This window comes from Fodinicola feengrottensis (genome assembly GCF_039530045.1).
Classification (GTDB): Bacteria; Actinomycetota; Actinomycetes; order Mycobacteriales; family HKI-0501; genus Fodinicola; species Fodinicola feengrottensis.
In genome coordinates, this window is record NZ_BAAANY010000014.1 from 1 (window position 1) to 221,267 (window position 221,267).

215 protein-coding genes, 1 tRNA gene, 1 other RNA gene and 4 pseudogenes are annotated in these 221,267 nt (G+C 66.7%); 142 read left to right on the forward strand and 79 right to left on the reverse strand.

The window, feature by feature from the left end; genetic code table 11:
* Window positions 1-273: 273 nt before the first annotated feature.
* On the reverse strand, window positions 274-1,398 hold the full coding sequence (locus ABD301_RS19430) for an epoxide hydrolase family protein (RefSeq protein ID WP_344311655.1): 1,125 nt from the start codon (window positions 1,396-1,398) through the stop codon (window positions 274-276).
* Window positions 1,399-1,479: 81 nt separating this feature from the next.
* On the opposite strand from ABD301_RS19430, the gene ABD301_RS19435 reads away from it, so the two are divergent.
* From ABD301_RS19435 to ABD301_RS19480, 10 genes are all read left to right on the forward strand, one after another.
* Complete coding sequence (locus tag ABD301_RS19435) at window positions 1,480-2,064, forward strand: CGNR zinc finger domain-containing protein (RefSeq protein ID WP_344311657.1); 585 nt, start codon at window positions 1,480-1,482, stop codon at window positions 2,062-2,064.
* Window positions 2,065-2,136: 72 nt separating this feature from the next.
* Window positions 2,137-3,090, forward strand: a complete 954-nt coding sequence (locus tag ABD301_RS19440; protein WP_163572983.1) for a hypothetical protein — start codon at window positions 2,137-2,139, stop codon at window positions 3,088-3,090.
* A complete protein-coding gene (locus ABD301_RS19445) occupies window positions 3,087-3,806 on the forward strand; it encodes a DUF4129 domain-containing protein (protein ID WP_344311658.1) in 720 nt (239 codons plus the stop codon). Before ABD301_RS19440 ends, ABD301_RS19445 begins: the two co-directional genes overlap by 4 nt.
* Entirely contained in the window at window positions 3,803-5,068 is a 1,266-nt protein-coding gene (locus ABD301_RS19450) for a DUF4350 domain-containing protein (protein ID WP_344311659.1), read from the forward strand. The genes ABD301_RS19445 and ABD301_RS19450 overlap by 4 nt, the downstream gene beginning before the upstream one ends.
* A gap of 182 nt (window positions 5,069-5,250) precedes the next feature.
* Complete coding sequence (locus ABD301_RS19455) at window positions 5,251-6,330, forward strand: AAA family ATPase (protein WP_344311867.1); 1,080 nt, start codon at window positions 5,251-5,253, stop codon at window positions 6,328-6,330.
* A gap of 7 nt (window positions 6,331-6,337) precedes the next feature.
* A complete protein-coding gene (locus ABD301_RS19460) occupies window positions 6,338-7,681 on the forward strand; it encodes a DUF58 domain-containing protein (RefSeq protein WP_344311661.1) in 1,344 nt (447 codons plus the stop codon).
* Between the two features lie 235 nt (window positions 7,682-7,916).
* Window positions 7,917-10,655, forward strand: coding sequence for a DUF4082 domain-containing protein (locus ABD301_RS19465; RefSeq protein WP_344311663.1), 2,739 nt, complete (start codon window positions 7,917-7,919; stop codon window positions 10,653-10,655).
* A gap of 4 nt (window positions 10,656-10,659) precedes the next feature.
* Entirely contained in the window at window positions 10,660-11,412 is a 753-nt protein-coding gene (locus ABD301_RS19470; RefSeq protein WP_344311665.1) for an SDR family NAD(P)-dependent oxidoreductase, read from the forward strand.
* Complete coding sequence (locus ABD301_RS19475; protein WP_344311666.1) at window positions 11,409-12,131, forward strand: PIG-L deacetylase family protein; 723 nt, start codon at window positions 11,409-11,411, stop codon at window positions 12,129-12,131. The genes ABD301_RS19470 and ABD301_RS19475 overlap by 4 nt, the downstream gene beginning before the upstream one ends.
* A complete protein-coding gene (locus ABD301_RS19480; protein ID WP_344311667.1) occupies window positions 12,098-13,285 on the forward strand; it encodes a mandelate racemase/muconate lactonizing enzyme family protein in 1,188 nt (395 codons plus the stop codon). The genes ABD301_RS19475 and ABD301_RS19480 overlap by 34 nt, the downstream gene beginning before the upstream one ends.
* On the opposite strand, the gene ABD301_RS19485 is transcribed toward ABD301_RS19480, so the two are convergent.
* Window positions 13,282-14,277, reverse strand: coding sequence for a stage II sporulation protein M (locus ABD301_RS19485; protein ID WP_344311670.1), 996 nt, complete (start codon window positions 14,275-14,277; stop codon window positions 13,282-13,284). The two genes, ABD301_RS19480 and ABD301_RS19485, sit on opposite strands and share 4 nt — an antisense overlap.
* A gap of 70 nt (window positions 14,278-14,347) precedes the next feature.
* On the opposite strand from ABD301_RS19485, the gene ABD301_RS19490 reads away from it, so the two are divergent.
* Window positions 14,348-15,292 (forward strand): RDD family protein, encoded by a 945-nt coding sequence (locus ABD301_RS19490; RefSeq protein ID WP_344311672.1) that lies wholly within the window; start codon window positions 14,348-14,350, stop codon window positions 15,290-15,292.
* Between the two features lie 12 nt (window positions 15,293-15,304).
* Here the strand turns inward: ABD301_RS19490 and ABD301_RS19495 are convergent, their stop codons facing one another.
* Window positions 15,305-15,784: a CGNR zinc finger domain-containing protein gene (locus ABD301_RS19495; protein ID WP_344311673.1), complete on the reverse strand. Its 480-nt coding sequence runs from the start codon at window positions 15,782-15,784 to the stop codon at window positions 15,305-15,307.
* A 321-nt stretch (window positions 15,785-16,105) separates the two neighbouring features.
* Between ABD301_RS19495 and ABD301_RS19500 the strand changes: the two genes are divergently transcribed.
* The 5 genes from ABD301_RS19500 to ABD301_RS19520 are packed head-to-tail and all read left to right on the forward strand — an operon-like array spanning window position 16,106 to window position 18,610.
* The gene (locus tag ABD301_RS19500; protein WP_344311674.1) at window positions 16,106-16,573 is read left to right on the forward strand and encodes a DoxX family protein; all 468 of its coding nucleotides are present in this window, start codon (window positions 16,106-16,108) and stop codon (window positions 16,571-16,573) included.
* Between the two features lie 24 nt (window positions 16,574-16,597).
* Window positions 16,598-17,389 carry an exodeoxyribonuclease III gene (locus ABD301_RS19505; protein WP_344311675.1) on the forward strand — a complete coding sequence of 264 codons (792 nt, stop codon included), beginning with the start codon at window positions 16,598-16,600 and terminating at the stop codon, window positions 17,387-17,389.
* Window positions 17,386-17,796 (forward strand): DUF3052 domain-containing protein, encoded by a 411-nt coding sequence (locus tag ABD301_RS19510; protein ID WP_344311678.1) that lies wholly within the window; start codon window positions 17,386-17,388, stop codon window positions 17,794-17,796. The genes ABD301_RS19505 and ABD301_RS19510 overlap by 4 nt, the downstream gene beginning before the upstream one ends.
* 33 nt (window positions 17,797-17,829) lie before the next feature.
* Window positions 17,830-18,192, forward strand: a complete 363-nt coding sequence (locus ABD301_RS19515; protein WP_163572968.1) for a hypothetical protein — start codon at window positions 17,830-17,832, stop codon at window positions 18,190-18,192.
* Window positions 18,179-18,610 (forward strand): hypothetical protein, encoded by a 432-nt coding sequence (locus ABD301_RS19520; protein ID WP_163572967.1) that lies wholly within the window; start codon window positions 18,179-18,181, stop codon window positions 18,608-18,610. The genes ABD301_RS19515 and ABD301_RS19520 overlap by 14 nt, the downstream gene beginning before the upstream one ends.
* Window positions 18,611-18,707: 97 nt before the next feature.
* Here ABD301_RS19520 and galK read toward each other — a convergent pair whose 3' ends face one another.
* The 4 genes from galK to ABD301_RS19540 are packed head-to-tail and all read right to left on the reverse strand — an operon-like array spanning window position 18,708 to window position 22,763.
* Window positions 18,708-19,868, reverse strand: coding sequence for a galactokinase (gene galK, locus ABD301_RS19525; RefSeq protein ID WP_344311679.1), 1,161 nt, complete (start codon window positions 19,866-19,868; stop codon window positions 18,708-18,710).
* Window positions 19,865-20,842, reverse strand: coding sequence for a UDP-glucose 4-epimerase GalE (gene galE / locus ABD301_RS19530; protein WP_344311680.1), 978 nt, complete (start codon window positions 20,840-20,842; stop codon window positions 19,865-19,867). Before galE ends, galK begins: the two co-directional genes overlap by 4 nt.
* Window positions 20,839-21,906, reverse strand: a complete 1,068-nt coding sequence (gene galT / locus ABD301_RS19535; protein ID WP_344311869.1) for a galactose-1-phosphate uridylyltransferase — start codon at window positions 21,904-21,906, stop codon at window positions 20,839-20,841. Before galT ends, galE begins: the two co-directional genes overlap by 4 nt.
* A gap of 17 nt (window positions 21,907-21,923) precedes the next feature.
* Window positions 21,924-22,763 carry a DeoR/GlpR family DNA-binding transcription regulator gene (locus ABD301_RS19540; protein ID WP_344311681.1) on the reverse strand — a complete coding sequence of 280 codons (840 nt, stop codon included), beginning with the start codon at window positions 22,761-22,763 and terminating at the stop codon, window positions 21,924-21,926.
* Between the two features lie 263 nt (window positions 22,764-23,026).
* On the opposite strand from ABD301_RS19540, the gene ABD301_RS19545 reads away from it, so the two are divergent.
* The 5 genes from ABD301_RS19545 (at window position 23,027) to ABD301_RS19565 (ending at window position 31,461) form a co-directional block, all read left to right on the forward strand.
* Window positions 23,027-24,322 carry an ABC transporter substrate-binding protein gene (locus tag ABD301_RS19545; protein WP_344311683.1) on the forward strand — a complete coding sequence of 432 codons (1,296 nt, stop codon included), beginning with the start codon at window positions 23,027-23,029 and terminating at the stop codon, window positions 24,320-24,322.
* A 10-nt stretch (window positions 24,323-24,332) separates the two neighbouring features.
* Window positions 24,333-25,286, forward strand: a complete 954-nt coding sequence (locus ABD301_RS19550) for a carbohydrate ABC transporter permease (RefSeq protein ID WP_279582816.1) — start codon at window positions 24,333-24,335, stop codon at window positions 25,284-25,286.
* Window positions 25,283-26,209 carry a carbohydrate ABC transporter permease gene (locus ABD301_RS19555; RefSeq protein ID WP_344311685.1) on the forward strand — a complete coding sequence of 309 codons (927 nt, stop codon included), beginning with the start codon at window positions 25,283-25,285 and terminating at the stop codon, window positions 26,207-26,209. The genes ABD301_RS19550 and ABD301_RS19555 overlap by 4 nt, the downstream gene beginning before the upstream one ends.
* A complete protein-coding gene (locus tag ABD301_RS19560) occupies window positions 26,206-28,341 on the forward strand; it encodes an alpha-galactosidase (protein WP_344311686.1) in 2,136 nt (711 codons plus the stop codon). The genes ABD301_RS19555 and ABD301_RS19560 overlap by 4 nt, the downstream gene beginning before the upstream one ends.
* A 153-nt stretch (window positions 28,342-28,494) precedes the next feature.
* A complete protein-coding gene (locus ABD301_RS19565) occupies window positions 28,495-31,461 on the forward strand; it encodes a M36 family metallopeptidase (RefSeq protein ID WP_344311687.1) in 2,967 nt (988 codons plus the stop codon).
* 18 nt (window positions 31,462-31,479) lie between these two features.
* On the opposite strand, the gene ABD301_RS19570 is transcribed toward ABD301_RS19565, so the two are convergent.
* On the reverse strand, window positions 31,480-32,052 hold the full coding sequence (locus ABD301_RS19570; protein ID WP_344311689.1) for a TetR/AcrR family transcriptional regulator: 573 nt from the start codon (window positions 32,050-32,052) through the stop codon (window positions 31,480-31,482).
* Window positions 32,053-32,151: 99 nt separating this feature from the next.
* Between ABD301_RS19570 and ABD301_RS19575 the strand changes: the two genes are divergently transcribed.
* From ABD301_RS19575 to ABD301_RS19590, 4 genes are all read left to right on the forward strand, one after another.
* Window positions 32,152-33,108 (forward strand): quinone oxidoreductase family protein, encoded by a 957-nt coding sequence (locus ABD301_RS19575; protein ID WP_344311690.1) that lies wholly within the window; start codon window positions 32,152-32,154, stop codon window positions 33,106-33,108.
* Between the two features lie 121 nt (window positions 33,109-33,229).
* Entirely contained in the window at window positions 33,230-34,258 is a 1,029-nt protein-coding gene (trpS, locus tag ABD301_RS19580; RefSeq protein WP_344311691.1) for a tryptophan--tRNA ligase, read from the forward strand.
* Entirely contained in the window at window positions 34,255-34,782 is a 528-nt protein-coding gene (locus ABD301_RS19585) for a 2'-5' RNA ligase family protein (RefSeq protein WP_163572959.1), read from the forward strand. The genes trpS and ABD301_RS19585 overlap by 4 nt, the downstream gene beginning before the upstream one ends.
* Before the next feature lie 60 nt (window positions 34,783-34,842).
* On the forward strand, window positions 34,843-35,811 hold the full coding sequence (locus tag ABD301_RS19590) for a YihY/virulence factor BrkB family protein (RefSeq protein WP_344311692.1): 969 nt from the start codon (window positions 34,843-34,845) through the stop codon (window positions 35,809-35,811).
* Here the strand turns inward: ABD301_RS19590 and ABD301_RS19595 are convergent.
* Both ABD301_RS19595 and ABD301_RS19600 read right to left on the reverse strand, forming a co-directional pair.
* Entirely contained in the window at window positions 35,771-36,988 is a 1,218-nt protein-coding gene (locus ABD301_RS19595) for a serine hydrolase (RefSeq protein ID WP_163572956.1), read from the reverse strand. The genes ABD301_RS19590 and ABD301_RS19595 overlap by 41 nt on opposite strands.
* Window positions 36,988-38,199, reverse strand: coding sequence for a D-alanyl-D-alanine carboxypeptidase family protein (locus ABD301_RS19600; RefSeq protein WP_344311693.1), 1,212 nt, complete (start codon window positions 38,197-38,199; stop codon window positions 36,988-36,990). Before ABD301_RS19600 ends, ABD301_RS19595 begins: the two co-directional genes overlap by 1 nt.
* Window positions 38,200-38,325: 126 nt before the next feature.
* Between ABD301_RS19600 and ABD301_RS19605 the strand changes: the two genes are divergently transcribed.
* Window positions 38,326-38,562, forward strand: a complete 237-nt coding sequence (locus ABD301_RS19605; protein WP_163572954.1) for an SCO4848 family membrane protein — start codon at window positions 38,326-38,328, stop codon at window positions 38,560-38,562.
* A 251-nt stretch (window positions 38,563-38,813) separates the two neighbouring features.
* Here ABD301_RS19605 and ABD301_RS19610 read toward each other — a convergent pair whose 3' ends face one another.
* On the reverse strand, window positions 38,814-39,164 hold the full coding sequence (locus ABD301_RS19610) for a succinate dehydrogenase/fumarate reductase transmembrane subunit (RefSeq protein ID WP_163572953.1): 351 nt from the start codon (window positions 39,162-39,164) through the stop codon (window positions 38,814-38,816).
* Window positions 39,161-39,754, reverse strand: a complete 594-nt coding sequence (gene sdhC / locus ABD301_RS19615) for a succinate dehydrogenase, cytochrome b556 subunit (RefSeq protein WP_279582807.1) — start codon at window positions 39,752-39,754, stop codon at window positions 39,161-39,163. Before sdhC ends, ABD301_RS19610 begins: the two co-directional genes overlap by 4 nt.
* Before the next feature lie 261 nt (window positions 39,755-40,015).
* On the opposite strand from sdhC, the gene ABD301_RS19620 reads away from it, so the two are divergent.
* The 6 genes from ABD301_RS19620 to ABD301_RS19645 all read left to right on the forward strand — a co-directional run bounded on the left by ABD301_RS19620 (window position 40,016) and on the right by ABD301_RS19645 (window position 46,811).
* A complete protein-coding gene (locus tag ABD301_RS19620) occupies window positions 40,016-41,068 on the forward strand; it encodes a BMP family lipoprotein (protein WP_163572952.1) in 1,053 nt (350 codons plus the stop codon).
* A gap of 130 nt (window positions 41,069-41,198) precedes the next feature.
* A complete protein-coding gene (locus ABD301_RS19625) occupies window positions 41,199-42,731 on the forward strand; it encodes an ABC transporter ATP-binding protein (protein WP_163572951.1) in 1,533 nt (510 codons plus the stop codon).
* Between the two features lie 13 nt (window positions 42,732-42,744).
* Window positions 42,745-43,857, forward strand: a complete 1,113-nt coding sequence (locus tag ABD301_RS19630; RefSeq protein ID WP_344311694.1) for an ABC transporter permease — start codon at window positions 42,745-42,747, stop codon at window positions 43,855-43,857.
* Entirely contained in the window at window positions 43,854-45,113 is a 1,260-nt protein-coding gene (locus ABD301_RS19635; RefSeq protein WP_163572950.1) for an ABC transporter permease, read from the forward strand. Before ABD301_RS19630 ends, ABD301_RS19635 begins: the two co-directional genes overlap by 4 nt.
* A 10-nt stretch (window positions 45,114-45,123) precedes the next feature.
* Window positions 45,124-45,537 carry a cytidine deaminase gene (locus ABD301_RS19640; RefSeq protein WP_163572949.1) on the forward strand — a complete coding sequence of 138 codons (414 nt, stop codon included), beginning with the start codon at window positions 45,124-45,126 and terminating at the stop codon, window positions 45,535-45,537.
* Window positions 45,534-46,811 (forward strand): thymidine phosphorylase, encoded by a 1,278-nt coding sequence (locus ABD301_RS19645; RefSeq protein WP_344311695.1) that lies wholly within the window; start codon window positions 45,534-45,536, stop codon window positions 46,809-46,811. Before ABD301_RS19640 ends, ABD301_RS19645 begins: the two co-directional genes overlap by 4 nt.
* 399 nt (window positions 46,812-47,210) lie before the next feature.
* Here ABD301_RS19645 and ABD301_RS19650 read toward each other — a convergent pair whose 3' ends face one another.
* On the reverse strand, window positions 47,211-49,427 hold the full coding sequence (locus tag ABD301_RS19650; RefSeq protein ID WP_344311697.1) for an MMPL family transporter: 2,217 nt from the start codon (window positions 49,425-49,427) through the stop codon (window positions 47,211-47,213).
* A gap of 111 nt (window positions 49,428-49,538) precedes the next feature.
* Here ABD301_RS19650 and ABD301_RS19655 point away from each other — a divergent pair, with 111 nt between their 5' ends.
* Entirely contained in the window at window positions 49,539-50,561 is a 1,023-nt protein-coding gene (locus tag ABD301_RS19655) for a tetratricopeptide repeat protein (RefSeq protein WP_344311698.1), read from the forward strand.
* A 51-nt stretch (window positions 50,562-50,612) separates the two neighbouring features.
* Entirely contained in the window at window positions 50,613-52,043 is a 1,431-nt protein-coding gene (gene purB, locus ABD301_RS19660) for an adenylosuccinate lyase (protein ID WP_425551963.1), read from the forward strand.
* Between the two features lie 39 nt (window positions 52,044-52,082).
* Here purB and ABD301_RS19665 read toward each other — a convergent pair whose 3' ends face one another.
* A complete protein-coding gene (locus ABD301_RS19665) occupies window positions 52,083-52,820 on the reverse strand; it encodes a DUF6585 family protein (protein ID WP_163572947.1) in 738 nt (245 codons plus the stop codon).
* A gap of 135 nt (window positions 52,821-52,955) precedes the next feature.
* On the opposite strand from ABD301_RS19665, the gene ABD301_RS19670 reads away from it, so the two are divergent.
* Entirely contained in the window at window positions 52,956-54,080 is a 1,125-nt protein-coding gene (locus tag ABD301_RS19670) for an adenosine deaminase (RefSeq protein ID WP_344311700.1), read from the forward strand.
* A gap of 53 nt (window positions 54,081-54,133) precedes the next feature.
* Here ABD301_RS19670 and ABD301_RS19675 read toward each other — a convergent pair whose 3' ends face one another.
* The gene (locus tag ABD301_RS19675) at window positions 54,134-54,313 is read right to left on the reverse strand and encodes a PspC domain-containing protein (RefSeq protein WP_163570307.1); all 180 of its coding nucleotides are present in this window, start codon (window positions 54,311-54,313) and stop codon (window positions 54,134-54,136) included.
* Between the two features lie 204 nt (window positions 54,314-54,517).
* On the opposite strand from ABD301_RS19675, the gene ABD301_RS19680 reads away from it, so the two are divergent.
* Window positions 54,518-55,285, forward strand: a complete 768-nt coding sequence (locus ABD301_RS19680; protein WP_344311701.1) for a sugar isomerase domain-containing protein — start codon at window positions 54,518-54,520, stop codon at window positions 55,283-55,285.
* Window positions 55,286-55,302: 17 nt separating this feature from the next.
* The gene (locus tag ABD301_RS19685; protein ID WP_344311703.1) at window positions 55,303-56,244 is read left to right on the forward strand and encodes an N-acetylglucosamine kinase; all 942 of its coding nucleotides are present in this window, start codon (window positions 55,303-55,305) and stop codon (window positions 56,242-56,244) included.
* A gap of 31 nt (window positions 56,245-56,275) precedes the next feature.
* Here ABD301_RS19685 and ABD301_RS19690 read toward each other — a convergent pair whose 3' ends face one another.
* Window positions 56,276-57,166, reverse strand: coding sequence for an RpnC/YadD family protein (locus ABD301_RS19690; protein ID WP_163570313.1), 891 nt, complete (start codon window positions 57,164-57,166; stop codon window positions 56,276-56,278).
* A 107-nt stretch (window positions 57,167-57,273) separates the two neighbouring features.
* Between ABD301_RS19690 and ABD301_RS19695 the strand changes: the two genes are divergently transcribed.
* Window positions 57,274-57,888 carry a TetR/AcrR family transcriptional regulator gene (locus ABD301_RS19695; protein ID WP_344311705.1) on the forward strand — a complete coding sequence of 205 codons (615 nt, stop codon included), beginning with the start codon at window positions 57,274-57,276 and terminating at the stop codon, window positions 57,886-57,888.
* Complete coding sequence (locus tag ABD301_RS19700) at window positions 57,885-58,322, forward strand: DUF6069 family protein (RefSeq protein WP_344311706.1); 438 nt, start codon at window positions 57,885-57,887, stop codon at window positions 58,320-58,322. Before ABD301_RS19695 ends, ABD301_RS19700 begins: the two co-directional genes overlap by 4 nt.
* 2 nt (window positions 58,323-58,324) lie before the next feature.
* Here the strand turns inward: ABD301_RS19700 and ABD301_RS19705 are convergent, their stop codons facing one another.
* On the reverse strand, window positions 58,325-59,377 hold the full coding sequence (locus tag ABD301_RS19705) for a hypothetical protein (protein ID WP_344311707.1): 1,053 nt from the start codon (window positions 59,375-59,377) through the stop codon (window positions 58,325-58,327).
* A gap of 135 nt (window positions 59,378-59,512) precedes the next feature.
* Here ABD301_RS19705 and deoC point away from each other — a divergent pair, with 135 nt between their 5' ends.
* The 5 genes from deoC to ABD301_RS19730 all read left to right on the forward strand — a co-directional run bounded on the left by deoC (window position 59,513) and on the right by ABD301_RS19730 (window position 64,772).
* Window positions 59,513-60,481 carry a deoxyribose-phosphate aldolase gene (deoC, locus tag ABD301_RS19710; protein WP_344311708.1) on the forward strand — a complete coding sequence of 323 codons (969 nt, stop codon included), beginning with the start codon at window positions 59,513-59,515 and terminating at the stop codon, window positions 60,479-60,481.
* Between the two features lie 5 nt (window positions 60,482-60,486).
* The gene (locus ABD301_RS19715) at window positions 60,487-61,920 is read left to right on the forward strand and encodes an aldehyde dehydrogenase family protein (protein ID WP_344311709.1); all 1,434 of its coding nucleotides are present in this window, start codon (window positions 60,487-60,489) and stop codon (window positions 61,918-61,920) included.
* On the forward strand, window positions 61,913-62,779 hold the full coding sequence (locus ABD301_RS19720) for an aldehyde dehydrogenase family protein (protein ID WP_163570316.1): 867 nt from the start codon (window positions 61,913-61,915) through the stop codon (window positions 62,777-62,779). Before ABD301_RS19715 ends, ABD301_RS19720 begins: the two co-directional genes overlap by 8 nt.
* A gap of 67 nt (window positions 62,780-62,846) precedes the next feature.
* On the forward strand, window positions 62,847-63,857 hold the full coding sequence (locus ABD301_RS19725) for an NAD-dependent epimerase/dehydratase family protein (RefSeq protein WP_163570318.1): 1,011 nt from the start codon (window positions 62,847-62,849) through the stop codon (window positions 63,855-63,857).
* 39 nt (window positions 63,858-63,896) lie between these two features.
* Window positions 63,897-64,772 carry a tetratricopeptide repeat protein gene (locus ABD301_RS19730; RefSeq protein WP_163570320.1) on the forward strand — a complete coding sequence of 292 codons (876 nt, stop codon included), beginning with the start codon at window positions 63,897-63,899 and terminating at the stop codon, window positions 64,770-64,772.
* A gap of 13 nt (window positions 64,773-64,785) precedes the next feature.
* On the opposite strand, the gene ABD301_RS19735 is transcribed toward ABD301_RS19730, so the two are convergent.
* Window positions 64,786-66,099: a lanthionine synthetase C family protein gene (locus ABD301_RS19735; protein WP_344311711.1), complete on the reverse strand. Its 1,314-nt coding sequence runs from the start codon at window positions 66,097-66,099 to the stop codon at window positions 64,786-64,788.
* Window positions 66,100-66,170: 71 nt separating this feature from the next.
* Window positions 66,171-66,341 (reverse strand): hypothetical protein, encoded by a 171-nt coding sequence (locus ABD301_RS19740; RefSeq protein ID WP_163570324.1) that lies wholly within the window; start codon window positions 66,339-66,341, stop codon window positions 66,171-66,173.
* 263 nt (window positions 66,342-66,604) lie between these two features.
* Here ABD301_RS19740 and ABD301_RS19745 point away from each other — a divergent pair, with 263 nt between their 5' ends.
* Window positions 66,605-67,213, forward strand: a complete 609-nt coding sequence (locus ABD301_RS19745; protein WP_163570325.1) for a hypothetical protein — start codon at window positions 66,605-66,607, stop codon at window positions 67,211-67,213.
* Window positions 67,210-68,121 (forward strand): hypothetical protein, encoded by a 912-nt coding sequence (locus ABD301_RS19750; RefSeq protein ID WP_344311712.1) that lies wholly within the window; start codon window positions 67,210-67,212, stop codon window positions 68,119-68,121. The genes ABD301_RS19745 and ABD301_RS19750 overlap by 4 nt, the downstream gene beginning before the upstream one ends.
* Here the strand turns inward: ABD301_RS19750 and ABD301_RS19755 are convergent.
* Both ABD301_RS19755 and ABD301_RS19760 read right to left on the reverse strand, forming a co-directional pair.
* Window positions 68,118-69,191, reverse strand: a complete 1,074-nt coding sequence (locus ABD301_RS19755) for an alpha/beta hydrolase (protein WP_344311714.1) — start codon at window positions 69,189-69,191, stop codon at window positions 68,118-68,120. The two genes, ABD301_RS19750 and ABD301_RS19755, sit on opposite strands and share 4 nt — an antisense overlap.
* Before the next feature lie 107 nt (window positions 69,192-69,298).
* On the reverse strand, window positions 69,299-69,997 hold the full coding sequence (locus ABD301_RS19760) for a rhomboid-like protein (protein ID WP_344311716.1): 699 nt from the start codon (window positions 69,995-69,997) through the stop codon (window positions 69,299-69,301).
* Between the two features lie 77 nt (window positions 69,998-70,074).
* Between ABD301_RS19760 and ABD301_RS19765 the strand changes: the two genes are divergently transcribed.
* Together ABD301_RS19765 and ABD301_RS19770 are read left to right on the forward strand one after the other, a co-directional pair.
* Complete coding sequence (locus tag ABD301_RS19765) at window positions 70,075-70,737, forward strand: ArsR/SmtB family transcription factor (protein ID WP_344311717.1); 663 nt, start codon at window positions 70,075-70,077, stop codon at window positions 70,735-70,737.
* An 11-nt stretch (window positions 70,738-70,748) separates the two neighbouring features.
* Window positions 70,749-71,135: a VOC family protein gene (locus ABD301_RS19770; RefSeq protein WP_163570333.1), complete on the forward strand. Its 387-nt coding sequence runs from the start codon at window positions 70,749-70,751 to the stop codon at window positions 71,133-71,135.
* Here ABD301_RS19770 and ABD301_RS19775 read toward each other — a convergent pair.
* Window positions 71,111-71,749 (reverse strand): hypothetical protein, encoded by a 639-nt coding sequence (locus ABD301_RS19775; protein ID WP_344311718.1) that lies wholly within the window; start codon window positions 71,747-71,749, stop codon window positions 71,111-71,113. The two genes, ABD301_RS19770 and ABD301_RS19775, sit on opposite strands and share 25 nt — an antisense overlap.
* A gap of 57 nt (window positions 71,750-71,806) precedes the next feature.
* On the reverse strand, window positions 71,807-72,778 hold the full coding sequence (locus ABD301_RS19780; RefSeq protein ID WP_344311719.1) for an ArsR/SmtB family transcription factor: 972 nt from the start codon (window positions 72,776-72,778) through the stop codon (window positions 71,807-71,809).
* 125 nt (window positions 72,779-72,903) lie between these two features.
* Between ABD301_RS19780 and ABD301_RS19785 the strand changes: the two genes are divergently transcribed.
* The 4 genes from ABD301_RS19785 to ABD301_RS19800 all read left to right on the forward strand — a co-directional run bounded on the left by ABD301_RS19785 (window position 72,904) and on the right by ABD301_RS19800 (window position 76,227).
* Window positions 72,904-73,551 (forward strand): C39 family peptidase, encoded by a 648-nt coding sequence (locus ABD301_RS19785; protein WP_344311720.1) that lies wholly within the window; start codon window positions 72,904-72,906, stop codon window positions 73,549-73,551.
* Window positions 73,552-73,896: 345 nt separating this feature from the next.
* Window positions 73,897-75,171: a glycosyltransferase gene (locus tag ABD301_RS19790; protein WP_344311721.1), complete on the forward strand. Its 1,275-nt coding sequence runs from the start codon at window positions 73,897-73,899 to the stop codon at window positions 75,169-75,171.
* A 120-nt stretch (window positions 75,172-75,291) separates the two neighbouring features.
* A complete protein-coding gene (gene upp / locus ABD301_RS19795; protein ID WP_390624161.1) occupies window positions 75,292-75,864 on the forward strand; it encodes a uracil phosphoribosyltransferase in 573 nt (190 codons plus the stop codon).
* A complete protein-coding gene (locus ABD301_RS19800; RefSeq protein ID WP_344311723.1) occupies window positions 75,865-76,227 on the forward strand; it encodes an MmpS family transport accessory protein in 363 nt (120 codons plus the stop codon).
* A 12-nt stretch (window positions 76,228-76,239) separates the two neighbouring features.
* Here the strand turns inward: ABD301_RS19800 and ABD301_RS19805 are convergent, their stop codons facing one another.
* The 4 genes from ABD301_RS19805 to ABD301_RS19820 form a co-directional block, all read right to left on the reverse strand.
* Window positions 76,240-77,865 (reverse strand): phospho-sugar mutase, encoded by a 1,626-nt coding sequence (locus ABD301_RS19805; protein ID WP_425551966.1) that lies wholly within the window; start codon window positions 77,863-77,865, stop codon window positions 76,240-76,242.
* Between the two features lie 36 nt (window positions 77,866-77,901).
* On the reverse strand, window positions 77,902-79,974 hold the full coding sequence (locus ABD301_RS19810; RefSeq protein ID WP_344311726.1) for a serine/threonine-protein kinase: 2,073 nt from the start codon (window positions 79,972-79,974) through the stop codon (window positions 77,902-77,904).
* A gap of 118 nt (window positions 79,975-80,092) precedes the next feature.
* Entirely contained in the window at window positions 80,093-80,896 is an 804-nt protein-coding gene (locus ABD301_RS19815) for a purine-nucleoside phosphorylase (protein WP_344311727.1), read from the reverse strand.
* A gap of 43 nt (window positions 80,897-80,939) precedes the next feature.
* Window positions 80,940-81,734 (reverse strand): methyltransferase, encoded by a 795-nt coding sequence (locus tag ABD301_RS19820; protein ID WP_344311728.1) that lies wholly within the window; start codon window positions 81,732-81,734, stop codon window positions 80,940-80,942.
* Between the two features lie 86 nt (window positions 81,735-81,820).
* Here ABD301_RS19820 and ABD301_RS19825 point away from each other — a divergent pair, with 86 nt between their 5' ends.
* Entirely contained in the window at window positions 81,821-82,354 is a 534-nt protein-coding gene (locus tag ABD301_RS19825) for a TetR/AcrR family transcriptional regulator (RefSeq protein ID WP_313885795.1), read from the forward strand.
* A gap of 8 nt (window positions 82,355-82,362) precedes the next feature.
* On the opposite strand, the gene ABD301_RS19830 is transcribed toward ABD301_RS19825, so the two are convergent.
* Window positions 82,363-84,738 carry a serine/threonine-protein kinase gene (locus ABD301_RS19830; RefSeq protein WP_344311729.1) on the reverse strand — a complete coding sequence of 792 codons (2,376 nt, stop codon included), beginning with the start codon at window positions 84,736-84,738 and terminating at the stop codon, window positions 82,363-82,365.
* A 435-nt stretch (window positions 84,739-85,173) separates the two neighbouring features.
* On the opposite strand from ABD301_RS19830, the gene ABD301_RS19835 reads away from it, so the two are divergent.
* The 3 genes from ABD301_RS19835 to ABD301_RS19845 all read left to right on the forward strand — a co-directional run bounded on the left by ABD301_RS19835 (window position 85,174) and on the right by ABD301_RS19845 (window position 90,948).
* A complete protein-coding gene (locus tag ABD301_RS19835) occupies window positions 85,174-86,310 on the forward strand; it encodes a glutamate--cysteine ligase (RefSeq protein ID WP_344311731.1) in 1,137 nt (378 codons plus the stop codon).
* A 291-nt stretch (window positions 86,311-86,601) separates the two neighbouring features.
* Complete coding sequence (locus tag ABD301_RS19840) at window positions 86,602-87,768, forward strand: amidohydrolase (RefSeq protein ID WP_344311870.1); 1,167 nt, start codon at window positions 86,602-86,604, stop codon at window positions 87,766-87,768.
* Window positions 87,769-88,524: 756 nt separating this feature from the next.
* Window positions 88,525-90,948, forward strand: coding sequence for a hypothetical protein (locus ABD301_RS19845; protein ID WP_344311732.1), 2,424 nt, complete (start codon window positions 88,525-88,527; stop codon window positions 90,946-90,948).
* Between the two features lie 235 nt (window positions 90,949-91,183).
* Here ABD301_RS19845 and ABD301_RS19850 read toward each other — a convergent pair whose 3' ends face one another.
* Together ABD301_RS19850 and ABD301_RS19855 are read right to left on the reverse strand one after the other, a co-directional pair.
* Window positions 91,184-91,954 carry a maleylpyruvate isomerase family mycothiol-dependent enzyme gene (locus tag ABD301_RS19850; protein WP_344311734.1) on the reverse strand — a complete coding sequence of 257 codons (771 nt, stop codon included), beginning with the start codon at window positions 91,952-91,954 and terminating at the stop codon, window positions 91,184-91,186.
* Between the two features lie 79 nt (window positions 91,955-92,033).
* A complete protein-coding gene (locus ABD301_RS19855; protein WP_163570357.1) occupies window positions 92,034-92,459 on the reverse strand; it encodes a gamma-glutamylcyclotransferase family protein in 426 nt (141 codons plus the stop codon).
* A gap of 73 nt (window positions 92,460-92,532) precedes the next feature.
* On the opposite strand from ABD301_RS19855, the gene ABD301_RS19860 reads away from it, so the two are divergent.
* The gene (locus ABD301_RS19860; RefSeq protein ID WP_344311735.1) at window positions 92,533-93,906 is read left to right on the forward strand and encodes an NAD(P)H-quinone dehydrogenase; all 1,374 of its coding nucleotides are present in this window, start codon (window positions 92,533-92,535) and stop codon (window positions 93,904-93,906) included.
* On the opposite strand, the gene ABD301_RS19865 is transcribed toward ABD301_RS19860, so the two are convergent.
* On the reverse strand, window positions 93,907-94,581 hold the full coding sequence (locus ABD301_RS19865) for a response regulator (protein ID WP_344311736.1): 675 nt from the start codon (window positions 94,579-94,581) through the stop codon (window positions 93,907-93,909).
* 109 nt (window positions 94,582-94,690) lie between these two features.
* Between ABD301_RS19865 and ABD301_RS19870 the strand changes: the two genes are divergently transcribed.
* On the forward strand, window positions 94,691-95,362 hold the full coding sequence (locus tag ABD301_RS19870; protein WP_163570359.1) for a DUF3159 domain-containing protein: 672 nt from the start codon (window positions 94,691-94,693) through the stop codon (window positions 95,360-95,362).
* Here the strand turns inward: ABD301_RS19870 and ABD301_RS19875 are convergent.
* Window positions 95,359-96,006: an Rv3235 family protein gene (locus ABD301_RS19875; RefSeq protein ID WP_344311739.1), complete on the reverse strand. Its 648-nt coding sequence runs from the start codon at window positions 96,004-96,006 to the stop codon at window positions 95,359-95,361. The genes ABD301_RS19870 and ABD301_RS19875 overlap by 4 nt on opposite strands.
* The gene (locus ABD301_RS19880) at window positions 96,003-96,602 is read right to left on the reverse strand and encodes a LysM peptidoglycan-binding domain-containing protein (RefSeq protein ID WP_344311740.1); all 600 of its coding nucleotides are present in this window, start codon (window positions 96,600-96,602) and stop codon (window positions 96,003-96,005) included. Before ABD301_RS19880 ends, ABD301_RS19875 begins: the two co-directional genes overlap by 4 nt.
* Before the next feature lie 137 nt (window positions 96,603-96,739).
* On the opposite strand from ABD301_RS19880, the gene ABD301_RS19885 reads away from it, so the two are divergent.
* A complete protein-coding gene (locus tag ABD301_RS19885) occupies window positions 96,740-97,312 on the forward strand; it encodes a hypothetical protein (RefSeq protein WP_279581602.1) in 573 nt (190 codons plus the stop codon).
* A gap of 269 nt (window positions 97,313-97,581) precedes the next feature.
* Here ABD301_RS19885 and ABD301_RS19890 read toward each other — a convergent pair whose 3' ends face one another.
* Window positions 97,582-97,821 carry a helix-turn-helix domain-containing protein gene (locus ABD301_RS19890; protein ID WP_344311744.1) on the reverse strand — a complete coding sequence of 80 codons (240 nt, stop codon included), beginning with the start codon at window positions 97,819-97,821 and terminating at the stop codon, window positions 97,582-97,584.
* A 109-nt stretch (window positions 97,822-97,930) separates the two neighbouring features.
* Here ABD301_RS19890 and ABD301_RS19895 point away from each other — a divergent pair, with 109 nt between their 5' ends.
* From ABD301_RS19895 to ABD301_RS19910, 4 genes are all read left to right on the forward strand, one after another.
* Entirely contained in the window at window positions 97,931-98,758 is an 828-nt protein-coding gene (locus ABD301_RS19895; RefSeq protein WP_344311746.1) for an SAF domain-containing protein, read from the forward strand.
* Entirely contained in the window at window positions 98,755-100,032 is a 1,278-nt protein-coding gene (locus tag ABD301_RS19900; protein ID WP_163570372.1) for a CpaE/TadZ family protein, read from the forward strand. Before ABD301_RS19895 ends, ABD301_RS19900 begins: the two co-directional genes overlap by 4 nt.
* A gap of 378 nt (window positions 100,033-100,410) precedes the next feature.
* Window positions 100,411-102,231, forward strand: coding sequence for a glycoside hydrolase family 3 protein (locus ABD301_RS19905; RefSeq protein ID WP_344311747.1), 1,821 nt, complete (start codon window positions 100,411-100,413; stop codon window positions 102,229-102,231).
* Window positions 102,232-102,245: 14 nt separating this feature from the next.
* On the forward strand, window positions 102,246-103,295 hold the full coding sequence (locus ABD301_RS19910; protein WP_163570373.1) for a serine hydrolase domain-containing protein: 1,050 nt from the start codon (window positions 102,246-102,248) through the stop codon (window positions 103,293-103,295).
* Here ABD301_RS19910 and ABD301_RS19915 read toward each other — a convergent pair.
* Entirely contained in the window at window positions 103,236-103,742 is a 507-nt protein-coding gene (locus ABD301_RS19915) for a hypothetical protein (RefSeq protein ID WP_344311748.1), read from the reverse strand. The two genes, ABD301_RS19910 and ABD301_RS19915, sit on opposite strands and share 60 nt — an antisense overlap.
* Before the next feature lie 63 nt (window positions 103,743-103,805).
* Here ABD301_RS19915 and ABD301_RS19920 point away from each other — a divergent pair, with 63 nt between their 5' ends.
* A complete protein-coding gene (locus ABD301_RS19920; RefSeq protein WP_163570377.1) occupies window positions 103,806-104,237 on the forward strand; it encodes a MarR family transcriptional regulator in 432 nt (143 codons plus the stop codon).
* A 354-nt stretch (window positions 104,238-104,591) separates the two neighbouring features.
* Here ABD301_RS19920 and ABD301_RS19925 read toward each other — a convergent pair whose 3' ends face one another.
* On the reverse strand, window positions 104,592-105,626 hold the full coding sequence (locus tag ABD301_RS19925) for an N-acetylglucosamine kinase (protein ID WP_344311749.1): 1,035 nt from the start codon (window positions 105,624-105,626) through the stop codon (window positions 104,592-104,594).
* A 99-nt stretch (window positions 105,627-105,725) separates the two neighbouring features.
* Between ABD301_RS19925 and ABD301_RS19930 the strand changes: the two genes are divergently transcribed.
* Both ABD301_RS19930 and murQ read left to right on the forward strand, forming a co-directional pair.
* Window positions 105,726-106,634: a MurR/RpiR family transcriptional regulator gene (locus ABD301_RS19930; protein ID WP_344311750.1), complete on the forward strand. Its 909-nt coding sequence runs from the start codon at window positions 105,726-105,728 to the stop codon at window positions 106,632-106,634.
* Window positions 106,634-107,581 carry an N-acetylmuramic acid 6-phosphate etherase gene (murQ, locus tag ABD301_RS19935; protein ID WP_344311751.1) on the forward strand — a complete coding sequence of 316 codons (948 nt, stop codon included), beginning with the start codon at window positions 106,634-106,636 and terminating at the stop codon, window positions 107,579-107,581. Before ABD301_RS19930 ends, murQ begins: the two co-directional genes overlap by 1 nt.
* Before the next feature lie 55 nt (window positions 107,582-107,636).
* On the opposite strand, the gene ABD301_RS19940 is transcribed toward murQ, so the two are convergent.
* Window positions 107,637-108,245, reverse strand: a complete 609-nt coding sequence (locus ABD301_RS19940; protein WP_344311752.1) for a malonic semialdehyde reductase — start codon at window positions 108,243-108,245, stop codon at window positions 107,637-107,639.
* Between the two features lie 182 nt (window positions 108,246-108,427).
* Here ABD301_RS19940 and ABD301_RS19945 point away from each other — a divergent pair, with 182 nt between their 5' ends.
* The 4 genes from ABD301_RS19945 to ABD301_RS19960 all read left to right on the forward strand — a co-directional run bounded on the left by ABD301_RS19945 (window position 108,428) and on the right by ABD301_RS19960 (window position 112,875).
* A complete protein-coding gene (locus ABD301_RS19945; RefSeq protein ID WP_344311753.1) occupies window positions 108,428-109,654 on the forward strand; it encodes an MFS transporter in 1,227 nt (408 codons plus the stop codon).
* 474 nt (window positions 109,655-110,128) lie between these two features.
* Window positions 110,129-111,538 (forward strand): WS/DGAT/MGAT family O-acyltransferase, encoded by a 1,410-nt coding sequence (locus ABD301_RS19950; RefSeq protein ID WP_344311754.1) that lies wholly within the window; start codon window positions 110,129-110,131, stop codon window positions 111,536-111,538.
* A complete protein-coding gene (locus ABD301_RS19955; protein ID WP_163570384.1) occupies window positions 111,535-112,023 on the forward strand; it encodes a DUF6912 family protein in 489 nt (162 codons plus the stop codon). Before ABD301_RS19950 ends, ABD301_RS19955 begins: the two co-directional genes overlap by 4 nt.
* Before the next feature lie 15 nt (window positions 112,024-112,038).
* Window positions 112,039-112,875, forward strand: coding sequence for a PhzF family phenazine biosynthesis protein (locus tag ABD301_RS19960; protein WP_344311756.1), 837 nt, complete (start codon window positions 112,039-112,041; stop codon window positions 112,873-112,875).
* 86 nt (window positions 112,876-112,961) lie between these two features.
* Here the strand turns inward: ABD301_RS19960 and ABD301_RS19965 are convergent, their stop codons facing one another.
* Complete coding sequence (locus ABD301_RS19965) at window positions 112,962-114,053, reverse strand: hypothetical protein (RefSeq protein ID WP_344311757.1); 1,092 nt, start codon at window positions 114,051-114,053, stop codon at window positions 112,962-112,964.
* Between the two features lie 158 nt (window positions 114,054-114,211).
* On the opposite strand from ABD301_RS19965, the gene pruA reads away from it, so the two are divergent.
* Complete coding sequence (gene pruA / locus ABD301_RS19970) at window positions 114,212-115,840, forward strand: L-glutamate gamma-semialdehyde dehydrogenase (protein ID WP_344311758.1); 1,629 nt, start codon at window positions 114,212-114,214, stop codon at window positions 115,838-115,840.
* A gap of 60 nt (window positions 115,841-115,900) precedes the next feature.
* On the opposite strand, the gene ABD301_RS19975 is transcribed toward pruA, so the two are convergent.
* The 3 genes from ABD301_RS19975 to ABD301_RS19985 form a co-directional block, all read right to left on the reverse strand.
* Window positions 115,901-116,317, reverse strand: coding sequence for an NUDIX hydrolase (locus ABD301_RS19975; RefSeq protein ID WP_344311759.1), 417 nt, complete (start codon window positions 116,315-116,317; stop codon window positions 115,901-115,903).
* On the reverse strand, window positions 116,310-118,340 hold the full coding sequence (locus ABD301_RS19980; RefSeq protein ID WP_344311760.1) for a prolyl oligopeptidase family serine peptidase: 2,031 nt from the start codon (window positions 118,338-118,340) through the stop codon (window positions 116,310-116,312). The genes ABD301_RS19975 and ABD301_RS19980 overlap by 8 nt, the downstream gene beginning before the upstream one ends.
* Before the next feature lie 860 nt (window positions 118,341-119,200).
* Window positions 119,201-119,779 (reverse strand): TetR/AcrR family transcriptional regulator, encoded by a 579-nt coding sequence (locus tag ABD301_RS19985; protein WP_163570394.1) that lies wholly within the window; start codon window positions 119,777-119,779, stop codon window positions 119,201-119,203.
* Between the two features lie 111 nt (window positions 119,780-119,890).
* Between ABD301_RS19985 and ABD301_RS19990 the strand changes: the two genes are divergently transcribed.
* Together ABD301_RS19990 and ABD301_RS19995 are read left to right on the forward strand one after the other, a co-directional pair.
* Window positions 119,891-121,537, forward strand: a complete 1,647-nt coding sequence (locus ABD301_RS19990) for an MDR family MFS transporter (RefSeq protein ID WP_344311761.1) — start codon at window positions 119,891-119,893, stop codon at window positions 121,535-121,537.
* 61 nt (window positions 121,538-121,598) lie between these two features.
* Window positions 121,599-122,387, forward strand: a complete 789-nt coding sequence (locus ABD301_RS19995; RefSeq protein ID WP_279581614.1) for an alpha/beta fold hydrolase — start codon at window positions 121,599-121,601, stop codon at window positions 122,385-122,387.
* Between the two features lie 17 nt (window positions 122,388-122,404).
* Here the strand turns inward: ABD301_RS19995 and ABD301_RS20000 are convergent, their stop codons facing one another.
* A complete protein-coding gene (locus ABD301_RS20000) occupies window positions 122,405-122,866 on the reverse strand; it encodes a MarR family winged helix-turn-helix transcriptional regulator (RefSeq protein ID WP_344311763.1) in 462 nt (153 codons plus the stop codon).
* Window positions 122,867-123,002: 136 nt separating this feature from the next.
* On the opposite strand from ABD301_RS20000, the gene ABD301_RS20005 reads away from it, so the two are divergent.
* From ABD301_RS20005 to ABD301_RS20045, 9 genes are all read left to right on the forward strand, one after another.
* Window positions 123,003-124,565, forward strand: coding sequence for an MFS transporter (locus ABD301_RS20005; protein WP_344311764.1), 1,563 nt, complete (start codon window positions 123,003-123,005; stop codon window positions 124,563-124,565).
* Window positions 124,566-124,598: 33 nt separating this feature from the next.
* Window positions 124,599-125,435 carry an oxidoreductase gene (locus ABD301_RS20010; protein ID WP_163570400.1) on the forward strand — a complete coding sequence of 279 codons (837 nt, stop codon included), beginning with the start codon at window positions 124,599-124,601 and terminating at the stop codon, window positions 125,433-125,435.
* Window positions 125,436-125,546: 111 nt separating this feature from the next.
* The gene (locus tag ABD301_RS20015) at window positions 125,547-126,770 is read left to right on the forward strand and encodes a TadA family conjugal transfer-associated ATPase (protein WP_344311766.1); all 1,224 of its coding nucleotides are present in this window, start codon (window positions 125,547-125,549) and stop codon (window positions 126,768-126,770) included.
* 2 nt (window positions 126,771-126,772) lie between these two features.
* Complete coding sequence (locus ABD301_RS20020) at window positions 126,773-127,642, forward strand: type II secretion system F family protein (protein WP_344311767.1); 870 nt, start codon at window positions 126,773-126,775, stop codon at window positions 127,640-127,642.
* The gene (locus tag ABD301_RS20025; RefSeq protein WP_163570402.1) at window positions 127,639-128,574 is read left to right on the forward strand and encodes a type II secretion system F family protein; all 936 of its coding nucleotides are present in this window, start codon (window positions 127,639-127,641) and stop codon (window positions 128,572-128,574) included. The genes ABD301_RS20020 and ABD301_RS20025 overlap by 4 nt, the downstream gene beginning before the upstream one ends.
* Before the next feature lie 176 nt (window positions 128,575-128,750).
* On the forward strand, window positions 128,751-128,951 hold the full coding sequence (locus ABD301_RS20030; protein ID WP_279581618.1) for a hypothetical protein: 201 nt from the start codon (window positions 128,751-128,753) through the stop codon (window positions 128,949-128,951).
* Window positions 128,926-129,336, forward strand: a complete 411-nt coding sequence (locus tag ABD301_RS20035) for a TadE/TadG family type IV pilus assembly protein (protein WP_344311768.1) — start codon at window positions 128,926-128,928, stop codon at window positions 129,334-129,336. Before ABD301_RS20030 ends, ABD301_RS20035 begins: the two co-directional genes overlap by 26 nt.
* Window positions 129,333-129,788 carry a hypothetical protein gene (locus ABD301_RS20040; protein WP_344311769.1) on the forward strand — a complete coding sequence of 152 codons (456 nt, stop codon included), beginning with the start codon at window positions 129,333-129,335 and terminating at the stop codon, window positions 129,786-129,788. Before ABD301_RS20035 ends, ABD301_RS20040 begins: the two co-directional genes overlap by 4 nt.
* Window positions 129,785-130,207, forward strand: a complete 423-nt coding sequence (locus ABD301_RS20045; RefSeq protein ID WP_344311770.1) for a pilus assembly protein TadG-related protein — start codon at window positions 129,785-129,787, stop codon at window positions 130,205-130,207. The genes ABD301_RS20040 and ABD301_RS20045 overlap by 4 nt, the downstream gene beginning before the upstream one ends.
* Window positions 130,208-130,419: 212 nt before the next feature.
* Here the strand turns inward: ABD301_RS20045 and ABD301_RS20050 are convergent, their stop codons facing one another.
* Window positions 130,420-130,923 carry a DUF1801 domain-containing protein gene (locus ABD301_RS20050; RefSeq protein ID WP_163570407.1) on the reverse strand — a complete coding sequence of 168 codons (504 nt, stop codon included), beginning with the start codon at window positions 130,921-130,923 and terminating at the stop codon, window positions 130,420-130,422.
* Between the two features lie 111 nt (window positions 130,924-131,034).
* On the opposite strand from ABD301_RS20050, the pseudogene ABD301_RS42475 reads away from it, so the two are divergent.
* Both ABD301_RS42475 and ABD301_RS20055 read left to right on the forward strand, forming a co-directional pair.
* Window positions 131,035-131,241, forward strand: a pseudogene (locus ABD301_RS42475) (FMN-binding negative transcriptional regulator); the annotation flags it as partial.
* Between the two features lie 25 nt (window positions 131,242-131,266).
* Window positions 131,267-131,680 (forward strand): annotated as a pseudogene (locus ABD301_RS20055) (FMN-binding negative transcriptional regulator); the annotation flags it as partial.
* Between the two features lie 97 nt (window positions 131,681-131,777).
* On the opposite strand, the gene ABD301_RS20060 reads toward ABD301_RS20055, so the two are convergent.
* Window positions 131,778-133,106, reverse strand: a complete 1,329-nt coding sequence (locus ABD301_RS20060; protein WP_163570410.1) for an aminotransferase class I/II-fold pyridoxal phosphate-dependent enzyme — start codon at window positions 133,104-133,106, stop codon at window positions 131,778-131,780.
* Window positions 133,107-133,387: 281 nt separating this feature from the next.
* Here ABD301_RS20060 and ABD301_RS20065 point away from each other — a divergent pair, with 281 nt between their 5' ends.
* The 6 genes from ABD301_RS20065 to ABD301_RS20090 all read left to right on the forward strand — a co-directional run bounded on the left by ABD301_RS20065 (window position 133,388) and on the right by ABD301_RS20090 (window position 140,367).
* Window positions 133,388-133,903, forward strand: coding sequence for a PadR family transcriptional regulator (locus ABD301_RS20065; RefSeq protein ID WP_163570412.1), 516 nt, complete (start codon window positions 133,388-133,390; stop codon window positions 133,901-133,903).
* 255 nt (window positions 133,904-134,158) lie between these two features.
* On the forward strand, window positions 134,159-135,268 hold the full coding sequence (gene prfB, locus ABD301_RS20070; protein WP_344311771.1) for a peptide chain release factor 2: 1,110 nt from the start codon (window positions 134,159-134,161) through the stop codon (window positions 135,266-135,268).
* Window positions 135,269-135,445: 177 nt separating this feature from the next.
* Window positions 135,446-136,150 (forward strand): cell division ATP-binding protein FtsE, encoded by a 705-nt coding sequence (ftsE, locus tag ABD301_RS20075; RefSeq protein WP_279581624.1) that lies wholly within the window; start codon window positions 135,446-135,448, stop codon window positions 136,148-136,150.
* A gap of 66 nt (window positions 136,151-136,216) precedes the next feature.
* Entirely contained in the window at window positions 136,217-137,098 is an 882-nt protein-coding gene (gene ftsX, locus ABD301_RS20080) for a permease-like cell division protein FtsX (RefSeq protein WP_344311772.1), read from the forward strand.
* A 735-nt stretch (window positions 137,099-137,833) separates the two neighbouring features.
* Window positions 137,834-139,087, forward strand: coding sequence for a peptidoglycan DD-metalloendopeptidase family protein (locus ABD301_RS20085; RefSeq protein WP_344311773.1), 1,254 nt, complete (start codon window positions 137,834-137,836; stop codon window positions 139,085-139,087).
* 611 nt (window positions 139,088-139,698) lie between these two features.
* Window positions 139,699-140,367 carry a hypothetical protein gene (locus tag ABD301_RS20090; RefSeq protein ID WP_344311774.1) on the forward strand — a complete coding sequence of 223 codons (669 nt, stop codon included), beginning with the start codon at window positions 139,699-139,701 and terminating at the stop codon, window positions 140,365-140,367.
* Here ABD301_RS20090 and ABD301_RS20095 read toward each other — a convergent pair.
* The gene (locus tag ABD301_RS20095; protein ID WP_344311776.1) at window positions 140,321-140,809 is read right to left on the reverse strand and encodes an SRPBCC family protein; all 489 of its coding nucleotides are present in this window, start codon (window positions 140,807-140,809) and stop codon (window positions 140,321-140,323) included. The two genes, ABD301_RS20090 and ABD301_RS20095, sit on opposite strands and share 47 nt — an antisense overlap.
* Window positions 140,810-140,960: 151 nt before the next feature.
* On the opposite strand from ABD301_RS20095, the gene smpB reads away from it, so the two are divergent.
* The 3 genes from smpB (at window position 140,961) to ssrA (ending at window position 142,753) form a co-directional block, all read left to right on the forward strand.
* Window positions 140,961-141,437 carry an SsrA-binding protein SmpB gene (smpB, locus tag ABD301_RS20100; RefSeq protein WP_163570429.1) on the forward strand — a complete coding sequence of 159 codons (477 nt, stop codon included), beginning with the start codon at window positions 140,961-140,963 and terminating at the stop codon, window positions 141,435-141,437.
* Window positions 141,434-142,324: an amidohydrolase family protein gene (locus ABD301_RS20105; protein WP_344311777.1), complete on the forward strand. Its 891-nt coding sequence runs from the start codon at window positions 141,434-141,436 to the stop codon at window positions 142,322-142,324. The genes smpB and ABD301_RS20105 overlap by 4 nt, the downstream gene beginning before the upstream one ends.
* 53 nt (window positions 142,325-142,377) lie before the next feature.
* Window positions 142,378-142,753, forward strand: a transfer-messenger RNA (tmRNA) gene (gene ssrA / locus ABD301_RS20110).
* A gap of 103 nt (window positions 142,754-142,856) precedes the next feature.
* Here the strand turns inward: ssrA and ABD301_RS20115 are convergent.
* Both ABD301_RS20115 and ABD301_RS20120 read right to left on the reverse strand, forming a co-directional pair.
* Window positions 142,857-143,138: a hypothetical protein gene (locus ABD301_RS20115; RefSeq protein ID WP_344311779.1), complete on the reverse strand. Its 282-nt coding sequence runs from the start codon at window positions 143,136-143,138 to the stop codon at window positions 142,857-142,859.
* A gap of 43 nt (window positions 143,139-143,181) precedes the next feature.
* Window positions 143,182-143,391 carry a hypothetical protein gene (locus ABD301_RS20120; RefSeq protein ID WP_344311780.1) on the reverse strand — a complete coding sequence of 70 codons (210 nt, stop codon included), beginning with the start codon at window positions 143,389-143,391 and terminating at the stop codon, window positions 143,182-143,184.
* 659 nt (window positions 143,392-144,050) lie between these two features.
* On the opposite strand from ABD301_RS20120, the gene ABD301_RS20125 reads away from it, so the two are divergent.
* Window positions 144,051-145,958 carry a hypothetical protein gene (locus ABD301_RS20125; RefSeq protein WP_344311782.1) on the forward strand — a complete coding sequence of 636 codons (1,908 nt, stop codon included), beginning with the start codon at window positions 144,051-144,053 and terminating at the stop codon, window positions 145,956-145,958.
* A gap of 654 nt (window positions 145,959-146,612) precedes the next feature.
* Here the strand turns inward: ABD301_RS20125 and ABD301_RS20130 are convergent.
* Entirely contained in the window at window positions 146,613-147,737 is a 1,125-nt protein-coding gene (locus ABD301_RS20130; protein ID WP_163570454.1) for an AfsR/SARP family transcriptional regulator, read from the reverse strand.
* A gap of 794 nt (window positions 147,738-148,531) precedes the next feature.
* Between ABD301_RS20130 and ABD301_RS20135 the strand changes: the two genes are divergently transcribed.
* The 7 genes from ABD301_RS20135 to ABD301_RS20165 all read left to right on the forward strand — a co-directional run bounded on the left by ABD301_RS20135 (window position 148,532) and on the right by ABD301_RS20165 (window position 154,636).
* Entirely contained in the window at window positions 148,532-150,532 is a 2,001-nt protein-coding gene (locus ABD301_RS20135) for a family 43 glycosylhydrolase (RefSeq protein WP_344311783.1), read from the forward strand.
* Window positions 150,533-150,651: 119 nt separating this feature from the next.
* A complete protein-coding gene (locus tag ABD301_RS20140) occupies window positions 150,652-151,839 on the forward strand; it encodes a M20 metallopeptidase family protein (RefSeq protein ID WP_344311784.1) in 1,188 nt (395 codons plus the stop codon).
* Between the two features lie 23 nt (window positions 151,840-151,862).
* Window positions 151,863-152,060 (forward strand): hypothetical protein, encoded by a 198-nt coding sequence (locus tag ABD301_RS20145; RefSeq protein ID WP_163570460.1) that lies wholly within the window; start codon window positions 151,863-151,865, stop codon window positions 152,058-152,060.
* Complete coding sequence (locus ABD301_RS20150; protein WP_344311786.1) at window positions 152,057-153,490, forward strand: sodium:solute symporter family protein; 1,434 nt, start codon at window positions 152,057-152,059, stop codon at window positions 153,488-153,490. The genes ABD301_RS20145 and ABD301_RS20150 overlap by 4 nt, the downstream gene beginning before the upstream one ends.
* A 9-nt stretch (window positions 153,491-153,499) precedes the next feature.
* A complete protein-coding gene (locus ABD301_RS20155) occupies window positions 153,500-153,781 on the forward strand; it encodes an SH3-like domain-containing protein (protein WP_163570462.1) in 282 nt (93 codons plus the stop codon).
* The gene (locus ABD301_RS20160; RefSeq protein ID WP_163570464.1) at window positions 153,774-154,049 is read left to right on the forward strand and encodes an SH3-like domain-containing protein; all 276 of its coding nucleotides are present in this window, start codon (window positions 153,774-153,776) and stop codon (window positions 154,047-154,049) included. The genes ABD301_RS20155 and ABD301_RS20160 overlap by 8 nt, the downstream gene beginning before the upstream one ends.
* Window positions 154,046-154,636, forward strand: coding sequence for a nitrile hydratase subunit alpha (locus ABD301_RS20165; protein ID WP_344311787.1), 591 nt, complete (start codon window positions 154,046-154,048; stop codon window positions 154,634-154,636). Before ABD301_RS20160 ends, ABD301_RS20165 begins: the two co-directional genes overlap by 4 nt.
* Before the next feature lie 6 nt (window positions 154,637-154,642).
* On the opposite strand, the gene ABD301_RS20170 is transcribed toward ABD301_RS20165, so the two are convergent.
* Entirely contained in the window at window positions 154,643-155,371 is a 729-nt protein-coding gene (locus ABD301_RS20170) for a YqjF family protein (protein WP_344311788.1), read from the reverse strand.
* A complete protein-coding gene (uppS, locus tag ABD301_RS20175; RefSeq protein ID WP_163573841.1) occupies window positions 155,361-156,131 on the reverse strand; it encodes a polyprenyl diphosphate synthase in 771 nt (256 codons plus the stop codon). Before uppS ends, ABD301_RS20170 begins: the two co-directional genes overlap by 11 nt.
* A 234-nt stretch (window positions 156,132-156,365) precedes the next feature.
* On the opposite strand from uppS, the gene ABD301_RS20180 reads away from it, so the two are divergent.
* Complete coding sequence (locus tag ABD301_RS20180) at window positions 156,366-157,139, forward strand: SDR family oxidoreductase (RefSeq protein WP_344311789.1); 774 nt, start codon at window positions 156,366-156,368, stop codon at window positions 157,137-157,139.
* Window positions 157,140-157,186: 47 nt separating this feature from the next.
* Here the strand turns inward: ABD301_RS20180 and ABD301_RS20185 are convergent, their stop codons facing one another.
* From ABD301_RS20185 to ABD301_RS20195, 3 genes are read right to left on the reverse strand one after another with little or no spacing between them, the layout of a single operon-like run.
* Window positions 157,187-157,846: a response regulator gene (locus ABD301_RS20185; RefSeq protein ID WP_344311790.1), complete on the reverse strand. Its 660-nt coding sequence runs from the start codon at window positions 157,844-157,846 to the stop codon at window positions 157,187-157,189.
* Complete coding sequence (locus ABD301_RS20190; RefSeq protein WP_344311791.1) at window positions 157,843-158,670, reverse strand: sensor histidine kinase; 828 nt, start codon at window positions 158,668-158,670, stop codon at window positions 157,843-157,845. Before ABD301_RS20190 ends, ABD301_RS20185 begins: the two co-directional genes overlap by 4 nt.
* 26 nt (window positions 158,671-158,696) lie before the next feature.
* Entirely contained in the window at window positions 158,697-159,941 is a 1,245-nt protein-coding gene (locus ABD301_RS20195; protein ID WP_344311792.1) for a sensor histidine kinase, read from the reverse strand.
* 177 nt (window positions 159,942-160,118) lie between these two features.
* Between ABD301_RS20195 and ABD301_RS20200 the strand changes: the two genes are divergently transcribed.
* The gene (locus ABD301_RS20200) at window positions 160,119-160,610 is read left to right on the forward strand and encodes a PH domain-containing protein (RefSeq protein ID WP_344311794.1); all 492 of its coding nucleotides are present in this window, start codon (window positions 160,119-160,121) and stop codon (window positions 160,608-160,610) included.
* Complete coding sequence (locus tag ABD301_RS20205) at window positions 160,607-162,133, forward strand: PH domain-containing protein (RefSeq protein WP_344311796.1); 1,527 nt, start codon at window positions 160,607-160,609, stop codon at window positions 162,131-162,133. Before ABD301_RS20200 ends, ABD301_RS20205 begins: the two co-directional genes overlap by 4 nt.
* Here ABD301_RS20205 and ABD301_RS20210 read toward each other — a convergent pair.
* Window positions 162,117-162,629 carry a DUF6790 family protein gene (locus ABD301_RS20210; protein ID WP_344311798.1) on the reverse strand — a complete coding sequence of 171 codons (513 nt, stop codon included), beginning with the start codon at window positions 162,627-162,629 and terminating at the stop codon, window positions 162,117-162,119. The two genes, ABD301_RS20205 and ABD301_RS20210, sit on opposite strands and share 17 nt — an antisense overlap.
* Before the next feature lie 91 nt (window positions 162,630-162,720).
* On the opposite strand from ABD301_RS20210, the gene ABD301_RS20215 reads away from it, so the two are divergent.
* A complete protein-coding gene (locus tag ABD301_RS20215) occupies window positions 162,721-163,278 on the forward strand; it encodes a TetR/AcrR family transcriptional regulator (protein WP_163573835.1) in 558 nt (185 codons plus the stop codon).
* A gap of 4 nt (window positions 163,279-163,282) precedes the next feature.
* Here ABD301_RS20215 and ABD301_RS20220 read toward each other — a convergent pair whose 3' ends face one another.
* Entirely contained in the window at window positions 163,283-166,189 is a 2,907-nt protein-coding gene (locus tag ABD301_RS20220; protein WP_344311799.1) for an ATP-binding protein, read from the reverse strand.
* Window positions 166,190-166,677: 488 nt separating this feature from the next.
* On the opposite strand from ABD301_RS20220, the gene ABD301_RS20225 reads away from it, so the two are divergent.
* On the forward strand, window positions 166,678-167,850 hold the full coding sequence (locus ABD301_RS20225) for a S8 family peptidase (protein ID WP_344311800.1): 1,173 nt from the start codon (window positions 166,678-166,680) through the stop codon (window positions 167,848-167,850).
* Window positions 167,851-168,356: 506 nt separating this feature from the next.
* Here the strand turns inward: ABD301_RS20225 and ABD301_RS20230 are convergent.
* The gene (locus ABD301_RS20230; protein WP_344311802.1) at window positions 168,357-170,057 is read right to left on the reverse strand and encodes an FAD-dependent oxidoreductase; all 1,701 of its coding nucleotides are present in this window, start codon (window positions 170,055-170,057) and stop codon (window positions 168,357-168,359) included.
* 130 nt (window positions 170,058-170,187) lie between these two features.
* Between ABD301_RS20230 and efeU the strand changes: the two genes are divergently transcribed.
* The 7 genes from efeU (at window position 170,188) to ABD301_RS20265 (ending at window position 176,302) form a co-directional block, all read left to right on the forward strand.
* A complete protein-coding gene (gene efeU / locus ABD301_RS20235; protein ID WP_344311804.1) occupies window positions 170,188-171,048 on the forward strand; it encodes an iron uptake transporter permease EfeU in 861 nt (286 codons plus the stop codon).
* 35 nt (window positions 171,049-171,083) lie between these two features.
* Window positions 171,084-172,253 (forward strand): iron uptake system protein EfeO, encoded by a 1,170-nt coding sequence (gene efeO / locus ABD301_RS20240; RefSeq protein ID WP_344311806.1) that lies wholly within the window; start codon window positions 171,084-171,086, stop codon window positions 172,251-172,253.
* The gene (gene efeB / locus ABD301_RS20245; RefSeq protein WP_344311807.1) at window positions 172,240-173,520 is read left to right on the forward strand and encodes an iron uptake transporter deferrochelatase/peroxidase subunit; all 1,281 of its coding nucleotides are present in this window, start codon (window positions 172,240-172,242) and stop codon (window positions 173,518-173,520) included. Before efeO ends, efeB begins: the two co-directional genes overlap by 14 nt.
* 56 nt (window positions 173,521-173,576) lie before the next feature.
* Window positions 173,577-174,302, forward strand: coding sequence for a TetR/AcrR family transcriptional regulator (locus tag ABD301_RS20250; RefSeq protein ID WP_344311808.1), 726 nt, complete (start codon window positions 173,577-173,579; stop codon window positions 174,300-174,302).
* A gap of 71 nt (window positions 174,303-174,373) precedes the next feature.
* Window positions 174,374-175,129 carry a GAF domain-containing protein gene (locus tag ABD301_RS20255; RefSeq protein WP_344311809.1) on the forward strand — a complete coding sequence of 252 codons (756 nt, stop codon included), beginning with the start codon at window positions 174,374-174,376 and terminating at the stop codon, window positions 175,127-175,129.
* 67 nt (window positions 175,130-175,196) lie between these two features.
* A complete protein-coding gene (locus ABD301_RS20260; RefSeq protein WP_344311810.1) occupies window positions 175,197-175,370 on the forward strand; it encodes a hypothetical protein in 174 nt (57 codons plus the stop codon).
* Complete coding sequence (locus ABD301_RS20265) at window positions 175,367-176,302, forward strand: MerR family transcriptional regulator (RefSeq protein ID WP_344311811.1); 936 nt, start codon at window positions 175,367-175,369, stop codon at window positions 176,300-176,302. The genes ABD301_RS20260 and ABD301_RS20265 overlap by 4 nt, the downstream gene beginning before the upstream one ends.
* 22 nt (window positions 176,303-176,324) lie before the next feature.
* On the opposite strand, the gene ABD301_RS20270 is transcribed toward ABD301_RS20265, so the two are convergent.
* Window positions 176,325-176,507, reverse strand: a complete 183-nt coding sequence (locus tag ABD301_RS20270; protein ID WP_344311812.1) for a hypothetical protein — start codon at window positions 176,505-176,507, stop codon at window positions 176,325-176,327.
* A gap of 167 nt (window positions 176,508-176,674) precedes the next feature.
* On the opposite strand from ABD301_RS20270, the gene ABD301_RS20275 reads away from it, so the two are divergent.
* Both ABD301_RS20275 and ABD301_RS20280 read left to right on the forward strand, forming a co-directional pair.
* Window positions 176,675-177,097, forward strand: coding sequence for a PPOX class F420-dependent oxidoreductase (locus tag ABD301_RS20275; RefSeq protein ID WP_344311813.1), 423 nt, complete (start codon window positions 176,675-176,677; stop codon window positions 177,095-177,097).
* A 218-nt stretch (window positions 177,098-177,315) separates the two neighbouring features.
* The gene (locus ABD301_RS20280) at window positions 177,316-178,155 is read left to right on the forward strand and encodes a spermidine synthase (RefSeq protein ID WP_344311814.1); all 840 of its coding nucleotides are present in this window, start codon (window positions 177,316-177,318) and stop codon (window positions 178,153-178,155) included.
* A gap of 230 nt (window positions 178,156-178,385) precedes the next feature.
* Here the strand turns inward: ABD301_RS20280 and ABD301_RS20285 are convergent, their stop codons facing one another.
* On the reverse strand, window positions 178,386-179,042 hold the full coding sequence (locus ABD301_RS20285; RefSeq protein WP_425551965.1) for a nitroreductase family protein: 657 nt from the start codon (window positions 179,040-179,042) through the stop codon (window positions 178,386-178,388).
* A 92-nt stretch (window positions 179,043-179,134) separates the two neighbouring features.
* On the opposite strand from ABD301_RS20285, the gene ABD301_RS20290 reads away from it, so the two are divergent.
* Window positions 179,135-179,695 (forward strand): YqgE/AlgH family protein, encoded by a 561-nt coding sequence (locus ABD301_RS20290; RefSeq protein ID WP_344311816.1) that lies wholly within the window; start codon window positions 179,135-179,137, stop codon window positions 179,693-179,695.
* Between the two features lie 21 nt (window positions 179,696-179,716).
* Complete coding sequence (gene purU / locus ABD301_RS20295; protein WP_344311817.1) at window positions 179,717-180,577, forward strand: formyltetrahydrofolate deformylase; 861 nt, start codon at window positions 179,717-179,719, stop codon at window positions 180,575-180,577.
* On the opposite strand, the gene ABD301_RS20300 is transcribed toward purU, so the two are convergent.
* Together ABD301_RS20300 and ABD301_RS20305 are read right to left on the reverse strand one after the other, a co-directional pair.
* Window positions 180,574-180,894, reverse strand: a complete 321-nt coding sequence (locus ABD301_RS20300) for a YkvA family protein (protein WP_344311818.1) — start codon at window positions 180,892-180,894, stop codon at window positions 180,574-180,576. The genes purU and ABD301_RS20300 overlap by 4 nt on opposite strands.
* Window positions 180,895-180,930: 36 nt before the next feature.
* Window positions 180,931-181,689: an SDR family NAD(P)-dependent oxidoreductase gene (locus ABD301_RS20305; RefSeq protein WP_344311819.1), complete on the reverse strand. Its 759-nt coding sequence runs from the start codon at window positions 181,687-181,689 to the stop codon at window positions 180,931-180,933.
* Between the two features lie 119 nt (window positions 181,690-181,808).
* On the opposite strand from ABD301_RS20305, the gene ABD301_RS20310 reads away from it, so the two are divergent.
* The 4 genes from ABD301_RS20310 (at window position 181,809) to ABD301_RS20325 (ending at window position 184,434) form a co-directional block, all read left to right on the forward strand.
* Window positions 181,809-181,881 (forward strand) — tRNA-Ala (locus tag ABD301_RS20310).
* An 83-nt stretch (window positions 181,882-181,964) separates the two neighbouring features.
* Window positions 181,965-182,555: a DUF5753 domain-containing protein gene (locus ABD301_RS20315; RefSeq protein ID WP_344311821.1), complete on the forward strand. Its 591-nt coding sequence runs from the start codon at window positions 181,965-181,967 to the stop codon at window positions 182,553-182,555.
* Between the two features lie 15 nt (window positions 182,556-182,570).
* Window positions 182,571-182,858 carry a DUF397 domain-containing protein gene (locus tag ABD301_RS20320; RefSeq protein ID WP_344311822.1) on the forward strand — a complete coding sequence of 96 codons (288 nt, stop codon included), beginning with the start codon at window positions 182,571-182,573 and terminating at the stop codon, window positions 182,856-182,858.
* Between the two features lie 637 nt (window positions 182,859-183,495).
* A complete protein-coding gene (locus ABD301_RS20325; protein WP_344311823.1) occupies window positions 183,496-184,434 on the forward strand; it encodes a cyclase family protein in 939 nt (312 codons plus the stop codon).
* A 79-nt stretch (window positions 184,435-184,513) separates the two neighbouring features.
* Here ABD301_RS20325 and ABD301_RS20330 read toward each other — a convergent pair whose 3' ends face one another.
* Window positions 184,514-185,245 carry a COG4705 family protein gene (locus ABD301_RS20330; RefSeq protein ID WP_344311825.1) on the reverse strand — a complete coding sequence of 244 codons (732 nt, stop codon included), beginning with the start codon at window positions 185,243-185,245 and terminating at the stop codon, window positions 184,514-184,516.
* Window positions 185,246-185,603: 358 nt separating this feature from the next.
* Here ABD301_RS20330 and ABD301_RS20335 point away from each other — a divergent pair, with 358 nt between their 5' ends.
* Genes ABD301_RS20335 through ABD301_RS20345 form a run of 3 tightly spaced genes read left to right on the forward strand, consistent with a single transcriptional unit; the run spans window position 185,604 to window position 187,506 of the window.
* Window positions 185,604-187,247: an alkaline phosphatase family protein gene (locus ABD301_RS20335; protein ID WP_344311826.1), complete on the forward strand. Its 1,644-nt coding sequence runs from the start codon at window positions 185,604-185,606 to the stop codon at window positions 187,245-187,247.
* A gap of 8 nt (window positions 187,248-187,255) precedes the next feature.
* Window positions 187,256-187,378 (forward strand): hypothetical protein, encoded by a 123-nt coding sequence (locus tag ABD301_RS20340; RefSeq protein WP_344311827.1) that lies wholly within the window; start codon window positions 187,256-187,258, stop codon window positions 187,376-187,378.
* Window positions 187,375-187,506 carry a hypothetical protein gene (locus ABD301_RS20345; RefSeq protein ID WP_344311828.1) on the forward strand — a complete coding sequence of 44 codons (132 nt, stop codon included), beginning with the start codon at window positions 187,375-187,377 and terminating at the stop codon, window positions 187,504-187,506. The genes ABD301_RS20340 and ABD301_RS20345 overlap by 4 nt, the downstream gene beginning before the upstream one ends.
* Before the next feature lie 60 nt (window positions 187,507-187,566).
* Here the strand turns inward: ABD301_RS20345 and ABD301_RS20350 are convergent, their stop codons facing one another.
* Window positions 187,567-188,094 (reverse strand): Rv0361 family membrane protein, encoded by a 528-nt coding sequence (locus tag ABD301_RS20350; RefSeq protein ID WP_486320494.1) that lies wholly within the window; start codon window positions 188,092-188,094, stop codon window positions 187,567-187,569.
* A 412-nt stretch (window positions 188,095-188,506) separates the two neighbouring features.
* Between ABD301_RS20350 and ABD301_RS20355 the strand changes: the two genes are divergently transcribed.
* Both ABD301_RS20355 and ABD301_RS20360 read left to right on the forward strand, forming a co-directional pair.
* On the forward strand, window positions 188,507-190,723 hold the full coding sequence (locus ABD301_RS20355) for an NADP-dependent isocitrate dehydrogenase (RefSeq protein ID WP_344311830.1): 2,217 nt from the start codon (window positions 188,507-188,509) through the stop codon (window positions 190,721-190,723).
* A gap of 368 nt (window positions 190,724-191,091) precedes the next feature.
* On the forward strand, window positions 191,092-192,213 hold the full coding sequence (locus ABD301_RS20360; protein ID WP_344311832.1) for a serine hydrolase domain-containing protein: 1,122 nt from the start codon (window positions 191,092-191,094) through the stop codon (window positions 192,211-192,213).
* Between the two features lie 72 nt (window positions 192,214-192,285).
* On the opposite strand, the gene ABD301_RS20365 is transcribed toward ABD301_RS20360, so the two are convergent.
* Window positions 192,286-192,726 (reverse strand): hypothetical protein, encoded by a 441-nt coding sequence (locus ABD301_RS20365; protein WP_344311834.1) that lies wholly within the window; start codon window positions 192,724-192,726, stop codon window positions 192,286-192,288.
* Window positions 192,727-192,802: 76 nt separating this feature from the next.
* Between ABD301_RS20365 and ABD301_RS20370 the strand changes: the two genes are divergently transcribed.
* Together ABD301_RS20370 and ABD301_RS20375 are read left to right on the forward strand one after the other, a co-directional pair.
* A complete protein-coding gene (locus ABD301_RS20370; protein WP_344311835.1) occupies window positions 192,803-195,163 on the forward strand; it encodes an AAA family ATPase in 2,361 nt (786 codons plus the stop codon).
* Between the two features lie 76 nt (window positions 195,164-195,239).
* The gene (locus ABD301_RS20375) at window positions 195,240-195,740 is read left to right on the forward strand and encodes a helix-turn-helix transcriptional regulator (protein WP_344311837.1); all 501 of its coding nucleotides are present in this window, start codon (window positions 195,240-195,242) and stop codon (window positions 195,738-195,740) included.
* Here the strand turns inward: ABD301_RS20375 and ABD301_RS20380 are convergent.
* Window positions 195,654-196,463 carry a class I SAM-dependent methyltransferase gene (locus tag ABD301_RS20380; RefSeq protein ID WP_344311838.1) on the reverse strand — a complete coding sequence of 270 codons (810 nt, stop codon included), beginning with the start codon at window positions 196,461-196,463 and terminating at the stop codon, window positions 195,654-195,656. The genes ABD301_RS20375 and ABD301_RS20380 overlap by 87 nt on opposite strands.
* 159 nt (window positions 196,464-196,622) lie before the next feature.
* Window positions 196,623-197,249 carry a hypothetical protein gene (locus ABD301_RS20385; protein ID WP_344311839.1) on the reverse strand — a complete coding sequence of 209 codons (627 nt, stop codon included), beginning with the start codon at window positions 197,247-197,249 and terminating at the stop codon, window positions 196,623-196,625.
* A 142-nt stretch (window positions 197,250-197,391) separates the two neighbouring features.
* On the opposite strand from ABD301_RS20385, the gene ABD301_RS20390 reads away from it, so the two are divergent.
* A complete protein-coding gene (locus ABD301_RS20390) occupies window positions 197,392-197,949 on the forward strand; it encodes a hypothetical protein (protein WP_344311840.1) in 558 nt (185 codons plus the stop codon).
* A 90-nt stretch (window positions 197,950-198,039) separates the two neighbouring features.
* Here ABD301_RS20390 and ABD301_RS20395 read toward each other — a convergent pair whose 3' ends face one another.
* Complete coding sequence (locus ABD301_RS20395) at window positions 198,040-198,375, reverse strand: MarR family winged helix-turn-helix transcriptional regulator (RefSeq protein ID WP_344311841.1); 336 nt, start codon at window positions 198,373-198,375, stop codon at window positions 198,040-198,042.
* Between the two features lie 178 nt (window positions 198,376-198,553).
* On the opposite strand from ABD301_RS20395, the gene ABD301_RS20400 reads away from it, so the two are divergent.
* Window positions 198,554-199,357, forward strand: coding sequence for a maleylpyruvate isomerase family mycothiol-dependent enzyme (locus ABD301_RS20400; RefSeq protein ID WP_344311842.1), 804 nt, complete (start codon window positions 198,554-198,556; stop codon window positions 199,355-199,357).
* Window positions 199,358-199,470: 113 nt separating this feature from the next.
* Here ABD301_RS20400 and ABD301_RS20405 read toward each other — a convergent pair whose 3' ends face one another.
* Window positions 199,471-200,043, reverse strand: a complete 573-nt coding sequence (locus tag ABD301_RS20405) for a dihydrofolate reductase family protein (protein WP_344311843.1) — start codon at window positions 200,041-200,043, stop codon at window positions 199,471-199,473.
* Between the two features lie 52 nt (window positions 200,044-200,095).
* Entirely contained in the window at window positions 200,096-200,725 is a 630-nt protein-coding gene (locus tag ABD301_RS20410; RefSeq protein WP_344311845.1) for a TetR/AcrR family transcriptional regulator, read from the reverse strand.
* A gap of 158 nt (window positions 200,726-200,883) precedes the next feature.
* Here ABD301_RS20410 and ABD301_RS20415 point away from each other — a divergent pair, with 158 nt between their 5' ends.
* Both ABD301_RS20415 and ABD301_RS20420 read left to right on the forward strand, forming a co-directional pair.
* Window positions 200,884-201,333, forward strand: a complete 450-nt coding sequence (locus ABD301_RS20415; RefSeq protein ID WP_279582296.1) for an ester cyclase — start codon at window positions 200,884-200,886, stop codon at window positions 201,331-201,333.
* Window positions 201,330-201,824 (forward strand): DUF3237 domain-containing protein, encoded by a 495-nt coding sequence (locus tag ABD301_RS20420; RefSeq protein WP_344311846.1) that lies wholly within the window; start codon window positions 201,330-201,332, stop codon window positions 201,822-201,824. The genes ABD301_RS20415 and ABD301_RS20420 overlap by 4 nt, the downstream gene beginning before the upstream one ends.
* Before the next feature lie 66 nt (window positions 201,825-201,890).
* On the opposite strand, the gene ABD301_RS20425 is transcribed toward ABD301_RS20420, so the two are convergent.
* The 6 genes from ABD301_RS20425 to ABD301_RS20450 all read right to left on the reverse strand — a co-directional run bounded on the left by ABD301_RS20425 (window position 201,891) and on the right by ABD301_RS20450 (window position 207,845).
* Entirely contained in the window at window positions 201,891-202,952 is a 1,062-nt protein-coding gene (locus ABD301_RS20425; protein WP_344311847.1) for a Gfo/Idh/MocA family protein, read from the reverse strand.
* A complete protein-coding gene (locus ABD301_RS20430) occupies window positions 202,949-203,743 on the reverse strand; it encodes a ThuA domain-containing protein (RefSeq protein ID WP_344311848.1) in 795 nt (264 codons plus the stop codon). The genes ABD301_RS20425 and ABD301_RS20430 overlap by 4 nt, the downstream gene beginning before the upstream one ends.
* Entirely contained in the window at window positions 203,740-204,558 is an 819-nt protein-coding gene (locus tag ABD301_RS20435; RefSeq protein ID WP_344311849.1) for a carbohydrate ABC transporter permease, read from the reverse strand. Before ABD301_RS20435 ends, ABD301_RS20430 begins: the two co-directional genes overlap by 4 nt.
* Before the next feature lie 8 nt (window positions 204,559-204,566).
* Window positions 204,567-205,523: a carbohydrate ABC transporter permease gene (locus ABD301_RS20440; RefSeq protein WP_344311850.1), complete on the reverse strand. Its 957-nt coding sequence runs from the start codon at window positions 205,521-205,523 to the stop codon at window positions 204,567-204,569.
* Window positions 205,516-206,730 (reverse strand): sugar ABC transporter substrate-binding protein, encoded by a 1,215-nt coding sequence (locus tag ABD301_RS20445; protein WP_344311852.1) that lies wholly within the window; start codon window positions 206,728-206,730, stop codon window positions 205,516-205,518. The genes ABD301_RS20440 and ABD301_RS20445 overlap by 8 nt, the downstream gene beginning before the upstream one ends.
* Window positions 206,731-206,810: 80 nt before the next feature.
* Window positions 206,811-207,845 carry a LacI family DNA-binding transcriptional regulator gene (locus ABD301_RS20450; protein WP_344311854.1) on the reverse strand — a complete coding sequence of 345 codons (1,035 nt, stop codon included), beginning with the start codon at window positions 207,843-207,845 and terminating at the stop codon, window positions 206,811-206,813.
* An 88-nt stretch (window positions 207,846-207,933) separates the two neighbouring features.
* On the opposite strand from ABD301_RS20450, the gene ABD301_RS20455 reads away from it, so the two are divergent.
* Window positions 207,934-208,113 carry a hypothetical protein gene (locus ABD301_RS20455; protein WP_163572201.1) on the forward strand — a complete coding sequence of 60 codons (180 nt, stop codon included), beginning with the start codon at window positions 207,934-207,936 and terminating at the stop codon, window positions 208,111-208,113.
* A gap of 78 nt (window positions 208,114-208,191) precedes the next feature.
* Here the strand turns inward: ABD301_RS20455 and ABD301_RS20460 are convergent, their stop codons facing one another.
* Window positions 208,192-208,629, reverse strand: coding sequence for a TA system VapC family ribonuclease toxin (locus tag ABD301_RS20460; RefSeq protein ID WP_163572200.1), 438 nt, complete (start codon window positions 208,627-208,629; stop codon window positions 208,192-208,194).
* A complete protein-coding gene (locus tag ABD301_RS20465; RefSeq protein WP_344311855.1) occupies window positions 208,626-208,868 on the reverse strand; it encodes a type II toxin-antitoxin system VapB family antitoxin in 243 nt (80 codons plus the stop codon). Before ABD301_RS20465 ends, ABD301_RS20460 begins: the two co-directional genes overlap by 4 nt.
* On the opposite strand from ABD301_RS20465, the gene ABD301_RS20470 reads away from it, so the two are divergent.
* Window positions 208,756-209,514, forward strand: a complete 759-nt coding sequence (locus ABD301_RS20470) for a helix-turn-helix transcriptional regulator (RefSeq protein WP_344311856.1) — start codon at window positions 208,756-208,758, stop codon at window positions 209,512-209,514. The genes ABD301_RS20465 and ABD301_RS20470 overlap by 113 nt on opposite strands.
* Here ABD301_RS20470 and ABD301_RS20475 read toward each other — a convergent pair.
* Entirely contained in the window at window positions 209,493-209,816 is a 324-nt protein-coding gene (locus ABD301_RS20475; RefSeq protein ID WP_163572198.1) for a hypothetical protein, read from the reverse strand. The two genes, ABD301_RS20470 and ABD301_RS20475, sit on opposite strands and share 22 nt — an antisense overlap.
* A gap of 142 nt (window positions 209,817-209,958) precedes the next feature.
* On the opposite strand from ABD301_RS20475, the gene ABD301_RS20480 reads away from it, so the two are divergent.
* The 8 genes and pseudogenes from ABD301_RS20480 (at window position 209,959) to ABD301_RS20515 (ending at window position 219,895) form a co-directional block, all read left to right on the forward strand.
* A complete protein-coding gene (locus ABD301_RS20480) occupies window positions 209,959-211,560 on the forward strand; it encodes a peptide-N4-asparagine amidase (protein WP_344311857.1) in 1,602 nt (533 codons plus the stop codon).
* A gap of 215 nt (window positions 211,561-211,775) precedes the next feature.
* Window positions 211,776-213,301 (forward strand): annotated as a pseudogene (locus ABD301_RS20485) (HAL/PAL/TAL family ammonia-lyase).
* A gap of 19 nt (window positions 213,302-213,320) precedes the next feature.
* Window positions 213,321-214,646, forward strand: a complete 1,326-nt coding sequence (locus tag ABD301_RS20490) for an FAD-dependent oxidoreductase (RefSeq protein WP_163572197.1) — start codon at window positions 213,321-213,323, stop codon at window positions 214,644-214,646.
* A 2-nt stretch (window positions 214,647-214,648) separates the two neighbouring features.
* Window positions 214,649-215,473, forward strand: coding sequence for a p-hydroxycinnamoyl CoA hydratase/lyase (locus ABD301_RS20495; protein WP_344311859.1), 825 nt, complete (start codon window positions 214,649-214,651; stop codon window positions 215,471-215,473).
* Between the two features lie 10 nt (window positions 215,474-215,483).
* Window positions 215,484-217,040, forward strand: coding sequence for an AMP-binding protein (locus ABD301_RS20500; protein WP_344311860.1), 1,557 nt, complete (start codon window positions 215,484-215,486; stop codon window positions 217,038-217,040).
* A gap of 323 nt (window positions 217,041-217,363) precedes the next feature.
* Window positions 217,364-217,969, forward strand: coding sequence for a hypothetical protein (locus tag ABD301_RS20505; RefSeq protein ID WP_344311862.1), 606 nt, complete (start codon window positions 217,364-217,366; stop codon window positions 217,967-217,969).
* 206 nt (window positions 217,970-218,175) lie between these two features.
* Window positions 218,176-218,742 (forward strand): hypothetical protein, encoded by a 567-nt coding sequence (locus ABD301_RS20510; protein WP_163572194.1) that lies wholly within the window; start codon window positions 218,176-218,178, stop codon window positions 218,740-218,742.
* Between the two features lie 187 nt (window positions 218,743-218,929).
* Complete coding sequence (locus ABD301_RS20515) at window positions 218,930-219,895, forward strand: zinc metalloprotease (protein ID WP_344311864.1); 966 nt, start codon at window positions 218,930-218,932, stop codon at window positions 219,893-219,895.
* 39 nt (window positions 219,896-219,934) lie between these two features.
* Here the strand turns inward: ABD301_RS20515 and ABD301_RS20520 are convergent, their stop codons facing one another.
* The gene (locus ABD301_RS20520; RefSeq protein ID WP_344311866.1) at window positions 219,935-220,594 is read right to left on the reverse strand and encodes a hypothetical protein; all 660 of its coding nucleotides are present in this window, start codon (window positions 220,592-220,594) and stop codon (window positions 219,935-219,937) included.
* 241 nt (window positions 220,595-220,835) lie between these two features.
* Window positions 220,836-221,267, reverse strand: a pseudogene (locus ABD301_RS20525) (hypothetical protein); the annotation flags it as partial.

Here is a 221,267-nt window from a genome sequence, read left to right on the forward strand (position 1 = left end):
TGGGACGGGGTTGGGTTTCGTTGAAGTTGATCAACTTGGTGGGAATGGTGGCGGTTCCGCGCGGGGTGGGGACGTGGGGTTGGGTTTCGTTGAAGTTGACCAACTTGGTGGGAATGGTGGCGGTTCCGTACGGGGTGGGGACGTGGGGTTGGGTTTCGTTGAAGTTGACCAACCTGATGGAAATGGTGACGGTTCCGCGCGGGGGTGAGGAGTGCTGAGTCGGGTTCCGTACGAAGTTGGCCGACTATGGTCTAAAGAACGGGCGGGGCGGGGTTAGTGGGATCGTAAGGGGCGGAAGAAGGACTGGAGGTCGGCGGCTAGTAGTTGGGGTTCGTCGCGGGCGTAGAAGTGGGCGCCGCTGGGCATGGTGGTGTAGCGCTGGAGGTGGAAACTTCGCCGCACGTATTCCGGTGGTGGCACCGGAAGCATGATCTCTGGGTAGCCGCCGGGCCAGACCGCGACCGCGGTGGGGACCTTGACTCCGGGAAATGGTTTCGACACCGAATCGTGGCGTAGTTCGTAATAGAACATAAAAGAAGAGCCGATCGTACCGGTGGTCCAATAAAGCGTGAGGTTGGTCAGCAATTCGTCCAGGTCGTACCGATGGCCGCCGCTCCAGCTGTGGAATTTTTCCAGTACGTAGCCGGCCAAACCGGCTGGGGAGTCGAGCAGTCCGAGCGCCAGGGTGGCCGGTTTGGTGGCCTGGAACTGGATGTAGCCAGTCTCCTCGCCCGTCCACTGTGGATTGCCTTTCAGGAAACGCTGCTCGTCGGGGCTGAGATCCGTCGGATTTTGTGGTCGATAATGAGAAACACTGACGGGGTCAACGTGAATGCCAACGACTTGGTCAGGATGCTCGGCGCCCAGCCGGGCGGTGATCAGGCTGCCGATGTCGCCGCCGACCGCTCCAAAACGCCGGTAGCCGAGCTCGTCGGTCATCAGTCTCGCGAACCGGTTGGCGATGCTGGCGGCGGTCATCTCACCAGCCGCCGCTGGCGGGTCGGACAGCCCGTGGCCGGGCACCGAAGGCACCACTACGTCGAAGGCGTCGCGCGGATCCGCCGGGTGGGTGAGCAGCGGAATGAGCTTCTCGAACTCGGTGAAGGAGCTGGGCCAGCCGTGCGTCAGGACCAGCGGAAACGGGTCCGGCCCAGCACCACGCTGGTGGACGAAGTGAATGCCGTCGATTTTGTGGTGCGCCAGCTGGTTGAGTCGGGTTTCCTGAGCGCGCCAGTCAAACTTGTCCCGCCAGTACGCCAAAACCTCGCGCAGGTAGTCGAAATCCATCCCATACCGCCAGCCCGGTTCCGGAAACGGACCTGGCCACCGAGTCCTGTCGAGCCTTGCTTGCAAGTCAGCGAGTACCTCGTCGGGCACTTGCAGGGTGAACGTCGCCACGATGACCTCCATGTCCATGCGTACGACAGGAGTAAACGGGATTACCCATGTTTCGTCAAGGCGTGCTTTACTGGAGCGAACATGAAACTGTACGAAGCGTGGACGCTCCAGGGCGGTGCTCCGCCGGAGCTCCGCACGCTCGGCGCGTTCCTCAACACGCTCGACCGGCGGACGTTCGGCACGTACCAGCCGTGCGACGACCTGACCAGTCCGGCTGCCCTCGATCAGTGGCTGAGCTCACTCGGACTGGTCGCTGACGGCACGAAATCGACCCCGGCCGAATGCGCGCTCGCCCTCCGGCTGCGGACGGCGTTGCGAAATGCCGCACAGGCGCACCGCGACAGCGCTCAAGACGAGGCCCCGACAGCCGACCTCACCCGCAAACTTCCGCTGTACGCCGACATCCAACCGGACGGCTTGATCAACCTGGTCCCAGCGGCGATCGCCGGAACGGTCCGCCATGCGCTCGCCGCCCTGCTGGCCACCGCGACGATGGCTACCGTCGACGGCACCTGGCGGCGGGTGAAAATGTGCGCGGCGCCGGACTGCCACACCGTCTTCTATGACAACTCCAAACCGCACAATGGCCGTTGGTGCAGCCCAAAAGGCTGCGGCAACCGGCACAACACCCGCACGTACCGCAATCGCGCGAATCGCACGCCGTGAGGGCTGCCCCATCGGGCTCGGTGGTGGGCGGTCGTACGGGTGCGGGCTGACGAGGCGTGACACGATGGCGGCATGGTCGCGACCGCAGACGCCGCGGCGGCCGTGACCGCGGCGAACCCCGCACAGGCCTCGCCTGGGGTGGCCGAGGCGGACGTCAGAGGCGTGCCCAGCATCCCGATGCGACCGCTCGCGGTCGGTGAGGTCATTGACTACTCGTGGGACATGGTCCGGCGCTGGCCGCGGATCAGCCTGACGCTCGGCGCGCTCACCACCGTCGCCGTGCAGCTCGTCGCGTTGCCGATGGCGGCGCTGGTCGCCGTGGTGGCGGCCACCGTCGACACGAACGGAGTCGCCGGCACCCTCGCGTTGCTGCTGTCGATCGCCGGCGCCACGTTCGCGGTGACGGCACTGACATACACCGGCACCGCCGCGCTCTCCGGGATGCTGTCGATCGTCGCCGACGATGCGGTGACCGGCGTCGAGCCGTCGCTGCGCCGGGTCCGACGCAAGATGCGCGGGCGGTGGCCGGCCCTGATCGGCGTCAGCTTGGTGATCGGCGCGATCGAGAGCATCGCCTCGCTGATCTCCTCGTTCCTCCTGCTGTCCATCGGATGGATGGCGGTGCAGCCGCTGACGTCGATGGCGGCCCCGACGACGGTGTTGGAACGGCTCAACCCGTTCCGGGCGATCCGCCGGTCGGCGGCGCTGTCCGGCCGGGACAGCGGGCGGGTGATCCTCATCCGTTTCCTGGCCAGCGTGATCCAGAGCGTGTTGACCCTAGTGACCGGCGCCATCTACGGCGGTGGCGCGCTCCTGCTGCTGGGTTTCCTCGGGGAGACCACCCCGGTCCTGCTCGGGCTGCTCTTCGGCGCCGAGCTGGTCGCGCTCGTGACCGGCGCCCTGATCGCGCCGTTCGTGGCTTTCAACTCCGGCGTGCTCTACGCCGATCGCCGGATGCGGGGAGAGGGGCTGGACATCGAGGTCCTGCTGGCCAACCGGCGGCGCCGGCGCGGGGTGGCCCGGTGATCACCCTGCCCACGCTGCTCCTGCTGCCGTACAAACACACGCCCGTCGGCGGTGACGAAGCGCGCAAAGCCGCCGCGAAAGAGCTGTCCAAAGAGGCATATAAGCAGCATGAGCGGTCCCTGCTGGACCGCTGGCTGAACGACTTCATGGACTGGCTCAGCCGACACCTCAGCCCAGGTACGCAGGGCTCAGCAGCCAACAACTGGCTTCTCCTGATCGTGGTGGTCGCGGTGTTTTTGCTGGTCGCGGTGCTGATCTGGCGCTACGGGCTGCCCGCCAAGACGATCCGCGGCGGTGAGCCGGAACTCAAGCTCGGCACCGGTACGGCCGACAGCCACACCAACCTCGCCGACCGGTACGCGGCGGACGGCCGCTATGCGGAGGCGGTCCGGGAGCGGCTCCGCGCGATCGTACGGTCGTTGGAGCAACGTGACCTGCTCGATCCGCGGCCGGGCCGAACGGTGACCGAGATCGTCGCCGCGGTCCGCCGTTCGCTGCCGGACGCCACCGACCGACTGCGCGAGGGCGCACAGCTGTTCAGCGACATCTGGTACGGCAGTCGGACGGCTTCCGCCGCCGACGACGCGACCATGCGCGAGGTGTTCGCGACGGTGGCCGCCGCGAAGCCGTCCGTCAGCACCGATGAGCTCGTCGGCGCCGGTTGGGCACTGCCGGGCAGCGAAACCGACAACGGCGATGAGGCCCAGCCACGATGACCGTCGTCGCGCCGCCCACCCTCGCGCCTCCGCCGCCCCCAGGTGCGTACAAAGACCCCAAAGCGAGCGCGGTCGCCAGCCGCGCCTGGCGCTGGCTGTGGCTGCCGCTGCTCATCCTCGTGCTGGTCATCGCGGGTGCCAGCGTGGTGTTCATCGTCGACCTCGACAGCAGCGACACCGGCACCCTCAACCCGCACTCGTACCGGCCGGACGGCGGCAACGCGCTGCGGGTGCTGACCGAGCAGTACGGCACTCCGGTCGATACCCCGTCCACCAGCGCCGACGCGCTGAAGGCGGGGCTGGGCGGCGATGTCACGCTGCTGATCCCGGACACCGCGCCGCTGTCCGTACGAACGATCCAGTCGTTGAAAGCGCTGCCGCCGTCGACCCGCGTGGTCCTGCTGGCGCCTGATCGAGGAGCGCTGCACGTGCTCTTCCCCGACCTGGACTTCGGCGACTTCCCGGCGACCTCGCCGGTTGCTCCCAACTGCGACGCGCCGGAAGCGAAAGCGGCCGGCAGCATCGACTTCGACGGCGCCGGCTATCTCCCGAAGACGATCCACGCCGCCCACGTGACCAGCTGCTATCAGGGCGGGCTGCTGCTGGTCAGCGACTCCACCGGTCCCGAGTTCGCGCTGCTCGGCGACGCCAACCTGCTGACCAACGAGCACCTGACCGGGTACGGGCACGCCGCGCTGGGCATCAACCTGCTGTCTACCCACAGCCGGGTCGAGTGGCTCTACCTGGACCAGCCGGAGTCCGCCAGCAGCGAGGGCGGCGACGGTTCCCAAGCGCTGTTCCCGCCCTGGGTGGATGCCGCTTCCCTTTACCTGATCCTCGCCGGAGTGCTGGTCGCGCTGTGGCAGGCCCGCCGGCTGGGCGTCCCGGTCCCGGAGCCGCTGCCGGTGGTCGTACGGTCCGCCGAGACCGTTGAGGGACGCGCGCGGCTCTATCGCCGGGCAGGCGCTCGCAAGCTCGCCGCTGAGTCGTTGCGGGGTGGGGCGCTGGCCCGGATCACGCCGGCGCTCGGGCTCGGCGCGGACCCCGATCCGCGCGCGCTCATCATCGCGTTGGCGCAGCGCAGCGGGCGTACGACCCAAGAGATCCATCGACTGCTTTACAGCCCGCCGCCGACCGACGACCAGGGCCTGCTGGCGCTGGCCACCGAGCTGGACCGGCTGGTGGACGACTACCTGACCCAACTCACGATCGGCCGAGCCGGCGCCGATCAGGGCAATAACCCGGAGGGACCGCAGCAGTGACGCAGAGCTTTGAGTATTTCCCACCTCGCCCTCCGGCGCAGCCGCCCTACCCGCCACCGCCCAACCCGCAGTCGACGTGGCAGCAGCCGCCGGCCGAGCCACCCACGTCGGGGTCCGAGTGGCAGCAGCCGCCGACGGACCAGCCGGAGCCCGTGGTCGGATCTGACTCCGGGCAGGAGCCGATGCCAGCGGACCCGCCGGCCGCCGAACCCACGCTTGAAGAGCCGCTGGTGGCGGCGCACGACGAGACTCCGCCGCCGGCGTATCAGCAGTCCTCCGACCGGCCGGCCGAGATCGCACCGGACCCGCGCGGCGATGACGCGCGGGACGCGCTGACCCGGCTGCGCAGCGAGGTCGCCAAGGTGGTGATCGGCCAGGATGCCACCGTCACCGGCCTGGTGATCGCGTTGCTGTGCCGTGGCCACGTGCTCCTTGAGGGCGTGCCCGGCGTGGCGAAGACGCTGCTCGTACGCACGCTGTCCCACACGTTGCGGTTGGACCACAAGCGGGTCCAGTTCACCCCTGACCTGATGCCCGGCGATGTCACCGGCTCGCTGATTTACGACGCTCGTACGGCCGAGTTCTCGTTCCGGGCCGGGCCGGTGTTCACCAACCTGCTGCTCGCCGACGAGATCAACCGGACGCCTCCCAAGACCCAGGCCTCGCTGCTGGAGGCCATGGAGGAGCGGACCGTGTCCGTCGACGGCGAGTCCCGCCAGCTGCCGGACCCGTTTGTGGTGTGCGCGACCCAGAACCCGATCGAATACGAGGGCACCTACCCGCTGCCCGAGGCGCAGCTGGACCGTTTCCTGCTCAAGCTGACCGTGCCGCTGCCCAGCCGGGACGACGAAATCCGGGTCGTGCAGGCGCACAACGCCGGCTTCGACCCGCGGGACCTGCCGGCCGCCGGCGTACAACAGGTGGCTGGCGCCGACGACTTGGCCGCTGCCCGGGAGGCCGTCCGCAAGGTGCAGATCGCCGACCCGGTGCTCGGATATGTGGTGGACATCTGCCGGCAGACCCGGTCGTCGCCGTCGCTCTCGCTAGGTGCCTCGCCGCGTGGCGCGACCGCGCTGCTGGGGACCGCGAAGGCGTGGGCGTGGCTGTCCGGCCGTGGGTACGTGACGCCCGACGACGTGAAGGCCCTGGCCCGGCCGACCCTGCGGCACCGGGTCGCGGTCCGGCCGGAGGCGGAGCTGGAGGGCGTCACCGCCGACGGGGTGCTGGACACCGTGCTGGCGAGCGTCCCCGCTCCGCGTTGACCTCGCCATGCTGACCGGAAGAGCGGTCGTCCTTTTCGCCGCCGGTGTGGTGCTGATGCCGTTGTGGGGCGTTTTTGGCCTGTCTCCGTGGATCGGCTTGCTGATCTGTGTCGCCGTGCTGTTCCTGCTGCTGGTGGTGGACTGGAGTTTGGCCGCAGCGCCACGAAAAGTACGTATGCACCGAGATGGCGCGCTGCAGAGTCGGCTGGGCGAAACAGTCACTGTCGACCTGCACCTCACCCATGCCGGTAAACGGCCGTTGCGAGCGCTGGTACGGGACGCGTGGTTACCGTCGGCTGGTGCGACGCCGTACGCGCATCGCATTTCCCTGCGCCCAGGCCAAAGTGGCACCGTCACGACGACATTGACGCCGACCCGGCGAGGCGATCGGCGGACCGATCGGGTCACCGTCCGGGCGTACGGGCCGATGCGGCTCGCCTTCCGGCAGACCCGGCGCAAGACCGCGCGGCGGATCACTCCACAGTGGACACTGCTGGTGCTGCCGCCCTTTACCTCACGCAAGTTCCTGCCGGAGAAGCTGTCCAAACTTCGCCAGCTGGAAGGAAAACTCGCCGTTCGCGGGCGCGGTCAGGGAACCGAATTCGATTCGCTGCGGGAATATGTCGACGGCGACGACGTGAGGTCAATTGACTGGCGAGCCACCGCCCGGCGGGACACTGTCGTGGTACGGACCTGGCGTCCGGAACGCGATCGCAAGGTCGTCTGTGTCGTCGACACCGGCCGTACGTCCGCCGTCCGGGTCGCCGACATCCCGCGGCTCGACGCCGCCCTGGACGCCTGCCTGCTGCTCGGCGCCGTGGCCGCACGGGCCGACGACCGGGTGGACATGTTCGCCGTCGACACCGATGTGCAATCCCGGGTGACCGGTGCGCACCGCGCCAACATCCTGCCCAGCCTGGTCCAGGCGATGGCTCGACTTTTCCCGCGGCTGGTCGAAACCGACTTCTCGCTGATGGTCAGCGAGGTGCTCCGGGCCGAGCGCAAGCGATCGCTGGTGGTGCTTTTCACCGCGCTGGAACCGGCTGCCCTGGAACACGGCCTGCTGCCCGTACTGGGCGCCCTGACCGCCCGGCACACCGTCGTACTGGCCACCCCCAGCGACCCGACAGTGGCCGCGATGGCCGCCCCGATCACCCCCGGCGACCAGCGCAAACGCGGCTCCGAGGCGGTCTACGCCCGGGCCGCCGCCGAACGCGCGCTCGGCGACCGCCGCCGGATCATCGCCACTATGCGCCGTGCCGGCGTCGAAGTGGTCGACGCACCCGCCGACATCTTCGCCTCCAAGGTCGCCGACGCTTATCTCGAACTCAAAGCCGCCGGCCTGCTCTGACCTCCCGCCGGAGTCGCCCTCAGGCCACCCGTGAAGGTTTTGCCCGTTTTGTGACCCGTTTCGTGGCATTCGCCGAGGTTGGCTGGCCGCCCTCGGCGTCGACGGAGCGCACTTTCGCCGCGATCACAGGTTTGCGTGAAAGCGCTTGGAGGCCCTTGCCAGTGCGCAACTTCGGCCATATTATCTGGATCCACGGAAACATTTTCGATATATCGAAGATGGACGGGAGCTGGAAGTGACCATCTCGCGCAGGCGTTTTCTGTCCCTGACCGGCGGCACGATCGTGGGCGGTGCCGTGCTCGGTGTCGGAGGTGCGCCGGCGTACGCGGCCGGTGGACCGCCGCCCACCATCCCGGCACTGCAGTCGTGGGCGGCGGGTGCGGGGCAGTTCACCCTCGGCGACGCCAGCCGGATCGTGCTGAACAGTGCCGACAACGGGCAACTGCAGACCGCCGCCGAGGTGCTGGCCACTGACCTGGGCCGGCTGCTTGGCAGGACCGTCGAGATCGTCACCGGAACGCCGGCGGCCGGTGACCTGCAACTGACCTTCACCGGCAGTGCGACCGGCTTGGACGCCGAGGCGTACGAGCTGCGCGTCGGCTCGACCATCGAGGTGCGCGGCCCGAAATCCGGTGCATTCTGGGGCACTCGTACGCTCGTGCAGTGGTTTCGACAGAGCCGCACGATCCCCGGCGGGATTGCCCAGGACAGGCCAAAATACGCCGATCGCGGGTTGTTGGTGGCCAACGTCGCGAAATACTTCACGATGACCTGGTGGCAGGGCCAGATCGAAGAACTGTCATATCTGAAGATGAATCTGCTGTGGCTGTCGGTCGGCTACGACAGCACGCCGTTGGCGGATATGCAGGCGATCGCGCAGTATGCGGCCCGACACAACGTCACGATGGTGCCGCTTTTCAACATGCCCGGCCATATGGACAAACCGCTGACCGGACATCCAGATATGCAGCTGCCCGGCGTGCCCGCCAACCTCGACCTGAGCAAGGACGCCGCTTATCCGTTCGCCGCTGGCCTGCTCAACCCGCTGCTTAGCGCTTTCGACACGCCGTACTGGCACACCGGCGCGGACGAATACCTGGGCGACTACACCCCGTTTCCGCAGCTTGGTGCGTACGCGCGGGCACATTACGGACCAACCGCGGTGCCGGCGGACTGCCAGTACGGTTTTCTCAACTACCTCAACCCGATTGTCCGCGCCGCCGGCAAGACCATGCGCGTCTGGAACGACGGCATTCTCACCAGCGGAACCGTCCCCATCGACCAGAATGTCATCGTCGAGCACTGGGTTTCCTATCCCGCCGACAAAACACCGCAGCAACTGGTCGACCAGGGCTACGACGTATCGAACTCGAATCAGGATTTCCTTTACTATGACCCGGGAAACCGGCACCCGGATCCGCAGCGAATCTACGACAACTTCCACGTCGGCCTGTTCCACAACGGCTTGACGGTCTCCGACGACAGCCCGAAACTGCGCGGCGCGAAACTGAGCCTGTGGACCTTGCCGGACAGTGAGGGCGAGGAACTGGAGTCGGACACCCTGGCCAATCCGATGCGCTCGCTGGCCCAGCTGACCTGGGGATCACCGAAACCGTCGGCCACCTACTGGGGCGGTTTCGGTGCCATCATTGACAGTACCCGCCGGGCGCCGGGTTTCCCGAACCCGCGCTTTCGCTCGACACCTGTCAGCGGTGCCACCAGTTTCCCGCCGAGCAAAGGCATTTCCGTCCAATTCTATGACGCTGTCCAGGCCGGCTCGATCCAGCTATCCGTCAAGACCGCCAGCGGCGCGACCGTGGCCGGCAGCATGTCGTACGACGCTGGCAACAAGATCGCCACTTTCACCCCGTCCGGGCCGCTCGCGTCCCATGCCTCGCACACCGCGACGCTGATCGTGACGCCGGACCGCAATGACAACATTCCGGCCGTGCCCTTGCAAACTTCGTGGCAGTTTCAGACGGCACTGCCGACGCGGGCCGGGGACGTACGCACGATCTGGGAGGACGCCGATGAGCCGGGTCTGATCGCCGCGGACGGCGACGAGGTCGAGCTCGGACTGAAGTTCCGGTCCGACAGCGACGGTTCGGTGCTCGGCGTCCGGTTTTACAAGGCGCAGGGCAACGTTGGCGCACACACCGGCACGCTCTGGTCCGCCGACGGCAGCAGCCTCGCCACCGCCGCTTTCACCGCGGAGTCGGCCGCTGGCTGGCAGGAGGTCCGGTTCGGCACGGCTGTCCCGATTCAGTGGAAGAAGACCTACGCCGTCTCCTACCACGCGCCAAACGGCCGTTATGGCGCCACCAATAGCGCTTTTACCAACGCCGGCAAGGATAGCGGCCTGCTGCACGCACTGAAGTCTGGTGTCAGCGGCCCGAACGGGGTGTTCCACTACGGACCGCACGGCTTCCCGGCCGACTCGTACGAGGACACGAACTACTGGGTCGAGCCACTCGTCCAACTGGGCGCGCAGCCACGGGCGATCTGGGCCGACACCGACGCTCCCACCCTTTTCAGTGCCGACCCGGCCTCGGTCGAGCTGGGACTGAAGTTCCGGTCCGATGTGGACGGTGTGGTGGCCGGAGTACGGTTCTACAAGGGAACCAACAACACCGGTGTGCACATCGGGACACTGTGGAACGCAGCCGGCGGCAATCTCGGCTCGGCGACCTTCGCCGATGAGTCGGCCAGTGGGTGGCAGGAGGTCCGGTTCGCCGCCCCGGTCGCGGTCAAGGCGAACACCACCTACGTCGTGTCGTATTACGCCCCCAACGGCTGTTTTGCCGCCACCAACAACGCTTTTACCAGCGTTGGCAAGGACAACGCACCTCTGCACGCACTGCGGTCCGGGGTCGACGCAGGCAACGGTGTCTTCGTCTACGGCGCCAGCGGCTTCCCGACTCAGTCATTCGCTGACACCAACTATTGGGTCGACGTCGTTTTCACGACAGGATAGCCGGATGGGAGACGAACGTACGGCCGTGGTGGTGGGCGCCGGCGGTGACATCGGCGGCGCCTGTGCCCGGGAATTGGCGCTGTCGCATGACATCGTCGTCTGCGTGGACCGGAACCAGGAACGCGCGAAGGCCATCGCCCGGGCGATTCCCGGGCGTGCGAAGGTGGTGGTCGCGGACGCCACCGATATCGGGTTCGCCGGTTCGGTGACCGCCGCGGTCGAGAACGTACGGTCCGTGGTGCACGCCATCGCGTACGAGGAACAGAGCCCGGCCGAGACGATCACCCGAGACAGCATCGAGCGCAGCCTCGCCGTCGGACCGGTGGCGGCCCTGCTGACTTTTCGAGAGTTGCTGGTGAAAGAGCGGCTGACAGCTGGCGCCAGCCTGGTCGCGATCGGCTCGCTGCACGCGAGCATGCCGTTCGCCGGCTGCGTCGGATACAACGCGGCGCATGGCGCGCTGGCCCAGGTCGTGAGATCACTCGCGCACGAATGGGCGGACCGCCGCATTCGCGTCAACGCGGTGGTTCCCGGCTGGATCCGCACGCAGGGCGAGACGGATCTGTACGGAGACGAGTTTCTCGACTCAGTCGCCAGCGCACTCCCGTTCGGTCGGTTCGGCACTCCAGCCGATGTCGCCTCGACAGTCGGTTTTCTCTGCTCTGACAAGGCAGCTTACGTCTCTGGCTCATTCTTCACCGTCGACGGCGGTTTGGGCGCCTCGCTGGCCCGTCTCCCGCAAGGTCCGCCGACATGACCGTGGTCTGTGTTTTCGCCCATCAGGACGACGAAATGCGCTGCCTCGGCACGCTCGTACGGCTGCACGAGCAGGGCCAGCGGATCGGTTTCGTCTGCGTCACGAACGGCGACAAGGGGCTGTCTTTCGATGGCCCTGGTGGGCAACGCGAGGCCGCGGCCGTACGACAGCGGGAAATGCTGGCGGTGGCGAGCCATTTCGACGCCGAATATCTGTGCCTGGAACGGGAAGACGGATTCGCTGTCGGCGACCACGAATTGCGCACCGACCTCATCGAAGCGTTGCGCCGGCTGGCTGCGGAAGTGGTTTTCACGCACTGGACCAGCGACTACAACGACGATCACGTGGTGACCGCGAAAGCCGTCACGGATGCCGCACTTTTCACCGGCATCTCCTCTTTCGGCGCTGGTTCGCGGGCCCTGCCACGCACGCCGAGAATCTTCCACACCCATCCCGGTGAGGGATTCGGCTTCGAAGCGACCCATTTCGTCCCGCTCAGTTCCGCTCACGTACGACAAAAGGCCACGCTGATCCGGCGGCACGAGAGTCAGATGGACGTACGCCGGCGAATGCTCGGCTATGACTACGCGGACGAGATGGCCGACCACGATCGCGGTCAGGGCGCTCGACTGTCGGTCGCGGCGGCCGAGGCCTTCCGGCCCTGCCTCGCCGAGCGTCGGGTGCCGTGGCCATCGGATCTCCCCGGGCCGCTGGCGTGAAAATCACCGGAGTCACGCCTTTTCTGTTGCGTGGCGATGAAAAATACGGAACCGAAGGTGCGGAGGCGACGGACCAGGGAGATCACCTGCTGCTCGTACGCGTCGACACCGACGAGGGCATCAGCGGCTGGTCCGATGTAGAGACGCTCGGGCCGGTGGCTGTCCGGGTGCTCAGCGGCCGTGGCATGGGCGCGCTGGGTTTCCGTACGATCGCGGAAGAACTGGTCGGCAAGGACCCACTGCGACCCGACCTGGTGTGGGACGAGCTCTATGTGGCGACTGCCTATTACGGTCGGCGCGGTGTCGCCATGCACTGCATGTCAGCGGTCGACAACTGCCTCTGGTCGATCCGGGCGCAGGCCGAGGGCGTTGACCTCGCCGCCGCGCTCGGCGGCCGGCGGCGCGACCGATTGCCGGCTTACGCTTCGACACTTTTCCGGCCCCATCCGGAAAGAAACGCCGAGGCCGTCCGTCGATATGTCGAGCTCGGTTTCCGGGCGGTGAAATTCGGCTGGGGCGGCTTCGGGATGGATCCAGGACTGGACCGGGAAAACCTGGCGGCCATCCGGGACGCCCTACCGGCGGGCCACCAGCTGATGGTCGATCCAGGCTGGTATGTCGACGACGGCGGCCGCCCACGTACCCGTACGGCCGACCAGATCCGCACGATGCTGTCGATCCTGAGCGACTTCCAGCCGTACTGGGTGGAGGATTTCGTGCATCCGGAGGACTTCGGTCAATACCGGAGTTTCAAGGCGGAATTCCCGGGGCTGCGGTTCGCGGCCGGCGAGCAGCAGGCCACGATCTGGGACTTTCGCCGGCTGCTGACCGAATCCGACATCGACGTGCTGCAGCCCGACCTGTCCCGCTGCGGTGGCCTGACCGTCGCACTCGCGCTGCGCGCCGAGACGGATCGGGAAATCGTCACGCACTCCTGGCTTACCGATCTCCTGCACGCGTACAGCCTGCATTTCCTCGCCACCCTGCCAAGCGTCACCTGGGTCGAGTTCAACGTGGCGCAGAGCGAGCTGAGCCGTGGCGCCTGTTCCTCGCGACTGGCGTTGGAGCCGGACGGGACGGTCGCGGTGCCGACCGGAATCGGGCTCGGCGTCGAGGTCGACGAGGATTTCGTACGATCAAAGCTGAATAGCTAAGCCATCGGGACGTAGTCTTCGCGTTCGCCCACTCGAAGGTCGCCGGTTTCGCCCGTACCAGCCGCCCGGCGGCCGAAAAAGATGACATAGAAAAGGAAACTGCCGAAAGCGAGCACACCGATGGCGATCCGGGCGAAGGTGGGTAGCGGGGATGGGGTGACGAAACCTTCGATGGCGCCGCTGACGGCCAGTACGCCGGCGAGTCCGATCGCCGCGGTGACGCCGGCTCTGGCTTCGGTGGCGACCGCCTGCGCACGCGTACGCAGTCGGCCCGGCGCGACCCACGCCCAGCCGATCCGCATGCCCACTCCGGCGGCCACGAAAACCGCGGTCAGCTCCAGCAGCCCGTGCGGCAGAATAAGGCCGAAGAAAATGTCCGCTCGATGGTTGGCGATCATGATGCCGCCGATCACGCCAACGTTGAGAATGTTCTGGTAGAGCACGTAAATCACCGGCAGGATCAGCACTCCGGCGACCAACGCCATGGCTGTCAGCAAGGCATTGTTCAGCCAGACCTGGGCGGCGAAGGCCTGCGCCGGGTGATCGCTGTAATAACTGGCGAAATCCTTGTCCACCAAGTGCTTGATGTCATCCGGCGTACCGATTCGGGACTGCACGTTCGGGTTCAGTGCGATATAGGCCATGATCGAGAACGCCACCAGCGAGCAGATCGTGGCGACCGCGCACCACCAGCGCCAAGCCCGATAGACGGTGACCGGGAAGGTGACGATGAAGAACCGGGCCACGTCCGACCACGCTGGTGCCACGGTGCCGGTGACCGCCGCTCGGCCGGCCGCCACCAGCCGGGACAGCCGGCCAATCAGCGCCGCGTCCGGCGATCGGCTCTGCACCACCGACAAATGCGTCGCGACCCGTTGGTAGAGCCCGATCAGCTCGTCGGTCTCCTCGCCAGAAAGCCGCCGCTTCCGGGACAGCTCGGCCAGCCGGTCCCACTCGGTCGAGTGCTCCATGACAAAGGCGTCGATGTCCACGCCCGCCAGCGTAACCGCCGTTGTCCTGTCATCGGTTCCAGTGGTGACGCGGCCTGGCAGACTGGGCGCCATGGCGTACGACGGGCAGGAAACGGCACCGGGCGGTGGCCTGCTCACCGGCGAGGCGGTGGCGGTCGAGCTGCCGGTGGCCCGGCTCGGCACCCGTACGCTCGCGATCACCATCGACGCGGCCTGCGAATACCTGCTGTTCTACCTGTTCCAGTTGGGCCTGAGCAGCCTGCTGCTGAGCGGCGACACCGCTGCGTACACCATCGGTCTGCTGCTCTCGATCATCCTGACTTTCCTGGTCTGGCCGATCGCCTTCGAGACGGTCAGCCGCGGCCGCAGCCCCGGCAAGATGGCGCTCGGGCTGCGGGTGGTGCGGGACGATGGCGGCCCGATCCGGTTCCGGCAGGCGCTGGTGCGCGGCCTGGTCGGGTTCGCGCTGGAGTGGCCGGGCCTGCTGCTCGGGCCGATCGCTTGGCTGATCGGGTTGATCACGCTGCTCTTCAATGGCCGCGCCAAACGGCTGGGGGACATCGCGGCCGGCACCATCGTGCTGCAGCAGCGGCTGCCCGATCGTGGCGTCCAGATCCCGGACGTGCCGCCGCAGCTGCGTCCCTGGGCGCAGACGCTGGACCTCACCCGGCTCGATGACGAGCTGGCGCTGGCCGTACGAAAGCTCATCACCCGGGCCCGTGACCTGCGCGTGCCGGCCCTGCGTCAGCTCGAGGCCGAGCTGGTCGCCGAGGTCGCTGCGGTCACCGCACCACCGCCACCGGTCGGCACCCCGCCGGCGATCTTCCTGGTCTGCGTGCTGGCCGAGCGGCGCCGTCGCACGCTCCAGCGCAGCGCCGAACGCAAGGCCGCGGCCGCTCAGCTCGCCGTCATAGCGCCAGCAGCTCCCGTCCAGCCCGCCACGGTCGCCGTGCCGTCCGGCGACCTCGCTGACTGGACTCGGCCGGCCAGCGAGGTCGCCGCGGCTCCCGCCACCGGGTTCGCGCCGCCCGCGTAGAGGGCCTAAGCCTCAGCTGGATGCGCGTCGGCGGTGGTTGGCCACGCGTACGCGAGTGGCGCATTTCGATGAGCAGAACCTGCGCGGTCCACCGTTGCCGGCGTTGACGTACGGGCGTTCGCAATCCGGTGCCGCACACTGTCCGCCGGGCGGAGTTTGGTGCTGAGCAAGCAAAGTAGCCAACGCCCAGGCCGATGACGTGAGCAGCCACCGCCCCCACGGCCCGTCGTCCTCGGCGTCGATGTGGAGATGCCAGCCGGTGTTGTCATGGGCGGTCAAGCGCGGCGGACCGGCGTACGCGTGGAACAGCTCGTTGAGTCGCTCGGCGGCTGCGGCGGTGGAATCAGCGCGAAAAACGGTCGCGAGCGCTTGTGCAGCTAACCGCAGTTGCGCCAGATCGGCGTTGGTCAGCTCGATGGGCCCGGGTTCGCCGTGCGCGGTCAACACCGCGACCACTTCGGTGGGAGTCGGTGTGCCGCGGAACAGGTCCACGCGACGCTTGCACGCGCAGGTCTTCACTACGGCGGCGAGCCTCAAGACCGGCGCGTTCGCCTTGGGGGCGGTGCTGGGCGGCTGGCTGGCCGGCGCTGGACTCGGCGCGGCCCTCGGGTTGGCAGCAGGCTGCCAGCTACTCGCGGTGATCGTGGCGTCCGTCCTAACGTGGAGTGGTCCGTCAGGCGAAACGCCAGGCCGGCCTCTGACAATAAGTAGCGGTGCGTCCACAATCGGCCACAGTTGAACGCTCTTCTCCGCGTTGCCGTGTCTGCCGTATGACGCCGAATATGGGCAACGTACGAGCACATGGGAGTAAAGATGACAAGTATTACCAAAGATAATCAATTGGTCACCGATCGGCCGACCGCGCAGGAGGCCAGCACCGCACGGTCGGTCGGCCTGCTGGTCCTGCGGCTGATGGTCGGGGTGGTGCTGGTCGTTCACGGCATTCCCAAGCTCGCCAACCCGGCCGCCTTCATTCATGAGGTCGCCGGCCTCGGCGTGCCGATCCCGGTGGTCTGCGGCAGCCTGCAGATTGCGGGTGAGGTCGGGCTCGGCCTCGCGTTGCTGATCGGGCTGATGAGTCGTACGGCCGGCGTACTCGTCGCGGTCATGATGGGCCTGACCTGGGTGATCGTGCACGTGCCGCAGGGGCTGCTCGGCAAGACCGGCATTTCCGGCGAGAGCGCCGTGCTGCTGGGCCTTGCCGGTGTCGCGATCGCGCTGCTCGGCGGCGGTGCGTACGGCGCGGACACCCTGCTGGCGAAGCTGCGCAAAGCGCGCTGACGGCCTGCCGGTAGCGTTTCCTGTGTGCTAGTCGCTACCGCGAACGTGAACGGCATTCGGGCCGCGTGCCGCAAGGGATTTGACCAGTGGCTGGTCGACCGCAAGCTCGACGTGGTCTGCCTGCAGGAAGTGCGGGCGCAGGACGCCGAGATCCCGACCGAGATTCGGGGCGGTTGGCATATCGCGCACGCCGAGGCGGCGGCGAAGGGCCGCAACGGCGTGGCGGTGTTCAGCCGAGTGGAGCCCACCGACGTACGCTCCGGCATCGGCTCCAAGGAGTTCGACCCGCAGGGGCGGTATATCGAAGTCGACCTGCCCGGGCTGATCGTCGCCAGCCTCTATATGCCCAAAGGTGAGGCGGAAACCGACAAACAGGTGGCCAAGGCGCGGTTCATGAAACCGTTCCTGCCCTACTTGCGGGCGCTGGCCCGGCGGGCCGCTGAGCAGGACCGGGACGTGATCGTGGCCGGCGACTGGAACATCGCGCACCGCGAGGCCGACCTGAAGAACTGGCGCGCCAACCGAGTCAACTCCGGTTTCCTGCCGGAGGAGCGGGCCTGGCTGGACAAGTTGTACGGGCCGCGCTCGGCCTATGTCGATGTCGTACGAGCCGTCCATCCCGACACCGAAGGCCCGTACAGCTGGTGGTCATATCGCGGTCGGGCGTACGACAACAACGTCGGCTGGCGGATCGACCACCTCGCGGTCACCCGCCGACTCGCCGCGAAGGCCCGGACGGCGCAGGTCGACCGGGCGGCGACCTGGGACACCCGGTTCAGCGACCATTCGCCGGTCCTGGTCGACTTCGACGTATGACCGGCTATTCCGGTACGCCGTTGGCCAGGAAACTCGGCGTGAAACCGGGCCATGTGCTCGCTCTCATCGACGCGCCCGCCGGATGGGCGGTGCCCGACCTGCCGGGCGGCGTCGACGTACGAACCGGCGGTGATGGCCCGGCGGACGTCCTCATTCTGTTCGTGGACCGCCTCGCCGACCTCGATCTCACCGCGCCCGGCCGGCGGATCTTCCCGGCCGGCATGGTGTGGGTGGCCTGGCCGCGCCGGGCCGGCGGCCACACCAGCGACATCACCGACAACGACGTACGCGGCCACGCCCTTTCGCTCGGCCTGGTCGACGTGAAGGTGGCCGCGCTGGACACCGACTGGTCCGGCCTGAAGGTGGTCTGGCGCAAGGAAAACCGTGGCGAAAAGCCGCCGGCCTGAGGGAGTAGATTGGCCGGGAACAGGGGAGGGTCGATGACTCCGGCAGTGACGACGGTGGTTGTCGCGGTGGCGTTCGCGATGGCCGCGTGGAGCCTGGTGCTGGCCGCCCGCAACAAGTTGCCCGGCCGGCTGACCCTCGGTGGCCTCGCGGTCGTCGAATTGGCACTGCTCGTCCAACTCGCGGTCGCGATCGTGCTGTTGGCCCAGGGACATCAGGTCCCGCAGTTCTGGACTTTCCTCGGCTATCTGGTGGCCTCGCTGATCGTGGTCCCGGTCGGTGCGGTCTGGGCGCTGTCCGAACGTACCCGTTGGAGCAGTGTCGTGCTCGCCGTCGCCTGCGTGGTCGTACCGATCCTGGTATTGCGGCTCAACCAAATCTGGGGTGGCAGTGCCTGAAACCCGCGAGCGCCGCGCCACTCGATCCGGATTCGGCCGCGTACTGGTCGCTGTCTACGGCATTTTCGCGCTGTCCGCCAGCGCTCGCGCCGGAGTCCAGATCGCCACCAAGTTTTCCGAGGCACCACTGGCTTTTTCGCTTTCCGCCCTGGCCGCCGTTATCTATATCGTCGCCACCGTTTCGCTTGCGTTGGACGGTGACGTCTGGCGGCGCCTCGCTTTCGCCGCCTGCGGTACGGAGTTTGTCGGCGTTCTCGTGATTGGGACGTACAGCCTGCTGGACCGGGTCGCCTTCCCGGAGGCCACGGTTTGGTCGGATTACGGTCAGGGGTACGGATACGTGCCCGCCGTACTGCCGCTGGTGGGGCTGTTTTGGCTCTATTACACGAGGATGCGCGTTCGTAACGTCAAAAGCTAGTGGCGGCAGTTGGGGGCTGGATTTTCGTCGAGTGCGGGACTTTGTCCCACTCTCGACGTCGAGTGTGGGGTTTTGTCCCGCAGTCGACGTCCGGCCTTCAGGAAAGGCGCAACTGAGTGGCGCCGGCTGACGGAACGGCGGTAAACCAGTCAGGCGCCCGAAAACCGGCGGCGGCGAAAGCGGCCTCGACAGCCTCGGCCGTGCTGGCGGCCTGATCGACGTCCGTCAGCGCGATAATGCATCCGCCGAAACCTCCGCCGGTCATTCGCGACCCGTAGGCCCCAGCCGCGAGGGCCGCTTCGACGGCGGTATCGACTTGCGGAACGGTGATCTCGAAATCGTCACGCATCGAAGCGTGGGAAGCGGTGAGCAAGGGACCGGCTTCGCGGACCGAGCCGGCGCGCAGCAGGGCGACCGTCTCCTGCACCCGGGCGTTTTCGCTGACGACGTGGCGGACGCGGCGGCGGACCACGTCGTCGTCGATTTTGGCCAGGGCGTCGGGAAGATCGGTGACCGCGATGTCCCGCAGGGCTGGCACGCCGAGGATTTCGGCGCCGCGTTCGCAGGATTGGCGACGTTTGGCGTATTCGCCGTCGGCGTGGCTGTGTTTGGTGTTGGTGTTGAGGATGAGCAGGGCGAGGCCGGCGCCGGTCAGGTCGAGAGGGATCTGCTCGGTTTCCAGCGTACGGCAGTCCAGGAAAAGTGCGTGGCCAGCCGTGCACAGCAGCGAAGCGGCCTGGTCCATCAGGCCGGTGGCGGCGCCGACATAGAGGTTTTCCGTGCGCTGTACCAGTTTCGCCGCGTCCATGCCGGGAATGTCGAAGCCGCCGAGGCCGGCGAGTGCGGTCAGGGTGGCGCATTCCAGTGCATGAGATGACGAAAGACCGGAGCCCAGCGGGACGTTGGAGGAGACCATCAGATCGGCGGGCGGGACCTGGTGGCCGGCTTCCACCAGCGCCCAGACGACACCGGCCACGTACCCGGCCCAGCCCTTGATCTTGCCAGGGACCAAGTCGTCCCGTCCGAAGTGGACGGTCTCGGCAGTGAGGTCGGAGCGTACGGTCCACTGTGGACCTTCAGCGTGCGCGGCGGCTACCACCGTCCGCTCGGGGAGCGCGAATGGCAGCACGAAACCGTCGTTGTAGTCGGTGTGCTCGCCGATCAGATTGACCCGGCCGGGGGACGCCCAGAGACCTTCGGGCGCTCGGCCGTATGTGTCGAAGAAGAGTTCTTCAGCGGTTCCCTCGGGCAGCGTCACGACTGGCTCCCGGAGTTCAGGAAATCCCAGGCGTCGCTGACCATGTCCTGGAGCGAGGCTTTCGCGGGTGTCCAGCCAAGCTCGGCTTTGGCCGCATCGGAGGAGGCGACCAACTCGGCCGGATCGCCGGCTCGCCGGTCCTTTTCGATCACTGGCAGCGGCTTGCCGGTGACTTTTTCCACCACCGCAAGAACTTCCCTTATGCTGAAACCGGTGCCGTTGCCGAGGTTGAAGACCTTGTGTTCGCCTGGCGTCAGATTGTCCAGTGCCAGCAGGTGCGCCCGGGCCAGATCCTCGACGTGGATGTAGTCGCGAATGGTGGTGCCGTCCGGAGTGGGATAGTCGGTACCGAAAATCGCGAACTCGGGTCGCCGGCCGGCCGCGGCTTCCAGGGCGAGCGGGATCAAATGGGTTTCCGGGGTGTGCCGCTCGCCCATCACCGTGGTGCCGCGCCGGTATGCGCCAACGACGTTGAAATACCGCAGGCTGGTGGCCGCGATGCCGAGCGCGGCCACCTCGCCGGCCAGCATGAAGTCGACGGCCAGCTTGTTCTCACCGTACGGGCTGGTCGGCGCGACCGTCGCGGATTCCAGGATCGGCACCTGCGTCGGGTTGCCGTAAACCGCGGCGGAGGACGAGAAAACAATCTTCCGTACGCCCGCGGCGCGCATCGCGACCAGCAGCGACAGCGATCCGCCGGTGTTCACATGCCAATAGAGGCCAGGCTTTTGTACGCTCTCGCCGGCCGCGATCAGGCCAGCGAAATGCAGCACGGCGTCGAAACCGGAATCCGGTGTCAAAACCGTTGCGACCTGTGAGATGTCGCACCGGATGAATTCCACCCCGGCTGGCACGCCGGAGGCGTCCGAAGTCGACAGGTCGTCGATGGCGACCACGGAATGCCCCGCATCGACCAGCATCGCCGACACGATCGAGCCGATATAGCCGGCACCGCCGGTGACCAGGATCTTCACTGTGCTGTGGCCTCTCTGAGCAGCGCCGCGGACCGCTCCGGTGGAATGTCGTTGATGAAAACTCCCATGCCCGACTCGGATCCGGCCAGGTATTTCAGCTTTCCGGCTTCTCGCCGGATCGAGAAGAGCTGCAAATGCAGGTAGGCCAGGTCCCGGTCGACTCGGGCCGGAGCCTGGTGCCAGGCTGAGATATACGGCATGGGAGTGTCGAAAAGGGCGTCGAAGCGCCGCAACACATCCAGGTAGATCGGGCCGAAACTGTCCCGCTCGGCGTCCGAGAGTTCGGGAATGCCAGGCACCTGCCGATGCGGGTAGAGATGCACCTCAAACGGCCACCGCGCGAAAGCCGGTACGAAGGCTGTCCAGTGCTCGTTGCTGGCCACGATCCGCTCGCCGATCCGCTGTTCGTCCGCCAGCACCCGGGCGAAGAGGTTTTCGCCGGTACGGTCGCGATGCCGGTGCGCCGAGTCGAGCATTCGGCGGGTTCGTGGGGTGACGAACGGGTACGCGTAGATCTGACCGTGCGGGTGATCCAACGTGACGCCGATTTCCTCGCCACGGTTCTCGAAGCAGAAAACCTGCTCGACGAAAGGCAAAGCGTTCAGCGTCTCGGTCCGGTCGGCCCAGACATCCACCACCGTACGCACGCGTTCGGGCGTGAGTTGAGAAAAGGACGAGTCGTGGTCGGAGGTGAAGCAGACCACCTCGCAGCGGCCGGCGCCGGGCCGCCGGGTGACCACCGTGCCGTCGTCCGACGGCACCGGCTCGTCCGCCCCGCCGGTGGTGAAAGAGGGAAAACGGTTCTCGAAAACCACCACGTCGTACGCTGGCGACGGAATTTCGGTCAGCCTGTCCTTTGTGGACGGATCCAGCGGACATTCCGAGGTCGGCGGCAGGAAAGTACGACTCTGTCGGTGCGAGGCAATCGCCACCCATTCGGCCAGCAACGGGTCGTACCGTACTTGCGAAAGGGTGTGCGCTGGCGGCAGCTCGCGAGAGTCGTAAAGCTCTCGGACGGCGTCGTCGGTCTCGTCGAAATAGATGATTTCGCGACCGTCCGCCAACCGCGCGGGTGTTTTCTTCACTGCTGCAGGTCCTCCGCTGCGCCAGTTGCTGGCACGATAATGAGTTCTCCTACTTCACCGGACAGCGTTTCGGCCGCTTCCGGGGACAGTCCGTCGTCGGTGATGAGCACATCGGCGTGCGAAAGTGGCGCCATCGAGCTGATGCCGACCGTCTCCCATTTGCTGTGGTCGGCGAGGACGACCAGCCGCCGGCCGGCCGCGATCAGGGCGCGGTGGGTGTCCGCCTCGGTGATGTTCGGAGTGGTGAAACCGGCCTGGTTGTCCATGCCATGCACGCCCAGGAAAACCAGGTCCAGGTGGACTGACTGCAGGGCCGCGTTGGCGAACGGCCCGACCAAGGCGTCCGACGGCGTACGCATGCCACCGGTCAGCACCACGGTCTGGTCAGCCCGTCCCATGGTGTGTAGTGCGTCGGCGACCGGGATCGAGTTGGTCACGATGGTGAGCCCCGGGACACCGCACAGGTGCCGGGCGAGCGCCCACGTGGTCGTACCGGCGCTGATGCCGACAGCGCTGCCGGGCGTGACGAACCGGGCCGCGCGGGCCGCGATCGCCTCCTTCTCCAGCCGCTGCCGGGAGGACTTCACCGCGAAGCCAGGCTCGTCGGTGCTGCGTTCGGTGATCGCGGTCGCGCCGCCGTGCACCTTGTCCAGCAGCCCGCGGTCGGCCAGTACGGACAGGTCGCGGCGGACGGTCATGTCCGAGACATGGAGCATCTCGACCAGCGCGCTGACGGTCGCGCCGCCGTTGCGGCGGACTTCCTCGAGGATCAGCTGTTGACGCTGGCGGGCGAGCACCCGTCCAGGCTCGCACAGCCGCTCAACGCGAGTCAACATTAATCAACATGTTCTCACGTTGTAGAGAATCAAGGGCGAACCGATTCGTACCCTTTCAGAGGGGAAAGTAATGTTGACTCCGTCACTTTGCTGACTTGTTGTGGACGAATCGACAGCTTTTTCCCGTGTTTTGTCTGGAGTCTTGACACCGCCTAGTCTCCGGGGTGCAAGATTGGCGAATTCTGGTCGGCTTCGTGCGAACGTGTTGGAAGACAGCTGCTGGAGCTGATCGGTTGGATCAGCGTTCGGTCACAGGAGGAACCATGTCCCTGCAGGAACACCTCGGCGGCGCGCCGGTCAGCCGGCGGTCGCTGCTGGCTGGCGGTCTCGGTCTCGGCGGCGCGCTGGCGGTCGGCGGCCTCGCCGGCTGCGGCGGCGGCTCCGGATCGGCCAGCCAGACGATCACCGTCGGATCCAGCGCCTCGGACGCGGTGCCGAAAAAGGCCACCGCTGGGATCATGAAGGCCTTCAGTGACAAGAACGGCGCGACCGTCAAGATCAACACGGTCGACCACAACACGTTCCAGGAGCAGATCAACAATTACCTGCAGGGCCGCCCGGACGACGTGATCACCTGGTTCGCCGGCTACCGGATGCGGTTCTTCGCCAAGAAGGGCCTGCTCGGCGACATCTCCGACGTCTGGACGCAGGTGGGCAGCCAGTTCAGCTCGGCCATGAAGAAGGCGTCCACCGGCGAGGACGGCAAGCAGTATTTCATTCCGCTGGACAACTACGCGTGGGCGGTCTTCTACCGGAAGAGCGTCTTCCAGCAGCACGGGTACGAGGTGCCCAAAACCTGGGATCAGTACGTCGCGCTGTCCGCGAAAATGCAGAAAGACAACCTGCCAGTGGCGTTCGCCGACCAGGACGGCTGGCCGGCGTTCGGCACCTTCGACTACCTCAACATGCGCGTCAACGGCTACGACTTCCACGTCAGCCTGATGGCTGGAAAAGAGGCGTGGGACTCCCCGAAGGTGGCGAAGGTTTTCGACACCTGGAAGCAAATCCTGCCGTACTACCAGACCGGGGCACTCGGCCGTACGTGGCAGGAGGGCGCGCAGGGACTGCTGCAGAAGAAGACCGGGATGTATTTGCTCGGCGGCTTCGTTTCGCAGCAGTTCACCAACAAAGAAGATCTGGACGACCTGGACTTCTTCCCCTTCCCGGAAATTGACTCCACTGTTGGGACGGACGCGGTGGAGGCGCCGATCGACGGCTACATGATGGCGAAGCGGCCGAAGAACGAGGCCGGCGCCAAGAAACTCCTGACGTACCTGAGCAGCGCCGCCGCCGAGGAGGGCTACCTGAAAGTGGACCCGAGCAACATCGCGGTCAACAACGGCGCCTCCAGCGCCGGCTACAACGCGCTGCAGAAGAAGCAGCAGGTGCTGATCGCGCAGGCGAAGTCGATCTCGCAGTTCCTGGACCGGGACGCGGACCCGACTTTCGCCTCCACGGTGGCCATCCCGAGTTTCCAGGACTTCCTGAAGAACCCGAACAACATCGCCTCGACCCTGAAGAAGATGGAAGCACAGAAGAAGTCCATCTACAGCGAATAAAGGATCACAGGTGGCAACATCTACCGCCGCGGCGGACGCTCCGGCTGGTGCTGGACCGACCCGCCGGACGGCACGCCGCAAGGTTCGGCGCTGGAGTCGGCGCGACACGCTCGTCGTCAGCCTCATGTTGGGCATTCCCACTCTGCTCAACATCCTGTTCGTCTGGCTGCCGGCGTTCACCTCGGTGGGGCTTTCGCTGACGTCGTGGGACGGCATCGGCCTGGACCAGATCAAATGGGTCGGGCTGCGGAACTACCAGGAGATCTTCACGATCTACCCGCCGTTCTGGCCGGCGCTGGAACACAACGTGATCTGGCTGCTTTTCTTCGTGCTGATCCCGACCCCGTTCGGGCTGTTTCTGGCGGTGCTGCTGGACCGGCAGATCAAGGGCAGCCGGATCTACCAGGGCGCGATCTACCTGCCGGTGGTGCTGTCGCTCGCGATCGTCGGTTTCATCTGGCAGCTGGTCTATTCCAACGACCAGGGCCTGATCAACGAGCTGCTCAAGGATGTCGGGCTGAATCCGGTCAACTGGCTCGGTGACTCGCACGTCAACCTGTGGGCGGTGCTGGTCGCGGCCAGTTGGCGGCACGTCGGCTACATGATGATTCTTTACCTGGCCGGCCTGAAAGGCGTTGACCCGTCGCTGAAAGAGGCCGCCGCGATCGATGGCGCGAGCGAGCGGCAGACGTTCTTCCGGGTGGTTTTCCCGTCACTGCGGCCGGTGAACATCGTCGTCATCGTCATCACCGTGATCGAGTCGTTGCGGGCATTCGACCTCGTCTACATCATCAACGGTGGTTTCAACGGCCTGGAGCTGCTTTCCGCCCTGGTCACCCAGAACATCATCGGCGAGGCCAGCCGGATCGGCTACGGTTCGGCGATCGCGGTGATCATGATGCTGATCTCCACGGTCTTCATCATCATTTACATCACCCGGATCTTCAAAGAGGAGCCGCAGTGAGCGCGACAACGGCCACCGCGACGCGTAAGACCGGAAAAGCCGCCGGCCCGGTGAGCCGGCAGCGCAAGCCGATCCGGCCGGCCCGGATCGCCCTGCACGCCTTCCTGATCCTGGTGACGGTGTCGTTTCTTTTCCCGTTGTTGCTGGCGTTCTACACGTCTTTCCGTACCCAGAACGACACCGCCCTGCACGGCTATTTCTCGCTGCCCGATGCGTTGACGGTGCAGAACTATGTCAACGCCTTCACCCAGGGCAACATGCCGCTGTATTTCGGCAACACCATCCTGGTGACGGTGCCGTCGATCATCCTGATCCTCGCGCTGTCGTCGATGGTGGCCTTCGGGCTGGCCCGATTCCGACTGCCTGGCCGCAAAGCGCTGCTGGTGATGTTCGTGGCCGGCAACCTGCTGCCGCCGCAGATCATGTTGACGCCGCTCTATCGGCTCTACAACCTGATCCCGCTGCCGGACTTTATGAGTGACTCCCAGGTGCTTTACGACTCGTACTGGGGAATCATCGCGATCCATGTGGCATTCCAGATCGGTTTCTGTACGTTCGTGTTGACGAACTACATGGAAGTCCTGCCCAAGGAACTCACCGAGTCGGCACTGGTGGACGGCGCCGGCGCGTGGAAGCAGTACACGTCGATTATTCTGCCGCTTTGCCGGCCGCCGCTGGCGGCCCTCGCGACGCTGGAATTCACCTGGATCTACAACGATTTCCTGTGGGCGCTGGTGTTGATGAGTACGGGTGACAAGCGACCGATCACGTCCGCCCTGAACAACCTCAAGGGCGAGTTCTTCACCGACAACAACCTGCTGGCGGCCGGCTCGCTGATCATCGCGCTGCCGACCATGATCGTGTATTTCGCGCTGCAGAAGCAGTTCATCAGCGGACTCACCCTGGGAGCCAACAAAGGATGACCGGAGCCGCCGGATGGCATCATCTCACCGCCGGCGGCGTCAGCCTGCTGGTGGAAGCCGTTGCGGGAGCGAGCCCGCGGGTGCTCTGGTGGGGCGCCGAGCTGGGCTCGACGGACCTCGCCGCGGTGGCGCTGGCCGCTGGTGCGGCCGGCCCGCACGGTGGGGTAGTCGCGAGTTCGGCCGCGCTGCTCTTTCCGAACTACGCCGAGGGAGACGCCTCCCGCCCAGCGCTTGCCGGCCACCGCGGCGGCGTGGATTTCTCGCCATTGCCTAAATGCGTGACCGTCGATTCGTCGGAATCCGCGCTCGCCATCACGTCCGCTGACGAGTCGGCAGCGCTTTCGGTGCGTACGGACGTGGAAATCAGCGAGTCCGGGCTGCTGCGACTCCGGCATGCGGTGACCAACACCGGCGACTCCGACTATGTCCTGGACGGCGTAGCCGCCGCGTTGCCGATTCCCGGCGAAGCCGCCGAGGTGCTGGACTTCACCGGCCGATGGAGCCGCGAGCGCAGCCCCCAGCGCCGGCCGATGACGATTGGTGCGGTCGTAAGGGACAGCCGGCGCGGCCGTACCGGCCATGACGCCACCACGCTGATGTGTGCCGGCGAGCCAGGCTTTGGCTTCCGGCATGGTCAAGTGTGGGCCGTGCATGTGGCGTGGAGCGGAAACCACAGCACGTACGCGGAAAGGACGCCGTCCGGGCTCGGGCGGCTCGGCGGCGGCGAATTGCTGCTGTCCGGCGAGGTCATCCTCGCGGCCGGTGCGGAATATGTCTCTCCGTGGCTTTTCGCGGTCTATTCCGGCGCTGGCCTGGACGGGGTCAGCGCCAGTTTCCATCGCTGGCTGCGGGCTCGTACGAACCACCCGAAGTCGCCGCGACCGATCGTGCTGAACACCTGGGAAGCCGTCTATTTCCAGCACGATCTGGAAAAGCTCTGCCGGCTCGCGGACGCGGCCGCTGAGGTTGGCGTCGAACGGTTCGTCCTCGATGACGGCTGGTTCGGCAGCAGGCGGGACGACACGTCCGGTCTCGGCGACTGGTACGTCTCCGCGCAGGTTTGGCCGGAGGGTCTTTCACCGCTGATCGACTATGTTCGCGGTCTGGGAATGCAGTTCGGGCTGTGGGTGGAACCGGAAATGATCAATCCGGATTCCGAGCTGGCCCGCGCACATCCCGACTGGATCATGTCGACCGGCGGTCGGCTGCCGGCCGAAGTCCGGCATCAGCAGGTCCTGGACATCGGGAATCCGGCCGCGTACGCGTACATTTTCGAGCGACTGGACGCGCTCCTCACCGAATATCCGATTTCTTTTGTGAAATGGGACCACAACCGGGACCTGGTCGACGCCGGCCAGTCCGGTGCCGAGCCGCACAACCGGGCTGGGGTTCATCGACAGACACTGGCGATTTACCGGCTGCTGGATGAACTGCGTGCCAAGCACCCGGGAGTCGAAGTGGAGAGCTGCTCATCTGGTGGCGCTCGGATAGACCTGGAGATTTTGCAGCGTACGGACCGGGTGTGGACCAGTGACTGTAACGACGCTTTGGAAAGGCAGGCAATCCAGCGCTGGACAGGATTGTTGTTGCCGCCGGAGCTGATGGGCGCGCACGTCGGCCCGACCGAGTCACACACCACCGGTCGGGTGCACTCGTTGTCCTTTCGTGCGGTGGCCGCGACTTTTGGCCACTCCGGAATGGAATGGGACATTGCCTCGATCACCGCGCAGGAGCGTGCGCGGCTGCGCACCTGGGTGTCTTTTGTGAAGGATCACCGAGATTTGCTGCACAGCGGCGATGTGGTACGCGCCGACTACCCGGATCCGGCCGGCTGGGTGCACGGCGTGGTCGCGACCGATCGATCCTGCGCCCTGTTCGCGTACGTCCAGATGGCGTCGACGGCTTTCGAGCGGCCACTGCCCGTACAGTTGCCTGGCCTGGACCCGGACCGGTGCTATCTCGTCCGCCCGGTCTATCCGGCCGGCCAACCCGCCGACGTCAACCGGACCGGACCGGCTTGGATGGCGGCCGGCGAGATCGCGCTCTCCGGCCGCGCTCTCGCCACCGTTGGCCTGGCTCTGCCGATCCTGCGCCCTGAGCAGGCGCTACTCCTTGAGGTCAGTCCGCGGTAGTCCGCAAAGAGGAATGCCGAAGGTGCACACTTTCGGCGCCTGAATAGGCGCCCGAAACGGCATTCCGACGGACGGCAGGTCGATGCGACTCTGCTGCGGCGACACGCGCGGGCCCGTGGCTGGCTCGTGTTCCCCCGCCCTCCAGGAGAGCCGATGAGTCCTGTCCATCGACAACGCCGACGCCTTGCGGTGGTCGGCGCGTGCTCGGTTGTGGTTTTGGTTGCCGCGGCGCAAAGCACGGTCCAGGCCGCGTCCGCCGCGGCGCCGCCTCGGCCGGCGAGGCCACCGGTGGCGGCCGGTCAGCTGACCTCTTACGACGTACGTGACGGCGGCAGTCAGGCCCAGACCGAGGCGCTCGCGCAGCGCCAACTCGCGCTGCGGGCCGCCCCCGCGGTCCGAGAACTTTCCCAGCAACTGGGCCCACAGAGCATCGTCGACCTGGACCCGCTGACCGGCACCCCGCGGCAGATCGCCCGGCTGGACGGCATGCTCACCGGCCCGAGTCGGGCCGCCGCCAAGGACGTCGCGCTCGGCTATGTCCGCGACCACTCGGCGGTCTTCCACCTTTCCGCGGCGGACCTGCGGAACCTCGCCGTGGCACGAGACTACGTTGACATTACTGGCATTCATCACCTGTCCTTCGTTCAGCGAGCGGGCGGTCTGGACCTGTTTGGCAACGGACTCAAGGCCAACGTCAGCAAGGACGGCCGGCTGATCAACCTGACCGGTTCGCCACTGCCCGCGCTGACCGCGCCAGCGGCTGGCCCGGCGATCAGCGCGGACCAGGCGATTCAGGCCGCGAAACGGGACACCGCTGAGAAGAACGTCGTTCGCGGTCCAGCGGACACCTCGACACCGGTACTGTTCCGTACGCCCGGCGGCACCCGTCGCGCGTACGAGACGGTCACCATGTCGGCGGTGAATCCGACGCTGGACGTGGTCGACGCGCAGAACGGCCGGGTGCTCTACCGGCAGCCGTTGTCCAGTGACTACGCCAATTCCGCGGGTTCGCCAGTGAGCGGCGGACCGGAGAAGATGCCGGCCGCGCAGCCCGCTGCCGCTACCCAGTACGGCGATGTGGTGACCTATTATCCAGGCGCGCCGCACGGCGGTGACCTGCACACGGTGAGCCTCAACCAGAACGGCTGGCTGCCCAAGGGATCGGCCGTACTGTTCGGAAACAACGCGCACGCGTACGCGGATCTCAATGACAACGCCCAAGCCGACTCCAACGAGGAGGTCGGGCCGACCGGCCAGCAGGGCTACCGTTTTCCGTTGGTGCGTACGCACCCGGCGGGCGAGCCGTGTGACACCAACGTCTGCACCTGGGATCCGTCGACGGCCTATTCGTGGCAGAACAACGTCGGCCACGACACCGTGCAGGCGTTTTATTTCGCCAATGTCTGGCACGACCACCTGCAGGACGCGCCGATTGGTTTCACCGAGGCGGCCGGGAATTTCCAGCAGGTCAACAGCAGCGGGCAGGGCATCGGCGGCGACCCGATGCACACCCAGGCGCTGGATGGCGCGTCGGTGGCGAACGGTCTTCCGGACGCGAACCGCATCGACAACGCCCGGATCGCTACCCCGCCGGACGGTCAGTCCGCGATTATTCAGATGTACCTTTATCACCTGCCTGGCGCGGCATACCCGTCCGGAGATCCGTTCCTCGCGGTGGATTCGACGAACGAGGCCGACAGCACGTACCACGAATACACGAACGCCCTTCCGCAGCGACTTCTGGTCGATGCGAACAACGCTCCGGTGCTGAATTCGTGGCAGGGGCGGGCCATGCAGGTCGGCTGGAGCTACTGGTATCCGGCCGACTATGAGGTCAGTCACGGCGACCAGATCGACACCCCGGCGCCTGGGGAACTCAAGGATGGCGCGTACGAAACCGCCGGCGGAACCTTCGTCCACGAGGGCTACGACTGCCCGGTAGGCACCGCCGAGGCAGCTTGCCCCGGCACCGTACGCACCGGCCCTGGCGGCTTCACCTACGGCCAGATCTCCAAGGTCAGCACGACTCCCAATCCGCACGGCGGCGGCGAGTTCTGGGCGCAGACGCTGTGGGATCTGCGTACCGCGCTGGGCAGCACTCTGGCCGAGTCGCTGGTGACCCGAGCGATGGAGTTGTCCCCGGCGTTTCCGTCCATGGTGGACATGCGCAACTCGATCCTGCAGGCCGACCAGGCGATTTACGGCGGCCGGCAAGTGGCTGCCCTATGGCGGCTGTTCGCGGCCCGCGGGCTGGGGTTCTTCGCCGCCAGCGACGGCGGCGATGACCAGAACCCGGTGCAGAGCTTCGCCGTGCCACCGGCGCCCGGCTCGCCGATCGCGACGTTGACCGGCAAGGTGACTGACCCCGGCAACACTGCGCTGGCCGGCGTAACGGTGGGGATCGCTGGCCATGACTCCGGTTTCCCGGGCGACTACGCGGCGACCACCGACGCGAGCGGCACGTACACGATCAGCGGCATTTTCGCTGGTACGTACCCGTACGTGTCAGCCAGCGAAGCCGGTTTCACCCGGCAGGTCCGCTCGACGGTCGCGCTCGGCTCGGGTACGACGACATTGGACTGGCAAGTGGCCCGGGACTGGGCCGCCGCGTCCGGCGGCGGCAGCGTCGCCTCCTTCACCGGCGGCGACTACACCCAGGACGAGTGCGGTCCGCAGAACATCATCGACCAGAGCCAGCACAGCGGCTGGGGCAGCGACGCCGACCTCGCCGCGGACGGTACGCCGAGCGCCGCGACCGCGAAGAACGTGGTGATCAAGCTGCCGAGCGCGGTCAATGTCACGCAGCTGGCCATCGACCCGTCGAACAGTTGCAGTGACGACGATCCGACCTCGGCGACCGGCGGCTATCGGGTAGAGACCTCCGCTGACGGCATCACTTGGCAGCAGGCGGCGGCGGGTACGTTCACGCCGGCGGACCTCGGCAAGTTGGTGCCGCTCGTACCAGCCGGCACCACCGGGCAGGGCGTGAGCTACGTACGGTTCTGGATGCTCAGCACGCAGGCCGTCACGCAGAAGCTGGGCTGCCCGAGCACCGCGTACACCGGGTGCCTATATATGGACTCCGGTGAAGTGGAGGTCTTCGGCACTCCGACCAGCTGACTTGTCCGCTGGGCCCGGTCACGGGTCCAGCGGCCTCAGCAACGCGGTGGCCAGGTCGTGCAGCGACCTGGCAAACCGCGGTGACGTGCCGTTGCGATGCAGGTGGGCCACCAGGTCGCTGCTCAGCGAGCGGAGCAGGATGTGCGCCTGCAGTTCGGCGTCCAGATCGGGACGGGCCTGCGCGATCAGGGCCGTCACGTGACGATGCCAGGCCTGGTAGACCGGCTGGTCGTCATGGTTGCCGGCGACGGCCGCGCGCTCGTGCGCGGCGATCAGGCCGAGATTGTTGGTGATCAGCTCCAAAGTGCCGTCGAGGAACGCGAGCAGTCGCTCGGTGGGCTCCGCGCCAGGGCCAAGCGGCGGCGGGCCGGACGTGAACGCCGTCTGTAGAGCCTCCGCACGCTGGACCATAAGTGCGCGCATCAAGCCGTACCGATCACCGAACCGGCGGAACACGGTCCCTTTGCCGACCCCGGCCTTCGCGGCCACACGGTCTATAGAGACCTCTTCGGGTGGGAAGTTGCTCAGCAGCTCTTCGGTGGCTCGCAGGATCGCGGCCCGGTTGCGCGCCGCGTCCGCCCGCTCGGCCACTCTTTACTCCTCAACGCTAGACGGACCAGCGGTCCGGATAGTAGCCTCTCGAATAATCGGACTGTCGGTCCGATTAAACGTACATCGAGGAGAAGACTAGTGAGAGCGATTGTGATGCGGCGGACCGGTGGTCCGGAAGTGCTGCGGCTGGAGGACGTACCAGTGCCGGTTCCGGCCGCCGGGGAGGTGCTGGTCAAGACGGAGGCGATAGGCGCCAGCTACCCAGAGACGCTGCTAAGGTCCGGCGCGTTTCCGGTGCCGGGTGGCCTGCCTGCGGTGGCCGGGATAGAGGCGGCTGGCACGGTGGCGGCGGTTGGCGATGGAGTTGACGCGGGGATGATCGGCCGGCGGGTTGTCCTTATGGACACCTGCGGCGGCGCGTACGCGGAGTTCTGTGCCTCGCCGCTGTCGGCGATCACCGAGATCCCGGACGGTTTGTCGGCGGTGGACGCGGTGGCGGTTGGCGGCATGGCGGCGACCGCGCTGGCCGTCCTGCAGGACGCGGAACTGGCCGGCGGCGAGACGGTCCTGATCGAGTCGGCGGCCGGGCAGGTCGGTGGCTACCTCGCGCAGCTGGCTCGGCGTGCCGGTGCTGGTCGCATCATCGGCACCGCCGGGAGTCCGGCGAAGCTCGAGTTGGCTTTGGAGCGCGGCTTCGACGAGGTGGTGAACCACCGCGAGGAAGGCTGGCAGGAGAAGCTGCCTCGCGGTATCGACGTCGTTTTCGAATCCATCGGCGGTGACTCGGCGGGGCGGTTGCTGGACGCCATGACAGCGGGCACCGGCCGGATGATGTCGTACGGGCTGTTGAGCGGCGACTGGGCCCGGATCGAGGCTTTCGAGCTTGATGCCCGCGGGCTGCGGTTGGTCGACTGCGCCCGCCGCGACGGGTGGCTCCAGCGGGTCGAGGCCGCTCGTACGACCGTGCTCGACCTGGCCGTACGCGGTGAGTTGCGACCCTTGATCGACAGTCACCTGCCGCTCGCCGAGGCGGCCACCGCTCATCGGCGCTTCGAGGACCGTCTCGCCGCCGGCAAGATCATCCTCACTCCCTGATTCGGACAAAGGGTGTGTACGGAGGGTGACGGTGCGGGGCTGGCGGACACGGACCGTACGGACGTCTGGCAAGGGTGGGGAAGGCGTCCGGCCCGGTGCGGCAGCCTGACAGAATGCGGCTATGGCCGACTCCCGTCCACGTGTCTTCTCCGGCATCCAGCCGACCGCCGACTCGTTCCACCTCGGCAACTACCTGGGTGCGGTGCGTAACTGGGTTGCGATGCAGGAGTCGCACGACTGCGTCTACTGCGTGGTGGACCTGCACGCGATCACGGCCGGGCATGACCCGGAGGTGCTCCGTAGGCGTACGCGCGTGTCGGCGGCCCAACTACTGGCGGTCGGGATCGACCCGAAGACGTCCGTGCTGTTCGTCCAGTCGCAGGTGCCCGAGCACGCGCAGGGCGCGTGGATCCTGTCCTGCATCACCGGCTTCGGCGAGGCCAGCCGGATGACACAGTTCAAGGACAAGTCGAGCAAGGGCGGTGAGTCGCAGTCGTCAGTGGGCCTCTTCACGTACCCGATCCTGCAGGCCGCCGACATCCTGCTCTACGACACGGACGCCGTGCCGGTGGGCGAGGACCAGCGCCAGCATCTGGAGCTGTCCCGCGACCTCGCGCAGCGCTTCAACAGCCGGTTCGGCGAGACGTTCGTGGTGCCCAAGCCGCACATCGTGACGGACACCGCGAAAATCACCGACCTGCAGGACCCGACCGCCAAGATGAGCAAGTCCGCGTCCAGCCCGAACGGCATCATCGACCTGCTGGAGGACCCCAAGCGGTCGGCGAAGAAGATCCGGTCGGCGGTGACCGACTCCGACGCCGAAGTGCGCTACGACGTGGAGAAGAAACCGGGCGTCAGCAACCTTTTGCGCATTTACGCCGCCCTTTCGGGTCGTACGATTGCCGATCTTGAAGACAGCTATGCCGGCCGCGGCTACGGTGACTTCAAGAAAGACCTGGCAGAGGTGGTGGTCGAGGTGTTGACACCGATTCAGGACCGGACCGCGGCCTATCTCGACGACCCGGCCGAGCTGGACCGGGTGCTGGCCGCCGGCGCGGAGTCCGCGCGGGCGATCGCCGGACCGGTGCTGGCGCGCGCCTATGACCGGATCGGTTTCCTGCCGGCCGCCGGCGAAGGCCAGGGCCGGTGACGCAGGCTGCCGCTGTCCGTACGATCGGCGTCGCGATCAGCATCCCGGAGCCCTGGGGTGCGCTGCTGGACGCCCATCGAGCCGCTTCCGGCGACCCGCTCGCGCCCAGCGTGCCGGCGCACGTGACCCTGCTGCCACCGACCGAGATCCCGGAGGCTCAGGTCGAGGAAGTGCGGGCGCACCTGCGCTCGGTCGCCGCCGAGCACAGCCCGTTCGAGCTGCACCTGCGGGGCAGCGGGACGTTCCGGCCGGTCACCTCGGTGGTTTTCGTCGGGGTGGCTCGCGGGATCAGCGAGTGCGAGCTGCTGGAGTCCGCGATCCGCGGCGGCCCGCTGCGCCGCGACCTGCACTTCCCGTACCACCCGCACGTCACGGTCGCGCACGACGTGGATGAGGCGTCGCTGGATCGGGTGTACGAGAAGCTGGCTGACTTCGACGCTCGTTTTCGGGTCGGTGGCTTCACGCTCTACACCCACGGCACTGACGGCCAGTGGCGGCCGGAGGAGAATTTCCCGTTCGCCTAAACGTCCCCGAAATGCGGTGGCCCGTTCTTCGGGCCACCCTGGAAGGGGGAGGGATGCCCGATGGCGGACAGCCAGAGTCTGGCCGAAAAAGGGGCCGAGGTCGTGCAGGGCGCGCAGCGCCGGCTGGATCGGCTGCGCGAGCGTTTTGGCTGGCTGGACCACATCATCAAGGCCGGCGCGCTGTTTGGTGAGGTGACTGCGGGAAGACTCGCGGCGGCTTGCACGTACTATGGCTTCCTCGCAATTTTTCCGTTGCTGTTGCTCGCTTTTTCCGTTCTCGGGTACGTGTTCGCCGGCCACCCGGAAATCACCCAGCAGGTCGAGACCACGCTGCACCAAAACCTGCCGTTCATCAGCGTGCAGGACATCGTCAAGGCTCGTGGCGCGGCCGGGATCATTGGCCTGGTCGGGTTTTTCTTCGCGGGCCTGGGCTGGGTGGACGCCACTCGGTCCGCGATCCGGGCGATCTGGAAGCGCCCGGAGGCGCCGGGGAATTTCGTTGTCCGCAAGCTGATCGACGCCGGCATCCTGGTTGGCCTCGGGGTGATTCTGGCGCTCTCCTTCGTCGTCTCCGGCGTGCTTTCCGGTGGAACCCGGCTGATTCTGCAGTTCCTCGGCCTCGCGGACTCCGGCGGCGGCTCGTTTTTCCTGCAGGCAGTGGGTGTGGTGCTGAGTCTCGCGGTCAACGTGATCTTCTTCATCGCGCTGATGTCCGGACTGCCGCGGCTGAAGATCCCGTTCAAGGTCGTGCTCCTGCCGGCGCTGCTGTCGGCCGCTGGGTTCACTTTGCTGCGTACGCTCGGGGTCCTCTACATTTCCCGCACGCAGGCCAATCCGGCCTACCAGGCGGTCGCCGTCTCGGTCGGCATCCTGCTTTTTCTCTTCTATCTCAACCAACTGATGTTCTTCTCGTCCGCGCTCACCGCGACGGACCGGCGGATCAGGGCCGACGAGGTCGACCCGTACGACACCGAGGAAGAAGTCGAGGCTAACGACTCCGAGCCGACGCCCGTCGCCACCAGAAAATAGCCCCGGCGACCAGTACCGCGGCCATGGCCAGCAGCGAAACGACCAGTGTGGTGGGGAAATTCGACGATGACACTGGGGTGGCTTGCGCCGCCGCCGGCGGCGCGCTGGGGCTTGGGGTGGGCGCCGGTGACACCAGAGTGCCGACTCCCGTCGTACTTTCGTGGCTGAAGCCCCAGTCCAGCAGCCGCGCCCCTTGTTCCCACATCGGCACCGGTCTTTGTTCGCCATTCATCAAGGTCACCACCAGTCGGTGGCCGCCGCGCTGGGCGACGCCGACGAACGTGTGCCGGGCAACATCGGTGTAGCCGGTTTTCCCACCCAGCGCACCGGAATAGCCGCGGAGCAGCTTGTTGTCGTTCTGGATTTGGTAGCCAGGATACGTTTTTGGCTTGTGGCCTGGCAAAGTGATGGTTTCGGTCGGGATCTGCGCGGTCTTGGTGCCGTCCAGTGCGGCGAACCTGGGCAGGTTGAAGTCGGCCCGGGCAAACATCGCCAGGTCGTACGCGGACGAGAACTGGCCGTTGGCGTCCAGACCGTGCGGGGTCTTCGCGGTGGTGTCGAGAGCGCCGATTTTCTGGGCGTTGTCATTCATCGCGGCGATCGTCGCGGGCACTCCGCCGGCGCCGCCACCCAGCCGCGCGAGCATCATCGCGGCATCGTTGCCAGAAACCAAAAGCAAGCCAAGAAGGACGGTGTGCAGGTCGTACTTGCCGCCGGCCACGATCCCGACCGCGCTGCTGCCCGGCTCGATGTCGGTGTCCTGCGAAGTGGCCGTCACGATTTCCTTGTCGTCACCGAGTTTTGGCAGCACGGTAAGCATTGTCAGCAGTTTGATGCAGCTCGCCGGAGGGTGGCGTACGTGCGGGGCGCAGGCCGCCAGCACCGCGCCGGTGTCCAGATCGGCGACAATCCACGAAGAAGCGGAAAGTCCGGCGGGTGCAGTGCTGCCCGGCGGCATCGCGAGGCCGGTCGACAGTTGGTCGCCGCCAACGGTCGAGTCCGGCCGGGCCGGTGGGACGGGCGCTGGCGGGTGCTTGGCGATCGGCGGTGATGCGGGCGCGATGGGGCATGGCGCCGGTGCTGGCGCGGCGGCCGCCGGCGCTACCGGCACCACCACCGTCAGCGCCGCCGCCAGGAGGGCAGCCGCGAAGGTGACGAGACGGGAGCGTACGAGCATCAACGCTCGCGAGTTGGTCGGCTGTTCCTGCGGCGCTTTTTGGGGCGGCGGCGGCCGGGCAGCAGTGCGATGCCGGCAAGGCCGACCGCGCCGAGCGAGAATCCGCTCTGCACGCTGACATTCGAGCCCGGCGGCGGAGTTTTCGTTGGCCGGCCAGGCGTTGTTTGGGCGTTGGCGTGTTGTTGGATGGTGTTGGCCTTGGCTGCGTTGGCGGCGGCCCGGGCCTGCTGCGCCTGCGCCACATCGGCCGGTGCCGGGACGAGGCTGCCCACCGCGCCAGCGGAGGCGGACAGTCCAAAGCCCCAATTCAGCAGGGCGGCGGCGTCCGCGCCGGCCGGGTGGTCGTCATTCAGCATCGTGACGATGAGCGTACGCCCGCCACGCTGTGCGGCGGCCGCGAACGTGTGCCCGGCCGGTGTCGTCCACCCGTTTTTCGCGCCGATCTCACCGGAAAAGCCGAGGTGCCAGAGCTCGTTCTGGCTTTCCAACGGCCGACTCGGGCCACCTACTGGACCGAACGAGAATGTCGTGCTGGAGAAGTACTGCAGAAAGCGCGGGTCGGCCAGTCCGGCTCGCAGGACCAGCGCCATGTCGTACGCGGAGACCGCCTGGCCGGGGGTGTTCAGGCCGTTCGGGGTGAGGGCGTTGATGTCGTACGCGCCGAGGGAGGCCGCGGTCGCGTTCATCAGCTGCAGCGTCTTCGCGCGGCTGCCGGTCGCCTCCGCCAGCACATTGGCCACGTCGTTGCCGGAGCGCATCAGCAGCGCGTGCAGGAGTGCGTCAACGGTGTAGCTGCGGCCGGGCGTCAGGCCTACGCAGGTGCACTCGACGTTGAGGTCGGCGGCGTTGACGACGACCTGCTTGTCCAGCGGCACATTTCGTACGATCGTCAGCGTCAGCAGGGTCTTGAGGATGCTGGCCGGCTCGTTCCGCCAGTGCGGTTGCTTGGCGGCGAGCACGTTGCCGGTGGTGGCGTCGGCGACGACGTACGCGGAGGCGTCCATCGCCGGCGGCGGGGCCGAGTTCGAGGCGTGCACCTCGCCGGTCGTACCCATCAGCGACCCGCCGATCGGTCCGGTCCTGATGTCCGCGGTGGCCGCCCCTGGCCACGGAATCGCCGCGCCGATCGCGCAGCACAGCGCCGCCACCAGAACGACCGCCCGCCGACGGGAGATCGCGGGCATCGGAGTAGTCAGCGGGCTCACGGGCATCGGCAGCCACGCTAGTCACACGAACCCCGTAGGTCTCGCAGGCGCGCGGAACTAGCCCAAAAGCGGCGTACGCCTGCTTCGACACCCGGTAGAAGTTGCCTGCTGGCGGCCGGGGACACTGGAGGCATGGTGCTCTCGCGTGGTTGGTCGATCTTCCTGGTGGTCGTCGGCGTGTGGAACTGGATCATCTGGCCGCGCTTCGCGGTCGCGATCTGGAATGACCCCCGCTCCTTCACGGCCGGCTCGCCGACCAGCTTCCTGATCGTGCATGTGCTGCTGATCGTCACTTCACTCGCCATTGGAACCGTCGTCGGCGTCTACGGCATCCGCGGTTTCCTGGCCTCTCGGCGCCGCTCAAGCTGAGAGTCTGGCCGGCCCGTACGCGGGGTGCGGCTCGAAACTGTCGTACCCACCCCCAAAAATCACCCCCACCCAGTGACGGGTGGGGGGTGGGTTTGAGGACCGATGTTCAACTAAAAATTAAGGTCCACCTCTCGACCCACCCCCCGCCCGTTCAAAGGGAGGGGGAAAGAAAAACAGACACGTACGACAATTTCGCGCCGCACCCTATGTAGATTTCGCCGCGGCCGGGTGCGATGAGCGCGCGGTAGCTCTCAGGACGTGAGTGCGGGGTTGAAGGCGTAAATCACGTACGTCCCGGCCGCGAGCGCGGCGATCGTCAGCACTCCCACCAGGCCGTACAGAAACCGCCCGGACTTGGCGTAGTCGCGGACGACGACGCGGAGGCCGTTCGCGCCGTGCAGCAGCGCCAGCCACAGAGTGACCACGTCCCAGGCCTGCCAGAGCGGGTTCGACCAACGGGCCGCGACCCAGGCAAAGCCGAGGCGTTGGACGCCGCCGTCCGCGAGGTCGGTCTGGTAGAGGTAGCCCAGCACGAGTACGGCCAGCAGGACGCCCGAGAGCCGCATGAAAAGCGTCAGCCGATGCTCCCAGATGGTGGTCATGTGGCACTCCCGAAAAGCTGCGCGAGTGGGTACGACAGCAGCTGGTACGTCACCGGGATCATGACCAGAACCCACAGCACCAACACGACTCGCATCAGCGTGCCCTGGATCCGGGCCGCGGCGGCGATCGTGTCGATGGCGATGATCCGCAGGCCGTTCAGCGCGTGGTAGAGCACTGCGCCGAAGACCACGACGTCCAACAACACGCCGGCCGGGTGGGTGTAGATCGCCGCGACGGTGTTGTACGAGTCCGGGGAAACGAGCACCAGCGCACGGTCGGCGACGTGGACGAGGACGGCGACGAAGATCAGGAATCCGGTCACCCGGTGCGCGTACCAGGACCAGGTGCCGTCCCGGTTGGCATAGTGCGTACCGGCGAGGCTCGCCCGGCTCCAGAAACCGGGAGCCGCTGGCTCCGAGCCGGTGGCGTCGACCAGCTCCGGCTCGGTGGCGTCAACCGGCTCAGACTCGGCCGCGGCGGGGTCCGCCTCGGCGAGGGAGTCGGCAGGAGCATCGATCTTGGCCGTACGCAGGTCGGATACGTCGGGTGATTCCGGGTCCGACCCGGCGGTCGGTTCCGGTTCCGACACGCCGACCTCCTTAGAATCCACCGACTCGGCCCTCGTCAGGACTGTCAGTGCGCCACACTAACCTGCGTCACGAGCACAGTTGCCGTGGCGGTGGGACAGCGGTGCAAGGGCATTGATCGGTCAAGCTGCGGCGTCCGTATTACCGGGACATCACAAGTTCACCGTTCGGCTCCCCGGTGTTGCGCCGCCCGCTACAGTCGCGACGGTTCATCCCGGCCCACACTGTCGTCGGGCCGGGCGCGCATAGGAAGGAGTCTCGACGTGCGTCGAGCGAGGGGGATCAAGCTGGCCTCGGTGCTGGCCGTCGGTGCGATGGCACTGACCGCCTGCGGCGGTGGCACCACCGGGACGGCGGGCGGCGGCTCGTCGACCACGTCGGTCAAGGTCGGGCTCGCGTTCGACGTGGGTGGCCGCGGCGACAAGTCGTTCAACGACCTGGCGGCGGCGGGTCTGGACAAGGCCAAGACCGACCTGAAGATCACCACCAAAGAGCTCTCCGCGGTGGTCGGCGAGAGCGACGCGGCCAAGGCGGCTCGGCTCAAGCTGCTCGCCCAGGCCGGCTTCAACCCGATCATCGCGGTCGGTTTCGCGTACGCGCCGGGCCTCAAAGAGGTCGCGCCGCAGTTCCCGAAGGTGAAGTTCGCGATCGTCGACGGCGCCGCCTCCGACGTTTCCGGACCGAACGTGACCAACCTGGTCTTCAAGGAGAACGAGTCCTCGTTCCTGGTCGGGGTGGCCGCCGCGAAGGCGACCAAGACCAAGAACGTCGGCTTCATCGGCGGCGTGCAGACTCCGCTGATCCAGAAGTTCCAGGCCGGTTACCAGGCCGGGGTCGCGGCCGTCGACAAGACGATCAAGGTCCAGGTCAAGTACCTGTCCCAGCCGCCGGACTTCACCGGCTTCAACGACCCGGCGAAGGCGAAGGTCACCGCCCAGGGCATGTACGACGGTGGCGCTGACGTGGTCTACCACGCGGCCGGCGGCTCCGGCTCGGGTCTGTTCGAGGCCGCGGCCGCTTCCAAGAAGTGGGCTATCGGCGTCGACTCCGACCAGTATGCGACCGCGACGGCGGACCAGAAGCAGTGGATCCTGACCTCGGCCCTGAAGGGCGTGGACACCGCGGTGTTCAACTTCGTCGAGCAGGCCGGCAAGAACCAGGTCAAGTCCGGTGAGCAGCGGTTCGGCCTGAAGGAGAACGGGGTCGGCTACTCGACCAGCAACCCGGCCGTGAAGCAGTACGAGTCGGTGATCGACGGTTTCAAGACGCAGATCATCGACGGGAAGATCGTGGTCCCGGCGACCCCGGCTTCCTAGCAACCCCAGCAGGACATCCAGCGGCTGGCCCGGTGCGTCGGCATCGGGCCAGCCTCTCGCTCAAAGAGGAGCGTCAGCCATTCCAGCACTGACCAAGCCGACCGAGAGTCCGGCGACCGCCCCGACGGCGGTGGCTCTGCGTGGGATCACCAAGCGGTTCCCCGGAGTCGTCGCCAACGACGACATCAACATCGAGGTGCAGCGTGGCACCGTGCATGCGATCGTCGGGGAGAACGGCGCCGGCAAGTCGACGCTGATGAAGATCCTGTACGGGATGCAGCGGCCGGACGCCGGCACCATCGAGGTGGACGGCGCGACCGTGCATTTCGGCTCTCCCCAGCAGGCGATCAAAGCCGGCATCGGCATGGTGCACCAGCACTTCATGCTCGCCGACAACCTCACCGTCACCGAGAACGTGGTGCTCGGCGCCGAGCGACTGTGCGGCATCGGGGCTCGGGCTCGCCGCCGGATCCTGGAGATCTCCGAGTCGTACGGGCTGGGCATCCAGCCGGACCGGCTGGTCGAGGACCTCGGCGTGGGCGACCGGCAGCGGGTGGAGATCCTCAAGGTTCTCTACCGGGGCGCCAAAATCCTGATCCTGGACGAGCCGACCGCGGTGCTGGTGCCGCAGGAGGTCGACGAGCTCTTCGGCAACCTGCGCGACCTGAAGGCCGAGGGCCTGACGGTCATCTTCATCTCGCACAAGCTCGACGAGGTGCTCGCGGTCGCCGACGAGATCACCGTCGTCCGGCGCGGCACCACTGTGCGTACGGTCAAGCCGTCCGAGGTCACCTCCCGGCAGCTGGCCGAGCTGATGGTCGGCAGCGAACTGCCGGTGCCGCAGCTGCGTACGGACGCGGTCACCGACAAGGTGGAGCTCTCGGTCACCGACCTGACGGTGCCGTCGGAGCACGGGCGGCCCGCGGTGGACGGGGTCTCCTTCGAGATCCACCGCGGCGAGATCCTGGGCATCGCCGGCGTCGAGGGCAACGGCCAGGCCGAGTTGGTCGAGGCACTCATGGGCATGCGCCCGTCCACCGGCGTGGTCCGGCTCGGGCACGGGGACATCTCCGACTGGGACACCCGGCAGCGCCGGACGGCCGGCATCGGTTACATCCCCGAAGACCGGCACCGGCACGGCCTGCTGCTGGAGTCGCCGCTCTGGGAGAACCGGATCCTGGGTCACCAGAACCAGAAACCGAACATCTCCGGCCCGTGGATCGACCGGGCCGGCGCGCGTGCGGACACCGAGCGGATCGTCGCGGAATACGACGTGCGTACGCCCGGCATCGACGTGGCGGCGGCCTCGCTGTCCGGCGGCAACCAGCAGAAACTGATTGTCGGCCGGGAGATGAGCCACCAGCCGCGGGTGCTGATCGCGTCGCACCCGACCCGTGGCGTGGACGTGGGCGCCCAGGCGGCGATCTGGGAGCACCTGCGGCGAGCCCGGACGGCCGGCCTCGCGGTGTTGTTGATCTCCGCCGACCTGGACGAGTTGATCGGCATGTCCGACACGCTGCGGGTCATCCTGCGCGGCCGGATCGTGGCCACCGTCGATCCAGCCACCGTCACACCTGAGGAGCTCGGTTCGGCGATGACCGGCGCCACCGACGACGCACCCACCGAGCCAGCTGGCGGCGACTCAGCGGACCGCAGCTCATGATCGAGAGGACGCGATGACCGCCGCGCTCAAACGGCTGCTGCCGGGCTTGCTGGCCGCGGTGCTGGCGCTGGTGCTGTCGCTCATCATCACGTCGTTGGTGCTGCTGGTCAGTGGTGCGCAACCGCTGTTCGCGTTTGGCCAGATGATCAGCTACGGCGCGCAGCCGGACAGCATCGCGAACATCATCAACAACGCGGTGACATATTTCCTGTCCGCGCTCGCGGTGGCCATCGGCTTCCGGATGAAGCTGTTCAACATCGGTGTCGACGGGCAGTACCGGCTGGCCGCGATGGTCGCCGCCGTGGTGGCCGGGTTCGTGCCACTGCCGCCGGTGCTGAGCCAGCTGGTGACGATCCTGGTGGCAGTGCTGGTCGGCGGCCTGTGGTCCGGCATCGCCGGGCTGCTGAAGGTGACCCGCGGGGTCAGCGAGGTCATCTCCACGATCATGCTGAACTTCATCGCCACCGGCCTGGTGGCGTATATGTTGCAGCGCGGCCGGTTCGCGGTCCAGGCCGCCGGCAGCAACAACATCGGTACGCCGACCATCCCGCCGTCCGGCCGGGTCGCTGGGCTGCCGCTGATCCCGGGGACGAACACCACCATCTTCGGGCTGATCATCCTGGCGGTCCTGGCCGGCGTGGGTTACCAGATCCTGGTCAACCGCAGCCGGTTCGGTTTCGATCTGCGGGCCACCGGTCTGTCCGCGTCGGCGGCGGTCGCGAGCGGTGTGTCGGTCAAGCGGATGACCCTCACCACCATGATCATCTCTGGTGCGCTGGCCGGCATGGTCGGGCTGCCGCAGCTGCTCGGCGCCTCGTACACGTACTCGCTCGACTTCCCGGCGGGGCTCGGCTTCACCGGCATCGCGATCGCGTTGCTGGGCCGGAACAACCCGATCGGCATCGCGTTCGGCGCGCTGCTGTGGGCCTTCCTCGACCAGTCGTCGCTGATCCTGGACCTGAACGGCATCCCGAAGGAGATCGTGATCATCACCCAGGGCACCGTCGTGCTGTGCGTGGTCATCGCGTATGAGGTGGTCCGCCGGTTGACGTTGCGCCAGCAGCAACGCGCGGTCGGCCGTGAGCTGGCCACCGATGTCCCGGTCGCCGAGGGAGCGGCCGCATGAGCACCGCCACCGACATCACCCTCGCGCCCTCACTCGGCGCCACCGCCGGGCCGAAGCTGGACTGGCGGCGCGGCCTGATCATCACCGGCGGGCTTTTCCTGCTGCTGTGCCTGGTGCGTACGCTCACCGGCGCCGACGACATCACGTCCGGCGGCCAGATCAGCGCCGCGATCACCCTCGCGATCCCGGTCGGGCTGGCGGGCCTCGGCGGCCTCTGGGCGGAGCGAGCCGGTGTGGTCAACATCGGCCTCGAGGGCATGATGATTCTCGGCACCTGGTCCGGCGCGTACTTTTGCCTCGCCTTCAACAGCCCTTGGGCGGCCCTGGTCGGTGGGGTGGTGGGCGGCGCGCTTGGCGGCCTGGTGCACGCGATCGCCACCGTGACTTTCGGTGTTGACCACATCATTTCCGGCGTCGCGATCAACATCATCGGACAGGGCGTGGCCCGCTATCTGGCGGTCATCGCCTTCACCGGCAAGGGCGGCGGGGCCACCCAGTCGCCGCCGGTGCCCGGCTTCGACACCATCGGCATTCCGGGCATGACCGGTCTTCTGCGGCCGATCGAGTCCAAACACTGGTTCCTGATTTCCGACCTCGCCGGCCTGCTGCGTGGTGTCACAACCGGTTTGTCGTGGCTGACGATCATCGCGATCCTGATGGTGCCGCTGACGTTCCTGGTGCTGTGGCGTACGTCCTTCGGCCTGCGGCTGCGCTCATGCGGCGAGAACCCGATCGCCGCCGAGACGCTGGGCGTGAACGTCTATCGGATGAAGTATGCGGCAGTCATTGTGTCCGGCGGGATGGCCGGCATGGCCGGCGCCTTCCTGGTCACGGTGGCCTCGTCGATCTACCGGGAGGGACAGACCGGCGGTCGCGGTTACATCGGCCTCGCCGCGATGATTTTCGGCAACTGGCGACCCGGCGGGCTGGCGGCTGGCGCGACGTTGTTCGGCTTCACCGACGCCCTGCAGTCCCGGCAGAACTCGTCCGTACACGCGTTGCTGTTTTTCGTCGCGCTGCTGGTGGTTCTGCTGTCCGCCTGGAACCTGTGGCGGCGCCGCTGGCTCCAGGGCGGTATCGGGCTGTTCATCGCGGTGCTGCTGGTGGTGTGGTTCTTCCTGAGCACCACGGTGCCGCAGGAACTGATCACGTACACGCCGCACATCACCACATTGCTGGTCCTTTCGCTGGCCGCGCAGCGGCTGCGGATGCCGGCCGCGGATGGCGTCATCTACCGCCGAGGACAGGGCGGTTAACGTAGGCGACATGTTTGCCAGAGCAGGTCAGACGGTCGACTGGGTCGCGCTGCGCGCCGCCGCCATTGAGGCGATGCGCGACGCGTACGCCCCCTACAGCAAGTTTCCGGTGGGCGCGGCCGCACTGGTCGACGATGGCCGGGTGGTGACCGGCTGCAATGTCGAGAACGCCTCGTACGGCCTCGCCTTGTGCGCCGAGTGCGGAGTGGTGTCCGCGCTGCACGCCACCGGCGGCGGCCGGCTGGTCGCACTGTCGTGTGTGGACGGTGCCGGCGAGCCGCTGGTGCCGTGCGGGCGGTGCCGACAGCTGCTCATCGAGCACGGTGGCCCGGACTGCCTGATCGAGTTCGCCGACGGTCCACGGCCGATGTCGGCGCTGTTGCCGGACGCCTTCGGCCCTGACCACCTGGACCAGGTCCGATGAGTTTCGCGGCGGTTGATGTCATCCGTACGAAGCGGGACGGTTTTTCCCTTTCGGACGACCAGATCGACTGGGTTATCGACGCGTACACGCGCGGCGAGGTGGCCGACGAGCAAATGTCGGCGTTGGCGATGGCGATTTTCCTGAACGGCATGACCGATCCGGAGATCGCCCGTTGGACAGCTGCGATGATCGCCTCCGGTGACCGGATGGACTTGTCCAGCTTCGATCGGCCGACCGTCGACAAGCACTCGACGGGCGGTGTCGGCGACAAGATCACCTTGCCGCTGGCGCCATTGGTCGCCGCCTGCGGCGCGATCGTACCGCAGCTGTCCGGTCGCGGCCTCGGCCACACCGGCGGCACCCTGGACAAGCTGGAATCCATTCCGGGTTGGCGCGCCTCAGTGTCCACTGAGGACTACCTGAGCCAACTTTCCTCGGTAGGCGCGGTGGTTTGTGCCGCCGGCGATCGGTTGGCTCCAGCGGACAAGAAGCTTTACGCGTTGCGTGATGTCACCTCGACCGTCGAGTCGATCCCGCTGATCGCCAGCTCGATCATGTCCAAGAAACTCGCCGAAGGCGCCGGTGGTCTGGTGCTGGACGTAAAAGTCGGCTCCGGCGCTTTTATGAAGGACCTGGACACGGCCCGCCGGTTGGCCGAGACAATGGTCCGGCTCGGCTCCGCGCATTCCGTGCCGACGGTGGCCGTGCTGTCCGACATGTCGACGCCACTGGGGCGTACAGCCGGGCATGCGTTGGAGGTCACCGAATCCGTCGAGGTGCTGGCCGGTGGCGGCCCGTCCGACGTGGTCGAGCTGACCGTCACGCTGGCCAGGGAAATGCTCGCGTTGGCCGGACTGTCCGATGTGGACCCCGCCAAGGCGTTGGCCGACGGACGCGCGATGGACGTCTGGCGGCGGATGATCACCGCACAAGGCGGTGACCCGTCGGCTGCTTTGCCTGAAGCTCCAGAAAAACACGTCGTCACGGCCTCCGCTGACGGGGTTGTGACACGGATGGACGCCTATGCGGTGGGTGTTGCGGCTTGGCGGTTAGGCGCTGGCCGGGCCCGCAAAGAGGACCCCGTGTCAGCTTCTGCTGGGGTGGTGATGATGCGCAAACCTGGGGATACGGTGCGGGCTGGGGATGCGATTTTTGAACTGCATACCGAGGAAGTTTCGCGGTTTGAGGGGGCTTTGGAAGCTCTCGCGGATGCTGTTGATATTGGTACGGAGTATGTTCCCTCGCCTCTTGTATTGGGGAGGGTACGCGGTTAGCCCTGGTTAAGGGCGGTGTTTGCTGCGGATGTGAGCGCCTTGGTTAAGGGCGTTTACTGCGGAGGTGAGCGCCCTGGTTAAGGGCGTTTACTGCGAGGGTGCGGCGTCTCGTCTACCAGCCATCGGAAAATCCCGCCCCGCCACCAAAGACCGGTGGCGGGGCGGGATTTNNAAGACCGCGGGGCCTCAAAGGCGGACGCTCCTGCCGGAGGGGCGACAACATCGGCCTGGCGGCCGATGGCGCCGGACGGGGTTGGGTTTCGTCGAAGTTGACCAACTTGGTGGAAATGGTGACGGTTCCGCGCCGGGCGGGGTACGCGGGTTTGGTTTCGGGCGAGTTGGCCAGCTGTGGAGTTGAAGGTGGCGGTCCTGTGTTGGGTGGGGTGCGCGTGGTTGGGTTTAGCGAGGTTGACCAACCTTGGTCTGAGAGCCGTCGTTACGCACGGGCCCAGAGATCAGGTGGGCTGGGTGACTGGGCCACCAGGTGTGGTTGTTGAGGAGGGTCATGATGGCGGGGAGGATCATGATGCGGACGATGAAGGCGTCGAGGATGACCGACAGGCCGAGGCCGAACGCGATTTCCTTCATTTCGGTCAGGCCGACGAAAAGGAAGCTGGCGAAGACGGAGGTCATGATGACAGCGGCGATGGTGACGACGCCGGCTGACGTGGTCACGCCTTCGTAGATGGCCTGCCTGGTGGGGATGCCGCGGTGCGCGGCTTCTCGGATTCGGCTGACGACGAAGACCTGATAGTCCATGGACAGCCCAAAAAGAATCACGAAAAGGATCAGCGGGACGCGGTCGCTGATGAAACCGACCGACTGGAAACCGAGGATGCCTTCGGCCCAATGGTGCTGGAATACCAGCACCAGCACGCCGAGGGTGGCGGTGTAGGACAGCATGTTCAGCACCACACCGGCGAAGGCGATCGCCACGGACCGGAAGGCCGCCACCATCATCGCAAACGTGGCCAGCAAGGCGAATCCGACCACCCACGGCGTCTGCTGCTCCTGATGCTGGACGTAGTCGACGGACCGAGCGATCTCACCTGTCACCCCGTATTGGGCGCGGTCGATCCCGCTCACCACCCGCGGCACCAGCTGGTTTCGCAGCAGCTTCAGGGTTCGCGCAGCTCTCGGGTCGTTTGGTCCGTACGGCGCGGAAAGTTCGACCGTACTGACGGTGCGGTCGGTGGACGTACGAACGGTCATCGCGTTTCGAGGAGCGAAAAGCGGATCGTGGTCTGCGTCTTCGGCCATGGTTTTGAGGCCGGCGACGACCTTTGATGCGTTGGCCGCGTCGGTACGGACGGCGACTACGTACGTGTAGCCCTCGGCCGGGAAGGCGGCGGTGATTTTCAGGTAGTTAGCGATGGCCGGCAGGGAGCGTGGATAGGTGTCTGGGCCGGATTCGCCGAGACGGAAAGCGCCCAGCGGCAACGAAAGGAGCAGCATCGCGGCCACCGCCACCGCGAGGGTGGTCACCGGGCGACGCAGCGCCGGGCGCAGTAGAGCCGGCCAGAACCCGCCATCCGCCCGGTGGTGAGACCGCGCCCGCAGGCGCAGGAAGCGCGATGGGCGAGTGAGTCGAATGCCGAGTTTCGCCAGTAGGGCTGGCAGAACTGTCAGTGAGCTGACCGCGGACACGAGGACGACCAGGATCGTGCCAGTGGCGATCGACGAATAGATGGCGTCACCGGCCAGATAAAGGCCCACCATGGTGACCACGATCGCGAGGCCGGAAATCACTACCGCGCGGCCGGAGGTGGCAGCGGCGATCTGTACGGCCGCGGTGGGGCTGATCTTGCCGTCCGCCCGCTCACTTTCCTCTCGTATCCGTTTGAGGTAGAACAACGAATAGTCGACGCCGACGGCCATACCCATCATCAGGATGACATTCGCGACCGCGCCGCCGGCATCCGGGAAAATGGAGGAAGCGGCGGCGTAAAGGCCCATCGAGGCGAAAACCGAGGTGAGCGCGAGCAACATCGGGATGCCGGCGGCGAGCAGGCTGCCGAAAACCACCAGCAGGATCAGCAAGGTGACCGGCAGCGTGATGACCTCGCCGCGGGCCAGATCCTTCCCGAGTTGCTCGCCAGGCGCCTGTGAGGTGGAAACAGTGCCGGTCTCGTCGATCTGCAAGCTCGGAAAGGCGAGCTGAGTGCCAGCAGTCTGGGCAAGCAGGGTCGGCAGTTTGGTGCCGGCCTCTTTGGCGCTGCCTCTCATAGTTATCTTCACCAGCACCGAGTTTCCTTTGCTGGCCACGATCGGCGGATCGACGCTGGAGACCGCGGCCAGGGTGCGCATCCGGCGGGTCAGGTCCGCCGCGGCGGCATCGGCCTTGCCTCGGTCGAAAGCGCCGGACCGCGCCGAGATCAGCACCTTCTCCATTGGCGGCGCGTTCAGGCCGGCAGCGTCCACGATGGCCGCGGCACGGCCCTGTTCGCCGACCCAGCCATCCTTTCCCTGGATCTGGTTCGTTCCGGTGACCGCGCCGAGCCCGATGCAGGCAATGATGATGGCCGCCCAGACACCGATCGCCGGCCAGGGATGCAGGGCACTCCAGGTTGCCACCCGCACGGTCAACAACTGTTGTTTTTCACTGGTTTTCTGCACCGGACAAGGACAGCAGCCGGCGACCCGAACGGGTAAGCCGCTCAGGTGTGATGAAATTGTTGACGCAACTGAGACGAAAGAGCCACCACAGGGAGACTTGAGAGGGAGCCGGTGGAGCAGACCCAGGCCCGACAGGCCTATCGCGACGCACGCGTGGAGCTCGAGGTCTTCCTGCCTACGGTGCGGGTTCGGTCGTTCGCGGAGTCGGCCCGACAGATCGCGTCCGGTCGGCGTTTTGAGGGCGATCAGTGGGACGCGTGTGCCCAGTTGGACCGGGCGGTGCTGCGATACCAGCGCGTCCTGACCCCGCTGGATCCGATGTTCGTACGGCTGCGCGCCCAACAGGTGCTGGCATCTTTCGCCGCGCACCGGTTTGGCCGGGTGGAGCACCTCGCCGGGCCGTGGATCCGGGCCGCGGCCGAGATTTCGTGTCCGGCGGAGGCCGAGGTTTTGCGGCAATGCCAGGAGTTCGGGCGTACGGCCGGGGCCAGCGGACAGCGTCGCGCGCAGGCCGCTGAGGCCAAGTTCGCTGACCTCGCGGTGATATCCGGGCCGCGGTTGCTCGAAATGGTGGCCGCGGTGAACAAACTCAGCGGCCGGTTGCGAAAGGCCGGCCGGTGGGCGGACGCGGTAGCGCTGCGGCTCCGGTTCATCGCCCGGATGGTCGAGGAATGTGGCGCTGACGAGCCAAAAGTCGCAGAGCTGCGGATCAACCTGGCGCTCGACCAGATGGCCGAGGGTGAGACGGCCGCGGCCGTGCCACTGTTCGAGCAGGCCACCGCGGCCGAAGCCGACGTGCTGTCGGATGAGTTCGTGTACCGGACGCGGCTCGGTTATGCGTTCATCTGCGAACACCAGTCGCACGAAGCCGAACGTATTCTGACAGTGGCGGCCGGTCGGCTGCGCGATCACCGGGCCAGCGCTGACCCGGCGACGTTGTGGCGCGTCGAGGAGACGGAGATGGAAGTCGAGGACCTGCTGGCCAGATGCCTGTGGCAGCAGGGCAAGGTGCCGGACGCGCGCAAACATTTCGAGCAGGCGTACCACTTCCGCACCAACGCGACCGCCAAGATCGACGAACCGGTGGCCAGCACCTTCAACGCCTGGATCTTCAGCCTGGAGCGGTTCGGCTGAGGCGGCTGGCGGCCTGGGAACGCCGGCCACCCCGGCCCGTACGATGGGATGGTGAGCAAGCCGGTGATTCCCAACGTTCTCGCAGGTCGGTATGCCAGTGCCGAGATGGCCAGGCTGTGGTCCGCCGAGCACAAGATCGTGCTCGAGCGGCAGCTGTGGCTGGCGGTGTTGCGGGCGCAGGCGGACTTGGGCGTGCCGGTGCCGGACGGTGCCATTGAGGCGTACGAGCGGGTGATCGACCAGGTGGATCTGGTGTCGATCGCGGCCCGTGAGCGGGTCACCCGGCACGACGTCAAGGCCCGGATCGAGGAGTTCAACGCGCTCGCCGGGCACCAGCAGGTGCACAAGGGAATGACCAGTCGCGATCTCACCGAGAACGTCGAGCAGCTGCAGATCGTCAGCGCGCTGCGGTTGGTACGCGGCCGGATGCTGGCGGCGCTGGCCCGGCAGGCGGAGCTCGCCACCACGTACACGGACATCGCCCTCACCGGTCGCAGCCACAATGTGCCGGCGCAGGCAACCACGCTCGGCAAACGCTTCGCGACCGCGGGGCAGGAGCTTTTGCTGGCGCTGCGCCGAGTCGACGAGCTGATCGCGCGCTATCCGTTGCGGGGCATCAAAGGTCCGGTGGGTACGAGCGCGGACATGCTGCAGCTGCTCGGCTCGCCGGCCGCGGTGGACGAGCTGGAGGCGGCCGTCGCCCGGCACCTTGGTTTCCAGGACTCGCTGGTCAGCGTCGGGCAGGTCTACCCACGGTCGCTGGACCTGGACGTAGTGAGCGCACTCGTGCAGGCTGCCGCCGGGCCGGCGTCGCTGGCCACCACCATCCGGCTGATGGCTGGGAACGAGCTGGTCACCGAGGGTTTCAAGGCCGGACAGGTGGGTTCCTCGGCGATGCCGCACAAGATGAACAGCCGGTCGTCCGAGCGGATCACTGGTTTCGCGAACATCCTGCGCGGCTACCTGACCATGGTCGGCGCGCTCGCCGGCGACCAGTGGAACGAGGGCGACGTTTCCTGTTCGGTCGTACGCAGAGTCGCGCTGCCAGACGCATTTTTCGCGTTGGACGGCCTTTTCGAGACACTGTTGACCGTGCTGGCCGAATTCGGCGCTTTCCCCGCGGTGATCGATCGCGAAGTGCGGCGGTATCTGCCCTTCCTTGCCACCACGAAACTGTTGGTCGCCGCGGTGGGCGCCGGCGTCGGCCGAGAGACCGCGCACGAGGTCATCAAGGAGCACGCGGTGGCGACCGCGCTGGCCATGCGGGAGGTCGGTGACACCGACGGCTCGGCCTTGCTGGACCGGCTGGCTACCGATCCGCGGCTCGGGCTGACTGCCGCCCAGGTCCGCGACGCAGTTGGCGAGCCGCTTTCCTTCACCGGCCTCGCGCAGCGTCAGGTGGCCACTTTCGCTGACCTGGTGGCGAAGCTGGTGGCCGCCGACCCAGCAGCGGCGGCCTACCAACCCGGCGACATTCTTTAGGGCGCGTCTCCTCATCCACCTGGAATGAGGAGACCCGCCCTAGCCGCGTACGCCCAGAAAACGGTCGGCGAGGTGGAGGAACAAATAGAGGTTCGGGATTTTCTTGGCCGGCGTGCCACCGGCGGCCATCCACTTGCCGGCCCGCTTGATCGAGACGTAGCCCTCCCGTACGTTCACGGCCTCCACCTCGGGCCACGGGACGATGCCCTTGCGGATGGCGATTCCCGGCCGGCCGATGCTGACGTCGCCGAACTGTACGTTTTCGCCACGGGACAGTTTCGCTTCCACCGCGGGCAGATGGGTCCGGGCGACCTGGTCGCAGACCAGCCGGCCAAGCCGCGCGATGTCGTCATAGAAATGGGTGAGCTTGGTCTGCACGTCGTCGTCGCGAATGATCGTGTAGACGTAGGTGGTGCCAGTTTTGATGCCGTTGGAATAATTCACGGTGATTTCCTGGTAAACAGAGGAAATCCGGTCCCAACGATAGGTCGACTCAGGGCCTGCGTGATTGACGGTCATGAATCCGTGGTCGAACACGTACACCCGCTTAGCGGCCTGTCTGGGGTTCAACGAGCTCTGGAAAGCCAGCCAGAGAAAGTAAAAGCCGACGAGAATGACCAGTGAAGCGAGTCCCATCACTATCATCGCTATGACGGCTACGGTGCGCCGCTTGGGGTGAAAAGTCGCGATGTGCCGGCCAAGACTTTCCTGATGCGCGCGGGTCAGAACGTCGTTCGGTGGTCTTTCCAGCGTATTCGCCATTGGCTGCGCGGTCACAATGCCCCGTTTCGTGGTGATGGGATTTGGCCGCTGAGGCGGGCCGGTCGTGACACTATCCGATGAGTGGTGCGCACATCACGCTTTCGCCAGGGTCGGTCATCGTACGTCTGGCGGGTTCGGTAGCGTATTGCAATGACAACGACGTCTCCCCGGCAGCCATCCCGGCCGACTGCTGACGAAATCCGTACGGCCCCCAAGGTGCTGCTGCACGACCACCTCGATGGTGGGCTGCGGCCGGCCACGGTCGCTGAGCTTGCTTCCGAACACGGCTACAAGGACCTGCCCACCGAGGACGTCGGTGCGCTCAAGAGCTGGTTCCGGGACGCCGCCGACTCCGGTTCGCTGGTCCGCTATCTGGACACCTTCACCCATACCGTCGGTGTGCTGCAGACGCCAGACGCACTCGCCCGGGTGGCGTCCGAATGCGTCGAGGATCTGGCCGCAGACGGTGTCGTCTACGCCGAGGTGCGCTTCGCGCCCGAGCTGCACGTCGAGCGCGGACTCGCGTTGACCGAGGTCATCGAGGCGGTGCTGGCCGGTTTCGCGGACGGCACGGCGCGCGCGGCGGCGGCCGGCCGGCAGATCCGGATGGGTGCGCTGCTGACCGCGATGCGGCACGCGGCCCGGTCGCTGGAAATCGCCCAGCTGGCGATCGCGTACCGAGACAGTGGCGTGGTGGGTTTCGACATCGCCGGTGCTGAGGCCGGTTTCCCGCCCACTCGGCACCTGGACGCGTTCCAGCACATCCAGCGCGAGAACGGGCACTTCACCATCCACGCCGGCGAGGCGTTTGGGCTGCCCAGCATCTGGGAGGCGTTGCAGTGGTGTGGCGCGGACCGGCTCGGCCACGGCGTACGCATCGTCGACGACATCACCCCCGGGGCCGCCGGTGGCGCCAGCGGTGCCCGGCTGGGCCGGTTGGCCGCGTACGTACGAGACAAGCGCATCCCGCTGGAGATGGCGCCGTCCTCGAACCTGCAGACGGGCGCGGTGGCGTCGATTGCCGAGCACCCGATCGGGTTGCTCCGCGAGCTCTATTTCCGGGTGACGGTGAACACGGACAACCGGCTGATGAGCGACACCTCGATGACCAGGGAAATGGCCCTGCTGGTGGACGCTTTTCACTACGGCTGGCGGGATCTGCAGTGGTTCACGGTCAATGCGATGAAGAGCGCCTTTATCCCGTTCGACGAACGGCTGGCCATCATCAACGACGTGATCAAGCCGGGCTACGCGAAGCTGATGAGCGACGCGTAAAAGGGTGACAGCTGACCACTGCTGAGTGGGTGTGATCAGCTGTCACCCGGCTTTTATTCGCTCGGAATGACAATCCAGAGCACGATGTAGACCAGAAACTGTGGCCCAGGTAGCAGGCAAGAAAGCACGAACAGGAACCGCACCAGGTTGGCGGAGAGTCCGAACCGCTCCGCGAGACCCGAACAGACACCGCCGATCCAGCGTCGATCTCGTGGTCTACGCAGCGATGACATGTGACTTTCCTTCGTCTCGGCGGTGTTTTCCTTTGTTGATTCCAAGCTAGCTCGCCGAATCGGCAATGCCGTCGCCCGCGTGGATGATTCCGACCGGATCCGGTCTTAGGGGTTTTCACTGAGGACGATCGGGTACGGCCAGGCCTGGGTAGAGTTTTCTCCGGCGCACAGTGGGCCAGCAACAGACATCAGGGAGTGTGGCGCGTGACCGAACAACCACTCGGCCTCAACGGCCGGACCTTTGCCGAGGAGGCGGTCCGGCGGATCGGGGAGTTGGCTCGTACACAGGCCGAGGCCATCTCGGCGGCGGCCGATGTCGTGGTGGCGGTCTCCCGCGCGGACGGCGTGCTGCACGCTTTCGGCACCGGCCACTCGGAGGCCTGCGCGATGGAGATCGCCGGCCGGGCCGGTGGCCTGGTGGGTACGAACAAGGTGTCGCTGCGGGATGTGGTGTTCATCGGTGGGATGGATCCGACCGGCGTGGACCCGCTGCTGGAGCGTGACCCGGCCACTGGCCGGCAGCTGTTTGGGCTGGTCAAGACCGCCCCCGGCGATGCTTTCGTGGTGATCTCCAACTCCGGCGGCAACGGGTCCGTCGTCGAGTTCGCGCTCGCGGTGAAGGAAGCCGGCCTGCCGCTGGTCGCGATCACCTCGGTGGCGCACTCCAGCGCGATCCAGTCCCGGCATCCGAGCGGCAAGCGGCTGTTTGAGATCGCGGACATCGTGATCGACAACCTCGCCCCGTACGGGGACGCGATCCTCGACCTGCCCGGCGGTGGCAAGGCCTGCGGGATCTCCTCCGTCACCTCGGCGACCGCCGCGCAGATGGTCGTCGCCGAAGCGCTGGCCCGGCTGGTCGCGGACGGCGGCACCCCACCGGTCTACTTGTCCGCGAACATCCCGGACGCGGACGAGCACAACCAGAAGCTGGAAGACCACTACGCCGGCCGCATCCACCGCGGGCCCTTCTAGCGAACCCAGGACACTAAGTGGACGAGACCGTTATCGGCGTCGACGTCGGCGGCAGCAACACTCGCGCGATGCTTGCCACCCTGGACGGCGAGGTCCGCGCGGTAGCCGGCGCTGGCGCCGGCAACCCCGTCAGCGTCGGTGCGGCCGAGGCCGCGCGCAACGTTCTGGACGCATGTTTTGGCGTACTTGAGAACGAGCCGGCCGCGGCCGTACGCGCCGTCGCGATGGGCTGCGCCGGGGGCAGTGCGTCGTCCGAGTTCGGCCGGCTGGTGCTCGGCGGGCTGGCTGACGCCGGCGTACGCGGCCCGGTGGAGCTGCGGCCCGATCTGGAGGCCGCGTTCAGCAGCGGCACCGCCGAGCCGGACGGCTACGGTCTGATCGCCGGCACCGGCGCGACCGGTGGCCAGGTGAAGGGCAACCGTCTTCTCCGGTGCGTCGGCGGTGCGGGTTGGCTGCTCGGCGACGAGGGTGGCGGTTTCTGGCTCGGCCGCGAAGCCGTACGGGCCGCCGTCGCCGATACCGACGGGAGTGGGCCTACGACGAAGCTGACCGACCAGATCATCGGCGTACTGGACTGCACCCGAGAGCGCGACCCGCTCCTCAACGCGGTCTACGAGCGGCCACCGATCTGGCTCGCCAGCCTCGCCCCGATAGTGACCGCCGCTGCCGTCTGCGGCGACCCAGTGTCACTGTCTATTGTGGACAACGCTGCGCGAGCTTTGGCTTTACTGCTGGAATCCTTGCACCCGGAAACCGGTCAGCCGGTGGTCCTGATCGGTGGGGTGGTCTCCGCCGGGTCGCCGGTGGCGGACCGATTGGCCGTACGATTGGCCGCGGCTGGACTGGTCAGCACGTTGGTGCAGAGCGGCGCTCCGGGAGCCACCTGGCTCGCGCTGCTGGAAGCGCGGCCGGACGCCGGCGCGGACGTACACGCGCGGTTGGTGGCACCTCGTACGTGAGAAAGCGGCGCCCGGGTGGGCGCCGCTTCTCTCAGGTGAGATGTCTGAGGTCGTCGAGGGTTTTGGCGTGGTGGATGGCGTTGACGGTGGTGACGAGGTCGTGTTGGGCCAGTTGGCGAGCGATGTCGTCGAGGGCGGGTTCGTCGATGGCGGGGTCGGTGCTGAAGTTCATCCGGAGCAACCCGGAAATGGTGCTGAACCGTTCCTCGTACCTGCCCTCGACTTTGCCCTCGACCTTGCCCTCGACTTTGCCCTTCTTGGCGCCTTCGGCGAGGAGTCCGCGGACGAAGCTGGACTCGTGCATGTCGATCGGCATTCCTGACTCCTTCCAGATCCTGTCCACTGTGGCGCTTGACAAGTGTAGCCCGGCGAACACCCTGGCCATGTCGGCAAGCTTGCCCTGGTCCGGGTCGCGGCATTCCCGAATTAATGCCAATGACTTCCGTAGCAATTCCCTTCGCTCGGCCTTGGTCGCCGCCTTCGCCAGCACGGCAAAGGGCATAGTGGTGGGCCGGGCGAGCAGTTCGGCCGCGTCCATCTCTCGTAATATGTGGCACTTATAGACGAGCGTCACGCCGTCCTGGCGCCAGATTTCCGGTGGGCTTCCGCCGCGCAGGATCACCACGTGCTGCTCCACCCGCCGGCCCGGATATTTGTCGAGCAGCCGGGCGAGGTAGATCAACATCGACAGCCCCAGGTTGGGCGGTGACGTGGTATGGAACTCGATATGCGCAAGGCGCCCTGGACCGACCTCGAGCAGGTAGTCGACCCGTTTCGGGTACGCCTCGAGGTCCTCGCCCAGGATCCGGACCGGCCCGGTGGTGGCGGTGCCGAGCCAGCGGCACAGCTCCGCCCGGTGGCCTGGGCTCAGCAGTTTGGCGGCGTTGTCGAAGACCGGACCTGGTCGGGTGTTGGTGGCCATTCGTGGTTCTCCCTCCGTTGGTGATGACGCTAGGGAGGGGGACTGACAGAAAACGCGAGGAGGTGATCGGTTGACGGAGTGAGTCCTCACTCCGTACGATGGGACCCATGGCAGAAACACAGATGGCAGGCCCGCCGGCTCGCAAGAGGGCTCCGGGCATGACGACGGAAGAGCGCCGGGAGATGATCGTACGAGCCGCGTTGCCCTTGGTCTGCGAGTTCGGCGCGGCGGTCACCACCGCGAAGATCGCCCGCGCTGCCGGCATCGGCGAGGCCACGGTTTTCCGTGCCTTCGTGGATAAAGACGAGCTGCTGGCGGCCTGCGTGGCGGAGGCCGTACGGGCCGACCACGTGTTCGCCGAGGTGGCGGCCATCCCGCTGGACCAGCCGCTGGCGGCCCGGCTGGTCCAGGCGGTGGACGCGATGCGGGCGCACCTGACCAGAGTCGCCAGTGTGGTCGGGGCGCTGCAAACTTCCGGCCACCGCGAAACACGTCGAGGGGCGCCGGGAGGCCGACAGGAGATGCTCAGCCGGTCGCGTGACCTGCTGGCCGACCTGATGGAGCCGGAGCGGGACAGCTTGCGGTTGCCGGTACGGCAGTCCGCCGCGCTGTTCCTCTCGGTGGTATTCGCGATGGCGCGGCCAGCCGACGGTTTTGCGCCGACCACTGCGGAGACCGTGGATTTCTTTCTTTATGGTGCATTGGCGAGGGGAGAAGAATGAAAGGCATGAGACTCGGCGCGGTCGGTCTCGCGGTGATTGCGCCCGTCGCGGTTTGGCTGCTCGCTACCGCGGTTTTCGGCGCCCGGCTAGTGGTTCCTGGGCAGTCCGGCGGGCCGCCGCTGGACATCGGTTGGCCGGCGGTCGTCGCGATTGCCCTGGTGGCTGGTCTGCTGGGCTGGGGGCTGCTCGCCGGGTTGGAAAAACTCACCAGGCGGGCTCGTACGATCTGGACGATCACCGCGGTCGTGGTGCTGGCACTGTCATTCGGGTTGCTGATCGGTCCTGGAATCGCGGCGAGTACGCGTACCTGGCTGGGTCTGATGCACCTGGCCGCCGGTGGCGTGCTGATTTTCCTGCTGCCCAGCCGAAAAACAAAACGGGCGCAGTCTCCTGGACAACAATCGGCCAAGGAAGACGGCGCCCGCTCCGGTTGAACTCAGTCGTGCCACTTCACGGCGGCGTCGACCTTGCCGATGAGGCTGCGCCAGGCGATCGCGGCCCGCTCCGGGCTGATCTTGCGGACTTTGCGGCGGGCGATGAAACCGCTGGCCCGCAATGCGTCGTCAAGGTCGTCGAGCGGGGTGTCCGGGGCCAGCGCGGACAGCACGTCGTCGAGCTGGCACGCGAACGCGATGTCGCGGGTCACCTCGCCGGCACCGATCAGCAGGTCCTGGTCCCACACGTCGTGGCCGCCGCGCAGGTTCTGGACGACGAGATCCAGCTCGTACTCGTCCTCTCCCAGCGGTTGTACGTCCTCGGCCTTGATCGTCTCGACCAGCGCGGCCCAGGAGTCCAGGTCCTTGAGGTCGTGCTCCGCGTCGCCCTTGACGTAGTCAACGAGCCCCTCGGCGGACTTGAAGAGCTGCAACTTGCCTTTGTGGGCAAGGAAAACAGCTTCTTCGAGTTCGTCGCCCTCATCGTCGGTGACGACCCGGTAGTGCCGCAGGGTGAAGCCGGTGCCGGACGGCAGCACGATCTCGACGGGGTCAATGTTGGCGGCCGCCCAGAGCGCTTCGGTCTCCTCGCTGCGCTCGACCGGCTCGTCGTCGTCCTCAGCTGAGTCGTCGGAGTCGTCCGAGTCTTCGGAGTCCGAGTCGTCGTCCTTGGCAGCGGCGCCCTCGTCGTCGTCGGACTTTTCGTCGTCCGAGTCCTCCTTGGCGGAGTCCTCATCGGAGTCGTCGTGAACGTCCGCGTCGTCGGCCTCGGCCTTGTCTGGCGAGTCAGCCTCGTCCGTGTCAGCTTCTTCCGTGCTGTCCGCGTCGACGCTGTCCGCAGCGGCCACGTCGTCGTCGGTGGCGTCCGCCTTGCTGTCGCCGTCGGTGGCGTCCGCGTCGTCAGTGGAGTCCGCGCTGGTCTCTGCGGCGTCAGAAACCTGGGAGTTGGCTTCGGACTCGATCTCGGCGACGTTCTCCGTCGTCGTGACCGCGGAGGCCTTCACCTCGCTGGGGGCGTCCTCATCGGCCTTCCCCCGCTTCTTCCAGAAAGCCACTGCCCCTCCGATGGGTGGACGACACTCGATGCGCCGAGCGTATCGGGACCGTTCCGCGTGGGTCGGAGGCGGGTACGGGGACGGCCCAGACCAAGCACCCCGAACCCCGGCCGTCGGACAACTAGACTCGCCGGCATGACCACTGTTACTGGTGAACGTCCCTCGGGCCGCGACACGCTTGCCGACGTGTCCGCCTCGGGAGCGTCGCTACGGCGCTTCCTGCACGGCCTGCCAGGCGTCGACCAGGTCGGGGCCGAGCAGCGGGCGGCCATGTTGGCCAGCAGGTCCATAAAGACCGATTCCAAACGGCAGGCCATTGACCTCGCCATCGGGATGATCGACCTGACCACGCTGGAGGGCATGGACACCGCCGGCAAGGTGCGCTCGCTATGCGCCAAGGCGCGCCATCCGGACCCGACCGACCCGACGTGTCCGCAGGTGGCCGCTATCTGCGTCTACCCGGACATGGTGCCGCTGGTGGTGGCCGAGCTGAAGGGCACCGGCATCCACACCGCGAGCGTCGCGAGCGGGTTCCCCTCCGGTCGTACGTCCCTGGACATCAAGCTCGAGGACACCAGGAACGCGGTGGCGGCGGGCGCCGACGAGGTCGACATGGTGATTGACCGCGGCGCGTTCCTGTCCGGCGACTATCTGTTGGTGTACGAGCAGATCGCGGCGATCAAGGCGGCCGCCGGGAAGGCGCATCTGAAGGTCATCCTGGAGACCGGCGAGCTGGTTACGTACGACAACGTGCGGCGCGCCTCCTGGCTGGCGATGCTGGCCGGCGGCGACTTCATCAAGACCTCGACCGGCAAGGTGGCGCCGGCCGCGACGTTGCCGGTGACGATGGTGATGCTGGAAGCGGTACGTGACTTCCGGGTCGCCACCGGCCGCCAGGTGGGCGTGAAGCCGGCCGGCGGCATTCGTACGTCCAAGGACGCGATCCGCTATCTGGTGACGGTGAACGAGACCGCGGGCCCGGACTGGCTTGACCCGGACTGGTTCCGGTTCGGCGCGTCCAGCCTGCTCAATGACCTGCTGCTGCAACGACAGCGGATGGCGACCGGGCACTACTCCGGTCCCGACTATGTGACGGTGGACTGATTTCCATGCGATTCGAGTACGCACCGGCGCCGGAGTCGACGGCGATCGTCGACATCAAGCCGTCGTACGGTCTCTTTATCAATGGTGAGTTCGTTTCCGGCAAGGACGGCGCCGCTTTCAAGACGGTCAACCCGGCCACCGAGGAGGTGCTGGCCGAGATCACCGAGGCCGAACCGTCCGATGTGGATGCCGCCGTCAAGGCGGCCCGGACCGCCTACGACAAGGTCTGGTCCAAGTTAAAGCCCGCCGAACGCGGGAAATACCTGTTCCGGATAGCCCGGATCATCGCCGAGCGCGCCCGCGAGCTGGCGGTGTTGGAGTCGATCGACAACGGCAAACCGATCCGCGAATCGCGGGACGTGGATATCCCGCTGGTTTCCGCGCATTTCTTCTATTACGCGGGCTGGGCGGACAAGTTGGCGTACGCCGGTTTCGGTCCCGCCCCCCAACCGCTGGGCGTCGCCGCGCAGGTGATTCCGTGGAATTTCCCGTTGTTGATGCTGGCGTGGAAAATCGCGCCGGCGCTGGCGTGCGGAAACACGGTTGTCCTGAAACCAGCCGAAACCACCCCGTTGACGGCGTTGGCTTTCGCGGAGATCTGCCAGCAGGCCGACCTCCCGCCGGGCGTCGTGAACATCGTGACCGGCGCGGGCGACACCGGCCGTACGCTGGTGGAGCACCCCGGCGTCAACAAGGTCGCTTTCACCGGCTCAACCGACGTGGGCAAGGCGATCGCCCGCTCGGTCGCTGGTACGGCCAAGAAAGTCACGTTGGAGCTGGGCGGCAAGGCCGCCAACATCGTCTTCGACGACGCACCGATCGACCAGGCGGTCGAAGGCATCGTCAACGGCATTTTCTTCAACCAGGGCCATGTTTGCTGTGCTGGCTCGCGGTTGTTGATCCAGGAAAGTGTGTACGACGAGGTGCTCGACTCGCTTAAGCGACGCCTCATGACGCTGCGCGTCGGCGATCCGTTGGACAAGAACACCGATGTCGGAGCCATCAACTCGGCCGCCCAGCTGGAAAAGATCCGTGAGCTGTCGCAGATCGGCGAGAACGAGGGCGCGCATCGGTGGTCGCCGCCGTGCGAGCTGCCGGACCGCGGCTTCTGGTTCGCGCCCACCCTTTTCACCGAGGTCACGCAGGCGCATCGCATCGCCCGCGAGGAGATTTTCGGGCCGGTGCTGTCCGTCCTGAGTTTCCGTACGCCCGGCGAGGCGGTCGAGAAGGCGAACAACACGCCGTACGGGCTGTCCGCCGGGGTCTGGACGGAGAAGGGCAGCCTGATCCTGTCGATGGCGAACAAGCTGCGTGCCGGAGTGGTGTGGGCGAACACGTTCAACAAGTTCGATCCGACCTCACCTTTTGGTGGATACAAGGAATCCGGTTACGGCCGCGAGGGTGGCCGGCACGGTCTGGAGGCCTACCTCAATGTCTGACCGACTGGCCGTACGCAAGACGTACAAACTCTATGTGGGAGGAAAATTCCCACGCAGCGAGTCCGGGCGGAGCTACGTCGTGACTGACCACAAAGGACGGTTCGCCGGCAACGCCGCGCTGGGCTCCCGCAAGGACGCCCGCGACGCGGTGCTGGCCGCTCGCAAAGCCGTCGCCGGCTGGTCCGGCGCGACGGCGTACAACCGCGGCCAGGTGCTTTACCGGGTCGCCGAAATAGCCGAAGGCCGGCGCGCCCAATTTGTCGAGGACGTCGTTACGGCCGAGGGCGTTTCACGGTCGAAGGCCGAGTCCACTGTGGACGCGGCGATCGACCGCTGGGTCTGGTACGCCGGCTGGACCGACAAGATTGGTCAGATCGTTGGCGGCGCGAACCCGGTCGCCGGCCCGTTTTTCAACCTGTCCACGCCGGAACCGACCGGAGTGGTCGGGATTCTCGCTCCGCAGTCGTCGTCTTTGCTCGGTTTGGTCAGCGTTCTCGCGCCGGCGATCGCCACCGGAAACACGGTCGTGCTGGTGGCCAGCGAATCACGGCCGCTGCCGGCGATCACGCTGGCCGAGGTGTTGGCGACCTCGGACGTGCCGGGTGGAGTGGTCAACATCCTCACTGGCCGTACGGCCGAAATCGCCCCCTGGTTGGCCTCGCATGCCGACGTCAACGCGCTCGACCTGACCGGCGTTGCGGAGGAACTGGCGGTGTCGCTGGAAGTTTCCGCGGCGGACACCCTCAAGCGGGTCTGGCGTCGGACCGCGGCCGAACCGGATTGGACCGAAGAGCCTGGCATCGACCGCCTCACCACCTACCTGGAAACCAAAACGGTTTGGCACCCGATCGGCGTTTAGCGTAAGTCTCCTGCGCTAGGAGCGAACTGCCTTGCTGCTGCTGGGAACGTCCGCTTCAGTAGTTGGCATGGACGTTTTGGTGTTGGGTGGCACGGCCTGGGTAGGACGCGAGACGGCACGGGAGGCGATGGGTCGCGGGCATAACGTGACGTGCCTCGCGCGCGGCGAAAGCGGTGAGGTGGCCAGCGGTGCGACGCTGATTCGCGCGGATCGTAACGAAAAGGGAGCGTACGACGCGGTCGCCGGTCGCGACTGGGACGCGGTGGTCGAGGTTTCCTGGCAGCCCGGAATGGTTCGTGGTGCGCTGCGGGCACTCGGCGAGCGTACCCGGCACTGGACGTATGTGTCGTCCGGGAATGTGTACGCTTCGCAGGCTGTCCGAGGTGCCGATGAGAGTGCCGAATTACTCCCACCGACCGAGCTGGAAGAGGTCGACAGGTCGCTTTACGGCGAGGCGAAAGCGGCCTGCGAAAAGGCGGTTCGCGAAGCGGTGGGGGACAAGGCGCTGATCGCGCGCGCCGGCTTGATCGGCGGTCCCGGAGACCACAGTGGACGGACTGGCTACTGGGTGGCTCGCAGCGCTCGCGAGCCGCTGAATCCCTTGCTTGTCCCCGATATCGCACCCAACCCGACGCAGGTGGTCGACGTACGGGACCTCGTCAGCTGGCTGGTTGACTGCGCCGAACGCGGCACGGTCGGCGCGTACGACACCGTCGGGCCAGCCCTGACCTTTGCTGAATGGCTGGCGCTGTCCCGAAAGATCGGCGGCCACACCGGCGAGGTGGTGACCGCGCCGGAGAAATGGTTGAGCGACCAGGGTGTTGCCGAATTCATGGGGCCAGAATCCTTGCCAATGTGGATTAACGAGGACGGGTGGGAGGGTTTTCAGGATCGGGCCGGCGGTGCCGCGGTGACGGCGGGACTGCGGCACCGAACCCGCGAGGAACTCCTGCGCGATCTGCTCGCCTGGGAGCGGTCCGAGGGCTTGGACCGAGAGCGTCGTGCGGGCCTGTCCGCGGCCCGGGAGCGGCAGTTGCTGGCCGCTCTGTCGGGTGCGGGTAGGCTGTCGGCCGGGTGATAGTGTTCGGGCCGCTGCCGGCCTGATGAGAGACGTGTGATGAGTGGTACGCAGAACGACGGCTCAGCCGCGGATGCCGAACTTGATCTGGTCGACGCCGGAAACGCGGCGTACGACGAGGGCGATTTCGACACCGCCGAGCGATTCTTCCGGCGGGCGATCGACGCCGGCGATCTGACCATGCATCTCAACCTCGGCAATACTTTCGCCGAACGTTATGAGACCACCGAAGACCCGGCGGATCTGGCCAAGGCGGCGGAGTCGTACCGGATCGCCCTGGACGCCGGCGAGACCGACGCGTGGCGCAATCTTGGCATGGTGTTGGACAAAATGGGCCGCACCGATGCGGCGATCGAGGCGATGCGCTCGGCGATCGCCGCCGGTGACCAGGACGCCCTGCTGTTGCTCGGTTACATTTTTGAGGAGCAGGACGACGCGGCCAGCGCCGAAAAGGCTTACCGGGACGCGGTTGCCGGCGGCTGTGAATTCGCCGATGCCGCGCTCGGCTCTTTTCTGCTGAACGAAGACCGGATGGACGAGGCAGAGTCGGTGCTGCGCCCGATCGCGGGGAACCAACCCGATGCGCGGGCGGATTTGGGCACCCTGCTCATCCGGACGGACCGGCTGGCCGAGGCGGAACAGGTTTTGCGGGCCGGTTTCGGGGCCGGCGAAGTGGAGTCGATGATTCCGCTCGCGAATCTTTACCACGAGGATCTCGACGATCTCGACCAGGCTGAAGAAGTGTTGCGGACGGCGGTTTCGCTGGGCGAGCTGAACGCGATCAACAACCTCGCGGTGGTGCTGTGGGATCAGGGCCGCGAGGCCGAGGCGATCGAGCAGTGGACGCTGGCGGCGGACGGCGGCGACGAATTAGCTGTTTCCGCGCTGGAAGAAATCCACGCCGGCACGGACTAACCGGCTGAGGTCCTCAGGTGAGCAGGAGTTGCCGGTCCCAGGTTGGTGGTTGGTCGGCGGCGGCGGAGAGCAGGGTGAGCGCCACGCCGGACGCACCGTCCAGGAAGCCCGGCCGATCCGAGTATTTTCCGCCCTCCGCCAGCGATGAGAAGCCGTACGGCAGGGCCGGGTCGTACATTCGCAGCAAATACTCGGTCAGCTCGGCGGAAAAATCGGCGAAGCGCGGGTCGCCGGTCTGATGGCCGAAGCGCAGGACAATTTGCAGCAACCCGCTGACTCCGTGGCACAGCCCGGGAGAGTCGCCCATCGCCCGGTCCCGCCATGGTCGCTGGCGCACCGCCATCATCGCCTCGACGGCGATTTCCCGCAGCGAATCGTCGTCCACCGCGTTTCCGGCCAGCCACAGTGATCGGGCCACGCCCGGGCTGCCGTAACACCAGGCATTGTGAGTGGGGTGCCCTTTCGGGTACGAGCCAGCTGCATCTATTGGTCCAACGCCCATGGGCCAGTTGGGCCCCCAACGGTCGTCGCTGCGCCGGTTGGCGATCCAGTGCCCGAGCCGGCTGATCGCCTCGACCTGACCGGGCACCAGAACACCTTCGCTGGCTGCCAGGGAAAGGAGCGCGAGCGGGCCTGGAATGCCATGCGCGAGGCCACAGTTGAACGTACCGTTCGGATACAGCTCGCCAATGGGGGTGTTGGGAAACATCTCCTGCGCAGGGGTGAACCAGTTCGGAACACCGTCGCGTTCCCCGGAAATCGCGACGAACGCGGTCAGAGTGTCCTTCAGTGCATTCTTCGCGAGCGTGTTTTCCTTGACTTGCAAAAGATACGTAGCGGCTCCAGCCAACCCGCTGATGACGTCGTATGTGTGAAATGCCAGCCCGTACGGCTTTTCGAGCATCTTTTGGGCGCGGACGGCCACGGTCTGCGAGATGTGGTCGTCGAGAACGGCCACCAGCCGCTGGTATCGCTGGCCGTCGCGGCTGAGCGACCGAGCCGCGTACGCCACGCTGCTGAGGCCACCGAACGGGCCGGGTGCGGAAATGGCGGCCCGTTCGACCTGCTGCTTGGCGATGACCAGGCTTTCGTGCGCGCGGTCCGCCCAGCCGCCTTCCAGCCGGTCCATTTCGCCGTGCAGGACGGCCACTCCGGTGACGGTGTCGACTTCCTCCAGGTGCAGCACGAGCGGTTGTTTTTCCAGCTCGGTAAGGACGTTCGCGGGCACCAGCCGACGGGCGACCTCGGTGGCCGTGTGTATGGCCCGGTCGGCGAGAGCGCCGGAGACCGCCGGCGCCCACTCCCTGACCACCCCTGCCTCGGTCATTCTCTTCCTTCTCCAGCGGGATTTCCCGAGCGGAAACCGGTCGTTTTCTGCTCGGTCATGGAAAGCGTTCGCTATGGGCAGCAGCTGGTGCGGACGGTTGGGCAGGTGTTGCCGCAGGTGTAGCAGCCGGTGTTCTCGCAGCCACGCGGACCTGTGGTGGTCAGGGACATGTCGTGGTCGGTGAGAATCAGCGGGTCGCTCAGCCGGATGTCAAGGTCGTATTCGTCCACGGGCGCGGTCATGAAATCTCCTTTTCGCAGGCGGATGTGGCCTCACCATCGTGCGCCCGCCACCAGTGGGCAACCAGAGACAATGATCGGGAAGCGGCCGGGAAGATTTCCCGGCGTACGAAAAGCAACCTGACCACCATTGATTCCTGGACAACGGTCGCCCCCGACCGGGGCACCGGGATCTTTCCGGGCAAACTACTGCTGACCGCTTCCGGCCGCTGCTACCGTAAGCATTACGTGACGCGCTCGACGCACAGCAGGAGGCTGGAACCCCGGTGGCTGCCATCATCGTCCCCGTCGGCTTCGACAACGGCCCCCGCTACGACCCGGATGCCGCGCCAGACAGCGGGCCGGAGTATTACGAGGTGTCGGAGCGCCGAAACTCCGCAGAGCTGCCCTTCGACGCGTACGAGGTTTGGCAGCTGGCGCATGTCGACGTCCAGTCCCACGCAGCTGGGGAGTTCAGTCGTGATCGACTGATCGAACTGGCCGCACGGACTGGTCGAGATGCGAATGGCATTGTCAACCGGCTGGTGGCGACGGGCCTGCTGGTCGAGTACGAGGTCGGTACGCCGTCGGCGATCAAGGTTTTGCAGAGCCACCAGTTGCATCCCACCGGCCAGGGCATCGGGAACACTCAGGAGCACCCGGAGATCTTCCGCATCGGCCGCAATGGCGAAGTGCTACTGGAAGTGGTCAACGAGGTCTATACGTTTTGGACTGTCTCGCACGGGTATCCCAGCATCTGGGACGCCGTACAGGACGATGCGCAAGCGATTCCAGCGGGACTGCCCTATCAGACGGCGGAGGAACTGGGCTACCTGTTCGCCGCGGCCATCCCGATGATTGTCGCATCTCATATGGGGGTGCTGGAGCCGATATGAGCGAGCCGGTGATTGGCTACCACAAGAGCCCCAAGATTCCGAAAGTCCGAGCCAGGAAGCCTTCGTTCTGGCCGCGGGTGGCGCGCGGCGGTCAGATTACTGGCACCGCGGTCACCGCTGGTGCCCGGAAAGCCTGGTTCGATCTCGTCGGGACGGTGACCTCGCTTGGCATCGCCGGCGTTGGTGCGTACGTGCTCAATTCCTCGCACCTGCCGGCGGGCGTCAAGGCGGTCGCCACCTTTGTGCTCGGCGGCAGTGTCACGGCCAAGGCCGGCGCCAGTTTCTGGTCGGAGACCGGCAAAACCACCGCTGACGAGCGGGCCAAGGATTCGCCGCAAACGGCCCGGGCGGGTGCCGACGAGCCGCGGATCGCGGCGTTGGAGCAGCGGGCCGCGAGCCTGGAGGCGGCCAACGCGCAGCTGCGGCTGAACAACGCGGCGGTGCTGGCCGACTATGCCAACATGCGCGAGCAGAACACCACCCTGCAGCAGTCCAATCATGCGGTTCGTACGCAAAATGTCGAGCTCTTCAACAAAATCGAGGAGTTAGCGAAGAAGTTCGACATGATCTGGACCGTCACTCAGGCGAATTCCACCATTGTCGGCGACCAGAAGAACCATCTCGAGAGTCACGACAACGCCCTGCAGGTCCAGGGCCAGAGTCTGGTACGTCACGAGAGCATGCTGGCCGGCCACGGCGAGGCTTTGTTCACCCACGAAGAAACCCTGAAAAGGCTCCGCCAGCAGTCAACGTCCGCGCCACCGCCATCCGTGGACGCGAACCGGGCGACCTCATTTTTCGACCACGCCAACGAAACTCTGGCCCGAGCGAACCAGGGTCCGGCTGAAACACCGCAGCAGCCGGACCCTGGCTATTACACCGACCCGAACATCGGCCCTATCCGCTAGCAGGACGAGCGACCGCCAGCGAAATGCCGGTTGGCCCAGGAAAGCGCCTGGGCATACCAGTCCGTGCTGTTCAGGTGCAGGTTCACGTCGTGGCCGGAGTTCGCAAGTACATAGCTTTCCAGGCACGCGTCCGCTGGATAGAACGGTTTTTCCTGCGCCTGCACGCGGGCGGAGGAGGAACAGTCCGAGCCGCCGAGGCCGCAGAAGATGATGTCCTTACCGCCGATGACCACCAATACTGGTACGTGAATATTGGACGTCGTCCCGTTCACCAGCACCAGCGGGAAAGTTGCCAACTCGCCAGCCGTGAAGGTGTCTTTCGTCGCCTCGTCGGTAGCGACGACCTGTGGGTCGGCGTTCGAAGCGTTGTAGAAGAAGCTCTTCCTGGTCCCGGGCTCGGTGGTGACAAAGCCCAGCGGCAGTTGGGTAAATCGGCCGGATGGGTCGATATTCGCGGGTTCGTTGAGATAGAGCGGGATCTGGGCGGCGCCGGTCGGCGCCAGTTTGTGCAAGATGCCGGTGTCGATCACGCCGTCCACATCGTGGAAGGTGGCGGCCTCGACCATGGCGGTGATCGATCCGTACGAATGGCCGACCGCGATGACCTTGTCGAACGCACCCAGCTGCGGGGATTTCAGCGCCCGGACGACCTGATGTGCCACGTACGCGTTGACGTCGGTGTTAATCAGGAGACTGTTCGGGCGTGAGCTTTGGCCGGTGGCGATCCGGTCGATGTCGAGGGTGGCATAGCCGGCCGGCACGGCATGCCGTACATACGAGTATCGGTCCGGATCATAGGGAAAATCCCAGTAGACGTGGTTGTACGTGCCGCCGGGCAGCAGCAGTTGGACGACGTCCGGGTGAGTTCCGGCCGGGCTGCAGAGCTCGCCGTAGACTTGGTAGTCGGCGGTTTGACCGGCGGCCAGCGAGACTGGAATGTGGACGGCGCGGCAGTCGATGGCAGCGGGCGTGGGTGCGGCGGCGGCGGGGCCGGACAGGAACAGCGCCGCGCTCGCCACCAGTCCGGCGGCCAGCAGAGCACGCGTACGGCGGGCTACGAATGCAGCCATGGAAAGATACCTCCAGAATGACCCGGGAAAATAGCCAACAGAGACGAAAGTCGCCTCAAGCCATGTCATTCTGGGGCACTTCGCCGCCGCCGACAAGATCGAAACCGTCACCTCGCTTCGGTGACATTTGTCAGTTCTGGCTTCGGATGGGAATGCCTGCGGCGCAACAGAACAGTGAGTCCACAGCCGAATCCGATGGCGGCGGCGAAGAGATGGCCGAAGGTCGCGAAATCTGGCAGGAAACCGCTCCAGTCGGCGCCGATCAGTGGCCACGCGATCACCGCGGCGGCCGCGAAAGGGCGGAAAATTGGTCGTACCAGCAGGGCGCTGGTGGCGAGAACGGCCTGTGCGCCATAGCTGATCCCGAAATCGTACGCGTGCCGGACGCTGTCCGGATATCCGCCGTGTGCGATGGCCAGCAAAATGACCGGTGCGGTCAGTAAAGTCCCGCCGACGTGCCCGGCGGCGAAGAGGCCGAAGGCGCGCGGGGCGCCGTAGCGGCGTTCCAGCCAGGGCAGGCACACGATAACGCCGGCGCCCAGTGTGATGAGCGTGCCAGCGAAGTCAAGCGAGTGGAAATCTGTCAGCATACCGTCGAAAAACAGCGCGCTGCCGACAAGTGAACCGATGGGATCGTGCTGCAGGTTACCCAGGTTGGTGCTCACTGCGAGCAGGAGCCGGCCGCGGGTCGGGGGTGTCAGAAACCAGTCGACCCACAAATGGGTAGCGAACAGCACAACGACATACGCGGTGGTGAAAGGGCTCCGCCGGGGATAGCTGGCGAGGCCGCGGACGACGCGGAGCACCCGGAAGACATTAGCCGACCCCCCTTGTGGACTCTCAACGGCTATTCTATAGTTCGTTAGAACGGTAGGGAGTGATCGTGAGCGAGTTCGTCGAAGAGCCGGTCTACGCGCAGCTGGCGCGGGTCGGGAAGGCGCTGTCGTCGCCCGTACGGCTGCGCCTGCTCGACCTCCTTGACCAGGGCGAACGCAGCGTTGAGCAACTGGCTGACGATGCTGGGGTGGGGCTCAAGAACACCTCAGCCCAGCTTCAGCAGCTGCGCGCGGCGCACCTCATCGTGGCCCGCCGGGACGGCAACCGGGTGCTCTACCGGCTGGCGGACCGGGACGTGTCGACATTTTTGGGGCAGCTGCAGGATTTCGCCGCGCACCGGCTGGCGGACCTGCGGGACGCGGTCGGTGAGTTGCTCGAGGAGCCGGCCGAATGGGCGCCGGTCACCGCCGAGGAATTGCAGCGCCAACTCGATAATCCGGCGGTGCTGGTGGTGGACGTGCGATCTGCCGCCGAATACGCCGCCGGCCATCTGCCGGGGGCAATCTCGGTCCCGGGCCGCCAGCTGCGTGACCGGCTCGACGACCTGCCGGTGGATCGCGAAATCGTCGCGTACTGCCAGGGACCCTACTGTGTCGCGTCGCCCCAGGCGGTGCGGCTTCTTCGCGAGCACGGCCGGCGGGCCCGCTCGCTGGCTGGCGGCGCCACCCGGTGGCGTCGTACCGGCCAACCTTTGGAAACATCCCTATAAGAGGAGGAAAAGTGCGAGTTATTGATTTCGATCATCTGGTGCTGGTCGCCGCGGACGTGGAGCGATCGTTGGACTTCTATCTGAACAAGCTTGGTATGGAGCCGGAGCGAGTGGACGAGTGGCGGGCGGGGAAGGCGCCATTTCCATCCGTACGGGTGAGCCCGACGACGATCATCGACATCATCGCCGGCTCTCGCCAGGAGTCCAATGTGGACCATTTCTGCCTGGTAGTGGAACCGTTGGACTGGCACGAAGTAGTGGAGTCCGGAGTCTTCACCGTGGTGGACGGGCCGGGTACCCGGTTCGGTGCCCGTGGCCGGGCGCAGTCACTTTATGTTCAGGACCCGGACAAGAACACGATCGAGCTGCGGTATTACCCGCCAGCCAACCAGCACTGAGCGGTTTTGTCCCACGAATAGGCCTCATTCGCGGTGCGGACCATCACTTCGAAATGGCCGGTTGGTGCGACGATCCCGTATGCGGAGAAATACTCGCGAGCAGACGCCGAGGCTGTGTGAGTGGTGATGGGTTTGTCGCCGAGCACTCCCGCGGAGTGGAATCCGGTGCTGGTCAGGGCCAGGATGGCGGCGACTCGGTCGGTCCCGCCAACCACCTGACAGGTGATTTCCCGGATCGACTCCGACTGTCCGTCCTCGTTGAAATCGTGATCAGCGTAGGTCGGGTCCGGATCGCCAACCATCCGCGGCGCGGCCGCCAGTGCCAACTGGCTGCTGCTGCGTTTGGCCACTCCGTCAAGGAAATTCCAGTTGCCGGCGGCGCATGGCCCGATGGCGGGCAGCGCGATGGTGGCAGCAGGTTTTGTCATCGGCGCCGACGGGTTCGCCGGTGGCTTTCGCTGATGCCGGCCAAGGGAGTGGCCGGCCACGAAAGCGCCACCGGCCAGCAGGACGACGGCGATGACGGCGGCCGCCCCGGTGATGGCACGGCGGGCCACGACATTCGCTTCGCCCATCGCTGTCGTGTTGGCGCGGTTGCCGTCGTTGCCTGTCACGTCATCAACCCTTTCATCGGCGTACTCCTGGGACGCCGATGGGGCCTGGTTTGGTTGTCAGCTGCCGCAGAGCAGGGCGGTGCCCAGTGGCGTACGGCTGTGCAGCATCGTGTTGCCGGCGCGTCGACTGACGATCAGTCCTGCGCGGCGCAGCACCGACGCGTGCTGGCTGGCCGAGGCGAGCGAGATGCCGAGCCGGCGGGCCAACTCGCTGGTGCTGCAGCCGGTCTCGTCCAGATGTCGTAGGACCTCCCCGCGGGTGCTCCCGACCAGCGCGGCGAGCGCGTCCTCGCCGCTCGGAACGCGCGCGTCCAACCCCGTCTCCTGCTCCACTGGGTAGACCAGCGTGGGCGGCAGGCTCGGATCCAGCAAAGTGACCGCATAGTGCCAGCAGAAAACGGACGGCACCAGCAGCAACCCGCGACCGCCGAGCTGGAGGTCCTGGTCCAGCGGATACTCCACTTCCAGCACGGGCGGCCGCCAGTGCGCCATCGGCACCAGCGACTCCAACAGGGCCTCGGCGCCGCCGTCCAGCAGAGCGCGCGCTCGTACGGCACGATCCGCGTCGACAAGCGCGTGCAGGCGCTGTGCGTACGGACCGACTGCCGTGTGGTGATAGTGCGCCAGGGCGTCCGCGAGCTTGTCCAGGTTGTACTCGGTCGGAAGGTCGCGGCGCTGGTCCGGCGACCGGCTGGACGCCAGCAGCTCCAGCTCCTGCGAGACCTGGCCGCGGGGGGTCCGTACGACCGCGGAAACGGCGTCCGAGAACGAGCCGTTCGGGTCCGCGGGGGTGAGGAAGTCCGGGAAGTAGCCTGCCGTCGGTATCAGTGGCCTGAGCTGGCGCAACGCCTCGTACGACGGGTTGTTGGCGAGCCGGGAGCCGGTCCGCTGCCGCCAGTTCGCGAACGCCGGGCCACCCTGCCGCCCGCTCAGCATCTGCAGGCTGAGCACGGTCTCCCAGAGCTGGTGGGGCTGGCGCGCCACCCGCAGCCGACCGAGGTCTTCGCTGTCGAACCAGATGCGCAACAAGCCGGTTCACCGCCTCCGGGCGTCAGCGCTGTTTCGGCCAGCGCTGAAAGATGCGGCGGATCCACCGCATCCAGCCTCATTCTGGACGAAGCGTGCTCACCCTGCAGGGAAATGGGGAGAAACTGATGATGCGACGAATCACAGCGGCAGTGGCCGTGTTGATGGGGCTATGCCTGAGCCTTTTCGGCGCGAGTGCGGCATCCGCCTTCGCGATTACCCCGGCTGGAGTCCTGTCCGCCGCGCCCGCTGGCGCCACGACGCTTTCGTACACCTGGCAAGGACAGCAGACCTATTACTACTGCGGCCCCGGCTCGACCCGGATGGTGCTCAGCGCTCGGATGTCGCCGCCATCCCAGGACACCATCGCCGGTTGGGAAGGCACCACCAGCAACGGGACCGACGACACGGCGAATGTCGTCTCGGCGCTCAACCATTTCCTCAACACTGGTTGGTACGAGCGAAAAGCAGTCAGCGACCCGCCCACCCAGGCCCAGCGTGACCTGCTCAAACAGGACATCGTTTACGACGTCGACCGGGGCTACGGACTGGTGGCGAACGTGGTCAGCGGCTGGCGGCCGCCGGGCTACCCGAGTGGCACTATTTACCATTACGTCGCGATTGTCGGCTACGCCGACGACGGCGACACCGCGGTGATCGGCGACCCAGCCGGCGGCGGCGCCGGTGGCGGGAGTTGGAGCAACGTGCCGCAGCAGTACTCGATCAGCACGTACGACCTCGGCACCTGGATCGGCGAGAAGGCGTACGCGGCTTAGTTCGCAACGAAAACGCCACGGCGTCGACAGCAGCACAATGTCCCGCACTCGACATCGAGTGCGGGACATTGTGCCGCTCTCAACGACCAAGGTGCGTCCAAGACTCCCATCGCGGCGGTCTGTCGACTGGACCACTATTCCTGAGACCTGACGAACGGTGGCTTCGGCCCCATCCAGCGACTGGCCGGATGCGGCCAGCGGCGGCTCGGCGAAGAGTCGTCGCGGGCCCGGTGAAGTCTGGGGAAAGTCTTGGTGCGAAACCGGCAGGGCGGGCGACGACCGGGCGGCGGTGCCCCTACGGTGTGATTTGTCCGATTGTTTGGCTGTGCCCTCACTGGAGCCCAGATGCGCGACAGCGCTCTCCCGGGACCGTCCCGGATCGCCCATTTCACTGACACCTGGCTGCCTCGCCGCGACGGGGTCGTCACCAGCCTGCAGACCCTGGACCGGCAGCTGCGCGCGGCCGGCCGGCAGAGCCTGGTCGTGGTGCCGCGGCACCGGGACGCCGTCGCCGAGCCCGGCCAGTCCCTGCACACCCTCCGATCGCTGCCGTGTGGCGTCGGTCAGCTGCGGCTCGCGCCGCTGCCCGGTCGCCGGCACACCGACGCGATCGCCGGCTGGGAACCGGACCTGGTGCACGTCCACACGGTCGGGCCGATCGGCCTGCTCGGTGTCTATGCGGCTACCCGGCTGGGCGTGCCGCTGGTGCACACGTACCACACGGACTTGCACGCGTACGCCGATGCTTATCGGGTGCCGACGCGCGCGCTCCAGCTCGCTGTGGCGGCGTACCGGCGACGGCTCGCTCCCGGCGGCCGGCCGGCGATGCGTACGGTCGGAGACAACCCGCGGCGCGCTCTGGTGGACGAAGGTCTGCGGCTGCTTTTCGGCCAGTCCGATGCGGTGGTGCTGCCGACCCGCGCGATCCTGGACCGGGTCCGGCTGCCGGTGCCCGCCGATCGGCTGCACGTGCTGCCGACCGGGGTCGAGGGGCGGACCGTACGGTCGTCGGAGGTGATGGCGTTCCGGCAGCGGCATGGGGTGTCGACTCGTGACCGGCTGGTGCTGTCCGTCGGACGGGTGACCGCCGAGAAGGGAATCGACCTGCTGCTACCGGCTTTCGCTCGGGTGCTGGCCGCCGAGCCGCGGGCTCGGCTGGTGCTGGTGGGGACGGTCTACGACCGCGAGGCACTGTCCGCCGCTTTGCGCGCCAGCGGCCTCGGCCGCCGGGTCGTCCTGGCCGGCGAGCTGGCCCCGCAGCGCGTCGCCGCCGCGTACGCTGCCGCCGTCCAGTCCGGGGGCGTCCTCGCCTTCGCATCGCGTACGGACACCCAGGGTTTGGTGTTGTCCGAGGCCGCTCACGCTGGCCTCCCATGCGTCATGGTGGACGCTGAGTTGCTGGCCGCCGGCCCGCTCGCCGGCGCGGCGCTGTGCGCTCCGGCGACGACTGCCGGTTTCGGTGCCGCGATCGAGCGGCTGCTGGCGAATCCGGTGCTGGCGGGCGCGTTGGCGGACCGGGCCCGCAGAGCGGTGCTTGCGCACACCCCGCAGGCCTATGTGACGTCCATGCTGTCGATCTATGCGGCCGCTGCTGGCGTACGCGATCGGATGGCCGCCTAAGAGCAGTTCAGGCTGCCTGATGTGGGGGCAGCGAGGGCGTCGGATAGCGTGCGTGCTGTGGATGCTGCTTTGGACACCCTCGTTGTGGATCACCCGCTGGCGGCCGCGCGGCTGACCACGATGCGGGACGCGCGGACGGATTCGGCGACCTTCCGAGCCGCGCTCGCTGAGTTGACCGTCATGTTGGTCTACGAGGCCACCCGTACGCTGCCGGTCGACAAGTACCAGATCCACACGCCGGTGGCGCGTACGACCGGATACCGGCTGGCGAACCCGCCACTGCTGGTGCCGGTGTTGCGGGCGGGGCTGGGGATGGCGAACGCGGCGCTCGGGTTGTTGCCGGAGGCCGCGATGGGGTTCGTCGGGCTGGCGCGCGACGAGAAGACCTTCGAACCGCGGGCATACATGGAGTCGCTGCCGGCCGACCTCACCGGCCGGCCAGTGTTCCTGCTGGACCCGATGGTCGCGACCGGCGGGTCCATAGAGCACGCCGTACGGCTGCTGACCACTCGCGGCGCCAGCGAGATCACGGTGATCTGCGCGCTGTCGGCCCCCGAGGCGCTCGCCGCGCTGGCCGAGGCGAAGCTGCCGATCCGGATCGTCACGGCGAGCGTGGACGAGCGGTTGAACGACTCGAAGTACATCGTGCCGGGCCTCGGCGACGCCGGCGACCGGCAGTTCGGCGCGGTCTAGATGCGGCTACGGCTGTCGCTGGCTGTGGTGACGGCTTTGCTGCTGGCCGCCGGTTGTGCGGCGGCTGGCCCGCCGCACACCGTCAAACTTTCGGTCACCGCCAAGGAACCTGGCTCGGTCGGCGAGATCTCGTACCAGATCGGCGTCGGCGCGAGCGTCCAGAAAGTCACCGACGCGGACATTCCGTGGACCGTGACGATCAAGGACCCGCCCAACGGCGTCGCCCGGCTCTCGCTGACGGTCGCCAACCTGTCCGACCCGTCGATCATCGTCGCCGAAGCCACCTTCACCTGCACGGTCACTGTGGACGGCAAGGTCGTCGCCACCAGGACCGCACGTGAAACCGTCACCTGCGCCCACTGACGTGGGCGTGCGTCAGAGGCCCAGGGCGGTGGCGATTTCGGTGCGCAGGGTTGCCAGTGACCGGTCGGCGCGGGGGCCGGCGTCGGGGGCGAAAGGTTCGACTGTTTCCAGGTAGGCCTTCAGTTTTGGCTCGGTGCCGGAAGGGCGGACGACGACGCGGACGCCTTCGGCTCGTACGGTCAGCACGTCCGCGCTGGGCAGTCGGTCGGTGATTTCGGTGACCGGGCGGCCCAGCAGCGTTGACGGTGGGTTCGACCGCAGTCGGGCCATCATGGTGGCGATTTCGGCGACATCGGTGACGCGTACGGACAGTTGGTCGGTCCGGTGCAGGCCGTACGCCGCCGCCAACTCGTCCAGCCGGTCGGTCAGGGTCCGTCCGTCGGCCTTCAGTCGGGCGGCCAGGTCGGCGATCAGGACCGCGGCGGAGATGCCGTCCTTGTCGCGGACGAGGTCGGGCGCGACGCAATAGCCGAGCGCTTCCTCATATCCATAAGCGAGTGGCACGCCGGTCTCATCGCCGCCCCGGACGATCCACTTGAAGCCGGTCAGCGTTTCCGCGTACGGCTGGCCTGCGGCCGCGGCGATCGACTGGAGCAGCTGCGACGACACCACGGTCGTCGCGTACGTGCCGGTCCGGCCGAGCCTGAGCAGATGGTCGGCGAGCAGTACGCCGACCTCGTCGCCGCGCAGGATCCGCCAACCGGCCGGCGTCGGCACCGCGACGGCGCACCGGTCGGCGTCCGGGTCGTTGGCGATCGCGATATCCGCTCCGGTCCGCGCGGCCAGCGCCTGGACCAGGTCCATCGCGCCGGGTTCCTCCGGGTTGGGAAACGGGACGGTGCTGAAATCCGGATCCGGATGGTGCTGCTCGGGCACCGAGGCTGGCTCGGCGAAGCCGGCTTTTTTGAATACCCCCAACAAAGTCTCGGCGCCGACACCGTGCATCGCGGTGTACGCGACGGTGATGTCCTTTGGTGCGGCCGGATCGACCAGCGCGGCGACGGCGTCCACATAGGACTCGACGAGGGTGTCGTCGATGATTTCCCCGGCATCACCCAACGGCACGGCCGAGAGTGGGCCGACGGTCCGGATGGCGGCCTCGATGCCGGCGTCGACAGGAGGCACGATCTGCCCGCCGCGGCCGTCCTCGCCGCCCAAATAGACCTTGTAGCCGTTGTCCGCGGGGGGATTGTGGCTGGCCGTGACCATCACCCCGGCGGCCGCGTCGAGCGCCCGCACCGCGTACGCGAGGACCGGTGTGGGCAGCCGCGTCCGCAACCGCAGTGCGCGCCGGCCGGCGCCGGTGAAGACGGCCACCGCCTCGTCGGCGAACTCCCGCGATCCGTGCCGTCCGTCGAACCCGACCACCACTGGCCCAGCCGGGCCAGCACTGTCCAAATAGGACACCAGGCCGCGGCTGGCGGCCCGTACGACCGCGCGGTTCATCCCGTTGGGCCCCGCTCGGAGGACTCCGCGCAGCCCGGCCGTACCGAAAGTCAGCGGCTGCGCGAACCGGTCGGCGAGCTCGGCCTCGCTGTCCGGCCACTGGTCAAGCAGAGCCTGCAGCTGCGCCTGGGTAGCCGGATCTGGGTCGTCGTCCCGCCACGCGGCGGCGGCCGCGCGCAGGTCAGTCTGCATTGCCATCCCGCCATCGTGCCGGACGGCCGGTGACGGTCAGAGGCTGACCTTGGTGCCAGCCACCACCTGCTGGAAAAGTGGCAGGTACGTGGCGAAATCCGATTCGTTGGCCATGTAGGAGAGTTGGTACGACTTCCCGTTCTGGCCAATCGCGCCATAGAGCAGGTTGTGCCGCTGGACGCCGTTGTTCGACCAGGTGAACTCCCAGATCGCGCCATCGGAGCGGCCGGCGAACGAGGTCGCCTTCAAGGTGAGTACGTGAAAGCCCGGAATGTAGTACCTCGAGCCGGCCGCCGCGTCGGCGCGAGCCTCGCTGCCATCCTGGAAAACCTTCAGCGCCGACGAGGTGCCCGGTCCGCCGGGGTTGGAGAACGAGATCCGGATTTTCTGGCTGTCCGGGTTGTTGAGCGGCCCGTAGCCGATCAGCGTCGGGTCGCCGCTGTCCTTGCGTTCCCAGGTGGCCGGGACCGGCACCAGATAGCCGGGGAACAGGCTCACCGGGCTGACCGAAGGCGCTGGTGTGCCAGTCGAGCTGGGGTTGGTCGAGTACGTCGGTTGGGGCGTGGGCGGCGTCGCGGTGTTGGCCTTGTCGTGGTTCAGGCTCAACACGACGACGATGCCGGCGCCGGCCGCCAACGCAAGGGCCAGGACGATCCCGATGATGACCAACGGGGTCTTGGAGCGCCGGCGAGGCGGCGGCGGTTGGTACGGCGGTTGGTGCGGTTGTGGGGTCGGGTGGACTTGCGGCTGGCCGTAGCCGTACGGCGGGCTGCTCGGCGCGGTGGTCCGGCCGCTCACCGGTGGTTGCGGCGCGGGAGGCAGCGGGTGCGGCACCGGCGGAAGGGGTGCCGGCGGGCTGGAGACGGCTGCGTGGCCGGTCGGTGGCCGCCCGGTTGGCCGCTCGGTTGGCCGCTCGGTTGGCCGCCTGGTTGGCCGCTCGGTTGGCTGCCCGGTCGGCTGCGGTGCCGGCGGGGCGGAGACCGACGCCCGGCCGATGGGCAACTGGCCCATCGGGAGCACCTGGGTCTGGTGCACCTGGACGGTCGACGCGTCCTCTTCCGACGGCGGTGCAGGCACGGCTCCGGGCCCGACCGGCTGGTGCCCGTACGCCCCCGGTTGCCCCGAAACCAGATGCCCGTACACCGGTCCAGGCTGGCCGGAGGCCGGCGCTCCAGACACTGGCGTCCCACCTGTGTGAGCCGCGCCGGGCCAGGTCAGCGGGGGAGGCGGCTGGGCTGGTACGGCCGCGGTCGGCGGCAGCAGGGACGGGCTGGCCGAGCCGCCGCGGATGGCACGCTCCAACGCCTCGGCGGCGCCTTGGGCGGACAGCCGCCGGTACTGATCCTTCTCCAGCAGCCCAGTCAGGACCGGTTGCAGGGGACCGGCCAGCCGGTACGGGTCGGGGGGCTCGTTGAGGATCGCGGCGAGGGTCGGCAGCGGGCCTTCCCGGTCGAAAGGCGGCCGGCCCTCGACAGCGGCGTAGAGGGTGGCGCCGAGCGAGAACAGGTCGCTGGGCGGCCCGACGGTTTCACCGCGTACCCGCTCTGGGGCGATGAAGGGCGGCGACCCGATCATCAGGCCGGGCGCGGTGAGCGAGGTCTTGTCGAGCTCGAAGGCGATGCCGAAGTCGGTCAGGCTGGTGGAGCCGTCGTTGTCGATGATCACGTTCGCCGGCTTCACGTCCCGGTGCAGCACCCCGGCGCGGTGGGCGGCGCCGAGCGCGCCCAGCAGCTCGAGCCCGATCTCGGCGACCCGCGGCGCCGGCAGCGGCCCGCTGTCCAGCACCATGTCGTCGAGGCTCTTGCCGGTGATCAGCTCCATCACCATCCACGGGTTCCCGTCGACGGTGAGCACGTCGTACACCCGGACGATCGCCGGATGCCGCAGCCGGGCGCCGAGCCGGGCCTCCTTGATGAGCCGGTCGGACATCTCCTTGCGTACGGTCGCGGACATGGTGCTCGGCAACAGCAGCTCTTTGAGCGCGACCTCGCGGTCCAGGATCAGGTCGCGGGCCCGCCAGACCCGGCCCATGCCGCCCTGGCCGATCGCGGACACGACCGTGTACCGCTCGGCGATGACCCGGCTTTCCCCGGCAGGCGCTCCGACCACGCAGCCAGGTTAGGGCCGCGAGATCGCGACCGGCATCGGCCGGCAGGTCAGGAGACCGTCACCGTGCCCCAAAGGGCAGGCCATCGCGAGGGCGAGCAATCGCCCTCGCGAAGTGAGGTCAGAGCTTGCTGACGATGGCCAGGAGCAGGTCGCCGATCGAGGCGGCAGCGGCCCGGCCGGCGTCCAGCACCTCGTGGTGGTCCAACGGCTGGCCGCTCAGCCCGGCGGCCACGTTGGTGACCATCGAGAGCCCGAGCACCTCCAGGCCGGCGGCCCGGGCGGCGATGGTCTCCAGGGCGGTGGACATCCCGACCAGGTCGGCGCCGACGGTGACCAGCATCCGGATCTCGGCCGGAGTCTCGAAATGTGGGCCGGGCAGCGCCGCGTACACACCCTCGGCCAGGTCCGGGTCGACCGTACGAGCGAGGTCGCGCAGCCGGGTCGCATACGCGTCCGTCAGGTCGACGAAGTCGGCGCCGACCAGCGGCGAGCGGGCGGTCAGGTTGAGGTGGTCGCTGATGAGGACGGGCTGGCCGATCCGGTAGCCCAGGTTGATGCCGCCGGCGGCGTTGGTGAGCACCACCGTGTGGCAGCCAGCGGCGGCCGCGGTGCGTACGTTGTGAACGACCGGCTCCACGCCGAGGCCCTCGTAGAGGTGCGTACGGCCGAGGAACACCAGCACCCGCCGGCCCTGGACCGTCACCGAGCGCACCTTGCCGACGTGCCCGAGCGCGGTCGGGGGCGCGAACCCGGGCAGGTCACTGACCGACACTTCCACGTCGGCGGCGCCGATCCGGTCGGCGGCCGGCGCCCAACCGGACCCGAGAACCACCGCCACGTCGTGCTTGTCCACACCGGTGGCGCGCGCGAGCGCGGCCGCGCTGTCGGCCGCGAGCTTTGCTGTTTCCTGAGATGAACTCACGGCCGCCGAGGGTAGTCGACCCCGTCACGCTCTCCGCACACAGTCAGGCCGGACCCTTGCGGCCGACGAGATGGAAGACCCGGCTGAGGTGGCGGTAGGGGTCTCGGCGGCTGGCCTCAAGTTCGACGGCGGCGGTGGCTTCCACCTGTTTCGCGTCTGTCGGGTCCAGTTCGGCGCCGCTGAAGTCGAGCCAGTCGACAAACAGCCACACCCCGTACCAGTCCAGCGGCCGCACGCCGCGGCTCTGGATGAGCTCGCTGACCTCCTCCACCGTGTAGTCACGGCCCGGCAGGCCCAGCACCCCCATCCCCTGTTTGGCGTCGAAGGACGCGAGGGCGTCGTCCCATCGTCGCTCCAAGGCGGGGCGTACGGCGGCAGCCTTGGGGTTACCGGTCATGATCGAGACGACGCCACCTGGGGCGGCGCATCGGCACAGCTGGTCGACCAACGGTCCCGGCTGCTCCAGATATCCGAGCACGCCGTGGCACAGTACGGCAGCGAAGCGCTGACCACCTACCGCCTCGTCTGCGTTCTCGCCATCGGCCTGCAAGAGCGTCACCCGTCGCTGGACCTCAGCCGGCAGTCGTTGGAGTCGCTGGCGCGCCTTGTCCAGCATCGCTGGCGACGAGTCCAGCAGCGTCACGTCGTAACCGGCCTGTGCCAGCGGAAACGACTGATGGCCCGCGCCGCCGCCAATGTCCAGCACAGTTGCCGGTGGGGCCGGCAGATGCTCCAGCAACTGCTGGTGCATCACATAAGTGCGCACGAGACCCTTCACTGAGGCGTACGCCTTATCGGCGAACTGATCGGCCACGGTGGCCCAGATGTCGTCGGTCACCACCCCAACTTATCAGTTGGTAGTTAGTAACTAGTAACTTAATGACCATGACCACACGCATGAGTGGACCGGAACGACGAACCCAGGTGCTCGGGATCGCCGCGAGGGAGTTCGCCGACCACGGACTTCACGGTGCGTCGATCGAGGCGGTCGCGCGTGAAGCGGGCATCACACAGGCGTATGTGTTCCGGATGTTCAAAACCAAGAAGGCGCTGTTCCTGGAGCTCGTCGGCGCGGCCTTCGATCGCTTCAGCGATGGCATGGCGCAAGCCGCCAGCGGCGCCCAGGGGTTGAGCGCCCTGGCCCTGATGGGGGCGCAGTACTACGACTCGCTGGCCGACCGCACCACCCTTTTGTTGCAGCTACAGGGCTTCGCCGCAGGTGGTGACAGTGAGGTCCGCGATGTCGTACGGACGCGACTTGCTCGCATGTGGGACACGGTCGCCGATGCGACGGGCCTGGATCCGGTGACGGTGAAGTCGTTTCTCGCCTTCGGCATGCTTCTCAACAACGTGGCCGCCCTCGATGTCGACGAGGTGACCGAACCGTGGGCCGAGGGCGTGCGTACGCGTATCCATCAGGGACTCTTCGAGCACATCACTACCCAAACCAACAGCTGAGGGGAAGGTCAGCTGAGCTGGAAAGTGGCGGACACCTGGTCGAGCAGGGCGCGGTGGCTGGCGAACTGACTTTCCGGCGCGGACAGGGCCAGTTGATAGCTGACGCCGTCGATCACCACGCCCCGATAAAGCGTGTGCCGCCGCTCGGACTCGCCGTCCCGCTGGTACGACCACTCCCAGTCGGCGGCGGCGTACTTTCCCATCTTGCCCGTGCCGTAACCAATCAGCTGGTACGCGCTGCCGCCGCCGACGCCGCGTTCCTGGCGCCGCGAGCCGGACTCCCAGACCTGGTGCTGGTCTGCGTTGCCGGCCTTCTCGGTGTTCAGCTGGATCCAGACCAGCTTGCCTGGGTCATAGAACCGGACCTGGTTGGTGCCCTGCGAGGTCCAGCCGGTCGGCACCTGAATCTGGAAGCCGCTCTGGTGCCGGTAGGGCGTCAGGTTGACTGCCGGGGCCGACGTACCTGCCGACGGTTTGCCACCACGGCCGAGGCCGACGCCCACCAGCACGCCGACGATGACGAGAACCACGACGATCGCCGCCGCGATGCCGATGATCAGCAGGGTCTGCCGGTTGGGGTGCGACCGCGGTGGGAGCGGCGGGGCGGGCTGCGGCAACGGCGGCGGTGACATGGGCTGGGGCGGTGTGCCGTAGGGCACCTGGGTCGTCTGCTGGGGCCTGGCCGGCTGCCCGACCTGCTGGTAAAGCTGCTGGTAGTTGTCCGCGTACGGCTGCTGGGCCGCGGCCGCCGGGGTGCCCGCGACGCCGTACGAGAACGCCGACTGCCCGGCCGCTGCTGGCTGGCCGCCAGGCAGGGCCGGCATCGCCGTGGTGGCGGCGGGACCGACCCAAATCGCACCGGCCGGAGCGCCGCTGGACTGGCCCGCCGGCGAGCCCGCTCCGGAAGCCGGCGGATAGCCCCCGCCGCTTGACGGGTAGCCGGAAGCAGGAGCTGACGCGTACCCATCGCCGCCGCTCGGCGCATAGCCGGCTACAGAAACATAGCCGGTTCCAGCAGCATGGCCGGCTCCAGAAGCTGGCGTGACGCCGGACATCGCGGCAGCACCGCTCGTCGGGTCGGCCGGGGCCGATGCGAGTGCGGCGGGCGTCATCGCGGGCGGTGCGCTCGCCGGCATCACCGGTACGGCGCCGGGGCTGACGGCGACCGGCAGCTGCGCGTCCGGCTCGCGGTCGCCCAACACGGCCGCGCCGGCTTCGTGGGTGCCAGGTTCGTGAGCGCCGTGTCGTACGGGCTCGGGCTCAGTCACCGGCTCTGCGGCCGCCGGCTCCGGGACCGTCTTCTCGTCGTCCGGCGCTGGCTGGTTGGTCGGCAGCGGCATCCACATCGTCGCGTCGCCGGCCGGCTCGGCGGCCGGAGCCGTTAGCGAAGCCGCCGGCACCCCGCTGACCTGCGCCGCGACCTGATCGCTGGATGGCTGGTGGCCAGGCAGCGGCGCCGGCGTGTGCTGCACGGTCTGGGCGACCAATGCGGCCCGCCGGGCGGCATCGCTGTCGGTGTCGCTGTCCAGGCCGGCCCCGAGGATGGACAGCAGGCCGGCGCGGGCCCGGGCGTGCGTGAACCGGTCGTTCGGGCTCTTGCGCAGCAGGCCGGCGAGCACTGGTACGAGCGGGCCGGCCAGCGTCATCGGGTCCGGGTCCTCGCTGACCACCGCGGTCAGGGTGGGCAGCGGGTCGCCCCGGTCGAACGGCGGTTTTCCTTGCACCGCCGCATAAAGCGTGGCGCCGAGCGAGAAGAGATCGCTGGACGGCCCGAAAGCCTGGCCGCGGGCGCGTTCGGGCGCGATGTACTGCGGGGAACCCAGCAGCAGCCCGGTGCTGGTCAGCGACGAGTCACCGGGTGCGGAGGCGACTCCGAAGTCGGTCAGTGTGGTGCGACCGTCGGCGGCCACCATCACGTTGCCGGGCTTGATATCCCGGTGCAGGACACCCGCGGTGTGGGCGGCTTCCAGAGCACCCAGCACGGCCAGCCCGATGGCCGCGACCGTACGCGGTGGCAACGGCCCGTCCTCGCGGATGACGTCGGCCAAGCTGCGGGCGTCCAGCAGCTCCATCACGATCCACGGGCGACTGTCGTCGTCGACCACGTCGAAGATCCGGATCACCGCCGGATGGTTCAGCGCCGCCGCGGAGCGGGCTTCGCGCAGCGTGCGCTCGCAGAGCATGTCGCGCTCGGCGGCCGGCAGGCCGGGCGGCAGCAGCACTTCCTTGACCGCCACCTCGCGCCGCAACAGCTCGTCGGTGGCCCGCCAGACGGTGCCCATGCCGCCGGCGCCGATGGTCGCGTGCAGCACGTACCGCCCGCCGATGCGTCGCTCGCTCGGAGGGTTGCCGGAGCCCCGCTGGCCGGGGTGTGCGGTAGTCACTTCCCTCCGTTCTACCGGATGCACCCAACCGGCCGCGAACCGGCAGTCCCGCAAAACCCCGCTCAAGAAGGCCAAAAAAAGGACAGAACGTCAGATAATGGCTTACGTTTTTCTGGTCTCGTAGGGTCAACGTTTCGCGCGGATCGTACGTACGAACTCACTCTGCGCGGCTGTCCAAGCAAAACTGCCCTAGCGCGATCGACAGTGGCCGACCGCGTCCTCGTACGGCCATCCTGCCGTGATCTCCAGTTCACGTAGTGTCACCAGGTCAGGCCCAGCCTGGTTGTTCCGCTGAGCCCCGCGAGCGCCACAGCGGACTCCTGGTTCTGGGCTCTCCTGCCCCCGGAACCCCCGGACAGGACCTAGGCTGTCCCTCACCACGCACCGGCGGGGCCGCGCCAGGGCCACGCCGGTGATCGCGCCTTGGAGGTCCAGATGCGCATCGAGTTCAGCTCGTCACCGCGGGCCAGTCTGGGCGTGGAGTGGGAGCTGGAGCTGGTGGACCTGGACACCCGCGAACTGCGGTCCGGGGCCAGCGAGATCCTCACCGAGATCCGGCCGGAGGGCGCCGCCGAGCATCCCAAGGCCAAGCACGAGCTGCTGGAAAGCACCGTCGAGGTGATCACTGGCGTTTGTACGACCGTCGCCGAAGCGCGCGCGGACCTCGCCGAAACGGTTGAGCAGGTCCGCCAGGCGGCCGCCAAACGCAATCTCGGGGTGATGTGTTCGGGCACCCACCCGTTCACCGACTGGGCGACCCAGGACATCAGCCCGCACACCCGTTACCAGCGGCTGATCGAGTCGATGCAGTGGCTGGCCCGCCGGTTGCAGATCTTCGGGGTGCACGTCCATGTGGGCGTACGGGCGCCGGAGAAGGCGATCCCGATCGTCAACGCGCTGACTCAGTACATCCCGCATTTCCTCGCGCTGTCCGCCTCCAGCCCGTACTGGCAGGGCAAGGACACCGGCCTCGCGAGCGCGCGCAGCAAGGTCTTCGAGGGACTGCCGACCGCCGGTCTGCCCTACCAGCTGTCCGGCTGGGACCAGTTCGAGGCGTACATGGAGACGCTGATCTCCACCCAGACCATCCAGACCATCCGCGAGGTCTGGTGGGACATCCGGCCGCACCCGAACTTCGGCACTGTGGAGCTGCGGATCTGCGACGGGCTGGCGACCTTTGACGAGATCGTGGGAATCGCTGCGCTCGCGCAGTGCCTGGTGGAGCGTTTCGACCGGGAGCTGGACCGCGGCTACACCCTGCCGCTGCCCAAGAGGTGGGTGGTCGAGGAGAACAAGTGGCGGGCCGCCCGCTACGGCCTGGACGCCGAGATCATCGCCGATGACAAGGGCACCGTCGTACCGCTCAAACAGGCGATCAGCGACCTGCTGGAAGACCTCACGCCGGTGGCCCGCCGACTGGACTGCGTGGCCGAGCTGTCCACTGTGGACCGCATTTTGAAGGTCGGCGCGAGCTATCAACGCCAGCGCGAGGTGGCGGCCAAGAACAATGGCGACCTGACCAAGGTGGTCGATGCCCTGATGGCGGAGATGCGAGACGGCCTGCCCAGCTGACTCGTGCCTGTGGACTATGCGCACGCGGCATTTGCGGTCGGAGTAGGCTCAATGGTCAAGGTCGTGAATGCGAATACGCCCAGATCCGGGTGAATGTCGCGGACGACCGGGGGGCCTTACGAGGGGCCTATTTCGCTTTCGACCGGCGACACCGCTCCCGGATGAACAGGTGAGGCAGGTGTGCCGCCGTGGACGCAACGGTGAATGAGGGACGCAGTCTTCGTGACAACGACGCAATCCGCCGGAAATAGGCAGCAGGTTTCGACAATGACGTCGGATCTCGGGAATGAGCTGCGTACGCAGCTGGATCGCTGGCTGGTCAGCCATGGCGCGGAGTTGGTGGCGCTGCGGCGCGACCTGCACGCGCATCCGGAGCTTTCCAAACACGAGCAGGGCACCACGGCCAAGATCGCCGCGTTGCTGGAGGCGGCCGGACTCAAGCCGCGGCTACTGCCGACCGGCAACGGCATTATTTGCGATATTCCCGGCGATCCGGCCGGTCCAGTGGTGGCATTGCGCGCGGACATGGACGCGTTGCCCATTCAGGACGCCAAAGACGTACCGTACAAGTCCACTGTGGACGGTGTCTGTCACGCCTGCGGGCACGACGTGCACACCACGGTCGCGCTGGGCGCCGGACTGGCGCTCGCCGAAATGGGCGGATTGCGGGGGACCGTGCGACTGGTCTTCCAACCGGCCGAGGAGGTTTTCGACGGCGGTGCGCCGGACATGATCGACGCGGGCGCCCTGGACGGCGTCTCGCGGATCTTCGCGGTGCACTGCGACCCGCGGATCGCCGCCGGCCTGGTCGGCATCCGGGTCGGTCCGCTGACCGCGTCCGCCGACTCGATCCGGGTCACCCTCGCCGGCCCCGGCGGTCACACCGCCCGGCCGTACCTGACCGCCGACGTGGTCGAGGCGATCGGCCGGGTCGTCACCGAGGTGCCCGCGCTGCTCGGCCGGCGGACCGACCCGCGCTCCGGCGTCTCGCTGGTCTTCGGCGCCATCCACGCCGGCCAGGCCGCGAACACCATCCCGCAGGCCGCGTACGCGCTCGGCACCGTCCGCATCCTTGACCACGACGCCTGGTCCAGCGCGCCCACGTTGATCAGCCAACTGGTCCACGAGGTCGTCGCGCCCACCCGCGCGACCGCGGACATCACGTACACCCGGGGCGTCCCGCCGGTCGTCAACGAACCCGGCGCCACCGGCATCCTCGCCGAAGCGGCCCGCGCCGGCCTCGGCGCCGACGCTGTCGTCGGCACCCCGCAGAGCATGGGCGGCGAGGACTTCTCCTGGTATTTGGAGCACGTTCCCGGCTCGATGGCTCGCCTCGGGGTCGGTCGCCCGGGAGAGCAGCTGGACCTGCACCAGGGCACCTTCGACGTGGACGAACGCGCCATCGCCACCGGGGTGCGACTGCTCGCCCACACCGCGGTCGCCGCCCTCGCGGGCTGACGAGCTCTGACCGTACGGGCCGGTTGGTTCTCGCTCGTCGCCGCCGGCCCGCGGTCTGCACAATCGGATTCCGATTGTGCAGGTCTACCTAGGGTGCGGCGCGAAACTGTCGTACCGTCGTGAAATTTTGAGCCCCCGCCCTTTCAGAAGGGTGGGGGGTGGGTGGCGGGTTTTTATTACGTAAGTCGACGCGCGCGCGCGAAATAAGCGCGCGCTGCGGGGGTTCGGTATGCGACACCAAACTGGTGTCACTCGGCGAGCGACACCAAACCCGCGCCATTGGGCGCCGAACGACGAGATTTCTGCAGCGCTCGCCGAACGCCACACTTTCGCGCCACTGGAAAGCCGGGCGGCCCATCGACTGCGGCACAATGTCCCGCACTCGACATCGAGTGCGGGACATTGTGCCGCACTGAACGACCAAGTCCACCCCGGCATCGCACTCCGTAGCCACTGGGCCCCCGAGCCATCACCGCTAGTCACGGCAGCTCTTGATCCCGGTCGACCATGGCTGAGGCATACCAGGGCGTTCCATCGTTGCATCGCGGCAAAAACTCCATGATCGTTGTCCCTGCGGGCCCCGATCGAGGACTATGGGCGCGTGACGCCACCGCAAACCCGCCAAAAGGTCTTGATCGCACCGCAAGGCGGCCGGGTATCGACCGATGAGGACAGCCAGTGCCACCACAGCGGAACTTTCGGACATACAGGGCAACGTCTTGTTCGTCACAGTGAGTAGCGTTTAGACTACGTAACGTGAATGAAGACAGGGTTGTCGAACTTCGCGTGCACGGCGTGGCCGGCACGCCGCCGGACGAGCTGCTCGATCGAGTGCTCGTCGTACGGGTCGCCGGCGACAGCCGTGCCGGGTTCTACCGGCCGGCGTTAGCGGACGAGGGAACCGACGATGCGCCCGGCCAGCCGCACGGGTCGGGACCACTGCTGGAGGGCTACTGCTGGGGCGGTCTCACGTCCGGCGCCGCGGCCCGCGCGTTCTGGCTTCTGTTGCTGCCCTTCACGATCGCGAACGTGGCGCCACGGCTGCGGCCACCGAGCCCACCGCGTACGGACGGCTTCCTGTGGTGGCTGTCCCGGCTGTTCGCGCTCGGGCTGACCGCGCTGATGATCCAGACCGCGGCCGGCGTCGGCGTCGACCAGATCGGGTGGCGGTGCGGCACGTTGCCGGCCGGTACGTGCCCAGGCCTCCCGAACGCCGTCGACCAGCTGCTGCATATGGCGACTCCGGGCCAGCGACTGCTGCTCGGCGCGGTCGTGCCCATCGTCGTCCTCCTGGTGCTCGTCCTGTTGGGGCGCGGCACCGCGATGCGGTACGAGCAGGCCGATCCGGATCCGGCCGCCAGGTATGCGGACCACAATCCGGGCGACGGGCCGGATCTCGCGCTCAGCCATCCCGACCTGTGGCGAGGCCAGCACCTGGTTCGGCGGTTGCGACGGTTGCACATCCTGATCGCCGTCGGCATCTGCGTCGTCACAGTGGCCCTTCCGGCGTACGAACACGATCGGGGTGCGGCGACCCAACTGCTGCCGCTGGGCGGCGGGCTGCTGAGCTGGCTGGGGTGGGCGCTGCTGGTGCTCTGTGCGGCTGCCGCGGTCGGTGTCGCCACGTTGCTGGCTTTTCCTTCAGTGACAAGCCGTCGTCCGTCGGTGGGGACCGCCGCGACGCTCGCGGAGCGCGCGTATCAAGCAGCTCTCGCCCTCTGCCTGCTGGCGATCGGCTATGTGTTGGCGCCACGCCCGGGCTGGTCACCGACCGGCCCACTGCCCGGTTTTGGCCGGTCGGCTGTGCTGCTTTTCAGCCTGCACGTGGTGATCCTGTTGGTGTTGGCCGGTACGGTCGCGTTGCTCTGGCAGCGGGCCGCCAGGTTGCCGGCGGGGCAGCCCAAGCAGGCGCTCGGTGGGTACGGGACGGTGCTGCTGACCGCCGCGAGCCTGCTGATGGCGGCCGGTGCATCTGCCGGGATTTACCTTTACGTGGGCGGATTTCTGCGGACCGGCAGCCTGCGACCGAGTTTCGGCGACGTGCAGGGCGCGGTGGCCGCGCTGAACACGGCGCCGGCCATTCAGACCGCGAGCCTCGCCTTCGGGCTGATGCTCGGCTGGCTGGTGCTGGTCGCGTTCGCCGGCGCTGGCATCATCGCGTACCGGCTGATCTGGCCGACTCGCTGGCCCGAGGGGCAGCGGCTGCTCAACCAGCAGTATCCGGAGGCGCACCGGACCCCGGTCCGGGACGCGGAGATCCTGCGCGCCTTCTGGTTGGCCCGGATCGCCGACTGGGCCGGTGGGTTGATCGCCGCGGTTTTGGCTCCGTCGCTGGCAATCGCCGCCATAGCGACCGGCTTCGTGCTGGCCTCGGCGGTGTCCGGCAACGCCGCGTCCGTACTGGACGTGGTGCTGGCCGCGACCGGTTCGTTGAGCGCCATCGGCGCGTACGGCACAGTGCTCGGCCTGCTTTTGTTGGTGGCCGTCGGTGCGGCCGCCTTCCGGATCAGCGGCACTCGGCGGGTGGTGGGTGTGCTGTGGGACGTCGGCGCTTTTTGGCCGCGGGCGGCCCATCCGCTGGCCGCGCCCTGCTATGCCGAGCGTACGGTCCCGGACCTGCTGCAGCGGCTTCGCTGGTACGCCGCCGGCGCACCGACCGGCGGCCAGCCGGCCGGTGAGGCGACACCGGTGGTGGTTTCCGGGCATAGCCAGGGCGGCGTGATCACCGCCGCCGTCACCCTGCAACTGGACTCGGTAGTGCGCGAACAAGTCGCCTTCCTAGCCATCGGAACGGTCCTTCGGCGGCTGTATGCCCGTTATTTCCCGGCGTATTTCGGCGTACCCACCCTGGACGCGATCGCCATCCGGCTCACCGCCCGCTCCGGCCGCCGGTTGCGAAACCTCTGGCGCACCACCGATTACGTCGGCGGCCCGATCGGCAGCGGCCCCCGCGAATCCGACCCGCCGGTGCCACCCACCAGCCCGCTGGCCACCGCCGACCGCCGGCTGACCGACCCGGAATACGCCGCCGCCCCCGGCGACCCTGTCCCGCCGCCGATCCGGGCCCATTCCAACTATCCCGCCGACCCGGTCTACCACCAGGAGCTAGCCGACCTGGCCGACCTGCTCCCGCACCAACCACCACCCCACCCCGAACGCCGCCTCCGAGTCATCCATTAAGTGGGTGCGGCGCGAAATTGTCGTACGTGTCTGTTTTTCTTTCCCCCTCCCTTTGAACGGGCGGGGGGGTGGGTTGAGAGGTGGACTCTAATTTTTAGTTGAACATTGGTCCTCGAACCCGCCCCCCACCCGTCACTGGGTGGGGGCAAATCTGCCGGAGGGGTACGACAGTTTCGCGCCGCACCCTATGTAGAGCTGTACAATCGGACTCCGATTGTGACGACCGGAAAGCTGGTCAGGCGTAGGTGCGCATGAGGGACAGGACGGCCTCGGCGTCGGGGCCGTCGGCGTGTACGGGGACCTCGTCGGGGGTGGCGCGGCGGCCGGCGATCGCGCATACGTCGGCGGCGGTGCCGTGGACGACCGTCAGGGCCGCGGCGTCGGCGCCGAAATCCCAGCGGGAGCCGTTTGGCGCGGTCAGCTCGAAGGCCACCGGTCCGGTGAGGGTGAGGTCGGCGCGCGCGAAGGCGTAGGGAATCGTGCGCCAAGCCAGCCGCGCGATGTGCCAGAGCCGGTCGGTCGGCGGCAGCGGCCGGCCAAGCGCGTCGGCCACGTCGCCGGTGTGGATCCAGCACTCGGAGAGTCGGGTGGTGGTGAGCGTACGGGTGCTCAGCCAGCCGGTGACCCACTGCAGCCGGCCGCGATCGTCGCTGTTCAGCAACGCGTTCCGGACACCGGTGGCAGCGCCCTGCCAGCGCTGGAAAACATCCTTGCCGGGCGCGTCCCGATCCCGCGCCACCATCTGGCCCACCATGTCGTCGACGGTGACGGCACTCGTCATCGGGTGGCCGAGCATCGCGGCACCGGCCTCCAGGAACCGGCCGCCGGCGCTGGCCAGCGCCAGCTCGTCGGTCTGCGCCAGGTGCAGGACGACATCGGACACCGTCCAGCCCACACACCGGGTCGGTGCGGACCAGCCTTCGTCGTTCAGCGGGGCGAGAAGGCCGGCCAGCTCGTCGTGTTGCGCGCGCAGCGCGTCGACGATAGCCGCGAGATCGGAGTCCATAAGACCTACTTTCCAGCCGTACGAGCCGCCCGCGCAAGGACTCCCGCGCTGCCCGTACGGTCAACCTCCAGGGCAGCGGCTATCCGGTGGGGCGGGTCCGCAGCTCGGTGACGTACTCCGTCGGGGCGCCGCCGGCCTCGGCGGCCTCGGCGAGCTGGTTCAGATACTGCGGGGTGGGTAGGCCGCCCTCGTAGTGCGGCGACACATACCACCAGGCGAGCTGAGCGCCTTCCAGCGTCTGGACGCGCACCTTGATCTTCTGCTCCATGCCGGACTCGGCCTTCTCCCAGGCGTCCAACGTCGGCTCGTCCTGCGGGCTCACGTCGTAGATCGTCACGAAGACCTGCTCAGCGGCGGCTTCCACGACAGTGGCGCTGACCGGGACACCGCCGAAGGTCAAGCGCCAGCCCGTTACCCAGCCGGAGCCGGCGACCGGCGACCGCGGGCAGCGCTCCAGCATCCGGGCGGGGTCGAGGTTCGGACCGTAGGCGGCGTACAGCGGCATGGTCGCCACACTAGTGCGAGACAATGCGTGCATCGCGTACGCATCGCCGAACAGCACTGGAGGGCCAGGTCAAGTGACCCGGATCGTGATCATCGGAGGGGGACCGGCCGGGTACGAGGCGGCCCTGGTGGCGGCTCAGCTGGGTGGGCAGGTGACCATCGTGGAGGCCGAGGCGGTCGGTGGTGCCTGCGTGGTGGCCGACTGTGTGCCGAGCAAGACGTTCATCGCGTCTTCGGACGTGGCGACCAGCCTGCGGCACGGCTCCGCGCTGGGCATCAACGGCACGCTGGCGGGGCGTGTCGACGTCGATCTAGCGGCGGTCCACGCGCGCGTACGAGACCTCGCGAAGGCGCAGTCGCGCGACATCGGCGACGGCCTCGTTTCGCACGGCGTAAGGATCCTGAACGGCACCGCCCAGTTGCGGACCGGCAACCCGCACGTGGTGGAGGTCGAGGGCGGCGAGTCGCTGGAAGCCGACATCGTGCTCATCGCGACCGGCGCGACGCCCAGGGTCGTCCGGGGCGCCGAGCCGGACGGGGAGCGGATCCTGACCTGGCGGCAGGTGTATGACCTGAAGGAACTGCCCGAGCATTTGGTGGTGATCGGCTCCGGGGTCACCGGCGCCGAGTTCGCCAGTGCATACCTGGCCATGGGGGTGCCGGTGACACTGGTGTCCAGCCGCGACCGGGTGATGCCGCACGAGGATCGGGACGCCGCCGAACACATCGAGAACGTTTTTACCAGGCAGGGCATGGCAATCTTGTCCAATGCGCGTGCGGATGCCGTCAGGCGTATCGAGAACGGCGTTCGCGTGGAGCTGCAGGACGGTCGCGTTATCGAGGCCAGTCACGCACTGATGACGGTCGGATCAGTGCCCAATACTGCCGGTCTGGCGGAGGCCGGTGTCGAGCTTGACGACCGCGATTTCGTTGCGGTGGACCGGGTTTCCCGTACGTCCGTGCGTGGGGTTTATGCGGCCGGCGACTGTACGGGCGTGCTCATGCTCGCTTCCGTCGCGGCCATGCAGGGGCGAATTGCCATGTGGCACGCGCTCGGTGAGGCGGTGCAGCCGCTGCGCCGGCAGACCGTTGCCGCGAATGTGTTCACTGACCCCGAAATCGCGTCGGTCGGCCTCGGTCAGTCGTCGGTGGAGGCGGGTGCGGTGCCGGCCCGTTCGGTGACTCTTCCGCTGGCGACCAACGCGCGCGCCAAAATGATGGGCCTCACGGACGGTTTCGTGAAGCTGTTCTGCCGGCCGGCTTCCGGTCTGGTGATCGGCGGTGTGGTAGTCGCGCCGCGGGCCAGCGAGCTGATCCTGCCGATCGCGATGGCGGTGGAGAACCATCTGACGGTCAACCAGATCGCGCAGTCTTTTTCGATCTATCCGTCACTTTCCGGCTCGATCACCGAGTCGGCCCGGCAACTCATGCAACCTGAATTTGATTAATCAGGTTTCGAAGCGATAGCCGAGGCCGGGCTCGGTGACGAAATAACGGGGGTGGGTGTGGTCCGGCTCTAGTTTTCGCCGCAGTTGGGCGATGTAGACCCGTAGGTAATTTGTTTCGGTGCCATATTGTGGACCCCACACCTCGCGAAGCAGCTGGCGTTGGCCGACGAGTTTGCCGCGGTGGCGTACCAGGGTGGCCAGGATGTGCCATTCGGTGGGCGTCAGCCGCACTTCGCCGGCGCTGGTGGTGACGCGTTTCGCGGCCAGGTCGATGGTGAAGTCGGGGGTGCTGATGGTCGGCGCTTCGTCGCCGGCGGCGCCGCGGCGCAGCGCGGCGCGCATCCGGGCCAGCAACTCGTCCATGCCGAAAGGCTTGGTCACGTAGTCGTCGGCGCCGGCATCCAGAGCGGCCACTTTCTCGGCCTGTTCGGTACGGGCGGACAGCACGATGATCGGGACGGTCGTCCAGCCGCGCAGCCCACGAACCACGTCGACGCCGTCGATGTCCGGCAGACCGAGGTCGACGATAACCAGATCCGGTTGCCGCTTGGCGGCGAGGTCCAGGCCGGTACGACCATCCTCGGCGACCTCAACGTCGTAGCCGCGCGCCTTGAGGTTCACCCGCAGCGCGCGGCGGAGTTGGGCCTCGTCGTCGACCACCAGCACGGTGTCCATCCCGCCATTGTGCTCGTCACCTCCGCAAACGCCGGCAGTGGCCATCGTCACGAGCCGCGTTTGGAGGCCGGACGCCCCGTCCGCGCCGGATTAGGGCAGGCTTGGCTGGGTGGAGACATCTAGCGCGCGGGACGACCAGTCGCTGGCGTCGTTGCTGGGCGGGCGTACGGCGTCGATCGATGCCACTTTGCCGCCGGTCGCGTTTGTCGCGGGCTGGTTGCTGTCCGGCCGGTCGGTAGCGATCGGTGCGGTGGTCGCGATCGTGATCGGGCTGGCGGTCGCCGGTTTCCGGCTCGCTCGCGGCAACCGACCCAGAGCGGTGCTGATCGGCCTCCTCGGCGTCTGTGTGGCCGCGCTCATCGCGCTCTACACCGGTCGCGCGGCCGACTTTTTCCTGCTGCAGTTGGCAAGCAACGGTGCCAGCGCCCTCGCCTGGGCGATCAGCATCGTGTTTCGCTGGCCGCTGCTCGGTGTCATCGTTGGCCTGCTGCTCGGCCAGAAAACCCGGTGGCGCAAGGACCGGGCCTTGATGCGCGCGTACTCGCTGGCCTCGTGGATCTGGGTCCTGCAGTACGTCATCAGGGTCGCTGTCTTCGGCGTGTTCTATGCGATGCAGGCCGTCGTTCCGCTGCTGGTGGCCCGGGTGGCGCTCAGCTGGCCGCTGATCGTGCTCTGCCTGTTGGTCAGCGGTTGGGTGCTGCGCCAGACGCTGCCGGCCGGCCATCCAGGTTTCCGCAAACCGCAGATCGTGGAGATTCAGCAGGCGCCGGACGCGGCCTAAAGCAGCTGCAGGACGGTACACCGCCAGCGGCCGTCCATGCCTTCCAACCGGAGCGCGATCGCTCGGCACCGAGGGCCGTACGAGACGATCGCGCAGGCCTCGGCCACTCCGTCGATCGGCTCGTTGACGTGCACACTGCGGACCTGGCCGGGGATCCGACCGGCCTGCCGCTGGGTCGGCAGGTGCGCGGCGGCCGAGGAGGCCAGTCGGGTCAGCAGGCCGGCGTACGTACGCTGCGAGGTCACCGGCATCAGCTGCTGCACCGGCCGGCGGCCGGCCATCACCTCGACCACCGCCTGGGTGAACCGGGTGGCGAACTGGCGCGGGCAGGGCAGGTCGTCGCGCGGGGTCCGCTGTGGAGCGAAGATCGGGTCGTTGCTCGGGCGACCGGCCGGCGCGTCCACCTCGAAGGGCAGCTGGTCGGCGTGGATCTCGTAGCCGAGTCCGTCGACCCGCGGCGGCTCGATCAGCCGCAGTGCGCGGAAGGGGCGGGTCTCGGCGTAGTCGATCGGACTGTACGGCGGCTCGCTGCACGGCGCCGGCCGGATCTGGATGCGTCCAACAGCGTGCCGTGAGGTGTGGTGCTGGCCTGCCGGGCGGTATTTCTGCGTTGACACGGGGCTGCTGGCCGGCGATCGACTCATGACCCGCTCCCGTTCCGGCTGGTCGGCGGCCGGAGCCGCTGACCAGGCCGGATGATGTCGGGGTTCGGGCCGATCAGCTGTCGGTTGGCGGCCCACCAGCGCGGCCATTCGACGGCTATGGCCGGTCGGCTCGGGTGCTGAAGGCGCGCGGCCGCGATGCTCCAGAGGCTGTCTCCGGGGCGTACGACGACGGTCCGCGGCGGGGTGGTCGCGGGCTGTCGAGGTGTCGGCGCGTTCATCTTGGGTAAGACGGCGCTGACACGCGGTGATGACACGAAACCGGACTGTTGATTCGCGTCCGGTCCGCGCGGGTCCAGGACGGCCGCGGTGGTGCCCGCCGGCGCGGCGGCCGCCGGGGTCAGCGGAGCGAGAACGATGCCGACTCCGAGCGTGCCGACCAGCAGCTGGCGTACGGCGGCCGGCACGACCAGGGCCTGCACCGCTCGGGTGGCTCGCCCGATGGGACCAGGGAGGACGCTCGCCGTCGCCACCGCCAGACAGGTGAGCCACCAGCCGTATGCGGCCACCGCTAGGGCGTCTACCAGCGATAACAGTGGATCGTCGGGCCCGGCGCACTCGTACAGGACTACCCCCACAGCTGCCGTGACGATGAGTAAGACCGCTCTTCGTGTCATTTGATCCCCGATTCGTTCATTTGCTTGTGTTTGCTTTTGTAAGCTATCGTTTACGCTAAGTCAAGCGGTTTGGCGTAAATGGGATGTACGGTGAGCGAGTGCGCGAATCGGATGCGGGTCGCTGGGAGCGGCTGTTCGCCGATCTCGAAGACCAGGCCGATGCCCTCGAACGCGCCGAAGAAGCAGCTCAGGTGGGCGACCGGGTGCGGGCCGAGGTGGGTGACGTGCGGCTCTACGACCGACTGCGGGCTGCGGTCGGCCAGCAGCTCGCGCTGACCGTGCGGGGCGCTGGCGCGGTGGCCGGAGCGTTACTGGAAGTCGGGCCTGACTGGCTGTTGCTTGGCGAGCCGTACGAGCGGGAGGTTCTGGTGCCGTTCGCCGCGGTCACGTCGGTGGGCGGGTTGGGCCGGCACTCGGCCGCGCCCGGTTCGCAGGGGCGGGTGGCGGCCCGGCTGACGCTGCGATGGGCGCTGCGGCGGCTGGCGCGGGACCGAGCCGCGGTCTGCGTTTTCCTCGCCGACGGCTGTCAGCTCGGCGGCACCGTGGACCGGGTGGGCGCGGATTTTGTGGAACTCGCCGAACATCCGGCCGGCGAGCCGCGGCGGGCATCGGCCGTACGCGGGGTGCGCGCTGTGCCGCTGCACGCCCTGGCGCTGATCCGCCGCCCTTGACCCGGTCTACTCGCCGAAGGTGCGATACACGGGTGGGGGTGATCTTGCGGGCTGGGCACGACAGTTTTGGCGACCAAGGGCAGTTGTGAAGCTTTGCTAACGAGCTAGGGCGTGTCTCCTAACCCCAGGCGGCGAGGGCCGAGCCCAAGCGTCGGCTGCCGGCACCGGGCGATCACCCCCATACAACAACGGTATGAAGGTGACCGCCCGGCACCGGCAGCCGACGCTTGGATCTCGACCCTCATCCACCTGGAATTAGGAGACACGCCCTAGTCGGACTCGGCGTCCTCGCGTTCGATGAGCGGGTTTTCTCGTACCCAGTCGGCGGTCTGGGAGTATTGGCGGTCGATGTACGCCTCAAGTTTGGTGCGCTCGACCCGCCACTGGCCGCGGCCGCCGACCTTGATGGCCTCCAGTTCGCCGCTGCGGACGAGGGCATACGCCTGGGAGGCGGAGATGTTGAGGGTGTCGGCCACATCCGCCAGCAAAAGGAACCGTTCGGAACTCATTGTCCCCACCTGCCTTCGATAACCTCAGTGTGCCAGTGTTCGCGCCCATTTGCCGTCATTGACGTGGGCCGTGTTGGGGCATTGCCGAGAGGCCGACAAATAGGGCAAAATGTTCCCCAGCGCGTTCGGCTGGTTGCGGTGGGTGAAAATCGCGAGGGGGTGCGGCATGTCCGGTGCGGTGCCACCGGACTCGCCGCCGGCCACCCGGCTGCGCCGGCCGTCGTGGCTGGATCTGCGGTTGGTGGGTGGGGTGTTGCTGGTCCTGGTCGCGGTGCTGGTCGGCGGCCGGGTGCTTGCCTCGGCGGACCAGGCCGTGCAGGTTTGGGCCGTACAAGCGGACCTCGCGGCTGGTACGACGCTCGGCGCCGGTGACTTGCGGACCGTACGGGTGCAGCTCTACGACTCGGCGGCAAGCTATCTCGCGGTGGCGGCCTCGCCGGTCGGCCGGACGTTGCTGCGCGCGCTGTCTGCTGGTGACCTGCTCCCGCGCAGCGCGCTGGGCGAGACTCCGGCCGGGAGCCTGGTCTCGATTCCGGTGTCACCGCAGCATGTGCCGGGGTCGCTGAGAGCCGGTCAGCGGATCGATGTTTACGCCACCGCGAAGCCGGCGGCCGGGGCGGTGGCCAAGACCGCCCGCGTACTAGCCGGCGTGACCGTCCAGCAGGTCCGGGTGCCGGACGCCGGCGTGCTGTCCAGCACCGCGCAGGTCGCGGTGGTCGTACGCATCGACGACAGCGCGGCGATGTCGCTGGTGGCGGCGATGCGGACGGCCGATCTGGACATCGCCATCGCGCCGCCGGACCGACGGGGCCCGGTGTCGACGGCCGCGCTGCCGGTCCCGGTGCCACCGACCCCGGAACAGCCGGACTATGCCTCGCCGGAGCCGATCGACTCCGCCTCGGCGAGCGTGTCGCCCAGTCCGCGCGAGTCGCGATGAGCCTGCCGATCGTCACCGCGGTCACCGATGCGGCCGCAGAGGCCAACCTGGTCGCCGCACTGGGCCGCTCGGACCGTGGGATCACCGTCGTACGCCGCTGCGTCGACGTCGCTGACCTGCTGGCGGTCGCCGGCAGCGGCACCACCCGGGCCGTGGTGCTCTCCGCTGACCTGCGGCGACTGGACCACGACGTACTGGCCCGACTGGCCGCGGCCAGGGTTGCGGTGGTCGGCTTCGTCAACCCGGCTGAGCGATGGCACGAGCAGACGCTGAGTCAGCTGGGTGTGCGTTATGTCCTGTCGACAGACGCCGATCCGGACACCGTCGTGGAGATGCTCCAAGCGGCCGATGCCAGCATGGCGACCGGCAGCTGGAACGGGGTGGCCGATCCAGCGGCGGCGCTGCCGGTGTTCGCGGCGGCGCCGGCACAGTCGACTCCGGCGCCTGGCCTGGGCACGGTGGTGGCGGTCTGGGGTCCGACCGGTGCGCCCGGTCGGACCACGGTCGCCGTCGGAGTGGCCGACGAGGCCGCCCGGCTGGGGGTGCCCACGCTGCTGGTGGACTGCGACCCATATGGCGGAGTGATCGGACAGGTCCTGGGCATGGTCGACGAGTCACCGGGGCTCGCGGCCGCGGCCCGGCTGCACAACCAGGGCCGGCTCGGGGTCGGCGACCTCGCTGGATTGGCCCGGAGCTTGTCACCGACCCTGCGGGTGCTGACCGGGCTGGCCCGCTCGGACCGCTGGCCGGAGCTGCGGTTCGAGTCCGTGCTCGGGGTGCTGGAATGCGCTCGTACGCTCGCCGCCCTGACGATCGTGGACTGCGGCTTCTGCCTGGAAGCGGACGAGGAGATCAGTTTCGACACCGCGGCCCCGCGCCGCAACGGCGCCACGCTCGCGGCGCTGGACGCCGCCGACGTGGTGGTCGCCGTCGGCGCTGGCGACCCGGTCGGAGTCCAGCGGCTGGTCCGCGGCCTGTCCGACCTCGCCGAGGCGGCGCCCGGCAGCGAGCCGGTCGTGGTCGTCAACAAGATCCGGCCGACCGTGGTGTCCGGCAACCCCGAACACGAGATCGCCACCGCGCTCCATCGGTTCGCCGGCGTGTCCCGGATCCGCGCGCTGCCGTACGACCGGGATGGCCTCGACCGCGCCCTGTCACACGGCCAGACCCTCGCGGAGTCGGTGCCAAGATCGCCGCTGCGCCGGGCACTGATCGAGATCGCCCGCGAGCTCACCAGCGCGATCGCGCGGCCTGAAGACCTGGCCCGCGTGTAGCCGCCGTCCAGTCAGTGCAGCAGGTGCTTCCCTTGGGACACCGAGACAGAACTTCATCCGGCCACCGACACGCCGGGCGGGGCTCGAAACTGTCGTACGTGTCTGTTTTTCTTTCCCCCTCCCTTTGAACGGGCGGGGGGTGGGTCGCGAGGCAAACGCTCATTTTTAGTTGGACATTGGTCCTCAAACCCGCCCCCCACCCGTCACTGGGTGGGGGCAAATCTGCCGGAGGGGTACGACAGTTTCGCGCCGCACCCGCCCAGATTAGCTCGGCAGGCCATTGACCGGCGCTAGTGCTTGGCAGTAACTTCCTGCCGTCCCGTGGATGCGCGGTGGAAATTTGCGAATCCAGTCATTTCCCTTCAGACGGGAGGCGCCATGGCGCCGATCAGTTCCAGGCGTCTCACCCGGGTGGTGGCCGCGGCGGCGGCTCTTGCGCTGGTGCTGGCGCCAGCGGCCGCCGCGCCGACCTCGGCGGTAGCGGCGCCGGCGGCGCCGTCCGGAGTGATCAGCGATCTGGTGCTCAAGCAGCTGATCAAACGCATGACCCTCGAAGAGAAGGTCGGCCAGCTGTTCGTCACCCAGGCGTGGGGCGAGAACGCCACCAATCCTTCGGCCGCTGACAAAGCCAACAACCAGCTGTATTTCGGGCTGGACAATGCGTCGCAGATCGTCCAGAAATATCACCCGGGTGGGGTGATTCTGTTCCAGAACAACAACAACACCAATAATCCGCCGCAGATCGCCGGACTCACCAACGGCCTGCAGCGGGCCGCGGTGACCAGTGGTGCGCATTTGCCGCTGATGATCAGTACGGACCAGGAGCAGGGCATCGTCACCCGGATGCACGAGCCGGCCACCATGTTCGCCGGCAGCCAGGCACTAGGCGCCACCCGGCGGACGGCCGATGTCTGCACAGAGGCGACCATCACCGGTCAGGAGCTGCGCGCGGTCGGCATCAACCAGAACTTCTCGCCCGATTCGGACGTGAACGACAACCCGGCGAACCCGGTGATCGGCGTCCGCTCGTACGGCTCGGATCCGGCCCTGGTCTCCTCGATGGCCTCGACCGCGGTGAAGTGCTTCCAGAACAACGTCGCCGCCACCGCCAAGCACTTCCCCGGCCACGGCAACGCTGACACCGACAGCCACACCGGCATCCCGATCATCAACCGCTCGGCGGCCGACTGGCACGCGATCGACCAGCCGCCGTTCGCCGCGGACATCGCCGCCGGCATCGACTCGATCATGACCGCGCACCTGGAGGTGCCGTCGCTGGACCCGTCAGGTGACCCGGCCACCCTGTCGGCGCCGATCATGACCGGCATCCTGCGCAACCAGATGCACTACGACGGTGTCGTGGTCACCGACGCGCTCAACATGGCGGGCGTACGGACCAAGTACGGCGATGACCGGGTGCCGGTGCTGGCCATCAAGGCCGGTGTCGATCAGCTGCTGATGCCGCCGCTTTTCGACCTCGCGTACAACTCGGTGCTCAAAGCGGTCCATAGCGGCGAGATCTCGGTGGCCAGGATCGAGCAGTCCGATCTGCGGATCCTGCGGCTGAAGCTGAAGGACCGGGTGCTGACCCAGCCGTTCGTCAACGAGAAGGCGGTCAGCCAGCTGGTGGGTACGCCGCAACACCTGGCCGCCGCGCAGGCCGTCACCGACCGCGGCATCACGCTGGTCAAGAACGACGACCACGTGCTGCCGCTGGCGAAGTCGGCGAAGGTGCTGGTCACCGGTTGGGACAACGGCGTCACCATCCCGACCACCGCGCTCGCCTCGGATCTGACCAGCGCCGGGATCACGGCAACCGCGCTGCCGACCGGAGCGGTGCCCACCGCGGCCTCGGTCTCGGCGGCCGTCGCCGCGGCCCAGCAGAACGATGTGACGATCCTGCTGACCCGCAGCAGTGCGGCGGTCCTGGGGGCGAGTCAGCAGACGCTCGCGGCGCAGCTCATCGCCACCGGGAAACCAGTGGTCGTGGTGGCCGTCCAGAATGCCTTCGACATCGCGTACATCCCGACCGCGCGCAACTACCTGACCTCGTACTACTACGGTCCGGTGTCGATGACCTCGCTGGCCCGGGTGTTGGCCGGAAAGGTCGCGCCGACCGGAAAGCTTCCGGTTCGGATCCCGACGGCGAATGATGTGAACGCGACGCTCTACCCGTTCGGGTACGGGCTCACGTACTGACCTCGGAGGTTCGATTGCTCGACGCGGCCGCTGCCGTCCTGGATGCCGCGGTCGCGTCGAGACCTCCGGTCTTCCCCTCCGCTGTGCTTGTTGTCGCGAGGGATGGAGAGCCGCTGCTGCGGCACGCCGTCGGCGACGCGGTCCGGTTCAAGGTCGGCGGCGACCTGCTGCCGCCGCAGGACCGCGTGCCAGCTCGTACGGACACCATCTACGACCTGGCGAGTGTCACCAAGCTCTTCACCGCGGTGGTGGCGGTGCGGATGACGGAGCGGGGGCTGCTGGACCTCGCGGCGCCGGTGGTGGAGTACGTGCCGGCCTTCGGGACGCCGGCCATCACCGTTCGGATGCTGCTCACGCACACGTCCGGCCTGGAGCCGGACCTCCCGCTCTGGCGGGACTGGGGGAGCCGTCAGGAGCGGCTGGAGGCCGTCCTGACCCGGCCGCCGGTGAACCCGCCGGGCGGTGGGCACCTCTACTCGGACCTGAACATGATCACGCTCGGCGTGGTCCTGGAGGCTGTCACCGGCCGGCGGCTTGACGAGCTGGTCCGGGATTGCGTCACCGGGCCGCTCGCGATGGCCTCCACCGGCTTCAACCCGCCGGCCGCGGTGCAGGACCGGGTCGCGGCGACCGAGGACGAGTCGTACGCCGGCCGGGGCATGGTCCGCGGTGAGGTGCACGACGAGAGTTCCTGGGCGCTGGGCGGAGTGTCCGGTCACGCCGGGCTTTTCTCGACCGCCGACGATCTGGCCACCTTCGGCCGCGCGATCGTCGAGGGCGGCGGCGGCATCCTGTCCGAGGAGTCCGCCCGGATGCTGACCGTTGGTGGTGGTGAGCACGGCCTTGGCTTCGAGCTGGCGGCTCACCGCTACATGGGCGCGCTGGCCGACACTGGCGCGTACGGGCACACCGGCTTCACCGGCACCTCGCTGGTGGTCGACCCGGCGAGCCGGGCCGTCGTCGTACTGCTGACCAACCGCGTGCACCCGGATCGGCGAGGCCCGTCAGTGAACCCGGTCCGGGCGGCTGTCGGCGACATCGTGGCCGGCGCCCTGCAGCGCTAACCGCCGCCGTACGACCAGCGAGCTCGCCAGTCGGTTCACGCCGAACGACAGCATGATGGCCGCGGTGGTCTCCAGCAGGTGCGCGCCGACCTGCGCGGCCACCACGAAGGATCCGACGCGGATCACCAGGAACGTGGCCCAGAGCAGAATGCCCCACGACGTGAGCTTGTAGCGCAGCTCGCCGCCGACCCGCCCGAACCGGGTCGCGAGGCCCATCATCGTGCCGGTGCCGGAGACCAGCAGCAGCTCGACCAGGAGCACGACCGCGTCTAACGGCGTCAGTTGCTGGCCGGTGGCGACCTCCCAGACCAGCCAGCCGGCGCCGATTGCCACCACGATCAGCGGCAGCTTCAGGATCGAACCCGGGTCGGCCTTGCGCCACATGAACTGGCGGACCACCAGGTAGCCAATCAGGGCCACTATCAGCGCGTCGTCTACCCATTCCATGCCTACTCCTCATTTCCATCACTGGTGATGGAAATGTATCACAGGTGATGTAAATTTGTCGCCATGCGTGCTTCTGACTTGCACCGGATCGCCCGCCAGCTCCGCGAGATAGCGCTGGTGGCGACCGGAAACACCGCGGCGGACAAGGTCACCATGGGAGAGTTGCTGGTGGTCGAGGACGTGGCCGCGCACCCAGGGTCGTCCATTCGGGAGATCACCGAACGCACCGATCTGGCGCAGAGCCTGGTTTCCCGGATCGTCGCCGCGATGCATTCCCATGGAGTCTTCACCCGCGAGGTCGCGCCGGACGACGCCCGTAAGACGCTGGTGAGCATCGACCCGGTCGTACGCGCTGAGCTGTTTAAAGAGCGCGGCAACCGGCCCGTCGAGGGTGCCCTGGCCGAGTCCCTCCCGGGCCTACTGTCCGCGGAAATCGCCCGTACGGTAGCGATCCTCGACGAGCTGACGGACCTCCTTCAACGAGGTTCTCGCTAACCCCTCCGCGAACTTGACGTTCTTGTCGCGCTTTCCGGCGTACCCGAAAACGTCGAGTTCGCGAAGGTCCGAATTACCCACTGCGGCGCGAAACTGTCGTACCCACCCTGTTTTCTAGCCCCCACCCAGTGATCGGGTGGGGGTGGGTTTGAGGACACGCGCGCGGAAAAAAATTCACGTTCGCGACGCTCGGTGTCGAGTGCGGCACATTGTTCGGCAGTCGACGTCGAGTGCGGGACATAGTGCCGCACTCGATGAGTCAGTGGCTGTCCAGTGGCCCGAAAAGTGTCGCCTTCGCCGAACGACACAGAAAGGGCTGGCGACGCGCCTACGTCAAAAGGCCCCGCCGAAGGCTTAGTCGGCGATGAGGCGTGCGTACGTGTCGGAGTCGAGTTGGTCGATGGAGCGCAGCGCGAGCGCTACCGCGCCGAGAGCGGCATCGGTCACGAGGGTGGGTTTCACGCCGGTCCGATCCGCGAGCCCGGTCCGGACGGCGTCGGCGACCGGGCCGGGGTTGGTCAGCACCGATCCGCCGAGCACGATCGCGGACGGCGGGTCGTCCGCGCGACGCAGCACCGCGGTCGCGGACTCGATCAGGGCGTACGCGGCTTCTCGGCAGATCTCGGTGGCGACCGGGTCGCTGCCGGCCAGATCCCGTACGGCGGGGGCGGCCTTGCCCAAATCGGCCGGAGTGGCCGCGTAGACTGCCGCGACGATCCGCTGGGCCTGTTCGTCGGGCCCGAGTGCGGGGTCGGGCGGCGTGCCCGTTAGGGCAGAGATCACCGGCTCGGTCAACTCGGTCGCGAGGCCGCGGCCGTCCAGTGCGGCGAGCACCGCCTTGACCGCCCGGCGGCCTTGCCAGACCGCCGAGCCGGCGTCACCGAGCAGCCAGCCGTAGCCGTCGGCCCGGTGCCGTACGACACCGTCTTCCAACCACGCGGTGATAGCGCCGGTGCCGGCGATGACGAGCAGCCCCCGCTCGGCGGCGGTGCCGGCCGCGTAGGCCGTCTCCAGGTCGGTGACCAGGTCGGGCGTACGGGGAAGGCCGACCCGTTCGGCGGCGTCGGTGAGCGCGGCGAGCGCGATCGGGCGGCGCCCACTGCCGGCACCGGCCATCCCGACCAGCGCGGCGACCACGCTGGCCGCCGGCAGCTGAGCGGCCGCCAGCGCGGCGATGATCGACTCGCTGAGGGCGCCGGCCGGGTCGGCTGAGGACTGGGTGCTCGCGCCCGGTCCACGGCCCCGCCCGACGACCGTGCCGTCGAGAGTGGCGATGACGCATCTCGTGGAAGTTCCGCCGGCGTCCAGCCCGAGGGCCACATCAGGACGTTCGATGGCATTTTCCCGGAAAGCGGTTTTTGGGCTGCGGTTTGGGCTCTGACCTGGCACGCCGGCTACCGTAGCGAACCCCAACCGCGCGAGCCGCGATTGACGTTGGTAACAAAGTGCAAGTAACTTTCCGACGTGCCCCGTAAGACGGTAAGTCAATTGAGTGGTGACGCGGGCCAGTCCACGCACGCCGCCACCGCTGTCCTCGTACGCGCCCTGCTGCCGTCGCTCTCGCCGGCCGAGCGAAGGGTCGCGCAGGCCGTTCTCGACGATTCCGCCGGGGCGTCCGCGCTGACCATCTCGGAGCTGGCCACCCGCGCCGACACCTCCGAGACGACGGTGATCCGGTTCTGCCGGGCGCTCGGCTTCTCGGGATACCCGGAGCTGCGTCTCACGCTGGCCAAGGAAGCCGGCCGGGCGGAGAGCGGCGCGGCCGGCCGGCGGATCGTCGGCAGCGACATCGGACCAGGCGACGAGCTCTCCGAGGTGGTCGACAAGATCTCCTTCGCGGACGCCCGCGCGGTTGAGGAGACGGCTGCGCAGCTGGACGTGTCGGTCCTGGAGACCGTCGTCGACACGATTGTGGGCGCCAGCCGCGTCGATGTGTACGGCGTCGGGGCCAGCGCGTTCGTGGCGATGGACTTCCAGCAGAAGCTGCACCGGATCGGTCGGGTGTCGTTCGCCTGGTCCGACGTACACATCGCGCTCACCAGCGCCGCGCTGCTGAAGGCCGGCGACGTGGCGGTCGGCATCTCGCACACGGGGATGACCAGCGACACCGTCGACGCGCTCACCGTCGCCCGTGAGCATGGCGCGACGACGGTGGCCATCACGAACTTCCCGCGCTCGCCGATCACCGCGGTGGCGGACCACGTGCTGACCACCGCGGCCCGCGAGACGACCTTCCGGTCCGGCGCGATGTCCAGCCGGATCGCCCAGCTCACGGTGGTCGACTGCGTCTTCGTCGGGGTGGCGCAGCGGACTTACAACGAGACGCGGACCGCGCTCGAAGCGACCAGGGACGCGGTGGCTCGACGCCGGCTGTCGTCCAGATCCGGGAGATCGTGATGACGGCAGCGCCTCGCATCGCCCCAGAGGCAGTGTCGTTCGCCAGTCCTACCGAGCTACGCAACCCGCGGACGGTCGAGATCGACCGGCTGGACACGCTCGACGTGTTGCGGATGATCAACGAAGAGGACAGCACGGTGGCCAACGCGGTCGCCGCCGTGTTGCCGCAACTGGCCCGCGCGGTGGACTACGCGGTGGCTTCGTTGCGGGCCGGGCACCGAGTGCACTACGTCGGCGCTGGTACGTCCGGCCGCCTCGGCGCGTTGGACGCGGCCGAGCTGCTGCCCACCTTCGCGCTGGAGCCCGGCCGGGTGGTCGCGCACATTGCCGGCGGTCCGGCGGCCATGCTGCGCGCCGTCGAAGAGGTCGAGGACGACCCGGCCGCCGGTCGCGCCGACCTGGCCGGCGTGGAGCCCGGAGACCTGGTGATCGGGCTGGCCGCCAGCGGTCGCACGCCGTACGTCATCGGAGCGCTCGCGGCGGCCACCGAGGTGGGCGCCGCGACCGTACTGATCTCGGCTAACCCGCAGTCCGAATACCGCGACAGCGTGGATGTGAACGTCGCCCTGAACACCGGCCCCGAGGTCATCGCCGGATCGACCCGGATGAAGGCCGGTACGGCCCAGAAACTGGCGCTGAACGCGTTTTCGACGGCCGTGATGATCCGCCTCGGCCGTACCTATTCGAACCTGATGGTCCATGTGGCGGCCACCAACGACAAGCTCCGCGGTCGGCTGATCCGGGTGCTCGTCCAGGCCACCGGGTTGTCCGAGTCGGTGTGCACGCAAGCCCTGGAGGACAGCGACGGCGAGGTGAAGACCGCGCTGGTGGTCCTGCTGACAGGCAGCCCGGTCAAGGCCTCCAGGGACGCTCTCGCGGCCGCCCACGGGGTGGTACGCGACGCCATCAGCGCCGTCGACACCGCGCACCCCGTCGAAGGCCACTAACTCAACGTTCTCGTCGCCGTCAAGCGGCGAAAACGTTGAGTTAGTGGTGGGTTTCTCAGACGGTGGTGACGACCTCGTCCTGGTCGAGCCGCGGGCTGCGGTCGAACCAGGCGTTCTCGCCCGGCTGGCCCAGATTGACGACTACCAGTGTGCGGTGCCGGCCGTCGGGGAAGAACTCCTGGTCGATGGCGGCCGCGTCGAAGCCGGTCATCGGGCCGGCGGCCAGGCCGGCGGCGCGTACGCCGAGGATGAAGTAGCCGATCTGCAGGGTCGCGTTCAGCCGGGCGTGCGGTTCCCGGTCGAGGCCCTCGAAGAGTTCCTTGGCGTCCGGCTTGTACGGGAAGGTCTTCGGGAACTCCTCGTGGAAGTCCAGGTCGGCGGCCAGGATCGCGACCAGCGGCGCGGCGCCGGTCTTGGCCCGGTTGCCCTCGGCCAGCAGCGGCAGCAGCCGCTCGCGGGCCTGCGGCGAGCGCACCAGCACGATCCGCAGCGGCTGCTGGTTCATTGAGGTAGGACCCCACTTGATGAGGTCATAGATCGCTTTCACCTGCTCTTCGGTGACCGGCTCGTCGGTGAAGGTGTTCGCCGTACGCGCCTCCCGGAACAGCAGGTCAGCGGCGTCATCGCTGATCTTCAGCGGACCATCTATCAGGGTGCTGGTCATGTCTGACTCCTTGCGGAACGAGTGCCTGTTGTCTTGCGAAACGATAATCAGCGAGGAAGTTGTTTCCTAGTAAGATATGTGGTCGGTCACACTCGGCCGCCAGTTGACAAACCTCACTGTCGGACCACCGCCGAATCGTGAAAGAAACCCGAGGCAGCAGTGCATCGGAACGAGGAGCCAGCGTGGGCGCGGTCGCTACCCGTAAGGACCGGGCAGCCAGCTATCGGGAGGTCTTCGCCAACGGCGAGTTCCGGTCGCTGTGGCTGGCCGAGCTGGTGTCCGACGCCGGCGACCAGGTCGCCCGGGTCGCGCTTTCCCTGCTGGTCTTCTACCAGACCAAGTCCGCCGCGCTGACCGCGCTCGCCTTCGCGTTGTCGTTCCTGCCGGCGTTGTTCGGCCCGCTGCTGGCCGGTCTCGCCGACCGGTATCCGCGGCGGCGGGTGATGCTCACCGCCGACCTGCTCAGAGGGTCACTTATGGCGGCGATGGCGATCCCGGGCGTACCGCTGCCGGTCCGGTTCGCCCTGCTGTTCCTCACCCAGCTGGCAGCTTCGCCGTCCAACGCCGCCCGAGGCGCTCTGCTGGCCGACGTACTGACCGGCGACCAGCTCACCGTCGGGCAGGGGCTGCGGTCGATCGTGGGCCAGATCGCCCAGGTCGGTGGCTTCGCGGTGGGTGGGGTGCTGACCGTCGCACTGACGCCTTACGGCGCCCTCGCGGTGAACGCGGCCAGTTTCTTCGTGTCGGCTTTGTTCATCGTTTTCGGCGTACGACGGCGGCCGGCGCCGAACGCGGGCGGCCCGGCGCTGTCGCTGTGGAAGTCCACCCGGGCCGGCGCCCGGCTGGTGTGGTCGGACCGGCAGCTGCGGACGCTGGTCGGGCTGATCTGGATGATCGGGCTGCCGGTCACCGCCGAAGGCCTCGCCGTGCCGTACGTGGCCCGTTTAAGCGCCGCTCCGGCGGCGGTCGGCTGGTTGCTCGCATCGACTCCGGTCGGTGCTATCGCCGGTGCGTACGTGCTGACCAAACTCGCCCCGTCGCTGCGTCTGCGGTTGATGGGACCGCTCGCGGCGGCATCGGGGCTGCCGCTGCTGGTGTGCGCGTGGCATCCCAACCTGGTGGTGTCATGCCTGCTCTTCGCGCTGTCCGGAGCGGCCGCCGCCTACATGGTGGTGGCGCCACCGACCTTCATCCAGCGCACCCCGCAGGCCAGCCGCGGGCAGGCGATCGGGCTGATGTCGTCTGGCTCGATCGCCGCCCAAGGCGTCTGCCTGGCGCTCGGCGGGGTAGTCGCGGACCGCATCGGCGCCCCGGCGGCGCTAGGCGTGGCCGGAGCACTCGCGATCGCCGTGGGCGTGGCCTTGTCGCTGGCCTGGACACAAGCCGATTCCCCCACGCCGCCCACCTAACCCGTCGCGCACGTCGTGACAGTTTTTGTTCATTTCGCCTGGTCCGTGCGCTTTCGAGCCGATTTTTTTTCGCGCGCGCGTCCTCAAACCCACCCCCCACCCGATCACTGGGTGGGGGCAAGAAGACAGCACCCGTACGACATTTTCGCGCCGTAGCAGATACTTTGACACCTATCCCAGCCACACCTATCCCAGCCCCGCCCGCGCGGCGGCCGAAGGCCGCCCAGGTTCGTGGCGGTGGGGTGCCCGCTTTTTGGGCGCCCCGGCGACGCGGACCGGACGCGCCGCCGCAGGAACTGCGGCCAGAAACTCAGCATGCGCCGCCGCAGGAACTGCGGCCAGAAGCTCCGCGCCGCCGCAGGAACTGCGGCCAGAGGCACTACGGTGGGGTGCCCGCCCTTTGAGCACCCTGGCGACGGGCTGGATGCGCCGCCGCAGGAACTGCGGCCAACAGCTCAGGACGGAGACCGGAGGATGACCGATCGTCTGTCCGCGTTGGATGTGACGTTCCTTTACCTGGAGGGCCCGACCACGCCGATGCATGTCGGCGGGGTGGCGATTTTTCGGCCGCCGAAAGGGTTTGACTACGACCGGCTGGTGTCGCTGGTCGATCAGCGGATGGCCTTGGTGCCGCGCTACCGGCAGACCGTCCGGCACGTGCCGGGGCATCTGGCCAAGCCGGTGTGGGTGGACGCGCAGGATTTTGACATCGGCTATCACGTACGACGGTCGGCGCTGCCGCGGCCGGGGAGTCGCGGGCAGTTGGCGGAGTTGGTCGCCCGGCTGATGTCGCGGCGGCTGGATCGTTCGCGGCCGCTGTGGGAGATGTATTTCGTCGAGGGCCTCGAAGACGGTCAGCTCGCGGTGATCACCAAGACGCACCAGGCGTTGGTCGACGGCGTCAGCGCGGTGGACATCGGGCAGGTGATCCTGGATGTGGCGAAGACGCCGCGAGAGGTGCCCGAGCAGCCGTGGGAGCCGCGTCGGGGGCCCGGCGCGGTCGGGTTGTTGGCCGGTGCGGTGACCGAGTTGGTACGCCGGCCGTCCGCGGTCGTGGACACGCTCCGGTTGGGCATGTTGGACGCGACCGCCACCGCGTCCTCGGTGGCCGGCGCGGCGGTCGGGTTGCTGGCGGCGGTGCGTACGGCCGCGCGACCGGCGCCGGAGAGTCCGTTGAACGTGACGATCGGCGAGCAGCGCAGGTTCGCGATGGCGCGTACCAACCTGGCTGACTTCAAGCGCATCCGGGCCACCCATGGCGGCACGATCAACGACGCGATGCTGGCGACCGTGGCCGGCGCGTTGCGGTCGTGGCTGCTGACCCGCGGCGAGCCGGTCCGGTCGTCGTCGGCGATCCGCGCGATGGTGCCGGTGAGCGTACGGGCCGAGGGCACCGATCCGGATGCCGACGAGGCCAGCGCGGCGGCCGCCAACCGGGTGTCCACCTACCTGGTCGACCTGCCGGTCGGCGAGCCGAACCCGGTCATCCGGCTGCACCAGGTCTCGTTCGCGATGCAGGCGCACGCGGACGCGGGCCAGTCGGTCGGCGCCGCCGCGTTGATCCGGGTTTCCGGGTTCGCGCCGCCGACTTTGCACGCGCTCGGCGCGAAAGCGGCGAATGGCCTGTCCCGGCGACTTTTCAACCTGGTCATCACCAACGTGCCCGGTCCGCAGTATCCGCTGTATGCCGCCGGAGCCCGGATGACCGAGGTTTACCCGGTTGTCCCGCTGGCCCGCGGGCAGGCGCTGGCGCTGGGCATCACGTCGTACGATGGCGGGGCTTTCTTTGGTTTCAACGCGGATCGGGACGCGATGTCCGATGTGGACGTGATCGCCGACCTGGTGGTCGAGTCTTTGGCCGAACTGGTGGGGACGACGGGATGAGGGTTTACCTGCCGGCGACATTGCCGGCTTTGCGCACGCTCAAGGAATCCGGCGAAATACCGTTGCCGATCACCGCTTTCGCGGTCACCGCGGCGCTGCGTGAATGGTATGTGGACGATGACGGCGAAGAGCTGGAATACGCCGCGTTCACCGAGGCGGCCCGCGCGTCGCTGCGGATGATCGACCGCGACCCGACCGCGCCGCGCCGCCGGGTGGTCATTTCCGCGGACGTTGACGATGCGGCCGCGAAGCCGCGGCCAGATCTCGACCGGGCCGTCGTGCGGCTCGCGGATCCGGTCGTTTTCGCCGCGGTGGCGGCGATTCACGTCGACGGGGTGGCCGCGGTCGACGATGTCAGGGCGGCCGCGAACGTGGTTATCGAGGCGGATCTCGGCGACGAGGACTCACAGTTCACTGTGGACAGTGCCGAGGGTCACGAGCTGGAATGGTACGACGTCACTGAAATCGACGACCTGCTGAAATAGATTTGGTGAGATAACATGCATCCGTACGTGATCGCCGACGTTTTCACTGACACCGCGCTGGAAGGCAACCCGCTCGCGGTTTTCACCGGTGGCCAGGACATTCCGGCGGTACGGCTGCAGTCCGTCGCCCGCGAGATGAACCTTTCCGAAACCGTGTTCGTGTTGCCGGCCGAACGCGGCGGACACGCCCGGATCCGGATTTTCACGCCGGCCGCGGAGCTGCCTTTCGCCGGTCACCCGACGCTCGGGACCGCGATCGTGCTGGCCCAGGAACGCGGTTTGGCGGCGATCACGTTGGAGACCGGCGCCGGGGACGTCAGGGTGACGCTGGAGCGTACTGGCGATCAGGTGGTGTCAGGGCAGATGGCGCAGCCGATTCCCAGTTGGCAACCGTACGACCGGGCCGCTGAGCTGCTCGCCGCGCTGGGCGTGCGGGTGTCCGCATTGCCGATCGAGATCTACCAGAACGGCCCACGGCACGTTTATGTGGCTTTGGACACCGAAGCCCAGGTCGCGGCCGTGAAGCCGGACCTGAGCGCGGTGGCGGCGCTTGGCACGATGGGGGTCAGCACCTTCGCCGGCGCCGGCGACAACTGGAAGACCCGGGTGTTCTGCCCCGGGATGGGTGTCCCCGAGGACCCGGCGACCGGCTCCGCGGCCGGCCCGCTCGCCGTTCACCTGGCCCGGCACGGGCGAACCGAGTTCGGCCAGCGCATCCGGATCAGCCAGGGCGCTGAGATCGGACGTCCGTCGACCTTGTACGCCCAAGTGCACGGCCACGGCGACCAGATCGACCAGGTCCTGGTCGCCGGCTCCGCCGTCGTCGTGGCGCGCGGTGAGCTGACGATCTGACTCTGCCCGTACGCGCCCATTTTCGCCGACCGTAACTCTCCGTGACCTGAATGATTGCCCAGAGTACGGGGTGTTGCGGCCAAACCTCAGGCGGCGCGTTTGGGCTTCACGACGGCGGCGACCGCGGCGCCGATGATGAGGCCGACGAAGACCCCGATCACGCCGTACATCATGAACGAGAACGCGGTGAACGTGATGTCGAGCTTGGCGCCGCTGGTCTCGGTGCCGAAGATCAGCAGCGTCACGCAGCTCAGCCCGGCTGACACCACCCGGATGGCGCCGGGGATCACGCCCGCCAGCAGGCCGGCTCGTACCTCGCGGCCAGCCACCATGCCGGACCGTACGAGCCCGGGCACCAGGCACGCGACCGCGATGGCCACGAAGAGGACTTCCTCCACGACGTTGGTGACCACCGCGAAAGCGGTCAGTGTGCTCTGTGACGTGCCTTCGGAGTAGATCAGCCAGTGCACCACGATCTCGGAGATCAGCGTGCCGATGAACCGGATCACCAACCCGACGATCGCAGCCGCCAGCACGCCGGCGATCACGGTACGAGTGGGCCGGATCAGCGCGAGCAGACCGCACAGGACGGACGAGACCAGCACGGTCAGCATGACGGCGAGCCCGCGTGGGACGCCGTCGTGGAAGAGCACCACGCTGCCGGCGATGACGGCCGGCACCAGGCCGGTCGCCACCGACACCAGGATCACCACCACGGGCAGCGGCAGCCGGGGCTGGCGGGCCGCGACCATGCTGGCCACCGCGGCGGCCAGCACGCTGGTCGCGCCGGCCACCGCGGCCACACTGGTCAGCGTCAGGTCTCGGTTGCTGGTGAAGAACGGAAACGCATAGAGCAGCAGCAGAGTCAGCACCACGTACAACGCCGACAGCACGGTGGTCACGCCCGCTGAGCGGACGGACTGCCGCATCTCCCGCATGTCCGGCCGCGGCGGGCCCGCTGGTGGTTGTTGCTGGCCCTGGTACGGGTAGGGGCCAGGCCCAGGCTGGCCGGGCTGCGGCGGTCGCGGGTAGCTCTGCTGCGGCCCGGGCTGCCACTGCGGCGCCCCGGGGTGGCCGCCGACCGGATTCGTGGGATATCCGCCCACCGGCCCGGTGGGTTGCTGGCCCTGGCCTTGGTACGGCCCCGGTCCGTACGGTGGCACTGCGCCGGTCGTCATCGACTACCTCGTTCCCGCTCGCGGTCAGGCCGAGCCTATCCATCCCCGGCCACCGGCCCGTACGCGCTGCCCACGGCCCCGGCACCGTGTCAGGATGGGCGGCAGAGGCGGCCGGAGTGTCCACAAGACGCGGGCCGAAGCGAATTCGAGGAGGAACGATGGACGGCGTGACCCACGTGCCGGTGCCGCACAACGAGCCGGTACGGACGTACGCCCCCGGTAGCGACGAGCGGGCCACCCTGGCGCAGGCGGTGAACCGGCTGAGCGCCGAGCGGCACGAGTTGACGCATTTCATCGGCGACCAGGAGCGCGGCGGTGACGGTGACGCCATCGAGGTCGTCCAGCCGCACAAGCACTCGCACGTGCTCGGTGAGATGCACAACGCCACCGACGCCGAGGTCGCCGCCGCGATTGCCGCGGCAAAGGCGGCCGCGCCGGGGTGGCGCGACCTGCCGTACGACGAGCGCGCCGCGGTCCTGCTGCGCGCCGCCGACCTGCTGGCCGGACCGTGGCGGGACACCGTCAACGCGGCCACCATGCTCGGGCAGTCCAAGAGCGTCCAGCAGGCCGAGGTCGACGCGGCGTGCGAGCTCGCGGATTTCCTGCGCTACAACGCGCATTTCGGTCGCCAGGTGCTGGACAATCAGCCGGAGTCGTCGCCGGGTGTCTGGAACCGCTTCGACCACCGGCCGTTGGAAGGCTTCGTCCTCGCCATCACGCCGTTCAACTTCACCGCCATCGCCGGAAACCTGCCGACTTCGCCGGCGCTGATGGGCAACACGGTGGTCTGGAAGCCGTCGCCCACCCAGGCGCTTTCGGCGCATTACTTCATGAAGTTGTTGCGGGCCGCAGGACTGCCGCCCGGTGTCATTAACCTGGTGCACGGCGACGGTGCGGCGGTCAGCCGGGTGGCGTTGGCCGATCCTGACCTGGCCGGCATTCACTTCACCGGGTCGACTCGTACGTTCCAGCATTTGTGGCGTACGGTCGGAGAAAATCTCACCAGCTACCGCACTTATCCGCGGCTGGTAGGGGAGACTGGTGGCAAGGACTTCATCATCGCGCACCCGAGCGCGAACCGGGCCGCCCTGGGCACCGCGATCGTCCGCGGTGCTTTCGAATACCAGGGTCAGAAATGCTCCGCCGCCTCCCGGGTCTACGTGCCGCGGTCGCTGTGGAACAGCGGCCTGCGCGACGAGGTGGCGGCCACCGCCGACCAGTTGACTTACGGCGACGTGACTGATTTCTCGAACTTCGGCGGAGCGGTGATCGACCGGCGCTCTTTCGACAAGCTCGCTGGAGTTCTGGACCGCGTCAAGAACGACTCCGCCTGCACCACGATCGCCGGCGGCAGCGCTGACGACTCGGTCGGCTATTTCGTCCGGCCGACCGTGGTGGAATGCACCGATCCGACCAACGACGTTTTCGTCACCGAGTATTTCGGTCCGGTGGTGGCCGTCAGCGTCTTCGATGACAGTTCTTTCGACGACGTGGTCGCGCAGGCCGGTAGTGTTTCCTCGTATGCGCTGACCGGTGCGATTTTTGCGGACGACCGTCAGGTGATCGACCGGGCGTCGACCGCTTTGCGTTTCTCGGCCGGCAATTTCTACATCAATGACAAGCCGACCGGCGCGGTGGTCGGCCAGCAGCCGTTCGGTGGTGCGCGGGCCTCGGGTACGAACGACAAGGCCGGCAGCATCGGCAACCTGCTGCGCTGGGTCAGCCCTCGCTCCATCAAGGAAACGTTTGTTCCGCCGACGAACCACCGCTACCCGCATATGGGTTAGAACCGTTCACGTCGCAAAGACGCCGCTCATGGGGCGTCTTTGCGACATGAACCAGGCTGGTCACTCCTCGGAGCCGCCCCAGTAGTTCTTGCTGTACCACCGTGAGATGGCGTCCTTATACGGCTCCGGCATGTTCACATGCCAGAATTCGTTCCTTTTGAACAGGCCGAAATCGGTGTGCTCGGCCGAGATCATCGGAACGGTGTCACTGTGCGGAATGCAGCCGTACGCGACGATGAAGACGTGCTTGTCCACCTGGGGGATGTGATGGATCCAGGAACTGATGATGTCGTGGACGCTCACCCTCCACAGGGTTTCCTCGACGATCTCGCGGGCCAGGCATTCCGCCGGGGTCTCGCCCAGCTCCAGGCGACCTCCCGGCAGCTCCCATTCGTTGCGGTGGTTCCTCAGCAGCAGGACGCGCCCATCGTTGATCACCACCCCCTTGACCGAAATCGGCAGTGTCAGCTCAGACATCGTCGCTGGCCAGTCGATCGAACAGAAACTGGAAGGTGAGCGCCCACCGGAAGGCGAGTTGTTCATTGTCGGCGGCGGCGCCGTGGCCGCCTTCGATGTTCTCGTAATACGACAGGTCGTAGCCGAGTTCTCGCAGTCGGGCGACCATTTTCCGGGCGTGCCCAGGGTGCACGCGGTCGTCGCGGGTGGAGCTGAGGAAGAGCGCCGGTGGGTAGGGGCGGCCCGGTTCGATGTGCTGGTAGGGCGAGTACTTACGGATGAATTCCCAGTCCTGCGGGTCATCCGGGTCGCCGTACTCGGCCATCCAGGACGCGCCGGCGAGCAACAGGTGATAACGCTTCATGTCCAGCAGCGGCACCGCGCACACGATGCCACCGAAAAGCTCCGGATACTGGGTCAGCATCACGCCCATCAACAGGCCACCATTGCTGCCGCCGTGAATGCCCAGCCGGGCCGGTTCGGCGATCCCGCGGTCGACGAGATCTTTAGCCACCGCAACGAAATCCTCATAAACCCGGTGCCGGTTCTCGCGGATCGCGGACAGGTGCCAGTCTGGCCCGTACTCACCGCCGCCGCGTATGTTGGCCACCACGTACGTGCCGCCGCGGGCCAGCCAACCACGGCCGATGATGCCGCTGTAGGTGGGAGTCAGGGAGATCTCGAAACCGCCGTAGCCGTTCAACAAGACCGGTCCGCTCGGGTTTTCTGGGCCCACCACGAAATACGGGATTTTGGTGCCATCCGCCGAGGTGCCGAAATGCTGGCGTACGACCATGTCCGCAGCGTCGAAGAATGCCGGCGCCTGTTTGATTCCCTCCAGCTCTTCCCCGACATGGCCGTAAAGCAGTGTCGACGGCTCGGTGAAACCGCTCGAATTCACCATGAACTCGTCGTCATCGTCCGGGCTGGTGTCGATGATCTGTACGCTGCCGGTGGCGGCGACGCCGGCGAGCGGCTCGCGCTGCCAGCCGGCCGCTGATGGCGTCAACACCTCTATTCGGGTCTTCACGTCTTCCAGAGTGTTGAGCAGCAGGTGATTTCGGGTCCAGGTGTAGTGATTCAGTGACGTGTTCGGCGATGGCTCGAAGAGCACGGCCAGGTCGCGCTGGCCGGCAAGGAAGTCGTCGAAATTGGTCACCAGTAGTGCACCGGCTGGATAAGTCTGATCGCCGACGGTCCAGTCGGTCCGCAGCTCGATCGTCAACCATTCCCACTGCGCACCGATCTCGGCGTCGTCGGGCACCTCGATGCGTACCAGATTTTCCCCGGATCGCAGGTATTTCTCGCTGGAATAGAAATCGGTGGCCCGAGTGACGAAATCGCGCTCAAAACCCTCGGTCGGATCGTGGCTGGCGCCGACCGCGATGTCGTCCGGTTTTCCCTCGTAAACCGTCACCGCCGCGGACAGCGGCGTCCCGCGTCGCCATTCCTTGACGATCCGCGGATATCCGGACGCGGTCAGCGAACCGGTGCCGAAATCGGTGCCGACATACACCCGGTCGATGTCGATCCACCCGATGTCGCTCTTCGCCTCCGGCAGCTCGAAGCCGCCGTCCACGAAGGTCCGGGTCTGCAGGTCGTACTCCCGCACGACCGTCGCGTCCGCGCCGCCGCGGGACAGGTTGACCAGGCAGTGCCGGTAGTCCGGCCGGAGCACGTCGGCGCCCTGCCACACCCACTTCTGCGACTCGGCCGCGCCCAGCGCGTCGATGTCGAGCAGGACATCCCACTCGGGCTCGGCCTTGCGGTATTCGGCCAGCGTGGTGCGTCGCCAGAGGCCGCGCGGGTTGGTCTCGTCCTGCCAGAAGTTGTAGAGGTAGTCGCCGCGGCGCATCACGTACGGGATGCGGTCCTTCGCGTCCAGCACCTCCCGGATCTCCGCGTTCAGCGCCCCGAAATGGGCGCTTTCGGCCAGCGCGGCGACGGCCTCGGCGTTGCGCTCGCGCACCCAACCCAGCGGCGCGTCGGCGGTCAACTCCTCCAGCCAGAGATAAGGGTCCTGCTCAGCGGTCGCATCGGTCATGCCGGAAAGTCTGCCGGGCCGCGCTTCGAGATGGCAGGTGGGGGCGCGTTCTCTGCGCGAGCGGTCCGAGCCCGTGGTGCGCGATCGGATGCCGATCTCTCCATAGGGTGCGGCGCGAAACTGTCGTACGTGTCTGTTTTTCTTTCCCCCTCCCTTTGAACGGGCGGGGGGTGGGTTGAGAGGTGGACCTTAGTTTTTAGTTGAACATTGGTCCTCGAACCCGCCCCCCACCCGTTCTTGGGTGGGGGTGATTTTTCGGGGTGGGTACGACAGTTTCGCGCCGCACCCTATGTAGAGCTGCACAATCGGATTCCGATTGTGCAGCTGGTGGGGTGCCCTTCGGGCGGAGCCTCAAGGAAGAACGGGGGTCTGACGGGCGGGGTGCGGCTTGGGTACGGAGTTGGGCAAGGATTCGTTCTCCCCGCCGACGGGGAGAACGAACCAGCATCACGTTTGCGGGTTCAAGACCTGTGTGGGTGCGGTTTTGACTGTGGGTGGCCGGGTACTGAGTGGGGGTATGTCCGATTGTGACGTTGTTGCCCATTCTGGGCACGGATGGGCGACAACGTTACAATCGGACATAGGTGGCGGCGTTATTCGCGGAATCCGGTTACTGGCGGTGAAAGTTGATCCCACCAGTCCCAATAAGAACAGCGGAATGTGCCTGACCGGATTCTGGTCCACATCTTGGGATTAGCGTCCCGTACGCCGGACCGCCCGGTTACTCCTGTGACTCAAGTGGCTCCTGCGCACTCAACCGCCAGCGAATGTAACGAAACAGTTCACAAATCGGGACAAAACTAAGCTGTTTCGTTACCGGCGGCGGAGGAGGGGATGGAGGGGAATCGAGGCGAGCGGGGTTACTCCCAGGAGACGCGGTCCAGGAGTTCGAAGACGACCTCGACGATGGCCGCGTCTAGTTCCTCCACTGGCACATCCTGCATGCTGAAACGGCTCAGTTGGACGGCGAAGAGAGCGATCCGGATGCGGAGCTTGTCGGGGACTGAGGCGTGTTCGGGGGTCAGGGTGTTGACCAGGTCGATCAGCCGGTCGCGCATCTGCTCGCCGACCTTGAGCTCGCGCATCGCCGGGCCGTTCTCCTGGAACAGTCGCATGACGCTGGATGCGCCCTTGCTGGACTCGACGTAGCGCTGGGCGATCTGCTGGCGGGCGGTGGACGTACGCGGCTGGGTTTTGGTCCAGGCGATGAACCCGTCCATCTCCTCGAGGATCTCCTCGAAGACGGCGGCGATGATCGCTTCCTTGCTCTTGAAGTGGTAGTAGAGCGCGGCTTTGGTGACGCCCAGGCGCTCGGCGATCTCCCGCAGGGAGGTCTTGTCGTACCCGTATTCGGCGAACAACTCCAGCGCGACCTGCTGGATTCGCTGGCGGGTGCCGGACTGGCGGCCCTCGGGCGCTGTCGGCGTGTCGTCTGTCACGGAACTCACCTTCGCTTACTTACTTGACGACCGGCTAGTAGAGAGCTTACCGTACGGCTAGTAAGGCAGCTAGCCGGCCGACAAGTAAACTTCGCGTACTGGAGATATCTGATGACAGCCAACACCACACACTCGGCGCCTCAGCGTCGCGGTGGCGCCCACGTGGCGCCCCCGGCCGAGGTGGCGACCCCGTCCAAGGGGCGGATGTACGTCATTCTCACCGGCGTCATGCTGGCCATGCTGCTGGCGCTGCTCGACAACATGATCGTCAACACCGCGCTGCCGCGGATCGTTGGCGACCTCGGCGGGCTCAGCCACCTGTCCTGGGTGGTCACCGCGTACGTGCTGGCCTCGACGGTGGCGACGCCGATCTGGGGCAAGCTCGGCGACCTCTACAGCCGCAAAGCGATGTTCATCGCCTCAATCGTGCTCTTCTTAGCCGGTTCGGTGCTGTCCGGCGCAGCGCAGAGCATGACCGAGCTGATCGCCTTCCGCGCCTTCCAAGGCCTGGGTGGCGGCGGACTTATGGTCGGCGCGATGTCGATTATGGGCGCGATGGTGTCGCCGCGGGAGCGCGGCAAATATCAGGGCCTGATGGCCGCGGTGATGCCGCTGGCGATGATCGGTGGTCCGCTGCTGGGCGGGTTCATCACCGACAACCTGGACTGGCGCTGGGTCTTCTACGTCAACATCCCGGTCGGGATCGTCGCTCTGATCGTCGTCGTACTCACCCTCAAACTGCCCAAGTCCACGATCAAGGCGAGCATCGACTATCTCGGGGTGGCCGTGCTGAGCGTCGGCATCACCGCGCTGGTGCTGCTGACCACGTGGGGCGGCACCGAGTACGCGTGGGACTCCTGGCAGATCGTCGGGCTGGGGATTCTCGCCGTCGTCTCGCTGGTCGGGTTCGTTTTCGTGGAGCGGCGGGCGGTCGAGCCGATCATGCCGATGAGCCTGTTCCGCAACCGCAACTTCGCGGTCGCGTCGGTGCTGGGCTTCCTGGTCGGATTCGCGATGTTCGGCGCCACCACCTTCCTGCCGCAATACCAGCAGCTGGTGCAGGGCGACAGCGCCACCGCGAGCGGTCTCGCGCTGATCCCGCTGATGCTCTCGTCGGTGGTAGTCGGCCTGATCGTCGGCCAGATCACCACCCGTACCGGCCGCTACCGAGCCTTCCCGATCATCGGCGGCGCGCTGATGACGCTCGGCATGATTGCGTTGGCGCAGCTGACCGTCAGCACCACGCACACCGTCTCCAGCCTGCTGATGATCCCGCTGGGCCTCGGGATGGGTTTCCTGATGCAGACCACCATGCTGATCACCCAGAACAGCGTGTCCGTACGGGACATGGGCGTCGCCTCGTCGGCGGCCACGTTCTTCCGGCAGATCGGCGGATCGATCGGTGTGTCGCTCTTCGGTGCGATCTTCAGCTCGCGGTTGACCGCCTCGTTGACCAGCAGTCTCGGCTCGGCGGCGGCGGAGAAAATGACCTCCGGCGGCGCGCGGATGAGCCCGAGCGTCGTGTCGCACCTGCCGGTCGCGGTCCACACCGCGTACAGTTCGGCCGTCGTGGACGCCCTGCAGACGGTGTTCTGGTGGGCCGTGCCAATCACCGCCGTGGCCTTCGCGGTGGCCTGGTTCGTCAAGGAGATCCCGCTGCGTGGCGGCGACACTCCGCCGGCGACGCCGAACGCTTCGCCGGCGAAGGTCGAGATCGTGAAGCAGCGCCAGCCGGTTGAGGCGCTAGTCTCGGAATAGATTCAGCAAAGCCGCTCGGATGGTTGGTCCGAGCGGCTTTTTCTATCCAGAGGAGCAAACAATGAACCTGACAGTTGACGGTGCCACGCTTTACTACGAAGTACGAGGCAGCGGGCCGGTGTTGTTGATGATCCCCGGCGGCGGTGGTGACGCCGGCTATTTCGGGCCGATAGCCGCCATTCTGGCGGACCGGTTCACGGTCGTCACGTACGACCGTCGAGGCAACTCGCGCAGCCCGCTGGACGGTCCACCGGCCGATCTGGTGATGGCCGAGCAGAGCACGGATGCCTTGCGGCTGCTGGAAACCTTCGGCGACGAGCCGGCGTACGTCTTCGGCAACAGCCTGGGCGCGGTGATCGGCATCGACCTTGCCATTCGTCATCCCGAGCGGGTACGCGCGTTGGTCGCCCATGAGGCGCCGCTGGTGGCCGCATTGCCCGACCCGGAGCCGCTCCGGCTGCGTTTCGCCGACATTCACGCCGCGTACGTCAGCGGCGGGGTGATGGCCGCGGTGACGAAGATGACCGAATACGAAGGTGGTTCCGAGGCGGGGCTGCCGGGAGGTCCAGAGCTGGGCGGCCGATTGGCCAGCAACTTCGGTTTCTTCGTCGGACATGAAATGCCGCCGACCATCCAGGAGTACGAGCCGGACCTGGAGAAGCTGCGTACGAGCGGAGTGCCGGTGGTGGTCGGGGTCGGCGAGCCGCGTAAGGACACGATGCAGGACGAGATCCAGGCCGCGCTGGCCGCGAAACTGGGCGTTGAGGCAGTCGACTTTCCGAGCTACCACCACGGATATCTGACCGCACCTGAGGCTTTCGCCCAGCGCCTAATGGATTCGATTGGTTAAGGACTGAGCTCCTGGTCTCAGTGGGCCGAGAGGGTGGCGATGGCTCGTTGAAGGAGGTCGCGGAGCGTTTTTTCCTCGTCGGCGGTGAAAGCGGCGGACAGCCCGCGCTCCACTGCCAGTGCGGCCTCGTTGGCTTTGCGGAACACGGCGTGGCCGGCCCTGGTGAGCTTGGTGACGAGCACCTGGGCATGCAGATCTGACGGACTGCGTTCGATCAGGTTCTTGGCTTCCAGGGTGGACAGCAACGAGTTCATGCTCTGCGGAGTGACGTAGCAGATCCGGGCCAGCTGCGCTCCGGACAGCTGCGCCTGGGACAGTGCGAACAGCGCGGCGTACTGCGGCACCGAGAGCCCGAACGGCTTCAGTACGCGGCTTTTCTCTGCCATCAGCGCCTGCTCCGAACGCTTCAGGAAGGTGCCGAGGCGCTCCTCCAAGCCCTCGATGATGCGTTCCTCGACACCCATGCGTCCCTCGCTCACGTCAGCCATCCGCCGCTGGGACAAAACTATCAGACTTCTGACAGCTATGAGAGTTGTGCGCTTGACGAGAGCCGTCTCTGTCTGTTTCCATCTCTGGTGAGTATCAGAGTTCGAATAGACATCAGAGGTCAATGTGATGGAAGAGTCTTTCGGTTCGAGCGGCGGGCGGCCGGCTGCCACGCTGGCAGTGGTGTGCGCGGCGATCGTGCTGGTGCCGGTGACCGCGACCGGTGCCTCGATCGCGCTGCCGGACATCAGCGCAAGCCTGCACACCAGCCTCGCCTCCGCGCAGTGGGTGGTGAACGCGTTTTTCCTGACGTTCGCGAGTTTCATGGCCATCAGCGGGTCGTTGGCCGACCTGGCCGGACGGCGGCTGATGTTCGCCACCGGTATCGCGGTGTTCTGCGCGGCCATGCTGGTCGCCGCCTACGCACCGGTGATTGGCGTGTTGATCCTGGCGCGGGTGATCGCCGGCATCGGCGCGGCGGCGGTGGTCACCGGTGGCAGCGCATTGCTGGCTCACGCGTACGCCGGACGGGGTCGGTCCAGAGCGTTCGCGCTGTTTGGCACCGCGATCGGTCTCGGCCTGGCCTTTGGCCCGCTGATCGCCGGCGTGCTGGTCACCGCGCTGGGCAGCTGGCGGGCCTTCTTCCTGGTCGCGGCTGTGATTTTGGTGCCGGTCCTGCTGGTGACGCCGTTGTTGCCGGCCTCGCGGGAGCGGCATCGGGCCGGCCTTGACTTGCCGGGTGCGATCACCCTGACCTTGTCCTTGTCGGCATTCGTGTTCGGAGTAATCGAGGGGCCGTCGCTGGGGTGGCGGCACCCGCTGGTGATCTGCGCGCTGGTGGCCGCCGCGGCATTGATGGCCGCGTTCGTCATCGTCGAGCGTCGGGGAACTCATCCCATGATCGACGTCTCGCTTTTCGCTGAGCCGCGATTCCTGGCGATCTGTGTGATCCCCATCCTGCTCGCTTTTGGCTTCGTCGCGCCATTGTTGGCCCTGCCGGCGTATTTCATGGCGGTGGACGGCATCGATGCGCAAACGGCCGGCCTGCTGCTGGTGCTGCTGACCGGTCCGACGCTGGTCGTACCGGTGGTGGTAGGCGCCATCGCGCACCGGGTCTCGCAGCGCGTACTGCTGGTCGCCACGATGGTGTTGACCGCGGTCGGTGCGGCCTGGTCGACGCTGACCATCCATGCCGGTGCGTACGCCGGTGAGCTCGCCGGTCCACTGCTGCTGATCGGCACTGGTTTCGGGGTTTCGTTGGCAGTGCTGGACGGCGCGGCCGTTTCCGCCGTCTCGCCGGCACGCGCCGGAATGGCCGCCGGAGTGTTCAACACGATGCGTCTTGGCGGAGAAGCCGTCGCGATCGCTGTCCTTGGATCGTTGTTGGCCGGTGTCACCCAGGCACGCCTGACCGGCTCTCTTGGTGCCGATCGTGCGAGCGCGGTCACCGCGAGGCTGTTGCAGGGCGACATGAGCGGTACCTTGGCCGCCGGCGGCGAGCCGGCGGCACAGCTTCGCGTGATCGCGTCCAACGCGTACACCGACGCGCTGCACACCGGCATGTGGACGATCGCGGCCACCGCCGCCCTCGGCGCGGCAATTGTCGCCGTGTTGGTTCGAAAACGGCCGGTCAGTACGGGCAATGACGGCGAAGTCAAGGAAATGGCGCTCGCCGGCACGGCAGCTGGTTAAAGGGTCTGCATATCAGCAAAAGAGGAGAGACTGATGAGTGTACGAGTGTGGTTCGTGACCGGTGCGTCGGCCGGGTTTGGCCGCGCGATCGCGGTGCAGGCGCTGGCCGCCGGTGACACCGTGGTGGCCGCGGTCCGGCGTCCGGAGTCAGTGAAGGACCTCGTCGAGTCCGCGCCGGATCGGGTCACGGCTGTCCAGTTGGACGTGACCGACAAGGAGCAGATCACCGCCGCCGTCGCGCGGGCAATGAAGGTGTACGGACACATCGACGTGCTGGTGAACAACGCGGGCAGGGGCATCGTCGGTGCGGCCGAGGAGATTGCCGACCAGGAGTTGCGTGACCTGATGAACCTGCACCTGTTCGGACCGGCGGAGATCGTCCGGCAGGTGCTGCCGGCCATGCGGGCCCGCGGTCGCGGGGCGATCGTGCAGATGAGCAGCCAGGTCGGCCGCTACGCCTTCGGTGGGATCAGCGCGTACGCCGGCACCAAGTTCGCGCTCGAAGGCTGGTCGGAGGCGCTGGCCGAGGAGGTCCGGCCGTTTGGCGTCCACGTCATGATCGTGGAACCCGGGCCGTTTCGGACCTCCTTCAACGAACGAGATGTCCTTGAATTCACCGCCACCGGCGAGGTCTACCGCGAACTGCTCGCGCCGGTGCGGGCGGCCCTCACCCAGGCCAGCGGCGCGCAGGCGGGTGACCCGGTCCGCGCCGCCAAGGCGATCCTGACCGCGCTGGACGCCGAGCGGCCACCACTGCGGCTGGTGCTCGGCAACGAAGCCGTCGACACCATCGCGGCCAGCCTGGACAGGGCCCGCGCGGAACTGGCCGAGTGGGAGAGCCTGGCACGTTCGGCCGACTACCCAGCATGACGTGAGGGGAAACCCAAAGTGGACGAATGCATACAGACTGTTGTCTTTACCGCTTCTTGACAGATAGCCTGAAGCGGACAAAAACGACAGGGCGGCTACGGGGGCGTGGCGGTGGACGCGGCGACCGGAATCCTCGGATCTGAGGTACGGGAGCTGGTCCGCCGCCGCGGCTTGGACCCCGTCCGGCAGCCGTTGGCGATCCGCGAGTTGATCGAAGAGGCGCTGTCCGACTACGCCGACCGTTCGCTGACCGGCACCCTGCCGCCTCTTATGGACGCACCGGCCACAGCCCGGAGTCTCTTTGACGCGCTGGCCGGAATTGGTCCGCTGCAACGATTTCTCGAAGATCCGGAGATCGAGGAGATCTGGGTGAACGGCCCGGGCCGGGTGTTCGTGGCGCGCCGCGGCCGCAGCGAGTTGACGAACACCATCCTGTCCGCCGACCAGGTCCGCGACCTCGTCGAGCGGATGCTGAAAGGAACCGGCCGGCGGATCGACCTGTCCACCCCGTTCGTGGACGCCACCCTGGTCGACGGATCGCGGCTGCACGTCGTCATTCCGGACATCACCCGGGAACACTGGGCCGTCAACATCAGGAAATTCGTCGTACGGGCCAACAGTCTGGAACAGCTCTGCGGGTTGGGCACGATTTCGCTGCCAGCGGCCAGATTCCTTGAAGCCACCGTCGCCGCCGGCCTCAACGTGATCGTCAGTGGTGGTACGCAGGCCGGAAAAACCACCCTGCTGAACTGTTTGGCCGCCGCGGTCCCGGCCAGCGAGCGGATCATCAGCTGCGAAGAGGTTTTCGAGCTGCGGTTCTGCGCGCCCGACTGGGTCGCCTTGCAGACCAGACAGCCCAATCTGGAAGGCTTCGGCGAGATACCGTTGCGGCGCCTGGTAAAAGAGGCGCTGCGGATGCGGCCGAGCCGGATCATCGTTGGCGAGGTCCGGCAGGCCGAGTGCCTTGACCTGCTGATCGCGCTGAACAGTGGACTGCCCGGAATGGCCAGCATTCACGCCAATTCGGCCCGCGAGGCGGTCACGAAGATGTGTACGCTGCCGCTGCTGGCCGGCGAGAACGTGACGACCGGTTTCGTGGTACCCACCGTCGCGTCCTGCGTCGACGTGGTCGTCCACGTCGAGTCGGACGGGTCCGGGCGGCGGCGGGTACGCGAGATCATCGGCGTCACTGGCCGGGCCGAGGGCAGCGTGGTGGAAACCGCCGAGATTTTCGCCAGCGGCGGCGGGAAATTGGCTCGATGCGGCGGATATCCGCCGCATCCCGATCGGTACGCGCGGGCCGGCTACGACCTGGCCGCGTTGCTGGGCGCCTGACAATGGGACTGCTCGGCGCCTTTCTTGGCCTGTTGGCAGGCATTGGCGCGCTGCTGGTGTGGCGGTCAGTGGCCCGGGTGCCGGCGCGCCGGTTCCGACCGGCCGCGGGTTGGTTCGCCCGGCGTACTGAAATGCTGCGTCAAGCCGGCATTGAGGGCGTCACCGGCGGCCAGCTGCTGATGATCCAGCTCGGGGTCGCCGTACTCGCGATTTTGGTGGTGTTGTTGATCAGCCGGAGCTTGTCGGTGTCCGCCTGCTTCGGAGTTTTCGGCTTTTTCGGTCCGGCCGCGATAGTCCGCAGATTCCGCGATCGCCGGCAGGTCGAGTTGCGGGAGGTGTGGCCCGAGGTGGTCGACAACCTCACCTCCGCGGTGCGGGCCGGGCTGTCGCTGCCGGAGGCCGTCGGCGCCCTGGGCGTGCGCGGACCGGAACAGTTACGCCCGGCTTTCGTCCGGTTCGCGGCCGACTATCGGGCCACCGGACGGTTTTCCGACTCGGTTGACACCCTCCGGGACGCACTGGCGGACCCGGTGGGGGATCGGGTGTTGGAGTCGCTGCGAATGGCGCGTGAGGTCGGTGGCACCGAACTGGGGACGCTTTTGCGTACGCTGTCGGCTTTTCTGCGGGAGGACGCGAGAACAAGAGCGGAATTGGAGACGAGACAGTCCTGGACCGTCAACGGCGCGCGGCTGGCGGTCGCCGCGCCGTGGATGGTTTTACTCATGCTGGCAACGCAAAGCAGCACGCTGGCGGCGTACGACTCGACCACCGGCCGGATCCTGCTGGCCGCCGGCGGTGGGCTGTGTTTCGGCGCGTACCGGCTGATGATGCGCATCGGTCGGCTGCCGCAGGAGCGGCGGGTGCTGCGATGAGTTTCACGACTCTTGGAATGGTGCTCGGTTTCTTCGGCGGAGTCGGGCTGGTGGTGGCTGGTACGGGTGTGCCGTTGCTGCGTCGGGTACGGCTCGCCGATCGCCTTACGCCGTATTTACGTGACGCACCAAAACCTTCCCGGTTGCTCGCGGGCCGTACCCCGTCGCTCGGCGCTTTGGGGCGGTTGGCGCGGCCGGTTTTGGTGGAAATGGCGGGCATCGCCGACCGTTTGGTCGGCGGAAGTCGGTCGGTACGCCGCCGACAGCTCGCGCTCGGTGTCCCGGTGAATGTCGAGGAATTCCGGATCGAGCAGGTCCTCTGGGCTGGCGCTGGTGCTCTGCTCGGAGCGTTTTCGGGGGTACTGCTGGGATCACTTGCCGGTGAGGTGTCGATGGTGGCGGTCCTGTTGGTGGCTTTCAGTGCTGCGCTGGCCGGATTTCTCGGCCGGGACTGGTGGCTGTCCGCTCAGGTGCATCGGCGGACCGAGCTGATTCTGGCGGAGTTCCCGGTGATCGCGGACCTGCTCGCGCTGGCCGTCACCGCCGGCGAGGCGCCGGCACCCGCGTTGGAGCGGGTCTGCCGGATGTGCCGCGGCGAACTCAGTGCCGAACTGTCGCGGGCCCTCGCCGAGGCCCGTGCCGGGGCTTCGCTGCCGGCCGCGCTGGAGGCGGTCGCGCAGCGGACGACCATCGACGCGCTGTCCCGGTTCGTGGACGGCATTCTGGTGGCGCTGGAGCGAGGGACGCCGCTCGCGGCCGTACTCCGGGCTCAGGCCGCGGACGTACGCGAGGCTCGCAAGCGCGCGCTCCTCGCGACCGGCGGCCGCCGCGAGATCGCCATGCTCGTACCGGTCGTCTTCCTCATCCTGCCGGTCACCGTCCTGTTCGCTCTGTATCCGGGGTTGGTCTCGATCACCCTCCTTACCCGGTGATGCCTGTGGATAAGTAGCCGATCTTAAAGTCCGTTTGAAGTAGATATGACACCTTTTCTCACCATGGCTATCCCCAGGTCGAGGAGGTTGTCCACAGCTTTGATCGGACGCGATTCGGAAGGTGAAAGCTCCTTTACTCTGGGTGATTCAGGATTAATCGGACGGTGGTGACGGTCGTGGCGTTTTGGGTCTGGCTGCGGGTGCGGGTCTGCGACCTGCGGTCGCAGGACGGCGAAGCTGGCGACGTGCCTGGCTGGGTGATGGTCACGGTGATGACGGCGGGCCTGGTGGTGGCCCTTTTCGCGGTTTTCCGCGGCGCGATCATCGGAGCCGTCCAGGACGCGATCAGCAATGTGGTGTCCGGCACCCGCGGATAGCGGGGACGACGACGGCGCCGCGGTCGCGGAGTTCGCGCTGGTCTCGGTGCTGCTGATCTTCCTGTTCCTGGCCATTGCGCAGGTTGCCGTCTACCTGCACATACGCAACGTGGTCACGGCGAGTGCGGCGGAAGGCGCGCGCTATGCGGCCAACGCGGATGTGCCGGCCGAGGCCGGCGGGCCGCGGGCGACTGCGCTGATCCGTGCGTCCGTCGGGCCGTCCACGAGTGCCGCGGTGAGCTGCCGGTCCGCGCAGGTCGCCGGGCCGGCCGGCGTACCGGTGGTCGAGGTGGACTGCGACGGCGCGGTGCCGGTCTTCTTCGCGCCGCTTGGACGCGTACTCCCGCTTCGTACGTCCGCGCGAGCCGTCGAGGAGGCGCCGTGAGATCGGTACGTAGTGACGACGGTTCGACGATCGTCGAGTTCGTGTTTCTCGGGATCGTCATCCTGGTGCCGTTGATGTATGTGGTGCTGCTCGCGTCCGATCTGCAGCGGAACGCATTCGGGGTCACCGAGGCCGCCCGGCAGGCGGGCCGGGCCTACGCGACCGCCGACGACGAGGGGAGTGCGCGGCGGCGGGCCGACTATGCGATGGGCCTCGCGCTCGCCGACCAGGGACTGTCGACCGACGGCGCGGAACTGCGTTTTGTGGCTGCCGGCGCCGACTGCCAGGGGCCGGAGGTGACGCCGACCCTCGCGCCGGGCTCGCAGTTTGCCGTCTGTGTGGTGCGAATCTTCCGCTTGCCGGCCGTACCGTCCTTTGTGGATGGTGGAAACAACACCGTCACCGGAATTTTCGTTGTCAGGATTGACCAGTTCCGCGGTACGCCGCGGTGAGCCGGTCGGACGAGGGCAGCTCGGTGCCGCTGGTGCTGCTCTTTTTCGTGCTGGCCCTGCTTTTGGTGGCCGGCACGGTGGCGGCTTCGGCCGCGTTCCTCGCCCAGCGCGACCTACAGTCGGACTGCGATGGCGCGGCCGTCGTCGCGGCGAACGCGTTGGACGCGGCCGGTTTCTACGGCTCCGACCGGGCCGGCGACGCGCTTCCACTGGCCGTCGGCGGCGCGCAGGCCGCCGTCGACCGCTATGCCGCCGACGCCGGGCTGGGCAGCACGTCATTCGCCGTGACGGTCGACGACTCCCGAGCCCTGGTCGCCTGTGCGCGGATGGTGCCGGTCCCGTTCGGGGCGGCCTTCGGCTATTCGCAGGGATTGCGCCGGACCGCGGTCAGCGAGGCTCGGTCGCCCTACGCCCCTTAGCGGTTGTCACGCCCGCCGAAGTCCGCGCAGGTCAGCGGGGTGCTGTTGTGACAATCGGAATCCGATTGTGCAGTGGGTTGCGGAGTTGAACGCGCGCGTACAAGTGCGTCTTTGCTTACGTGACGTCCAAACCCACGTACCCACCCCCCGCCCTTTAAAAGGGCGGGGGCCAAAAATGTCAGCTCGGTACGACAATTTCGCGCCGCACCTGGTCAGAATGAGGCCCGTTGGGGCGGGAAGTGTGGAACCTCACTGTTGGGTGCGGCCGTAGCGGAACTTCTCCCCGGCCTGGGCGGCGGCGTTGACAGTGGCGAGCAGGTGGGTGAGTTCGTCGGCGGCCAGATCTGCGAAGGCGACGTAGCGCAGGCTTGAGTCACCCAGGCGTACGCGACCCAGTTTGCCGGCGTACGGGGTGACGAAAAGGTGCCGTCCTCGCGCGGCGCCAGGTAAAGGCTGAGGTAGTTCTTCTGCAACGCCAGTCCGACGATGGGCCAGTCGATCGGCTCAGGGGACGCCTTTACGGTGTAGTGGAACTGCCCGTAGCCAATCATGGTCATCGACATCCCCGGCCGCCCGGACGCGGTGCCGGCGACGAAGTGGCGCCCCAGATCGGGCGCGGCAGCACGGATCAGGGCATCGGTCGCCCGCAGGTCCTTCTCCCGATCTGGATCGAAGCCGAGGTAGTCCTCGACCGTGCCGACAGCCACCTTGAACATCTACGTCCTCCGCTCTGTTGAGTGCTAGTGAGAGTGGACCGGGGCCCGCCCGAAAAGTCATCGCGGAGAATACTGGTACAGATTTCACGACCGTACTAGTACGCTATCTCCATGTATGTAGCTCCCGAGCACACCGTCAGCGATCCTGAGCCGCTGCGGCGGCTGGTACGGGACTATCCTTTCGCCACTCTGCACAGCGCCGGCCAGGACGGACAGCTGGCTTCGCACCTGCCAATCGTCGTCGATCCGACGGCACCGGAGCCGGCCGCGGACGTCGTCGTGACCAGGCTGGTCGGCCACATGGGCGTCGCGAACAAGCACTGGAAGGCGATGCCGCCGGACAACTCGCGTGCTGGCGATCTTCAGCGGCCCGCACGCGTACATCTCGCCCACCTCGTATGGACCCGGCCCGCAGATCCCCACCTGGAACTACACGGCCGTCCACCTGCACGGGCGGCTGACGATCGTGCGGGAACCCGACGAGGTGATGCGGATCATGGCCGCGAGCATCGCCGGCCTGGAAGCCGGCCGGCAGCCCGAATGGGATCCGGCGGACTCGACCGAACTGCACCGAAAGAAACTGTCCGGGGTCCGGGCGTTCCGGATCGAGGCCGACCGGCACGAGGCGATTTTCAAGCTCAGCGGCAACAAACCGCTGGAGACGCAGCATGCGGTACGGGCCGCCCTGGCCGCCAGCCCGAGCGGCGCCGACCGCGACCTGGCCGCCTTCATGGACCGCGAAGTCCCGCTGCCCTAACCCTCACCCTTCGTAAAACCTGGTTATCCGCATAGACGCGATGCGTGCGTCAGACGCACGCATCGCGTCGATGCGGACAAAGCCCGGTTACAGGGAGTTAGCCGGCGCGGCTGACGCGGGCGGGTGCGGTGGCGTTCAGAGCGGCCGCCACGTGGTCAGCGAGCTCGGCGCCGTCGGCGGGTTCGAGGGCGGCCGTGGTGACGCGGATGAAGGGGCCACTGGTCAACCGGTACGGCTCGCCGGCCTGGACGGCCCACCCGCGGTCGAAGAGCTGCCGGACGACCGGGACTTCTTCCGGCACGGGCACGTACACATTCAGGCCGGACCGACCGCGAGCCGGTACGCCCCGGGTCGCCAGCTCAGCGAGGAAAGCCTCTCGGCGCTGCGTGTAAGCGCGTTGCGCCCCGCGGAGCCGATCCGCGGTGTCCTTTTCCCGCCACAGCTGCACGGTCAGCTCCTGGATCAGATGGCTGACCCACCCCGTACCCACTTGCTGGCGGCCCTCGACGCGGCTCGCGGTGGTCGGATCGGCGCCGATCATCGCGATCCGCAGGTCCGGCCCGAGCGACTTGCTCATCGACCGAATCAGCGCCCAGCGCGGCCGGTCGCCGAGCACGCTGACATATGGCGCGTCGACCGCGCCGCTCGCGTGGTCGTCCTCAACGACCAGCAGGTCCGGATGCTCGGCGAGAACGGCGGTCAGTTCCGCGCCGCGGACCGCGTCGATGGCTGAGCCCATCGGGTTTTGCGCTCGGGGCGTGATGATGCACGCGGCAATGGGCCGGGCCAGCGTGGCGGCGAGTTCGTCGGGCCTCATGCCGGCGTCGTCGATCGGCACGCCGACCGGCACGAATCCCATAGCCCGCAACAAATCCAGCACGCCGGTGTAGCCGGGATCCTCGACCGCCACCTGGTCGCCAGGTTTCAGGTACGCCGAAAGCACCCGCTCCAGCGCGTCCATCGCGCCGCCCGCCAGGCAGATCTGGCCGCGGCTCACCCGTACCGGATGCAGCTCGTGGACGGCCATTTCCAGCAGCTCGGGCAGCACCGTCGCGTCGGTGTAGAGATAGTGCCGGCGATGCAGCCGCGCGGCGACTTCTGGCAGCGAGGGAAGGAATTCCGGGTCGGGATTGCCGCTCGCGACATCCCGCACGCCGGCTGGCAATGGCGTCAGCGACCGGCCGGTCAGCGGCGGCCGCGGACTGACCCTGGTCCGGCTGCCGGCGCTGCTGGTCAGCACCCCGCGGTTGCGGAGCACCTTGTACGCCGCGGCGACGGTCGCCGGGCTGAGGTGCACCGCGGTGGCCAGCGCCCGCACCGAAGGCACCGTGGCACCGGGCAGCAGCCGGCCCTTGGCGACCGCCAGCTCGATCCCGGCGACGATCCCGGCGGCGGTCGGCTCAGCGATGGCGAACGGTAAATCCACCCTGCCCACTGTACTAGAACAGTGGGTCAAACGGCGGAATATCTCCGCACCCGGGGCCAAATGTCACGGATTGCCGCTTCAAGCGTGCTAGTACGGCCGATAGCTGACCGGTCCGTCGACTGTCTACATCGGACAATGGAGCTGATTGTCCGGCGATCCTCCAATGTGGAGGGTCGGCGACGAGCGAAAACTACCAACGGTGATCGGTACGGCGAGAAAGTCCACATTGGATTCCCGATTTCCCTGGACCCCGGCGTCGATAAGTGGCAGCGTGATCTGCTATGGCGGAATCAGTCTTGAACGCGACCGCGGCGGCATTGCTCGGACTGCTGCACGACGGACCGAAAACCGGGGGCCAGTTGGTCGCGGAGGCGACCGGTCGGCTCGGTCCATTCTGGACTACCACTCGTTCCCAGGTGTACAGGGAACTCCCCAGCCTCGCGGAAAAGGGTTTCGTACGGGCCGGTAAGGCCGGCGCCCGGTCGGCACAGCCGTACACGGTCACCGCGTCCGGGAAGCGGGCATTCTCCCGCTGGCTCGGTGAGCCGGCCGGCCATGACCAGCTGCGCAACCCGCTGATGCTGCGGGTCGCGTTTGGTGGCCTGCATGCTGGCGGGCAGCTCGCGGGTGTGTTCCAGGAGAAGAAAAAAGAGCACACCGAGGCGCTGGAAGCGGCCCGCGAGAGCCTGAAAGACGCCAAGCATGGCGGCGACAAGTTCTCAGTGGCCACCTTCGAATTCGCGGTCACCTACCACCGTGCCGTCCTCAAATGGCTGGACACCGCCCCCACCGACTGAAGTCGTACGCCTGTTTTCCCGGCCACCACTAACAATTCTCCAACCGACGCCGAGCCCCTGGACCCACGGCGTACTCGCCTCGGCGACGCTGCCGCCATGCGGCAACCCGACCCCACCGCGCAGAGGCCGAAGGCCTCAGGCGCCCGAGACGGTGGGATGGCCCGGTCTTGGGTCCGCCCCGGCGGCGCGGCCGTCGTGCGCCGCGCCAGGCACTGGCGCCAGAAACACAGCACTGGCGCCATACACTCTACGATTGTGGCTGAAGAAGATGTACGCGCCCAGCTGGAGGCATTGAGTTCCACGCTCCGCACGATCGAGTCGGTGCTCAAACCGGAGTCGATGCGGCAGGAGCTGGCGGGTCTGCAGGAGCAGGCGTCCGCGCCGGACCTCTGGGATGACCAGGAGAAGGCGCAGGATGTGACTTCCCGGCTGTCCTTCGTGCAGAGCGAGCTGGGGCGGCTGGACGGATTGCGCCAGCGGGTGGATGACGCCTTCGTGCTCCTTGAGCTGGCTGACGCCGAGGACGACGCGGACACTCGGGCCGAGGTGGTTGTCGAGTCGCAGCAGCTGTTCAAGCTGATCGATGAGCTGGAAGTCCGTACGTTGCTCTCCGGTGAATACGACTCGCGGGAAGCTGTCGTGACGATCCGCGCCGAGGCTGGTGGGGTGGACGCGGCCGACTTCGCCGAGATGTTGCTCCGGATGTATTTGCGGTGGGCGGAGAGGCACAAATACGGCACCGAGGTCTACGACACGTCGTACGCCGAAGAGGCCGGCATCAAGTCCGCGACCTTCGCTGTCCACATCCCTTATGCGTACGGGACGTTGTCCGTCGAGCAGGGCACCCACCGGCTGGTGCGGCTGTCGCCCTTCGACAACCAGCACCGCCGGCAGACCAGCTTCGTCGGGGTCGAGGTGCTGCCCAAGGTCGAGCAGGCCGACCACATCGAGATCCCGGACGATGACCTGCGTGTCGACGTCTACCGGTCCTCGGGTCCGGGCGGGCAGGGCGTCAACACGACCGACTCGGCCGTACGACTGACCCACCTGCCGACCGGTCTCGTCGTGTCCTGCCAGAACGAGCGGTCCCAGCTGCAGAACAAGGCCAGCGCGATGGCGGTCCTGCAAGCCAAGCTGCTGGAGCGGCGCCGGCAGGAGGAGCAGGCCAAGATGGACGCCCTCAAGTCCGGTGGCTCCAGCTGGGGCAACCAGATGCGGTCGTACGTCCTGCACCCGTACCAGATGGTCAAGGACCTGCGGACCGAGTACGAGGTGGGCAACCCGCAGGCGGTGCTGGACGGTGAGATCGACGAGTTCATCGAGGCCGGCATCCGGTGGCGTAGGCAGCAGGAACTCGGCTCCTAGGTGTTAAAAGTCCCGGTAATGAGACCTTTGTCAGCGTCCCGGTAACGGCAATCCAAGGTAAAACGGGCGGGTTCGGAAGCCGGCCTGAGATGGTCAACCCGACCGCAGCACCAGGGCGTACAAGTGACGACGGTAGACTCGGCGGCCGTGATGAGCCAGCAAAGTCCTATGCCGGTGATGAACCAGTCCGGCGGCTCCAGTGCGATCTCCATGGAGCACGTGACCAAGAACTACTCGAAGTCCGGCCGCCCCGCGCTCGATGACGTGAACGTGCGGGTCAGCAAGGGTGAGTTCGTGTTCTTCATCGGACCCACCGGCTCGGGCAAGTCCACCTTCATGAAGTTGCTGCTGAAGGAGGAGAACCCGACCCGTGGCAAGGTGACGCTGGCCGGGCGGGACCTGTCGCAGGTCCGTGGTTGGAAGGTGCCCAGGATGCGTCGCAGCGTCGGCTGCGTCTTCCAGGACTTCCGGCTGCTGCCCACCAAGACCGCCGCGGAGAACGTCGGCTTCGCCCTCGAGGTGATCGGCAAACCCGCGAACGTGGTCCGCCGGGTCGTGCCAGAGGTCCTGCAGCTGGTCGGTCTGGAAGGCAAGGAAGGCCGGCTCCCGCACCAGCTCTCCGGTGGTGAGCAGCAGCGGGTGGCGATCGCCCGGGCGTTCGTGAACCGGCCGCTGGTGCTGCTGGCGGACGAGCCGACCGGCAACCTGGACCCGGACACCAGCATTGAGATCATGCGGCTGCTGGACCGGATCAACCGGACCGGCACCACCGTGGTGATGGCCACTCACGACTCGAACATCGTGAACCAGATGCGCCGCCGGGTGGTGGAGCTCGACCGCGGCCGGATCGTCCGGGACCAGGCCCGCGGCGTCTACGGCTAAAAGTACGGGTCTCATCTCCTATCCCGTTGCCCAGCGCCGTGCGGCGGCCCACATCCCGAGGAAGAAATGCGCGCGAAATTCGTACTGTCCGAGGTCGGCGTCGGCTTGTTCCGGAACGTCACCATGACCATCGCGATGGTCCTCACCACAGCTATTTCGCTTGCCCTGCTCGGCGCCGGTGGTCTCATCTACGCGCAGGTCGGCGAGATGCAGGACTACTTCTACACCAAGCTGGAAGTGTCGATCTTCGTCAAGGACAGCATCACCGCCGACCAGCGCTCGGCGCTGGACTCCGCGCTGCGCGGCGACCCGCTGGTCAGCACGGTGACGCACGAGACGAAGGCGGACGCGTACGCCCGTTTCCGTGAACAGTTCAAGGACTCCCCGGAACTGGTCGCGAACGTGGGGCCGGACACGCTGCCCGAGTCGTACCGGGTCAAGCTCAAGGACCCGACCCAATACCAGGCCGCGGCCGCCAAATACGTCAAGTTCGTCGGCGTCGACCAGGTCGTCGACCAGAGAAAGCTGGTGCAGAAGCTGTTCGACGTGCTGGACACGTTCAGAAACGCGGCACTGCTGGTCGCGTTCGTGCAGGGCATCGCGGCGCTGTTACTGATCGGCAACACGATCCAGGTCGCCGCGTACTCCCGTCGGCGCGAGGTGTCCGTCATGCGGTTGGTCGGCGCGTCCAACTGGTATATCCAGCTGCCGTTCGTGTTGGAAGCCGCGCTGGCAGGTCTGGCCGGCGCGGTGATCGGCTGGCTGACGCTGCTGGGTGCGAAGTTCCTGCTGGTCGACAGGCTGCTGGACTCCGGAACCTTCGTCGGCGTGATCCCGACCTGGGACATTCTGTCGATGGTCAACGTGCTGGGCATCATGATCCTGGTCGGCGTCCTCCTGGCCGCCGTCGCCGGCTGGTTCACCCTGAGGTTCCAGATCAAGTACTGAGTTGTTGGCCGCAGTGCTGGGTTGTTGGCCGCAGTTCCTGCGGCGGCGCATCCGGTTCGCGTCGCTGGGGTGCCCAAAGGGCGGGCACCCCACCGCCACGAACCTGGGCGGCCTTCGGCCGCCGCGCGGGCGGGGCTGGGATAGGTGTGGTTGGGTTTGTGGCCGCAGTTCTTGCGGCGGCGCGTCCGGTTTGTGTCGCTGGGGCGCCCAAAGGGCGGGCGCCCCGCCGCAGTGCCTCTGGCCGCAGTGCCTGCGGCGGCGCGTCCGGTTCGCGTCGCTGGGGCGCCCAAAGAGCGGGCACCCCACCGCAGTGCCTCTGGCCGCAGTGCCTGCGGCGGCGCATCCGGTCCGCGTCGCCGGGGCGCCCAAAGAGCGGGCACCCCACCGCCACGAACCTGGGGCGGCCTCCGGCCGCCGCGCGGGCGGGGTGGGATAGGTGTGGTTGGGATAGCTGTGGCTGGGACAGGTGTCAAAGTATCTGCTACGGCGTGAAATTGCCGTACCGGTGCTGTTTTCTTGCCCCCACCCAGTGATCGGGTGGGGGGGTGGGTTTGAGGACGCGCGCGCGTGAAAATTTTGGTCCACTATGGGCGAAATGTCTTTTCTGGCGGGGTAAATGTGACACGCTGATACGGCAGTGACATTTGTGATTCGGGCATTTCACCCGTAGCCTCACCCTCGACTTGAGATCTAGGCCTGCCGGTCCGGTGGTGCCGGGACTGTCGAGGGGTGACCATGCGGCGGCGCGTTCAGGTGACGGTGGCGGCGGCGTTGCTGGCCGTCGTGGCGGTGGTGGGGACCCAGCCGGCGCTCGGCGACGACAAGCCCGGCGGCTCCAGCAACCAGCAGTCGGTCGACAAGCAGCTCGCCCAGGCCGAGGCCATTCTGGAGGGCGTCAACGCCAAGGCGCAACAGGCCGCCACTGCCCTGGCCAGGACGAATGCGCTGCTGCCGGGCGCGCGGGAGACCGTGGCGCGTACGCAGGGCCAGGTCGCGGCCGCGCAGGTAGTGTCGGCCAGCGCACAGCGGGCGGCGACTCAGGCGCGGACCGAGCTGGCGACGGCGGCGCAGCAAGTGAGCGCCGCGGACACTGTCGTGAAGCACGCTCGCGACACGGTCGGTTCCTTCGCGGCTGACGCGTACAAAGGCATTGGCATGGTCAACCTCGGTGCCGTCCTCAATGCCGAATCACCTTCGCAGCTGGCCACCAACATGGCGTATCTGAACCTCGCCTCCGGCAAGCAGCGGCAGGCGCTGAACGCGGCGACCGCGGCCCGGCAGGCGGCGACCGAGCAACGCAACGCGTACGTGCTGAAGAAGCAGGCCGCCGAGGCAGCCGCCAGCCAGGCCAGCACCGCCCTCGTGGGCGCGCAGAAAGCCGCCGCAGCGGCCACCGCGGCGCAGGCCCAGGTACAGGGGCTGGTCACCCAGCAGACGAGCGCGGTGAACGCTGTCAACGCCCAGCGCAGCGGCGTGGTGGCGCAGGTCGGCAAGCTGCAGGACGAGTCGAACCGGATCGCCGCCCAGCTGCGCGGTGTCGCCTCCTCACCGCGCGGCGGCCCGGCCAACGGGTCGCTGCTGTCGCCCGGCTACCTGCTCAAACCGGTCGACGGGTGGAAATCCAGCGACTTCGGCTACCGCTACGACCCGTACTACCACGTCTGGCAGCTGCACGCCGGCACGGACCTCGCGGCCCCGCACGGCACCCCGATCTATGCCGCCGCCGCTGGCACGGTCGTACGCGCCGGCTGGAACGGCGGCTATGGCAACTACACGTGCATCTACCACGGGAAACTGCGCGACGGGCGGGGCGTGTCCACCTGCTACGGGCACCAGTCCGCGATCCTGGTGAGCGACGGGCAGTACGTGCAGCGTGGCCAGCTGATCGGCCGCGTCGGCACCACTGGCGCGTCGACCGGCAACCACCTGCATTTCGAGGTACGCCTGGACGGCGACCCAGTGAATCCGCTGCGCTATCTCAACGTTTGAGTTTGTTGGCCGCAGTGCTGGGTTGTTGGCCGCAGTGCCTGCGGCGGCGCGTCCGGTTCGCGTCGCCGGGGCGCCCAAAGAGCGGGCACCCCACCGCCACGAACCTGGGCGGCCTCCGGCCGCCGCGCGGGGGTGGCCGGGATAGGTGTGGCTGGGTTTGTGGCCGCAGTGCCTGCGGCGGCGCGTCCGGTTCGTGTCGCTGGGGTGCCCAAAGGGCGGGCACCCCACCGCAGTGCCTCTGGCCGCAGTGCCTGCGGCGGCGCGTCCGGTTCGCGTCGCCGGGGCGCCCAAAAACCGGGCACCCCACCGCCACGAACCTGGGCGGCCTTCGGTCGCCGCGTGGGCGGGGCTGGGTTCGGGGTGGTTGGGATGGGCATGCGTGCGGCGAAGTATCTGCTACGGCGTGAAATTGTCGTACCGGTGCTGTTTTCTTGCCCCCACCCAGTGATCGGGTGGGGGGTGGGTTTGAGGACGCGCGCGAGAAATTTTTCGTTGCGGGCGGGTCGTTCGGGGCACGATGTGGGCGTACGGACGACCTCCGTCGCCGAGCGATCGGGCAGAGATAGCCACAGCTAGCTGCCGGTGCGGCCGCTGTCGGCGAGATTGGCATTATGGACCTGGAAACCAGAGGCGTCGCGGGGCTGCATGTCTGGGCCGGCGGCGAGCCGATCGACGACGTGACACTCGCCCAGTGGGAGCTGCAGTTCGCTCGCCGCGCGCTGGCCCTGCTCAAGGAACTGATCACGGAGCAGGAAATGAAGGCCCTGCTCGCGCCACTTATGGCCCGTTCGAAGAAGCTGTTCGACGAGTGGATCGCCGCGTCGAATGGCCAGCTGCGGTCGTTCGCCGTCGATATCGAGATTGACGGGCTGTCGGCCGCGCGATTCGCGGCCTGGTTTCAGGCAAACACCGGCGGCGCAGCGATGCTGGCCGCCCATCCGGAGCATTTCTTTTTCGGCGACAGCGATCTGATCGAGACGATGGGCTGGTATCCCGTACACCTGGTCATGGAGCCGCTTCCCGACGACCAGGCGCCCGGTGAGCTGGATCCCGACTATCCCCAGCGGGTGATCGCCGCCGGTCGGGTGCAGGGCAGCGCCCAGCCGGCCGGCGCGGTGCTGCACCAGTTCCGGGACGTACCCACCGGCTGCCGCGCCAAACTCGCCTGCTATTTCCCGGCCGCCGCACCGGACGACTTCATCGCCATCCACCAGCGGCACGTCGCCGTCGAATTCAGCAACTGGCTGGTTGCCGCCCGCTCTGCCGTCGCCAGCAGCTGAAGACAAACCGGTGTACGGACTTCAGTCCTACGCCGAGAGCGATGGCCTTCAAGGCAGGAAATGGGCCGCTTATGGTGACCGTTGTGGTACGCGTCCGGGCCGTACGACCGTACGCCAGTTCCATCAGCTCGAACCGCTCGGCGATCCCGGCCACGAAGCGGCGGAACGGCAGATCCGTCTCCTGCATGCGAAACTCCAGCACGCTCGCCGGCTGCCACCGGGTGATGCGTTGCCGGATCACACCCTCGGCCGCCCGGCACTCCCGCGCAGCGCCAACGCCGCCCACCCCGGAGGGCAGCGCGCACTCCACTGGCCGTGGCACGCCGAGATAGAAGACCGGCGATCGCGGCCGCCGGTCCATCCGCGAATCCACCAGCAGTGGCCACACATCACCTGGTGTCGCCGGCAGTGTGGTGGCGGTGATGACTTTCAGGCTGATCATCGAAATCCTCCGACTTGAGCGATCGCTCAAGCCTGCCTCGATGAATCTGCTGTGTCCTGCACCAAAAGGCGGAAACGAGTTGCTCCTGGCGAGCGGAACGGCCATCGTGGAGCCGCGGTAATATTGCTGATTCTGATCATGGAGGTGTGTTGTGTCCCGCGAGACTGGGCGCAAGGCGATCGCGTCCAACCGCAAGGCGCGGCACGACTACACGATTCTGGACACCTGGGAAGCCGGCGTCATGCTGACCGGCACCGAGGTCAAGTCGCTGCGGCTGGGCCGCGCGTCGCTGGTGGACGGGTTCGCGCTGGTCGAGGGCGGCGAGATCTGGCTGCACGGGGTGCACATCCCGGAATACATGCAGGGCACCTGGACCAACCACGCCCCGCGACGCAAACGCAAGCTGCTGCTCCATAAGTCCGAGATCGAGAAGCTCATCGGCAAGACGCACGAGGGCGGCCTCACGATGGTGCCGCTGCAGATGTACTTCTCCGACGGCAAGGTCAAGGTCGAGCTGGCGCTGGCCCGCGGCAAGCGGGAGTACGACAAGCGTCAGGACCTCGCTCGCCGCGACGCGGACCGCGAGGTCCTAAGGGCTCTCGGGCGGCGGACGAAGGGCATGGAGTGACGCCGCCCGCGTCAGACGCCGACATCCCGGCGTACTGGCGCGGGCTCGGCCTGCCTGGCCTGATCGACACGCACGTCCACTTCCTGCCCGTACGGATGCAGGAGAAGGTGTGGGACTACTTCGACCACGGGTCCGCGAACTACGGGACTGACTGGCCTGTGGTCTATCGGTTGCCTGAATCCGCGCGTGTCTCGTTATTGGAGTCGTTTGGAGTTCTCGCGTTTCCGTCGCTGCCGTATCCGCACAAACCGGGCATGGCCGGGTGGCTGAACGCCGAGGCGGCCACTTTCGCCGATCGAGTGCCGTCGGTGCTGAAGTCCGCGACCTTCTACCCCGAGCCTTCGGCGCTGTCGTACGTGACCGCGGCGCTGGATGACGGCGTACGTATCTTCAAGGTGCACGTACAGGTGGGCGCCTTCGACCCGCGGGACGAGCTGCTGATGCCGGTGTGGGGGCTGCTGGCGTCGTCCGGCGTGCCGGTTGTCGTGCACTGCGGCTCCGGCCCGTTGGCTGGGGCGCACACCGGGCCTGGGCCTTTCGGGGACGTGCTAGCCGCCCATCCGTCGCTTACGGCGATCATCGCTCACGCCGGGATGCCGGAATACGCCGCTTTCCTGACGTTGGCTATGGCGTACGAGCGCGTCTACCTCGACACGACGATGGTCGCCACCGACTTCACCAACGCACTGATGCCGCTGCCCTCGGACGTGGCCGCCCGCTATGCAGACATCGGGGACAAGATCCTCTTCGGCTCCGACTTCCCGTCCATCCCACACTCGTACGCGCACCAGATCTCCGCCGTACACGGGCTTGACCTGGGCGATGACTGGATGCGGGCGGTTCTCCACGACAACGCGGCGCGGCTGTTCGGGCTCCCGGTGGAGTAATCCGGTTGCCTGGCGCGTTAAGCTCTGTGAGTTGTGTTAATGATCCACTACCAGGGGGTGAACGGTCTCGACTCCGGACGTCGAGCCAGGGGAAGCGTGCCGAGGAAGCCGACGATCATCTCGTTAACGAATAATGTCGGAAACCAATAAGCGCCGACTCTAGTCAGCGCCAGTTCGCTCTCGCTGCCTAAGCAGCTAGAGCGTCTGTGTCAGACCGGGGATGTCTCCGACCCGGACCCTGGCATCGACTAGGAGAATCACCAGCCGGTCCGGCCACGGGATCGGCTGGGACATCAAACAGTGGCTGGGCCTGTCGCACCAGCTTGTTCGCATGACTGGTGAGGCCAAGTAGGGACGACGCGAACTACGCACGTAGAAGCCCTCGCAAGCCGCCGGAGGACCCGGGTTCGATTCCCGGCACCTCCACAACGTATGACCTGCAAAGATACCGCTCCCGTTCCCATAGAACGCCTTATGGGGAACGGGAGCGGTTTTTTCGATCGGGTCTGCCGAGCCGTGACCTGAGTCGAGGTCAGTTTCCGCGCCGAGAACGCCGCGCGGGGTTGGCGTCCATGTCCTCCGGTTCGGCGTCCATCGCGATCATGTCCGCGATCTCCTGGAACGCGCCGAGGCGACCGAGGTTAACGCGGTCGCCCGCTACTAGCAGGTTCTCTCCGTACAAGCCCTCGACGGCGCAACCCGCGAGGAGCTGGAAGCGGTCATCACCTGTGCCATGGCCGGGATGGGAGTCCCTTACGTCCACACCATCAAACACCGGCAGCTGAGCCCTTGTCGGGGGCCGCTGCTTTCTCACCCGTACGGACTGTCCAGGTTCGCAGGCGCTGACAACGAACCGGTCAGTCGAACAAGCTTTCCTGGGTGGCATGGGCTTTCCGGCCCCAAGCTCGGATAGTGGCGTCGGCATCGTTGGCAGCCAAGGTTTGCGCGCGATCGTGCTCGCCCCACTTGGTCAGCTGTTCCAGCGCTGCTTTGCGTGGCGCCCTGTGGCCGCACCGCAATGCGGCGTCGACCACCATGCGTGCCTGGTCCGAATCCAGTTCGTCCACGACGCGTACCGCGCCGGCTATCGCGGCCGTGGCATCTCGGGCCGGTAGTCCTTGGGTACGGGCCAATACGTCGGCAGGGGGTGGCCAGGCTTCGGGAGACGACCCGTTCCGCGGCCCAAGCCCGTAACGGCGGCCACACCCGCCGTTCGGCGGTCATTGGCGTCGTCGGATCCTCATGCACGGTCCGTTGCTTCGGCGCACGGGCGGTCGGGGAGAGATCGATCTCGATGAAGGTGCTGCCGAGCCAGCCGAGCGGATACTCGTACGTCGCCTTTTCCGGCCACAGCAGTTCTTCGGCCAGCTGGTCTTGCTGTTCGTCGTTGAGGATTTCTGTCGCCAAAATGCCGGCCAGTACCCGGGAGCTGGTGCGCCGCCAGCGCCAATCCGTACACAGCAACAGCGCCGAGTCGACGGGTCCCGGCTGTCCGGCGCCATGTAGGCGGCGGAAGGTGTCAATCGCGACGGACGGCGCCAACTCACGCAGGGTGGTGACGATCACCAGCAGCCGCCATAGGCTTTGCGCATCGGGCACGTCGGCGACGTTCGGTTCCTCGTCGGGTGGCCACATAGCTCGACATTCTCCTTTCCCGATCCGCCCGGGCGGCGGCGGCACGTACACCCGTTGGAATGACGAGTTCAGTGTGCGGAACAATGCGTGGGTGGCGACTGACTCCCGAGACCTGCCTAGTCGATCCGATGAGTTGCTGGACGATTTCGAAGCGTGGGCAGGTAAATCTCAGGTAGAGATGGGTAGTTTCGTCGTCGAGGTGGCGTTGGAGTGGCGTACGGACGCGGCAGGCAATCTCGACGAGTGGACTACGCAGGATGTTCGAGAGCTGTTGCTCGACTGGTTCCCGCGGAACATCACCATCCCTGAGCCCGAGTGGCCGGCAGTGCTTTTGACCTTGCACCGCTGGGTTGACTTCCTTGTCGATCTCCGATCCCATCGGCCGGGTGACGCGGCCGCGCTGCACGCCGAGATCGATCGGGCCACCGACGAGTTCCACGCCCGGATGTCCGACGAACGCAACTACGGGTTGGACAAGTTCTGGACCGCTCGGATGCTCGAAGCTGGTGTCGATCCCGAAGACGGCGAGCAGGTCGAGGCGTTCATGACCGCAGTCAATGCCGGTGAGATCGAATACGACCAGGAAACATTGGACCTGATCATGCGCTTCGACGGGCTTGACGGCCCGTTCGGCGATTTCGGTGCTGAGCAAGAGACGCCACGGCTTCCTCCGGTGGTTTTGCCGTCAGATGCTGAGCTCGCGGCGCTTGCTCAGCAGTCGATGGTGGTCTCTCGGCTGCGAGTCCTGGTGACCTGGGTAGGCCTGGGTCGTACGTTGACGCAGGCCAAGAAGCTGCGAATCGAGGACGCGCGCGAACTGGCCGAGCTGTTGGCAGTCGATCAGCCGTACGTCGAGCAGGCGCTCAGCAGCGCGGACCTGCCAGAGGTTTCGTTGGTGGTCGCGTGGGCTGTCGCGATCCGGGTGGTTCGAGTGCTCAAGGGCCGGCTCGTACCGGTGAAGAGCGCGGCGGGCCTGCCTGATCGGCCCCTGGAGTTATGGCGGCGGGCCTTCCACGCCTTTGGTGAGTTGGGAGCGGCTGTTTGCCCGCCGGTGAGTCACTCTGACGAGCCGCCGCTCGTCGGGTTAAAGCTCACGGATGTGACGCAGGCTCTTTGGCTGGCTCTCTACAGCGCCGGGGACACGCCGTTGCCTGCGGTGCTGCTGGTTGATCTGGTACGAGATATCGTCGCTGACGCGAATCCCTTCGCGGGTTTCGTAGCGGCCAGCCTCTCCGGTTCGACGTGGGAGCGAGATCTGGATCGCGTACTCGCAGCTCTGCAGGTCCTTGGCGCGCTCGACCTCACGGTGACCGACGATCCAGCGGAACGCGAGAAAATCGTTGAACTGTCGGGCAAAGCCGACCCGGAGCTGACCCTCGTACGACTGACTCCACTAGGTCGGTGGGGGGTACGAGAATTGCTGGTGGAAGATGGAGTTGACGCGCCGCTTGCCGAGGATTTCGCTGGCGCATCGGTGGAAGAACTCTCTGCTGTGCTGAACAGCGGGCCGAGTCTCGAAGTCGGCGATGCGGTTTTGGGCGCCTGGCTCGGAGCGCGTACGCCAGAGAAGGCGGCCGCCGAGTTGGCCGAGTTTTGCGCTGACGCCACGACTCCCGGAGACCGTCTGATGGCGCTGGCCGGTCTAAGCGACACCGGACCGGCAGGTGTCGAACAGGTGCGCCGATTGCGTACTTCTGGCGGCATTGTCGGAGCACTCGCCACTGAATGGCTCGTAAACCACGACGCCTTGGACGCGAATGCCGCGACCGAGCAGGAGACGACGCTCTCGCTCGGGGAGAATCTGATGGCGATGCACGAAAACAACGGGCTCGTCGAGGGCCTAATGCAATTTCCGTCGAGTAATCAGATCGATTTTGTACGTGCGCTGGCTACCAACGTCCATCCGGACAGTGTGGAGTTGCTCAAGGTGATCGGTGCTGAGAGCGAGGACGAATCAGTGGCGGAGGCGGCCCGTGCAGCGCTCGAAGGCGCCAATTAGTATCATCGACCCTTGACTGATCCTGCACCGGAACAATGGGAAGGACAGCGAGTGATCGCTATGCAGGATCGGCGCACCGGCAGGCGCGCGGGGTTTTCAACAGTGGCTACAAGTCGGTCACCTTCAGGTGATGGCCAGCTGCTGCCGAGTGCCTTGGCGACGTGTTCGTAGCACAGGTCGACCCAGTCAGCGCCTTACATTTCCCAGCTGGTCAGTGAGAACTCGTGGTTGGTTCCGTACGCTGGCTGCGTTTGCGAGCCATTGCCTGCCGCGACCCGTCAGCACTGGAGGCTCTCCAGGATATTGCGCCCGGACAGCAGCGAAGCCATCAACGAGCTTGGCAGTGCTGGTAGACATCATGAATGTCAAGTCGCCGAGCATCGGGAGGTTCGGAGCGCAACGGGCTGTCGTTTCTACGTTGCGCACATCCACGAGGGAGTCCGTGTGCGAGTAAGCCCGTCATCACCTTTGGGCTGTTATCACTTGGAAGCAGCGACAACCGCTTACCGATGATCCATCCGCGCCACCTACGGCTACCAGTACCAACCCTCAAGCCGCCGTGCAGCCCGCCGCAGCCCTACGCGCACTGCAAGGCTCGTCACCATCGAAGGCCGGAAACTCGGGCTAGGTAAGAGTTGTGGTGGTACTCCGAGATCAGTCGCTATTACCTCCGCCTAGTGCAATTCGGTGGGCCTCGATGGTTGTGGATGAAGGCGTGACCTCGAGGTCGTCCAAGCTCTCCTTGAGCTTCGTCATTGCTGCTCCGACAAGATCTGGCCGCTCTCTTTGAGCATGAAGCCGCATGAGACGTCGGGTGATCTCTTCGTCGGTTGGATCGAGGTCACGCGCCTGCTTGAGATTCTCGGTTGCATAGGCGGTGTTAGACGGCTCCCAGATATCCGCGAGTTGTGTGTAGGCATCTCTAGTTTGTCGACGGCACCACTCCCGAGCGGGGAGAATCCATGCAGCATCATTGCCGCTCGCGAGCTCGCCGCGATATAGACCTACAGCAGCTTCGAGATAGTCTCGCCGTCTGTTGATGTCGTCGCTTTTTTCCGCCCGTATGAGGAAATCTTGAAATGTCCATAGATCGACACTGAAGTCTTCACTGTCGAGGCGATAGTCTGACGTTGCTTTCGTGAAAGTGATGAATTTGCGATCCTTGTGTCCAGTCGCCGTCCTGAAGAGGTCTCGTCCCATCCCGATCGCAGATCTTATGTGTACCAGGGCCTGCGCTTTGGGTAGGTGGGGTAGTAGGTCTTCGCGAATATCATCCATTGTGCCTCCGTCGCGATGGATGGAGAGCCAGAGCACGAGACGCCTTGTGTTCTTCCGAATATGATTCACGATCAACGTGTCATCGACAACGATCCTGGGGCGACCAAACGCAAAACTCCAAGCAAGCTGTCCGCCGTAGCCTATGTTCATCGATTGGACTTCGCTCTTCCGTGGCAAGCTCGGTACGTATGGGCTGTCGGGAGATTTTTTCGCGGCATCCACCTGGAGATTGTCAAGAGCGTCTTCTGCATCCGTGCGCTCGGTTGCCCGTGAACTCAGTCGTTCCAATAGGTCGGCATAGTTCGTTCGATCTACGCCGGCTCCCATCTTGGCCGTTGCTCGGCGAACGAGAAGTTCCCAACCGGTCCTGGCGGCTTCCTGAACATCTATTGCAGCCCCGTAGCCGTCTGCAACCTCGGCGAGCAACCGTGCCAAAGCAATGGCCTCGGATCCTGTCAGATCAAGACAAGTATCCGGATTGTCTGTTCTCTTGATGTTCATTTTCGCCTGCTCACCGCAACAATCGGCCGCGCTGGGGTTGTTTGGTTTTGAAGAGCGCGGGAACTCTTCCCATTAGTCCGCGCCGTGGCTGCTATGCCTGGTCAGTTTGTGACGGGATTAGGCGGCCGGTGGGGATTTGTCGCCAGTGGCCAGGGCGCCTTCGTGCCGTGAGTGCATGGAAAAGGAAGACCCAACCCCAGCCGCCGCACAGGTAGAAGGTCAGCACCGTGAGTACGACATGCACTGCGATCATGCCTGGCTCCATCGAGGATCGACCTTCGATGTACTGCGGGATGGTTTCCACCGTCCACCACGACCGCCCATCCCAATACCCGTGGCGACCGTCGGGCATGTTCTGCCAACCTTCTGAGCGGTCGTCTGGGCCCCGAACTAGTGTCATGAAGACCCCTTCCTCCGGGGTGTCTTGAACTCGGCCTGTCGCTTAGGAGAGTCGACTGCGCACTGAGTGTACCGTCAAATTCGCTCTGTAGGTCCGAAAGCGGACTATTCGCGGTCGCTCAACGTGGGCCCGGCTCACGCCGCGATCACTCTCATGTGCGTATGGGGAGCGACCAAGAGCTGGCTTGATCGTCTGGAGGCCCTTACAGATGCGTCTGAGGGGGGTGACGAGAGCTCGCGGCGAGGGGTCAGGGCACGGATGCGATGGCTGAAGTGGCCGCGCCATCTGGGGCTCGACCGGGAAAGGCTCTTGAAGGTTGGTGCCCGGTGGCGTACGGTCGCGGCAGTTTTCTTCCGGAGGACGGAAAGGGCAGTCGATGTTACGAGCGTGGAGAGTGGCCGTCATTTTCGCGCTGCTGGCGCCAACAGTGCCGGCGGGATTCGTTGATGCGGTACCAGCGGCGGCTCAAGCGGCGGCTCCTGCGCCGGTGATCAGCCGAGATTTCCCGGATCCGGGTGTGCTTGCCGACGGCGGAAACTTCTACGCGTACTCGACGAACAGCAGCTATTCCGGCCAGACAGTGAACGTGCCGGTTGCCACCGCCACTTCGCCGACCGGGCCTTGGACCGCCAATGGTGTCGACGCGTTGCCGACGTTGCCTGGCTGGGTCACCAATGATCCGGCCAGTGGCAACCGAGATGTCTGGGCGCCGGACGTTTCGCGTCGTGACGACGGCGTTTTTCTGATGTATTACACGGCCCATCACAGCAGCGGCCTGCAATGTATCGGGGCCGCGACGGCGAGTACGCCGACCGGCCCGTTCACTCCGGTCGGCGTCGATCCGCTGGTGTGCAACGCGCCCGACCACGGCGACATCGATCCGTCCAGCCTGGTGCTGGACGGCCACCGCTATCTGGTTTACAAGGACAACGCGAACAGTGCCGGGCAGCCGGCTTCGGTGTGGATCAATGAAGTCGCGGCGAACGGGATCAACTGGCTCGGCAACCGTTTCCAGCTGCTGACCGCCGATGCCGGTGGCGACGAGCACAACGTGCTGGACGCGCCGACGATAATACGGCACGGTACGCAATACGTGCTGTTCTATTCGGCGGACGGGTGGGATTCCACGTACCACGTGAAATACGCAGTGTCGTCGACTTTGACCGGCATGTACACAAAGCAGGGCACAGTGCTGGACTCGGCGACTTGGCCAGGGGTGGTGCGAAATCCGGGCGGTCAGGTCGTGGTTTCCGCCGCTGACGGCGACTACCTGTTCTTTCACGCTCTCACCAGCGGTGGTCGTGGCCTGTACGTGACTCGGCTGGACTGGTCGCATGGGGTGCCCAAACCCGCGGGCGTTTCGGCGCAGCCGAACGGAAACTACGTGTTGACCGTGCAGCACAGCGGGCAGTCGCTGGACGTCTACAACGGGTCCACACAGGACGGCGCGAACGCGATCCAATGGCCATATCATGGGACGACGAACGAGGAATGGCGGCTCACGCAGCAGGCAGATGGCTCGTACGCGATCACCGTTCTGCACAGCGGTTTGGTCCTGACCGTCTCCGGAGCGTCCACACAGGACGGTGCGCAGGTCGTCCAGTCCGCGGATCAGGGGTTGCCGAGCCAGCGGTGGTTTCTGGACCAGGATTTCGCCGGTGCTTTCCGGATAGTCTCGGTCGCGACCGGGAAATTGTTGGACGTCACGGGTGCGTCGACCACCAACGCGGCGAATGTCATTGTCTGGCCGAACAACGGCGGCGCTAATCAACAGTGGCGGCCGGACCGGGTGGCGCCGGTGATGCCGCTGGGTGACTCGATCACGTACGGCAACGGCGACGCGAACGACGGCACGTCCTACCGCACCGGGCTATGGAACAGGTTCATGGCCCAGCCTGGCTTTCGGCCGGACTTCGTCGGGTCCGTGACGTGGGGGAATGTGCCCGATCCCAGCAATGAGGGCCATCCCGGCTATCGGATCGACCAGATCTCGGCGGACATGCGGACGTACAATTGGCTCGCGGTGCATCCGCGCTATGTGTTGCTGCACATCGGTACGAATGACATGAACCAGAATTACGACGTGGTAAACGCGCCGGGCCGACTGCGCTCGCTGATTGACCAGATCGCGACCGGTGATCCGGGCGTGACGATCCTGGTGGCGTCGATCGTGCCGTCGCGGGATGCGACGCTGAATGCCCGCATCAACGCGTACAACGCGGCCGTGCCTGGGGTTGTGCAGGCGGCACACCAGGCCGGCGAGGACGTACGTTTCGTTGACATGAACGCCCGAATCAGCGTCGACGATATTTCCGCCGATGGGATCCATCCGACCGATGCCGGCTATCTCAAGATGGGCGACGTTTGGTACGACGCGCTGTCGCCCATCGTCTGAGCGAGCCACCATCAGGCGGAATCGACTGCTTCATCGTGTCCGTTAAAGGTCATCGCGCTGGCTTCTGCCGGTGGCCGTGCCGGACACTACGCAGCATCGCTGGTGAAGGAGTGGGGTCGATGAGCCTTCGTACGGATGCCGCGGAGTTGAGTGACGAGCTGATCGCTTTACGTCGTGAGCTGCACCAGATTCCGGAGATCGGGCTGCACTTGCCGCGTACTCAGGAGAAAGTCCTCGCCGCACTGGACGGGTTGCCGATGGAGGTGACCAGCGGCAAGAGCCTGACGTCGGTGGTCGGGGTGCTGCGCGGCGGCGCGCCCGGCCCGGTGGTGTTGCTGCGCGGCGACATGGACGCGCTGCCGGTGACCGAGCGGTCTGGCGTGGATTTCACCTCTCGGCACGAAGGTTCCATGCACGCCTGTGGACACGATCTGCACACGGCCGGGTTGGTGGGCGCGGCGCGGTTGTTGTCGGCCCACCGGCAGGAACTGGCTGGCGATGTCGTTTTCATGTTCCAGCCCGGAGAAGAGGGCCACGACGGCGCTGGACACATGATCGAGGAAGGGGTGTTGGAGGCTGCCGGTCGGCCAGTGGAGCGAGCGTACGGGCTGCACGTGATGGCCGGGGAATACCCAAGGGGGCTTTTTGTCGCCCGTCCTGGGACCTTGATGGCCGCGTCGGACGGACTGCTCGTACGGGTAATCGGCGCCGGCGGGCATGGCTCCAGCCCGCACCGCGCGCTCGACCCGGTCCCGGCGGCCTGCGAGATGGTCAATGCCTTGCAGACAATGGTGACCAGGGGCTTCAGTATATTCGACCCGGTCGTGGTGACGGTGGGCATGTTCCACGCCGGCACCCGGCGCAACGTTATCCCGGACGAGGCCGTTTTCGAGGCGACCGTGCGATCGTTCTCGCCGCAGGCAAGGGAAAAGATCCAGATCGAGTCGGTCCGGTTGTGTGAGCGGATCGGCGCCGCGTACGGGCTCGAGGTCCAGGCGCGTTGCCAGCCGGAATATCCGCTGACGGTCAACAACGCGCAGGAGTTCGATTTCGTCGCGGCCACCACGAAAGAAGTCTTCGGCGAGGAACGTTTCCAGCAGTTGGCGGATCCGATCGCTGGCTCGGAGGACTTTTCCCGTGTCCTGGACCGGGTTCCGGGTGCGTACGTCTTCCTGGGCGCGACCCGGTCGGCGGATCCCCAGACCGCGCCCGGAAATCACTCACCGCTCGCGACCTTCGACGACAGCGTGCTGTCCGATGGAGCCGCGTTGCTGGCAGAGCTCGCGCTGCGGCGGCTGACGCCGTAGTCCTTTTCCCTTCGGGAGGCGCCATGCGTCCGTACTATCTGATCCCGGCCGTACCAGCGTTGGCGCTGGTCCTGATGCCTGTGCTGCCTTTCCTGAATTCCACCGGTCTGTGGCTGGGACTGCCACGGCTTTTGGTCTGGGGAGCCGTCTGGGTTGCCTTGCTGACTCCCGCGATGCTACTCACTGGGCGCCTGATGTCCCGTGCGGAGGCGGAAAAATGAGTACCGTTCTGGTCATTGCGTTCGTCGGGATCGTTTTCATCGGTGTGTTGGGCTTTCTCGGTCGCCGCCGGCCGGCCGCCAACCTGACCGAATGGACTGTCGGTGGCCGCCAGGTCGGTGCGGTTACCATGTGGTTCCTGCAGGCGGGCGAGATCTTCACGACTTTTACTTTTCTTGGGATGGCTGGGCTTGCGTTTAGCGGCGGGGTGGCGGCGGTCTATGCGTTGCCGTATGTGCCGATCGCCTACGCCGTGCTTTTCTTTATCGCCAAGCGACTCTGGTCTCTTGGTCGGGAGCGTGGCTATCTGACTCAAGGCGACTACCTGGAGGACCGGTTCGGCAGTCGGACGCTCGGCACGCTGTCCGCCGTGCTTGGCGTGGTTTTCGTTTTGCCGTACTTGCAACTGCAAATCACCGGTCTCGGGCTGATCGTCAAACTGGTCACTGGCAACGCGGCCTCGTCGACGATCAGCATGGTGGTGGGATTCGTGCTGGTGGTGGCTTTCGTGTTGTGGGCGGGCCTGCGTGGCGTGGCGGTCACGTCGTATTTCAAGGACGCGATCATGCTGGTCGTGTTGGTGGTGCTGATTGTCGCGATCCCGGTGCATTTCAGTGGCGGCATCCCGGCCATGTTCCAGCGCATCCAGCAGCTGCACCCAGCGGCGTTGACGCTGCATGCGGGGCCAAATGACCAGGTCTGGTTCTTCAGCAGCATGGTGGTCAGCGCGATTGGGGTAGCGTTGATGACGCTGCCGCACCAGTGGGCGCCGCTGCTGTCCGCTCGCGATCCGCAGGTGTTGCGGAAAAACTATACCTGGATGCCCTTGTACGGGGTGTGTATAGCGTTTCCGATGATCGTCGGTTTCGCAGCGATCCTGGTGTTGTCCAAGAACACTTCGGCAAACGGTGTTCTGCTGACCTTGACTCAGCAGGTGCTGCCGCCGTGGGCGGTTGGTCTGATCGTGGTCGCCGCGATCGCGACGGCGATGGTGCCGGCGGCCGGCATCATGATCGGGATTTCCTCACTGGTGGCCCGAAACATCGTGCGTACGCGAAGCGACCGTGGCCAGTTCTGGGTGAATCACGGCACTGTCGTGGTGGCTTGCGCGTTGGCGCTGGTGCTCGCGATCGTACGCCCGGACGCACTCGCCAACCTGCTGCTTCTCACATATAGCGGAACAGTGCAGCTCGCTCCCGCGAACTTGCTGGGCATGCTGCGCAAACGCCTGGTCGGCAAGGTGCCGATCCTGGCGGGCTTGATTGTCGCCGAAGTCGTGGTCATCTGGCTCACCTTCGGCAAGATCCACCTGTTCGGGACGTGGAATGTCGGCATGGTGGGTCTGGGGGTGAATGTTGTCGTTGTCGTGGGCGCCGGGCTGATCGAGCGCGCGTTGGCGCAGCGGACCGCCGCCACCGCCGTTCCGGAGTAGGCTGCCGGCATGGCCAGGATCAACGATGTCGGGGGACTGCAGGGATTCGGTCCCATCGACACCACCGATGACGCCGAGCCGTTCCATGCTGACTGGGAGGCCCGGGTTTTCGGTCTGAACAGCACGTTGGTACGGCAGGGTGTCTACAACCTGGACGAGTTCCGCGACGCGATCGAGCGCATGCCGCCGGAGCTCTATCTGCGTTCTTCGTACTACGAGCGGTGGTTCTACGCGATCCGCACTTTGTTGGTACGCAAGGGCGTGCTGGCTGAGGGTGAGCTCGATGGCTGAGCGGTTCGGGTCAGGCGTACGGGTAAGGACAATTGCCGTCGATCCTGCGCACCACACTCGGATTCCTCGCTACGCGCGCGGAAAGTCGGGTGTGGTGGTGGAGAGCGGGGGCCGTCACCCGCTTCCGGACGTACGCTCGCAGAACCTGCCGGACCCGCCGGTGGAGGCGGTTTACGCGGTGCGTTTCGCGGCCCGTGATTTGTGGGGGGCGGGCGATCACTGGGTCGTGGTCGACTTGTGGGAGAGCTACCTGGAGGTGGACGGGTGAGCGGCGAACATTCCGACGCGCTGATTTCCCGGCAGGTCAGAGATTTGGAGACTTTGTTGGAGGAGCGCGGGGTGCTGGGCGGCCATGCTCTCGACGAGGCTCTCGACGCGTACTTGCGCCGCGCCACCCCGGCCAACGGCCGGCGGATCGTCGCGCACGCGTGGCTGGACGACGGATTTCGTGAGCGTCTGCTGGAAAATGCGAACGTGGCGATCGAAGAGCTCGGGTTCTCCATGGGCGGCGGGATTCAGGAGCAACGGCTGCGGGTTGTGGAGAACACCGCGGAAATCCACAACGTCGTGGTGTGTACGCTCTGCTCCTGCTATCCGATCTCGCTGCTCGGCCCTTCGCCGGGCTGGTACAAAAGCGAGGCGTACCGGTCCCGAGTGGTGCGCGATCCGCGAGCAGTGCTGGCCGAGTTCGGCGTGACCTTGGACGGGGGTGTCGACGTCACGGTGTGGGATTCCAGCGCGGAAACGCGGTATTTGGTGCTGCCACGGCGACCGGCCGGCACGGACGGCCTTTCTGCGGATGAGTTGGTCGACCTGGTTACCCGCAACGGTCTGATCGGCACCGCTGCGGTGTGAGTCACATCAGGCGGGTAGGGGTGGACCGAACCGGACCGGGACGCCGGGGGAATAGAGGACGCTGACCGGTGGCGTGGTGGGTTGCGGTAGGCCGGCGGCGCCGATCAGATGGTCGTCGAGGGAAAGTAGTTCCGCGCGGTGCAGCGGCCAGGTCGGGTGTTCGTTGGGGATATAGCGCGTGCGACCGTACGAGAAGACGTGTAAACCCCAGCGTGCGGTGAGAAAGTGCTCCAGTGTGGTGGGTTCGGTGATGCGTTCGCCTTTCCAGGCCACCACTGCGCTGGTGACGGCTCGATGTCCCTGCCGCCGTCTGCAGGTGTAAGTGAAAACGTCGCCGGTGCGTCGCATCTGCATCGACGACCAGATGTATGGCAACGACAGCCCTAGACGGCCCGCGACGACAGGCGCCAACCGGGCCGCGTCCAGCGAGCGGAAGACTACTGCGCGTCGGTCGTCGGCGTCGACTGAATAGAGCCGGACGTTTGTTTCCCAGAAGGTGCCGAAATACGGTAGACCCGGGGTCGCCAGCAGGCCGACTTTGTCCATCTGGAAGGGGACAAGTCCCACGTACGTGACGCCATCCAATAAATCCGGGCGGGTGCCGGCCGGCAGGAGCGGCGCCACCAGGGCCGGTTCTACCGGCCAGTGCAGGAAAGTGAGGTCCCGCCACCACTGGGTGAGCATCCGCCGGCGGACTGGCCGGGGCGTCAGGGCGGTGATCGGCTCAGGTGGCATTCTTGCGCTGCGCGTACGTCCGCAGGGCGCGGAGGAAGTCGATGTGCCGAAATGCCGGCCAGTATGCGTCGCAGAAGTGGTAGTCCGAATGTGCCGTCTGCCACAACAGAAAACCGGAGGCGCGGACCTCGCCGCTGGTCCGAATCACCAGCTCCGGATCGGGCAGATCGCTGGCGTAAAGGTGTTTGGCGATGTCGTCGGGAGTGAGTGTTTCGGCGACTTGTTTCAACGTACGGCCGGCTTCGCCGTTCTCCGTCAACAAAGAACGGACGGCGTCGGTGATTTCCTGGTGGCCGTCATAGCCGACGGCGACGGTGACGTGCCCATCGACCTTGCGATCGCGGGTCGCGTCGACGGCGACTTTGAGCGCGTGCGCGGTGGAATCCGGGAGTGCGTCCAGCCGGCCGGCCACCTGCACCCGCCAGCGGCTGGCCGGCCGGGCGAGGTGGTCGGCAACCACATTTTCGATAATATCCAAGAGAAACTGGACCTCGGGCGCGGCCCGGGAGCTCAGATTGTCCAGCGAAGCGACGAAAACGGTGACATGATCGATGCCGGCTTCGGCGCACCAGCCCAGCAGGTCCTCGACGTGCTCGGCGCCGTACCGATGACCGACGCTCGGATTGTCGAACCCCATCTGCCGGGCCCACCGCCGGTTGCCGTCCATGATCAGCCCGACATGCCGCGGGAGTGGCCCTTTCGTCAGCTGGCGGGTGAGCCGGCGACGGTAGAGGCCGTATGCCAGGTCCTTCAGCGCCATTCAGGAAACCTAACACGGGGTATCTGCGTACGAGCGTGTGCAGATTTGGCTCCCCCGGATGGTCCCACCCTCGGGGCTGGGTACGACGAAAACGGCGACGAGCCGAAAACGGCGACGAGCCGATAACGACGAGCCGAAAACGGGGACGAGCCGGAGACAGCGACCCAGACGAAAACGGCGACGAGCGGGGTTAGGGTTCCGCGAGGTGGTCAACGGCGGCGAAAGGCAGTGGCGATGGATCTCGGGCTGACCGGGCGGGTGGCGCTGGTGGGTGGCGCGTCGAGCGGGTTGGGGTTGGGGATCGCGACCGCGTTGGCGCACGAGGGGGTGAAGGTGGCGCTTGGGGCGCGGCGGGTGGAGCTCGTACGGGAGAACGCGGAGCGGTTGCCGGGCGCGATCGGGGTGTCGTTGGACGTACGCGATCCGGGGAGTACGTCGGTGGCGGTCGCGGAGACGGTCGAGCGGCTCGGACCGGTCGACATTCTGGTGCTGAACGGTGGCGGGCCGCCGCCGGCGACCGCGTTGGACGTCACCGAGGAGATGGCGAGAGACGCCGCTGAGCTGCTGCTTTATGGACATTTGCGGCTGGTCAGGGAGTGCTTGCCGGGCATGCGGGAGCGTGGGTGGGGGCGGGTGATCGCGGTCAGTTCGACGTCGATCGACCAACCCATCGAGGTGTTGGCGACCTCCGGGATGTTCCGCAGCGCGCTCGCCGCCTACCTCAAAATGCTGGCGGACCAGCTCGCGACCACCGGAGTGACCGTCAACCTGCTGCTCCCGGGCCGCATTTCGACCGCGCGAGTAGACGGAATGGACCAGCTCGCCGCGCAGGCGCAGGACATCGCCGTCGAGGAGGTGCAGTTCCGGTCGCAGCGGTCGATCCCGGCCGGCCGTTACGGCAAAGTGGAGGAGTTCGCGGCGGCGGCCGCTTTTCTGTGCTCGCAGTCGGCGGCGTACGTCACCGGCCAGCGCCTGCGGGTGGACGGCGGACTCGTCCGCGGTTTTTAACCGTGACGTTGCGGGGGTATAGAACGGGTGTCACCCTCGGGATGAGTTCAGCGGGTGACGAGCCCGGCGTCGTACGCGAGCAGGCCGGCCTGGGTCCGGTTGTTGCAGTCCAGCTTGACCAACATCCGCGACACGTACCCCTTGACGGTCGCCTCGGACAGGAAAAGCCGGCCGGCGATTTGGGCGTTGGAGAGGCCTTCGCCGAGGCAGGTGAGCACGTCGACCTCGCGTTCGGTGAGGCCGCGGACGAGTTTGCGGGCCCGGTCGCGCACCTCCTGCTCGTCGGCGGAGGCGGCGACGAGGCGACGGGCGGCCGCTGGGGACAGCACGGTGTGGCCGTCGGCGGCGACCCGGACCAGGCCGATCAGGTCCTCTGGTGGTGTGGACTTGACCAGGAATCCGGCCGCGCCGGCGCGCAGGGCCCGGATGACGTACTGGTCGGCGTCGAAGGTGGTGAGGGCGACGACGGCCGGCGGGTCTGGCAGCTGGCGGATTCGCTCGATCGCGGTTAAGCCGTCTACGCCCGGCATCCGCAGGTCCATAAGGACAACGCGCGGGCGGTGGCGTACGACCGCTTCGACGGCGGCGGCGCCGTCGTGGGCCACGTCGACCACCTCGATGTCGTCGGCCGAGCCGAGGATTGTCCGCAGATGGGCGCACACCATGGGCTCGTCGTCGACGACGATCACCCGGATCGGGTCAGTCATGTCGCTTCCTCGTGGTCGATGCGGAGCACGCCGATCATGTCGCGGAGTTCTTCCAGCGCTTCGCAGCCGACCGTACGCAGGTCCTCCGCGGCGGACCGAATGGTGGGGTCCACTGTGGACATCCGGACCGCGCCGGCCTGCAGCACCATCAGGCTGATCCGGTGGGTGACCACGTCGTGCAGGTCGGCGGCGAGCCGCATCCGCTCCTGCGCGCGGGCCTGTCCGGCGGCCAAAGCGCGATCCCGTTCGGCCCTTTCCGCGCGGTCGGTGGCTTCCCGGAGCAGTCGGGCCCGGGCCGCCAGGTATGCGCCCAAAAGTGCCGGCACCGCGGCGAGAGAGACCCCGCCGTAGAGCACCGAAAGGGACAGGTCCCACGGCCGGGCGGCGACCAGCGTGATCACCGCGAGCAGCCCCCACACGTACCGGCCGCGGCGCGAGCGCTCGCCGAAATGGATGACCGTGTTGGCGGTCATGCTGGCGGCCAGGGGCAGCCAGGCATCAATTTGCAGGGGCACCGAGAACGTCGCGCCGGACGGGTTCGCGATGACCGCGAGCAACACGACCAGCAGGAGGATCGAGCTGACGGTGACCGGATATCGGCGCCGCCACAGCAAAACCAGGCTCGCAGGCACTTGCAGGCCCACCGCGATCCACTGCCATGGCGACGTCAACCGGCCATCCCACGGCAGCAGGCCGACGACCATCACCAGCACACCCACCAGCAGCAGGCCGGTGGCGAGGCCGATTTCCCAGCGGGCGTCCGACCGCGACTGCCAGGTGGGCAGTCGCAGCCACGCCGGCCGAGTGGACGCCTGGGCTGCCATCGACTCCACGGTAGACCCGGGCGCGGTCATCCGACCGCCGTCGGCACGTACGCCGGCAGGGTGACCTCGACCGCGAAGCCGCCCTCCTCGTTCGGGCCAGCGTGAAACGAGCCGTGCACCAGCTCCACTCGGTGCCGGAGCCCAGTCAGCCCGCTTCCTGAGCCGGTGCTGGAAAGTGCCTGGTCAGCGGGGCGTACCGGCGCATTGTTGCGTACGGTCAGTCGCACTTGGTCGGCGCCGTAGCGGACCTGCACGCGTACGTCCGTCCCCGGTGCGTGTTTATGCACGTTCGTCAGGGCTTCCTGGACGACTCGGTACGCGGTCCGGCCGACCGCCGGCGAGATCATCAGTGGGTTGCCGGACTCGTCCAGCGACACCCGGATCCCGGCGGTAGCGGAGTCGGCGACCAGCGCGGACAGGTCGGGCAGCGACGCGGGCAGGTCTTTGCGCTCCGAGTTCTCGTTGTCAGCGGGCGGATTTTCCCGCAGTACGGCGACCAACTCGCGGAGCTCATCGAGGGCCTGGACGCCGGAGCTGCGCAGATCCTCGGCGGCCGAGCGGGTGCTGTCGTCGCTGGCCGCGACCCGCAGCGCCCCGGCCTGCAGCACCATCAGGCTGATCCGATGGCTGACTACGTCATGCATTTCGGCCGCGAGCCGGGTCCTTTCCTCCGCGCGGGCCTGCTCGGCGAGCAACTGTTGCTCGCGCTCGGCCCGCTCGGCGCGCTCGGTCAGGGCCCGGATGAGCCGCCGCCGGGCGCCGATGTAGAGGCCGAGTAATGCTGGTACGGCAGTGAAAAGCAGTCCGCCGCTGACCGTACCGAAATCCGCCTGCCACGGCCGGACAGCAATCGCGGCGAGCGCGACGATCAGCATCCACGCGTAAATCCGCCGCCGGCCGGTGGGGGTGTAGACGATCGCCGAATAGAGCACGAAAGGCATTTCCAGCGTCGCCCACGCACCGCTCGGATCGTCCGCCGGCACCAGGATCGTGCCAGTGGTCGCGAGCAGGCCGATCGGGGTGGCGGCAATGGCGATCAGTTCCAGCAGGCAAAGCGCCACCGGGACACGCCGCCGGAGCAGCAAAGTGGCAGAGGAGACCACGTGGCTGATCAGCAACAGCCACGGAACGTCGAGCACGAAGCGGTCCTGCGCTGGATGCCACGAGACGATCGTGATCAGGATCGGGATGCCGCCCACGGCCACGCCGGCGGCCAGCGCGATGTCGATGAGGGCATCGCGCCGGGATTCCCAGAATGGTCGCCGAAACACGTACGCCAAGGTAGTGGCCGCTGTGCGCGTGGCGGCAGGGATCGGCGCGGACACCCTACGAAAGTCGCACGCCAGCTGGGTGAACGCAACTTTCGTCGGCGCCGCCCGATTCCTTTCCAGCTGGCCGGCCCGTCCCCGAACCGCCAGGATCACCCGTATTCTCGGAGGGAGACGGTGATGGTCGAGGTGCAGTTGCGGCCGCCGCGGCATCGGGTGCAGCGCCGGGCGATCGCCTGGTGGAGCGTAAGAGCGCTGGTGGTCGTGCTTCCGCCGGCGGTGGTGTTGGCCGCGTTGGCGGCGTTGATCGAGCCGGCGCGTACGGGCCTGCTCGTCGCGTTGGCGGCGGTGGTCATTGTCGGAGCCGGCTATTTGATCGTGATGCCGCAGTGGCGTTATCGGGTCCATCGCTGGGAAACCACCGCGGACGCCGTCTACATCGCGTCCGGCTGGATCTGGCAGGAGTGGCATGCCGCGCCGATGACCCGGATCCAGACCGTCGACACCGTACGCGGCCCCCTGCAACAACTTTTCCGGCTGGCCGGCGTCACGGTGACCACCGCCTCGGCGGCTGGCGCGATCACCATCCAGGGCCTGGACCGCCAGGTCGCGGCCGATCTTGCCTTGCAACTGACCGAAATCACCCAGGCCACGCCCGGGGACGCGACATGAGCGGCGGTTGGCAGCGGCTGGACCGGCGGATGTTGGTGCCATCGCTGACCGCGCTTTCGCTGCCCGTGCTGGGAATGCTGTTCGCGCTGACTCTCGCCGGGTGGCAGGTCACCACTGGGGTCGGCGTCACGGCCATCGTGATGGCATCCGTTCTGGTGGCGTTCCTGATGGTGGCAGTGGCCCACTCGGTGCGCTATTTCACTACCCGCTACCAGATCAGCGACGAGCGGGTCGAGCTGCGCTCCGGGCTGGTTTCCCGTACGCACCGGTCGATTCCACGCGCCCGCGTCCGCAGCGTCGACCTGACCTCCGGGCCGCTGCACCGACTTTTGGGTCTGTCGGTGGTGAAAGTCGGCACCGGCCGGCAGATCAAGGACGCGGACAAGGACGAGCTGGAATTCCATGCGGTCTCGCAGCGGCAGGCGGTGGCTCTGCGGCAGGAATTGCTGCACCGGACCGAAAATGCTGGCGACGTACGGGTCATCGCCACCCTTGACCGGCGGTGGCTCCGGTACGCGCCGCTCACGCTGTCGACGGTCGCGGTCGTTTACGGGGTGGTGGGCGGTGTCACCGAGCGGGTAGTCGAGGCGGCGCCATCGCTGCCTTGGCTCTTTATCCAGTGGGTGGCCGGATTCCTGTCCGTCTCGATCGTGCTCGCGGTGCTGATCGTGCTGGCCGGCGCTTTCCTGATCGGGCTGGTCGTGTCGGCCGTGCAGTATGTCGAGGGATGGTGGGGTTTTCGGCTGGAGCGTGAGCACGGCGACACGCTGCTGGTCACCCGCGGGCTGATCACCACTCGCTCGGTCACGCTGGAGGAACGGCGGATCCGCGGGGTGGAGATCGCCGAGCCGCTGCTGGTCCGCTGGGCCCGCGGTGCTCGTACGAAAGTTGTCGCGACCGGAGTGAAATCGACTCGCGAATCGCGCAACCAGGATGCCTTGCTGCCGCCGGCCACTCGGGCCGCCGCGCACCAGGTCGCGGCCGCCGTGCTGCGGGAGCCCGCGGACCCGACCCGTACGCCGCTGATCACCCATCCGCGGGTGGCGCTGCGCCGCCGGTTGGTACGAGCCGCCGCCGGCTGGCTGGTAGCTGTGCTCATTTCCCTTGTCCTACCAGTATTTTCGACGACGTTGCCGTCTTGGTTGCCGTGGATTGTCGCGGTGCTGGGGACTCCGGTGGCTGTCCTGTTCGGCATCGACGCCTACCGGAATCTCGGGCACGGACTTTCCGGGAAATATCTGGTCACTCGCTCCGGAACAGCGGTCCGTCGTACCGTCGCGTTGCGCCGGAGCGGGGTCATCGGGTGGCGGGTCCGGCGATCGCCTTTCCAGCGCAGAGCCGGATTGTGCACGGTCATCGCGACCACCGCCGCGGGCAAATGCGCCTATCGGATCCGGGATGTCCGGCTGACCGACGGGCTCGCCTTCGCCGAAGAGGCGGCACCGGGCATCCTGACTGATTTCCTTAGTTCTGGTGGAAAGTCAGCTGATCGCCGCCGGTCCGTGGCTAACGCAGGGCACTAGCTTTTTTGTCGAGCCGGCGGGACGCCAAGATCAGGATCAGGGCGACCACTGGAACTCCCACGTCGGCCAGCAGGATCGTGCCGACGTTCCCGGGCTGGATGTCATTGTTCACCACGAAGTTGTAGACGTGCTCGATGGCGGCGCCGACCAGGAAGATCAAATAGGCGACCATGCTGACCTCGCGAGCGTGGTCTTTCACTCGTACGCACCAAAAACCGACGACCGCGAAGCCGAGGTTGGCGGTCGCCACCTCCCATTGGAACCCGCTCGTCTGATAGCCGATGACCGCCGCGAAAGTGTCCGTCGCGAAGAAGAACGCGACGGCGATCCAGAGCGCGCCGAAACCGACCGCTGCCCCGAACCACCAGCGCAGCCAGGTCTCCAGCCGCTCCGCCGCGTTCGCCGGCCGGCGAACGGTCGTGCTCACCAGTGCGCCGATCACCGCGACTGTCGGGAAAACCATCGGCATCACGTTGGCCTCGATAACGTACGACATGTCCCACTCCTTAAAGCGAAGGCGATTGCGTTAACGTCAAGCTAGCAAGAACAGCGGCTAAACGCAACTATCTTCGTGTTAGGTTGTGGTGGTGACGACAGATCGAGCGCGGAGCAGGCCAGGTGGGCGGACGGCCGCGGTACGCGAGTCAGTGCATGCGGCGGTGCTGGAGCTGCTGGCCGGCCAGTCCTGGGCAGAAATGACGTTTCCGCTGGTCGCGGAGAAGTCCGGCGTACATCCGGCAACGCTCTACCGGCGCTGGGGCAGCGTTTCCGGGCTGCTCGAGGATGTCATCTCGGCGCGTCTGGAGCGCCTTTCCGCGTTGCCGGACACCGGCTCGCTGCGGACCGATCTGGCCGCCTGGGGAGCTGGACTCGCCGCCGATCTGGCCGGCGTTCCGGGCCGGGTGTTCCTGCGTGCCGCGCTGCTCGCTCAGGAACCCGGCAGCAATGGCGGATACATGACTGGGCGTACGAATGACATCCAGACGATGCTCGACCGCGCAACCGCCCGCGGCGAGCACTCACCGAGCCTGCAGGAGGTATTCGAGATCCTGATCGCGCCGATCTACGCGTACGCGCTGTTCAACTGGGACGACGTCGCCCCCAACCGAGTCGTGGCCCTCGTCGACCGGCTCTGTCCTTCCTGACCCGTCAGGACTCGCGGAGGTCGGCGCGGGTGCGGGCGCCGGATTTGTGCAGGACGCGGGCGACGTGGTGTTCGACGGTTCGCGGGGACAGGAAAAGGACCTCGGCGATTTCCCGGTTGGAGTGGCCGCGGGCGAGCAGTCGGGCCACGTCCTTCTCCCGTGGCGACAGTTCGTCACCGTAACCGCGGCGGCCGCGGCGGGATCGTACGACGGTGCCGTGACCGCGCAGGGCGTGCTGGCAGCGGGCAGCGTCGCGGGTAGCGCCGAGGGCGGCGAAGGTGTCGGCGAGCGGGCCGAGCTGTTCGGTCGGGTCGGCGCCGCGGGCGACGGCGGCCAGCGCGGCCCGCTCGGTGGCCAGCGCCGCGTCGTACGGAGCGGGCAGCGCCTCGTACGCCTCGGCGGCGTCGCGGAGGCGGCCGGTGGCGCCGCGTACGTCGCCGGTGAAAAGGCGCAGGATGCCGCGGCCATGCAGCGAAGCGGCCTGGGCGAGGGGAGTGTCGCTGCCGGCGATGCCCAGGTCGTACGCGTCCAGGAGGGCCTGCGCGGTGGCGATTTCGCCGTTGCGCGCGTACGCCTCAGTGGCGGCCGGCAGCAGCTCGGCGGCCCACGCCCAGACGCCCTTCGCGCTGGCCAGCGCGAGGCTGCGGCTGGCCGCGTGGGCCGCTGAGACGACGTCGTCACGGGACAGGTAGAGGCGCGTGCGGGCAGCGGCCGCGGAAATGACCATCGGGGCGCAGGACTCGGTGGCGCTGAGGAGGCCGGGCCGGTCGAGCCGGTCCAGTGCCGCGTCCCACTCGCCGGCCGCGATGGCCAGCGACGCGAGCACCAGGGACAGCTCGTCGGCGACGATCTGCACGTCCAGGTAGCGGTCCAGGAGCTGCTCGCAGCGCTCGGCGAGGCCCTCCCACCGACCCGTCCACCAGTCCAGATGCGCCTCGGTGGCGTCGGTGACGCTGCAGACGTACGGGACTGCGCCGCCGGCGCCGGCCAGCTCCTGGCTGGTCCGCAGGAAGCGACGGGCAGACGAGAAGTGTCCGACCCAGCCGCACGCGTCGGCCACGTTGGCGTGCGCCCTGGTCAGCGCGCGGCGCTCTTCCGAGTCGTCGCTGCGATCGGGCAGCTCCAGCGCCTGCGGGAGGCCGGCCGGGTCGCCGAGCTGGATGAGCGTATGCAGCTGGTTAGCGGCCGCGCTGGCCCGTACCGCCGGGTCCGCGGACCGCTGGATGCCCTTCTCCACCAGCGGCAGCCACCGCTGAGCCTCGCTCGCCGGCGTCTCGCCGAACTGGGCCACCGCGAGCACCGACATGCCCATCAGCGCGGAGGCCGGGTTCGAGTCGGCCAGTTGGGCGACCGCCTCCTCCAGGTCCTCACGGCCGGCGTCGAGACTGCCGGACCTGCGTAAGGACAGCAGCCCGCGCTGGAACCTCAGCTCCGCCCGAGTGGCCGAGGTCAGCCGCGGATCTTCCAGCAGCTGCCCCAAAACGGTGATCATGCCGCGCTCGCCCACCATCCCGAGCGCGGACTTGCCCAGGGCCAGCGCGACCCGGTTGACCTGCTCGGTGGAGATCGTCGGCTCGTCGATCAGCTCCAGCAGCAGCTCGCTGGCCAACGCCGAGTCGCCACTGTCGTGCGCGACCAGCGCCGCGCTCTCGGCGGTGCTGAGCCACTCGCCAATCTGCTCGGCGGCCCGCAGGTGGTTGGCGATCTGGACGTACGGTAGCGACGGCCCGGCCCGCAGCACCGCGGCCGCCCGGGCGTGCAGACCGCGTCTATAAGGGCCGTCGAGTGCGTCGTAGACGGCCTGCCTGGCCAACGCGTGCCGGAAGCCGTACCGGTTCGTGGACGCCTCCACCAGCACGCCGGCCCGCAGCGCCTGCACGATCCCGTCGTCGGTCTCGGCGGCCGGCAGGTCGGCGACCGCCATGATCAGCGCGGCCGACGCCGGCACCGCGAGCACCGCGGTCGCCTGGGCCACTCGTACGGCCGCGGGCGACAGCCGGTCCAGCCGGTCGGCCATCGCCTGCCGGAGCAGGGTCGGCACCTCCAGGTTGTCCAGCAGCCGCTCGGCGGCGCTACCGGTGGCTCGTACCGCACCCGCCGGGTCACGCAGCGCGTGCAGAGTTTCCTCGATGGCGAAAGGGATCCCGGCGGTACGACGGAACAGTCGGCCGGCGAAGTCGGCGGACACGTCCTGCTCGCCCACCAGCGCCGCGGTCAGCCGGCCGACGTGGCCCTCGTCCAGTGGCGCCAGCCGGATCACCGCGGACGTGGTGCCCGGGCCCTGCCGATGCGCGCCGGTCAGCGGCAGCGACGCGGACTCCTCGGGGCGGTAGGTGGCGACCACACACATGTTGTCGGCCGGCTGCGACACCAGGAAATGCAGCAGGTCGGTGGTGCCCTCGTCCGCCCAGTGCAGGTCCTCCACCACCAGCAGGGTCGGGCCGCAAGTGGCCAACAGCTCGCGTACGGCCCGGAACATCCGGTGTCGTTCGGCCCTCGCGTCCCCGAGCGGGGCGGGCTGCGCGGGCAGATGATCGGCGATCTCGGCCAGCATCGGTCGCAGCGCGCCGAGCAGCGGATTGAGCGGCCGGCCGGTCCGGCGTAGCCGCTCCAGGTGCTCGCCGGCGCCGCCGAGGGCGTCCACGATCGGCCCGTACGGGAACGGTTCGCGCAGCGGCTGACACCAGCCCATCGCCGTCCAGTGCCGGCGCAGCTCCGGCTGGGCCAGCAGCTCCTGCAGCAGGCGGCTCTTGCCGATTCCGGCCTCACCTTCCAGCAGCACCACCGCGGGTGGCTGGCTGGTGACGTCGATCAGGGCCCGCAGCTCAGCGGTCCGGCCCACCAGGACGGGCGAGCTGGCCCGTACCAAAATGGCCGAACCGGCGGGCTGGCTCGCCTGTTCCCCTCGCATGAGCACCCTCGCTCCCGGAGACGAGTGGTTCGCACTGGGTGAGATGAACCCTCGTACGCGTGGCAGATTCTCCCGAATTACGACGTAGTGTAGCCCGATTTACATAACGCAGGGTGACGGTTGCCGGATCGAGTGGAGCGATTGCCTCGGGTATCGCATCAATTCATCCCAATTCGGACGATGGTCCCTGGAGTGGCCCGGTCTGGTCCTTAATAGTGCCGGACCGTGTCAACTCCCACGTTTGTGCCTTGCTGGCATGCAACAGGCAATACGCAGCAAAAGCCAGCATTAGATGGGTGCTGCCTACGCATTGTTTAGGAATCGTTATGGACCGAAAGTTGGTCCAATGCGGCCGTGTCACCCCGCTTCCTGCTCTCGTACGCCTCAGGACCTCGCGTCATAGCAGGACAGGTGGTTATCCATGACGGAGAGTGATCGCCCGGTACGGCTGCTCGCCCGGAACAACTGGGATCTTCAAGGAGGAAGCCGTGAATCCGATCGCCACCAGAGCCGTGCGTACCTTGCTCGCCAGCGCGGTTGTCGCGCTGACCGTGGCTGGCAGCGCGCTTGCCGGGATGCCTGCGCAGGCCGCCGGTGCCCGTACGACGCCAGCGCCCTATGTCACGCACGGCGCCAGCGCTGTCACCGGTGAATACATCGTCCAGGTGGCGCCCGGCGCGAACCCGGCCGCGGTGGCCCAGTCGATGGGCGTACGCCCCGAGCACGTCTACACCAAGGTGCTGCACGGATTCGCCGCGAAGATGTCCAGTCAGCAGCTCAGCACCGCCCGGATGCAGGCGACCGTACGGTCGGTCAATCAGGACGCTCGCATCCAGGTCGATTCGGTCCCGTCGTGGGGTCTGGACCGGATCGACCAGCCGAACCTGCCGCTGGACAACCAGTTCACCGTGACGGCCACCGGCGCCGGTGTCAGCGCGTACGTCATAGACACTGGCATCGACACCACCAACGCGGATTTTGGTGGCAGGGCTCAGATCGCGTACGACGCGACCGGCGGTGACGGCAAGGACTGCAACGGTCACGGCACCCACGTCGCCGGCACGATCGGCAGCACCACGTACGGGATCGCGCATCAGGTCAGTCTCTATGCCGTACGGGTGCTCAACTGCGCTGGCCAGGGCTCGTACCAGGATGTGATCGCCGGCATGGACTGGGTGGCCAACAACGCCCACAAGCCGGCCGTCGCCAACATGTCACTCGGCGGCCCGAGCGACTCTGGCGTCGACACCGCCGCCACCAACCTCGCCGCCTCCGGCGTCTTTCTGGCCGTAGCGGCCGGAAACGACGGCGCCGACGCCTCCGGCCACTCCCCGGCCGAAGCCCCCGGCGTCTTCACCACCGCCGCCAGCGACAACGCCGACCACAACGCCAGCTGGTCCAACTATGGCTCCCTGGTCGAGGGCTATGCCCCGGGCGTGAACATCACGTCGCTCTGGCTCAACGGCGGCACAAACACGATCTCCGGCACCTCGATGGCCACCCCGCATGTGGCCGGGGTCGCGGCACTTTACAAGTCAGCCAACGGTGACGCTTCCTCGGACGCGGTGATTTCCTGGCTGCAGAGCCACGCCTCCAAGGGCGTCATCTCGAACGCACCAGCCGGCACGACGAAGGATCTGCTGCAGACCGCAGGCCTTTAAGACCTCGGGCGCCCGCCATTTCCCCGGCGGGCGCCCGATATTGTCGCCCGTGTCTCCCGGCCTGACTGCTACTCCAAGCGTACGAGCTGCGCATCGGATTCCGATTGTGCAGATCTCTACGTAGGGTGCGGCGCGAAATTGTCGTAGGTGTCTGTTTTTATTTCCCCCTCCCTTTGAACGGGCGGGGGTGGGTTGAGAGGTAGTCCTTAATTTTTAGTTGAACATTGGTCCTCAAACCCGCCCCCCACCCGTCACTGGGTGGGGGCAAATCTGCCGGAGGGGTACGACAGTTTCGCGCCGCACCCTGTGTAGAGCTGCACAATCGGACTCCGATTGTGCAGCGGGTGGGTGGGGTGCCCTGGCGGCGTTATTTGCGGAATCCGGTTACTGGCGGTGAAAGTTGACCTCAGGCGTCCCATGGGTCACCATGGCGCGAATGCAACGAAAATGGGACAAAAGCGAGCCGTACCGTTACATTCGGCGAGCAGTGGGGGGAGGGGTGAGGGTCAGTGAGGGAGCAGGGCGGCCGGGGCGCCGGCTGGTACGGCCGGGGATTTTGGGGATATCGCGGGAATTCGGGTGTAAGAAGTGCCCTGGGCGGGGCGTGGGTCGGGGTCGCCGAGGTTGGGCCACATGGAGAAAGCGCGTTCGGCTTGGGCGGTGATGGTCAGCGAGGGGTTGACGCCGAGGTTTGCGGTGATCGCTGAACCGTCCACAATAGACAGTGTGGGGTAGCCGAAAGCACGTTGGTACGGGTCGATGACGCCTTCTTCGGCGGTTTGGCCGATGGGGCAGCCGCCGATGAAGTGGGCGGTCAGCGGGATGTTGAAAAGCTCGCCCCAGGTGCCGCCGGCTTGGCCGTCCATGTGTTCGGCGGCTAGTTCGGTGGCTTTGTACGCGGCTGGGATGAAGGCTGGGTTGGGTTTGCCGTGGCCTTGCCGGGAGGTCATCCGACGGCCGAGTAGGCCGCGTTTGGTGAACGTTGTCAACGAATTGTCGACGCTTTGCATCACCAGCAGGATGACCGTGCGTTCGCTCCACCGTCGTACCGAAAATGACCGGAGTGATTTTATTGGTTGCTTGCCGAGGAAACTGAGGAATTGTCTCCACCGCGGCACTGCGGAGTCGCCGTCGGTGGCGAGAGTTTGCAGCAGGCCCATCGCGTTGCTGCCAGGGCCGTAGCGGACCGGTTCGATGTGCGTGTGGTCGTCAGGATGGATGGACGAGGTGATCGCCACTCCAGTGGAGAAGTTCTCGCCGGGGTCCACAGTGGACCTGTTGGCGCCGGTGATGGATTCGGAGTTGGTACGCGTCAACTCGCCGAGTCGAGGTGACAGCTTGCCGAGGGTGCCCGAGTCGCGCATCTTGTGCAGCAGTTGCTGCGTGCCCCAGGTGCCGGCGGCGAGCACGACCTGGCCGGCGGTGAAAGTACGGCGGTCGACGCGCAGCTTGGAGCCCGTACGCTTCACCTCGATCACCCAGGAACCGTCCGGCTGCGGCTGCAGCGAGGTCACCGTGGTGAGCGGCATGACCTGCGCGCCGGCCTGCTCGGCCAGGTAGAGGTAGTTCTTGACCAGCGTGTTCTTCGCGCCCACCCGGCAGCCGGTCATGCAGGAACCGCACTCGGTGCAGCCGGTACGGGCCGGGCCGACGCCGCCGAAGTACGGATCGGCGGCCGGCTCGCCGGGTTTGCCGAAGAAGACGCCGACCGGGGTCGGGTGATACGACTCGGCGACGCCGAGGTCGGCGGCGACCTTGCGCAGGACCTTGTCGGACGGCGTCACGGTCGGGTTGGTGACCACGCCCAGCATCCGGCTGGCCTGCCCGTAGTGCGGCGCGAGCTCGGTCTCCCAGTCGGTGATGTGCGCCCACTGCGGGTCCTTATAGAAGGGCTTAAGTGGGCGGTAGAGCGTGTTGGCGTAGACCAGCGAGCCGCCGCCCACGCCAGCGCCGGCGAGCACCATGACGTTGTTGAGCAAGTGGATGCGCTGGATGCCGTAAAGCCCCAAATGTGGCGCAAATACATAACTGCGGAGATTCCATGACGTACGTACGAAATCATCGTCGGCGAACCGGCGGCCGGCCTCGGCGACCGCGACCCGGTAGCCCTTCTCGGTCAGCCGTAGGGCCGCGACGCTGCCGCCGAAGCCCGATCCGACCACGAAAACATCGAAGTGGTGACGTTTGTTACTCGTCAGTTGGGGCATCTGTGCAGATTATGCTGGCCAGGCCGTTCACACCAGCGCTGAAAGCGCCAATACCGTCCGAGGGGCGAGTTGGGAATCCGCTAAGGGAGTCCTATCCTAAGGCAGGCTTGCCTTGCCTTAGGAGGTGCCAATGCTGCCTACGTTTGTGATTGGCCTGCGGGAAGGCCTCGAAGCGTCCCTGATCGTCGGCATCATCGCCGCGTTCCTCGCGCAACGGGGCCGACGCGACGCCTTGCGGATGGTCTGGCTCGGGGTCGGGACCGCGGTGGTGATCTGCATCGGGATCGGCGTGGGCCTGCAGGTGCTGACCGCCGAGCTGCCGCAACAACAGCAGGAAGGCCTGGAAACCATCATCGGCGTAGCCGCTGTGGTGATGGTCACCTACATGGTCGTCTGGATGCGCAGACATTCCCGCGACCTCAAGGGGCAACTGGAAGGCTCTGCCGGCGCCGCACTCGCGGCCGGGTCTGCCTGGGCGCTGGTCGGGATGGCATTCCTCGCGGTGCTCAGGGAAGGGTTCGAGACCGCGGTGTTCTTGTTGGCCGCGTTTCAGGCCAGCGGTACGGCCGTCGCCGGCAGTATTGGCGCGGTGCTGGGGATCGCGGTCGCCGTGGTGCTCGGCTACTTCATCTATCGCGGTGGCGTGAGGCTGAATCTCAGCAAGTTCTTCCGCGTCACCGGCCTGGTGCTGGTGTTGGTCGCGGCCGGCCTCGTGGTCAGCGCGCTGCACACCGCGCACGAAGCCGGTTGGCTCAACTTCGGCCAGCTACAAGTCGTTGACCTGAGCTGGTTGGTCGGGCCGGGCACCATCCAGGCCTCATTGCTCACCGGCATGCTCGGCGTGCAGCCGCGGCCGGTCGTGATCGAAGTGATCGGCTGGCTGGTCTACTTCATCCCGGTCGGCCTTTATGTCGCATGGCCAGCCAAGAAGCCCCTCAAACCGGCCGGAAATCCGGTCACCGCGGCGAATCCGTCCGCCACCAACGCATAACTGTCCCGATTTTGTTCAATCCAGGAGAAAACCAGATGCACACATCCGCCGCCGGTACCCCGTTCGTGCGTACGGCCGCATTGGCTGTCGCCGTCGCCAGCGTCCTTGGCGCGGCAGGCTGCGGGCAGGGAGCGACCCCAGCTGGCAGCGGCGGGTCGACGAACACCGTCAAGGTCACCCTGACCGATGACGCGTGCAAGCCCGACAAGGCCAGCGTGGCGGCCGGTTCGTACGTTTTCTCGATCACCAACCAGAACTCGGCCAAGGCGAGCGAGGTGGAATTGCGTGACGGTGAGCGGATCCTGGGAGAGAAAGAGAATCTGACTCCGGGCCTGGCTGGTCAATTCACCTTGGAGTTGGCGGCTGGCGAATACAATCTTTACTGCCCAGGAGCCAAAACTGACACGACAAAATTCTCCGTGACGGGGACCGGCAAGTCCGCCGCGGCTGGCGACGCGACCACGGCCCAGCTGTTGAAGACGGCCACCACGCAGTATGCGAGCTATATCAAGACCGAGGTTGGCGCGCTGGTGACCTCGACCAAACCGTTTGTCGCCGCCGTGCAGGCCGGAAACGTGGCCCAGGCGAAGCAGTTGTACGCGCCGGCCCGGGTGCATTACGAGCGGGTCGAGCCGGTCGCGGAGAGCTTCGCGGACCTGGACCCGGACATCGACGCCCGCGAAAATGACGTGCCACCGGCTAAGTGGAGCGGTTTCCACAAGATCGAGCAGGCGCTGTACGCGAAGAACACCACCGCCGGAATGGCGCCGGTAGCGGCGAAACTGCTCGCCGACGTACAGAAACTCAACACCCTGGTGCAAACCGAGACCTATCAGCCGGCGCAGTTGGCCAATGGTGCGGCGGATCTGCTCGGCGAGGTTTCCAAGAGCAAGATCACGGGTGAGGAAGAGCGTTATTCGCATATCGACCTGGTCGACTTCCGGGCCAATGTGGATGGTGCGGAGCAGGCGTACGCGCCGCTGGTGCCGGCTTTGAAGCGCACCGACCCGACCCTGGCCGCGACTGTGACTTCTCGTTTCGCCGCGGTGGACGCGTTGCTTGCGAAGTACACCGATCCGGCCGCGCCGGGCGGTTACAAGCTCTACACCCAGCTGACCCAGGCGGACACCCGGGCACTCGCGCAGGCGGTCGACTCGCTGGCTGAGGCCGAATCGAAGGTGGCGGGCAAAGTTGTCGGAAAGTAAGGAAAACCCAGCGGAAAGCTCAGCAAAACCGCGGCTCAGCAGGCGCGGGTTGCTCGGTGCGGTGGTCGGCGGCGGGGTAGTGGTCGGCGGCGGCGGTTTCGCCCTCGGCCACTCCCTGAGCTCGTCGGCAGCGGAGGCCGCCAACAGCGGTTCACCGGATATTCCGTTCTATGCGCAGCATCAGGGCGGCATCGCTACCCCGGCGCAGGACCGGCTGGCTTTCGCCGCTTTCGACATGACCAGTACGAGCCGTGACGATCTGCGCGACCTGCTGCTGACCTGGACACAGGCGGCCGCGAAAATGACCGCCGGTCAGCCGGTCGGCCCGACCGAGACGCAGCCCGAGGTGCCTCCGGTGGATACCGGCGAGGCGCTCGGCCTCGCGGCCGGTGGGCTGACCATCACCATCGGCTTCGGGCCTTCGCTGTTCGACCAGCGTTTTGGCTTGGCGAGCAAGAAGCCGGCCATTCTCACGCCGTTGCCGGCGCTGCCCGGCGACGAGCTGCAGCCGGAAATCAGCAACGGTGACATCGGCGTGCAGGCCTGCGCGGACGATCCGCAGGTCGCCTTCCACGCGATCCGCAACTTCGCCCGGCTGGCGCGCGGGGTGGCCGTGCTGCGCTGGTCGCAGCTCGGCTTCGGTCGTACGTCCACCACCAGCAACAGCCAGGCCACGCCCCGAAACCTGATGGGTTTCAAGGACGGCACCAACAACATCAAGCTGGAGGACACCAGCGCGCTCGCCGACTTTGTGTTTGTGGGCAACGAAGGTGACCAGGCATGGATGCGTGGCGGCAGCTATCTGGTCACCCGCCGGATCCGGATGCACATCGAGTCCTGGGATCGCGACCGGCTGGGTGATCAGGAAGCGGTTTTCGGTCGTACGAAGACATCCGGGGCGCCGTTGACCGGGAAATCCGAATTCGACACGGTCAATCTGACCGCCAAGGGTTCGGACGGACAGACGGTTATTCCCGCTGACGCGCACATCCGGCTGGCCGGGCCGGCATCCAATGGTGGGCTGAAGATCCTGCGGCGCGGGTATTCCTACACCGACGGAATCGATCCGCGTACGGGCGAGCTGGATGCGGGGCTTTTCTTTATCGCGTACCAGAAAGATCCGCACAAGCAGTTCGTACCCATTCAAACGCGGCTGGGTTCCAGCGATGCGTTGAATGAGTACATCACGCATACGTCAAGCGCGTTGTTCGCCTGCCCTCCCGGAGCGTCGACCTCCAAGCCCTGGGGCGCTGACTTGCTGCGATAACTGGTGGTCCTGCTCGCTCTGGGTACGCTGTACGCGCGTACGTCGAGGAGGATGCGATGCCGGGCAAGCCAGTCGTCTCCGTGTGGGCCCGACCGGAGCGGGCCGGCCGCGGACCGCGGCCCGGGCTGAGCCGAGCGGAGATCGTCGTGGTGGCGATCCGGATCGCGGACACCGAGGGCTTGGACGCGGTCTCGATGCGCAGGGTGGCCGGCGAGCTGGGCTCCGGCACGATGTCGCTCTATCGGTACGTGCAGAGCCGGGACGAGCTGGTTGAGCTGATGTTCGACGAGGTCCAGGGCGAGCAGCAGCTGCCAGCTGAGCCGACCGGAGACTGGCGCGCCGACCTGAAGGCGCTTGCCCTGCAGGGCAGGATGGTGGCGCTGCGGCACCGGTGGCTGCCCGATTTGTTCGTAGCTCGACCGTCCGTTGGCCCGAAGTCCTTATGGCTGATGAATTTCGGCTTGTCCGCTATGGATAGCCTTGGGCTCGATATCGACACCGTGATGGGTTTGGTCGGCACGGTGAACGCCTTCGTCCGCGGGTTTGTCCAGGCCGAGCTGGCGGAGACCGAGGCGGTGCGGCGGACCGGGCTGACGGAGGAAGAATGGCACGCGGCGATGGGGCCGTACATGCAGCAGGTGCTCGAGTCCGGCCGTTATCCAGCGCTGGCCAGGGTGGTGCGGGACTCCGATGACCACCCGGATCTCGACAAGGCCTTCCAGGCCGGTGTCGATCTCGTCCTCGACGGAGTCACGCTCGCGATCGAGCGTCACTCTCGGTAGTGAAAACTGTGACGTGATGTGACTAGACTGGCCAAAGTGGTGTACTCTCTGTACATGCGAGGCGACGTAGAGTGACTGGCTGGTTGCGAAGGAACTGGCTCACCCTGCTGCTCACCATTGTGGGCGTCGGGGCGGCTGCTGGCGCCTTCGTCATCGGCATCCAGGCCGGCGCCGCGCAAGGCATCCGGCAACTCCTGCTGATCGCCGCTGGCAGCGCGCTGACCGGCCTCGGCATCGTGCTCGCGGCCGTGGAGAGCTTCCGTCGAGAACGGGCCAAGCGCAGCGCCGAGCAGGTCGCCCAAGCGGCCGAAGAGAGCCTCATGCTGACGCTGAACGGCGCCATGGCGCCGATCACGAGCTACCTCGGCGAACTGGCCGTGACCAGGGACAAGTCCACTCGCCGGCTGCTGGTCGGACAGGTCCTGCAGGCCGCCGTGGACGCGGCCGTACGGCTGACCACGCCGAACGCGCGCAGTACTTATTACGAGTACGACCCGGCGCACAACGTGCTGAACCGGGTGGTCTGGGGCGGCCGGTCCAGCATGCCGCGAGCCCAGTTCGTCACCGGCACCGCGGACGGCGACCTGGTCATCGGGCTGGTCCGCAGCGGCGAGATGGTCTTCATCAGGGACATCGAGGCCGAGACCAGCGTGCTGCCGCGTACGGACGGCTACCGCACCCTGATCGCGGTCACCGTGACCGCCGGTTCCCAGCGGCTCGGGCTGCTGACGGTCGACTCGCCGGTGCCCGGCGATCTGACCGAGATCGACAAGGAGCTGGTCCGCGTACTGGGAAACCTGCTGGCCGGCGGCATCGCCCAGGTGTGAGACAGACCCTCGCGTGGACCGCTCGTACGCGTTAGACTCGTGGATCGGGTGCGAGGGGGCAGAGGCGATGGTCCGCGAGAAAGTTTCCCAGGAGTCCGGCAGACGCTGGATCCGGGGTGAGTTGCCAGCTACGGAGTATTTCCGCCGTGCGAAGAGCGTGGCGCGGGAGACCGCCAAGAAGACCGTCGAAGCCCGCATCGAACGCGCCGCCAAACTCTCCCTCGCCGCCTTCTGGAAGTGACCGCAGAGCCTCACGTTCTCTACACGATCGGGGAGCTGGCTCGGCGGACTGGACTTTCGGTGCGGGCGATCCGGTTCTATTCCGATGAGGGCTTGGTGGCGCCGACCGACCGGACTTCCGCTGGTTACCGCCGCTATGACGTCACCGCGATGGCGCAGCTGGATCTGGTGCGTACGCTGCGCGAACTCGGCATCGACCTGGACACCATCCGGGGGCTGCTCGCCGGCGAGCGGACCGTGGGCGAGGTGGCCGCGGCGCACGCCGAGGCGCTGGACGTACAGATCCGTACGCTGCGTTTGCGCCGTGCTGTGCTGCGTTCGGTGGCCGCCCGGGGGTCAGCACCCGAGGAGCTCAAACTCATGCACAAGCTGGCCCGGCTGTCCGAAGCCGAGCGCAACCGGATCCTGACCGACTTCATCGACGAGGTTTCCGGGGTGGCGCCCGGTTCGGATTTCGAGACGATGCTGCGTACGGTCACGCCGGATCTTCCCGACGACCCGACCTCCGAGCAGGTGGACGCTTGGATCGAATTTGTCGACCTGGTGTCGGACTCGGACTTTCGCAGTCGCATCAAGGGAATGTTCGAACGCAGCGCCAGCGAGCCACCGCAGGCGTGGGCGGTTACTGAATGGCGGGAAACATTCATGCCGGCGATCACTCTCGCCCAGCAGGCGATAGTGGACGTCGTCGTACCGGAGTCACCCGAAGCCCAGCCGCGGTTGTCGGCGATCGTGGCGAGCCTTGCCGAGGCGGCCAACAAGCGCGACACGACCGAGTTCCGGGCCGGCCTGGTCGACCAGCTCGCGTCCGGCACCGACGCGCGCGCTGAGCGTTACTGGCAGCTGCTCGCCATCATTCGCGGCCAGATGCCGTGGCCGGCGACCACGCCGGCCACCCAGTGGATCATCGATGCCCTCCGCCATCGAAGGTAACGAACAGGTTCGCAAAACTGAGTTACCTTCGAGCTGACTCGTTGGGGTTGAGGCAGCCGCGAACGAAGTCCAGCAGCGCGGCCTCGGAGGTGAACGAGGACTCGGCTCCGGACGGGACGTGCTCCACCACCCCGCGCAGGCCGCCGGCCGGGTCAGTATTCGGCCCTTCCGGCGGCCTCCACAGTCGTACGACGAACGTCTGCATGGGCCGAAAGTTACTGGGTCCTCTGTCGGTGGCCTTAACGTGTGCCGCCATTTCCCGCGCCGCTTTCGCTCGGTTTCGGCCTTGGATCCGCTGATTACCGGTAAAACGAGGACGAAAACTGCACCCGAACGGGCATTTTCTCGAGGGCTCGTGAGTTGGAGGAAGTCATGAGCGATGACGCGTTGAAACGGCTGTTGGGCGAGCTGCACCGCGGAGTGTTGGTGACGTTGAAGCGGGACGGGCGGCCTCAGCTGTCCAACGTCTCGTACGCGTACGACCCGGAGACCAACCTGATCCGGATCTCGGTGACCGACGGGCGGGCCAAGACCGCGAACCTGCGCCGCGACCCGCGGGCGAGTTTCCACGTCACCAGCGCGGACTTCTGGTCCTTCGCGGTGGCCGACGGCGACGCCGAGCTGTCCGCAGTGGCCGCCGACCCGCACGACGCCGCGGTCGACGAGCTGGTCGAGGTCTATAAGGCCATCGCTGGCGAGCACTCGGACTGGGACGAATACCGGGCTGCCATGGTCGCCGACAAGCGGCTCGTCATCCGGATCCCGGTCAGCCACCTCTACGGGCAGGCTTCCTGAGCCGTCCCTCGATGAACCGCCGACTCGGCCGACGGTTCATCGAGGGCAGCGGCTACAGCAGGTAGTACGTAGGCCTTGGTCCGCGCCTGGATTCCGCGGACCTGGTTCGCGTAGGCGCTGGTTGCGGACGCGTAATGCTCGCCGTTCACGACGGTGTTGCCTGCGGGCAACCGATGCCGCCGTTCGGCCGTTCGTACCGACCTGGGAGTGTGCTGATCGTGACCGCCACCCGTGGCCGCGGCGCCGCCGATTCGGCCCGCCAACCTGGCACGTACCCGACCGACAACGGCACCGCCGAACTGTCCAAGGACCTCGACGTGCCGGACGGCTGGTTGCTGCGGCTGGACGGCGTCCCGAACTCGTACGTCGACCTGGATGATCCGACCCGGCTGGAGTTCGAGTACGTGCAGTGGATCGGCGACGTGCTGGACAGCCTCGCCGGCGAGGGCGAGCCGCTGGACACTGTGCATCTGGGCGGCGGCGGCTTCACGCTGCCGCGCTATGTGGCCGCGACGCGGCGGGCGTCGATGCAGGTGGTGTTCGAGTACGACGAGCGGCTGGTCGAGCTGGCCCGCAAGGTGCTCGGCCTGCGCACCACCCCGCGGTTGCGGGTCCGGGTCACCGACGCCCGGCACGGCCTGTCCCGGCTCGGTGACGCCCGGTATGACGTGGTCATCCGGGACGCTTTCGTCGGCGAGCAGGTGCCGGCGCACCTGACCACCGTCGAGTTCGCCGCCGAGGTCCGCCGGGTGCTGCGCGCGGACGGCACCTACGTCTGCAATACCGCCGACCGGCCGCCGCTGCCGCAACTGCGCCGCGAGGTGGCCACCCTGCACGCCGTGTTCCGGCACGTCCTGGTCATCACCGAACCGTCGGTGCTGCGCGGCCGCCGCTATGGCAACCTCGTCCTGGTCGCCTCGAACGCGCCGCTGCCGGAACAGGCGATCGTCCGCCGAGCCGCCCGCGGCGCCGTCGCCGGCCGGGTCCTGGACACCGACCGTGCGCTGGAACTGGCCGGCACCGCCACCATCCTCACCGACCCCCGCGAGCCAGCCTGAACAGAGCTGCACAATCGGATTCCGATTGTGCAGGTCTACCTAGGGTGCGGCGCGAAACTGTCGTACCGTCGTGAAATTTTGAGCCCCCGCCCTTTCAGAAGGGTGGGGGGTGGGTGGCGGGTTTTTATTACGTAAGTTGACGCGCGCGCGAGATAAGCGCGCGCTCAACCCCGCCAGATCTGCACAATCGGATTCCGATTGTGCAGAGCTGGCGCACTCAAAAAAGGGATCTACCAGCGGTCGCGGTGGATGAAGGTCTCGGCGGGCTCGCGCTTGGCCGGCTTGAACGTGTCGCCCGTGAAGTACGCGGTGGGCAGCAGAACGCCGGTGAAGACGTGGGACGGCAGCCCGAGCAGTTCGTTCACCTCTTTCTCGTACGAGAGGTGCAGGGTCGTCCACGCCGTCCCCAGCCCGCGGGCCCGGGCCGCCAGCGCGTACGACCAGGCGGCCGGCAGCAGCGAGCCCCACAGCGGTGCCTGGTTGCCGGCCGGCAGCTCCCCGCCCGGCACGTGGATCGCCGGCAGCACCAGCACCGGCACCTCGTGCATGTAGTCGGCGAGGAACCGCGCGCTGTCGCCGACTCGCTTCTGCTGCTCGATGCGGGCGTCGTCGCCAGCGTAGAGCTCCTCGGCCGGCTTGCCGGCTTCGGCGTACGCGTACCACGCCTTCTTGTAGTAGCCGCCAATCGCGGCACGCTGCTCAGCGTCGGTCACCACCAGCCAATGCCAGCCCTGGCTGTTCGAGCCGGTCGGCGCCTGCAGCGCGACCTCGACGCACTCGGTGATCAGCTCCGCCGGCACCGGCCGGGTCAGGTCCAAGCGCTTGCGCACACTGCGGGTCGTGCTGAGAAGTTCGTCCGGGGACAGATCAATAGTCATGGTTCCCATCCTCGCCTTCTGGCGCCGATTTGTAAGGCTGGGGCGGGTTCATTCGTCGGCCCGCAGGACAGGGAGCGCTGTCGCAGGGCATGATCTGGACCATGGCGGACAGACAGCTGACAGGACGGCTGCTGGTCGCTACGCCGGACCTGAAAGATCCCCATTTCGAGCGTACGGTCGTGCTGCTGGTCGCCCACGAACCGGGCGGCACCTTGGGGGTCGTGCTGAACCGCGCGACCGAGGTTCCGGTCGCAGACGTGCTCGACAAATGGGCGCCACTGGTCGGCGACCCGGCGGTGCTTTTCGAGGGCGGCCCGGTCCAACCCGACGCGGCGATCTGCCTGGCGTTGGCGAATCCCGGCGGGTCCCCGTCCGACGGCTGGACCCGGATCGACGGTCCGGTCGGCACCGTCGACCTGTCGTGCGATCCGGAGGAGCTGGCGCGGGGCGTCCGGCAGCTGCGGGTTTTCTCCGGTTATGCCGGCTGGGAGCCCGGCCAGTTGGAACGGGAGATCGGGGAGGGCTCCTGGTTCGTCCTGGACACCCTCCCCGGCGACGCTTTCGTCGATGCCCCTGACGACCTTTGGTCGATGGTCCTGCGCCGGCAGGGCGGCATCATGGCCGCGGTCTCCGTCTACCCGTCGGATCCCACCCTGAACTGAGGCCCGTCGTACGGTAGGTCCGTGCATCGCGGACGAAGGTACGTGCTGACCCTGTCCTGTCCCGACCGTGTCGGCGTGATCGCCGAGGTGGCTGGCCTGCTGGCCGGTCACGGCGGTTGGATCCTGGAGGCGAGCCACCACTCGGACGCCGAGTCGGGCCGGTTCTTCATGCGCCAGGAGGTAAAGGCGGATTCGCTGCCGTTCGACGCGGACGGGCTTCGCCAGGCTTTCGAGCCGGTGGCCGCCAGGTTTGAGATGGACTGGCAGGTCACCGACACCGGTGTGCCGAAGAAGATGGTCGTGCTGGTCAGCAAGCAGGAGCACTGCCTCTACGATCTGCTGGCGCGGTGGCACTCCGCCGAATTGGAGGTCGACCTGGCAGCGGTGATCAGCAACCACGACGTGCTGCGTGGCGTCGTCGAGTGGCACGGCGCGCCGTACCATCAGCTGCCAGTCGACCCCGACAACAAGGCCCAGCATTTCGACGAAATCGGGGCGCTGCTGGGGAAAATCCAACCAGACTGTGTTGTGCTGGCCCGCTACATGCAGGTGCTCCCGGAGTGGCTCTGCCGCGAGTACGCGGGTCGGATCATCAACATCCACCACAGTTTCCTGCCATCGTTCGCCGGCGCCCGGCCCTATCACCAGGCGTACGAGCGCGGGGTGAAGCTGATCGGCGCGACCTGCCACTACGTGACCGCCGACCTGGACGCCGGCCCGATCATCGAGCAGGACGTCGTACGCATCGACCATTCCGACTCGCCGGAGGACTATGTCCGCTACGGCAAGGACGTGGAGCGCACGGTGCTGGCCCGGGGCGTACGCCTGCACCTGGAGGATCGCGTCCTGCGCAACGGCAACCGCACGGTCGTGTTCGACTAAGAGCGTCGGGTGGGCAGCGCCACCGGCAGCTCGGCGGGCCGGTCGGCGAGTTTCTTCGCGCAATGCCCGATATACGCGAGGGCGCCGACCATCACCGCGATGTCGTCCAGGTAGATCGGGTCGGGGAGCAGGTCGAGCGGGAAAATCGCGTACGCGATGGACGCGAAGAACGTGATTTTCGCCGAGATCGGCATGCCGGGCTGGGTGATCGTCCGGTATTTCCTGATCATCTTGAAGACGAGCCAGATCACGATCGCGCAGGTCGCCAGCACGGCGACAGCGAGAACCGACAGCCCCACCCAATCCCAGGTCGACATTTGGCCCCCTCGTACGAACTATAACGCCGGCGGTCTCTACAGCTGCTGATCCGTCGGCCGTACCAGGATCTCGTTGATCGCCACGTGATCCGGCTGGCTGACCGCGTAGACGACCGCGTTCGCGATGTCCTCGGAGGTCAGCGTCCGCATGTTCGCGGCGCGCTCGACGGCCACCTTCTTGGCGGCCGGGTCCGTGATGTGGTCCCGCAGCTCGGTGTCGACCGCGCCCGGCTCGATCAGGGTGACTCGTACGCCCCGCTCGGTGACTTCCTGGCGGAGCGACTCGGAGAAGGCGTTCACGGCCCATTTGCTGGCGTTGTACGCCCCGCTCCCCATGCGCGCCGTCCGGCCGGCGACCGACGACATCTGGATGAGGTGCCCTTTTCGCTCCAGCAGATGCGGCAGCGCGGCGTGCGTGAGGAACATCAGGCCGAGCACGTTCGTGTTGATCATCCGGGTCCAGTCGGTGGTGTCCGCGCCGACGATCTTGCCGAGCAACATCAGCCCGGCGTTGTTGACCAGGATGTCCAGCCCGCCCAGCTCCTGCACCACACGTCGTACGGCCGCTCGGTCGGCTTCCTCGTCGGTCACGTCCAACTCCACTGCCAACACCGTCGTACCGCCCGCGCGCAGCTTGTCCGCCAGCACGGCCAACCGGTCCGCCCGCCGCGCCGCGATCGCCACCGTCGCCCCGGCCGCGGCCAGCGCCTGCGCGGTGGCCGCCCCGATCCCAGACGAGGCGCCAGTCACCAGCGCCACCTTCCCCGTCAGATCCGCCGAAGTCGTACCAGTCACCACATGTCCTCTCGCCGCCCTGATTCCCTGCCAGCCATCCTGCCGCCCCTCCCGTCGAAGCAGCGCAGGGCACCATGTAAAGTTCCCTCTTGCGTGTCCGGGCAGGTGAAGCCGGAGATGGGGCTGTGGCGCAGCTGGTAGCGCACCACACTGGCAGTGTGGGGGTCAGGGGTTCGAGTCCCCTCAGCTCCACGGGTAAAGGGTTCTTGACTATCGGTATATCCGCTAGTCGGGGGCCCTTTTCTGTTTCTTGTTGATCATGGAATTTGTCCATCGTGACAGTTAGCAATGCTTACGTCCGATTTTGGGAGGCGATCGATAGGGGGTCACGCCCGGCCGACGACCTACGGCAGTATGAGTCGGAGTTAGTCCCTGGACTTCTACAAACTCCCGAGTACGCCGAAGCAGTGATTCGTACTCCTGGTGGAACTGATGAAGACACCGATGTCAGCCGACGAGTAGCTATGCGGCAGGACGGGCAGCGGCTGCTCACTCGTAGGGACCCGGTACCGCCGATTTATGAGGTAGCGATCAGCGAAACTGTGCTACATCGTGTAGTCGGCGGTCCGGCTGTGATGGCTGAGCAGTTACGCAGGATTAATGACCTGTCTGACCGGCTGGAGCACGTGACCGTGCGCATTCTGCCCTTCTCAGCTGGTGCCCATGGTGGTGCTATGGCCGGTTCGAGTGTGTCAATGCGTTTCCCGGATGCCGATGACCCTGACAGTGTGTTTGTTGAAGGTCTGACCGGCGCGCTTTACCTACGTAAGCCGAAGGAACTGGAGCGATACGAGACGGCTTTTGCTGACATCTTCGCCAGAGGCTTGGACGTAGATGCTTCCCGTGAGTTGATCAAACACAGCTAAGGAGCTGGATACATCATGATCAAGTGGCGCAAGTCGAGCCGCAGCGGCAACCAAGGCAACTGTGTAGAAGTCGGCAACACAGACGCTGAGACGCTCGTCAGGGACACGAAGCAGCATGGCAACGGTCCCGGGTGCTGGCGTTCAAACCAGAAGCCTGGAAAGCCTTCCTGGAGTCCCTCAACAGGTAGCCCGCCAGGCAGTAAACACCCCCAGTGGCCAGTGAGCTGCTGGGGGTGTTGTTCGTGTGTGCTTAGCCGACGTGACCAGTCAGTACATTTATCGCAGAAGCGATCTGGAACATGATGTACGCCGCGTAAATCGCAGCTACCGCACCAATACACGCGAAGACGGCAGCAGCGGTAGCCGCTACGGCGATGTAGATGATCAAGCCTCTGCTGTCGTCATGCGGGACGTACGGAAACTGGCTCATCGGTCCCACCCGTCCTTAAGCTCATCCGCCCACGCTGTGAGGTCACTGATCCGCTTCTCAGCTGCCTCTAGCTGGTTAAGTGCCTGGTCACAGCGGTACGCGACGTACAGCATGCCTCCGCATCCCAGCACGAGTATGGCGCCGATGACGCCAAGTAACCTGGTTTCCATCTCGAATCCCCCCTAAAGGGGAACTTCGAGACGGGATACGTGGACGCACAGCACCGCGGTCGCCGCCGGCAACCCCAGGCTGGAGGTCTGGGCCTCGTCGACCACCACGGTGTTCTCCGGAGGCGTCGCCACGATGTCGTCGGTTCCGTCCGCCAGCGAATGTTTTGGACACCAAGGAGGGGCGCTTCACTGCTCATCGGGGATGATCAGCAGCTGTTCCGCCGGATGATGTCCCGGCTGGGCTCGGGAGAATCGTCGGCGCTCTGGGTGCGTATTGTCATGGGTGTGCCTCGAAATCGCGGGACCGGAAGGGCGGTGCTGGATGGCGGTGGGGAGAACGATGCCCACGCGGGACGATGTGCTCGGGTATTTCGAGACGCTGTCGAACTGGGGGCGGTGGGGCGACGACGATGAGCTCGGCACTCTGAACCACATCACCGACGACGTCCGGCTGGCAGGGGCGCGGGCCGTGCGCCATGGCAGGAGCGTGTCGTGCGCGTGGGACGTTGCCGTACCGCGAGACATGGAGCGGTCGACGACGACGTGCCCCTGCGCCGCCGACATGCCGGCTGCCGCGGACATGCCGCTGCCCGGATTCCGCGACGACCGGCGCTGGGGGTTTTCGTCCGAGCGGCTCGGCATCACGTTCCACGGCAACACCGTCACCCACGTCGACTCGCCGTGCCACATCCTCTGGGACGCCAGGATGTACAACGGGCGGTCGCACTCGTTGGTCGACGCCGAGACGGGATCAGCGTGGGCGGCCGTCACGGCGGCGGCGAACGGGATTGTCACGCGTGGTGTCCTGCTGGACATTGCCAGGGTCCGCGATGTGCCGTGGTTGGAGCCGGGGCAGGGTGTGTTTCCCGACGATCTCGAGGAGGCCGAGCGTCGCCAGGGTGTACGGGTGCGCTCAGGCGACGCGGTGCTGCTGCGGACCGGCTATGGCCGCGTACGGCACGAGACCGGTGTGGCCAGCGGTTTCACGCAGGCCGGCTGGCATGCGTCCTGCCTGCCGTGGCTGCATGAACGTCAGGTCGCACTGATCGGCGCTGACACCGCGCAGGACGTTCAGCCGTCGGGGTACGACGACGTGTTGATGCCGGTGCACGCCGTGAGCCTGGTCGCGATGGGTCTGTGGCTGCTCGACAACTGCGACCTGGAGATGTGCGCGACGACCGCCGCCGAACTCGGCCAGTGGGACTTCCACCTTGCGGTCGCGCCGGTCCGCTTCGCCGGCACCTCCGGCAGCCCGGTCAACCCGATCGCCACATTTTGACCGCGCGGCGACCGCCTCGACCAGCTGACTGATCCCGGGCCAGCCACATGCCGAACCACTGCCTGGCTTTTCTGTTGCCTTAGGCGGTCGCGGTGACGTCTTTTTTCGTCTTGGTGAGATAGACGACCACGCCCAGAATGGTGACGAGGAAGATCGCGCTGGTGGCGACAGTACCCAACCCCAGCCCGCCATCCTCGCGGGCCTGGGAGAGCAGATCACCCAGGGAAGCGCCGAGCGGGCGGGTGAGCACGTACGCAATCCAGAAGGCCAGTACCGCTCCGAGCTTCAGTTTGGCATGGGCCAGCGCGACGATTCCGATGAGTCCAGCGAAAATCAGTGCGGAGGGCAGGTATCCCATGGCTAGCTGTTCGGCCAGCAGGTCGCCGGCCGCGGTGCCCAGAGCGAAGGTGAACAGGATCGCCACCCAATAAAAGACTTCGCGGCGGTAGGTATAGATCGTGTGGATAGAAAGGGTTTTCTCGCTCGCGTACCAAACTGCGAACGTTGCGGCGAGAACGCAGGCAAAGATAATGGTGGTCGTGGTGAGGCTGACGCCGAAGTTGTCCGTCAGGTTGTCGGTGACCAGGGTGCCGACAATGCTGATCAGGACGACCGCAAGCCAGTAGATCGCCGGCACGTACTTGCGCACCCGGAACTGGAAGACCAACACCATGACCAGCGCTGCCCCGATCGCGTACGTGGTGCCCGTCAGCCCCAGGCTGAGAGTGGTGTTCAGGAAATCCGCGGCGGTTTCTCCGACGGTGGTCGCGAGGATCTTCACGATCCAGAAATAAAGTGTGATTTCTGGCACTTTGTTTAGAATTGTTCTTGTACGGAGAGAAGTGGACGGCGACTGATAATTCGTGGTCATTTGTCGCAGGCTAGTGACTGCGCGATTAGCGCCCAGGCAGTCGAAGGTTAGCGCCTGGTAAAACTGGCGGTCGACAGTTCAGTGAACCGCCACGACAGTAAGGTGACGGTTAACGGACGGTAAGTTGAGCTGCTCGATCTGCCCTTTGCGGGAAAGGTAAAAACACGTTGTGAGAATGCTGGCCACTTCAACCGAAGGCGTTCACGGTCAGTTCCTGTCGGCGTTGCGGTGCGGCCTTGTCGGCGGTGCGTAATTACGCTGCCCATCGCTCATCGGGATTGTCTCCAGGAGGAAAGCCGTGGCACGTTCGTTCCGGATCGGGGCGGCGATCAGCATCGGACTGCTCGGTTGCGCGCTGGTCGCCCCAACCGCTTTTGGCTCCGTCGAGCAGAAGTCCGCGCCATCCCGGCAGGTCCTGATCCTGTCGGTGGACGGGCTGCATCAATCCGATCTTTCGTGGTACGTCGGGCATCACCCGAAATCCGCGCTCGCGGCCCTGGTCGATCGCGGGGTCGAGTACACGCACGCGCGTACGCCGGTGCCGTCGGACTCGTTTCCTGGCCTGGTCGGCCAGTTCACCGGCGGAAATCCGGATAGCACGGGCATCTATTACGACGATTCGTACAATGCCGCGCTGCTGCCGGCGGGCACCACCGTCTGCGCTGGGAAGAAGCCTGGTGCTCAGGTCGACCTGACCGAAGACCTGGACCTGAACAAGGCATCGGTGGACGCCGGCGAGGGTTTGAGCGGGCTGCCTGCGAACATCCTGAAGATGACCGCGAATCCGCGGTCACTCATCAACCCGGCGTTGTTGCCAGTCGACCCGACCACGTGCAAACCCGTTTACCCGCACCAGTATCTCAAGGTGAACACGGTGTTCGAGGTCGCCCGCAAAGCCGGCCTGCGGACCGCGTGGTCGGACAAGCACCCCGCGTACGAGATACTGAACGGGCCGTCCGGTGTTGGCATACAGGACCTTTTCACACCGGAAATCAACAGTCAGGCGGCCGGCTTGCCAGCCGGCGCCGACTGGACAACCAACAACACCAAAACCCGCCAATACGACGGTTACAAGGTCCAGGCCGTCCTCAACGAAATAGCCGGCTACGACCACAGTCGTACCGTCCGGGTCGGCACTCCCGCCGTCTTCGGGATGAACTTCCAGGCGGTCTCGACCGCACAGAAGCTACCGTCCTCCGACGGCCTACCGGGCGGCTACCTCCCTGGCGGGGCAACTCCCGGGCCGCTGCTTGCCGCCGCACTGGACTTCGTCGACCAATCGGTCGGCGCGATGCTCGCCGGTATTGCCCAGCGCCACCTCACCAACAGCACAACGGTCATCCTGTCGGCCAAACACGGCCAGTCTCCGACCGATCCGACGACGTTGACACGCATCAACGATGGCAAACTGCTCGACGGGTTGAACGCGGCGTGGAAGAGGGCTCACCCTGCTGCCGACGATCTGGTCGCGCACTCCGTCGACGACGATGCGATGCTTCTGTGGTTGACCGACCGGTCCGCCGCGGCGACCTCCTTCGCCCGTACGTACCTGCTGGCCCAGTCCGGCACAGGGACCGACAGCATGGGCGCGAGCAGGGCGTTCGTCCACTCCGGACTGTCCACCGTGTACGCCGGCCGCGCGGCCGCGGCCTTCTACCGGGTACGCCCCGGCGACCCGCGGGTGCCCGACCTGTTCGGGGTCGTCCAACACGGTGTCGTCTACACCGGAGGGAAATCCAAGATCGCTGAGCACGGTGGAGCCGATCCGCAGGACCGGGACGTAGCGCTCATCGTCGCCGACCCAAACCAGTGGCACCGCGTTGTCAGTGCGGTGGTGTCGACGATCCAGATCGCCCCGACCACGCTGCGCACGCTCGGCCTCGATCCGGACGCGCTCCAGGCCGTACGCCAGGACCACACCCAGGCACTGCCTCGACATTAGACCAGCCGATGAGAAAGCCAGCCGCGTACGCCGAGGCGTTCCGCAAGCTTGGCATCCGCTCACGAAGCGAGCTGACGGCCGAAGAACTCTGGAATTCTCCCGGGGCACCGGGGCCGCGCTGGCTGCCATGATCGAGGAGTTACCCGGGTCGGAAACCGGCGCAGCCACGATCGTGCACGCCGGCGTACGAGCCACCGCCGCCGACGATGGCGCCTCGGTCACCGTTGTGCTCGCGCCAACCGTGTCTGGCCGAGAGTGATCGCACTGCCAGCGGGCACCGCCTCGGGCGCCGGCCAAAGCCAGCGCGGTCGCCGTCGGCTTATTGTGTGCAGTACTTCCACTCGCCGTTCTCTTTGACGACTGTCGCGACGATGGTTGCCGGGTCGGGTTTGCTACTGGAGTGACCGGTCACGGACGCGGTTGCCGTGTCGCCGACCACCTGTATGTCGGATATCGAGTCGACGGTGAGGGACAACAGCTTCTTGCGGTCGTTGTCCTGCGGTCCCAGCGTGTCGAAGTATGTCCTGAGCTTTGCGCCGAGGGAACTGCAACTGTTCTGAACGATGTTGTCGATATTGGTAGTGGCCACAGAGGTGTAAAACGCGCGGATCGCGATGCTGACCTTCTCCTGGTCCGACACGAACAACGCACCGCATCCGGTGGTCGCGAGCATCGCGAGACAGAGCGCACCCACCAGAGTCACCTTCAGACTGGAACTGGGCCTGGGACTCGAGCTTGTGTACGGCGGTCGCCTGAGAGCAGCTTCCGTGACAGTTTTCGCCCCGTGGATGTCGTTCACGGCCTGGGTCCTTTCTCGGGTTTGGCAAACGGGTACGGACCCGCCCACAGTCCGGCGAGGTCGATGTCGGACAAGTCAACCCAAGGTCGCCGGCCACCGTGGGCCAGGTGACCGCCCCGTTCCCGAAAAGCGCTCTACAGGCCTCCACTGACCAGGGGGTATGGCTCGCCGAGAGAGGACACTGAGCGGACCCAGAGTGGACGAGTACGGACCTATCTGGTGTCCGGTGGTCCTGGCCGGAGCATCGCACTTCGCGAAACACGCCACGACCCTCGCCGCTGGCGTATCGCCGCGCGTTTCGTGCCCGTACGACTTCCGTCGGCTAGCCTGCGCGCGGACCGGTCACGTCGGGTATCCCACCTATCCGGGGATGGCCGGTGTCCGCGGGTTAGCGTGGTAGCCGGGAGGCACCGCGCCCCGTCCACATCCGCTACGAGTCACAGGTAGGGCCACCGCAACGATGAAGATCATCTACACCTATACCGACGAGGCGCCGGCGCTCGCAACGCACTCTTTTCTGCCGATCATCGAGGCGTACGCAGGCAAGACCGGCGTCGACGTCGAGACCCGCGACATCTCGCTGGCGGCCCGCGTGCTGGCGCACTTCCCCGACCTGTTGACCGACGAGCAGCGGGTGCCCGACTCGCTCGCAGAGCTGGGCGAGCTGGCCAAGACTCCCGCGGCCAACATTATCAAGCTGCCCAACGTCAGCGCCTCGATTCCCCAGCTCAAGGCCGTGATCAAGGAGCTGCAGGGGGCTGGCTACGCGGTACCGGACTATCCCGAGGACCCCAGCACCGACGCTGAGCGGGCCGCGCGTTCCGCGTACGACTCGGTCAAGGGCAGCGCGGTCAACCCGGTGCTGCGCGAGGGCAACTCGGACCGCCGCGCGCCCGCGTCGGTGAAGCAGTACGCCCGCAACCACCCGCATTCGATGGGCAAGTGGTCCACCGAGTCGGCCTCGCACGTGTCCACCATGAGCGACGGCGACTTCCGCCACTCCGAGACCTCGGTGACCGTCCACGACGCCGCTGAGCTGCGCATCGAGCACGCTGCGCCCGACGGCACTGTGACCGTCCTCAAGCCGTCCCTGCCGGTGCTGGCCGGCGAGATCGTGGACGCCGCGGTACTGAGCAAAAGCGCGCTCGAGAGTTTCCTCGCCGAGCAGGTTGCGGACGCCAAGGCCAAGGGTGTGCTGTTCTCGGTGCACCTCAAGGCCACGATGATGAAGGTCTCCGACCCGATCATCTTCGGGCACGCGGTGCGGCAGTATTTCGCCGACGTGTTCGCCGAGTACGGCGCGGACCTGGCCTCGGTGGGCGCTGACCCCAACGACGGCCTGGCCAGCGTGCTCACCGCATTGACCAAACTCCCGGCGGACAAGCGGGAGGCCATCGAGGCGGCCATCACCGCTGCGTACGGTACCGGCCCAGCGCTTGCCATGGTCGACTCGGACCGCGGCATCACCAACCTGCACGTTCCCAGCGACATCATCATCGACGCATCCATGCCGGCCGCGATCCGTTCGTCCGGGCAGATGTGGAACGCTGACAACCAGCAGCAGGACGCCAAGTTCGTCATCCCGGACTCGTCGTACGCTCCGCTGTACGCCGAGACCGTCGACTTCTGCCGCGAGCACGGCGCGTTCGACCCGGCCACCATGGGCACCACGCCGAACGTCGGGCTGATGGCGCAGAAGGCCGAGGAATATGGCAGCCACGACAAGACGTTCGAGATCGCCGCACCGGGCACCGTACGCGTGGTGGACACCGCCACCGGCGACGTGCTGCTGTCCCACCAGGTCGAGACCGGCGACATCTGGCGGGCCTGCCAGACCAAGGACGCCCCGGTCCGCAACTGGGTCGAGCTGGCCGTTTCCCGGGCCCGCGCCACCGGTGCCCCTGCCGTGTTCTGGCTGGACGAGACCCGTGGCCACGACGCCGAGGTGCTTCGGAAAGTACGCGCGCAGCTGGCCGAGCTGGACACCGACGGACTGACCATCGAGATCCTGCCGGTCGACGAGGCCACCCGCTACACCCTGGCCAGGGCCAAGGCCGGGCAGGACACCATCTCGGTCACCGGGAACGTGCTGCGGGACTACCTCACCGACCTGTTCCCGATCATGGAGCTGGGCACCAGCGCCAAGATGCTCTCGATCGTGCCGCTGATGAACGGCGGCGGGCTGTTCGAGACCGGCGCCGGCGGCTCGGCGCCCAAGCACGTCCAGCAGCTGGTCAAGGAGAACCATCTGCGCTGGGACTCGCTCGGTGAGTTCCTCGCGCTCGCCGTGTCACTGGAGTTCCTGGCCACCTCCGACGACAACCCAGGCGCGGCGGTGCTGGGCAAGGCCCTCGATGACGCCACCGGCAAGCTGCTGGAGAACGGCCAGTCGCCGTCCCGGCGGGTCGGTGAGCTGGACAACCGGGGCAGCCACTTCTACCTGGCGCTTTACTGGGCGCAGGCGCTTGCCGCGCAGACCGTCGATGCTGGGCTGGCGAAGGTGTTCGGTCCGCTCGCTGAGCGGCTGGCGGCCGACCAGGAGAAGATCGTCGGCGAGCTGAACGGCGTACAAGGCCACTCCGTCGACCTGGGCGGCTACTACTACGTCGACAAGGCCAAAACCGACGAGATCATGCGGCCAAGTCCGACCCTGAACGCGGCGATCGCGCAGTTCTGAGGACGGGCCGTCCCGGCGGCCAGAGTTGCCGCCGGGACGGCGCAACCAGGAGCCACGGACCTCGGCGAGCTGGGCTGTCGGCCGCAAGTCGTTAGAGGAGTTCGACTTCGACCACGCCTGCGGCCTCAAGGGGCCCGTCGAGATGGGGACTCCGTTGGCGAGGTCGCCTCGACACGTACGCCTGCGTGCTGGCGGACGGTGTCACAGCTGAGTGGGGATAATCCTACCGACAACTGGGGGAATGCCGTGTTGCGCCGTATCTTCGGCTGGCCCAGGCTTTCTGGGAGAAAGAACACCGCGTGAACGGGAGCAAACGACATTCCATGAAGCGAATGATCAGAACGATTTTATTTGCTACTGCTGGATTTTTGACAATTGGCGCGATTGTGGTGCCTGCGGCGCAGGCCGGGACCAGGCTCGACCCGGCCGCGTTGGCCAAGGCCATTGAGATCGTGCCAGTCGACCACGCCGCCGGTGACCTCGCCAGGGTCGTCTCGGGTGCGGATAGCTGGCAGGGAACCGACGGTGATTTGCAGACCGGCCAAGCTATTGCGCCGAATGCGCATTTCCGGATCGGCAGCGTCGCGAAGTCGTTCGAGGCGACCATCGCACTGCAACTGGTCGCCGAGCACCGGATCGACCTGGAACAGACCGTCGAACACTATCTGCCCGGACTGCTGACCAAACCCTTCCGGGTGGTCACCGTACGACAGGTTTTGACGATGACCAGCGGCCTGCCCGAGGTTGGCGGACCGTCGGTCACGATCGACCAGCTCATCGCGAACCGCTTCGACTACCAGTTGTTCGACGAGATCATCCAGCAATCGCTGCGCCCCAAGAAAAGTGTCTGGCCCGGGCCACGGTTTCCGGCCGGCACCCGGCAGTCGTACAACTCGCTGGACTACCGCGTGGTCGGCGCGTTGGTCGAGAAGGTGACCGGCAAGCCGTACCCGGCGGTGCTCCGCGAGCGGATCGTGCGCCCGTTGTCGCTGACGCAGACCGCGGCGCCAGGCGTCGGCCCGCGGCTGCCGGTGCCGTATCTGCACGGCTACCTGACCAACAGCAAAGGGCAGGTCGTGGACGTCAGCGAGCAGAATGGCAACCCGTCGAGCATGTACTCCACGACCACGGATTTGGACCGGTTCGTGACGGCGCTTTTCCGTGGCGATCTACTGCCCGCGGCACAGAATCAAGTGATGTTCAGCCCGCCGCGCGACGCGAACGGCAACCTCCTGCCGTACCAGGGAGCTGGCAACTGCAACACCGGTCTGGACGCTGGAAAAGCTTGCCTGGGCATGGGCGTTGGCAGCCTCACCCTGCCGAACGGCACAGTTCTGTGGGGAAAGACCGGCGAGGACATGGGATATTCCAGCGGTGTCTTCGCGACCCGTGACCTCAGTGAGCGTGGCGAGTACGCGGTGGCCGAGACGACCACCAACGACCCGATGACCGTCCCACGGCGGCTGCTCGCGGCCGCTTTCAGCAACTAACTCCGAAATTGCTCGGCTGCCGACCGAGAGCCGACAGCTAGCTCGGCACGAATGTGTGGTTGGTGATCCCGGTCAGCGGCGGCTGGTGGCCAGGATGATGAGGAACTGCCCGCCGCCTGCCTCGATGGTGGCGGTCACCGGCAGCCCTGGTACCAGTCGGGAGAACCGGTCCACCAGCCAATCCGCCGCATCTTGGGCGTCGTGCTTGGTCGGGCAACGGGCCACCATCTCGCGGCCCCCCTTGCGCTCCAGCCTCCCGGCAACGGTGATCAGCGGCGCGGGTTCGACCACCCGCAGACGGTCCGGCCAGGCGATGACCACCTTGACCGCGCCCTTGCGGGTGTTACACCCGCGGTGCGCGAGGCGCTCGGCGACCTTGGCCTTGCGGTCGGCGGTCCGGCTGTCGACGCTGGGACCCCGCGGGTCGTTCACCGCCATGTCGGGGTCGACCGGTTCGTCGCACACCCAGCACCGCCCGCCGTCACGCTCGGCCACATCATCAAGGAGACTCACCCGAGCAAACTAGCCTGCCCGTCCGCCGTCCGCCGAGGTGGTCGACCGACAGGCTGTGGCTCCTACACTCACCACCATGGAGCTGGTGGGCCGCGACCGCGAGAAGGCCGAGATCTGCGAACTGCTGGATCGTACGGCCGCGGGAGAGGGCCGGCTTCTTGTCGTCGTCGGACCAGCCGGCGCGGGAAAGACCGCGTTGGCCGAATACGCGGCGGCGCAAGGAAAGAGCCGTGGGCTGGAGGTAGTACGCGCTGCGGGGGTCCGCGGCCAACCGGCGCGGTTGGTGTGGATGCAGGTGTTGGAGGATCTCGGTGCCGCAGACGCCGCGCGAGCACTGCTTGTCGAACCGGCGGTCGCCGAGCTGGACGCTGCGGCTCGGGCGCTCATTCGCGGGACACGACGGCTGGTGGTCCTCGACGATCTGGACGCCGCCGGTGCGGAGGCTCTTGCGGTGCTTCCAGTCGTGGCGGGCCGGCTGGCTGGCAGCGGTACGGCGGTCGTGGTGACCGTGACTGAGCCGCCGGGTGTCGGACGTGAGATGTCGCTGCGGTCGCTGACCGAGGAACAGCTCGGCACGGCCGTGGCCGAGCACCGGCCGGCCGTACGGCACGCGTTGTGGCTCGCTTCGCGCGGACTTCCCGGCCCCGCACGGGAGCTGGCGGTCGAGCTGGCGGGTCTCACGGATCAGGACGATCCGGTGGTCGAACTGGCACTACGCGCGCCGTCGCAGACGGCGTTCCTGGACGTGGACCCGAATCTGCTGAGTCTTCTGGAGGAGGCTGCGGCCCGGCCGGCCGACGATGCGCCGCGATCTCGCGTACTGGCCCGGTTGGCGCGTGAACTTCTGGGCGATGCCACCGCGGCGAACCGGCGGCGCGCACTGGTCGACGAGGCACTGGACTTGGCCCGCCGGTCAGGTGACTGGCAGGCACTGGTCGAGGCACTCGGTGCCCGGCTGTACGCGCTCTGGGATCCCAGCGCCGCCCACGACCGGTTGGTCGCCGCCGCGGAGCTGGTGGGGTTGGCGCGCCGCGCGGGCGACGGTGAGCGGGAACGTGACGCGATGTTCTGGCGGTTTGTCGCGTTGATGGAGCTCGGCCGGGTCAGCGAGGCGGAGACCGAGCTGTCCGCGTACCAACGGGCCGCCGAGCGAGCCGGTGACTCCTCCGGCAGGATCATGGTGATGGCTCGGCATGCGATGTTGGCGACCATGCGGGGCCGGTTCGATGAGGCCGAGCGGCTGGCCGCCGAGATCGCCGAATACGGTCGACGGATCGGCCATCCCGATACGCAGAACCTCACCGGCGTTGGTTCGTGGAGCCAGCGCTTCCGGAACAAGGCGGTCTGGCCGCGGGCGCTGGAGATGCTGCGGCCGATTGCGAGGCGTCGTCCCGGTCATTTCTTCGACGCCGACGTGGCCGAGATCGAAGTGATGTTGGGCCACACGGCGGAAGCCGCCGCCACGCTCGAACGGTTGCTGCCCAAGGTGCTGGTGGCATCCGGCCCGCGCTGGCTGAGCGTCGTCGTGGAGCTGACCACGGTCGCGACCCAGCTCGGTGACGCGACGGCGGCCGAGCAGCTGTACGGGGCTCTGCTGCCGTACGAGGGAAGGTTGGTCATCCGGGCCGGCGCGGTGATCGAGTTCGGGCCAGCCAGCCACTACCTTGGCATGCTGGCGGCGACCGCCGGACGGTTGGCGGACGCTGGCGCGCATTTCGAGCGTGCGATCGCCTTCGAGGAGCAGACTGGCGGCCTGACGATGCTGGCCATCACGTCCGCCGCGTACGCCGACCTGCTGGACCAGATCGGCGAGCCGGAACGCGCAGCCACGGCCAGGACCCGCGCCCGGACGCTGGCTGAACGCCTCGGCATGGCCGTCCTGCTTGAGCAGCTGGATTCCGGCGCCTGGTCACTGCGGCAGGACGGCGACGACTGGCTGCTGGTCGCCGGTGCCGAGACCGCGCGACTGCGAGACAGCCGTGGCCTGCGCTACCTGCGCGCGTTGGTTGCCGCGTCAGGTCAGGACATCCCGGCGCTGGACCTCGCCGCCGGCGGCGCCGGGGTCGCTGGCAGTGGCGCAGCGGCGATCCTGGACACCGCGGCTCGTACGGCGTACCGGCGTCGCATCGAGCAGATCGACGCCGACCTGGAGTCCGCCGACCGGGCCGGCGCCGCCGACCGAGCCACCGGGCTGGAAGCCGAACGCTCAGCCATCATCGCCGAACTCCAGCAAGCCACTGGGCTCGGCGGCCGGCAGCGCAGACAGTCCGACGACGCGGAGCGCGCCCGGGTCAACGTCACCCGTACGCTCCGCCTCGCGATCGAGAAGATCGAAGCAGTCGCGCCGCTGACCGCCGTCCACCTGCGTGCCAGCGTACGAACGGGCCGGGTCTGCCGCTACGAGCCCGGCCCGGACGGTCCGAGCTGGGTGACCTGAGCCGACCGTACGAACTGTTCGGTGCCGATTTACGCCTCCACAGCGACGAGCACAAACACCACACGAGGCGGCGCCGATGCGAGCGAACACATATGAGCCCGAGACCGACCAGCTCGTGCGCCAGCACGGCGAGCTGCCTTCGTTCGACGGCGAAGTCGGCAAGCTCGCCGCCGCGATCCGGACCGGGATGGCCGACCTCGCCGCAGCCGTACGCGGGCAGCGGCCGGATGCACGACAGCGGATAGCCGCGGCGGCCGGCGCCGAGTTGACCAGCCGGATCCATCGGTATTGCGTATTGCTGGCAAGCGAGGCCGGTTCTCTTGCGCCTTCGCCCAAGCCGCTGACCGCGCGTGAGTACGAGATCGCGCTGCTGGTGTCCGACGGCCTGTCCAACGCGCGCATCGCGGCCCGATTGTTCATCAGCGAACGGACGGTGGAAACCCACTTGCGCAACAGTTACCTGAAACTGGGTCTACTGACCAGGGTCTCGCTAGCTCAGTGGGCGGTCCGCCACGGCACGTACGATCACGAACTCCTGGACCAGCGGAATGCCAGCGTCCGTACGGATGTCGGCTAGCCTGGCAAAGGCGGCAGCCTTGAAATCCGGTATCCGCGCGGGCGCGAGCTGCTCGAGATACCAGCGATAGCCATGAGACCAACCCCATCGCCACCACGCATCCTCATCTGGGAACACGACGTCGATGCGATCGGTCGTGACATCCAGGTCGGTCAAACCCGCCTTGATGAGAGCCGCCCCGATATTTTCCGGCGAAGGCAGTTCCGTGAGCTCCGGCATCGGCCGGAGCTCGAACTCACGGCAGAGATCGCTGAGGAAATCCCAGTCGGGTCCGCCGCCAACCTGCCCACTGGACAGAAATCGCCCGCCCGGGCGAAGCACTCGTACGATCTCGGGCAGCCCGCGGTCAAGCCCAACGAACGGCAACGCGCATCCGCAGAGCACCACGTCGAAGGAGCCGTCCGCGAACTCCAGCTCGCCGCAGTCCATCACCAACGCCTGCGCCGTCCCCGCACCCGCCTCGGCGAGCGCGCCGTTCGCCCGCTCGACCATGGTCGGTGCCGAGTCAATCCCTACCGCACGTCCGGTGGCCGTCACCGCCAGCGCCGCCGGCACCAGTGACGATCCGGTCCCGCACGCGACGTCGAGAACGTGCTCACCTGGCGCCAGCCCGGCGCGGGCGACCAGCCGCTCACCCATCGGCTGGAAATAAGGCACAACCGTCTCGTACGTCAATGCGGCGCGATTCCACACCGCCGTTGTCCCGTCCATCATCCGCTCCATCCATCGAAACCTTGAACGCATTCAGAATGCCGGTCCGGGCGGACGCAGCCAATCAGGGCTGGCACTGAGATCTCCAGGCGACGCCCGCTGCTCATACGGGTAGCCCTTCGCTGACTGTTGCGAGGCAACGGATTTCATTTACTCGACCTGACATCGGGCCTATGTGCGGGGCCGCCGGCGGTTAAGCCAGATCAGGAGGCGGAGTAGGCCGACGACGACAAAGAGCAGTCCGGCCGCCGTAGCGGCCAGGCAAAAGAGGAAAGCCTCGTACGCGTTATTGAGTGTGTCGCCGCTGTCGAGATAGACGTTTCGCGCGCCGTCATACCGCGCCGCGATCGTTTCGCCAGCCTGGTAATAACGCGCTGGATTGAGCCCGACCGCCCAACTGGCGGCCACCTGCTCCCTGCTCCCGGCCCGTTGGAATTCACCGGTGCAGAGCTGTTCGCTGCCGCCTTTGCCCTGCCGGCCCCAATGGCACTCTCCAATCCGGAATGTGCCCACTGCTCCTTGGCTCGTCAAAACCTGAATTTCTCGGAACGTGGCCGAAAGGCCGGAGGATCCGTACGGGAACAGCAGCAAACCGACGATGATCGCCGCGATCAGAGAGCCTGGCGGCCGCGCCAACGGATGGCGGCGAGTCTGTCCGAGAAAGGTCACCGGTTGATTGTTGCCGTCGGGAACTGGAATGTCTCGACTTGAGGTCCCATCGAACGTCCGGTCTGCCCGAACAAGCAACCGCTTGTACGGGCGCCCGTGCCGGCCATGACACCGTTCTACCGCCACCACCGTCAAAAAGATCGAGTTCGTACGATCGGAATGTAGTCATTTTCTCAATTATCTAAGCAAAACGCAGAGCGTGCGCATTCAAGCCCTAAGCAATTAATGGCGTGGGGGAGGGGTCCCGGTTGGGGCCTCGTAGGATCCCTGCGTGATCAGAGATACCGCCGTACGTCTACAGGTCGCTGCGGTTCTGGCGGCAGGCTCATGCGTACTCGCCGCCTGCGGCTCGGCGCCGAGAGCTCCGCAGCCCTCGCCGTCCAGAACGGGGCCTGACCCTGCGCTGGTGTCGTGGGCCACCGGCTATTGCAGTGCGGTCAAGCGCATCCAGCTGAGCGTCTATGTGATGCCGAAGGAGTACGACATCAACTCCGACGCCGACCTGCCCAAGGCCGCCGCCGGACTACAAACGCTCGACGCAGCGCTGACGACCGCGGTCACCGGGCTGCGGAAACTCCCGAAGGCGCCGCCCCCGGCGCAACGCGCGGACACGCTGGCAGCGGGCGAGTTGACCTTCTACAGCGGTTTGTTAGGCAAGGTCACCCAATACCGCACTCTCCTGCCGCGAGGGGGCGTCCAGTACGCCAAGGCGGCGCTGACTGTGACCGGAGTCGACCTCGCCTCGCACACGTCGGCCGTCGAAACCGACAGCGTGCCGGGCCTGCGGCAGGCGATGAAGGCCACCACAGCCTGCGAGCTCGTCGGCTAGCGGTCTGTCTGTGATTTGCCGATGGTGGATCCGGTGCGCCCAGACGGCTTCTGGGCGTCAGAACCGCCGTGCCAAATCAAAGACAGACCGCTAGAGGCGTACGCCTCGGTCGCCGAGCGATTCCAATAGCGCGCGCAGGGAGTCGGACAGTCGGTCCAGTTCCGGGCGGTTGAGGCCGGCGAGCAGGCGTTCTTCGTTGGCGACGTGTTCGCCGATGAGGTCGTTGACAACGTCGTTGCCGTGGGCGGTCAGCCGGACGCGCACCGAACGGCGATCGACGTCGTCGCGTATGCGTTCGACCAGCGACTTCGACTCCATCCGGTCGATGCGGGCGGTGATCGCGCCCGAGGTGACCATCGAGGTCTTCAACAAAGCGCCGGCGGACAGCTCGTACGGCTCACCCGCCCGGCGCAGTGTCATCAGCATGTCCACCTCGCTCTAAGCCAAATGCTCTTAGTTCAGCGGCATGGACACGGTGATCGTGCGATCGTCTGATGGCCGACACAGCATGGAACAGGCCACGGATCTGCGTTGGCGGTTATTTTGGGCCGGATCCTCCGTTGGCCCTTGCACGACACAACGAACCTACGGAAAGGGCAATCCAATGACTGAGCTGAACGTGGAACGTGCGCGGCAAGCGATCGTCGAACATACCCGCCGTCTGGGGGAATCAGCCGCTGCGGCCGGACCTGACGCCGCCGTGCCGACAGCCGCGAAGTGGACCATCACTGACCTGGTCGAGCACGTGGGCCAGACCCAGCACTGGGTCGCGGAGATCATCGAGCGGCGCATCACTGACCCCACCCAGCTGCCCACGGAGATGGCCGTACGCCCCGCCGACCCCCGACAGTGGCAGGTGTGGCTGTCGGAGTCCGCGCGGCGGGTCGCGAGCGCATGCTCCGATGAGGCGCTCGACGCGCCGGTGTTCAACCCCGCGGGAGACGAGCGGCCCGGGACGCGATTCTGGATGGCCAGCATGGTCAACGAAGCGGTCGTCCACGGCTTTGACGCAGCCACCGCGGCGGACCGACCAGCCGACATTGACGCCGACATCGCGGCCGCGCTTATCAGCAACCACCTCGCGATGCTCACCGCTCCCACATGGGCGATGCAGCGGCCGGAGTCCGCCCACGCCATCCGGGGCACCGGGCAGACCCTGCAATGGCTGGCCACCGACACCGCGGACGACGCTGGCGCTTGGTTCGTCGAACGGCGGCCTGACGGAGCAACGTGGCGGCCCGGAACCCAGCAGGCCGATGTGACGGTGACCGGCTCGGCACGATCACTGCTGCTGACCTTGACCCGACGACTCACGCTCACCGACCGCGAAGCCACCACCATCAGCGTCGACGGCGACACCGACCTCGCCCAGCACTGGCTCGACAACACCGCCCATGTCAGCGGCTGACCGTAGGGCGTCATCGCGCCTGCGGTTTGCGGTGTTCACCGAGCTCATGGAGATCGTCGCGGTGGCGGAGCAGTCGATGGTCAGCAATGCGGCCAGTCTGGCTGTTTCCCCTCTCAATGGACGATGCGGTACCGCAGGTGTGTCGCGTTGTTGCCTTCGAGTCGGCGGACGAGCTCCAGTTCGACGTGGCCGAGTCCGGTCGGCTCGAACAGTCGCCGGCCGTCACCCAGCAGTACGGGCACGAGGTGCAGTTCGAGTTCGTCGAGCTGACCAGCTGCCAGTAATGCCTGCGCCGCACTCGCGCCGTGGACCAGCACGGCTCGATCTCCCGCTGCTTCGCGGGCCTCGGTGGCACACGCGTTGACGTCCGTGTAGAACTTCGCGCTGCCGGGTGGCTCGTCGGCCGGGTCGATGTTGTGTGTGAGCACGTGGATCGGCACTCCGTCGTGGTGGTCGCCTTGCCATCGACCGGCCAGCTCAAACGTGCGGCGTCCGGACACCACGGCGCCGGTCGAGCAGGCCTCGGCGTACACCTGCCCGTTGATCCCCTCGGACATCCGGTCGTCGAGCCAGTTGAACAGTCGACCTCCGTCGCGGCCGAGTTCCTGGCCCGGTCGGTCGTCCGGCCCAGTGATATACCCGTCGACCGACATGGACATGTAAAGCCGCAGTGGCGTCCTACTCATCCTCATCCCCTCCCTCGTAGCCGACAGCCGTGTAGAACGAAGACACCGGATGTCATTTACTCAACGGCCTGTTGGCGGATTGCAGTATTTGTTCGATTGTCCGCCGAGCCTTGCTCACAATATCCTTGTCGTTGATCCGTAGTCCGATATTCGTCGCGCAGAGGGCGGCGTCGATTTGGAAGGCGGCGAGCTCCGGGTCGAGTTCGGCAGTGCCTTTTTCTTCTTTTGCATGGCGGAGTTCGTCCGCGAGCAGTTCACGCCAGCGGGCTTGTTCGCCGAAGAGGGTGTCCCGGACCAGCCCGGGTCGACTGTCGAAATCGGCGTAGTTGGCCACCCAGAAGCATCCGCCGGGAAACAGCGGGGTTTCGGCGTACACCAGCCAGCGTTCGACCAGTGCGCGCAGTCGAGCGACGCCGTGGTCCGCGCTCAGGGCGGGTTTGACGACCGCTTCGGTGAACATTTCGCGCGCGCACTCGATGGAGGCGAGCTGCAACTGTTCCTTGGTGCCGAACAGTGTCTGCACGCCGCTCTTGCTCAACCCCAGATCAGTGGCCAGTCGGCCGATGCTGAGCCCGTTCAGGCCTTCCATCGATGCCACGTCGACCGCTCGCCGGGTGATCGCGCGCCTGGTTTTGGCTCCACGCGCGAGCCGTTGGTCGATTGTCGCCGCGTCCGGATCCATCGCAGAGCCTCCCGTCGCTAGGTCTCGGTGACCTTACTTACGTACGACCGATCGTACAACTTCTGCCGAGACTGTCAGGAGTGTCACACTGCTTGGTAAAACAATACGACCGATCGTATGTTTTGTGTCAGAGGTTGGATCGACGAAATGAGGAGTCTGTGGAAAGCGATCGGATGTTCGAACTGGCGCAGGCGTTGGCGATCGCCAAGAGTCGGCAGGACGTGTCGGCCGCAGTGCGGCTGCTGCATGAGGACATGGTGTTGGTGACTCCGGCGTTCGGGACCCAAGCCCGTGGCCGGACCGCGAACGCCAAGGTGTTGACCAGATTTTTCGCGACGTTCCCTGATTACCACGTGGTCCTCGACGGACATGCCAGTGATGCGCAGACCCTGGTCTGCTGGGGCCGCCTGTGGATGACCATGACGGGGGACCGGTTCGGCGTTGTCCCCAACGGCAGGCGTGCCGAACTGCCAGTGTTCATCCAGTTCTCGTTCAAGGACGACCTGATTGCCGGCGAGCAGTTCTTCTTCGACCTGTCCGAACTCTGTGCTCAGTCGGGAGTATCCACCGACGCCGTACGGGACCGCCTTTTCGGAGCGGCGGCATGACCGGAGACCGGCGAATACAGGACGTTGGCGCAATTAAGACCGCACATCTCTTTGACATCGTCGTCGATTTGAACCCTCCGCTGAACATCGGTCACGGGCCGTTCGGCCGGCGGGTTCTTTTTGGGGCCGCGGGCGGTACGTTCGAAGGGCCGAAACTGAAAGGCGAGGTGCTGCCAGGAGGCGGCGACTGGGCACTGTTTCGCCCGGACGGCACGATGACACTGGACGTGCGGCTGACGCTTCGTACGCATGACCAGGCATTGGTGCACATGACCTACGGTGGTCGGTGGGTGGTGCCGGCCGCCTTACGCAACGACCTGACGGACCCGGTCAAGAGATATCAGATCGACCCGTCAGCATATTATTTCCGAACAAACCCGCTGTTTGAAACCGGGGCCCCTGAGTACGCCTGGCTCAATGACGTTGTGTCTGTCGGATCGGGGTATCTGGTCGAAGGCGGAATCGCGTACAAAGTCACCGAAATCCAGTAGAGCGCATGGATTCGGTCACGTCCAAGACAAAAAGGTGCGTACGCGCGGCGGTGTCGGGGCTTCGCGTTAGCCGCTGGCTGCGGTAGACGTTGGGGGCAATTCCCGGGCCCGGGTGAATACGTCGGCGAGTGTCACCGCAACGCCGGTGTCGGCCGACTCGACGGCGGCTTCGACCATGGCGAGGCTCATCAGGTTCTCGTGGATTTCGCCCATCGGTGCGACGCCGGTACGCAGCGCCTCGACGAAGACCTGAAGCGCGCCGGCGATTCCCGAGTACGGAGAGGCTGGACGGTCCAGCGGTGGATGGTCGGAGGCGAGTTCCGGATCGTGGTCGCCGTCCCAGTGCGCGCTGCCTTTCTCGCCGGAGATCCGCCAGGTGCCGTTCCAAGAGGTTTCGGCGCCCGCCGCGCACCAGCTGCCGACGTACGTGTAGCGGGCGCCATCGGACATTTCGAACACAGCCGACGCGTTGGCATCGCCGCGATACCAACTCCACGACGGGTTCCAGGACTGGCAGGTCACCGAGACCGGTTCGGCGGCAAGCAGAAACCGTGCGGTGTCGAACGAGTGGATGGCCATGTCCACCAACAGCGGCTGCCGCATCTGGTCACGGAAGCCGCCGAACCGGGGCGCCCGAAAGAACTCAGTGGTCACCGAGCCGACCGCGCCGAGGCCCTCGACCATGGCGCGTAACGCGAACACCCGCGGGTTCCACCGCCGCGACTGGCTCACCATGAACAGCTGCCCGGTCTGTTCGGCCACGGTGGCGAGCCGGACGGCCTCCGCGAGAGTGCTGGCGGCCGGTTTTTCCCCCAGCACCGGCAGTCCCGCACGCAGCGCGGCCATGGTCACCGGGAGATGCGCGGCCGGAACCGTGACGTTGACGATCGCCCGGGCGCCGGTGGCGGCGGCGACCGCCACCGCGTCAGCTCCGATGGGGACGTCCATGCCGAGGTCGGCGACAGCGGTACGGGCCGCGTCCTGGTCGATGTCGACGACTCCGGCAAGGCGTACCAGCGGGTCGGCCTGGACAGCGGCCAGCCAGGCCCGGCCCATCGAGCCCGCGCCGACGCACAACACCGGCAGCGGATCGTCCACGGAGGATGGCAGGGTGGCGAACGCGTTCACGCCTGGTTCTCCAGCGGTCCCTGGTAGCCGTGCCCGCGATAGAAGTCGTTGGTCTCGTACCGCAGCAGGGTGGGCAGTGAGCGGGTCGGCTGATCCGTGACGCACCACTGGACCGCGTTGGAGATGACCTTGCGTACGCCTTCGTGGTGGTAAACCGGGTAGTCCTGGTCACCTGGCTTGAAGTAGAAGATCTTGCCGTGCCCGCGCCGGAAGGTGCAGCCGGACCGAAACACCTCGCCGCCGGAAAAGCTGGAGATGAACACCAGCTCGTCCGGCGCGGGGATGTCGAAGAACTCCCCGTACATCTCGTCCTCTTCGATGATCATCGGGTGCGGAATGCCGCGGGCGATCGGGTGCGTCGGGTTCACCGTCCACACCAGCTCGCGGTCATGCGCACTGCGCCAGCGCAGGGTGCAGGAAGTGCCCATCAACTTGCCGAAGATCTTCGACCAGTGTCCGGAGTGCAGCACGACCAGCCCGAGCCCGGACAGTACGTGGCGGTGCACCCGCTCGACGACCTCGTCGGCCACCTCGGCATGCGCGGCGTGGCCCCACCAAGTCAGTACGTCGGTGTCGGCGAGGATCTCTTCGGTCAGGCCGTGCTCGGGATCGTCCAGGGTCGCGGTGCGTACTCGTACGCGGTCGCCGAGGTTGGCCACGATGCCCTCGGCGATTGTGGTGTGCATGCCGTCGGGATAGATCTTCGCCACCTGCTCCTCGAGCTTCTCGTGGCGGTTCTCGCCCCAGACGGTGACCCGGATCGGCTTGTCTGACAAAGGTCTGCCTTTCATTTGACGGCGCCGCCCGTGACGCCAGCCGCGACGTATCGCTGGGCGACGACGAGCAGCAGGACGGCGGGAATGGAGGCCAGTACGGCGGTGGCCATCACCGCGCTCCAGTTGCTGACGTACGTGCCGATGTACTGGTAGAGCCCGAGCGTCACCGGCCGGATCGTGTCGGTGGTGGTCAGCGTCAGCGCGAACAGGAAATCGCTCCAGCTGAACAGGAACGTGAACAGCGCCGCGGTGATGAGCGCGTTCCGGCTCATCGGCAGCACGATGGAGATGAAGGCGCGCAGCTGCCCGGCGCCGTCCACCCGGGCCGCCTCGATCACCGACGCCGGCAGGTTTCCCATGAACGCGCGCATGACGAGGATGCCGAACGGGATGCCTGCGGTGGCGTCGGCGAGGATCAGGCCCGGATAGGAGTTGAGCAGCCCGATGTCGTTGTACGCGCTGTAAAGTGCGTTGGCCACCACGATGCCAGGCACCATCTGGCTGATCAGGATCCCGAACAGCACCACGGTGGCCCAGCGCCAGCGGAACTGCGCCAGCGCGTACGCCGCCGGAGTGGCGATCATCAGGCTCGCCACCACCGTGCCCAGCGACACGATCAGGCTGGTCAGCAGGTGGCCGCCCTGCTGCGAAATCGCGCTGGTGTAGCCCTGCAGGCTCAGGTGCACCGGGAACCACGGAGTGCTCTGCGCCGCGCCACCGTCCTGCAGCGACACGTTGAGCATCCAGTAAAGCGGGAACAGCAGCACCGCGAGCAGCAACAGACCGATCGCGGAGTTGCCCAGCGAACGTACCGACTTGGTGGCACTCATCGCGGCCCTCACTCGTCCACAGCGCGTCGGTTGACGCGCAGGTAGAGCAGCGCGAAGACCAGCGAGACAACGATCAGGACGTTGCCCAACGCGGCACCCTGCCCGAAGTCGAACTGCTGGAACGACAGCGCGTACGACTGCGTGGCGATGGTCTGCGTCGCGTTCGCGGGGCCACCTCTGGTCAGGCCCAGGATGATGTCCAACACCTTCAGCGTGTACACCACACCCAGCACCAGCACCACCGTCACGACTGGACGAAGAAGCGGCCAGGTGATGTGTCGGAACGCCCGCCACCGGGTGGCGCCGTCGATCGCCGCCGCCTCGTACAGCTCGTTCGAGATGTCCTGCAACCCGCCGTAGAGGATCGTGGTGTTGAACGGGATGCCGATCCAGATGTTCACGCCGATCACCGCCACCAGCGCCAGCCGGGTATCGGTCAGCCAGCCCGGGTGCGTCGACACCAGATGCAGTCCGGACAACAGCCGGTTCAGCGCGCCGTTGTCCTGGTCCAGGATCCACCGCCACACCGTGGAGGAGGCCAGCAGCGGGATCAGCCACGGCAGCAGCAACAGGGACCGCAGAACTCCGGACAGCGGGAACCGGCGCTTGAAGAACAGCGCCATCCCCAGCCCCAGCACGAACTGTCCGGCTATCGATCCGACGGTGAAGAGCACAGTGTTCAGCACCGCCTGGCTGAACACCGACGAGGCGATGACCTCGGCGTAGTTGCGCAGCCCCACCCAGGGCGCGTCCCCGGTGTAGAACGTACGGGTGGTGTACGACTCGAAGCTCATCAGCACGTTCTTGACCACCGGGTAGCCAAAGAACAACAGCATGTACGCCGCGGCCGGCACCAGGAACGCCAGCTCGCCCAGCCGGGTCCGCAACCGGTGGTTCCGCCGCCACCGGCCGGTCCCCAGGACGCTGCCCGCCGGGCGTCTGACGACGGTCGCGGTGTCAGCCATTCTGGGCCTGCTGCAACGCCTTCATCGGTGGTACGCCGCCGGCCAACGCCGCCTGGACCGCGGTGTAGATCTTGGTGGCGGCCTTGGGCCAGTCGGCGCCCAGTTCGCCGGTACGGGCCCGCAGACTGGGCACCAGGTCCACGTACGTCTTCATGGCCGGGTCCTGGATGGCGAACTGCTGGGCAACCGCGGTCTTGGTCGGGATCGTCTGGGTCAGCTTGGCGATGGCGAGCTGGTTGGCGTCGGAGTTGAGGCAGGTCACGAACTTCGCCGCGGCCGCCTGCCGGTTCTTGTCGCCGGTCTGCGGCACGGTCCAGGTCTCGCCACCCAGCGGAGCCACCGTCGTCTGGCCGGCCTTGGGGGTGGGGATCTGCACGATCCCGTAGTGCAGGCCGGCGGTGGTGTCCAGGACTGGCTGCTGCCACGGGCCGTTCACCATCATCGCCGCGTTACCGGCCTTGAACTGGTCGTTGACGTCGGCCTGCGCCCAGTTGACCGCCGATGCGGACACCGAGTGGTCTTTGACCAGGTCCACCCACAGCTGCAGCGCCTGGGCGTTCTGCGCCGACGCGACCGTCTTCTCGTCGCCACCGTTGGTCCACATGAACGGCAGGAACTGCCAGGTGCCTTCGTACGTGTTGATGGCCGAGAACGCCATGCCGTACTGCTTGCCGACGGTCAGCTTCTTGGCATCGACCTTCAGCTCGTCCCAGGTCTTGGGTGGCTGTACGCCGGCCTTGGCGAGTATGTCCTTGTTGTAGTAGAGCGCGATGGTGTTGGTGATTGGCTGCAGACCGTACAGCTGCCCCTGGTAGGTGGACGCCTGCACCACGCCCTTGGCATACCCGTCGGTGGTGATGCCGTAGGTGGACAGCGGGCTGAGCGCGCCGGACCCGGCGATCTGCTGTAGGTCGGGGTTGTCCAGCATCAACACGTCGGGCAGCGTGCGTGAGGACGCCTGTTGGAGCACCTTGGAGATCAGGTTCGCGCCGGGCACCGCGTTGCGCTTGATAGTGACGCCCTGCGCTTTACCGCACTTGGTGAGCAGGTTTCCCCACGTGGTCATGCCCGGGTCGGTGTTGTAGTAGTCCTCGACGGTCAGGCTGCTCGTACTCGCGCTGTTGCCGCTGCTGCAGCCGGCGATGACCAGCGGTACGGCCACCGCCAGGGCGACCAGCGCTGGCAGCCAGGTTGCTCGTCGGTTCATGGTCCTGTCCTTCCAACCGGGGGACGATCACATCGTCGATACGTATCGACGATGGTGATGCGAAGGCGCACTAGCTGAGGTCAAGGGGTGGCACCGCCCCCCGTGGTCTCGCGCCGGGTCAGCCGCGGGACGACCAGTTCGACGCCACTTGGCGGTGGGCCACCGACATCTGGGTCGAGCAACGCGAAGAGGGTGCGCATGGCCCGCCGGGACACGTCCCGTGGCTCCAAAGAGACGTTCGTGACGGCCGGCTCCATCGACTCCGCGGCGGCGTCCGTACAGACCCCGACCACCGAGACGTCCCGACCCGGCCGCCGGCCGGCGGCGGCCAGCGCACGCAGCACGTGCGGTACGGCCACCGTGTTCGGCACTACGAGGCCGCAGTCCTCGCCGGCAGCCTCCAATGCCGCGGCCACCGCGGCGCGAGCACCGGACCGGGTCCGCTCGAGCGGCTGCACCAGGTGCGACTCGACTCCCGCGGCGGTCACCGCCGCGTCCACACCGCGTTGGAAGCGGGCCACGTAATTGAGTTCGCGGGACACCACATCCGGCGGATAGCCGATGACCGCGATCCGGTGGTGCCCGGCGGCCACCAGTTCGCCGACCGCGAGCCGGCCGGCTTCGGTGAAGTCGAGGTCCACGCAGGACAAGCCGTCCGCGTCGTCCGGCACGCCGATCAAGATCACCGGCACCCGCAGCGCCGCGATCACCGGGATCCGCGGGTCGCGCGCCTCGATATCCATCAGCACGATTGCGTCGCACAGGGAGCGGCCACCGAGTCTGGTCAGAGCCGAGGCGCCTTCGTTCGCGGTCACCAGCAGTACGTCGTAATCGACCGCGCGGGCACACTCGGTGATCGTCTCCAGAAACGGCAGCAACCCCATCGGATCGGACACCTCACCGAACGGCACCACCAGCCCGATCACTCGAGTTCGCCGGCTCGCCAGCGCCCGCGCACCGGCGTTGGGCTGGTAGGTCAGCTGCTCGATCGCGGTCTGCACCCGTTTACGGGTCTCTTCCGAGATCGGCCGCTTGCCAGTCATCACGTACGACACGGTGCTTTGCGAAACACCTGCGATACGAGCCACGTCCCTGCTGGTGAACACCTGAGTCATTGCCAATCATCGATACGCATCGACACCGGGGTTGTGATGGTAACCACACGCGACCACGAACTCAACCCCGACGAACAGAACATCCGACATGCTCGCATCGGGACAATTTTGTCGGGAAAGGGACGCACTTGGCGTACGCGCCGGAGCTGGCGGTGGCATTGTCGCCGGCGCCGACTCGTTCTGGGATGGCGATGTTCGCGTCGACCGGCGGGTGGTCTGGTCGCCAAGCCTCGCCGAATCCGCCGACAGTATGACCATGCTGGGCTGAGGGCGCTGGCGGCCCTTGCCGGCTTCAGTTTCCTCATTGTCGATGTCAGGGGCCGGTCCGGATCGCTCGGCGATACTTTTAGTCGACGAGTGGGTTTCGTACCTTGATCGCGGTGCTGAAGCGTCCGAAGTCCCGATCGGCCGACCAGAGTTCTTGGACGCCATGTGCGGCGCAAAGAGCGGCAATTCGCGCGTCGTGAACCATGGGGCCGATAACTTTTCCGTTGTTAAGCAGAATTTTCAGCTGTTTCCAGTAACCTGCCGGCTCGCCCAGCAAGGTGAGGGTGGGAGCTGCCAGCCATCCGTCGAGTTGGGTGATGGCTTGGTCGCGGGTGCTGGGCGGGTCGTAGATCTTGCGATGGGTGGCGATGGCGTAGAACTCGTGCAGGCACGGCCAGGGGATGGCCCAGCTGGAGCGTCCTTCGGCGAGACCTTTGATCTGGGCGGCCGCTGCGGCGTGGAACTCGGAGTCGCGGCGGTGCGCGTAGACGAGGATGTTCGTGTCGACGGCGATCATGCGGGCTGCGAGTAGATCTCGTCGCGGACCTGTTCCCAATGCGCGTCGCGGAATTCCGGCTGCAGTCCGTGACCATCAACGCTGGCGTCGGGCAAGGTGAATGGCGGCTCGCCGGTGCGCTGTCTGATGACGGTGCGTAGCCCAGCTTCGACCAGCTCTTTTAGTGTTGTTCGCTCGCGACGGGCGATCTCCTGTGCCTCTCGAACCAGCTCGTCAGGCAGGTTCACAGTAGTCTTCATACGGCTAACCATATCACCTGAGCCGTATAGCCGGCTCGCGTTTGCAGCGTCACCTTCGCGGCTGGAGCTGCCCAGGGAACTGCACGACGTGGCCGCCCACCACCTCAGCGGCATGGTGCTGCAGGCGCACGCCGCCCGGATCATTCAGCGCAAGGCTCCCCAGGAATTGGACGAGTCGGTGGCCAGCATCGAGATGGCCGGCGCGGAGGCGCTGGCCGCGATCCGCCGGGTCGTCGGCCTGCTACGCGAGACCACCGAAACCGGCAGGCCCAGATCGGAGCAACTGGGCGAGCTGATCGACCAGTTCGAACGGCACGGTCCGGTCGTACGCCAGCTCGCCGCCGCCGTCGCACCGGCCGGCGACATACCGCTGTCCGGGCGCGAACTGGACGTGGTCCGGGCGATCGCCCGTGGCCGTACCAATCAGGAAATCGTCGCGGAGCTGTTCATCTCACTGAGCACCGTCAAAAGCCACCTGTCCGGCATTTCAGGCCAAGCTGGGCCTGCGCAACCGGGTCGAGGTCGCCGCCTGGGCGTGGGAGAACCGGATAGCCGGAGCCATCTAAGCCGGGCCGATCACGACGGACGCGTCCGTCGTGATCGGCTGCTCCAAGTCCTCGGCGGTCAGGCGAATTCGGCGATATAGCACCCCGAGATCCAACCGGTCACGCCCGTACGCCGGTCGGTGGAGCGGTCCCAGACGAGGTCGTTGCAGCCGGGAGGCGAGTCGCCGAAGCCGGTCTCGTGGATGATCAGCAGGTCGCGCGCGCAGAGTCCGACTGCCCCGTAGCCGGTGCCCGGGCCGCTGCGGATCTTCACGTTGTCCGTGCATCCGCACACGGTCGTGGAGGTGTTGCAGTAGGCGGCGGGAGAGGCCGGAGCCGCCGAGGCCGGTGCGGCGAAGGCCAGTACACCAGTGGCGAGGGCGGCGGTTAGTAGTGTTTTCACGAGGTCCGATAGTGACACCGGCCGCTGGCATTTCACTGTCAGGCGGCTGTCGACTTGTCCGGCATCCTGGCGGTTTCGGCCCGCGATCGTTAACTGGCGCGTAGATTGCCGGCTGGCAAGTCTGGTCGGGAGGAGCCCCGGGATGACTGTACGACGTGTCCTGCTGGTTTTGGCCGTACTCACGGCGATGCTCGGATTGTCGGTGCCAGCCGGCGCTTACGTCGAGCCTGGCGCCGACAATCCGGTGACCGCCGAGCCGCCGGTTTCGCGACCGGCCGGGCCGCATTGCGCGGTCACGCTCGCGAACCACTTCCTGTCGAACGCGCCTGACGGCACACCGCAGACTTTCTCCGGCACGCTCACGCCGCCGGCGGCTTGCCCGGGCCCGTGGGCGAAGGTCGTTATGGACTACACGGTGAGCGTCAGCGGGCGTCAGTACGACCGGATTGGCGACCTGCGGATCGGCGACACCGAGGTCTACTGGGGGACCACCGAGGAGCCCGGCGGGCCGACACCTATCACGTACACGGTGTCCAAGGACGTGACCGAATACAGCGCGCTGCTGGGCGAGCCGCAGTCGTTCACTGGTGGCATCGGCAACTACCTGAGCAGCGTTTATACCGGCAACTACGACCAGACCGTGACGTTCACGTACTACCGTGGCGCGGCGCCGGACGTCCCGGATGCGGTCGTCGGCTTCCCGGCCCAGCATCTGTCGCCGGCCGCGAATGTCACGCACCTGAGTCTTCAAAACCTGCCGCGGAACATCACGCGTGCCTATCTGGAGGTCACGCTCGAAGGTGGCGGCTGCGACGAGCAGTGGTTCAGCGACGTACCAGCCGACGTGGCGGCGAAATACCCGAACGCCGGCATGTGTACGCACGGCCCCTACCGCGAGGCTGACGCCTCTCTCGACGGCACGTCAATGGCCGCGGTGCACACCTTCCCGCACATCTATACGGGTGGGATCGTGCCGACGTTGTGGCGGCCGATACCGGCGATCCACACGTTCAGCCTGCAGTCCGAGCGGGTAGACATGACGCCGTTCGTGGGCCGGCTGGTCGACGGGCGTACGCACGATCTTGCGTTCAGCGTGCAGAACAACGGCGACTCGTGGAGCGTTGTGGCCACGCTGCTGCTCTACACAGATCACCATTGGGCGCGTACGTCCGGAGCGCTCACGACCGCCAGCGTCGCGCCGACCGCCGTGGAGCACGTGACGGAGTCCGCGATCAGCGGCGGTACGCGCGTCGTCGACAGCACGTCGCGTACGGACGTCACGGCCGGCTATGTGGACACGTCTGCGGGCCGGGTCTCCACGCGCGTGGTGCGCACGATGGCCTATCGCAACGACGACACGGTCACGGCGAATGGCCTGGCGCAGAGGATCGTCCAGTCGGACGCGGGTACGCAGACCGCCACGTCAACGGCCGGTGGACGGATCGTGGCGAGTACGCGGCACGCGTACGACTATCCGATCACGATCGACTACTCGGCCGCCGCGTACGTGGACGACCAGAACTTCTCGCTGACCGGCACGGTCGACATGACGCAGACGCTGGTCGACTCCGTCGCCGGTGCATCTACCGAAAACGTGCGGTCTTACGGCATCCTGTCCCGTACGAACGGCGTGACGAGCGAGTCCGACGGCCATTCGACGTCGCGCTACGCCGGCGTCGACGACCGTGGGCATCCGTACGTCCAGGTCCTCGCCAGCAACCACGGTCGCGTCGACCGGAACTGACTGTAGCGCTAAAATATATGACAAATGTATATAGTTTCTGAGTTGTTGGCAACCCTTTTCCGGCTTGCCGTGAATTTTCGTGCCGTGATGATATTCACCATGTTCTGAAGGTTGACGGTGCGGTATCGTCCCGATCCGTGCTGGCCACGAATGCATTCAATTCCACTTCTGATACCCGTCCGCCGTTGGACGGGCATCAGCTGACCTGCGATGACGTGATCGCGATCGCGCGGGGTACGGCGACGCCGCGCATCGACGCCGAGGCGGTCCGAAGGATGGCGGCGTCGCGCGCGGTGCGGCAACGTGTCGTCGAGTCGGGACAGCCGGTCTACGGCGTGACGACCGGGTTCGGGGACAGCAACATCCGACAGATCTCGGCGGCCAAAACCGCGCAACTGCAACGAAATCTGATCCTTTACCACCTCACTGGCAGCGGGCCGGTGGCCACCGTACAGGTCGCCCGCGCCACATGGCCATCCGAGCCAACTGTCTGGCCCGCGGCTATTCCGGCGTAAGACCGGAGCTGGTGCAGCTGCTGGTCGACTGCCTGGAGCACGACATCACCCCGCTGATCCCCGAACGCGGATCGGTCGGCGCGAGTGGTGACCTGGTTCCGCTGTGTTACCTCGCCGCCATGCTGATAGGCGAGGGCGACGTGCTGTACGGCGGCAAGCGGATCACCGCCGGTGCCGCGCTGGCCGCAGCCGGCCTGCGGCCCATCACGTTGGAAGCCAAAGAGGGCCTGGCGCTGATCAACGGCACGTCGTTCATGGCCGCGTACGCGGTGTTGGCCCTGCAGGAGGCCACCGAGCTGGCGTACGCTGCCGAACTCTGTACGGCGCTGGCTTCCCAGGTATTGCTCGGAAACCACGCGCATTTCGCGGAGTTCCTGGAGCGCCAGAAGCCGCATCCCGGGCTGGCCGCGAGCGCGGCCACGGTCCGGACCCTGCTGGCCGGATCCCGGCTGGGCGATCCGGATCGCCGGTCCGGGCCCGCTGCCGTCAACGGGTTCCGCGAGCTGGACGTACCCATCCAGGACCGCTACTCGGTTAGGTGCGCGCCGCACGTCATTGGCGTTCTGCGGGACACGATGGGCTGGGTGGAGTCATGGCTGACCGCTGAGATCAACTCGTCCACCGACAACCCGCTTTTCGACATCGACGCGGATTTGGTGCACAGCGGCGGAAACTTCTACGGCGGTCACGTCGGGCAGGCGATGGACGCCTTGAAGCTCGCGGTCGCCAGCGTCGGTGACCTGCTGGACCGTCAGCTTGAGCTGGTGGTGGACGAGAAGTTCAACCGTGGCCTCACGCCCAACCTGATCCCGCGGGTAGCCGACCACGACTGGGCCGCGGGCCTGCACCACGGGTTCAAGGGAATGCAGATCACCGCGTCGGCATTGGCCGCCGAGGCACTGAAACTCACCAATCCGGCGACCGCGTTCTCGCGTTCCACCGAGGCGCACAACCAGGACAAGGTGAGCATGGGCACGATCGCCGCCCGGGACGCGCGCGATATCGGCGAGCTGGTCGCGCAGGTTACCGCGATCCAGCTGCTGGCGCTGTGCCAGGCGGCTGACCTGCGCGGTCCTGAGCTGTTGAGCCCAGCCACCCGGGCCGTGCACGTACATATCCGCGACCGGGTCTCGTTCGTCGATCAGGACCGCCGGATGGACGGCGACATCACCGCGATCGTCGCCCAAATCCGTTCCGGAGCGCTCCGGAACGTCAGTTCCTTCTGAGAATCCAGGGAGCCCGCAGATGACAAACGACTCGTACGACGTGGTGGTGATCGGCGGCGGACCGGCCGGTTCGACCAGCGCCGCGATGCTCGCCGGCCGCGGCTACTCGGTGCTGGTCCTGGAACGGCAGCGTTTCCCACGGTTCCACATCGGCGAATCGATGCTGACGTACACGGCCGCGTTGCTGGACCGGCTGGAGCTGGGCGACCGGATCCGGGCGACCGACTTCCCGATCAAGACCGGTGCGGAGTTCTGTGACGAGCAGGGCCGGGCCACCCGAGTCGACTTCACCGACCAGGGCGAGGGCCGGGCGCTGACCACCTTCCAGGTGGAGCGTTCCGAGTTCGACGACATCCTGTTGCGGCACGCCACCGACCGCGGCGCGCAGGTCGTGTTGGAGGCGCGAGTCAACCACGTCGACACGGTCGACGGTCGAGTTGTTGGTGTCACGTACACAAAAGACGGGGAACGGCACACGGTCACCGCGCGGCACGTACTGGACGCGAGTGGCCGGGCCGGCGTGATCGCGAACCAGCACCTGCGGTCCAGGAAAATGGCCGAAAGGCTGAAGATGGTCGCGGTCTTCCACCATTTCGACGGGGTTCAGGAGACAACCAACCCCGGGGTCGAAGGTGACATTCAGATCGGCAGCCACCGGGACGGTTGGGTGTGGGCGATCCCGATTCGGCCGAACAAGCTCAGCGTCGGTACGGTCACCCGGCCGGAAACCCTCCAGAGCGCAGCGTCCTCGGAGCAGCTGTTCACCGACCACGTGTCCAGAATTCCACGGATTCGTCAGCGGATCGCCGGACTGGACGGCGGCGAGCTGCGTACTGAGAGCGACTTTTCCTACTACAGCGACACAGTGACCGGGCCGGGCTTCTTTGTGGTCGGTGACGCCGGATGTTTCATCGACCCGATTTTCTCGGCCGGCGTGTATCTCGCGGTCAGCAGCGGCCTCAAGGCCGCGGAGATGACCGACCAACTGCTGGGTGGTCACCTCAGCGAAGAGGACGCGGGGGAGCTGTACGGCCGGTTTTACAAGACCGGCTATGACACGTACTTCCGGCTGATCTGTGCTTTCTACGACCACGATTTCAAGATCGGCCGATTCCTGAAGAGCACCGGCGTGCGGGTGGATCCGGTGTGGGTCGCGAGGCTGCTCGGCGGCGACTTCTGGAGTGCGAAGAACGCGTTGGGCAACCACCTGCGTGGTCTCCCTGAGTACGCGACTTTCGCTCCGTACGAACCACTTTTCGGTTGCCCGGTCTATCCGGAGCTGGACCGGTTGGAGTCGGCGACGCCAGACCTGACCACCCGGCCGGATCTCGTCGGACAGTCCTGACGATGTCCAACGTCCTGCTTGAGTGCGAGGGCTCGATCGGCTGGGTTGTGTTGAATCGGCCGGAAAAGCGCAACGCGATGAATCCCGCGTTGAACGCCGAGATGCTCGACGTACTCGACGAGGTGGAGGCCGACGACAGCATCGAGATCATGGTGCTCACCGGCGCCGGAACGGCGTTCTCGGCCGGCATGGACCTGAAGGAGTATTTCCACGAAATCGACTCCGCACCGCCGGCCCGGCAGCGCCAGGTCCGCAGGGAAGCGTACGGCTGGCAGTACGAGCGGCTGCGGATGTTCCCGAAGCCGACGATCGCGATGGTCAACGGCTGGTGTTTCGGTGGCGCGTTCACTCCGCTGGTCTCCTGTGACCTGGCGATCGCCGCCGAGTCGGCAACCTTCGGGCTTTCCGAGGTCAACTGGGGAATAATCCCGGCCGGTGTGGTCACCCGGGATCTCGCGGCGGTGCTCGGATATCGCACGGCCTTGGACCTCATCATGACCGGCCGCACCTTCGACGGACGGGAGGCCGCGGCGATGGGGTTGGTCAATTCGGCCGTACCGGCGGCGGATCTGCGCGCTGAGGTGATCGCGCTGGCTGACCGGCTGCGGGCCAAGAACCCGGCGACGCTGCGGGCCGCCAAGGAGGCTTTCAAGATCTCCCATGACATGCCCTGGGAGCAGGCGCGCGACTATCTTTATGCCAAGCTCGACCAGATGAGGTTGCACGACACCGAAAACGGTCGGCAACGTGGGCTGGAACAGTTCCTGGACAAGCAGTTGAGACCAGGTTTGACGGCCGTTCCCCGCGAGCCACCAGCCTCGTTGTGAGGGTGGTGCCATGAACGAATCGCTGGCGACCATTCTGGAGACAATCGCGGACCTGCGTGCCGATCGGCTGGCCATCTCCCAGGGCGACCGGCGGTTGACCTGGGCGGAGCTGGATAATCGCGCGGCCCGGCTGGCTGCCTACCTGGCCGGCCACGGCATCGGGCCGGGCAGCCGGGTCGCCATCGCGCTCTACAACGGTCCTGAGTACATCGAGAGCGTTTTCGCGGTCCTGAAACTGCGAGGAGTGCCGGTCAACGTCAACTATCGTTACCGGTCAACCGAAATGCGGGAGATCCTGGCTGGATCCGGCGCGCGGGCAGTGGTTCTGGACGAATCTCTCAAAGAGCGCTTCGACGCCGTACGCGACGACCTCCCGCGGTTGCGGACCTTCTTGGTCGTCGGCGCGGTGGGTACGTACGAAGAAGCCCTCGGTGATCCGGCGCCGCGCATCGGTCGCAGCGGCGACGACCTTTGGGTGACGTACACCGGCGGCACGACCGGTAGTCCGAAGGCCGTCGTCACGAGACATTCGTGGGTCTACAAGGTGTGTACGGTCAACGGTTTCACCCTGCTAGGACAGCCGGTCCCGGACACTCTGGAAGATCTTCGAGCAGCCACCAGGAAAGTCTCCGGAGATCAGCTCGTCTACCTGCCGGCGCCGCCGCTAATGCACGCGACCGGCATGTACACCACCCTCGGTGGCTTGGTCGCGAGCGGCAGGATTGTCTATTTGGCAGGCAAATCGTACGATCCGGCCGAGGTTGCCAGGACCATCGAACGTGAACGGGTGGACACGATGTCCATTGTCGGCGACGTTTTCGCCAGGCCGCTGGCGGATGAGCTTGACGCCCACCCGTACGACATCTCCAGCCTGAAGCGCATCGTAAGTGTCGGATTGGCCTGGTCGAAGGAAATCAAAACCCGGCTGCTCGCGCACGGCGACATTCTCTGCCGGGAGATGGTGGCGGCCACCGAAGGAGGCCCGTTCGCCTTCTCCGAAATGACCAGGGAAAAGCCTGCCGAACTCCGGCTGGCACCCGGCGCCAGGGTGGTCGACGAGAACAACCGCGATGTCGAGCCAGGTTCCGGTCAGACCGGAATCATGGCCGCGCCGGCGGACAATTTTGTTCACTACGAAGGCGATCCGGATCGTACCGAACTGACCTTTCGTAGGTTCGACGGGCAACGTTGGGCAATGCCCGGCGACCTGGCCACCGTACGTGCCGATGGCACCGTGCATCTGCTTGGTCGGGGCAGCGGCGTTATCAACACCGGTGGTGAAAAAGTACACGCGGAAGAAGTCGAACAGGTCGTCGCCAGGCACCCGGCGGTCCGCGAGGCAGTGGTCGTGGGAGCGCCTGACATGCAATGGGGCCAGGTGGTAGTCGCGATCGTCCAGCTTCAGCCTGACGCGACTCTCGACCTCGCCGCACTGGCCGCCCACGTCAGCGACTTTCTCGCCGCGTACAAGAAACCACGCCGCCTGCTGATTGTCCCGGAGATCCGTCGAAGCCCGGCCGGGAAAGTGGACATGCGCTGGATACGCGACGAAATCGTGACCAGCTAAGAACTGCCACGGTAGCCGCCGCCTGCGCGCGGCCGGTTTCGGTTGGTTCCCTCGTACGAACGACCTTCCCTCGCACGGCCTCGCTCGCGCGAGGGAGTCCGAGATCGCTCGCTTCGGCGATACGCGGCCGGCCGTACTTCTCTAGCGTCCTGATTTGGTACATCAGCAGACATAGAGGAGACAGATGACAAATGACATCACCATCCCCAGAGTAAGGCAACTGTCGGCGTGGCGCAGAGCCGGCGTTGCCGTGCTGGCAATGGCGTGGGCAATGGAAGCCATTGCGATCAGGATTGACGTGCGCTAACTAAGGAGAAGAAGAAATGATCGCGCTCAACACAAACCGGTCGCCTGCGTGGCGCAAGGTCAGTCTCGCCTTGGTGGCACTTGTTCTGACACTGGGGACGGGCTTGGTTCAGACAACAAGCGCGTCGGCCGACACTTCATTGGCGCATGTCCGCACTACTGACAAGATTGAGCCGTCGGCTGCTGCGGCTCATGCAAAGGCCAATCCTGATTGCGTTGGTCAAGTCGTTTACGAAGTCCACGTGCAGGAGCTCGGTTGGCAGCCGTCGGCCTGTGATGGCGGCGACGCTGGCAGCACCGGCAGCGGTCTTCGTTTGGAAGAGATCCAGATGGTCGTTGGATGGGGAAACATCTGCCTTCAGGGTCACGTTCAGAACATCGGCGACCAGGAATGGAAATGCGAGGACCTCTCTGTTCGCCGGCGCGCGGAGGCAGGAACAACGGGCCAGGGTCTACGCCTGGAAGGCGTTCATATCCTGACGTGGGGAGGCCCGACCCTTTGCGCGCAGGCATACCTCCAGAACACGGGCTGGCAGCAGGCGCAGTGCGGTGCCGCCATCTGGGTGGGCACTTCAGGTCAGGGCATTCGGATGGAAGCCTTCAGGGCGTGGCGTAACACGTGATTCACGCGCGGATCGTCACCGCCGCATACTGAATCGACATGCCCGCAGGGTATCTCGCCGAGACCAAACAGGTATTGGGCATCTGTCGCTGCCCGAACCAGACTTCTCAGGGTGACCGTTGGCTGTTGGGGTATTCGACCGCTGACGAATGTCATTGAACACGGACCACCCTGCTGTCCTTGAACCATTCCGAAAGGAATACGGAAATGCGAAAGCTTCTTGCTGTACTGGTGGCTACTGCCGTCTCGATCGGATCTTTCCTCGCTGTGGCGGAATCGCCCGCTGGTGCGGCGCTGATTGCCAACTCCCATCAAAATGTCACTCTCGTCGACCGGCAGGGTCATTTGCGTACCGTCGTCGCCAATCAGAGCCCGGCGCCAGGGGTGCCGGCAGAGGTGCAGATGTACCAGGTTGCCGCGTCCTACATGCACAACAAGAGTAAAATCGAAGCACTGGCCGAGAGCCTCTGTTGGGATTCCTACGGGTGCTTTTTTGCTGATGCCAACGGTGGAGGCCAGCTGATCCGAATTCCAAACGGTCAGGGAATCAACGATCTGACGCAGATACAGTGCCCCGTGACACTGGGCTGCCGGGCCGGCACATTCAATGACAGTCTCACCTCTTGGGCGTCCAACTGGAACTTCACCGGCTACGTCGACGCCCACTACGGATGCCATGACGGCCTCTGCTGGCGCCTTGAGCAACTCCCCCGAGGGGCATACCGGAACGTTCCCGCGAACGCGAATGACCAGATCTCGTCCATTCTCGGCTAGCGACACCTGATTCCCTGGTGCCAGTAGGTGGAGGCGCCGGATTAATATCCGGAGCCTCCATCGCGGCCGCCGCGGAAGCGATATTCCGCTTAGAGAAATGGCGGTGGAAAGAGTCGCTGGATATTGTGGAGTGTCAGCTGTACGGTCACTGCTGACGGCCGTAACCTGCTGAAAACTGGGAGAATCGTTGAAGGCGCACAAGATGGTGCTGGCCCTGGCACTGGCCGGCTCGGTCGCGTTGGTTCCCGGAGCAGTCGATGCGCCGCCGGCGAAGGCTAATTGCCTTAACACGCCGGCGGCGCACACGACCTCTCCGCACGATCCGAACAGCCTCTCGGGAAGCCGCTCCATCCAAGGGTCGGATGCCGCGGAGGAGATCCTGCGCACCGCGTACGACCGGCACACGCTGCCGCGGACCATGCTCACCAAGGGGCCTGATGGCAACGTCCACGCCCGGCTGAGTAGCGGCCAGGCGAAAATTCCGGTAAATGTCCACGTCGTACACGACGGCGCCACCGGCATGGTTCCGGTCAACGAAATCCTTCGGCAGATCGCCGAGCTGAACAGGGACTATGGCAACACTCCGGCGAAGATGTTCAGCTTCTGGCTCCACGACGTCGACTACACCGACAACAAGGCCTGGCACTATGCCATGGCGATGCAGCCGGACGAGAAGGCCATGAAATCCGCGCTGCGCAAGGGCGACGCCAGCGAGCTCAACCTCTATTTGAACGAGCCGGGCTACGAGAAGCCCGCCGATCTGATCGGCATCGCGACCTGGCCTTGGGACTACCAGGCGGCGCCGGAGCTGGATGGTGTGATGCTCAAATACAGCACAGTTCCCGGTGGTGGCGCCAAACCCTTCGACGAGGGCAAGCAAGCGAGCCACGAGACGGGGCACTGGCTCGGGCTCTATCACACCTTCGAGGGCGGTTGCGCGGCTCCAGGCGACTATGTGGACGACACGCCGGCTGAGGCGGCGCCGACCAGCGGCTGCCCGACCGACCTCAAGGCGTGTGACAACACCACTCCGGCGCCAGTCCACAACTTCATGGACTACAGCGACGACCGGTGTCTGTCGCAATTCACTCCAGGCCAGGCGCAACGAGCGGCCGACCACTGGTTGGCTTATCGCTATCGGGACCGGCTCTGATCTTTCAGGATTATTCTGACGATTGGGCCCACTTCTGGCTCATGCGTTCGTGCGTCGGGGTGCGAGCTGTTGGATGCCGCATAGTTGTACGCAGCCGATAATGGTCGCTGGGGCCACCACGAACCCGAGAATGAAGCTGATTCCTGAGAAGGTGAGCCACAACGGCCCCGGGCCCCAGATAATCAGAATGATCGGGATTCCGGGGAGAACCGCTGAGCCGAGGCCTATCAGGGCCCACGTGCCGGGCTTCTCGGTGACGTAAGCGTGGATCGAGCGCCCACCGGCGAATATCGAGTAGACGACGCAGGCGATTGAGCCTGGGCTGAGAGTGAACCAGTTCAGGTCGTCGTGCCAGCCCACCACACTGAGAACCACGTGCAGCAGGACGTTCCCCCACGGAATCGCCAAAATGAGCCAGCTCGCCGAGACAAGCGCCAGGAGTGCGGCGGCTACGAATCGTACGATGAGGCTACGACGGTCACTACGGGCAGCCAGATCGCGCAGGAGGTCGCTGGTCCGCCCGACGCCCTCGACGGATTTCTTGTACAGGCCGTAGATGAGCGCGGCCCAGCTCAGCAGCGAGATCAGCAGGACGAGCCACGGGTTGTCACCGACCAGATCCCGAAGGATCTCCCAGATGTCCGGCGCGTTCTGAAGGCCCGGCCCATCGGCCAGCTCTATGGCGTGCAGGGCTTCCACGTTCCGCCTTCCCCGAAAACGGCCGCGCTGCCACGGCCGGAGGTAGAGAACAGTCAACCGGTTTTGTTGGCCCAGATGCCGCAGCTGACTGTCGCCATCCTCGGCGGAATGCCTCTGAGCAGGCGATATTAGCCAGTGACACAGGACGATGACCGGACGCCAACCGGCGGCCCGGGCAGGTATAACACGCCGGGTTGCCTCTCCTTCACCACCTATCGGGCCGAACGTTGGGAACCATGGACTAGAACGGTGGTGGTGGGTATTCGTCGTTGGGTGTGACGTCGTAGGTGCGTCCGGTGGGGCTGGTCCAGAGGAATCGTCCTGGTGTGGGTTGGGTGACGGTCCAGCCGTGTTCTTTGATGTCGTTGTGGAATTTGCAGGCCGGTCCGGCACAGTCGTACGCGGTCTTCCCTTCCGATTCGCGGAAAGGGATGGTGTGGTCGAACTCGCAGGTCGCCGCCGGTCGGTTGCAGGCGGGGCCGCAGCATCGTTGGTCGCGGGCGTTCACCAAGTCCCGCAGCGCCTTGGTCGGGCGGTAGCGCGTACGGCCGTGGTCGATCACCACTCCGCTGACGGGGTCGGTGAGGATTCGGTACCACTCACTGGTGTCGTCGCCGGCGAGTTCGCGGGCGCGTTGCGCGGTCATCGGCCCGTAACCACTCAGGACCGCGGG

Coding starts and splice junctions, on each gene's coding strand:
- ABD301_RS20005 (WP_344311764.1), top strand. CDS start 123,003: ATGGAAGAGTCTTTCGGTTCGAGCGGCGGGCGGCCGGCTGCCACGCTG.
- ABD301_RS19975 (WP_344311759.1), bottom strand. CDS start 116,317: ATGTCTGAGCTGACACTGCCGATTTCGGTCAAGGGGGTGGTGATCAAC.
- ABD301_RS20090 (WP_344311774.1), top strand. CDS start 139,699: ATGGACCTGGAAACCAGAGGCGTCGCGGGGCTGCATGTCTGGGCCGGC.
- ABD301_RS19980 (WP_344311760.1), bottom strand. CDS start 118,340: ATGACCGATGCGACCGCTGAGCAGGACCCTTATCTCTGGCTGGAGGAG.
- ABD301_RS20170 (WP_344311788.1), bottom strand. CDS start 155,371: ATGCCACCTGAGCCGATCACCGCCCTGACGCCCCGGCCAGTCCGCCGG.
- ABD301_RS20325 (WP_344311823.1), top strand. CDS start 183,496: ATGCCCACGCGGGACGATGTGCTCGGGTATTTCGAGACGCTGTCGAAC.
- ABD301_RS20285 (WP_425551965.1), bottom strand. CDS start 179,042: ATGGGAACCATGACTATTGATCTGTCCCCGGACGAACTTCTCAGCACG.
- ABD301_RS20200 (WP_344311794.1), top strand. CDS start 160,119: ATGGTCGAGGTGCAGTTGCGGCCGCCGCGGCATCGGGTGCAGCGCCGG.
- ABD301_RS20220 (WP_344311799.1), bottom strand. CDS start 166,189: ATGCGAGGGGAACAGGCGAGCCAGCCCGCCGGTTCGGCCATTTTGGTA.
- ABD301_RS20355 (WP_344311830.1), top strand. CDS start 188,507: ATGAAGATCATCTACACCTATACCGACGAGGCGCCGGCGCTCGCAACG.
- ABD301_RS19500 (WP_344311674.1), top strand. CDS start 16,106: ATGACAAGTATTACCAAAGATAATCAATTGGTCACCGATCGGCCGACC.
- ABD301_RS20145 (WP_163570460.1), top strand. CDS start 151,863: ATGCGTCCGTACTATCTGATCCCGGCCGTACCAGCGTTGGCGCTGGTC.
- ABD301_RS20270 (WP_344311812.1), bottom strand. CDS start 176,507: ATGCAGACGTTCGTCGTACGACTGTGGAGGCCGCCGGAAGGGCCGAAT.
- ABD301_RS20180 (WP_344311789.1), top strand. CDS start 156,366: ATGGATCTCGGGCTGACCGGGCGGGTGGCGCTGGTGGGTGGCGCGTCG.
- upp (WP_390624161.1), top strand. CDS start 75,292: ATGCGGGACGCGCGGACGGATTCGGCGACCTTCCGAGCCGCGCTCGCT.
- ABD301_RS20320 (WP_344311822.1), top strand. CDS start 182,571: ATGATCAAGTGGCGCAAGTCGAGCCGCAGCGGCAACCAAGGCAACTGT.
- ABD301_RS20495 (WP_344311859.1), top strand. CDS start 214,649: ATGTCCAACGTCCTGCTTGAGTGCGAGGGCTCGATCGGCTGGGTTGTG.
- ABD301_RS20205 (WP_344311796.1), top strand. CDS start 160,607: ATGAGCGGCGGTTGGCAGCGGCTGGACCGGCGGATGTTGGTGCCATCG.
- ABD301_RS19475 (WP_344311666.1), top strand. CDS start 11,409: ATGACCGTGGTCTGTGTTTTCGCCCATCAGGACGACGAAATGCGCTGC.
- ABD301_RS20050 (WP_163570407.1), bottom strand. CDS start 130,923: ATGTTCAAGGTGGCTGTCGGCACGGTCGAGGACTACCTCGGCTTCGAT.
- murQ (WP_344311751.1), top strand. CDS start 106,634: ATGACGGCAGCGCCTCGCATCGCCCCAGAGGCAGTGTCGTTCGCCAGT.
- ABD301_RS20160 (WP_163570464.1), top strand. CDS start 153,774: ATGGCTGAGCGGTTCGGGTCAGGCGTACGGGTAAGGACAATTGCCGTC.
- ABD301_RS20095 (WP_344311776.1), bottom strand. CDS start 140,809: ATGATCAGCCTGAAAGTCATCACCGCCACCACACTGCCGGCGACACCA.
- ABD301_RS19600 (WP_344311693.1), bottom strand. CDS start 38,199: ATGCCCGTGAGCCCGCTGACTACTCCGATGCCCGCGATCTCCCGTCGG.
- trpS (WP_344311691.1), top strand. CDS start 33,230: ATGGCCGACTCCCGTCCACGTGTCTTCTCCGGCATCCAGCCGACCGCC.
- ABD301_RS20445 (WP_344311852.1), bottom strand. CDS start 206,730: ATGAACCGACGAGCAACCTGGCTGCCAGCGCTGGTCGCCCTGGCGGTG.
- ABD301_RS19955 (WP_163570384.1), top strand. CDS start 111,535: ATGAGGGTTTACCTGCCGGCGACATTGCCGGCTTTGCGCACGCTCAAG.
- ABD301_RS19875 (WP_344311739.1), bottom strand. CDS start 96,006: ATGAGTCGATCGCCGGCCAGCAGCCCCGTGTCAACGCAGAAATACCGC.
- ABD301_RS19915 (WP_344311748.1), bottom strand. CDS start 103,742: ATGGAATGGGTAGACGACGCGCTGATAGTGGCCCTGATTGGCTACCTG.
- ABD301_RS19730 (WP_163570320.1), top strand. CDS start 63,897: ATGAGTGGTACGCAGAACGACGGCTCAGCCGCGGATGCCGAACTTGAT.
- ABD301_RS19785 (WP_344311720.1), top strand. CDS start 72,904: ATGATGCGACGAATCACAGCGGCAGTGGCCGTGTTGATGGGGCTATGC.
- ABD301_RS19965 (WP_344311757.1), bottom strand. CDS start 114,053: ATGACGACCGGCGCAGTGCCACCGTACGGACCGGGGCCGTACCAAGGC.
- ABD301_RS20230 (WP_344311802.1), bottom strand. CDS start 170,057: ATGCCCCAACTGACGAGTAACAAACGTCACCACTTCGATGTTTTCGTG.
- ABD301_RS20260 (WP_344311810.1), top strand. CDS start 175,197: ATGGTCCGCGAGAAAGTTTCCCAGGAGTCCGGCAGACGCTGGATCCGG.
- uppS (WP_163573841.1), bottom strand. CDS start 156,131: ATGGCGCTGAAGGACCTGGCATACGGCCTCTACCGTCGCCGGCTCACC.
- ABD301_RS20085 (WP_344311773.1), top strand. CDS start 137,834: ATGCGGCGGCGCGTTCAGGTGACGGTGGCGGCGGCGTTGCTGGCCGTC.
- ABD301_RS19630 (WP_344311694.1), top strand. CDS start 42,745: ATGACCGCCGCGCTCAAACGGCTGCTGCCGGGCTTGCTGGCCGCGGTG.
- ABD301_RS19635 (WP_163572950.1), top strand. CDS start 43,854: ATGAGCACCGCCACCGACATCACCCTCGCGCCCTCACTCGGCGCCACC.
- ABD301_RS19805 (WP_425551966.1), bottom strand. CDS start 77,865: ATGCAGACTGACCTGCGCGCGGCCGCCGCCGCGTGGCGGGACGACGAC.
- ABD301_RS20450 (WP_344311854.1), bottom strand. CDS start 207,845: ATGACTCAGGTGTTCACCAGCAGGGACGTGGCTCGTATCGCAGGTGTT.
- ABD301_RS19675 (WP_163570307.1), bottom strand. CDS start 54,313: ATGTCATCGCTGCGTAGACCACGAGATCGACGCTGGATCGGCGGTGTC.
- ABD301_RS19695 (WP_344311705.1), top strand. CDS start 57,274: ATGGCAGAAACACAGATGGCAGGCCCGCCGGCTCGCAAGAGGGCTCCG.
- ABD301_RS20035 (WP_344311768.1), top strand. CDS start 128,926: ATGTGGTGTCCGGCACCCGCGGATAGCGGGGACGACGACGGCGCCGCG.
- ABD301_RS19960 (WP_344311756.1), top strand. CDS start 112,039: ATGCATCCGTACGTGATCGCCGACGTTTTCACTGACACCGCGCTGGAA.
- ABD301_RS20290 (WP_344311816.1), top strand. CDS start 179,135: ATGGCGGACAGACAGCTGACAGGACGGCTGCTGGTCGCTACGCCGGAC.
- ABD301_RS19790 (WP_344311721.1), top strand. CDS start 73,897: ATGCGCGACAGCGCTCTCCCGGGACCGTCCCGGATCGCCCATTTCACT.
- ABD301_RS20470 (WP_344311856.1), top strand. CDS start 208,756: ATGACGGTGCGTAGCCCAGCTTCGACCAGCTCTTTTAGTGTTGTTCGC.
- ABD301_RS20275 (WP_344311813.1), top strand. CDS start 176,675: ATGAGCGATGACGCGTTGAAACGGCTGTTGGGCGAGCTGCACCGCGGA.
- deoC (WP_344311708.1), top strand. CDS start 59,513: ATGACCACTGTTACTGGTGAACGTCCCTCGGGCCGCGACACGCTTGCC.
- ABD301_RS19720 (WP_163570316.1), top strand. CDS start 61,913: ATGTCTGACCGACTGGCCGTACGCAAGACGTACAAACTCTATGTGGGA.
- ftsE (WP_279581624.1), top strand. CDS start 135,446: ATGAACCAGTCCGGCGGCTCCAGTGCGATCTCCATGGAGCACGTGACC.
- ABD301_RS19850 (WP_344311734.1), bottom strand. CDS start 91,954: ATGGACTCCGATCTCGCGGCTATCGTCGACGCGCTGCGCGCGCAACAC.
- ABD301_RS19715 (WP_344311709.1), top strand. CDS start 60,487: ATGCGATTCGAGTACGCACCGGCGCCGGAGTCGACGGCGATCGTCGAC.
- ABD301_RS20465 (WP_344311855.1), bottom strand. CDS start 208,868: ATGAAGACTACTGTGAACCTGCCTGACGAGCTGGTTCGAGAGGCACAG.
- ABD301_RS19740 (WP_163570324.1), bottom strand. CDS start 66,341: ATGACCGCGCCCGTGGACGAATACGACCTTGACATCCGGCTGAGCGAC.
- ABD301_RS20500 (WP_344311860.1), top strand. CDS start 215,484: ATGAACGAATCGCTGGCGACCATTCTGGAGACAATCGCGGACCTGCGT.
- ABD301_RS19470 (WP_344311665.1), top strand. CDS start 10,660: ATGGGAGACGAACGTACGGCCGTGGTGGTGGGCGCCGGCGGTGACATC.
- ABD301_RS20140 (WP_344311784.1), top strand. CDS start 150,652: ATGAGCCTTCGTACGGATGCCGCGGAGTTGAGTGACGAGCTGATCGCT.
- ABD301_RS19735 (WP_344311711.1), bottom strand. CDS start 66,099: ATGACCGAGGCAGGGGTGGTCAGGGAGTGGGCGCCGGCGGTCTCCGGC.
- ABD301_RS20065 (WP_163570412.1), top strand. CDS start 133,388: ATGGCGGAATCAGTCTTGAACGCGACCGCGGCGGCATTGCTCGGACTG.
- ABD301_RS19700 (WP_344311706.1), top strand. CDS start 57,885: ATGAAAGGCATGAGACTCGGCGCGGTCGGTCTCGCGGTGATTGCGCCC.
- ABD301_RS19590 (WP_344311692.1), top strand. CDS start 34,843: ATGGCGGACAGCCAGAGTCTGGCCGAAAAAGGGGCCGAGGTCGTGCAG.
- ABD301_RS19545 (WP_344311683.1), top strand. CDS start 23,027: ATGTCCCTGCAGGAACACCTCGGCGGCGCGCCGGTCAGCCGGCGGTCG.
- ABD301_RS19595 (WP_163572956.1), bottom strand. CDS start 36,988: ATGCTCGTACGCTCCCGTCTCGTCACCTTCGCGGCTGCCCTCCTGGCG.
- efeO (WP_344311806.1), top strand. CDS start 171,084: ATGCACACATCCGCCGCCGGTACCCCGTTCGTGCGTACGGCCGCATTG.
- ABD301_RS19800 (WP_344311723.1), top strand. CDS start 75,865: ATGCGGCTACGGCTGTCGCTGGCTGTGGTGACGGCTTTGCTGCTGGCC.
- ABD301_RS19855 (WP_163570357.1), bottom strand. CDS start 92,459: ATGCCGCTGTACGCCGCCTACGGTCCGAACCTCGACCCCGCCCGGATG.
- ABD301_RS19725 (WP_163570318.1), top strand. CDS start 62,847: ATGGACGTTTTGGTGTTGGGTGGCACGGCCTGGGTAGGACGCGAGACG.
- ABD301_RS20025 (WP_163570402.1), top strand. CDS start 127,639: ATGAGTTTCACGACTCTTGGAATGGTGCTCGGTTTCTTCGGCGGAGTC.
- ABD301_RS20400 (WP_344311842.1), top strand. CDS start 198,554: ATGACTGAGCTGAACGTGGAACGTGCGCGGCAAGCGATCGTCGAACAT.
- ABD301_RS19890 (WP_344311744.1), bottom strand. CDS start 97,821: ATGAGTTCCGAACGGTTCCTTTTGCTGGCGGATGTGGCCGACACCCTC.
- ABD301_RS20480 (WP_344311857.1), top strand. CDS start 209,959: ATGACTGTACGACGTGTCCTGCTGGTTTTGGCCGTACTCACGGCGATG.
- ABD301_RS20430 (WP_344311848.1), bottom strand. CDS start 203,743: ATGAAAGGCAGACCTTTGTCAGACAAGCCGATCCGGGTCACCGTCTGG.
- efeU (WP_344311804.1), top strand. CDS start 170,188: ATGCTGCCTACGTTTGTGATTGGCCTGCGGGAAGGCCTCGAAGCGTCC.
- ABD301_RS20250 (WP_344311808.1), top strand. CDS start 173,577: ATGCCGGGCAAGCCAGTCGTCTCCGTGTGGGCCCGACCGGAGCGGGCC.
- ABD301_RS19895 (WP_344311746.1), top strand. CDS start 97,931: ATGTTCCCCAGCGCGTTCGGCTGGTTGCGGTGGGTGAAAATCGCGAGG.
- ABD301_RS19690 (WP_163570313.1), bottom strand. CDS start 57,166: ATGGCCACCAACACCCGACCAGGTCCGGTCTTCGACAACGCCGCCAAA.
- ABD301_RS19460 (WP_344311661.1), top strand. CDS start 6,338: ATGCTGACCGGAAGAGCGGTCGTCCTTTTCGCCGCCGGTGTGGTGCTG.
- ABD301_RS19835 (WP_344311731.1), top strand. CDS start 85,174: ATGCGCATCGAGTTCAGCTCGTCACCGCGGGCCAGTCTGGGCGTGGAG.
- ABD301_RS19455 (WP_344311867.1), top strand. CDS start 5,251: ATGCCAGCGGACCCGCCGGCCGCCGAACCCACGCTTGAAGAGCCGCTG.
- ABD301_RS19995 (WP_279581614.1), top strand. CDS start 121,599: ATGAACCTGACAGTTGACGGTGCCACGCTTTACTACGAAGTACGAGGC.
- ABD301_RS19490 (WP_344311672.1), top strand. CDS start 14,348: ATGGCGTACGACGGGCAGGAAACGGCACCGGGCGGTGGCCTGCTCACC.
- pruA (WP_344311758.1), top strand. CDS start 114,212: ATGGACGGCGTGACCCACGTGCCGGTGCCGCACAACGAGCCGGTACGG.
- ABD301_RS20510 (WP_163572194.1), top strand. CDS start 218,176: ATGCGAAAGCTTCTTGCTGTACTGGTGGCTACTGCCGTCTCGATCGGA.
- ABD301_RS20300 (WP_344311818.1), bottom strand. CDS start 180,894: ATGTCGACCTGGGATTGGGTGGGGCTGTCGGTTCTCGCTGTCGCCGTG.
- ABD301_RS20150 (WP_344311786.1), top strand. CDS start 152,057: ATGAGTACCGTTCTGGTCATTGCGTTCGTCGGGATCGTTTTCATCGGT.
- ABD301_RS19435 (WP_344311657.1), top strand. CDS start 1,480: ATGAAACTGTACGAAGCGTGGACGCTCCAGGGCGGTGCTCCGCCGGAG.
- ABD301_RS20380 (WP_344311838.1), bottom strand. CDS start 196,463: ATGGAGCGGATGATGGACGGGACAACGGCGGTGTGGAATCGCGCCGCA.
- ABD301_RS19950 (WP_344311754.1), top strand. CDS start 110,129: ATGACCGATCGTCTGTCCGCGTTGGATGTGACGTTCCTTTACCTGGAG.
- ABD301_RS19940 (WP_344311752.1), bottom strand. CDS start 108,245: ATGACCAGCACCCTGATAGATGGTCCGCTGAAGATCAGCGATGACGCC.
- ABD301_RS19540 (WP_344311681.1), bottom strand. CDS start 22,763: ATGTTGACTCGCGTTGAGCGGCTGTGCGAGCCTGGACGGGTGCTCGCC.
- ABD301_RS19670 (WP_344311700.1), top strand. CDS start 52,956: ATGACAACGACGTCTCCCCGGCAGCCATCCCGGCCGACTGCTGACGAA.
- ABD301_RS19755 (WP_344311714.1), bottom strand. CDS start 69,191: ATGGCTGCATTCGTAGCCCGCCGTACGCGTGCTCTGCTGGCCGCCGGA.
- ABD301_RS20410 (WP_344311845.1), bottom strand. CDS start 200,725: ATGGATCCGGACGCGGCGACAATCGACCAACGGCTCGCGCGTGGAGCC.
- ABD301_RS20460 (WP_163572200.1), bottom strand. CDS start 208,629: ATGATCGCCGTCGACACGAACATCCTCGTCTACGCGCACCGCCGCGAC.
- ABD301_RS20490 (WP_163572197.1), top strand. CDS start 213,321: ATGACAAACGACTCGTACGACGTGGTGGTGATCGGCGGCGGACCGGCC.
- ABD301_RS20405 (WP_344311843.1), bottom strand. CDS start 200,043: ATGAGTAGGACGCCACTGCGGCTTTACATGTCCATGTCGGTCGACGGG.
- ABD301_RS20375 (WP_344311837.1), top strand. CDS start 195,240: ATGCGAGCGAACACATATGAGCCCGAGACCGACCAGCTCGTGCGCCAG.
- ABD301_RS19560 (WP_344311686.1), top strand. CDS start 26,206: ATGACCGGAGCCGCCGGATGGCATCATCTCACCGCCGGCGGCGTCAGC.
- ABD301_RS19750 (WP_344311712.1), top strand. CDS start 67,210: ATGAGCGAGCCGGTGATTGGCTACCACAAGAGCCCCAAGATTCCGAAA.
- ABD301_RS20395 (WP_344311841.1), bottom strand. CDS start 198,375: ATGCTGATGACACTGCGCCGGGCGGGTGAGCCGTACGAGCTGTCCGCC.
- ABD301_RS19605 (WP_163572954.1), top strand. CDS start 38,326: ATGGTGCTCTCGCGTGGTTGGTCGATCTTCCTGGTGGTCGTCGGCGTG.
- ABD301_RS20440 (WP_344311850.1), bottom strand. CDS start 205,523: ATGGCTGACACCGCGACCGTCGTCAGACGCCCGGCGGGCAGCGTCCTG.
- ftsX (WP_344311772.1), top strand. CDS start 136,217: ATGCGCGCGAAATTCGTACTGTCCGAGGTCGGCGTCGGCTTGTTCCGG.
- ABD301_RS20340 (WP_344311827.1), top strand. CDS start 187,256: ATGAGAAAGCCAGCCGCGTACGCCGAGGCGTTCCGCAAGCTTGGCATC.
- ABD301_RS20345 (WP_344311828.1), top strand. CDS start 187,375: ATGATCGAGGAGTTACCCGGGTCGGAAACCGGCGCAGCCACGATCGTG.
- ABD301_RS19515 (WP_163572968.1), top strand. CDS start 17,830: ATGACTCCGGCAGTGACGACGGTGGTTGTCGCGGTGGCGTTCGCGATG.
- ABD301_RS19565 (WP_344311687.1), top strand. CDS start 28,495: ATGAGTCCTGTCCATCGACAACGCCGACGCCTTGCGGTGGTCGGCGCG.
- ABD301_RS20370 (WP_344311835.1), top strand. CDS start 192,803: ATGGAGCTGGTGGGCCGCGACCGCGAGAAGGCCGAGATCTGCGAACTG.
- ABD301_RS19450 (WP_344311659.1), top strand. CDS start 3,803: ATGACCGTCGTCGCGCCGCCCACCCTCGCGCCTCCGCCGCCCCCAGGT.
- ABD301_RS19440 (WP_163572983.1), top strand. CDS start 2,137: ATGGTCGCGACCGCAGACGCCGCGGCGGCCGTGACCGCGGCGAACCCC.
- ABD301_RS19610 (WP_163572953.1), bottom strand. CDS start 39,164: ATGACCACCATCTGGGAGCATCGGCTGACGCTTTTCATGCGGCTCTCG.
- ABD301_RS20190 (WP_344311791.1), bottom strand. CDS start 158,670: ATGGCAGCCCAGGCGTCCACTCGGCCGGCGTGGCTGCGACTGCCCACC.
- ABD301_RS19645 (WP_344311695.1), top strand. CDS start 45,534: ATGAGTTTCGCGGCGGTTGATGTCATCCGTACGAAGCGGGACGGTTTT.
- ABD301_RS20155 (WP_163570462.1), top strand. CDS start 153,500: ATGGCCAGGATCAACGATGTCGGGGGACTGCAGGGATTCGGTCCCATC.
- ABD301_RS19920 (WP_163570377.1), top strand. CDS start 103,806: ATGCGTGCTTCTGACTTGCACCGGATCGCCCGCCAGCTCCGCGAGATA.
- ABD301_RS20020 (WP_344311767.1), top strand. CDS start 126,773: ATGGGACTGCTCGGCGCCTTTCTTGGCCTGTTGGCAGGCATTGGCGCG.
- ABD301_RS20435 (WP_344311849.1), bottom strand. CDS start 204,558: ATGAGTGCCACCAAGTCGGTACGTTCGCTGGGCAACTCCGCGATCGGT.
- ABD301_RS19865 (WP_344311736.1), bottom strand. CDS start 94,581: ATGGACACCGTGCTGGTGGTCGACGACGAGGCCCAACTCCGCCGCGCG.
- ABD301_RS19510 (WP_344311678.1), top strand. CDS start 17,386: ATGACCGGCTATTCCGGTACGCCGTTGGCCAGGAAACTCGGCGTGAAA.
- ABD301_RS20130 (WP_163570454.1), bottom strand. CDS start 147,737: ATGAACATCAAGAGAACAGACAATCCGGATACTTGTCTTGATCTGACA.
- ABD301_RS19900 (WP_163570372.1), top strand. CDS start 98,755: ATGAGCCTGCCGATCGTCACCGCGGTCACCGATGCGGCCGCAGAGGCC.
- ABD301_RS19905 (WP_344311747.1), top strand. CDS start 100,411: ATGGCGCCGATCAGTTCCAGGCGTCTCACCCGGGTGGTGGCCGCGGCG.
- ABD301_RS20455 (WP_163572201.1), top strand. CDS start 207,934: ATGCTCGCATCGGGACAATTTTGTCGGGAAAGGGACGCACTTGGCGTA.
- ABD301_RS20210 (WP_344311798.1), bottom strand. CDS start 162,629: ATGTCGTACGTTATCGAGGCCAACGTGATGCCGATGGTTTTCCCGACA.
- ABD301_RS20420 (WP_344311846.1), top strand. CDS start 201,330: ATGACCGGAGACCGGCGAATACAGGACGTTGGCGCAATTAAGACCGCA.
- ABD301_RS19640 (WP_163572949.1), top strand. CDS start 45,124: ATGTTTGCCAGAGCAGGTCAGACGGTCGACTGGGTCGCGCTGCGCGCC.
- ABD301_RS20185 (WP_344311790.1), bottom strand. CDS start 157,846: ATGACTGACCCGATCCGGGTGATCGTCGTCGACGACGAGCCCATGGTG.
- ABD301_RS20010 (WP_163570400.1), top strand. CDS start 124,599: ATGAGTGTACGAGTGTGGTTCGTGACCGGTGCGTCGGCCGGGTTTGGC.
- ABD301_RS19990 (WP_344311761.1), top strand. CDS start 119,891: ATGACAGCCAACACCACACACTCGGCGCCTCAGCGTCGCGGTGGCGCC.
- ABD301_RS20505 (WP_344311862.1), top strand. CDS start 217,364: ATGATCGCGCTCAACACAAACCGGTCGCCTGCGTGGCGCAAGGTCAGT.